This window comes from Neorhizobium sp. T6_25, from assembly GCF_002968555.1.
Lineage (GTDB): Bacteria > Pseudomonadota > Alphaproteobacteria > Rhizobiales > Rhizobiaceae > Neorhizobium.
Window position 1 is genome coordinate 282,622 of record NZ_PVBL01000002.1, and the last position, 191,978, is coordinate 474,599.

At 62.5% G+C, this 191,978-nt stretch carries 188 protein-coding genes, 1 tRNA gene, 1 other RNA gene and 3 pseudogenes (1 of these 193 running past the window's edge); 103 read left to right on the forward strand and 90 right to left on the reverse strand.

Annotation, left to right across the window (positions count from 1 at the left end; translation table 11 throughout):
- The 6 genes from C5L10_RS03525 to C5L10_RS03550 form a co-directional block, all read left to right on the forward strand.
- A protein-coding gene (locus tag C5L10_RS03525) for a 2-dehydro-3-deoxy-phosphogluconate aldolase (RefSeq protein ID WP_046629077.1) crosses the window boundary here: on the forward strand, positions 1-47 show its 3' portion. The gene continues 592 nt to the left of window position 1, outside the view; the window shows 47 of its 639 coding nt (coding positions 593-639); its start codon lies beyond the left edge, outside the window; its stop codon occupies positions 45-47.
- A 46-nt stretch (positions 48-93) separates the two neighbouring features.
- Positions 94-474 (forward strand): GFA family protein, encoded by a 381-nt coding sequence (locus tag C5L10_RS03530; protein ID WP_105428552.1) that lies wholly within the window; start codon positions 94-96, stop codon positions 472-474.
- 137 nt (positions 475-611) lie between these two features.
- Positions 612-1,328, forward strand: coding sequence for a tellurite resistance TerB family protein (locus tag C5L10_RS03535; protein ID WP_046668299.1), 717 nt, complete (start codon positions 612-614; stop codon positions 1,326-1,328).
- A 10-nt stretch (positions 1,329-1,338) separates the two neighbouring features.
- A complete protein-coding gene (locus C5L10_RS03540; RefSeq protein ID WP_105428553.1) occupies positions 1,339-1,767 on the forward strand; it encodes a VOC family protein in 429 nt (142 codons plus the stop codon).
- A 139-nt stretch (positions 1,768-1,906) separates the two neighbouring features.
- The gene (locus C5L10_RS03545) at positions 1,907-2,602 is read left to right on the forward strand and encodes a GNAT family N-acetyltransferase (RefSeq protein WP_105428554.1); all 696 of its coding nucleotides are present in this window, start codon (positions 1,907-1,909) and stop codon (positions 2,600-2,602) included.
- Positions 2,599-2,799 (forward strand): hypothetical protein, encoded by a 201-nt coding sequence (locus tag C5L10_RS03550; RefSeq protein WP_105427472.1) that lies wholly within the window; start codon positions 2,599-2,601, stop codon positions 2,797-2,799. Before C5L10_RS03545 ends, C5L10_RS03550 begins: the two co-directional genes overlap by 4 nt.
- A gap of 5 nt (positions 2,800-2,804) precedes the next feature.
- On the opposite strand, the gene C5L10_RS03555 is transcribed toward C5L10_RS03550, so the two are convergent.
- Positions 2,805-3,704 carry a LysR family transcriptional regulator gene (locus C5L10_RS03555; RefSeq protein ID WP_105428555.1) on the reverse strand — a complete coding sequence of 300 codons (900 nt, stop codon included), beginning with the start codon at positions 3,702-3,704 and terminating at the stop codon, positions 2,805-2,807.
- A gap of 104 nt (positions 3,705-3,808) precedes the next feature.
- Here C5L10_RS03555 and C5L10_RS03560 point away from each other — a divergent pair, with 104 nt between their 5' ends.
- Complete coding sequence (locus C5L10_RS03560) at positions 3,809-4,798, forward strand: zinc-dependent alcohol dehydrogenase family protein (RefSeq protein WP_105428556.1); 990 nt, start codon at positions 3,809-3,811, stop codon at positions 4,796-4,798.
- Positions 4,799-4,804: 6 nt separating this feature from the next.
- Here C5L10_RS03560 and C5L10_RS03565 read toward each other — a convergent pair whose 3' ends face one another.
- The 4 genes from C5L10_RS03565 to C5L10_RS03580 all read right to left on the reverse strand — a co-directional run bounded on the left by C5L10_RS03565 (position 4,805) and on the right by C5L10_RS03580 (position 8,832).
- On the reverse strand, positions 4,805-5,875 hold the full coding sequence (locus C5L10_RS03565) for a nickel/cobalt transporter (protein WP_371411910.1): 1,071 nt from the start codon (positions 5,873-5,875) through the stop codon (positions 4,805-4,807).
- On the reverse strand, positions 5,869-6,513 hold the full coding sequence (locus tag C5L10_RS03570) for a DUF1007 family protein (protein WP_105400117.1): 645 nt from the start codon (positions 6,511-6,513) through the stop codon (positions 5,869-5,871). The genes C5L10_RS03565 and C5L10_RS03570 overlap by 7 nt, the downstream gene beginning before the upstream one ends.
- A 92-nt stretch (positions 6,514-6,605) precedes the next feature.
- Positions 6,606-7,781, reverse strand: a complete 1,176-nt coding sequence (locus tag C5L10_RS03575) for a glycosyltransferase (protein ID WP_105428557.1) — start codon at positions 7,779-7,781, stop codon at positions 6,606-6,608.
- Positions 7,782-7,938: 157 nt separating this feature from the next.
- Positions 7,939-8,832, reverse strand: coding sequence for a LysR family transcriptional regulator (locus tag C5L10_RS03580; protein ID WP_046668291.1), 894 nt, complete (start codon positions 8,830-8,832; stop codon positions 7,939-7,941).
- 530 nt (positions 8,833-9,362) lie between these two features.
- On the opposite strand from C5L10_RS03580, the gene odc2 reads away from it, so the two are divergent.
- From odc2 to C5L10_RS03595, 3 genes are all read left to right on the forward strand, one after another.
- Positions 9,363-10,496, forward strand: coding sequence for an ornithine/lysine decarboxylase (odc2, locus tag C5L10_RS03585; RefSeq protein WP_046604509.1), 1,134 nt, complete (start codon positions 9,363-9,365; stop codon positions 10,494-10,496).
- Between the two features lie 89 nt (positions 10,497-10,585).
- Positions 10,586-11,155 carry a GNAT family N-acetyltransferase gene (locus C5L10_RS03590; protein WP_105428558.1) on the forward strand — a complete coding sequence of 190 codons (570 nt, stop codon included), beginning with the start codon at positions 10,586-10,588 and terminating at the stop codon, positions 11,153-11,155.
- A gap of 255 nt (positions 11,156-11,410) precedes the next feature.
- Positions 11,411-12,100: an OmpW family protein gene (locus C5L10_RS03595; protein ID WP_105428559.1), complete on the forward strand. Its 690-nt coding sequence runs from the start codon at positions 11,411-11,413 to the stop codon at positions 12,098-12,100.
- A gap of 176 nt (positions 12,101-12,276) precedes the next feature.
- Here C5L10_RS03595 and C5L10_RS03600 read toward each other — a convergent pair whose 3' ends face one another.
- Both C5L10_RS03600 and C5L10_RS03605 read right to left on the reverse strand, forming a co-directional pair.
- The gene (locus C5L10_RS03600) at positions 12,277-12,495 is read right to left on the reverse strand and encodes a 4-oxalocrotonate tautomerase family protein (RefSeq protein ID WP_046668288.1); all 219 of its coding nucleotides are present in this window, start codon (positions 12,493-12,495) and stop codon (positions 12,277-12,279) included.
- 32 nt (positions 12,496-12,527) lie between these two features.
- The gene (locus C5L10_RS03605; RefSeq protein ID WP_105428560.1) at positions 12,528-13,268 is read right to left on the reverse strand and encodes an SDR family oxidoreductase; all 741 of its coding nucleotides are present in this window, start codon (positions 13,266-13,268) and stop codon (positions 12,528-12,530) included.
- 100 nt (positions 13,269-13,368) lie between these two features.
- On the opposite strand from C5L10_RS03605, the gene C5L10_RS03610 reads away from it, so the two are divergent.
- On the forward strand, positions 13,369-14,262 hold the full coding sequence (locus C5L10_RS03610; protein WP_105428561.1) for a LysR family transcriptional regulator: 894 nt from the start codon (positions 13,369-13,371) through the stop codon (positions 14,260-14,262).
- A gap of 32 nt (positions 14,263-14,294) precedes the next feature.
- On the opposite strand, the gene C5L10_RS03615 is transcribed toward C5L10_RS03610, so the two are convergent.
- Both C5L10_RS03615 and C5L10_RS03620 read right to left on the reverse strand, forming a co-directional pair.
- Positions 14,295-14,534, reverse strand: coding sequence for a hypothetical protein (locus C5L10_RS03615; RefSeq protein WP_105428562.1), 240 nt, complete (start codon positions 14,532-14,534; stop codon positions 14,295-14,297).
- A complete protein-coding gene (locus tag C5L10_RS03620; RefSeq protein WP_037077316.1) occupies positions 14,534-14,800 on the reverse strand; it encodes a hypothetical protein in 267 nt (88 codons plus the stop codon). Before C5L10_RS03620 ends, C5L10_RS03615 begins: the two co-directional genes overlap by 1 nt.
- A 268-nt stretch (positions 14,801-15,068) precedes the next feature.
- On the opposite strand from C5L10_RS03620, the gene C5L10_RS03625 reads away from it, so the two are divergent.
- Positions 15,069-16,100 (forward strand): serine hydrolase, encoded by a 1,032-nt coding sequence (locus C5L10_RS03625; RefSeq protein ID WP_105428563.1) that lies wholly within the window; start codon positions 15,069-15,071, stop codon positions 16,098-16,100.
- An 89-nt stretch (positions 16,101-16,189) separates the two neighbouring features.
- A complete protein-coding gene (locus tag C5L10_RS03630; protein WP_105428564.1) occupies positions 16,190-17,347 on the forward strand; it encodes a GGDEF domain-containing protein in 1,158 nt (385 codons plus the stop codon).
- Positions 17,348-17,748: 401 nt separating this feature from the next.
- Here C5L10_RS03630 and C5L10_RS03635 read toward each other — a convergent pair whose 3' ends face one another.
- The 5 genes from C5L10_RS03635 to C5L10_RS03655 all read right to left on the reverse strand — a co-directional run bounded on the left by C5L10_RS03635 (position 17,749) and on the right by C5L10_RS03655 (position 21,598).
- A complete protein-coding gene (locus tag C5L10_RS03635) occupies positions 17,749-18,735 on the reverse strand; it encodes a WD40 repeat domain-containing protein (protein WP_105428565.1) in 987 nt (328 codons plus the stop codon).
- Positions 18,736-18,793: 58 nt separating this feature from the next.
- Positions 18,794-19,912 (reverse strand): GTP-binding protein, encoded by a 1,119-nt coding sequence (locus C5L10_RS03640; RefSeq protein ID WP_105427483.1) that lies wholly within the window; start codon positions 19,910-19,912, stop codon positions 18,794-18,796.
- 183 nt (positions 19,913-20,095) lie between these two features.
- Positions 20,096-20,500 carry a type II toxin-antitoxin system VapC family toxin gene (locus C5L10_RS03645; RefSeq protein WP_105428566.1) on the reverse strand — a complete coding sequence of 135 codons (405 nt, stop codon included), beginning with the start codon at positions 20,498-20,500 and terminating at the stop codon, positions 20,096-20,098.
- Positions 20,500-20,754 carry a type II toxin-antitoxin system VapB family antitoxin gene (locus tag C5L10_RS03650; protein WP_046668278.1) on the reverse strand — a complete coding sequence of 85 codons (255 nt, stop codon included), beginning with the start codon at positions 20,752-20,754 and terminating at the stop codon, positions 20,500-20,502. The genes C5L10_RS03645 and C5L10_RS03650 overlap by 1 nt, the downstream gene beginning before the upstream one ends.
- 52 nt (positions 20,755-20,806) lie before the next feature.
- Positions 20,807-21,598 (reverse strand): creatininase family protein, encoded by a 792-nt coding sequence (locus tag C5L10_RS03655; RefSeq protein WP_105428567.1) that lies wholly within the window; start codon positions 21,596-21,598, stop codon positions 20,807-20,809.
- Between the two features lie 83 nt (positions 21,599-21,681).
- Here C5L10_RS03655 and C5L10_RS03660 point away from each other — a divergent pair, with 83 nt between their 5' ends.
- A complete protein-coding gene (locus C5L10_RS03660) occupies positions 21,682-22,182 on the forward strand; it encodes a MarR family winged helix-turn-helix transcriptional regulator (RefSeq protein ID WP_046668276.1) in 501 nt (166 codons plus the stop codon).
- A 109-nt stretch (positions 22,183-22,291) separates the two neighbouring features.
- Positions 22,292-23,314, forward strand: coding sequence for a LacI family DNA-binding transcriptional regulator (locus C5L10_RS03665; RefSeq protein ID WP_046668275.1), 1,023 nt, complete (start codon positions 22,292-22,294; stop codon positions 23,312-23,314).
- Between the two features lie 21 nt (positions 23,315-23,335).
- On the opposite strand, the gene C5L10_RS03670 is transcribed toward C5L10_RS03665, so the two are convergent.
- Positions 23,336-24,109, reverse strand: coding sequence for a gamma-glutamyl-gamma-aminobutyrate hydrolase family protein (locus C5L10_RS03670; RefSeq protein WP_046668274.1), 774 nt, complete (start codon positions 24,107-24,109; stop codon positions 23,336-23,338).
- Between the two features lie 305 nt (positions 24,110-24,414).
- On the opposite strand from C5L10_RS03670, the gene C5L10_RS03675 reads away from it, so the two are divergent.
- Complete coding sequence (locus tag C5L10_RS03675) at positions 24,415-25,521, forward strand: TRAP transporter substrate-binding protein (RefSeq protein ID WP_046668273.1); 1,107 nt, start codon at positions 24,415-24,417, stop codon at positions 25,519-25,521.
- 83 nt (positions 25,522-25,604) lie between these two features.
- Here the strand turns inward: C5L10_RS03675 and C5L10_RS03680 are convergent, their stop codons facing one another.
- From C5L10_RS03680 to C5L10_RS03690, 3 genes are all read right to left on the reverse strand, one after another.
- Positions 25,605-26,540 (reverse strand): FkbM family methyltransferase, encoded by a 936-nt coding sequence (locus C5L10_RS03680; protein WP_172716899.1) that lies wholly within the window; start codon positions 26,538-26,540, stop codon positions 25,605-25,607.
- 320 nt (positions 26,541-26,860) lie between these two features.
- Complete coding sequence (locus C5L10_RS03685) at positions 26,861-28,363, reverse strand: TRAP transporter large permease subunit (protein ID WP_046668271.1); 1,503 nt, start codon at positions 28,361-28,363, stop codon at positions 26,861-26,863.
- 25 nt (positions 28,364-28,388) lie between these two features.
- Positions 28,389-28,928, reverse strand: coding sequence for a TRAP transporter small permease subunit (locus C5L10_RS03690; protein ID WP_037077292.1), 540 nt, complete (start codon positions 28,926-28,928; stop codon positions 28,389-28,391).
- A 314-nt stretch (positions 28,929-29,242) separates the two neighbouring features.
- Between C5L10_RS03690 and C5L10_RS03695 the strand changes: the two genes are divergently transcribed.
- The 10 genes from C5L10_RS03695 (at position 29,243) to C5L10_RS03740 (ending at position 38,424) form a co-directional block, all read left to right on the forward strand.
- On the forward strand, positions 29,243-31,564 hold the full coding sequence (locus C5L10_RS03695; protein ID WP_245447913.1) for a bifunctional diguanylate cyclase/phosphodiesterase: 2,322 nt from the start codon (positions 29,243-29,245) through the stop codon (positions 31,562-31,564).
- A 169-nt stretch (positions 31,565-31,733) separates the two neighbouring features.
- Positions 31,734-32,492: a hypothetical protein gene (locus C5L10_RS03700; RefSeq protein ID WP_046668270.1), complete on the forward strand. Its 759-nt coding sequence runs from the start codon at positions 31,734-31,736 to the stop codon at positions 32,490-32,492.
- Between the two features lie 182 nt (positions 32,493-32,674).
- On the forward strand, positions 32,675-32,899 hold the full coding sequence (locus tag C5L10_RS03705; protein ID WP_046668269.1) for an aa3-type cytochrome c oxidase subunit IV: 225 nt from the start codon (positions 32,675-32,677) through the stop codon (positions 32,897-32,899).
- Between the two features lie 86 nt (positions 32,900-32,985).
- Positions 32,986-34,248 carry a Re/Si-specific NAD(P)(+) transhydrogenase subunit alpha gene (locus C5L10_RS03710; protein ID WP_105428570.1) on the forward strand — a complete coding sequence of 421 codons (1,263 nt, stop codon included), beginning with the start codon at positions 32,986-32,988 and terminating at the stop codon, positions 34,246-34,248.
- Entirely contained in the window at positions 34,248-34,646 is a 399-nt protein-coding gene (locus C5L10_RS03715) for a proton-translocating transhydrogenase family protein (protein WP_046634620.1), read from the forward strand. Before C5L10_RS03710 ends, C5L10_RS03715 begins: the two co-directional genes overlap by 1 nt.
- 13 nt (positions 34,647-34,659) lie before the next feature.
- The gene (locus C5L10_RS03720; RefSeq protein WP_105421773.1) at positions 34,660-36,060 is read left to right on the forward strand and encodes an NAD(P)(+) transhydrogenase (Re/Si-specific) subunit beta; all 1,401 of its coding nucleotides are present in this window, start codon (positions 34,660-34,662) and stop codon (positions 36,058-36,060) included.
- 95 nt (positions 36,061-36,155) lie between these two features.
- Complete coding sequence (locus C5L10_RS03725; protein ID WP_046604531.1) at positions 36,156-36,422, forward strand: type II toxin-antitoxin system ParD family antitoxin; 267 nt, start codon at positions 36,156-36,158, stop codon at positions 36,420-36,422.
- A complete protein-coding gene (locus C5L10_RS03730; protein ID WP_105428571.1) occupies positions 36,415-36,708 on the forward strand; it encodes a type II toxin-antitoxin system RelE/ParE family toxin in 294 nt (97 codons plus the stop codon). The genes C5L10_RS03725 and C5L10_RS03730 overlap by 8 nt, the downstream gene beginning before the upstream one ends.
- A 25-nt stretch (positions 36,709-36,733) precedes the next feature.
- Positions 36,734-37,699, forward strand: a complete 966-nt coding sequence (locus tag C5L10_RS03735) for an acetylxylan esterase (RefSeq protein ID WP_105428572.1) — start codon at positions 36,734-36,736, stop codon at positions 37,697-37,699.
- On the forward strand, positions 37,696-38,424 hold the full coding sequence (locus C5L10_RS03740) for an esterase family protein (RefSeq protein WP_105428573.1): 729 nt from the start codon (positions 37,696-37,698) through the stop codon (positions 38,422-38,424). The genes C5L10_RS03735 and C5L10_RS03740 overlap by 4 nt, the downstream gene beginning before the upstream one ends.
- A gap of 39 nt (positions 38,425-38,463) precedes the next feature.
- Here C5L10_RS03740 and C5L10_RS03745 read toward each other — a convergent pair whose 3' ends face one another.
- Together C5L10_RS03745 and rpsU are read right to left on the reverse strand one after the other, a co-directional pair.
- Positions 38,464-39,351 carry a tetratricopeptide repeat protein gene (locus C5L10_RS03745; protein WP_245447914.1) on the reverse strand — a complete coding sequence of 296 codons (888 nt, stop codon included), beginning with the start codon at positions 39,349-39,351 and terminating at the stop codon, positions 38,464-38,466.
- Between the two features lie 120 nt (positions 39,352-39,471).
- Positions 39,472-39,717, reverse strand: coding sequence for a 30S ribosomal protein S21 (gene rpsU / locus C5L10_RS03750; RefSeq protein ID WP_037077280.1), 246 nt, complete (start codon positions 39,715-39,717; stop codon positions 39,472-39,474).
- 466 nt (positions 39,718-40,183) lie between these two features.
- Between rpsU and C5L10_RS03755 the strand changes: the two genes are divergently transcribed.
- The 5 genes from C5L10_RS03755 to C5L10_RS03775 all read left to right on the forward strand — a co-directional run bounded on the left by C5L10_RS03755 (position 40,184) and on the right by C5L10_RS03775 (position 45,923).
- On the forward strand, positions 40,184-41,437 hold the full coding sequence (locus C5L10_RS03755) for a sarcosine oxidase subunit beta family protein (protein WP_105428575.1): 1,254 nt from the start codon (positions 40,184-40,186) through the stop codon (positions 41,435-41,437).
- A gap of 244 nt (positions 41,438-41,681) precedes the next feature.
- Positions 41,682-42,023 carry a sarcosine oxidase subunit delta gene (locus C5L10_RS03760; protein ID WP_105400878.1) on the forward strand — a complete coding sequence of 114 codons (342 nt, stop codon included), beginning with the start codon at positions 41,682-41,684 and terminating at the stop codon, positions 42,021-42,023.
- Complete coding sequence (locus C5L10_RS03765; protein WP_105428576.1) at positions 42,020-44,995, forward strand: sarcosine oxidase subunit alpha; 2,976 nt, start codon at positions 42,020-42,022, stop codon at positions 44,993-44,995. Before C5L10_RS03760 ends, C5L10_RS03765 begins: the two co-directional genes overlap by 4 nt.
- Complete coding sequence (locus C5L10_RS03770; protein ID WP_105428577.1) at positions 44,988-45,548, forward strand: sarcosine oxidase subunit gamma; 561 nt, start codon at positions 44,988-44,990, stop codon at positions 45,546-45,548. Before C5L10_RS03765 ends, C5L10_RS03770 begins: the two co-directional genes overlap by 8 nt.
- Positions 45,549-45,614: 66 nt before the next feature.
- A complete protein-coding gene (locus C5L10_RS03775) occupies positions 45,615-45,923 on the forward strand; it encodes a hypothetical protein (protein WP_172716900.1) in 309 nt (102 codons plus the stop codon).
- Between the two features lie 13 nt (positions 45,924-45,936).
- Here the strand turns inward: C5L10_RS03775 and C5L10_RS34705 are convergent, their stop codons facing one another.
- The 17 genes from C5L10_RS34705 to C5L10_RS03855 form a co-directional block, all read right to left on the reverse strand.
- Entirely contained in the window at positions 45,937-46,065 is a 129-nt protein-coding gene (locus C5L10_RS34705) for a hypothetical protein (RefSeq protein ID WP_255393569.1), read from the reverse strand.
- A gap of 84 nt (positions 46,066-46,149) precedes the next feature.
- A complete protein-coding gene (locus C5L10_RS03780) occupies positions 46,150-47,208 on the reverse strand; it encodes a DUF2332 domain-containing protein (protein WP_105428579.1) in 1,059 nt (352 codons plus the stop codon).
- 5 nt (positions 47,209-47,213) lie between these two features.
- On the reverse strand, positions 47,214-47,699 hold the full coding sequence (locus C5L10_RS03785; RefSeq protein WP_046668259.1) for a MaoC family dehydratase: 486 nt from the start codon (positions 47,697-47,699) through the stop codon (positions 47,214-47,216).
- A gap of 135 nt (positions 47,700-47,834) precedes the next feature.
- On the reverse strand, positions 47,835-49,781 hold the full coding sequence (gene glgX / locus C5L10_RS03790) for a glycogen debranching protein GlgX (protein WP_105428580.1): 1,947 nt from the start codon (positions 49,779-49,781) through the stop codon (positions 47,835-47,837).
- Positions 49,782-49,785: 4 nt separating this feature from the next.
- Positions 49,786-51,414, reverse strand: a complete 1,629-nt coding sequence (locus tag C5L10_RS03795; RefSeq protein WP_105428581.1) for an alpha-D-glucose phosphate-specific phosphoglucomutase — start codon at positions 51,412-51,414, stop codon at positions 49,786-49,788.
- Positions 51,415-51,416: 2 nt separating this feature from the next.
- Complete coding sequence (glgA, locus tag C5L10_RS03800; RefSeq protein ID WP_105428582.1) at positions 51,417-52,874, reverse strand: glycogen synthase GlgA; 1,458 nt, start codon at positions 52,872-52,874, stop codon at positions 51,417-51,419.
- A gap of 6 nt (positions 52,875-52,880) precedes the next feature.
- Positions 52,881-54,143, reverse strand: coding sequence for a glucose-1-phosphate adenylyltransferase (gene glgC, locus C5L10_RS03805; RefSeq protein ID WP_046634651.1), 1,263 nt, complete (start codon positions 54,141-54,143; stop codon positions 52,881-52,883).
- Positions 54,144-54,162: 19 nt separating this feature from the next.
- Positions 54,163-56,373, reverse strand: coding sequence for a 1,4-alpha-glucan branching protein GlgB (gene glgB / locus C5L10_RS03810; protein ID WP_105428583.1), 2,211 nt, complete (start codon positions 56,371-56,373; stop codon positions 54,163-54,165).
- Positions 56,373-58,835 carry a glycogen/starch/alpha-glucan phosphorylase gene (locus tag C5L10_RS03815; RefSeq protein ID WP_105428584.1) on the reverse strand — a complete coding sequence of 821 codons (2,463 nt, stop codon included), beginning with the start codon at positions 58,833-58,835 and terminating at the stop codon, positions 56,373-56,375. The genes glgB and C5L10_RS03815 overlap by 1 nt, the downstream gene beginning before the upstream one ends.
- Positions 58,836-59,035: 200 nt before the next feature.
- Complete coding sequence (locus C5L10_RS03820; protein ID WP_172716901.1) at positions 59,036-60,334, reverse strand: TadE/TadG family type IV pilus assembly protein; 1,299 nt, start codon at positions 60,332-60,334, stop codon at positions 59,036-59,038.
- Positions 60,335-60,459: 125 nt separating this feature from the next.
- Positions 60,460-61,341 (reverse strand): transglutaminase family protein, encoded by an 882-nt coding sequence (locus C5L10_RS03825; protein ID WP_105428586.1) that lies wholly within the window; start codon positions 61,339-61,341, stop codon positions 60,460-60,462.
- Positions 61,341-63,752 (reverse strand): circularly permuted type 2 ATP-grasp protein, encoded by a 2,412-nt coding sequence (locus tag C5L10_RS03830; RefSeq protein ID WP_105428587.1) that lies wholly within the window; start codon positions 63,750-63,752, stop codon positions 61,341-61,343. The genes C5L10_RS03825 and C5L10_RS03830 overlap by 1 nt, the downstream gene beginning before the upstream one ends.
- Before the next feature lie 8 nt (positions 63,753-63,760).
- Positions 63,761-67,087, reverse strand: a complete 3,327-nt coding sequence (locus C5L10_RS03835; protein WP_105428588.1) for a DUF2126 domain-containing protein — start codon at positions 67,085-67,087, stop codon at positions 63,761-63,763.
- A gap of 128 nt (positions 67,088-67,215) precedes the next feature.
- Positions 67,216-68,382: an ABC transporter permease gene (locus C5L10_RS03840; protein WP_105428589.1), complete on the reverse strand. Its 1,167-nt coding sequence runs from the start codon at positions 68,380-68,382 to the stop codon at positions 67,216-67,218.
- Entirely contained in the window at positions 68,379-69,332 is a 954-nt protein-coding gene (locus tag C5L10_RS03845) for an ABC transporter ATP-binding protein (protein ID WP_105428590.1), read from the reverse strand. Before C5L10_RS03845 ends, C5L10_RS03840 begins: the two co-directional genes overlap by 4 nt.
- Positions 69,329-70,294, reverse strand: a complete 966-nt coding sequence (locus tag C5L10_RS03850; RefSeq protein WP_105428591.1) for an HlyD family secretion protein — start codon at positions 70,292-70,294, stop codon at positions 69,329-69,331. The genes C5L10_RS03845 and C5L10_RS03850 overlap by 4 nt, the downstream gene beginning before the upstream one ends.
- A complete protein-coding gene (locus C5L10_RS03855) occupies positions 70,291-70,911 on the reverse strand; it encodes a TetR/AcrR family transcriptional regulator (protein ID WP_046668246.1) in 621 nt (206 codons plus the stop codon). Before C5L10_RS03855 ends, C5L10_RS03850 begins: the two co-directional genes overlap by 4 nt.
- Positions 70,912-71,038: 127 nt before the next feature.
- Between C5L10_RS03855 and C5L10_RS03860 the strand changes: the two genes are divergently transcribed.
- The 4 genes from C5L10_RS03860 to C5L10_RS03875 all read left to right on the forward strand — a co-directional run bounded on the left by C5L10_RS03860 (position 71,039) and on the right by C5L10_RS03875 (position 74,812).
- Positions 71,039-71,392, forward strand: coding sequence for a VOC family protein (locus C5L10_RS03860; protein ID WP_105428687.1), 354 nt, complete (start codon positions 71,039-71,041; stop codon positions 71,390-71,392).
- A 252-nt stretch (positions 71,393-71,644) separates the two neighbouring features.
- A complete protein-coding gene (locus tag C5L10_RS03865) occupies positions 71,645-73,423 on the forward strand; it encodes an ABC transporter ATP-binding protein/permease (protein WP_105428592.1) in 1,779 nt (592 codons plus the stop codon).
- Position 73,424: 1 nt separating this feature from the next.
- Positions 73,425-74,147 (forward strand): DUF1003 domain-containing protein, encoded by a 723-nt coding sequence (locus C5L10_RS03870; RefSeq protein WP_105428593.1) that lies wholly within the window; start codon positions 73,425-73,427, stop codon positions 74,145-74,147.
- 167 nt (positions 74,148-74,314) lie between these two features.
- On the forward strand, positions 74,315-74,812 hold the full coding sequence (locus tag C5L10_RS03875; RefSeq protein WP_046668243.1) for a hypothetical protein: 498 nt from the start codon (positions 74,315-74,317) through the stop codon (positions 74,810-74,812).
- A 66-nt stretch (positions 74,813-74,878) separates the two neighbouring features.
- Here C5L10_RS03875 and C5L10_RS03880 read toward each other — a convergent pair whose 3' ends face one another.
- On the reverse strand, positions 74,879-75,589 hold the full coding sequence (locus C5L10_RS03880; RefSeq protein ID WP_105428594.1) for an alpha/beta fold hydrolase: 711 nt from the start codon (positions 75,587-75,589) through the stop codon (positions 74,879-74,881).
- A gap of 149 nt (positions 75,590-75,738) precedes the next feature.
- Complete coding sequence (locus C5L10_RS03885; protein WP_105428595.1) at positions 75,739-77,808, reverse strand: ATP-dependent helicase; 2,070 nt, start codon at positions 77,806-77,808, stop codon at positions 75,739-75,741.
- Between the two features lie 322 nt (positions 77,809-78,130).
- On the opposite strand from C5L10_RS03885, the gene C5L10_RS03890 reads away from it, so the two are divergent.
- The 4 genes from C5L10_RS03890 (at position 78,131) to C5L10_RS03905 (ending at position 82,064) form a co-directional block, all read left to right on the forward strand.
- Positions 78,131-79,144, forward strand: coding sequence for an iron ABC transporter substrate-binding protein (locus C5L10_RS03890; RefSeq protein WP_105428596.1), 1,014 nt, complete (start codon positions 78,131-78,133; stop codon positions 79,142-79,144).
- A gap of 72 nt (positions 79,145-79,216) precedes the next feature.
- Positions 79,217-80,785 (forward strand): iron ABC transporter permease, encoded by a 1,569-nt coding sequence (locus tag C5L10_RS03895; protein ID WP_105428688.1) that lies wholly within the window; start codon positions 79,217-79,219, stop codon positions 80,783-80,785.
- The gene (locus tag C5L10_RS03900) at positions 80,782-81,831 is read left to right on the forward strand and encodes an ABC transporter ATP-binding protein (RefSeq protein WP_105428597.1); all 1,050 of its coding nucleotides are present in this window, start codon (positions 80,782-80,784) and stop codon (positions 81,829-81,831) included. Before C5L10_RS03895 ends, C5L10_RS03900 begins: the two co-directional genes overlap by 4 nt.
- A gap of 59 nt (positions 81,832-81,890) precedes the next feature.
- A complete protein-coding gene (locus tag C5L10_RS03905) occupies positions 81,891-82,064 on the forward strand; it encodes a DUF1328 domain-containing protein (protein WP_038545141.1) in 174 nt (57 codons plus the stop codon).
- A gap of 234 nt (positions 82,065-82,298) precedes the next feature.
- On the opposite strand, the gene C5L10_RS03910 is transcribed toward C5L10_RS03905, so the two are convergent.
- The 3 genes from C5L10_RS03910 to cpdR1 form a co-directional block, all read right to left on the reverse strand.
- Positions 82,299-82,538, reverse strand: coding sequence for a hypothetical protein (locus C5L10_RS03910; protein ID WP_037077223.1), 240 nt, complete (start codon positions 82,536-82,538; stop codon positions 82,299-82,301).
- A 170-nt stretch (positions 82,539-82,708) separates the two neighbouring features.
- Positions 82,709-82,783: transfer RNA gene (locus C5L10_RS03915), tRNA-Val, on the reverse strand.
- Between the two features lie 105 nt (positions 82,784-82,888).
- Positions 82,889-83,251, reverse strand: a complete 363-nt coding sequence (gene cpdR1 / locus C5L10_RS03920) for a response regulator CpdR1 (protein ID WP_037077221.1) — start codon at positions 83,249-83,251, stop codon at positions 82,889-82,891.
- A gap of 184 nt (positions 83,252-83,435) precedes the next feature.
- Between cpdR1 and C5L10_RS03925 the strand changes: the two genes are divergently transcribed.
- Both C5L10_RS03925 and hisN read left to right on the forward strand, forming a co-directional pair.
- Positions 83,436-84,320: an N-formylglutamate amidohydrolase gene (locus C5L10_RS03925; RefSeq protein ID WP_105428598.1), complete on the forward strand. Its 885-nt coding sequence runs from the start codon at positions 83,436-83,438 to the stop codon at positions 84,318-84,320.
- 347 nt (positions 84,321-84,667) lie between these two features.
- Positions 84,668-85,444 (forward strand): histidinol-phosphatase, encoded by a 777-nt coding sequence (gene hisN, locus C5L10_RS03930; RefSeq protein WP_105428599.1) that lies wholly within the window; start codon positions 84,668-84,670, stop codon positions 85,442-85,444.
- A 21-nt stretch (positions 85,445-85,465) separates the two neighbouring features.
- On the opposite strand, the gene C5L10_RS03935 is transcribed toward hisN, so the two are convergent.
- Entirely contained in the window at positions 85,466-86,434 is a 969-nt protein-coding gene (locus C5L10_RS03935; protein ID WP_105428689.1) for an alpha/beta fold hydrolase, read from the reverse strand.
- Between the two features lie 221 nt (positions 86,435-86,655).
- Here C5L10_RS03935 and C5L10_RS03940 point away from each other — a divergent pair, with 221 nt between their 5' ends.
- The 4 genes from C5L10_RS03940 to mazF all read left to right on the forward strand — a co-directional run bounded on the left by C5L10_RS03940 (position 86,656) and on the right by mazF (position 88,603).
- Positions 86,656-87,039, forward strand: coding sequence for a YciI family protein (locus C5L10_RS03940; RefSeq protein WP_105428600.1), 384 nt, complete (start codon positions 86,656-86,658; stop codon positions 87,037-87,039).
- 351 nt (positions 87,040-87,390) lie between these two features.
- Positions 87,391-87,873 carry an Hsp20 family protein gene (locus C5L10_RS03945; RefSeq protein WP_046668362.1) on the forward strand — a complete coding sequence of 161 codons (483 nt, stop codon included), beginning with the start codon at positions 87,391-87,393 and terminating at the stop codon, positions 87,871-87,873.
- Between the two features lie 152 nt (positions 87,874-88,025).
- Entirely contained in the window at positions 88,026-88,268 is a 243-nt protein-coding gene (locus C5L10_RS03950; protein ID WP_105428601.1) for an AbrB/MazE/SpoVT family DNA-binding domain-containing protein, read from the forward strand.
- Complete coding sequence (gene mazF, locus C5L10_RS03955) at positions 88,268-88,603, forward strand: endoribonuclease MazF (protein WP_105428602.1); 336 nt, start codon at positions 88,268-88,270, stop codon at positions 88,601-88,603. Before C5L10_RS03950 ends, mazF begins: the two co-directional genes overlap by 1 nt.
- Positions 88,604-88,620: 17 nt before the next feature.
- On the opposite strand, the gene C5L10_RS03960 is transcribed toward mazF, so the two are convergent.
- The gene (locus C5L10_RS03960; protein WP_105428603.1) at positions 88,621-89,622 is read right to left on the reverse strand and encodes a bile acid:sodium symporter family protein; all 1,002 of its coding nucleotides are present in this window, start codon (positions 89,620-89,622) and stop codon (positions 88,621-88,623) included.
- Between the two features lie 88 nt (positions 89,623-89,710).
- Here C5L10_RS03960 and C5L10_RS03965 point away from each other — a divergent pair, with 88 nt between their 5' ends.
- Positions 89,711-90,568, forward strand: a complete 858-nt coding sequence (locus tag C5L10_RS03965) for a LysR family transcriptional regulator (RefSeq protein ID WP_105428604.1) — start codon at positions 89,711-89,713, stop codon at positions 90,566-90,568.
- A 9-nt stretch (positions 90,569-90,577) separates the two neighbouring features.
- On the opposite strand, the gene C5L10_RS03970 is transcribed toward C5L10_RS03965, so the two are convergent.
- Positions 90,578-91,630, reverse strand: a complete 1,053-nt coding sequence (locus C5L10_RS03970; RefSeq protein WP_105428605.1) for a low specificity L-threonine aldolase — start codon at positions 91,628-91,630, stop codon at positions 90,578-90,580.
- Between the two features lie 477 nt (positions 91,631-92,107).
- Between C5L10_RS03970 and gltB the strand changes: the two genes are divergently transcribed.
- Genes gltB through C5L10_RS03985 form a run of 3 tightly spaced genes read left to right on the forward strand, consistent with a single transcriptional unit; the run spans position 92,108 to position 98,625 of the window.
- The gene (gene gltB, locus C5L10_RS03975) at positions 92,108-96,841 is read left to right on the forward strand and encodes a glutamate synthase large subunit (protein ID WP_371411911.1); all 4,734 of its coding nucleotides are present in this window, start codon (positions 92,108-92,110) and stop codon (positions 96,839-96,841) included.
- Positions 96,842-96,894: 53 nt separating this feature from the next.
- Positions 96,895-97,137 carry a hypothetical protein gene (locus C5L10_RS03980; RefSeq protein WP_105428607.1) on the forward strand — a complete coding sequence of 81 codons (243 nt, stop codon included), beginning with the start codon at positions 96,895-96,897 and terminating at the stop codon, positions 97,135-97,137.
- A 33-nt stretch (positions 97,138-97,170) separates the two neighbouring features.
- Complete coding sequence (locus tag C5L10_RS03985; RefSeq protein ID WP_105428608.1) at positions 97,171-98,625, forward strand: glutamate synthase subunit beta; 1,455 nt, start codon at positions 97,171-97,173, stop codon at positions 98,623-98,625.
- Between the two features lie 67 nt (positions 98,626-98,692).
- Here C5L10_RS03985 and C5L10_RS03990 read toward each other — a convergent pair whose 3' ends face one another.
- Together C5L10_RS03990 and C5L10_RS03995 are read right to left on the reverse strand one after the other, a co-directional pair.
- Entirely contained in the window at positions 98,693-99,991 is a 1,299-nt protein-coding gene (locus C5L10_RS03990) for a GDSL-type esterase/lipase family protein (protein WP_105428690.1), read from the reverse strand.
- A gap of 66 nt (positions 99,992-100,057) precedes the next feature.
- A complete protein-coding gene (locus C5L10_RS03995; protein WP_105428609.1) occupies positions 100,058-101,278 on the reverse strand; it encodes a lytic murein transglycosylase in 1,221 nt (406 codons plus the stop codon).
- A 200-nt stretch (positions 101,279-101,478) separates the two neighbouring features.
- Here C5L10_RS03995 and galU point away from each other — a divergent pair, with 200 nt between their 5' ends.
- Positions 101,479-102,366 carry a UTP--glucose-1-phosphate uridylyltransferase GalU gene (gene galU / locus C5L10_RS04000; protein WP_105428610.1) on the forward strand — a complete coding sequence of 296 codons (888 nt, stop codon included), beginning with the start codon at positions 101,479-101,481 and terminating at the stop codon, positions 102,364-102,366.
- Between the two features lie 106 nt (positions 102,367-102,472).
- Here galU and C5L10_RS04005 read toward each other — a convergent pair whose 3' ends face one another.
- Positions 102,473-104,017, reverse strand: coding sequence for an outer membrane beta-barrel protein (locus C5L10_RS04005; RefSeq protein ID WP_105428611.1), 1,545 nt, complete (start codon positions 104,015-104,017; stop codon positions 102,473-102,475).
- A gap of 145 nt (positions 104,018-104,162) precedes the next feature.
- On the opposite strand from C5L10_RS04005, the gene C5L10_RS04010 reads away from it, so the two are divergent.
- On the forward strand, positions 104,163-105,158 hold the full coding sequence (locus C5L10_RS04010; RefSeq protein ID WP_105428612.1) for an SIS domain-containing protein: 996 nt from the start codon (positions 104,163-104,165) through the stop codon (positions 105,156-105,158).
- Positions 105,159-105,207: 49 nt separating this feature from the next.
- Here C5L10_RS04010 and C5L10_RS04015 read toward each other — a convergent pair whose 3' ends face one another.
- Positions 105,208-105,666, reverse strand: coding sequence for an NfeD family protein (locus C5L10_RS04015; RefSeq protein WP_105421896.1), 459 nt, complete (start codon positions 105,664-105,666; stop codon positions 105,208-105,210).
- Positions 105,667-105,669: 3 nt separating this feature from the next.
- Complete coding sequence (locus C5L10_RS04020; protein ID WP_046634717.1) at positions 105,670-106,707, reverse strand: SPFH domain-containing protein; 1,038 nt, start codon at positions 106,705-106,707, stop codon at positions 105,670-105,672.
- 193 nt (positions 106,708-106,900) lie between these two features.
- Here C5L10_RS04020 and queC point away from each other — a divergent pair, with 193 nt between their 5' ends.
- Together queC and C5L10_RS04030 are read left to right on the forward strand one after the other, a co-directional pair.
- The gene (gene queC, locus C5L10_RS04025; RefSeq protein ID WP_105428613.1) at positions 106,901-107,611 is read left to right on the forward strand and encodes a 7-cyano-7-deazaguanine synthase QueC; all 711 of its coding nucleotides are present in this window, start codon (positions 106,901-106,903) and stop codon (positions 107,609-107,611) included.
- An 87-nt stretch (positions 107,612-107,698) separates the two neighbouring features.
- Entirely contained in the window at positions 107,699-108,454 is a 756-nt protein-coding gene (locus C5L10_RS04030; protein ID WP_105428614.1) for an MBL fold metallo-hydrolase, read from the forward strand.
- Between the two features lie 52 nt (positions 108,455-108,506).
- Here C5L10_RS04030 and hemH read toward each other — a convergent pair whose 3' ends face one another.
- The 4 genes from hemH to C5L10_RS04050 form a co-directional block, all read right to left on the reverse strand.
- Positions 108,507-109,541 (reverse strand): ferrochelatase, encoded by a 1,035-nt coding sequence (gene hemH, locus C5L10_RS04035; RefSeq protein WP_105428615.1) that lies wholly within the window; start codon positions 109,539-109,541, stop codon positions 108,507-108,509.
- A 179-nt stretch (positions 109,542-109,720) separates the two neighbouring features.
- On the reverse strand, positions 109,721-111,784 hold the full coding sequence (locus tag C5L10_RS04040) for a 5'-nucleotidase C-terminal domain-containing protein (RefSeq protein ID WP_105428616.1): 2,064 nt from the start codon (positions 111,782-111,784) through the stop codon (positions 109,721-109,723).
- Between the two features lie 227 nt (positions 111,785-112,011).
- Complete coding sequence (gene omp10 / locus C5L10_RS04045; protein WP_105400189.1) at positions 112,012-112,371, reverse strand: outer membrane lipoprotein Omp10; 360 nt, start codon at positions 112,369-112,371, stop codon at positions 112,012-112,014.
- Between the two features lie 196 nt (positions 112,372-112,567).
- Complete coding sequence (locus C5L10_RS04050) at positions 112,568-114,019, reverse strand: homospermidine synthase (protein WP_105428617.1); 1,452 nt, start codon at positions 114,017-114,019, stop codon at positions 112,568-112,570.
- A 312-nt stretch (positions 114,020-114,331) separates the two neighbouring features.
- Between C5L10_RS04050 and C5L10_RS04055 the strand changes: the two genes are divergently transcribed.
- Both C5L10_RS04055 and C5L10_RS04060 read left to right on the forward strand, forming a co-directional pair.
- Positions 114,332-114,616, forward strand: coding sequence for a CopG family ribbon-helix-helix protein (locus C5L10_RS04055; protein WP_105428618.1), 285 nt, complete (start codon positions 114,332-114,334; stop codon positions 114,614-114,616).
- Positions 114,613-114,906: a type II toxin-antitoxin system RelE/ParE family toxin gene (locus C5L10_RS04060; RefSeq protein ID WP_105428619.1), complete on the forward strand. Its 294-nt coding sequence runs from the start codon at positions 114,613-114,615 to the stop codon at positions 114,904-114,906. Before C5L10_RS04055 ends, C5L10_RS04060 begins: the two co-directional genes overlap by 4 nt.
- Here C5L10_RS04060 and C5L10_RS04065 read toward each other — a convergent pair whose 3' ends face one another.
- Genes C5L10_RS04065 through C5L10_RS04080 form a run of 4 tightly spaced genes read right to left on the reverse strand, consistent with a single transcriptional unit; the run spans position 114,907 to position 119,044 of the window.
- Positions 114,907-115,281 (reverse strand): DUF4440 domain-containing protein, encoded by a 375-nt coding sequence (locus C5L10_RS04065; protein WP_105428620.1) that lies wholly within the window; start codon positions 115,279-115,281, stop codon positions 114,907-114,909. It abuts the gene before it with no gap.
- Positions 115,282-115,986 carry an aminotransferase class IV family protein gene (locus C5L10_RS04070; RefSeq protein ID WP_105428621.1) on the reverse strand — a complete coding sequence of 235 codons (705 nt, stop codon included), beginning with the start codon at positions 115,984-115,986 and terminating at the stop codon, positions 115,282-115,284. It lies immediately after the preceding gene.
- A complete protein-coding gene (locus tag C5L10_RS04075) occupies positions 115,971-117,146 on the reverse strand; it encodes an aminodeoxychorismate synthase component I (protein WP_105428622.1) in 1,176 nt (391 codons plus the stop codon). The genes C5L10_RS04070 and C5L10_RS04075 overlap by 16 nt, the downstream gene beginning before the upstream one ends.
- Before the next feature lie 41 nt (positions 117,147-117,187).
- Complete coding sequence (locus tag C5L10_RS04080) at positions 117,188-119,044, reverse strand: M3 family oligoendopeptidase (protein ID WP_105428623.1); 1,857 nt, start codon at positions 119,042-119,044, stop codon at positions 117,188-117,190.
- A 150-nt stretch (positions 119,045-119,194) separates the two neighbouring features.
- On the opposite strand from C5L10_RS04080, the pseudogene C5L10_RS04085 reads away from it, so the two are divergent.
- From C5L10_RS04085 to C5L10_RS04090, 3 genes and pseudogenes are all read left to right on the forward strand, one after another.
- Positions 119,195-120,383: pseudogene (locus C5L10_RS04085) on the forward strand (sigma-54-dependent transcriptional regulator); the annotation flags it as partial.
- A 197-nt stretch (positions 120,384-120,580) separates the two neighbouring features.
- Positions 120,581-120,757 (forward strand): annotated as a pseudogene (locus tag C5L10_RS34865) (helix-turn-helix domain-containing protein); the annotation flags it as partial.
- Positions 120,758-121,035: 278 nt separating this feature from the next.
- On the forward strand, positions 121,036-122,841 hold the full coding sequence (locus tag C5L10_RS04090; protein ID WP_172716902.1) for a DUF882 domain-containing protein: 1,806 nt from the start codon (positions 121,036-121,038) through the stop codon (positions 122,839-122,841).
- Between the two features lie 87 nt (positions 122,842-122,928).
- Here C5L10_RS04090 and C5L10_RS04095 read toward each other — a convergent pair whose 3' ends face one another.
- The 3 genes from C5L10_RS04095 to C5L10_RS04105 all read right to left on the reverse strand — a co-directional run bounded on the left by C5L10_RS04095 (position 122,929) and on the right by C5L10_RS04105 (position 124,425).
- Positions 122,929-123,201: a DUF2312 domain-containing protein gene (locus C5L10_RS04095; RefSeq protein ID WP_007752220.1), complete on the reverse strand. Its 273-nt coding sequence runs from the start codon at positions 123,199-123,201 to the stop codon at positions 122,929-122,931.
- Positions 123,202-123,287: 86 nt separating this feature from the next.
- Positions 123,288-123,611: a DUF1244 domain-containing protein gene (locus C5L10_RS04100; RefSeq protein ID WP_046666829.1), complete on the reverse strand. Its 324-nt coding sequence runs from the start codon at positions 123,609-123,611 to the stop codon at positions 123,288-123,290.
- 22 nt (positions 123,612-123,633) lie between these two features.
- Positions 123,634-124,425 (reverse strand): N-formylglutamate amidohydrolase, encoded by a 792-nt coding sequence (locus tag C5L10_RS04105; protein WP_105428692.1) that lies wholly within the window; start codon positions 124,423-124,425, stop codon positions 123,634-123,636.
- Between the two features lie 272 nt (positions 124,426-124,697).
- Here C5L10_RS04105 and C5L10_RS04110 point away from each other — a divergent pair, with 272 nt between their 5' ends.
- The 3 genes from C5L10_RS04110 to C5L10_RS04120 all read left to right on the forward strand — a co-directional run bounded on the left by C5L10_RS04110 (position 124,698) and on the right by C5L10_RS04120 (position 127,719).
- Complete coding sequence (locus tag C5L10_RS04110) at positions 124,698-125,108, forward strand: DUF1036 domain-containing protein (RefSeq protein ID WP_245282782.1); 411 nt, start codon at positions 124,698-124,700, stop codon at positions 125,106-125,108.
- Complete coding sequence (pyk, locus tag C5L10_RS04115) at positions 125,108-126,547, forward strand: pyruvate kinase (protein WP_105428626.1); 1,440 nt, start codon at positions 125,108-125,110, stop codon at positions 126,545-126,547. The genes C5L10_RS04110 and pyk overlap by 1 nt, the downstream gene beginning before the upstream one ends.
- 260 nt (positions 126,548-126,807) lie before the next feature.
- Positions 126,808-127,719, forward strand: coding sequence for an agmatinase (locus C5L10_RS04120; RefSeq protein ID WP_105428627.1), 912 nt, complete (start codon positions 126,808-126,810; stop codon positions 127,717-127,719).
- A gap of 49 nt (positions 127,720-127,768) precedes the next feature.
- Here the strand turns inward: C5L10_RS04120 and C5L10_RS04125 are convergent, their stop codons facing one another.
- The 7 genes from C5L10_RS04125 to C5L10_RS04155 all read right to left on the reverse strand — a co-directional run bounded on the left by C5L10_RS04125 (position 127,769) and on the right by C5L10_RS04155 (position 132,403).
- Positions 127,769-128,515, reverse strand: a complete 747-nt coding sequence (locus tag C5L10_RS04125) for a hypothetical protein (protein ID WP_105428628.1) — start codon at positions 128,513-128,515, stop codon at positions 127,769-127,771.
- Positions 128,516-128,590: 75 nt separating this feature from the next.
- Complete coding sequence (locus tag C5L10_RS04130; RefSeq protein WP_205837015.1) at positions 128,591-129,628, reverse strand: alpha/beta fold hydrolase; 1,038 nt, start codon at positions 129,626-129,628, stop codon at positions 128,591-128,593.
- Positions 129,629-129,647: 19 nt separating this feature from the next.
- Positions 129,648-130,268 carry a hypothetical protein gene (locus C5L10_RS04135; protein ID WP_105428629.1) on the reverse strand — a complete coding sequence of 207 codons (621 nt, stop codon included), beginning with the start codon at positions 130,266-130,268 and terminating at the stop codon, positions 129,648-129,650.
- Positions 130,269-130,367: 99 nt separating this feature from the next.
- Positions 130,368-130,493, reverse strand: coding sequence for a type B 50S ribosomal protein L36 (gene ykgO / locus C5L10_RS04140; RefSeq protein ID WP_003497670.1), 126 nt, complete (start codon positions 130,491-130,493; stop codon positions 130,368-130,370).
- Positions 130,494-130,615: 122 nt separating this feature from the next.
- Complete coding sequence (locus tag C5L10_RS04145; RefSeq protein ID WP_105428630.1) at positions 130,616-131,695, reverse strand: 5-(carboxyamino)imidazole ribonucleotide synthase; 1,080 nt, start codon at positions 131,693-131,695, stop codon at positions 130,616-130,618.
- Complete coding sequence (purE, locus tag C5L10_RS04150) at positions 131,692-132,189, reverse strand: 5-(carboxyamino)imidazole ribonucleotide mutase (RefSeq protein WP_105428631.1); 498 nt, start codon at positions 132,187-132,189, stop codon at positions 131,692-131,694. The genes C5L10_RS04145 and purE overlap by 4 nt, the downstream gene beginning before the upstream one ends.
- A 10-nt stretch (positions 132,190-132,199) precedes the next feature.
- Positions 132,200-132,403: a YdcH family protein gene (locus C5L10_RS04155; RefSeq protein WP_037077103.1), complete on the reverse strand. Its 204-nt coding sequence runs from the start codon at positions 132,401-132,403 to the stop codon at positions 132,200-132,202.
- Between the two features lie 231 nt (positions 132,404-132,634).
- On the opposite strand from C5L10_RS04155, the gene C5L10_RS04160 reads away from it, so the two are divergent.
- On the forward strand, positions 132,635-132,811 hold the full coding sequence (locus tag C5L10_RS04160; RefSeq protein WP_105428632.1) for a YdcH family protein: 177 nt from the start codon (positions 132,635-132,637) through the stop codon (positions 132,809-132,811).
- A 159-nt stretch (positions 132,812-132,970) separates the two neighbouring features.
- Here the strand turns inward: C5L10_RS04160 and C5L10_RS04165 are convergent, their stop codons facing one another.
- Positions 132,971-133,231, reverse strand: a complete 261-nt coding sequence (locus tag C5L10_RS04165) for a helix-turn-helix transcriptional regulator (RefSeq protein ID WP_046634883.1) — start codon at positions 133,229-133,231, stop codon at positions 132,971-132,973.
- A gap of 114 nt (positions 133,232-133,345) precedes the next feature.
- Positions 133,346-134,116: a sulfite exporter TauE/SafE family protein gene (locus C5L10_RS04170; protein WP_105400204.1), complete on the reverse strand. Its 771-nt coding sequence runs from the start codon at positions 134,114-134,116 to the stop codon at positions 133,346-133,348.
- Positions 134,117-134,235: 119 nt separating this feature from the next.
- On the opposite strand from C5L10_RS04170, the gene C5L10_RS04175 reads away from it, so the two are divergent.
- From C5L10_RS04175 to C5L10_RS04200, 6 genes are all read left to right on the forward strand, one after another.
- Positions 134,236-134,889: a thiamine phosphate synthase gene (locus tag C5L10_RS04175; RefSeq protein ID WP_105428633.1), complete on the forward strand. Its 654-nt coding sequence runs from the start codon at positions 134,236-134,238 to the stop codon at positions 134,887-134,889.
- Positions 134,889-136,034, forward strand: coding sequence for a tetratricopeptide repeat protein (locus C5L10_RS04180; protein ID WP_105428634.1), 1,146 nt, complete (start codon positions 134,889-134,891; stop codon positions 136,032-136,034). The genes C5L10_RS04175 and C5L10_RS04180 overlap by 1 nt, the downstream gene beginning before the upstream one ends.
- Positions 136,035-136,328: 294 nt before the next feature.
- On the forward strand, positions 136,329-137,129 hold the full coding sequence (locus C5L10_RS04185; protein ID WP_046634887.1) for an inositol monophosphatase family protein: 801 nt from the start codon (positions 136,329-136,331) through the stop codon (positions 137,127-137,129).
- Between the two features lie 135 nt (positions 137,130-137,264).
- Positions 137,265-138,317: a hypothetical protein gene (locus tag C5L10_RS04190; protein WP_046666817.1), complete on the forward strand. Its 1,053-nt coding sequence runs from the start codon at positions 137,265-137,267 to the stop codon at positions 138,315-138,317.
- 3 nt (positions 138,318-138,320) lie between these two features.
- Positions 138,321-139,352 (forward strand): peptidoglycan -binding protein, encoded by a 1,032-nt coding sequence (locus C5L10_RS04195; protein WP_046666816.1) that lies wholly within the window; start codon positions 138,321-138,323, stop codon positions 139,350-139,352.
- A 26-nt stretch (positions 139,353-139,378) separates the two neighbouring features.
- Entirely contained in the window at positions 139,379-139,597 is a 219-nt protein-coding gene (locus C5L10_RS04200; protein ID WP_105428635.1) for a hypothetical protein, read from the forward strand.
- On the opposite strand, the gene C5L10_RS04205 is transcribed toward C5L10_RS04200, so the two are convergent.
- Entirely contained in the window at positions 139,581-140,864 is a 1,284-nt protein-coding gene (locus tag C5L10_RS04205; protein WP_105428636.1) for a glucoamylase family protein, read from the reverse strand. The two genes, C5L10_RS04200 and C5L10_RS04205, sit on opposite strands and share 17 nt — an antisense overlap.
- Before the next feature lie 131 nt (positions 140,865-140,995).
- The gene (locus tag C5L10_RS04210) at positions 140,996-142,792 is read right to left on the reverse strand and encodes an ABC transporter transmembrane domain-containing protein (protein WP_105428637.1); all 1,797 of its coding nucleotides are present in this window, start codon (positions 142,790-142,792) and stop codon (positions 140,996-140,998) included.
- 187 nt (positions 142,793-142,979) lie between these two features.
- Here C5L10_RS04210 and rpmE point away from each other — a divergent pair, with 187 nt between their 5' ends.
- Entirely contained in the window at positions 142,980-143,201 is a 222-nt protein-coding gene (gene rpmE, locus C5L10_RS04215; RefSeq protein ID WP_038589408.1) for a 50S ribosomal protein L31, read from the forward strand.
- Between the two features lie 263 nt (positions 143,202-143,464).
- Entirely contained in the window at positions 143,465-143,935 is a 471-nt protein-coding gene (locus tag C5L10_RS34135; RefSeq protein ID WP_205837018.1) for a hypothetical protein, read from the forward strand.
- A 74-nt stretch (positions 143,936-144,009) separates the two neighbouring features.
- Here C5L10_RS34135 and C5L10_RS04225 read toward each other — a convergent pair whose 3' ends face one another.
- From C5L10_RS04225 to C5L10_RS04235, 3 genes are all read right to left on the reverse strand, one after another.
- Positions 144,010-144,522, reverse strand: a complete 513-nt coding sequence (locus tag C5L10_RS04225; RefSeq protein ID WP_046607855.1) for a DUF1465 family protein — start codon at positions 144,520-144,522, stop codon at positions 144,010-144,012.
- A 465-nt stretch (positions 144,523-144,987) separates the two neighbouring features.
- Entirely contained in the window at positions 144,988-145,179 is a 192-nt protein-coding gene (locus C5L10_RS04230; RefSeq protein ID WP_046666813.1) for a DUF1192 domain-containing protein, read from the reverse strand.
- The gene (locus C5L10_RS04235; RefSeq protein WP_105428638.1) at positions 145,176-146,474 is read right to left on the reverse strand and encodes an MFS transporter; all 1,299 of its coding nucleotides are present in this window, start codon (positions 146,472-146,474) and stop codon (positions 145,176-145,178) included. Before C5L10_RS04235 ends, C5L10_RS04230 begins: the two co-directional genes overlap by 4 nt.
- Positions 146,475-146,662: 188 nt before the next feature.
- Here C5L10_RS04235 and C5L10_RS33515 point away from each other — a divergent pair, with 188 nt between their 5' ends.
- On the forward strand, positions 146,663-146,830 hold the full coding sequence (locus tag C5L10_RS33515) for a hypothetical protein (protein ID WP_172716904.1): 168 nt from the start codon (positions 146,663-146,665) through the stop codon (positions 146,828-146,830).
- Here the strand turns inward: C5L10_RS33515 and C5L10_RS04240 are convergent.
- The 5 genes from C5L10_RS04240 to C5L10_RS04260 all read right to left on the reverse strand — a co-directional run bounded on the left by C5L10_RS04240 (position 146,827) and on the right by C5L10_RS04260 (position 152,794).
- Positions 146,827-147,744 (reverse strand): PhzF family phenazine biosynthesis protein, encoded by a 918-nt coding sequence (locus C5L10_RS04240; protein WP_105428639.1) that lies wholly within the window; start codon positions 147,742-147,744, stop codon positions 146,827-146,829. The genes C5L10_RS33515 and C5L10_RS04240 overlap by 4 nt on opposite strands.
- Positions 147,745-147,854: 110 nt before the next feature.
- Positions 147,855-148,301: a hypothetical protein gene (locus C5L10_RS04245; RefSeq protein WP_105428640.1), complete on the reverse strand. Its 447-nt coding sequence runs from the start codon at positions 148,299-148,301 to the stop codon at positions 147,855-147,857.
- A gap of 157 nt (positions 148,302-148,458) precedes the next feature.
- Positions 148,459-149,355 carry a fructose bisphosphate aldolase gene (locus C5L10_RS04250; protein ID WP_046666806.1) on the reverse strand — a complete coding sequence of 299 codons (897 nt, stop codon included), beginning with the start codon at positions 149,353-149,355 and terminating at the stop codon, positions 148,459-148,461.
- 218 nt (positions 149,356-149,573) lie between these two features.
- A complete protein-coding gene (gene pgk / locus C5L10_RS04255; RefSeq protein ID WP_105428641.1) occupies positions 149,574-150,776 on the reverse strand; it encodes a phosphoglycerate kinase in 1,203 nt (400 codons plus the stop codon).
- 170 nt (positions 150,777-150,946) lie between these two features.
- Positions 150,947-152,794: a potassium/proton antiporter gene (locus tag C5L10_RS04260; RefSeq protein WP_105428642.1), complete on the reverse strand. Its 1,848-nt coding sequence runs from the start codon at positions 152,792-152,794 to the stop codon at positions 150,947-150,949.
- Positions 152,795-153,818: 1,024 nt separating this feature from the next.
- Here C5L10_RS04260 and C5L10_RS04265 point away from each other — a divergent pair.
- Positions 153,819-155,753: an ATP-binding protein gene (locus C5L10_RS04265; protein ID WP_105428643.1), complete on the forward strand. Its 1,935-nt coding sequence runs from the start codon at positions 153,819-153,821 to the stop codon at positions 155,751-155,753.
- 81 nt (positions 155,754-155,834) lie between these two features.
- On the opposite strand, the gene gap is transcribed toward C5L10_RS04265, so the two are convergent.
- Together gap and tkt are read right to left on the reverse strand one after the other, a co-directional pair.
- The gene (gap, locus tag C5L10_RS04270; protein ID WP_105428644.1) at positions 155,835-156,845 is read right to left on the reverse strand and encodes a type I glyceraldehyde-3-phosphate dehydrogenase; all 1,011 of its coding nucleotides are present in this window, start codon (positions 156,843-156,845) and stop codon (positions 155,835-155,837) included.
- A gap of 43 nt (positions 156,846-156,888) precedes the next feature.
- Positions 156,889-158,871: a transketolase gene (gene tkt / locus C5L10_RS04275; protein ID WP_046666800.1), complete on the reverse strand. Its 1,983-nt coding sequence runs from the start codon at positions 158,869-158,871 to the stop codon at positions 156,889-156,891.
- A gap of 353 nt (positions 158,872-159,224) precedes the next feature.
- Between tkt and C5L10_RS04285 the strand changes: the two genes are divergently transcribed.
- The 11 genes from C5L10_RS04285 (at position 159,225) to C5L10_RS04335 (ending at position 170,372) form a co-directional block, all read left to right on the forward strand.
- Entirely contained in the window at positions 159,225-159,497 is a 273-nt protein-coding gene (locus C5L10_RS04285; protein ID WP_038589375.1) for a DUF4164 domain-containing protein, read from the forward strand.
- A gap of 22 nt (positions 159,498-159,519) precedes the next feature.
- Positions 159,520-159,897 (forward strand): cell division protein ZapA, encoded by a 378-nt coding sequence (locus C5L10_RS04290; RefSeq protein ID WP_105428645.1) that lies wholly within the window; start codon positions 159,520-159,522, stop codon positions 159,895-159,897.
- A gap of 65 nt (positions 159,898-159,962) precedes the next feature.
- A non-coding RNA gene (gene ssrS / locus C5L10_RS04295) (6S RNA) lies at positions 159,963-160,121 on the forward strand.
- A gap of 168 nt (positions 160,122-160,289) precedes the next feature.
- On the forward strand, positions 160,290-162,098 hold the full coding sequence (locus C5L10_RS04300; protein ID WP_105428694.1) for a diguanylate cyclase: 1,809 nt from the start codon (positions 160,290-160,292) through the stop codon (positions 162,096-162,098).
- 125 nt (positions 162,099-162,223) lie between these two features.
- A complete protein-coding gene (locus C5L10_RS04305; RefSeq protein WP_105428646.1) occupies positions 162,224-163,723 on the forward strand; it encodes an ATP-binding protein in 1,500 nt (499 codons plus the stop codon).
- Complete coding sequence (locus C5L10_RS04310; RefSeq protein WP_007751932.1) at positions 163,720-164,163, forward strand: response regulator; 444 nt, start codon at positions 163,720-163,722, stop codon at positions 164,161-164,163. The genes C5L10_RS04305 and C5L10_RS04310 overlap by 4 nt, the downstream gene beginning before the upstream one ends.
- Positions 164,164-164,172: 9 nt before the next feature.
- Positions 164,173-165,216, forward strand: a complete 1,044-nt coding sequence (locus C5L10_RS04315) for a sensor histidine kinase (RefSeq protein WP_105428647.1) — start codon at positions 164,173-164,175, stop codon at positions 165,214-165,216.
- Positions 165,217-165,481: 265 nt separating this feature from the next.
- Positions 165,482-166,765 carry a hemolysin family protein gene (locus tag C5L10_RS04320; protein WP_105428695.1) on the forward strand — a complete coding sequence of 428 codons (1,284 nt, stop codon included), beginning with the start codon at positions 165,482-165,484 and terminating at the stop codon, positions 166,763-166,765.
- The gene (locus C5L10_RS04325) at positions 166,762-167,364 is read left to right on the forward strand and encodes a 5-formyltetrahydrofolate cyclo-ligase (protein ID WP_105428648.1); all 603 of its coding nucleotides are present in this window, start codon (positions 166,762-166,764) and stop codon (positions 167,362-167,364) included. Before C5L10_RS04320 ends, C5L10_RS04325 begins: the two co-directional genes overlap by 4 nt.
- Positions 167,365-167,366: 2 nt before the next feature.
- Positions 167,367-168,191 carry a TIGR00282 family metallophosphoesterase gene (locus C5L10_RS04330; RefSeq protein ID WP_037077046.1) on the forward strand — a complete coding sequence of 275 codons (825 nt, stop codon included), beginning with the start codon at positions 167,367-167,369 and terminating at the stop codon, positions 168,189-168,191.
- Between the two features lie 243 nt (positions 168,192-168,434).
- The gene (locus C5L10_RS04335; RefSeq protein WP_105428649.1) at positions 168,435-170,372 is read left to right on the forward strand and encodes a DEAD/DEAH box helicase; all 1,938 of its coding nucleotides are present in this window, start codon (positions 168,435-168,437) and stop codon (positions 170,370-170,372) included.
- A 117-nt stretch (positions 170,373-170,489) separates the two neighbouring features.
- On the opposite strand, the gene C5L10_RS04340 is transcribed toward C5L10_RS04335, so the two are convergent.
- Positions 170,490-171,221 carry a dienelactone hydrolase family protein gene (locus C5L10_RS04340; RefSeq protein ID WP_105428650.1) on the reverse strand — a complete coding sequence of 244 codons (732 nt, stop codon included), beginning with the start codon at positions 171,219-171,221 and terminating at the stop codon, positions 170,490-170,492.
- A gap of 199 nt (positions 171,222-171,420) precedes the next feature.
- Here C5L10_RS04340 and C5L10_RS04345 point away from each other — a divergent pair, with 199 nt between their 5' ends.
- The gene (locus C5L10_RS04345) at positions 171,421-172,266 is read left to right on the forward strand and encodes an MBL fold metallo-hydrolase (RefSeq protein WP_105428651.1); all 846 of its coding nucleotides are present in this window, start codon (positions 171,421-171,423) and stop codon (positions 172,264-172,266) included.
- Between the two features lie 24 nt (positions 172,267-172,290).
- On the opposite strand, the gene C5L10_RS04350 is transcribed toward C5L10_RS04345, so the two are convergent.
- A complete protein-coding gene (locus C5L10_RS04350; RefSeq protein WP_105428652.1) occupies positions 172,291-172,803 on the reverse strand; it encodes a pyridoxamine 5'-phosphate oxidase family protein in 513 nt (170 codons plus the stop codon).
- A gap of 191 nt (positions 172,804-172,994) precedes the next feature.
- Here C5L10_RS04350 and C5L10_RS04355 point away from each other — a divergent pair, with 191 nt between their 5' ends.
- Positions 172,995-173,741: a YebC/PmpR family DNA-binding transcriptional regulator gene (locus C5L10_RS04355; RefSeq protein WP_105400236.1), complete on the forward strand. Its 747-nt coding sequence runs from the start codon at positions 172,995-172,997 to the stop codon at positions 173,739-173,741.
- Between the two features lie 56 nt (positions 173,742-173,797).
- Here the strand turns inward: C5L10_RS04355 and C5L10_RS04360 are convergent, their stop codons facing one another.
- Positions 173,798-174,799, reverse strand: a complete 1,002-nt coding sequence (locus C5L10_RS04360; RefSeq protein WP_105428653.1) for an LLM class flavin-dependent oxidoreductase — start codon at positions 174,797-174,799, stop codon at positions 173,798-173,800.
- Positions 174,800-174,929: 130 nt separating this feature from the next.
- On the reverse strand, positions 174,930-176,342 hold the full coding sequence (locus tag C5L10_RS04365) for a methyl-accepting chemotaxis protein (RefSeq protein WP_105428654.1): 1,413 nt from the start codon (positions 176,340-176,342) through the stop codon (positions 174,930-174,932).
- 191 nt (positions 176,343-176,533) lie between these two features.
- On the opposite strand from C5L10_RS04365, the gene ruvC reads away from it, so the two are divergent.
- The 11 genes from ruvC to C5L10_RS04420 all read left to right on the forward strand — a co-directional run bounded on the left by ruvC (position 176,534) and on the right by C5L10_RS04420 (position 182,331).
- Positions 176,534-177,043 (forward strand): crossover junction endodeoxyribonuclease RuvC, encoded by a 510-nt coding sequence (ruvC, locus tag C5L10_RS04370; protein ID WP_105400888.1) that lies wholly within the window; start codon positions 176,534-176,536, stop codon positions 177,041-177,043.
- A 55-nt stretch (positions 177,044-177,098) separates the two neighbouring features.
- Positions 177,099-177,362: an AbrB/MazE/SpoVT family DNA-binding domain-containing protein gene (locus C5L10_RS04375; protein ID WP_105400239.1), complete on the forward strand. Its 264-nt coding sequence runs from the start codon at positions 177,099-177,101 to the stop codon at positions 177,360-177,362.
- Positions 177,343-177,759 carry a type II toxin-antitoxin system VapC family toxin gene (locus tag C5L10_RS04380; protein ID WP_105428655.1) on the forward strand — a complete coding sequence of 139 codons (417 nt, stop codon included), beginning with the start codon at positions 177,343-177,345 and terminating at the stop codon, positions 177,757-177,759. The genes C5L10_RS04375 and C5L10_RS04380 overlap by 20 nt, the downstream gene beginning before the upstream one ends.
- 12 nt (positions 177,760-177,771) lie before the next feature.
- Positions 177,772-178,389, forward strand: a complete 618-nt coding sequence (gene ruvA, locus C5L10_RS04385; protein WP_105428656.1) for a Holliday junction branch migration protein RuvA — start codon at positions 177,772-177,774, stop codon at positions 178,387-178,389.
- Between the two features lie 73 nt (positions 178,390-178,462).
- Positions 178,463-178,747, forward strand: a complete 285-nt coding sequence (locus C5L10_RS04390; RefSeq protein ID WP_105428657.1) for an AbrB/MazE/SpoVT family DNA-binding domain-containing protein — start codon at positions 178,463-178,465, stop codon at positions 178,745-178,747.
- Positions 178,744-179,148 (forward strand): PIN domain-containing protein, encoded by a 405-nt coding sequence (locus C5L10_RS04395; RefSeq protein WP_105428658.1) that lies wholly within the window; start codon positions 178,744-178,746, stop codon positions 179,146-179,148. Before C5L10_RS04390 ends, C5L10_RS04395 begins: the two co-directional genes overlap by 4 nt.
- Positions 179,145-180,185: a Holliday junction branch migration DNA helicase RuvB gene (gene ruvB, locus C5L10_RS04400; RefSeq protein WP_105428659.1), complete on the forward strand. Its 1,041-nt coding sequence runs from the start codon at positions 179,145-179,147 to the stop codon at positions 180,183-180,185. Before C5L10_RS04395 ends, ruvB begins: the two co-directional genes overlap by 4 nt.
- On the forward strand, positions 180,186-181,085 hold the full coding sequence (locus C5L10_RS04405; protein ID WP_105428660.1) for a metallophosphoesterase: 900 nt from the start codon (positions 180,186-180,188) through the stop codon (positions 181,083-181,085). It begins immediately after the preceding gene.
- Between the two features lie 5 nt (positions 181,086-181,090).
- A complete protein-coding gene (locus C5L10_RS04410; RefSeq protein ID WP_105428661.1) occupies positions 181,091-181,600 on the forward strand; it encodes an NUDIX hydrolase in 510 nt (169 codons plus the stop codon).
- A gap of 151 nt (positions 181,601-181,751) precedes the next feature.
- On the forward strand, positions 181,752-181,973 hold the full coding sequence (locus C5L10_RS04415) for a DUF2945 domain-containing protein (RefSeq protein ID WP_105428662.1): 222 nt from the start codon (positions 181,752-181,754) through the stop codon (positions 181,971-181,973).
- Positions 181,966-182,331 carry a hypothetical protein gene (locus C5L10_RS04420; RefSeq protein ID WP_046666781.1) on the forward strand — a complete coding sequence of 122 codons (366 nt, stop codon included), beginning with the start codon at positions 181,966-181,968 and terminating at the stop codon, positions 182,329-182,331. The genes C5L10_RS04415 and C5L10_RS04420 overlap by 8 nt, the downstream gene beginning before the upstream one ends.
- On the opposite strand, the gene C5L10_RS04425 is transcribed toward C5L10_RS04420, so the two are convergent.
- Genes C5L10_RS04425 through C5L10_RS04435 form a run of 3 tightly spaced genes read right to left on the reverse strand, consistent with a single transcriptional unit; the run spans position 182,315 to position 185,245 of the window.
- Entirely contained in the window at positions 182,315-183,202 is an 888-nt protein-coding gene (locus tag C5L10_RS04425; protein WP_105428663.1) for an NAD(P)-dependent oxidoreductase, read from the reverse strand. The genes C5L10_RS04420 and C5L10_RS04425 overlap by 17 nt on opposite strands.
- A complete protein-coding gene (locus tag C5L10_RS04430; protein ID WP_105428664.1) occupies positions 183,199-184,011 on the reverse strand; it encodes a glycosyltransferase in 813 nt (270 codons plus the stop codon). The genes C5L10_RS04425 and C5L10_RS04430 overlap by 4 nt, the downstream gene beginning before the upstream one ends.
- A 13-nt stretch (positions 184,012-184,024) precedes the next feature.
- Positions 184,025-185,245, reverse strand: coding sequence for an NAD-dependent epimerase/dehydratase family protein (locus C5L10_RS04435; RefSeq protein ID WP_105428665.1), 1,221 nt, complete (start codon positions 185,243-185,245; stop codon positions 184,025-184,027).
- 122 nt (positions 185,246-185,367) lie between these two features.
- Between C5L10_RS04435 and ybgC the strand changes: the two genes are divergently transcribed.
- Positions 185,368-185,835 carry a tol-pal system-associated acyl-CoA thioesterase gene (ybgC, locus tag C5L10_RS04440; RefSeq protein ID WP_046666777.1) on the forward strand — a complete coding sequence of 156 codons (468 nt, stop codon included), beginning with the start codon at positions 185,368-185,370 and terminating at the stop codon, positions 185,833-185,835.
- A gap of 8 nt (positions 185,836-185,843) precedes the next feature.
- Here ybgC and C5L10_RS04445 read toward each other — a convergent pair whose 3' ends face one another.
- A complete protein-coding gene (locus C5L10_RS04445) occupies positions 185,844-186,524 on the reverse strand; it encodes a lysozyme inhibitor LprI family protein (protein ID WP_172716905.1) in 681 nt (226 codons plus the stop codon).
- 348 nt (positions 186,525-186,872) lie between these two features.
- Between C5L10_RS04445 and tolQ the strand changes: the two genes are divergently transcribed.
- The 6 genes and pseudogenes from tolQ to C5L10_RS04475 all read left to right on the forward strand — a co-directional run.
- Positions 186,873-187,592 carry a protein TolQ gene (gene tolQ / locus C5L10_RS04450; protein WP_105428667.1) on the forward strand — a complete coding sequence of 240 codons (720 nt, stop codon included), beginning with the start codon at positions 186,873-186,875 and terminating at the stop codon, positions 187,590-187,592.
- A gap of 31 nt (positions 187,593-187,623) precedes the next feature.
- Positions 187,624-188,076, forward strand: a complete 453-nt coding sequence (tolR, locus tag C5L10_RS04455; RefSeq protein WP_046603574.1) for a protein TolR — start codon at positions 187,624-187,626, stop codon at positions 188,074-188,076.
- Positions 188,077-188,086: 10 nt separating this feature from the next.
- Positions 188,087-189,307, forward strand: coding sequence for a hypothetical protein (locus C5L10_RS04460; protein WP_046634959.1), 1,221 nt, complete (start codon positions 188,087-188,089; stop codon positions 189,305-189,307).
- A gap of 84 nt (positions 189,308-189,391) precedes the next feature.
- The gene (gene tolB, locus C5L10_RS04465) at positions 189,392-190,705 is read left to right on the forward strand and encodes a Tol-Pal system beta propeller repeat protein TolB (RefSeq protein WP_046634961.1); all 1,314 of its coding nucleotides are present in this window, start codon (positions 189,392-189,394) and stop codon (positions 190,703-190,705) included.
- Between the two features lie 172 nt (positions 190,706-190,877).
- Positions 190,878-191,417, forward strand: a complete 540-nt coding sequence (pal, locus tag C5L10_RS04470) for a peptidoglycan-associated lipoprotein Pal (RefSeq protein ID WP_046634963.1) — start codon at positions 190,878-190,880, stop codon at positions 191,415-191,417.
- 199 nt (positions 191,418-191,616) lie between these two features.
- Positions 191,617-191,978: pseudogene (locus tag C5L10_RS04475) on the forward strand (tol-pal system protein YbgF); the annotation flags it as partial.

Below are 191,978 nucleotides of genomic sequence, written 5' to 3' on the forward strand. Positions count from 1 at the left end.
CCGGCATCACCAAGCTCGCTTCGGAGGCGGCGGCGCTGAAGGCGTAACCGGAACTCGCTTCGAAGCTCTGACGTGCTATCGGGGAGGGCTTGCATGCACAAGGGATCATGTCTCTGCGGTGCGGTCACCTTCGAGATCGAGGGTGAACTGTCCGCGCCGGACGCCTGCCATTGCTCCAAATGCCGGAAACAGTCCGGCCATTATTTCGCATCCACGGATGTCGAAAGGGGACGGCTGACGGTCAGGGGTGCGGAGAATATTACCTGGTTCCAGTCTTCCGAGAAGGTCCGGCGCGGGTTTTGCGCCACGTGCGGCTCTTCCCTCTTCTGGAATCCGCCGCACAGGGAATGGATCGCCGTTGCCATGGGCGCGTTTGACGGCCCGACCAGGACCCGTTTGAACAAGCATATCTTCGTCGCCGACAAAGGCGATTATTACGACATTGCCGACGGTTTGCCGCAGAACCAGCAATGAGCAACCTGGTGTCGGCTGTCGAGGCAACCTCTTCGAGCCTTTTATTCCCTCGCGGCACCAATCCACCCGCAACCCGTCTTTGTAATTTCACAATCGCATCCCTATCTCTCCCCGGAAACACAACAGGGAGATGTGCGATGTTCGACGCAAAGAAGCTTCTCGACCAATTTCTGGGATCACAGGTTCCGGGCATGTCGGGGGGAAGTGTGAGAGACCGGGCAGGGCAGGCGACCCAGCTTGCCAAGAACAACCCGCTCGCCACCGGCGCCATCCTCGCGGCCGTCCTCGGCACCAAGACCGGCCGCAACATCGCCGGCAATGTCGCAGCTGTCGGCGGCATCGCGGCGATCGCCGGCCTCGGTTATCTCGCCTACAAGAACTATCAGTCGGGCAAGTCTCCCGAAGCCGTGCCTCAGCCGGCGCCTCAGGCCGACAAGCCGCTCCTGACACCGCCGGCCGATTCCCCCTTCCATCCGCAGTCTCCCGCTCTCACCAACGATTTTGCGCTGACGCTCGTGCGGGCAATGATCGCCGCCGCCAAGGCCGATGGGCATATTGATGCCGGCGAGCGCGCCAACATCATGGACAAGGTGCATGCGGTCGATCTCGGCGCCGAGGCGGAAGCCTTCATCGAGAACGAGCTCGCCAATCCGGTGGATATCGACGACCTCGTCGCCGCTGCCCGCACCGAGGAACAGAAGGTCGAGATCTACGCCGCCTCGCGCCTGACCATCGATCCGGACACCCGCGCCGAACGCGGCTACCTCGATCTGCTCGCCGGCCGCCTCGGCTTGGACGATGCGCTGATCGCCCATATCGACGCGACGGTATCTGCGGCCAAGGTCAAGGCGTAGGCGAGCCGTCATGGCAATCCCTTTTTCCCCTGTCGGCATCGATCATGTTGTCCTTCTGATCGACGACATGGAGCGTGCGCTTGATTTCTATTGCGGCGTCCTGGGTTGCCGGCCGGGTTATTCGTACCCGGCCCTTGGGATGGAACAGGTCTGGTGCGGGTCGTCGCTGATCGTTCTGTGGGACATAACGCAGCCGGGCGGGAAAAAGGCTGCTCCTCCGGTCGCTGGTGGCCGCAACGTCGATCATATCTGCATCGCGACCAGCCCTTTCGATCACGACGAACTGCGCCTGCATTTGCAGAGCCATGGTATCGAGATTGCCCAGGAGGCTTTCCACGGCGGGGCTCGCGGCATGGGGCACTCGTTTTACATTCATGATCCGTTCGGCAACAAGATCGAGATCAAGGGGCCGGCGGAATATCCGGATGGGCGCGCTTGACCACGAAGACACGGTCTTCAATCTGTCTCCGTGCATCTTGGCGAAGTCTTGTCGTCTGACCGGCGGGCAGGGCGTGGCCCCACCAGTTGCCTTTCCCCCGTCGCTGGCCTAAGCCTCAGCCACGATGCAAGAGGCTGATATGCGCGATCTGAAGAACTACAAAGTTGCCGCCCCGGCTCCGGTCACCCTCAAGGGCCGGTTCGTGACGCTCGAACCCTATGACAGGGACACCCACGTCCAGGCGCTGTGGGACGGGCTCGGCGGCGCCGAGGGCATCAATCCGCTTCTCAAATATTTCCCCAACGACGATTTTGCCGATGTCGGCGCCTTCGGCGACTGGCTGGAAAACGCTCGCGTCCATTCGAATTTCGTGACGCTCGTGTCGCGTGATAACGCCACCGGCAAGGTGGTCGGCATGGCAAGCTACATGCGGCCTGACCCGAAGAACGGCGTCATCGAGGTCGGCTCCGTGGCGCACGGCGCCGACATGAAGCGTTCGCCGCTGTCGACCGAAGTGCACTACCTGATGGCCAGGCACGTGTTCGAAGGGCTCGACTACCGCCGCTACGAATGGAAATGCCACAACGAGAACGAGCCAAGCAAGGCATCCGCCCGTCGCTACGGCTTCACCTTCGAAGGCGTGTTCCGCCAGCATGTCATCTCCAAGGGCGCCAATCGCGATACTGCCTGGTTTTCGATGATCGATGTGGAATGGCCGCTCCTGAAGGCCGCTTTCGAAGCATGGCTTTCGCCCGAGAATTTCGAGGCGGACGGCACCCAGAAGCGGCGGCTCGAAGATATCCGCGCCGAGCTTGCCAAGGGAGCTGTGGCATGACGCCCGAGGCAAAATCGCAGGCGATCGCCGCGGCGGTGATCCTCGCAGGCGTCGGACTGGTGATCTATTTTCTGCCGACGATCGTCATGTGGATCGCCCAGTTTTCCCCGGTACTGGCCGTGGTCGTCGGCTCGATGCTGCTGCTCGGCTTCTTCGCGATCTTCTGGCTGCGGGCGCGCTACCAGCGCCGTAGATGACCGCATCAAGTCATCAACCGGGGTAGCGCGGCGGCCAAGGCGTCGACCGTCAGGCGGACCTTGAGTGGCAGATGCGGCGTCTGCAGCCACAGCGCATGACAATCATACAGAAACGGTGGCTCCTCCGGCAGCAGCCGCACCAGTGCGCGCTGGCGGATACGTTCGCGCACCAGCCAGGAGGGCAGCCAGGCAAGCCCCATTCCCATCGCCGCCGCATCGGCAACCGCGTCGAGATCGTCAAGCCGAAAACGATTGGGCGGCAACACTTCGACGGGCGGGGCACCATCGCGCGGAAACAGCCAGGGCGGAACGGGGCCGGTCCGGCGATAGACAACCGCCCGATGGGACACCAGATCCTCAATCGCACGCGGCTGTCCGGCCTCGGCGATATAGGCCGGCGAGGCGCAGACGATCATCTGCTGGCGGGCCACTTTGCGGGCGATCACACCGCTGCGGTCGCCAAGCTCACCGGTCCTGACTGCCAGATCGTAGCCGTCTTCCGCAAGGTCGACGAGGCGGTCCGCAAAGGAGAGGTCCAGCTCCAGCGCAGGATAGCCGCGGGCAAATTCCATCAGCACGGGAAGCACGCAATGTCGGCCGAAATGGACGGGCATGGTGATGCGCAGCCTGCCGCGCGGTTCGGACTGATGGTCTGCGGCAAGCGCATCGGCGGCAGCGGCCTCCGACAGGATCAGCCGGCAGCGGTCGTAATAATCCCGCCCGAAATCCGTCAGGCTCTGGCGGCGCGTCGTGCGATGGAGAAGTCGCACGCCGAGCCGCTCTTCCAGAAACTGGACATGCTTGCCGACCATCGGCGCCGACATGTCGAGCGCGGCGGCTGCGGCCGCAAAGGAGCCGAGATCCACCGCCTTGACGAAGACGGCCATGCTGGTCAGCCGGTCCATATTCAAAACACCTGGTTTCTTCTGAAATACCGAAAGGCTGATTTATCGCCGATCTGGAGATCGGCATAGCTCATTCCATTCGATTATTTTGGAGTCTGGAAGAAATGGCACGTGTCGTCCGCTTTCATGAACATGGTGGGCCGGAGGTTCTGCGCATCGAGGCTTTCGAACTTCAGCCGCCCGGCAGGGACGAAGTCCGCATCCGGGTCAAGGCGCTCGGTCTCAACCGCGCCGAAGCGCTGCTTCGCGCCGGCACCTATATCGAGACGCCGGTGCTTCCATCGGGCCTCGGGCTCGAAGCGGCCGGTATCGTCGATGCGCTCGGTGAAGGGGTGAAGAATTTCGTCGTGGGCGATGTCGTCAGCACTATACCGCCGATCTCGATGGTCCGTTGGCCCGCCTATGGCGATCTCGTCACCTTTCCCGAATCGATGGTCGTCAAACATCCGGCAAGGCTCGACTTCGTCGGCGCCGCGGCGCTCTGGATGGCCTATCTGACCGCCTATGGCGCGCTGATCGGCATTGCGGGGCTAAAACGCGGTGATTTCATTGTCATCACCGCGGCATCCAGCAGTGTCGGACTGGCGGCGATCCAGATGGCCAGGCTCGTGGGTGCCATCCCGATTGCGGTAACGCGCAACTCGGTCAAGAAGCAGGCCCTGCTGGATGCGGGAGCGGCCGAGGTGATCGCTTCTTCGGAGGAGGACCTGCAGGCGAGGCTTGAGGAGATCGCCGGGAAGGACGGTGTCCGGGTGGTGTTCGATGCGATCGGCGGGCCGATTTTCCAGCCGCTGACCGCCGCGATGTCGCAGGACGGAATCCTCATCGAGTACGGTGGCCTGAGTGGAGAGCCGACGCCGTTTCCCCTCTTCGAGGTGCTTGCGAAACGCCTGACCTTACGGGGCTATCTTGTCCACGAAATAACCGGCGATCCGGCTCGACTGACGGAGGCCAGGTCCTTCATTGCCGATGGTGTGGAGAGAGGGCTGCTGAAGCCGGTCGTCGCCAGGACGTTTCCGTTCGAGGAGATCGCCGCAGCGCATCGCTTTCTGGAATCAAACGCACAGTTCGGCAAGATCGTCGTTACGGTCTGATTGGCGTCAGCCGCCGGAGCCGGAGGCCTGCAGCGCGGCGCCGAGCAGCGACAGACCGACCAGCAGCACGAACAAGGCGCCGCCGATCTCGATCGCATGGGTGACACGCCGCCCAGCGCGCGAGCCCGGGCCGGCAAAGCGGACGGCGAGGTCCTTGGCGGTGACCGCGAGCGTCGCAAGGATGGTGACGGTGATTGCAGTGCCGATCGACATGGCGAGAACCGAAAGCACGCCGCCGAGATAGAGGCTGTTCAAAAGCGCGAAACTCATCACCAGGATCGCGCCCGAGCAGGGGCGTAGGCCGACAGCAATGATCGCCGACCAGGCCTCGTGCAGGCTGAAATCCCTGGACTTCAGCAGGGCGGGATCGGGCATGTGGCTGACGCCGCAGGTTTCGCAATAGTCGCCGGTGCCCTGGTAGTCGTGATCGTTGATCTCGACGGCCTGGAAATTGAGCCCGGTGGAGCCGCGTCCGTTACCGGCAGGGGCTGCCATGGGCATGTTGACGACGCGCATCCGGAGCGCCCGGATCTTCTTCACCAGCAGCCAGGCGCCGAAAAGGGCGACCATGGCGAAGCTGGCGATCTCCATCGCCTGGGTCGCCGCCGTCATGGTGATGCCCGAGCCGCGCAGTACCAGATAGGCCGCGCCGACGAGCAGCACGGCCACCACGCCCTGCAGCAGCGCGGAGATGAAGGAGATGACGACGCCGCGCCGGAGTTCGATCTCGTTGGCGATCATGTAGGAGGAGATCACCGCCTTGCCATGGCCGGGGCCGGCGGCATGGAAGACGCCATAAGCGAACGACAGCCCGATCAGGCCGGACAGCGCCCAGGGATCCTCGCGCATCGCCTTCAGCGAACCGGTCAGCGCCCGGTAGAAGGACTGCTGGTAAAAATTGATCCAGGCGAAGAACGGACCGAGCGGCCCGCCGACCGAGAACGAGGGCTCGGCCGAACCGACGCCGAGAGGCGATTGCGCATGCGCCGAACCCGTCATCAGGATGCCTGCCGCCGCAACAAAGAGAAGGGCAGGGATCATGGCCGAAGGGGAAAGGGCACGGCGGATCGTCAGCATGTCAGTTCCAGTCGGGTGGCGAAGAGTTTCGACATGTCGGTGCCGGTCGGATCGTTGAAGAAGGCGTCCGTCAGCGACTTGCTGTTCTGCGAGATCACCTCGTCGGGGTCGGGGCGCACCACTTTGTGCTGGCAATGCGAAAAACCATCGCCCTTGACGTTCAGGTCGCCATCGGTCGGGAAGTCGATCGAGGTGTACATGGAGGGGTCGTAAACGCCGAAGGTCAGCCGGCCCTTGAGCGGCACCGGCTTTTCGGGCTTGACCGCAAACAGGACAAGGAGCTGGTTGCCGTCGAGCGAGACGTGGATCACGTCCGGCTTCTGCACCCCGACGGTCGCGCCGTTCAGGGTGATCGTCGTGAAATAGTGGTAGTCGCCGAGCGATTTGCGCATGACCTCGCCGAGCGCTGCAAGTTCCTTGGCGTCGAGCTTCAGGTCGGTGTTCTTGTCGAAATCCAGCAGCACGCTCGACGAGAACACCTCGTCGAACCGCCAGACATTGTGCAGTTCCGCGATGTTGCCGTCGGTTCCGGCCACCACTTCGAGCCGCGCCTCGGCGAAGATGTGCGGATGGGCGATAGCGGGCAGCGGAAGACAGGCTGCCGCCAGCGCGGCAATGGTCATGACTCGATATCGCATTCGCCCTGTGGCTCCCGGTTCGTCCGCCCCTTGCAGTGCAGCGCAAATGAGACGGAATTTCGACTCGAACCGGTCACATGTCCAGCCCCGGTCTAGTGCCGGGTGAGATTTTCCAGATGCTCCATGCGCTTGCGGAACTGGCTCTCGAAATCCCAGCCCTGGGCGAACTGAAGCGCATTCTCGCCGCACTCCAGGATGGACGAGCGGTCCTTGTCGAGGGCGGCCAACCGGTCGGCCACCGCCCTGATGTCGCCGAGCGGGGCGATCCAGCCGGCTTTCGACTCGGCCATCAGCGCCGACCACATCCTGTTGTCGTACCCGACGATCGGCACGCCACAGCCCATCGTCTCGATATAGGTGCAGGAGGGATCCGACTGCCTGTGGCAGCTGAGGAAGATATCGGCCCGGTTGCGCGTCAGCGGCACGAGCTCCTGCTCGAAATCGACCGGATCCTTGAGGAAGACGCAGTCGTGCAGCCAGTGCCTGCGGATATCGGCGTCGATCGCACCGGACAGGCTTCCCTCGCCGTAGATCGTCAGGGTGAAATCGACGCCCCGTTCGCCAAGCAGCCTGGCGATCGGAACGAGGTCCTGCACGCCCTTCATCGGTTCGAGCCGCCCGGAATGGATGAGCCGCAACGGCTCGCCGCTCAGGAGATGCCGTTTTCGGGCATTCATCTCCTGCGGCGTCGCGAACATCGCCGGTTTCATGCGGTTGTCGAGATAGAGGAGTTGGCTGCCGCCCATGTCGCGGTAGGCCGTGTGGGCCGGGTAACCGTTCGCCTGAATGCCGCGGGCGGCGCGGAACGCGCGCTTGCGCTTGTATTCCTGCATCACCGTCCAGGCCATGCCGTAGATTTTCCGCGGCAGGCTGCGCGTATCGTCGAGCGAGATGATCTGCAGCCGGGTCTGGTGGGTGTATTCGATCGAATAGACGACGGCGCTCCGAGCTTTCCGAATCGCCTCGGGGGCTAAGAGGTCGAGGTAGGAATCTCCCGACAGCAGCGCGAGGTCGAAATCGGCGAGATGGTCCACCGATACCCGTTCCTCCGGCTCCAGGATACGCACCCGGAAATCAAGTTCGCCGATGTCGTAGCGACCGCCGAACGGTATGTCGGTCGCGCCGCGCCGGATGAAACAGGTGACCGGCCCCGACCAGTGCCGCACATGCAGGGCCATGCCGGAAACGAACTTCTTGTCGAGCACCAGCTTGCCGTTCGCGGCCTCGATCACCGGTGCCGACACGAACATCGCCAGGCTTTTCTGCATGGACGTCGATCCTCCGCGATGCCGAGACTTTCGCACGCTGAGCCGCACTATGCTGATCGAAGCCAAGCTCCGGCAAGCCGGCCAATAGGTCGACTTGCCACGAAGGCATTACCTCATTTGCCGTAGGGACCGGCGAGGCGCCGGGCGCCCGCCTCGGTCAATGCTGGCGGCGGAACCAGGTGGAGAGGAAGTCGACGAAGCTTCTGACCTTGGCCGGCAGGTAGCGGCGATGCGGATAAACCGCGTAGATACCTCGGTCCTTGGCAATATAATCGTCGAACAGCGTCACCAGCTCGCCTGACTGGATCGAGGCGTTGGCGATGAAATCCGGAATGATCGCGACGCCGAGGCCCGCGCGGGCGGCACGCAACGTCGCCTGCGGGCTGTTGATCTCGACCGGGCCGCTGACGGCGACCGAGATCGTCGAGCCATCCTTGTCGGTGAAGCGGACATTGTTGTGCCAGCGGGAATTGGTGTCGATGATGAAGGGGACGCGGTTCAGGTCCCGGGGGTGTTCGAGCGGACCGTATTTGGCGACGAAATCGGCGGTTGCTACCGTATAGACCCGGAAGTCTGAGAGCTTTCGGGCGATCAGCCCGGAATCCTCGAGCTTGGTGATTCGGATCGCGAGGTCGAAATTTTCCTCGATCAGGTCGACGAACCGGTCCTCGGCGACGATTTCCAGCGACACTTCCGTGTGGCTCTTGGCGAAATCGATCAGCGACTGGCCGACCTCGGCATCGATGAAGGTCCGCGGCACGGAAACGCGCAGGCGTCCCTTCAGATCGGCATTGTTCTCGCGCACCAGGTCGGCGAGATTGTCGATCTCCTTGAGGATGTCGGCGGCAGTCCGGTAATAGGTGTGGCCGGCCTCGGTCATCGAGAACTGGCGGGTGGTGCGATTGAGCAGTAGCGCGCCGAGATCGTCTTCCAGTTCGCGCACGTATTTGGAAAGCAGAGCCTTCGACCGCCCGGTCCGCCGGGCTGCGGCTGAAAAGCCTTCTGCTTCAACCACATCGATGAAGGCCCGCATGCGCGTTAGAGTGTCCAAATGTCGCCCCTTTTAGTCTGGTCGATCCTAGTTGGGATTTAGCATGGAATTGTGCAATGCGAAATTTCGGTGACGGGCAAAAAAAACTCTTGATTATGACCGCGAATATTCTTATCTCCCGGTCAGCCCAAAGTCGCACGTGCCCGTGGGTGTCCGCCGACCCTCTATTTGGTGAGGTCATCGGTAAGGTACCTGGAACTAACCCCTCCAGTCGCTATTCCGGCCATCCGGGAAATGCGAGGACATCTGAAGCAACGACGGTGCGGGCCTTTTTGTTCTCTCCCTGCTTTCCATCAGCGGGGGTTACTGAAGAGGCACACCATCATTGCCGGAAGTGCGGTAGGGACCTCCCTCCAATCCATGGCAGACAAAGCCGGATCATTGTTCGTGGCAGAGCGTTGATCCACTTATCGCGCGTTTGAGCGTGTTCACGGTACCGGTGTCTCCACCAACCGGGCTGAACGCATTCTCATCCGTCCTTTGTCCTCCGGTTCACAGCCGGAGCTTTGAGATTTTGAAGGGACTGATCGATGACCACTGCTCGCATCCTTGACTTCATCAAGACCCAGCGTCCCGAAGGACCGTATCTTGTTGTCGATCTCGACGTCGTGCGCGACAATTTCACCGCCTTCCGTCATGCATTGCCGGACAGCGCGATCTATTACGCGGTCAAGGCCAACCCGGAACCGGCAATCCTGAAGCTGCTCGCTTCGATGGGTTCCAACTTCGATTGCGCCTCGGTCGCCGAAATCCAGATGGCGCTCGACGCCGGCGCTTCCGCCGACCGCATCTCCTTCGGCAACACGATCAAGAAGGAACGCGACATCGCTCGCGCCTTCGCGCTCGGCGTTGGCCTCTATGCCGTCGACAGCCATGAGGAAGTCGAGAAGATTTCCCGCGCTGCCCCGGGTGCCAAGGTATTCTGCCGCGTGCTGACCGACGGCGAAGGCGCCGAATGGCCGCTGTCGCGCAAGTTCGGCTGCGTGCCGCAGATGGCCGTCGACGTGCTCGTCTACGCGCACCAGATGGGCCTGGAGTCCTACGGCGTGTCCTTCCATGTCGGCTCGCAGATGACCAAGGTCGATGCCTGGGATGCGGCTCTTGCCGATGCCAAGCGCGTCTTCGGTTCGCTCGCAAAGCAGGGCATCGTTCTGCAGATGGTCAACATGGGCGGCGGTTTCCCGACCAAGTATCTGCGCGACGTGCCGAAGGCCGAGGAATACGGCAAAGCGATCTTTGCTTCGCTGCGCAAGTATTTCGGCAACAACCTGCCGAAGACGATCATCGAGCCGGGTCGCGGCATGGTCGGCAATGCGGGCGTCATCAAGGCTGAAGTCGTCCTCGTGTCGAAGAAGTCGGACAACGACAATCACCGATGGGTCTTCCTCGACATTGGCAAGTTCGGCGGTCTGGCCGAAACCATGGACGAGGCCATCCGCTACCCGATCCGCACCGAGCGGGACGGCGACGAGATGGAACCCTGCGTTCTCGCCGGCCCGACCTGCGACAGCGCCGACGTGATGTACGAAAAGAACATGTATCCGCTGCCCGTCACCCTGACGATCGGCGACGAGGTTCTGATCGAAGGCACCGGCGCCTATACGACGACCTACTCGGCCGTCGCCTTCAACGGTTTCGACCCCCTGAAGGCTTACGTCATCTAAATACCGCCGGCCCCGTAACCAGCCGGGGCGGCAAATTCACAATTCCTCTTCATCGCCGCTCATAACGGTATTGGGTACGGGAGGCCACGATGGCCGCTGTTCTTGATTCTGTACGCGCATTCTTTGCGCCGAACTCCACTTTCACCATCGACGCCGAAACGCCGGCCGACGTAGTCGCCCGCGAAACCCTGCTCGACCGCGCCATGGGCCCGGATCGTCGCCGGAAGTCGTCGGAAAAGATCCGCCGCAACCGCGTGCCGGCCGAAGGGCTCGCCATCGTTGCCCGCGACGGCGCCGGCCACGTGATCGGCACCGTGCGTCTTTGGAACGTAGAGGCCGGCATTTCGTCTGAAGGCCAGGCCATCGATGCGCTGCTGCTCGGCCCGCTCGCGGTCGATTGCGCTCACGAAGGCAAGGGCATCGGCGCGGCTCTGATGCGTGCAGCGATCACCGAGGCGCACAAGCGCGGCCACGGTGCTGTCCTGCTGGTCGGCGATGCGGCCTATTACGAACGGTTCGGCTTCTTCGCCGACAAGACCCGGCATCTCGTCATGCCCGGCCCCTTCGAGCGCTCTCGTTTCCTGGCGCTCGAACTCAAGGCCGGCTGGCTGGAAGGTGCGGCCGGCATGATCGTCGCCAACGGGCGCAAGCTGGCCTGAGGAGGTCGCGTTCTCGACCGTAGGCAATTCAGCACTCAAGGCCTCGCGCCCCGACGATCTGCCCAGACCCCGCCTCTCCGGTGGAGCGTTCCTGTTGGAGCGCCCGCGAGGAGGCGGGGTTTTTCGTGCGACAAATTCTCCGTTTCGGGCCGCCGCCGCGCATCCGCCGGCAGCGGTTGATCCTGATCAATCCGACTCTCGCCGCCCGCTCCTAAGCCTCTCCCTGCAAGATCAAACGCAAGCAGGAGAGCTTACATGGACACGAGCGGGGCACGGCATCTGAGATGGATCGCGGGCGCGGGTGCGGCTTTTTTCGCATTCGGGGCGGCAGCGGCGGATCTGACGCCTGTTCCCGTCGCCCCTGTGGCGCAGGAGGCCGCGACCGGCCGGAGCCCCTGGCAGATCCGCGTGCGCGGCTTGGGCGTCATCACTGGGAACCGCGGCTCGGTCAACGGCGTGCCGGGTTCGGACCTCTCCTTTTCCGACTCGGTCATCCCCGAACTCGATATCAGCTACTTCTTCACCGACAATATCGCCGCCGAACTGGTCCTCGGCACGACCTATGCGAATATCAAGGAGGACGGTGCCGTCGGCGTGCCGGTCGGCCGCGCCTGGCTGTTGCCGCCGACGCTGACGCTGCAATACCACTTTACTAATTTCGGCGCCTTCAAGCCCTATGTCGGTGCCGGCGTCAATTATTCGCTCTTCTACAACCAGTCGGAAAAGCCGGGCTTCCACAATCTCGACGTCGAGAACAATGTCGGCGCGGCCCTGCAGGTCGGTTTCGATTACATGATCGACCAGCACTGGGGTGTGAATTTCGACGTGAAGAAGATTTTTCTCGAAACCAAATGGAAAGCCGGCCACGACGTGCTCGGGCCGCTGAGCGGCAAGGCGAAAATCAACCCCTGGCTGATCGGGGCAGGTGTCACCTACCGCTTCTAAAAAACAAAAAAACGTCGGTGGGGGACGGGGCCGGCGCCAGACAGGTGGCGCCGGCCTTTCTGTTTTCAGGCCTTCGACGATGCACGGCGGGCGTGTCGCCATCGACGACGAATGCTTCGCCGTCGGTCACTCCCGCCCGGTGGGAGGACCCGGCGAGAGCGAGAGCGTCCAATATCTCAGGCGCCGTCTTTGGCGCGATAGGCATCCGGGATCACGAAAATCTCGTCGGCGCGGCCGTATCCGCCGTCCTTGACCTCCTCGATCAGCACCATGGTATGAGGCCGCGCGGCCTCGCTCATGTATTCGACCAGCATCTCGGTCGTGCGGTGGACGATCTCCTGCTTCTGGGCCTTGCTGAGTGCGGCTTCTGGCGTCTTGATGTTGACGAATGGCATCGGGTTTTCCTTCAGGTTGATGTGTTGGTGTTTCAGATCATGCCGCCATTGGCGCGCAGAACCTGGCCGTTGACCCAGCCGCCGTCGGGGCCGGCGAGGAAGGAGACGACGCTGGCGATGTCCTGCGGCTGGCCGAGCCGGCTGAGCGGGATCGATTTGACGATGTTCTGGACCAGTTCCTGGGACTTGCCGGTCATGAACAGCTCGGTTTCGACAGGGCCCGGCGCGACCGCGTTGACGGTGATCTTCCGCCGGCCGAGTTCCTTGGAGGCGACATGGGTCATCGCTTCGACAGCCGCCTTGGTGGCGGCATAACCGCCATAGGCCGGACCGTAGGCACCGACCACGCTCGACGAGAAGTTGATGATGCGACCGCCGTCGCGCAGGCGCTTGCCTGCTTCGCGGATGCCGCGGAACGTCCCGGTCAGATTGATGGCGAGCAGGGTATCGAAGGCCTCGTCGTCCATCTCGGCGAGCGGCGCAAGCCGCATCACGCCGGCATTGTTGACGAGGATGTCGGCACCGCCGAAACTTTGTTCGGCGGCGTCGAACAGGGTTGCGGCAGCGGTCGGGCTGCCGACGTCCGCCTTCACCGCGACCGCCTTGCCGCCGCCGGCTTCGATCTGTGCAACGACATCGGCGGCGGCCTGCCGGCTGGTCGCATAGTTGACGACGACGGCGATGCCGTCCTCAGCAAGGCGGAGCGCAATGGCTCTGCCGATGCCCTTCGAAGCGCCGGTGACGATCGCGACGCGTTGTCCGTTGGTGGTCATGGGATCTCTCCTTGGTTGGTGGGCAGGAGATATTGCTGACACGGCTTAAGAACAATTGGCGGCGAATTGACATCAGAATTCGCCTGTGGTGAACAAGGCCATGGATCGCCTCGACCGCATGCAGCTCTTTGTCCGGATCGTCGAACGGCGCAGTTTTTCCGCTGCGGCCGCGGATCTCGGCCTTGCCCGTTCGACCGTCACCGAAGCGGTCAAGCAGCTCGAGGAGGGGATCGGAACGCGACTTCTGGAGCGGACGACGCGTTACGTCACCCCGACGCTCGACGGCCGGGCCTTCTACGAGCGTTGCCTCGCGATCCTCGCGGAGGTGGACGAGGCGGAGAACATCTTTCGGGACGCGCAGCCGCGCGGCCTGCTGCGGGTCGACGCGCACGGGTTTCTTACCCGCACCTTCCTTTTGCCGCGCCTTCATGAATTCCTCGACCGCTACCCGCTCCTGGAACTGCAGATCGGTCAGGGCGACCGGCTGGTGGATCTGGTTCGCGAAGGCGTGGACTGCGTCATCCGGGCAGGCGAGATCGACGACAGCGGGCTGATCATGCGCAGGCTCGGAACCATCACCGAAATCACCTGCGCCAGCCGCGCCTATGTCGAGAAGCATGGTATGCCGAAATCACCCGATGCGCTGGAAGGGCATCTCGCCATCGGCTTCCTCTCGTCGCGCACCGGCCAGATCATGCCGCTCGAATTCACGGTGGGGGAGAAGGTACGCTACGTCACCCTTCCAAGCCGGCTGACGGTCAACAATTCCGACACGATGGCCGATCTCGCCCGCCGAGGCTTCGGACTCATGCAGGCGCCCCGTTATCGCCTGCAGCGGGATATCGACGAGGGCGTGCTCGTCGAAGTGCTTGCCGATTTCCCGCCGCCGCCGACACTGCTTTCGGCGCTCTATCCGCAGAACCGCCAGCTTTCGCCGCGGGTGCGCGTTTTCCTCGACTGGATCGTCAAGGTGTTCGCCGAAGCGGGGCTTTGAGATCCGGACGCCCCCAGGGTCCTGCGGGCGCCTTACGGCCGATAGATCGCCTGCAGCCTGGCAAGGTCGGCGATCTTCAGTTCGACGGGATCCAGGTCGTCGCGGGAAGGCTTGAACCAGGAGGCCGCCTCCTGGATATGCCGGCCGTAGGGCTCCGGATACATGCTCAGACCCAACACCCACCGGCGAACGATTTCGCGGTCCATGCGCCCCGAGGCATAGCGGTCGTGCATGGTCTTGGCGGATGTGGTGAGGTCTTCGACATTCTTCATCAATGCACCGCGGGATTGGGTTCGGGTTCGCCGAAAAAGGAGCGGATGCCGTCGCGCTCGACGGTTGCCAGGAACTCGTCGAAGGCTTCGCGGTCGGTCGGAAACGGCTCTTCCCAGGTGGTGACGTCATCCTCTTCGGTGATGACTTCGAGTGTCCAGTCGCCCTGGGTGCCGGCAGGGCGGTAGATATCGACCAGCACGGTAATGCCGTCGTCGGTGAATTCGCCGGCGAGTTCGGAATGTTCGGTCTTGGGTGCCTTGGCCATGTCGTATCCGATCGTATAAACGGCTGTCCCGCGCTGCGGGTCCGGCCCAGTGAGGGAATCGGCTACGCAACGAAGACGGTCGGGATGGTGCAATACACTGCTTTCCGTTTTTGCTCCACTGGTGGATGACCCTTGAAGGTGTTCGTTGCTGGGGGAATCGGAATGAGGCTTCGTATATGCAGGGAAGTGGCTTCACACTCCATCATCTCTGCGTGAAACGAGCCTTTCCGCCATGGTCCCGGCCGCCTGGCCGTCCTAGCTTCGCTGGATGATCACACGCCGCGCAACCCTCCTGTCCCTCCCATTCGCCTTGACTGCGGCCCGCAGCCTTGCGCAGGACGCTCCCCTGCCACCTGTGCCGCAGCCGCCGGTGACGCTCGATACCGTGCTCGGCGATGCGGCGGAGTTGGAGCCGTTGAAGGTCGTTCTGGTCGCCCGTAGTGGGGAGATGCTCGCCGAGCGGGCGTTCAACGGTCATTCGCTGGACGCCTCCACCAACATCAAGTCGGCCTCGAAATCGATCATCTCGGCTTTGACGGGCATTGCCATCGACCGCCGGCTGCTCGAAGGTCCCGACCAGAAGGTCGCGCCGATCCTGAAGGCCGACCTGCCGGCAAATCCGGACCCGCGCATCCACACGATCACCATCGGCAATCTGCTCTCGATGCAGGCGGGGCTCGGAAGGTTGTCCGGGCCGAACTATGGCCGCTGGATCGCGAGCCGCAACTGGGTGCGGTTCGCACTCGCCCAGCCGTTCGACGACGATCCCGGCGGTTCGATGCTCTATTCCACCGCCTCCAGTCACCTGCTTTCGGCGGTCCTCACCAAGGTGGGCGGGAAGTCGACGCTGGCGCTGGCGCGGGAATGGCTGGGGCCGGTCGACGGGTTCCGGATCGGCTCCTGGGAACGCGACCGCCAGGGCATCTATCTCGGCGGCAACCAGATGGCGATGACCGCCCGCTCGCTTCTGGCCTTCGGGGAACTCTACCGCAACGGCGGCAAGACGAAGGACGGCCGCCAGGTCGTCTCGAAGGATTGGATCTGCCAGTCCTGGACGCCGCGCACCAATTCGCGTTTTTCCGGCGACGGTTACGGATACGGCTGGTTCCTGCGCAATATCGGCGGCGAGGAGGTCAAGTTCGGCTGGGGTTATGGCGGGCAGATGCTCTATATCGTGCCGTCACTCGGCCTCACCGTGGTGATGACGTCAGACGAAAGCGGTCCCTCGGCCCGCAGCGGTTATCGCGATGACCTGCACAACCTCCTTGCCGAAATCATCGGAGCCATCCGCGTCGTTTGAAGCCAGTTCGTATAAACTTGAATGACCAGACACACCGAATCGTAACCGCTCAACGCTAGTATGCCCCGCGTCGCCATTGGGGGTGTTTCATGCTGGATCTGCGGACGATCTATATCGTCTCGGCTATGACCTGCTCGGTCCTGGGCATCGTCCAGATGATCGCCTATTCCAGCGGCCGGTTCGAACGCTGGCTGTTCTGGTGGAGCGCCAGCGGCATCGTCATCGGCGCCGGCCTGTTCAGCGTCGGCCTGCGAAACGTGTTGCCGGACGTCGTCTCGGTCCTGATCGGCAACAACCTGATTCTGGTCGGTTATCTGTTGCTGATCGTCTCCGTCCGGCTTTTCGGCGGCCGTCCGGCCCGTTGGGGCCTGAGTTGGCTGATCCTCGCCGTTCTTTCGGCGCCGCTGATCCTCTTGTGGCGGGACGATGCCAGTACCGCGCCGCGCATCGCCATCTTCTCGCTCGTCTGTGCCCTCGGCGATCTCCTGGTGATGCTGGAGGGTATTCGCCTCGCACGGCAGGAAAGGCTGCGGTCGGCATGGCTGGTCGCTGCGATCTACATGCCGACTGCCGCCATCTTTGCGGCGCGCGCCCTTCTGGCGGTGACGGGCTGGATCGGCGAGGGCGGCCTCTTTGCCGCCGGCAACGGCGCCGATGCCTGGCTGGGGCTCTGGGCGGCACCCTTCCTGGCGTTGCGAAGCATCGTCATCAATCTGATGGCGGCCGAACGGGCGGGAAACAAGCTCACCTACCTGGCGGATCGCGACGCCCTGACCGGCGTGCTCAACCGCGGCGGGCTGATGCGCTCCTATGCTGGTCTCGAGCCGGGGCCGGTCGCCCTGATGCTCATCGATGTCGACCGTTTCAAGCTGCTCAACGATACGCATGGTCATGCGGTCGGCGACGAAGTGCTGCGGCGGTTCGCATCCTCTGCGTCCCTGCACCTGCGCAGCAGTGACCTCTTCGCCCGGCACGGGGGCGACGAGTTCGTGATCGTGCTCAGAGGATGTCCGGTCGAAAAAGCCGTCGAGACGGCCCAGAAGATCCGCGCCGCCTTTGCCGCTTCCCTCGCCGAGATGGAGGGCCTTGTCGTGCAGCCGACACTCAGCATCGGCGTGGCGACCGAGATATGCGGTCCTGGCGACCTCGAAACCCTGCTGCAGCGGGCCGACCTGGCGCTTTATGCCCGCAAGCGCAACGGCCGCGACGGCATCGATACGTTCGAGGAAGACCGCCAGGCGGCGTGAATGAGGGGACGCTTTCGCTGCGGCGAACAGAAATTCCCTTTTTCGTTTGAAGCATTTTTCCGTCGAAAGAATTCCGCGGCATCCTCGCCTGCGCCGGCGCGGTTATAGTGGTCGCGTCACAGGGCAGGGGCCGGGTCGCGAACCGGGTCGCATCCTACGGAGAGCATCCGGCGTCCGGTGATGGTCGTAAAGGTGAGGACGGCGCCGTCAGGGCGCCGACCGTCGAAAGGTTCAAGTTTCGGATCCAGACCATCCGTTACCCACCTTTCGAAAAAGCCGGAGCGATCGGGCAGGCAGCACGGCCTGACACCCATACCACTTCATACACGCTGCCTGCCCATCCCGCATGGACCAGGCCGCGGCGGAGATTTTTCCGCCGCGGTTATTCGTGCTGCAAGCTTTCAGGCTGCGATATCGATGACGCCGCAATCGCCGGCATCGGAAGCGAAGGCGACGAGCTTGCCGCTGGCGCTCCAGCTCAATCCGGTAATGCCGCCCTTGCCGGGTCGGCGCAGCAAAGCTTCCTTTGCGTCGGCAAGCCTCACGCCCAGGATCATGCCGTCGATGAAACCGATGGCGAGCACTTCCTCGGCCGGATGGAAGGCCACCGATGTGACCATGATATTGGCGCGGGTGCCGAGTTCCTGCGGCGCCTTGCCCATCGGTCCGTCCTTTGCCGAAAACGGCCAGACGATCGCCGCCGGGGCGCCCGACGAGGCAAGCCATTTGCCCTTCGGCGACCAGGAGAGAGATTTCACCTTGGCCGGATAACCGGTCATCCGCATATGGCGGTTTTCGCCCGGCTTGCCGTCGAGCTTCCAGCCATGCAGGGCATTTTCCTGCATGGTCGTCACCAGGAAACGCCCGTCCGGCGAGAAGGTGACGGCGTTATGGGCGCCCTTCCATTCGAGATCGACCGGTGGCGCATTGGTGCCGACCCAGTGCAGCGAAACGCCGTTGTAACGGGCGGCAGCGATCCTGAGCCCCTTGCCAGCGAAGGCGAGGCCTTCGACGCTGCGTTCTTCGGGAAACTCCTTCAGCGTGCCGTCGCTCTGCTTCACGAAACTCGATTTGCCATGCGCATAGGCGACCGCATTCTGCGGGCCGCCGGCGACGACGCTGATCCACTTGCGGGGAGCTTCGGCGATCAGGGTCGCCTCGCCATTGCTGCCGATGCGCATCACCTTGCCGTCCTCGCCGCCGGTCAGCAGCGTGGCGCTGAAGGGATCGCGGATGCAGGTCAGCAGACCCTGATGGGCCTCCGTAACTTTCTCGCCGCCATCCAGGCGGTGGATCGTGCCGGCGGCGGTAGCGAAGAATGGGACGTCGCCAAGGAAATGCGCGGCGACGACATGGCCTTCGAGATCAAGCGGTGCAACAGTCGGCATTACGCAGCATTGCTCCCGGGCATGACGTGGTCCGAAAACCGCTTCACACTTTTCGGCGTCATGCCGCTACCTCACAAGCCCTGAAGCTCTTCTCGATCTTGTCGACATCGAGATCGCGGCCGATGAAGACGAGGCGCGATTCGCGCTTCTCGCCATCCTTCCACGGACGCTGGTGATCGCCCTCGACGATCATGTGGACGCCCTGAACGACATAACGTTCCTCGTCGCCCTTGAAGGCGATGATGCCCTTCAGGCGCAGGATGCTCGGGCCGTCCGTCTGGGTGATCTTCTGGATCCAGGGGAAGAACCGTTCCGGGTTCATCTCGCCGCCGCGCAGCGAGATCGACTTCACGGTCACGTCATGGATCGGCGACATTTCGCCGTGGTGATGGTGGTGGTGATCATGGCCGTGATGATCGTGATCATGGTCATGCGCGTGATGGTCATGGTCATGATGATGGTGGTCGTGCCCATGGTCGTGGTCGCAATCCGGGCCGCAGACATGGTCGTCATGGCCGTGATCCAGGAAGTGCGGATCGTTTTCGAGCGCGCGTTCCAGGTTAAAGGCGCCCTGGTCGAGCACGCGGGCGAGATCGACGCCGGAACGGGTGGTCTTGTAGACGCGGGCAGTCGGGTTGATGGCGCGAACGACATCTTCGATGATCGCCAGTTCTTCCGGCGAAACGAGGTCGGTCTTGTTGATGACGACGACGTCGGCAAAGGCGATCTGGTCTTCAGCCTCGCGACTGTCCTTCAGTCGCAGCGGCAGGTGCTTGGCATCGACAAGGGCGACGACCGCATCGAGCTCGGTCTTGGCACGCACGTCGTCATCCATGAAGAAGGTCTGGGCGACCGGTACCGGATCGGCAAGGCCGGTGGTCTCGACGATGATGCCGTCGAAGCGGCCCGGGCGGCGCATCAGTCCCTCGACGACGCGGATCAGGTCGCCGCGCACCGTGCAGCAGACGCAGCCGTTGTTCATTTCGTAGATTTCTTCGTCCGACTCGACGATCAGATCGTTGTCGATGCCGATCTCGCCGAACTCGTTGACGATGACCGCGTATTTCTTGCCATGGCTTTCGGACAGAATGCGGTTGAGGAGCGTCGTCTTGCCGGCGCCGAGATAACCGGTGAGCACGGTGACGGGAACGGGCTTGACGGGGGCTGTTTCGGTCATGGAAACCTCGAGGACTTGAGAGCGCCCGGTCGGCGCGGAAGCTTTGTTCGTCTCATATAAGGGCAAGCCGGGACGAGTTCAAAGGGTTTGTATGTTATAAGATCACATCGGAATGGCGTCCGACGCCGGGCATGGCCGCTACCCTGCCGGTAGCGGTTGTGGAGGGCCTCGGCGGCTTGATCCTTACGGCCTCGTTTCGGCGTCCGTCTGGCGCAGAAGCTGGTCGAGGGTCAGAAGCGGCTGCTCCGTTACCTTGGCATGGGCATAATGAAAGCAGTCAAAATTGCTGAGATATCGGCGCCCAATCCCGTGCCTCTCGGCGACCGCGACGGCATAACTCAGAAGCTGCCGAGGCGATCCGGCCTCGCGAATCTCAATGCCCCGTGCATCCAGCCATTCAACGACCGCACCTTCCGCCTCCCGGTAACGGCAATCCAGCTGATCCGGTCGGGACAGGACGATAATCGCTTCCCAAGCGGCCAATGGTGAAGTGAAAGGCGAATTTGCCTGCAGAAGCGCCGTTTCGTAGGCTTCCGCAGTCTCCTCGCCGGCCATCATCGCGACGATCGCGCAGGCATCGACGAACATCAGCCGTCATCCCCGATCTGGTGATCGAGATCATGGTAGGCCTCGGGCGGTACAGGCTGCCTGTTCGCCTTGAAGGCAAGGCCCCGTTGCGTGAGAATTCTCGTTGCGGTCTCGCGAGGCGTTTCCTGGCGGATACGTTTGTCGATGGTTTCCTTCAATGCGGAAATCACCGCGTCGGTGATGGTCGTTCCGTCGATACGGGCCAGTTCACGGGCCAATGCATCGGCCTCTTCGTTTCGGATATTCAGCGTCATCCGCGGCTACCTCAAGCGTGTAGCCTAATATCGCACATTGTGTAGCTTCTTCCTACTTCAATGTTCCGACATCAAACTGCGCTACATCCCCCAGCAACTCGATAATCCCCTTCACAGCATGCGCGACCAGCATCTCGCCCCGTTCCGCCGTCGCCGCCGCCGCGTTTCCGGCGACGCCCTTGGGGTTGAGGTCGGACATCTTCCAGCCGAAGGCGTGCGGGCCGTAGGCGCGCAGATGTCTGAAATCGCGGAAAAAGTCCGATTGGCGGGACCGGAAGTTTTCGGCCCTGGCCATGTCGACCCGGTCCGGATGGAGCGCCAGCATCACTGACGTCTCGATGTCTCCGCCGTGGATGTCGATCGCCTTGTCCTCCGGGGCGATCCAGCCGGCGGGCTGGCCGAAGCGGGTCCAGCTCGTGGCGACGACCAGCATCCCGAACCGCACCCGCGCCTCGGTCGCGACGACGGTCATGAGCGGCGAATTGCCGCCATGGGCGTTGAGCAGCATCAGTTTGCGGATACCCTTGGCGTGAAGATCGCCGGCAATGCCGAGCCAACGGTAAACGGCTTCGTCGAAGGCAAGTGTCTTCGTACCGGCGACATCCATATGCTCTATCGAATAACCGACGGGCTCGGTGGGCAGGAATGTCACCGGCAGGCCGGCAGGCAGGGCAGGGATCAGGCGCGAGACGAGACCTTCGGCGATCAGCGTGTCGGTCTCGAACGGCAGGTGCGGTCCGTGCTGCTCGTGGGCGCCGAGCGGCAGGACGGCGACCCAGTCTCGCCTTTCTGTGGACGCAAGTGTCGTATCATTGTCATGATAGCGTGGCGAAGGGTGCGACATCTGGCGGTGGTTTCCCGGTTTCGATATGGATAGCGCGCCACAGATATAACGGCTACTTCTTTAGGGCAAAACGGGCGGAGCGAATGAGCAAGAAGAAGGGCGACAAAAAAGCCAAGTCCGGCAAGAAGAAGGAACTGGAAGGCCTTTCGGCCACCGACCTTGCGCCGGCGATCACCCAGGCCGCCCGCTCCATGCGCACCGCGCTCAGCCGCAGCCTCGGCGAAAGCGGGCTTTATGCCGGCCAGGACGGCGTGATCCTGATCCTCGCGGAAGAAGACGGCATGACCCCCGGCCAACTCGCCATACGGCTCGGCGTCAAGGCCCCGACCATGACCCGCACGATCGGCCGCATGGAAGCTCAAGGGTTTCTGGAACGCCGCGCCGACGGCACCGACGGGCGCCTCACCAAGGTGCATCTGACGGAAGCCGGATTGCAGACCGTCGAACAGATCGGCCGCTCGGTCTCCGAGTGCGGTTCGATCGCCGCAAAAGGTCTCTCCGACAAGGAAATCCGCACTCTCCTCAAGCTCCTCAAGACCATCGAACAAAATCTCCAGTCCGAGCCCTCGGACGACAGAGGTTGATTTCCCTCCAGATTTTCGCGGTCACAGGATTGTCGCACGGAATTAAATTGTTTATTTAAAGTTTAATTCGAGCATCGGATAGCGATGCCGGCCATTGCGGGTGGGGGAAATGGCGCAAAAGATCAAGTTGTCGACGATTGGCGAGAGCCTTGGTCTTTCAACTGCCACGATATCGCTTGCGCTGCGCGACAGCCCGCTCGTGGCGGCCGATACCCGGGAAAAAATCAAGGAACAGGCAAGAGCGCTCGGTTATATCTACAACCGCCGGGCCGCCAGCCTGCGCACCTCGCGTTCTGGCATTATCGGCGTCGTGGTACACGACATCATGAACCCGTTCTACGGGGAAATCCTGAAAGCGATCGAAAGCGAGCTCGACCGCAGCCGTCATACCTTCATCCTTTCCAACCATTACGATTCAGTCGAAAAACAGCGTACCTTCATCGAAACGCTGCTGCAGCTCGGTGGTGACGGGGTGATCATGTCGCCGGCGATCGGCACGCCGATCGAGGATATGAGGCTCGCCGAAGAGAACGGCATGCCGGCCATCCTCGTCGCCCGTTCAATGGAAGGCGTCGAACTGCCGACCTATCGCGGCGACGACAGCTACGGCATTTCGCTTGCCACCAACCATCTGATCGGCCTCGGTCACCGGGTGATCGCCATGATCGGCGGCACGGACCAGACGTCGACCGGCCGAGACCGCTATCAGGGTTATGTCAACGCGCTGCGCAAGGCGGGCATCGAGGTCGATCCGAACCTTCGTCTCCCCGGTCCGCGTTCGAAGCAGGGCGGGTTCGAGGCGGCGGTGCATTTTCTCTCCCTGCCGCAGAAGCCGACAGCAGCGGTCTGCTGGAACGATCTGGTGGCGATCGGCCTGATGAACGGCATTGCCCGTGCCGGGCTGATGCCCGGCCATGACATCTCCGTCACCGGTTACGACGATCTCGAGGAAGCTTCGATCGCGACGCCAGCGCTGACGACCGTGTGGAACGGCCAGACAGAAGTCGGCCGGCTTGCGGCGCGCGCCCTGCTCGACCGCCTCGCCGGCAGCCACGAGCCGGATGGCATCCATCTGATCAAGCCGGAAATGCGCATCCGCCAATCAACCGGCGTGCACCGGCCGCGGGCCTGAGATTTCAACACACTAGTCGCATCAAGCTGCGGCATTGGTCAGCGTCTTGCGGGCAGCGTAGGCGCGGACAGCCTCGCCGAAGGCCTGGAACAGTGCCCGTGACGGCGCATCGGTTTCCGCCCAGTATTCCGGGTGCCATTGTACGCCGACGGCGAAATTTTTCGCGTCGATGACCGAAACGGCCTCGATCGTGCCGTCTTCGGCCGTCGCTTCGACCTTCAGCCGGGGGGCGGTTTCGGCGATCGCCTGGCGGTGCAGCGAGTTCACCTGGACCTCGCCTGTCAGCCCGAGATGGTTGGCGATGCAGGAGCCTTCCTGGATGAATACCGGCTGGCGGATCGCATACATGCTGTCGCGCTCCTTCACATCGGGTTTGCGGTGGTCCCAGATGCCCGGCTGATCCTGGATTTCGCTTGCCAGCGTTCCACCCAATGCTACGTTCAGCTCCTGAATGCCGCGGCAGATGGCGAGCAGCGGAATGCCGCGATCGATTGCCCGGCGGATGAGGGGCAGGGAGGTCGCGTCGCGGGCCGGGTCGAAGGGGCCGTCGCCGGCCGTTGCCTCTCTGCCATAGAGCGAAGGGTGAACATTGGTCGCCGAACCGGAAACCAGCACGCCGTCGACCCGGTCGAGGATGGCGTCGGTCTCGTTGCCTTCTTCGAAAGCCGGAATGATGAAGGTCATCACATCCGCCACTTTCAATGCCGCCTGGACATACTGGTCCGGTGAGGCATGCCAGATCGCTCCATCCAGTTGGCGGATATCGGCAGGCAGGGCGACGATCGGTTTCGGCATCAGGCTCTCCAACGAGGCTCGCTAATCGCGTCTCTCTTGTTGTGCCGCGGCCCCGCGCTTCAAGTCAAGATCGAGGTCCGCTTCGGGGAAGGCGTTGCCCAAAGAATAAGCACTGGCGCTTTGAAATATCTTGTGAATCCAGTTTGGGCGGGACGCTACCAAAGTCTAAGGACAAAAGACGTTCCCGCATTAAGGAATATTAGCTCCGGCGCTTGCAACCCATAGGCCAAAATGTTTACCTCGCCCCAGGATCGGGGGAGTGGGAACGGATAATCCCTCCGGTTTGTCTTACTGGGAGGTATTTCATGGATCGTCGTTCATTCTTTAAAAAGGCCGCCGTCACCGGCGCCGGCGCAGCTGCCGCTACAGTGCTCGCCGCACCGGCCATCGCGCAGTCGAGCCCGAAAGTCACCTGGCGTTTGACGTCTTCATTCCCGAAGTCGCTGGACACCATCTATGGCGGCGCGGAAGACATTGCCAAGCATGTCGCTGCAGCAACCGACGGCAATTTCACCATTCAGCCGTTTGCCGCCGGTGAAATTGTTCCAGCCGGTCAGGCTTTGGATGCCGTCAGCAACGCGACGGTCGAAATGTGTCATACTTGCTCCTACTATTTTGTAGGCAAGGATCCAACGTTTGCCATTGGCACCGCAATTCCTTTCGGCCTCAACGCACGACTGAGCAATGCATGGTTCTACGAAGGCAACGGCAACAAGTTCCTGAACGAATTTTACGCCAAGCACAATGTCTACGGGCTTCCCGCGGGTAATACGGGCGCCCAGATGGGTGGTTGGTTCCGGAAAGAAATCAATACCGTAGACGATTTCAAGGGCGTCAAGATGCGCATCGCAGGGCTTGCCGGCCGGGTGGTCGAGAAGCTCGGTGTCGTGCCGCAGCAGATCCCTGGCGGCGACATCTATCCGGCGCTCGAAAAAGGCACGATCGATGCGGCGGAATGGGTCGGCCCCTATGACGATCACAAGCTCGGCTTCTACAAAGTGACCAAATACTACTACTACCCGGCCTTCTGGGAAGGTGGCCCGGTCATCCACGCCTTTATGAATTTGGACAAGTGGAACGCCCTGCCGAAGAGCTACCAGGCGGCGCTCTCCGACGCCTGCGCGTTTGCCAATACCAGCATGATGGCGAAATACGACACGAAGAACCCGACGGCGATCAAGCAGATCGTCTCGCAGGGCACCACCCTTCGCCCGTTCAGCCAGGAAATCCTCGAAGCCTGCTACAAGGCATCTCTTGAGGTCTACAAGGAAATTTCGGCTTCGAACGAGACGTTCAAGAAGATCTACGAAGATCAGGTCGCCTTCAAGAAGGAAGCCTATCTCTGGATGCAGCTGTCGGAATATACCTACGACACCTTCATGATGATCCAGCAGCGTAGCGGCAAGCTCTGATCCCAGATCAGGCAAGTGTCATTTCAGGAACCCCGGATCGAAAGGTCCGGGGTTTTTGTCTGTGCTGATGCCGCCGGGACGCATCAAGCCGAGGAACGGGAGGCCGAAGGGCGGTTCGTGAAGCGGCTGAAGACGTCCGGGGAAGGAAAGGCCAGTATGTTTTCATAGGTCCGCGCCTCGGGGCGATCGAACCGTTTGAGAACCGGTGCGCCGCCATGGCGGAAATTCCATTTTAGCTTTTCCAGCGCTGAAGCCGAGGCAGGCGCATATTCCAGGTCGTAGAATTGATAATCCGGCAGGCAGGCGGTGAGCTTGCCGAAGTCGTCAGGCCCTGCGAGATGGCCGTGGAACTCGAAGGACACGATAGGCCGGTTGAAGGCGATGGTTTCGCGCAGTCCTTTCAGAACCCGCTGCTCGAACCCCTCGACATCGATCTTGATGAAATCGACCCTGGTTATTCCGAGCTGCCTGACGAGTTTGTCGGCTTGGAAAACCGGCAGGCGCAGGATGCGGCTATGCCCCGATGGCCGGTCATCGTCCACAAAGCCGCTGGCGCCCAGGTTGCCTTCGAGATTTTCGCGGAACAACAGCGTGTCGTCGCAATCGCCGAGAGCTGCCTGATGCAGTCGGATGTTGGCGAGCCGGTTCGAGCGAATGTTGTCGGTCAACCGCCTGAAGACTTCGGGGTTCGGTTCGAAGCAGTGGATCTCGGCGAAGTCTCGATTGAGGTGAATGGCGTGGTTGCCGATATTGGCGCCGACATCGAGTGCCACGGCGCCGGGCTCGAATCGGCCCTGCAGGAATTCCAGAAACCGTCCTTCAAAGCAGCCTTCGACGAAGATCGCCTCGTCGATGCTTTGTGCGGGGTCGAGTTTGAAGATGTATCCCCGGTTGGTGCAGTGAATGAAGACGTGGCTCTCTTTTGCAAACCGCCTGCGCCGCAACGGCTCGACTATGGTGCGACCGATGGACCTTCGCACAACGTACATAGCATTCGGCAATACGTGGCTTATCTGCATGTCAGGCCCCGAGCGCTTCAGCCAAACTGATTTGGAGACGACCGACTTCAGCATCGTGCCGTTTGTCAAACTTTATAGGCTCGATGGGCCGGTTAGTATGGCTACCTAAGTGTTAGCTGCGCCGGGATCTGGCGCCGGACCTCGATCCGCATACGACTATTGCGGTAGAGGAACGGCCAAAAGGCGAATTTGACGTAGGGGCTCCGGGCTGGCCGGACTTCGCCGGGCTCCGTTGCCCGGCGGGAATAGCGATGGAGGACAGAACGTCAACTCTGTCCTCCCAAGATATAGTCTCTGTCCAGGGTGGACGGGAGCTGCCCTTACGGGTTGATCTTCGGTGGCTCGCCGAAGTTCGGCATCCCGGGCAGGCCCTGCTGGCCTGGCTGGGCCGGGGCGCCGTCCATCGGCGGCAGGCCGAAATTCGGCATCTGATTGCCGCCGCCGTTGCCGAAGCCGGGGATCTCGATCTTGATCGTGTTGAGATCGACGTCCGGCGCCTTGTCCAGCCAGTAGGTGACGGACTCAGGCCAGAAGATCACGATGGCGACGAGAACCAGCTGCATGCAGAGCCACGGAATGGCGCCGAGATAGATATCCTTCGTCTTCACCGATTTCGGCGCGATCGAGCGCAGGTAAAAGAGCGCAAAGCCGAAGGGCGGGTGCATGAAGCTGGTCTGCATGTTGATGCAGAGCAGCACGCCGAACCAGATCAGGTCGATGCCGAGAGCGCTCGCGACCGGCGCCAGCATCGGGATGACGATGAAGGCGATCTCGAAGAAATCGAGGAAGAAGGCCAGGAAGAAGATGAAGATGTTGACGAAGATCAGGAAGCCGAGCGCTCCGCCGGGAACGTGCGACAGAAGATGCTCGATCCACAGGCCGCCGTCCATGCCCTGGAAGACCAGGCTGAAGCAGGTGGCGCCGACCAGGATGAAGACGACCATCGAGGTGATCGTCATCGTCGAATGCATGCCCTGACGCAGCAGATCCCAGGTAAGGCGGCGATGCATCGCGGCGATCACCATGGCGCCGACAACGCCGAGCGCGCCTGCTTCCGTCGGGGTCGCGAGGCCCATGAAAATGGTGCCGAGTACCAGGAAGATCAGCACGATCGACGGGACCATGCCCCAGAGGACCTTGATGACCAGGGCCATGTTCATCTCGCCCCGCGCTTCGAGAGGCAGCGGCGGAACGTCCTTCGGCCGGAAGATCGACAGGCCGAGGATGAACAGCATGAAGATCGTCACCTGCAGGATCGAAGGTCCGATCGCGCCGAGATACATGTCGCCGACGGAACGGCCGAGCTGGTCGGCCAGTACGATCAGCACGAGCGAGGGCGGGATGACCTGGGTGATTGTGCCCGAGGCAGCGATGACGCCGGTCGCAAGCCGCGGGTTGTAGCCGTATTTCAGCATGATCGGCAGCGAGATCACGCCCATGGTGATGACTGACGCCGCGACCGTGCCGGTGATCGCTCCGAGGATGGCGCCGACGATGATAACCGCATAGGCCAGGCCGCCGGGTACGGCGCCGAACAGTTTGCCGGTTCCCTCGAGCAGATCTTCGGCCAGGCCGCAGCGCTCGAGGATCGCTCCCATGAAGGTGAAGAAGGGAATGGCAAGCAACAGGTCGTTGGAGACGATGCCGAAGATGCGGAACGGTAGCGCCTGCATGAAGGCGAATTCGAAATGGCCGGTGGCGATGCCGAGGAGACCGAAGAAGAGACCGACGGCCGAGAGCGAGAAGGCGACCGGGAAGCCGTAAAGCATGAAGATGATCATGCCGAGGAACATTGCCGGCGGCATTATACCGTATTGGAACATGAGCGGTTATCCCCCGAAAATGGTGTTATTGCAGCGGCTTTTCGTAGGTCGTATCGACCTGGAGGACGCCCAAAAGACCGGCGATGCGCTTCACCAGTTCGGAAAATCCCTGCAGCGCCAGGAGGCTGAAACCCGCGACGATGATGAGTTTCACCGGCCAGCGGATAAGGCCGCCGGCGTTCGAGGACACTTCGCCCTGCGCGTAGGAGAGCGCGAAGAACGGCCAGGCAAGCCATGCGAGATAGATGCAGGCCGGAATGAGGAAGACGATCAGGCCGATCGTATCGATCCACAGGCGGGCACGGTCGGAAACGGCGCCATAGATGAGGTCGACGCGTACATGCTCATTCAGCCTCAGAGTGTGGGAAGCGCCCAGAAGCACGATGAACCCGAAGAGATACCACTGGATTTCAAGCCAGCCGTTGGAGCTGTAGTTGAAGAGGTAGCGGATGAGCGCATTGCCGGCGCTGATGAGGGTGCAGGCGAGAACGAGATAGCCGGAAAATTTGCCAATAATCTCGCTGAGGCGGTCGATGAGACCGCTGATCTTCAACAGTGCAGCCATGGTTTCCCCAATTCAACGGGTCTCTCTTATCCCGCCCGCCCTGGCATGGCGATGTAAACCAAGGTCTAATAAAAGGAAAGTCCTAAAAGCCTGGGTTTTCGTCTACAAAAAGCAGGGATCGAAAGGCCTTGCACAAGCCGGGAAGAGGTTGCGCCTCCGCCGAAGGTTGCGTGACCGAAATTTTAGCTATCCTGTTGTCAATTTATTCAGCAAACTCTCAAGAACCCCCCAATGAAAGGGGGGCTGCGGCCCGCGGACAAGCAATTTTTAAAAGGTTTCCCGCAGTGTCGACCGGAAGACAAGGGATGAACCCGATGAAAGAGACAGAAGCGAAGACGCTGTCGACGGATGTGTATCTGTCGTTCGTCACGTCGCTATTTGGAAATCGCGGCACATTATGGACCGGCGTGGTCGTTCACGTCCTGTGGTGCCTGCTCGTTTTCCACTACAGCGGTGCGCAATTCTATCTCCTGTTTGCCTGCGGCTTCGCGGCTGTCTTTGCCTATCGCATGTACTGGTTCCAGCGGTTCGACAAAGTGGACAAGGGGGCGCTCACCTATGACGGCATCGCCGCCTGGGAGCAGCAATATGTGATCGGCGCGTTCCTCGCAGCCTTTCTGCTCGGCATCGCCAGCGGCTATGCCCTGCTGGTGCTGGAAAACCCGTTCGTCGGCTTCACCTGCATCGCCATGACGCTCGGCTCGATGATGTCGATCGTCGGCCGCAACTATGGCTCGCGCATCGCCGTCGATCTCCAGACGCTCGGCTGCTGCGGTCCGATCCTGATTGCCTGCCTCTTTACTGAGGATCTGCATCTGGCGCTGATGTCGCTGCTGCTCATCCCCTTCGGCCTTACCACCAGGTCGATGGCCAATGGCGTGCGCGAATTCCTTTATGAAAACGTCATCGCGTCGCGGAAGATGGCGATCATCGCCGGCCGCTTCGATATCGCCTTGAAGACCATTTCCCACGGCCTGGTGATGCTCGACGGCGAAGGCAAGATCCAGGTGATCAACCGCCGCGCCCGCGATCTGCTCGGCCTCGACAAGAAGAGCGATCTCAAGGACCGCGATTTCGCCGCCGTGCTCTGCGAGGATGCGGAGAATGCGCCCGAGACCATCCTGCGCCAGCTTTCCAAACTGGCCGACGGCTCGCTCGAACGCGCGCTCTTCAAGTTCAAGGACGACCGCCATCTCGAATTCTCGGTCAGCCCGCGTACCGACGGCGGTGTCGTGCTGATCTTCGAAGACGTCACTGCCCGTCTCGCAGCCGAGGAAAAGGTGCTGCACATGGTGCGGTTCGACGCCTTGACCGGCCTGCCGAACCGCGGCCACTTCGCGGATCTCGCGACCAAGAAGCTGAAGCGGCGGGGCGAAGCCCTGGCGGCGCTCGCGATGTTCGACGTGGACGGGTTCAAGCATGTCAACGACCTGCGCGGCCATGTGGTCGGCGACCGATTGCTTGCGGCGATCGCGGCAAGGCTTTCGAGCCTGAAGAGCGACGGCCTGCTGGCGGGCCGTCTGGTCGGCGACGAGTTCGTTGTGTTGCTGACCGGCGGCGACGACGATTGCGAGCTGGAGCGCCAGATCCGCCGCATCCACGCCGAGATCCAGGGCGACTATTACGTCGACGGGCTTCGTCTTCCCGTTTCGATGAACAGCGGCTGCGTCATCCTGCCGTCGCAGGATTTCGACATGGAAAACTGGCAGATCAAGGCGGACCTTGCCCTCAACCACGCGAAATCCACCGGCAACGGCACGCTGACAGTGTTCCTTTCGGAAATGGACGCTCAGTATATCGACGAGCAGAAGCTCCGCGTCGACCTTCGCCAGGCGATCGAGAACCACGGCCTGCATGTCGTCTATCAGCCGATGTATCGTCCCGACGGTTCCGGCATCGAATGCAGCGAGGCGCTGGTGCGCTGGCGCCATCCGGAGCGCGGCATGGTAGGGCCGAACGTCTTCATCCCGATGGCCGAGGACATGGGGCTGGTCTCGCATATCACCCATCTGGTGCTCGACCAGGCCTGCCGCGACTGCGCGACCTGGCCGGAGCCGATGGCCGTTTCCGTCAACCTTTCGATCCAGGACCTGCGCAACGACGACATCGTCGGTTATGTGGCGGACGTGCTGAAGCGCTATTCGCTCGATCCGTCGCGGCTGCATCTCGAAGTCACCGAAAGCTGCTTCATGGACGAGCCGGTGGCGGTCAGCGCCATTCTCAACCAGTTCCGCGTGACCGGGGTGACGATCGCGATCGACGATTTCGGCACCGGCTTCTCGAGCCTCAGCTATCTCGACTCCCTGCCGCTCGACGTGGTCAAGATCGACCGGGCGTTCATCCGCAATATCGCCGAGGACCAGCGCAAGCTGAAGCTCCTGCGCGGCATCGTGCATCTGTCCCGCGAACTCGGCCTCAAGATCGTCGTCGAAGGCGTGGAGACCAAGGAACAGCTCGCGCTGATCAACCGCCATCGGTTCTCCGATCTGGTCCAGGGTTACGTGTTCTCCGTGCCGGTCGCTTCCGAAAAGATCATCGAACTGGCGGCTGAGGCTGCTCCCGCCGCCAAGCTTTCGTCCATCCGGCGTGGTGCCAAAAATGCACAGGCCTCGCCTCTTCGGGCCGCCGCGCGCTAGATCCCGCCTGAAATTAGAACAGTGTTAACGGTTTTAGGACGCCGGCGAGGGGTCGTTAACCGTTTGTTAACCATAACGTTTAGAATTTTATTCAATTCGTGGGCCATTCATTGCGGGCTATGGGTCTTTTAGGGTTAATCCATGGTTAAAGCTCATGGAACAAAACCCGATGCCCTTAGGCCAATCATTTTCTGACGGAAACTTTTCAGCAAAACTTCTCTCCACGCTCGACCATGTCGAATACCGGCGGATCGAGAGCAACGAGGATTTCGAAGATATCGCCAGGCTGCGATACAGGGCCTACAAGACCCACAACGTGCTGCCGGTCGCTGCGACCAAGCTCATTGACGAGATCGACTTCGACAAGAATGCGCATGTCTTCGGCGTCTATTACGACGAGGAACTGGTCAGCACGATCCGCCTCCACCACGTCACGCCGGAGCACAGGGTCTGCCAGTCGATCAGCATTTTTCCCGAGGCCGTAAACGGCCTTCTGGATGCCGGGATGACATTGATCGACTCGGCGCGTTTTGCGATCGCCCCGGAATATGCCAGCGAACTTTCGGCCATGCCTTACCTGACGGTGCGGCTGACGCCTGTCGCGGCGATCTATTTCGACGCGGACCGCGTGCTGCAGCCGATCCGTCCGGCGCATGCGGCATTTTATCGCCGGTTCTTCTATGCGCAGCCGGTGGTGCCGCCGCGGCGGATCCCGCAATACGATTTCGACCTGATGCTGCTCGCATCGCAGACCCGCGAATTGCGCTCCAAGATGATGAAGCGCTTCCCGGCGTTTCAGTCGGAGGCCTATGAACGCCGCCTGCTGTTTGCGCGCTCCTCGAATTTCGACACCGCGCCGCTCACCATCCTGCCGACGGCCCGCATCGCCGGCCGGCCGAATTCCCCCGAAATGTCCTACCTGACCTGAAGCTCTGGCGTACCGGAAGCCATTGTGGCGGCATTGCGCTTTCCCATGGCTTTGTGTAAGGCCTGAAGTGACCTCCATCGTGCCGAACGAGGCATGATTCCGGATGTAGACAAGGGTTTTCCCCGCAGGCGCCGACGCTTCGATCGAGCGGGCGCGTGCGGCTGATGAAGGAGACGGGACTGATGGACAATCACCATAGCGGGCCGGTGGAAACGGGTGCTTCGATGGATTATGCGGAACACGACAGGACCTACAACGCCTTCATCGCAGGTGCGAAATGGGGCACGATGGTCATCGTCGTTCTGATGATCGCCATGGCTGCCGGTTTCTTCGGCGGAGCGGGCTTCATCGGCAGCCTTCTCGTCTTCATCATTCTCAATATAGCCGGCGTTTTCCTGCTGCGTTGATCCGGTTCGGCCAGTCCGGCCACCGGCTTTGAGGCAGGGCGAAGTTTTTCGCCCGCCTTGCGATATCGACTGGGAGGAGACAGTCTTTGCCGAAGATCGTATTTGTATGCCGTGAAGGTTCCGACGAACCGCGCGTCGCCGCTTCGCCCGAGAGCGTCAAGCGGCTGACGGGGCTAGGGCTCTCGGTCGTGATCGAGAGCGGCGCAGGCCTTGCCTCCGGTGTTCGCGATGCGGATTTCGAAGCCACCGGTGCCCGCATTGCCGGTGCCGGGGAGGTCGGTTCGGCCGATATCATCCTGAGGGTCAACCGGCCGACGGCGGCGGAGATGGCGTCCTACAAGCAGGGTGCCGTGGTGTTTGCCGTCATGGACCCCTACGGCAACGAGGCCGCCCTTGCAGGGATGGCAAAAGCCGGGCTCACCACGTTTGCCATGGAACTGATGCCGCGCATCACCCGCGCCCAGTCGATGGACGTGCTGTCCTCCCAGGCGAACCTTGCGGGATATCGCGCCGTCATCGACGCATCCCATGAATACGGCCGCGCCATGCCGATGATGATGACTGCCGCCGGCACTGTTCCCGCCGCAAAAGTCTTCGTGATGGGCGCCGGTGTTGCCGGCCTGCAGGCGATCGCCACGGCCCGCCGTCTCGGCGCCGTGGTATCGGCAACCGATGTACGCCCCGCCGCCAAGGAACAGGTCGCCTCGCTCGGCGCGAAATTCATCGCGGTCGAGGACGAGGAATTCAAGGCGGCCGAAACCGCCGCCGGTTACGCCAAGCCGATGTCGGAACCCTATCAGGCAAAGCAGGCGGCCCTCGTCGCCGAGCATATCGCCAAGCAGGACATCGTCATCACCACGGCTCTCATTCCCGGCCGACCGGCCCCGAAGCTGGTGACGCGCGCGATGTTGGCGTCGATGAAGCCCGGTTCGGTGGCGGTCGATCTGGCTGTCGAACGCGGCGGCAATATCGAAGGCTCGGAAAAGGGCAAGGTAGCCGATGTCGAGGGTGTGACCGTGATCGGCTACGTCAATGTCGCGGGCCGCATCGCCGCCTCCGCTTCGGCGCTTTATGCCCGCAACCTGTTCGCCTTCATCGAGACCATGGTGGACAAGGGCACCAAGGAATTTGCCGTCAATCTTGAGGACGAGCTCGTCAAGGCGACCATGCTGACCCATGGCGGCCAGGTCGTGCATCCGAATTTTGCTGCGGCCGCGCTCGCCGAGGAGGCGCCGGTTGCTGCGCCTGCTCCAGCCGTAATCTCCATAGAGGAGCCGGCGGCGGCCAAACCGGTGCGCGCCCGCAAAACGCCGGTCGCAGATGAAGCCGCAAGCAATGGAGATCTGTGATGGCCGGTGAAGCAATGGACAAGGCCCTGGAGCAGCTCGACCAGGCTGTGACCGCCGTGATGAGTGCCGCCGCCCAGGCACCGGAAGCGGCGAGCGCCGCAACCGGCGGGGCGATTGATCCCTTCGTGTTTCGACTGGCGATCTTCGTGCTGTCGATCTTCGTCGGCTATTACGTCGTCTGGTCGGTGACGCCGGCGCTGCACACGCCGCTGATGGCGGTCACCAACGCGATCTCCTCGGTCATCGTCGTCGGCGCGCTGCTTGCGGTCGGCGTATCGGCGAGCGGCTTTGCGACTGGCTTCGGTTTTATCGCGCTGGTGCTCGTTTCGGTGAACATCTTCGGCGGCTTCCTGGTGACCAGCCGGATGCTCGCCATGTACAAGAAAAAAGATCGCTGAGGGTTCGGATACCATGTCGCAGAGCCTCGCAGCCTTCCTTTACCTCGTCTCCGGCGTGCTGTTCATCATGGCGCTCCGGGGCCTTTCCCACCCGACGACCAGCCGCAAGGGCAATGTCTACGGCATGGTCGGCATGGGTATCGCCATCGTCACTACCCTGCTGCTGGCCACGCCCACCTTCGGCGGCTTCATCCTGATCGTGCTGGCGCTCAGCCTCGGCGGCGGGGCGGGGGCTTATATCGCCCGCACCATTCCAATGACGGCGATGCCGCAGCTCGTCGCCGGCTTCCATTCGCTGGTCGGCTTTGCCGCGGTGATGGTGGCGGCAGCAGCACTTTATGCGCCCGATTCCTTTGGCATCGGAGCGATAGGCCATATTCACGGCCAGGCGCTGATCGAACTGGCGCTCGGCGCGGCGATCGGCGCGATCACCTTTACGGGCTCGGTCATCGCCTTCCTGAAGCTCGACGGGCGGATGTCCGGCAAGCCGATCATGCTGCCCTACCGGCACTTCATCAACATCGGCCTGCTGGTGCTGGTCGTCGTCTTCGTCTTCGGCCTGGTGCAGACCGAAAGCCATTTCGACTTCTGGCTCGTCGTGGTGCTGGCCTTGGCACTCGGCGTGCTCCTGATCGTGCCGATCGGCGGCGCCGACATGCCGGTCGTCGTGTCGATGCTGAACTCCTATTCCGGCTGGGCAGCCGCCGGCATCGGGTTTACGCTCGGCAACTTGGCGCTGATCATCACCGGCGCGCTGGTCGGCTCCTCGGGAGCGATCTTGTCCTACATCATGTGCAAGGGGATGAACCGGTCCTTCATCTCGGTAATTCTGGGCGGCTTCGGCGGCGAGACGGCATCTGCCGCCGGCGACGACGGTGTGCAGCGGACGGTGAAACAGGGCTCGGCCGACGACGCGGCCTTCCTGATGCAGAACGCCGAGAAGGTGATCATCGTGCCGGGTTACGGCATGGCCGTCGCCCAGGCCCAGCATGCGCTGCGGGAACTTGCCGATACGCTGAAAAGCCACGGCGTCGAGGTCAAGTACGCGATCCATCCGGTCGCCGGCCGCATGCCCGGCCATATGAACGTGCTGCTCGCCGAAGCCAATGTCCCCTATGACGAAGTCTTCGAACTGGAAGACATCAATGCGGAGTTCGCGCAAGCCGACGTCGCTTATGTCATCGGCGCCAACGACGTCACCAACCCGGCGGCCCGCGACGACAAGACCTCGCCGATCTACGGCATGCCGATCCTCGACGTCGACAAGGCGAAGACCTGCCTGTTCGTCAAGCGCTCGCTCGGTTCGGGTTATGCCGGCATCGACAACACGCTGTTCTACAAGGACGGAACGATGATGCTGCTCGGCGACGCCAAGAAGATGACCGAGGACATCGTCAAGGCGATGAAGCACTGAGCGCGAATGGAATATTGTGATTGGAAAGCCCGGCATTGCCGGGCTTTTTTGTGGAGGCGGTTCGTGCGAGATTAAGCGCGAAACAGGAGGCCACGATGGCAAATATAACTGTATCCCTTCCAGACTCGACAAAGGAATGGATTGAAGTGCAGGTTCGCGACGGCGGTTATGCCAGCGTCGGGGATTACGTGAACGACCTCGTGATGCGTGAGCGCATTCGGCAAGGTGAAGAACTGTCGTTGGAAGAGTTGCGCCAGCTTGTGGCAACGTCACGCGAAAGTGGGATCAGTCCGCGTAAGGTGGACGAGATTTTTGCGGAGGCCGAGAAGATCGTAGCGCTTCGGAAGGCCAAGCGTGTCTGAATTCCGGCTGACACGTCAAGCGGACAAGGACATGCTCGACATACTCGTCTTTGGCCTCGATGTATTCGGTCAGTTTCAAGCCCGGAAATATGCCGGCGACCTCCAGCATTGCTTTGGGCTTCTGGCAGACAATCCGCGAATGGGGCGGGTTGCTGCCGCGCTTGGCCCGGAAGTTCGTCGACACGAACATCAAAGTCATGTCATTCTTTACGAGATAGCAGAGTTTGGTGTTCTCATACTGGGGATCGTTCACAAGCGAAACGCGCGTCGATTGACGCCACACTGATGAAACCGACTCCGCGAAACATCTGATGACCATCTCCACCAAACACCCTTATGATTTCGACCCCACCTATGGCATGGGGCTGAAGCAGCTTCAGGCCGTGGTGCCGCCGCAGGCGCCGGAGGGTTTCGATACGTTCTGGAGGGATCGGTATCGGCGGGCGATGACCGTCGATCCGGAGCCGGGCCTGCGCAAGAGCGGGCTCGACCATCCGAAATGGCATGTCTTCGACATCGCCTATATGTCGACCGGCCGGTTTCCGATCGGCGGCTGGCTTCTTTTGCCGCGGCAGGGAGAGATCAGGCGCGGGCTCGTCGTCGGCCATGGATATGGCGGGCGCGACGCGCCGGATCTCGACATCCCGGTCGAGGAGACCGCTGTCCTGTTTCCCTGCTTCCGCGGCATGTCACGCAGCACCCGTCCGCCGATCTCGCCGGACTCCTATTGGCACGTGCTGCACGATATCGACAAGCCGGACCGCTACATCATCGGCGGCTGCGTCGACGATCTGTGGGTCGCGGCGAGCATGCTGATCGCCCTTTACCCCTGGCTTTCCGGCCATATCGGCTATAGCGGCATCAGCTTCGGCGGCGGCATCGGCGGGCTGGCCATCCCTTTCGACAACCGGATCGATAGAGGACATCTGTCCCTGCCGACCTTCGGGCATCAGGAGCTGCGGCTGAAGCTGAAAAGCATCGGCAGTGCGGCCTCCGTCCAGGCCTATCAGGCGAAATACGGCAACGCGTTGAAGACGCTGCGCCTGCATGATTCGGCGGTGGCGGCGAGCCGCATCACGGTGCCGATGCTGACGAGCGTAGCCCTGTTTGATCCGGCGGTTGCGCCGCCCTGCCAGTTCGCCGTCGCCAACGCAATTCCGAAATCAAAATTTAATGAAATCTTCATCCTGGACGCCGGACATTTCGACTATCCTGGTAGCATGTTGCAAGAGGCGGCCCTTCGCGAGAGGGTCGGACAGTTCTTCAAGGTGTCATGAACCGCGAATATCTGCGCTGGTACAGCCAGCGGCTCCATCGAGACATGGAACTCCTGGTGTTCGGCCATGCCGGCGCCAAGGTGCTGATGTTCCCGACCCGCGAGGGGCGTTTCTGGGAATATGAAGAGCTTGGCATCGTCGGAAGCCTTGCAGACAAGATCCGGGCCGGCCAGTTGCAGCTCTATTGCGTCGATGGATTGGCGACCGAGACCTTCTACGACGCACACCAGCATCCCTCGGTGCGGATCCGCAGGCATGCGGCATTCGAGGATTATATCCTCAATGAGGTTCTGCCGCTGATGGCGACCCGGAACGGACATGACTGCACGATCGTGCAGGGCTGCAGTCTTGGTGCCTTCCAGGCGGCCAGCATCGCCTTTCGCCATCCGCACCTGTTCCGCAAGCTCGTTGCATTTTCGGGACGGTACGACCTGACGCTGAAGGTCGAAGCGTTCGGCGACCTGCTGGACGGCTATTACGACGATACCGTCTATTTCCACACCCCGTCGCATTTCCTGCCCGGCATCAGCAGCGGGTGGCAGCTCGAAAGGCTGCGGCAGGTGGAGATCGTGCTGACGATCGGTGACGCCGACCCGTTCCTCGACAACAACCAGCATCTCAGCCAGGTTTTGTCCGAAAAGGGTGTCGGGCATCGCATGCATGTCTGGGACGGCCGCGCGCATCGAGCCGGTGCCTGGCGCAAGATGGCGGCGCTTTATATCTGAGAGCAGGGCGGAAAACAGCTCGGCCGACAGGCGGGGATATCAGGTGCTGGCGCGGGTGCGGGCTGCGCCGTCCTGGGCCGGCTTGTAGTTCGGGTCGAGACGCATGGCGTGCGAATAGGACTTGTAGGCCCGCGCCTTGTCGCCGCGGCGCTCATAGACGAGTGCCTGGTTCGCCCAGGATTCGGCGAGCTTGTCGTTGAGCTCGATCGCGCGGTTGAAGTCCGCAAACGCGTTGTCATCGTCGTTCAAGGCGACATAGGAAATGCCGCGGCCGTTATAGGGTTCCGGCGAATTCGCCGACAGCGAGATGGCCTTGGAGAAATCGTCGATCGCCTGGGCGTGCTGGCCGCGCCCCTGGTAGATCAGGCCGCGATTGTGCCAGGCGCGACCATCGGTTGTTTCCAGCTGGATCGCCTTGTTGAAGTCATTGAAGGCTTCGTTGGTACGGCCGGCCTGGCGATAGATATTGCCGCGGCCGATATAGGCGACGTCGTAGTTCGGGTTGATCTGCAGCGAGCGGTTGTAGTCGTTGGCCGCTTCGACGGGCTTGCCCATATTGCGATAGACCAGCGCCCGATTGGCATAGGCCTGGTAGAATTGCGGATTGAGCTGGATGGCGCGGTTGAAGTCCTCCAGCGCCTTCGAAAACTCGCCGGCGCGTCCATAGGCCGTACCACGGACATTGTAGGCTTCCGGATCCTGCGGGCTGGAACTGATGACGGAGGAGAGCGAGGCGATGTTCTCTTGGGACCCCTGGGCGCGATCGACGGTGATCATGTCGGTCGAGGTCGTGGTCGAGCAGCCGGCGAGCGCCAGAAGGGCGATCAGCGCGGCAGGCAGTGCTGTCTTGCGACGGACGGGAGAAACATGGTTCAAGAGGCCGGAAATTTCGGTTCCACGATATAGAACGGGATTTTTGGCGGCCATCAGGCGCATTTCCTCATGTCGGGGCAAAGGCATTGTAAGTCTCGGACCAAATCAAAAGAGCGGCGGCGCCCATGTCGCCACCGCCCTGAAAGCACATGAAAACGTCCAAAAAACGGCCGATCAACGAGCCGGGCGTGCTGGAACCGTACGAGCCGGAGCTGCAATCAGGCCTTCGCGCTGCATGCGCTTGCGGGCCAGCTTGCGAACGCGACGAACAGCCTCAGCCTTTTCACGGGCGCGCTTCTGCGACGGCTTCTCGTAATAATCGCGCATCTTCATTTCACGGAAAATGCCTTCGCGCTGCATCTTCTTCTTGAGAGCGCGGAGCGCCTGGTCGACGTTGTTGTCGCGGACTAGTACCTGCACGTGAATCCCGTTCCTTTGGTTTGTTGCTCGCCTGGATCGGTACGATTCGAGGCGAAAGAATAACGTCCGCTCGGCCTGGAGCCGTGCGATTGATGACGGCAGATAGCAGAAGAGATGTGCGAAGTCCAGACGCATTAAGGTTGATTGCGCCAATTCTGCGGCCTTTTGCGGGGGTGGCATGAATGGGAAGAGCCTGTCGCCGCCGATGATCCGAATGCGGCCCTGGCCGGAAGCGATCGATCCGATGGTCATCCGGGTCGGTTTGGCAAGATTTCGGCGGGGCGCCGCAGCGTCCGGCAGTCGGTCGGATATCGTCCAATCGGCGGACGATCTTGCCCGTGTCGATGGAGAAGGCGAATGCGTCGCAATAGAGCCATTGCGACGCATATTGATTTGCGATGGGTATGGCACTACCCAAATGCCGGCCCTGCGATTGGGGCTGACGATCCGAGGAGTTCGAGGCGAGATGCGCAGATATTCGGTTTTCGCCGTGGCCCGCGAGGCGATGCGTGCCCACAAGGGCTGGGAAGCGCAGTGGGCCTCGCCGGAGCCGCGCAGCGCATACGACGTGATCATCGTCGGCGCCGGCGGGCATGGCCTGGGCGCTGCCTATTACCTGGCCAAGGAACACGGCATCACCAATGTCGCGGTGATCGAAAAGGGCTGGCTCGGCGGCGGCAATACCGGCCGCAACACCACGATCATCCGCTCCAACTATCTCTATGAAGAGAGCATGGACATCTACGAGCATTCGCTGAAGCTCTGGGAGGGGCTGAGCCAGGATCTCAACTACAATGTCATGTATTCGCCGCGCGGCGTGATGATGCTGTCGCACAACACCCATGACATGCAGAGCTTCAAGCGGCATATCAACGCCAACCGGCTCTACGGCATCGACAACGAATGGCTGACGCCGGAGCAGGCCAAGGCCTTCGTGCCGCCGCTCGATATTTCAAAGACGGCGCGTTACCCGATCAACGGCGCCGCCCTGCAGCGGCGCGGCGGCACTGCCCGCCACGATGCGGTCGCCTGGGGTTATGCGCGTGCAGCGTCCGACCGCGGCGTGCACATCATCCAGAATTGCGAAGTGACCGGCATCCGTCGCGGCCCGAACGGCGATGTCCTGGGCGTCGAAACGAGCAAGGGCTTCATCGGGGCGAAGAAGATCGGCGTTTCGGCCGCCGGGCATTCGTCCGTCGTGATGGAGATGGCGGGCGTCAGGGTGCCGCTCCATTCAACTCCGCTGCAGGCGCTGGTCTCCGAGCCGCTGAAGCCGATCTTCCCCTGCGTCGTCATGTCGAACACGGTGCATGCCTATATCTCGCAGTCGGACAAGGGCGAACTCGTCATCGGCGCCGGCACCGACCAGTACAATTCCTATTCCCAGACCGGCGGGCTGCAGATCATCACCCACACGCTCGACGCCATCTGCGAACTCTTCCCGATGTTCCGGCGGGTGAAGATGATGCGCCAGTGGGGCGGCATTACCGACAACACGCCGGACCGTTCGCCGATCCAGGGCATCACGCCGGTGCCGGGTCTGTTCGTCAATTGTGGCTGGGGAACCGGCGGCTTCAAGGCGACGCCGGGTTCGGCCAATCTCTTCGCGCATCTGATTGCCAAGGGCGAGCCGCATAGGCTGGCGGCGGGGCTGAACCTCGACAGGTTCCGCACCGGCCGGCTGATCGACGAGGCGGCCGCCGCCGCGGTGGCGCATTGATGTTGGCGGTTTTGGACATGTTTGCGAGCGGTGGATGGGGTCCTTTTTCTCCCCAGCGGAGAGAAGGTGGCGGCAGCCGGATGAGGAGGGCTTCAAGGCAGGCTCGTCCTTCGCTTGTCGCTCGGACGCTCGCGCCTTTCGTCGCTCGCCCCCTCATCCGCCCTTCGGGCACCTTCTCCCCGCTGGGGAGAAGAAGGAGTACGAGGCTGGCCTTTACACCGACCCTATGTGCCGGGAGACTTTCATGCTGCTGATCCATTGCCCCTATTGCGAGGAAGACCGCTCGGAACTGGAATTCCGCTGGGCCGGCGAGGCGCATATTGCGCGGCCGGAGAATATCTCGGCGATTTCCGACGAGGAATTCGCCGAGTATTTCTTCCTGCGCAACAACGAAAAAGGCCTCACCTATGAACGCTGGCGGCATATCCACGGCTGCGGCCGGTTCTTCAACGCGGCGCGCGACACGGTGAGCGACAGGTTCCTGATGACCTACAAGGCGGGAATGCCGAAGCAGCCGCTCCCGGAAACCGGAGCCTCCGAAAAGACCGTCGAGACCTATGAAGCGACCGAAGGAGACGCACGATGAGCGCCTCCTCGAATTCCGGCAGTTTCCGCATCAAGGGTGCGGGCCGGTTGACGCCCGCCCGCACGGCGCGATTCACCTTCGACGGCAAGAGTTATACGGCGCTGGAAGGCGATACCGTCGCCTCGGCGCTCTTGGCGCATGGCGTGCATCTGCTTGGCCGATCGTTCAAATATCACCGGCCGCGGGGCATCTTGTCTGCCGGTCCGGAAGAGCCGAACGCGCTGATCGACGTGTCGCGCGACGCGGCGCGGCGCCAGCCGAACGTACGGGCCACCGTGCAGGAAGTCTTCGACGGCGCCAAGATCGCCTCGCAGAACCGCTGGCCGTCGCTCAAGTTCGATGTCGGAGCGGTCAACAATCTGTTCTCGCCGTTCTTTGCGGCCGGGTTCTACTACAAGACCTTCATGTGGCCGCGCGAGGCCTGGGTGAAGATCTACGAACCCTTCATCCGCCGTGCGGCGGGCCTCGGCGTTGCGCCGACCGAAGAAGATCCGGATCACTATGCCAACCGCTACGCCCATTGCGACGTGCTGGTTGCCGGTGCCGGCGTTGCCGGCCTGACGGCGGCGCTTTCGGCGGCTGCGACGGGGCAAAGCGTTTTCCTGGTCGACGAACAGCCGGAAGTCGGCGGTGCCCTGCATTACGACACGGCGACCACGATCGACGGACAGAACGGTTACGACTGGGCGCAGGCGACGGCGGCAAAGCTGAAGGCGATGCCGAACGTGACGGTGCTGACCCGCACGACGGTGTTCGGTTATTACAATCACGGTTTCCTCGGCCTCGTGGAACGGGTGACCGACCATGTCGCCAAGCCTGGCAAGGACAGCCCACGCGAACGGCTGTGGCAGGTGCGGGCGAAAAAGGTGGTGCTGGCGACCGGTTCGATCGAGCGGCACATGGTGTTTGCCAATAACGACCGGCCTGGCATCATGCTGGCGTCTGCGGCACGCACCTTCCTCAACCATCATGGCGTCGCTGTCGGAAGACAGATCGGCGTCTACACGGCGCATGATTCGGCTTACGAGACGGCCTTCGACCTGAAGCGGGCGGGCGTCTCGATCGCGGCGATCGTCGACTGTCGTGCCGATCCGGGCGAGGCGCTGCTGGCGGAAGCCCGGGCGCTCGGCATCTCCGTGCTAAGCGGCCATTCGGTGACCGATACCGGCGGCCGGCTGCGGATTTCCTCGATGACCGTGGCGCGCAACGGCGGCAGCGATGCCCGCAAAATCTCGGTCGACGCGCTGATCGTTTCGGCCGGCTGGACGCCTTCGGTGCATCTGTTTTCGCAGTCGCGCGGAAAACTGCGATTCGACGACGTCAACCAGCGCTTCCTGCCGAATATCTATGCGCAGGATTGCGTTTCCGTCGGCTCCTGCAACGGCACGGACGACTTGGCCGAACTGATAGACGAGGCGATTGCGGCCGGCGGCGGTTCGGTGGCGCTTGCGGGCGAGAACCGGTTCGAATGGACCGGCGGCATGATCGGGGCTGCGGAAGGTGCGGGGCCGGATACGACGGTGAAGGCCTTCGTCGATTTCCAGCACGACGTGACCGCCAAGGACATCCGTCTTGCTGTGCGCGAGGGCATGCACTCGATCGAGCATATCAAACGCTTTACCACCAACGGCATGGCGTCTGATCAGGGCAAGCTTTCCAACATGCACGGCCTCGCCATCGCCGCCGAAATGCTCGAGCGGCCGATCCCGCAGGTGGGGCTGACGACGTTCCGCGCGCCCTACACGCCGGTCACCTACGGCACGCTGGTCGGCCATTCGCGCGGCGAGCTGTTCGATCCGGCGCGCAAGACGCCGATGCACGCGCTCGAAACGGCCGAGGGCGCCGAGTTCGAGGATGTCGGCAACTGGAAACGCGCCTGGTATTACCCGAAGCGCGGCGAGGATATGCTGGCTGCCGTCAACCGCGAATGTCGGACGGTGCGCGAAGTGGCGGGCGTGTTCAACGGTTCGACGCTCGGCAAGATCGAGGTGGTCGGGCCGGATGCGGCGCAGTTCCTCGACCTCCTCTATACGAATGCCTGGGGCAGCCTGAAGCCGGGCAAGAGCCGCTACGGGATCATGACCCGCGAGGACGGTTTCGTTTATGACGACGGCGTCGTCGGCCGGCTTGCCGAGGACCGGTTCCATGTGACGACCACGACCGGCGGAGCGCCGCGCGTGCTGCACCACATGGAAGACTATCTGCAGACGGAGTTCCCGCATCTCAAGGTCTGGCTCACCTCGACCACGGAGCAATGGGCGGTCATCGCCGTGCAGGGGCCGAAGGCGCGCGAGATCATTCAGCCGTTCGTCGAAGGCGTCGATATTTCCAACGAGGCCTTTCCGCATATGAGCGTGGCGGAATGCAGCGTGATGGGCGTTCCGGCGCGGCTCTTCCGCGTCTCGTTTACCGGCGAACTCGGTTACGAAATCAACGTGCCGGCGGACTACGGTCCGGCGGTCTGGAAGGCGATCTGGGAGCGGGCGGAGCCGATGGGCGCCTGCCTCTACGGCACCGAGACCATGCACGTGCTGCGCGCCGAAAAGGGCTATATCATCGTCGGCCAGGATACGGACGGCACGGTGACGCCGCACGATGCGGGGCTCGGCTGGGCTGTCTCCTCCAAGAAGCTGGATTTCGTCGGCATTCGCGGGCTGAAACGCCCGGACCTGGTGCGCGAAAACCGCAAGCAGCTTGTCGGGCTGCTCACCAAGGAGCCGGCACTGGTGCTGGAGGAGGGCGGCCAGATTGTCGCCGATCCCAACCAGGCCAAGCCGATGACCATGCTCGGCCATGTGACATCGGCCTACTGGTCAGAGAATTGCGGCCGCTCGATCGCGCTGGCACTGGTTGCCGGTGGAAGGGCGCGGATTGGCGAGACGCTCCATGTGCCGCTGAAAGACAGGACGATCGAAGTGGAAGTGACCGACATGGTGTTCTTCGACAAGGATGGAGGCCGTATCCATGGCTGATTCTGGGGCTGATCTGGCAAACCGCACTTCGCCTCTTTCCGGTTTCCACGGCGGTTCGTCGACCGTCCGCCTCGAAGCCGCACCGCCCGCCGAGCGCGTTTCGCTGCGCGCAAGGGCCGAGGATGTCGCGGCGCTCTCCTCGGCGCTCGGCGTCGATCTGCCGGTCAGGCCGAAAACCTCGGCTTCCGCCAATGGCCGCTCCGCGCTCTGGCTCGGGCCGGACGAATGGCTGGTGATCGCGGAAGGGAACGGCGGGCTGATGCAGGCCGCGAAGAATTGCGGCGCGCTGCATTCGGCAACGGATGTTTCCCACCGCAATACGGCGATCCTGGTGTCGGGGCCGGGGGCCGCGGCAGCGATCAATGCCGGCTGCCCGCAGGACCTGTCCTTGAAAGCCTTTCCGGTCGGCGCCTGCTCGCGAACCATTTTTGGCAAAGTCGAGATCGTGCTGCTCAGGACTGCGGACGACGCCTTCCGGATGGAGGTCTGGCGGTCGTTCTCGGACTACGCCTTCGGTCTGCTGGCGGAAGGCGCACAGGACGCGGCCGTCTAAGACAATCGCCTGGCTTGACTTCATCCTGCAGAACCTCACTCTCCTCATGAGAACGGGGAGGATGTCATGGGACAATTCACACTAATGGCAATTGCCGTCGTTGCGGCGGTGATCGGCGGGGCTATTGCCGCAAAGCTTGCCGGAATCGAGATCTGGAAAGGTGCGCTGATCGGCGCCTGCGCGTCTGTCGCAGGGGTGATCGCCTTCTTGGTGCCGGGAATCGACCGGGGCCTCTCGATCCCGATTGCCGGCTTGATCGGGGCCGGCATTTCCGGCGCGGCCGTCGGCCTGACGCCGACCCGCACCGCCCACCTCGCGATCGGCGCGGCGCTGCTGCCGCTCATCGGTTTCGTGCTGATGGAAATGGGGGCTTAGAGGGCTGCGGGGATCACTCGCCGGGCTGGCGGGGTTTGTGCTTGCGGTCGAGATCCCACTCGTGCAGGCGATACGCCGTATAGGCGACGATCCCGATAATGGCAGGCATTCCGAATGAGACGAAAAGCCATTCTGCCGTCATGCCAGTCTCCTCAGGGTTAGCCTCGCCAGGTAATATAGGAAGCCAGCAGTTTCGTCTGCTCGATTTCGGCCGGGTTCAGGTCACTCAAGTTTGCCAACCCTTCCATCTTACCCAGCGACCGTGGGGATCGATGCGACCGAGTTCGCGGGTCTCGCCGGTCGGCCAGATCTGCAGGCTGAGCGCCGCGCTGTTCGGATCGTCGTCCATTTCCATCTGCAACCGGGCAAGTGGGGCATCTTCCGTCGCACGGCTGCCGGCCTCGGCCAGGATCGCCTCGCCCGAGGCGCGGGCTTCCGGCGGTAAATACTGCCAGGCGATCGAATGGTAGACGACATGGACGGTGCCAGACACAAGCACCTTCAGCCGCTTGTCGCGCAGCCAGGCGAGCGCATCGCCTTTTTCGACGATCGCCGGATGTTGTCTGGCGATCTGCAGCGCGGCGCGCGTACGTTCCACCCGGTCCACCTGGTCCGCCCAGATGTAGGAGAGGAGCCGCAGGCTGTCTTGCGGGGAGTTCGGGTCGAGCGGGTTGAGATCGCAGCCGGCGCGGTCCGTAACTGTGATCTCGACATCAGGCGGGGGCGGACCCTGCCAATCGGGCTTCAGCCAGACTGGCGATGACGGATCGCCCCAGAGCAAACCGCCGAGATCGTGATGATAGCGGTCCCAATTGAGATTGAGGCCCATGCTGGCACCGAATTCCGACAGGATCAACGGCCGACGGAACAGATCGGCAATCGTGAGGAAGCCCGCGAGCAAGCCGCTCGACCGACGCACCTCGTTGGTCTGCGGGGCGAAATTCAGCCGTTCGAGAATGAAGGCTTCATGGGTTTCGAAGGCGCTGGCGATCGCGGTCCAAAGCACGTCGTCGCTTACCTCGTTCGGCGGGTAGGCGGCCTTCAGGCGATCATCCTTGCCGTCGATGATCAGCGCATGCAGGGCGCCGGCGAGGCGGGTGGGCACCAGGTCGCCCCTTGTGCCGGGATCGCCTTCCCAGCTCAAAATCCGCCTGCCGACTTCGGTCGAACGGTCGAGATGCTCTAGCATCAACTTGCCGAGGCGCGCGGTAAAAGGCGATCCGAGGATCTGGCCGGCGACGATCTGTTCACGGAACGCCTGCCTGATTTCCTCTTCGGACGCCATGGCGGTTACACTCCTTCGGGCCGGTCCTTCGGATCGAACTGGATGATGGTGATCCAGATGGCCGTCAGCGCCGGTTTCCTCTCGTTCTCGATCTCGATCGAGATGTCGTAAGTGGTCATCAGCATGCCGGCGCCGCGGAAGCGGGTTTCGGCCAGGGTGAAATGTCCGCGGATGCGGCTGCCGCTTTTGACCGGCGACATGAAGCGGATGCGGTCGAAACCGTAGTTGATGCCCATCGTCTGTTCGCGGATCCTCGGCACGCAGTCGAAGTTCATGGCAGACAGCAGCGACAGCGTCAGGAAGCCGTGGGCGATGGTGCCGCCGAAGGGGCTCTCTGTCAGCGCCCGTTCCGGATCGACATGGATGAACTGGTGGTCGTGGGTGGCCTTAGCGAAGAGGTCGATCATCGGCTGATCCACCGTGAGCCAATCCGATACGCCGACTTCCGTGCCAACCAGACCCCCGACCTCGGTTAGCGAAATTTCACGCATGCGACCTCACTGATTTCTTCCAGAAAGCTGACGCAATTCCGGACGGAATGCCGCTTGATACTTTCCCGGAACTGCTCTGATGGCTGGCGGACTTTACAGGGTTTGCCTTGGTTGGCGAGTGATTTTTGCAGCGCATCATTCCTCGATGCAGAAACGGACCGAACGGGCGGGAAGCACCTGATTCCACAGCTCGCGGGAGGCGAAATGTTTCCATCCCCAGCCGGGAAGCGCGAAGCTTGCCTGCTCGTGGCCGCGGTTGAAGAGGATGGCGATGCGGGTGTCTTTGTCGGTCTGCCGGTCGAGCGTCTTCAGCACCATGCCGAGCACCGGGTTGCCGGGATTTTCCCAGTCGCCGACCTCCATGGGCTTGCCGGAGGCGGACAGCCATTCGACATCGCCGTTGCCGGTGAAGAGGGAGGTTTGCGAAAAGACCGCGAAGCGCTTTCGAAGCGCGGCGAGCATGGCGGTGTGTTCGACGAGCACCTTGTCGATCTTGCTCCAGTCGAACCAGGTGATGGCATTGTCCTGGCAATAGGCATTGTTGTTGCCGCGCTGGCTGCGTCCGGCTTCGTCGCCCATCGTCAGCATGACGGTGCCGCGGCTGGCAAACAGGGTGGAGATGAGGGCCGCGGCATCGCGGCGGCGGTTGTCGTTGATCGCCGCATCATCCGTCTCGCCTTCGACGCCGTTGTTCCAGGAAAAATTCTCGCCGTGGCCGTCGCGGTTCTGTTCGCCGTTCGCCTCGTTGTGTTTTTGCTCGTTAGAGACGAGGTCCATGAGGGTGAAGCCGTCATGGGCGGCGAGGAAGTTGACGGTGCGGCTGCGGCCGGACTTTTCGAAAATATCCGATGACCCCGAAAGCCTTGTTGCGAGCGCGCCCGTCGTCCACTGGTCGCCGCGCCAGTAGCGGCGCATGTCGTCGCGGGCGCGGTCGTTCCATTCGAGGAAGGGTTCCGGAAAATTGCCGAGCTGGTAGCCGCCAGGCCCGATATCCCAGGGCTCGGCGATCAGGACGCGGTCCTTCAGCGCCTCGTCGGAGATCATCGCCTTCAGCGTCTCGCCCTTGGCCTCGAAACCGCTTTCCGTGCGGCCGATGACCGGGGCGAGGTCGAAGCGAAAACCGTCTATGCCGGCATGCACGACGAAATGGCGGAGCGTGTCGATGATCAGCCGGCGGACATAAGGGTGGTCGCAGGCGACCGTGTTGCCGGTGCCGGTATCGTTGACCAGGTGGCCGGGCTCGCCGTGGACATGGCGGTAATAGGAGCGGTTGTCGATGCCGCGCATGGAGAGCGTTGCGCCAAACCGGTCGCTTTCGCCGGTATGGTTGAAGACGAGATCGAGGATGGTGCCGATGCCGGCCTGGTGCAGCGTTGCGACCGTTTCGCGCAGTTCCCTGATGCCGCCGGGGCAGAGGCGTGGATCGAGCGCCATGAAGGCGATCGGATTGTAGCCCCAGCCGTTGGTAAGGCCGAGCGGCGGCAGGTGGCGTTCGTCGATCCAGGCGGTGATCGGCATCAGCTCGATCGCGTCGACGCCGATCTTCTTCAGGTGCGCGACGATCGAGGGATGGGCAAGCGCTGCGACCGTGCCGCGCTGTTTTTCCGGGATCGCCGGGTGGAGCATGGTGAAGGGTTTTACCGCGATCTCGTAGACGAAGCCGCCGGGCGGCAGGATCGGACGGCCGATCTTGGCGAGCGGGTCGCGGGTAATGACCGTCTTCGGCACCAGATCTGCGGTATCGACGCCGAACATCGTGAGCCGGGCATCGTGGCGGAAGGGACGGTCGAGTTCGCGGGCATAGGGATCGACCAGCAGTTTCGACGAATCGAACCAGGAGCCGTTATCGGGATCGTAGGCACCCCAGGCGCGGTAGCCGTAACGGGCGCCGGCACCGAGCGCCGGCACCGAGATGCGGTGGATATCGTCGCGGCCGCGCACCAGCCGGTGGCGGGCGGTTTCCTTCTTTCCCTCGGCGTCGAAAAGGCAGAGCTCGATCCGCTCGGCATGGTGCGACCAGACGGCGAAATCCGCGCCGTCTGCCGTCAAAGTCACGCCGCCCTGGATCGCCGTTTTCGCCATAGGCTCAGGTAATCACGGTCGGCTTGTCGCGGCCTGTCCTCTTGCGCAGATCGGAGATCTGGTCGGCCACAGCGATGAGGTCCGCGAGCGCTTCCTGGGTGTCGATCGCGTGGCGTGACGGATCCGGCTCGTAGCGCTCGACATAGACGCGGATCGTGGCGCCCGAGGTGCCGGTGCCGGAGAGGCGGAAGACGACGCGGGAGCCGCCTTCGAAGAGGATGCGGATGCCCTGGTTCTTGGAGACGGAACCATCGATCGGATCGTGATAGGCGAAGTCGTCGGCGGTTGCGACCTTCAGCGCACCGAACGACTGGCCGGGGAGGGTCGCCAGCTTGTCGCGCAGGGCGGTGATCAGCAGGGTGGCGGCGTCCGAATCGACTTCTTCGTAGTCGTGGCGGGAATAGTAGTTGCGGCCGTATTCGGCCCAGTGCGACTTGACGATCTCGGCGACGCTTTCGTTGCGGGCGGCCATGATGTTCAGCCAGAAGAGCACCGCCCAGAGGCCGTCCTTTTCGCGCACGTGGTCGGAGCCGGTGCCAAAACTTTCCTCGCCGCAGACGGTCGCCTTGCCGGCGTCGAGCAGGTTGCCGAAGAACTTCCAGCCGGTCGGGGTCTCGTACATGCCGAGCCCGAGCTTTTCGGCAACGCGGTCGGCGGCAGCGCTGGTCGGCATGGAGCGGGCAATGCCGGCGAGGCCGCGGGCGTAGCCCGGAGCGACGGTGGCGTTGGCGGCGATGATCGCCAGGCTGTCGGAGGGGGTGACGAACATGCCCTTGCCGACGACCATGTTGCGGTCGCCGTCGCCGTCGGAAGCGGCGCCGAAATGCGGCCCGTCGGGGCTCATCACGTCGTCATAAAGCTCCTTGGCGTGGACGAGGTTCGGGTCCGGGTGGTGGCCGCCGAAATCCGGCAGGGGCACGGCGTTGCGCACCGAGCCTTCCGGCGCACCGAGCCGGTTTTCGAGGATATATCGTGCATAGGGGCCGGTGACGGCGCCCATCGAATCGATGACGACATTGACGCCGCTGGCGATCAGCGCCCGGATCGACGGGAAGTCGAACAGCTGTTCCATCAGCTCGGCATAGTCGGCGACCGGGTCGATCACCTCGACCGCCATGCCGGCAACGTCGAAGGAGCCGATCGCATCGAGGTCGAGATCGGCGACATCGGCGATCTTATAGGTATCGATGACCTTGGAGCGGGCGAAGATCGCGTCGGTGATCTTTTCCGGGGCCGGGCCGCCATTGCCGATATTGTACTTGATGCCGAAATCCTCGGTCGGACCGCCGGGATTATGGCTGGCGGAGAGGATGATGCCGCCGAAGGCCTTGTATTTGCGGATGATGTTGGAGGCGGCGGGCGTCGAGAGGATGCCGCCCTGACCGACCATGACCTTGCCGAAGCCGCTGGCTGCGGCCATCTTGATCGCCTTCTGAATGACCTCGCGGTTGTAATAGCGGCCGTCGCCGCCGATCACCAGCGTCTGGCCTTCGAAGCCTTCGAGGCTGTCGAAGATCGACTGGATGAAGTTCTCCGCATAGTTCGCTTGCGCGAAGACGGGGACCTTCTTGCGCAGGCCGGACGTGCCCGGCTTCTGATCCTGATAGGGGGCGGTGGTGACGGTCTTGATCATGGTCAGGAACCTTTTTTGGCAATAAGGCTGGTATAGAGGCCGGCGTAAAGTCCGGCGCTCCTTTCCCAGGATACATCGGATTTCATGCCCTGCTTCTGCATCCCCGTCCAGACCTTCGGCTGATGGTAGAGGCGAACGGTGCGGCGAAGTGCCCGGCGCAGGTTGTCGGTGGTGACCGGGCTGAAGGATACGCCGGTGGCTGCCTTGGCGGCGATCGCGGCGTGGCTGGCGTCGATGACGGTGTCGTTCAAGCCGCCGGTTCGGGCGACGACCGGAATGCAGCCGTATCTGAGGCCGTAGAGCTGGGTGAGGCCGCAGGGCTCGAAGCGCGAGGGGATGACGATCGCATCGCAGCCCGCCTGCATCAGATGGGAGAGCGGCTCGTCATAGATCGAGAGGACGGCGACCTTGCCGGGATGGCGCTTGGCCGCGGCATGGAAGGCGTTTTCGAGCGCCCGGTCGCCGGAGCCGAGCACGGCGAGCCGCCCGCCCATCGCGACGAGGTCGTCGAGCGTTTCGGCCAGCAGGTCCATGCCCTTCTGCCAGGTGAGGCGGGAGATGACGCAGAACAGCGGCCCTGCCTCCTGGTCGAGGCCGAAACGCTCGGTGACGGCCCGTTTGTTCTCGGCCCGGGTCTTTAGCGTCGCGGCGTCGTAGTGGGTTTTCACGGCGGGGTCGGTGGCCGGGTCCCAGATCTCGGCGTCAATGCCGTTGACGATGCCATGCAGGTCGCCTTGGCGGATCGTCAGCAGGCCTTCGAGACCCATGCCGAATTCGGGGGTAAGGATTTCCTCGGCGTAGGAGGGGCTGACGGTCGAGATCGCCCAACTCGTCTGCAGGCCTGCCTTCAGGTAACCGACGCCGCCGAAATATTCGACGCCCTCGATGCTGAAGGCATGCGCCGGGAGCTCGAGATAGGGGAAGATGTCGGCGCCGTACTGGCCCTGGAAGGCGATGTTGTGGATGGTGATGAGCGTCGGCACTTCCGGCTTATCGGAATAGCGCATGTAGGCTGGCACCATCGCCGCCTGCCAGTCATGGACGTGGACGATGTCAGGCCGCCAGCCCTCAGTTCCGTCCGCCATTGCCCCTTGCGCGATCATCGCGCCGGCCTTGGAGAGGGCCGCGAAACGACGCCAGTTGTCGAAATGGTCCTTGCCGGTCGCATCGACATAAGGGCCGCCGGGGCGGTCGAAGAAGGTCGGGGAATCGAGGATGAGGAGGTCGAGCCCCTGGTGCTCGACTTCGAGCACGTCGGCCCTGGCGCCGAGCAGGTTTTCGAAGCTGACAACGACTTTCGCGTCCTTGACGGCCCGCATCACCGCAGGATAACCGGGCATCAGCGTCTTGACCGAAACGCCATGGCCCTTCAGCGCCAGCGGCAGCGCCCCGGCCACATCGGCAAGTCCGCCGGTCTTGACCAGCGGATAGACTTCGGACGCAACCGAAAGCACTTCCATAACGCGTTACAGGTCCAGTTTGTCGATCATCGTCTGGGTGATCAGGCAGATGCCGTTTTCGGTGCGGCGGAAACGCTTCGCATCGACTTCGGGATCCTCGCCAACCACCAGGCCTTCCGGAATGGTTACACCGTGATCGATGACGACATTGCGAAGCTGCGCGCGTCTTCCGATCCGGACATTCGGCAGCACGACCGCGCCCTCCAGGCGGGAATAGGAATTGGCGCGTACCCCGGTGAAGAGCAGGCTTCGATTGAGCGACGAACCGGAGATGATGCAGTCGCCCGACACGACCGACGAGGTCGCCGACCCGCGGCGGTTTTCGTCGTCATGGACGAATTTCGCCGGCGGGTTGATTTCCGCATAGGTCCAGATCGGCCAGGACTTGTCGTAGATATCAAGCCCCGGAACGATTTCCGTCAGGTCGATATTGGCCTGCCAGTAGGCATCGACCGTGCCGGCGTCTCGCCAGTAGGGTTCGCGCTCGAAATCGGACCGGACGCAGCTATCGGCGAAACGATGGGCGACGGCCTTACCGTGCTCGACGATATAGGGAATGATGTCCTTGCCGAAATCGCGGCTGGAGCCGGGCGTTTCGGCGTCGCGCTTCAGCACGTCCATCAGGAACTTGGTGTGGAAGACGTAGATGCCCATCGAGGCGAGCGCAAAACCGGGATTGCCGGGAATGCCGGGCGGATCGGCGGGCTTCTCGACGAAGGCTATGATCTCGTCCTTCTCGTTGACGTGCATGACACCGAAGCCGGTGGCTTCCATGCGCGGCACTTCCAGGCAGCCGACGGTGACCTGCGCGCCGGAATCCACATGCTGCTGGAGCATGTATTCGTAGTCCATCTTGTAGACGTGGTCGCCGGCGAGGATGACCATGTATTCAGGTGCGTAGGCCTCGATGATGTCGATGTTCTGGAACACGGCGTCGGCGGTGCCTTCATACCATTGCGTCTCGGAGACGCGCTGGGAGGCGGGCAGGATGTCGAAGCTCTCGTTGCGCTCGGGGCGGAAGAAGTTCCAGCCGCGCTGCATGTGGCGGATCAGCGAATGGGCCTTGTACTGCGTCGCCACCCCGATGCGGCGGATGCCGGAATTCAGGGCGTTGGAGAGCGCGAAATCGATGATGCGCGCCTTGCCGCCGAAATAGACTGCCGGCTTGGCGCGGCGGTCGGTGAGTTCCTTCAATCGGCTGCCGCGGCCGCCGGCAAGCACATAGGCCATGGCATCGCGCGACAGAGGCTGAATTCTTTTCTCGTTCATCGGTCCCTCCCAAAGTCCCTTATGCTTGTTCCAGTTCGAGCATGATCGTCGCCAGCGGCGGCAGCGTGACTTCGGCCTGAACGGTTCCTCCCGCGTTCACAGCCTGAACGCGACCGCCATTGCCTTTGCCGCTGCCGCCGTAGATCTCGGCGTCGGTATTCAAGATTTCCCGCCATCTGCCTTCGATTGGCAAGGGGATGCGGAAATTTTCACGGTAGACGGGCGTAAAATTGCTGATCACCGCCACCGGCTTTTCTCCCGGCGACATGCGCAGCCACGCATAGACGGAATTTTCCGCGTCGTCGGCGATCAGCCACTGGAAACCATCGCCCTCGCAGTCGCGCGCATGCAGCGCGGGTTTGGAGCGGTAACAGAAGTTGAGATCGCGGACCAAGCGGCGCATGCCCTCGTGCGGATGGTACTGGAGCAGGTTCCAATCGAGCGAGCGGGTTTCGCTCCATTCGCTCCACTGGGCAAATTCCTGGCCCATGAACAGCAGTTTCTTGCCGGGATAACCCCACATGAACCCGTAATAGGCCCGCAGGTTCGCGAATTTCTGCCAGTCGTCGCCGGCCATCTTGGCAATCAGCGAGCCTTTGCCGTGCACCACTTCGTCGTGGGACAACGGCAGGACAAAATTTTCGGAATAGGCGTAGATGAGGCCGAAGGTGAGTTCGTGGTGGTGATGTTTGCGGTGGATCGGTTCGCGCTGCATGTAGCTCAGCGTGTCGTGCATCCAGCCCATGTTCCACTTGAAGCCGAAACCAAGGCCCCCTTCGTGGACGGGATGCGAGACCTTTGGCCAGGAGGTCGATTCCTCGGCGATCGTCATCACGCCCGGATGGGCGTTGTAGGAAAGCGAGTTCATCTTCTGCAGGAAGCGCACCGCCTCGAGGTTCTCGCGCCCGCCATATTCGTTCGGCACCCATTCGCCCTCTTTGCGCGAATAGTCGAGATAGAGCATGGAGGCGACGGCATCGACGCGCAGCCCGTCGAGATGAAATTTCTCCGACCAGTAGAGCGCGTTATTGACGAGGTAGGAAAGCACTTCGAGCCGGCCGAAATTGTAGATCGCGGTGTTCCAGTCCGGGTGGAAACCCTGGCGCGGATCGGCATGTTCGTAGAGTGCCGTACCGTCGAAGAAACGCAGGCCGTGGGCATCGGTCGGGAAATGCGCCGGCACCCAATCGAGGATCACGCCGATGCCGACCTTGTGGCAGCCGTTGACGAAGCGGGCGAACCCCTCCGGCTCGCCGAAGCGGGCGGTCGGGGCGAAAAGCCCGGTCGTCTGGTATCCCCAGGACGGATCGAAGGGATGTTCGGTGATCGGCAGGAATTCGATATGGGTGAAGCCCATGTCGGTGCAATAGGGGATCAGTTCCGAGGCGAGCTCGTCCCAGGAGAGGAAGGAGCCGTCCGGCTTTTTGCGCCAGGAGCCCGCATGCACCTCGTAGATCGAGATCGGCTGGCGGCGATGGTCCGCCTTTTCCCAGAACTCCCGGTGGGCGGCATCGTCCCATGCCTGGGAGAGTTCCGGTGCGGTGACCGAGGCGGTGTCGGGGCGCAGTTCGGCCCGCCGGGCGTAAGGGTCGGCTTTCAGCGGCAGGACGGTGCCGTTCTTGCCGACGATTTCGAACTTGTAGGCGGCACCCGGCCTGATGTCGGGGGCGAAGATTTCCCAGATGCCGGTATCGACGCGTAGCCGCATGACGTGCCGCCGGCCGTCCCAGCCGTTGAAGTCGCCGACGACGGAAACGCGCTTGGCGTTCGGCGCCCAGACGGCGAAGTGGAAACCCTCGACGCCCTCGTGTTTCAGGGCATGGGCGCCCATCTTGTCGAACAGGCGCAGATGCGAGCCCTCGCGGACGAAATAGTCGTCCATCGGGCCGAGCACCGGGCCGAACGTATAAGGGTCGGTGACCGCCCATTCGTCATCGCCACGGCGGGCGCGGTAGCGGATGGGCTGCAGGTGGGTGGCGTTGACGAGGCCTTCGAAATATCCGGCATCGTGGCGGCGAGTCAGTTCCCCGAGTTCGGCGCCGCCGAGCGACAGTGCGGTGACGGCCTCGGCACCCGGAACAAAGCAACGGACCCTGAAACCATCCCCGAGCTTGTGGAGCCCGAGGACGGCAAAGGGATTGGTATGCCTGCCTTCCAAAATCGCCTCGATCTCGGATAACGGAATCTCCCCAGGGACTCTCCCGTCATCGACGCGCGGCGATTTTTTCATCAGGCTCTCCAGATTTCAGACGCATACTGACGAATAGTTCTGTCCGAGGAGAACCATCCCATCCGGGCGGTATTGCGAATTGTCTTCGAATACCAGGATTTAGGGTCGGACCAGATTTGGTCAACGTTGCGCTGGGCGTCCGCATAGGCGTCGAAATCGGCGGCGACCATGAACCAGTCGTGATTGTAGATGCCGTCGGTGAGGGTCGTGAAGCGGGAACGGTCGTCCGGCGAAAAGACGCCCGTGGCGATGGCATTGAGCGCCTGTGCAAGTTCCCGTGACTTCTCGATGATGGCGCGAGGCTGGTAGGTCTCGGAACGGACCTTGGCGACCTCGTCGGCGGTCATGCCGAAGATGACGATATTTTCCTCGCCGACATGGTCGCGCATCTCGACGTTCGCACCGTCGAGCGTGCCGATGGTCAGCGCGCCGTTCAGTGCGAACTTCATGTTGCCGGTGCCGGAGGCTTCCATGCCGGCGGTCGAAATCTGCTCGGAGAGATCGGCGGCCGGAACGATGATCTCGGCGAGCGAGACGTTGTAGTTCGGCACGAAGACGACCTTGAGCAGGCCGCGGACGGCCGGGTCGTTGTTGATGACGCGCGCCACGTCATTGGCGAGCTTGATGATCAGCTTGGCGTTGTGATAGCTCGGCGCCGCCTTGCCGGCGAACAGTTTTACGCGCGGGACCCAGTCCATTTCGGGATGCGAGCGGATCTGGTCGTAGAGGGCGACGGCTTCGATGATGTTGAGCAGCTGGCGCTTGTATTCGTGGATGCGCTTGATCTGGATGTCGAACATCGCCGACGGATCGATGCGGATGCCCATGCGGCTGCCGACGAGGTTGGCGAGCTGCACTTTGTTGGCCCGCTTCACGGCGGCGAACTTTTCCTGGAAGGCCGGGTCGTCGGCATGGGCGTTGAGCCCCTGCAAGGCGTCCGTATTGTCGAGGAACTCGTCGCCGATCGCTTCCTGGATCAGCGAGGTGAGGCCTTGGTTGCATTGCATCAGCCAGCGGCGCGGCGTGATGCCGTTGGTCTTGTTGTTGATGCGGGCCGGATACATCGTGTGCAGGTCGGCGAACACCGTCACCTTCATCAGGTCCGTATGCAGGGCCGAGACGCCATTGACGGAATGCGAGCCGACAAAGGCAAGGTTGCCCATGCGGACGCGACGGTCGCCGCTTTCGTCGATCAGCGAGATCGAGCGGATCTGGGTGTCGGAGAAGCTCTTCTGCTTGCGCGCCTCGATCAGGATCAGGGCGTTGATCGCATAGACGATCTGCATGTGACGCGGCAGAAGGCGCTCGAACAGCGGTACGGGCCAGGTTTCCAGCGCTTCCGGCAGCAGCGTGTGGTTGGTGTAGGAGAAGGTCTGGCGGGTGACCGACCAGGCCTGCTCGAAATCCATGCCGTGGATGTCGGTCAGGAGGCGCATCAGCTCGGCGATCGACACGGCCGGGTGGGTGTCGTTGAGCTGGATCGCGACCTTTTCGTGCAGGTTCGTGAAATCCGGATATTGCTGCAGGTGGCGGCGCAGGATGTCCTGAAGCGAGGCCGACGAGAAGAAGAATTCCTGGCGCAGGCGCAGTTCCTGGCCGGCCGGGTTGGCGTCGGCCGGATAAAGGACGCGGGTCAGGCTTTCGGCCTTGTTGCTTTCGCGCAGGGCGCCGATGTGGTCGCCGGCGTTGAAGGCGTCCAATAGAATCGGGTCGATCGGCTGGGCCGACCAGAGGCGCAGCGTGTTGACGCGTTTTCCGCGCCAGCCGACGGCCGGCGTGTCGTAGGCCATGGCGATGACGCGTTCGGCCGGCTTCCAGACGTAACGCGGCGTCTCGTCATACCCGCCGACGGTTTCGACCGTGCCGCCGTAACCGATTTCGTAGGAGCTCTCGCGACGTTCGAATTCCCAGGGGTTGCCGTGGGCAAGCCAGCTTTCCGGAAGCTCGACCTGCCAGCCGTCGGCCATCTGCTGGCGGAACAGGCCGTGGACGTAGCGGATGCCGTAACCGTAGGCCGGGATGTCGACGGTCGCCATGCTCTCCATGAAACAGGCAGCGAGCCGGCCGAGACCGCCATTGCCGAGTGCGGCATCCGGTTCCAGAACCGCAATCACGTCGATATCCACACCGAGCGAGGACAGCGCGTCGCGGATTTCCTGCATCAGCCCCATGTTGCTGACGGCATCGCGCATCAGGCGGCCGATCAGGAATTCGAGCGAGAGGTAATAGACGCGCTTGCCGCCGGTCCGATAGACCTTGCGGGTGGATTCCATCCAGGTGTCGATGATGCGGTCGCGCACCACCAGGATGGTGGCGGTCAGCCAGTCGTGGGGCTTCGCCACCTTGGCGTCCTTGCCGATACGGTAGGTCAGGCGCTCGATGATCTCTTCCGCCATGATTTCGGGACGGGAGCTGCGGGGGGCCGGCTGAGGAATTTCGACCGGAGAAGACGTGTTGTTCATATGTCGCCAACTTTCTGGGGGAGCGGGAGGAAGGGCGTCCGATTCAGTCCATCTGGCAAGATGTATAAGGACAGTTTATGCACCGTTATGACACTGCGCAATGACCGATTTATCTTTGCGTGTATCGCTCGGATAAGACCAACGAAAAACGCCCCGCCGGTGAGGGCGGGGCGTTTTTGCGGCCTTTCTGGAAGGCAGGTTCAGTTGGTCAGGCGAGTGCCGGTCTGAGCAGCCTTGCGGGCGATCTCGCCGAAGGTTTTCACGAGGGTCGTCATGTCAGTCGGCTCGTAATAATATCCGGGGCCGCTGGCGCAGTAGTTCAGCAGCTTCTTGCCCCTGTCCGGTGCCATGAAGGCGATCGTGTAGATCTTGATGCCCTTTGACATTTCCTCTTCCGTGAGCTGCTGCCCGTTCTTCAGCTTCAGCTTTGCGGCATCCGTCAGGCCGTCGCTTTTCGCGTTCAGGCAGATGTCGCGGACTCTGGTGTCGATCGTCGAATTCCAGGTCCCGCTGTTGCCGGTCATCTCGCCGTCGGTCATGAAGACGATGTAGCGATCGAAATTGGTGTTGCCCTTGCCGTCATGGGCGGTCTTTTCGGTGGCGTTGGCATTCTTCAGCGCATTGAACGCGTTGGTCAGCGCGCCGCTGGCGTCGGTGCCGCCCGATGGTGGTTCCGGCAGCCTTTTGACATAGCTGTCCACTAGGGAAGTGCCCCACTGGATGCTCTGCTGGGTCTTCGTCTGGTCGTCGTAGGAATCGGCGCCGACACGGATCAGTTCATGGTTCGAATCGGCTTTTTCGAGTTCGGCGAACATGACACCAGCGGCAGCCTTCAGAGACTCCATTTTTGTCAGATAGTTGGGGACATCTCCGTAGCAGATCTTATTGTTGTTCCTGCCGCACGGATAGGATTGCTGAATGGTCGGCTGGGCGGAGTTGATCGTCGTCGTGTCCTCTTTCATCGAGCCCGATTCGTCGAGCGCCAGGTACATGGAAAGGGCGTTGCCTTCGCGGCCGCTCGCGGAGACGCTTTCGACGCTGACGCGCACGGTCGGGAAACCGAGGAACGAGGTCAGGCCGCTGAGCGCTACGTCGTAACTCGACTTCATGCGGACCTCGTAGCTGGCAGCCGTCGTGGAACTGCCCGAGGAGGTTACCAATGTCTCGGTGTTCGCTCGAAGCTTGGCCTCTTCCGCAGCCAGCGTCTCAGCGGAAGCACCGGAATTCTTGAGCTCCTTAATCTTCTGGGCGATATACATGTCGGTGCCAAGCTTCTGGGCTTCCGCCGTCGTCATGGTGCCCTTGGCGGCCATGGCGGACGCCGCAGCGAGAGTGGCGCCGTCCGCCAGCGCCTGGAGCTGGTTCTTTTGATCCATCGCTTCTGTCAGATCGACCGCGACACCGCCGACCGCCAGCAGGACGGGAAGCAGTGCAGCCGTCATGATACCGAAATTACCGGCGCGGTCCTTCGCCAGCCGCGCAAAAATTGTGTGCTTCATCATGGCCCCCAGAGTTCAAATCATTTGAACACCCGTGGTGTATTCCTGCCGGGTATAGGAAGGCCTAAACCATTCGCTGCAATTTTACGGAATGTTAAGAATCAGCGCCAAAACGGAGCGGGATTTCAGGATTTCAGCGGAATGACGTCCACCGCCTGCACGGCGTTCTGGTTTCCGTAACCCTTGAGCATGCCGATGACCGGGGCGACGTCGGAATAGTCGCGGCCGTAGCCGACGACGATATGGTCGCTGCCGGCTAGAATGTTGTTGGTCGGGTCGAGTTCGACATAACCCATGGTCTCGCCGCACCAGATCCGCACCCAGGCATGCATGGCGTCGGCGCCTTCGAGGCGCTCCTTGCCGGGCGGCGGAATGGTGCGCAGAAAGCCGCTGACATAGCCCGCCGGAATGCCGAGGCTGCGGAGCGCCACGATCATGATATGGGTGAAATCCTGGCAGACGCCGCGCTTCAGCCGGAAAGCCTCCTTCGGCGTCGTATCGACCTCGGTCGCCTTGGCGTCGTAGGTGAAGTCCTTGTGGATGCGGGTGCAGATGCCAAGCGCGATTTCTAGCACGGTCTGGCCCGGCTTGACGATCTCGCGCGCATAGGCGGCGATCAGCGGCTCCTCGGCAAGGCGCGGGCTTGCGCCGGTCAGGTGATGCGGGGAGGCGGCATCGACCGACCAGAAATCCGCCAGTTCGTCGGCGAGCGTCGCCAGTTCCGGCGACAGGTCCGCCGTCATCGAGGTGGTTTCCACCATGACGCGGGCCTGCATGCGGATGTCGAGCTTTTCGTGCGGCGCACGCAGCAGCACGGATGTCGCCTGCTGGCCGAAGAAATCGATGAACGTGGTGCGCTCATCGGCATGCGGGCCGACGGTGATCGAGCCGGCGATCAGCCGCTGCCGGTCGGGCAGGGATAGCGGCAGGAGGCGGATTACATGGCGGGCGCCGGAGGCCGGCACGTCGTAGGTATAACCCATGTGGAGGGAGAGATCGTAAAGCATCAGCTGAAATAAGTCTGGCCGAGGATATCGGACAGCTTCTCCATCTCCAGTTCGATCTTCTGGTAGGTATCGTCGTTCATGCCCTCCGGGGTCATCACCGCAAGTCCGGAATGCAGCCGCATCGCCTCACGGTAGAAGGGCGACATCTGGCCGTTGACGAAGGCGTTCGGCAATTGCTCCACCTCGGTGCGGATTTCGTTCAGCTGGAACAGGATCGAGCGCGGGTTCAGGGGATCGAGCGCCAGGAGGTCGGCGACCGTTAGCCTGGCCGTGGCGACGTTGTAGCGGCGTCGGTGGGTCATGACGCTGTCGCCGATCTCGAGCAGCATGTCGAGCGAGCCATCCGGCGCGTCGGGGCCTGACATGTGGCCGAGCAGCCGGGTCATGTGCATGCCGCGCTCCAGGTGGCGGCCGATCGACAGGAAACGCCAGCCGGTGAAACGGTACATGTTTTCGTGCACCAGACCGGCAAAACCCGCGAGCTTGCGCAGGAGCACGGTCATCGCATGCGAGGCGTCGTCGCCCGCATGTACGGTGTCGTGGAAGCGGCGGGCGGTCTTGGCAAGGTCGGTCAGCGCCAGCCAGCCGTCCGGCGAGAAACGGTCGCGAATGTTGCTCGCCGAATAGATGGCGCTGTCGATGTTGCGCAGAAGCGATGCCGGCACCGCCTTGGTCATCTCGACATCGATGCCCTTCAGGTAGCGGGTGACATCGGCCAGAAGCGGTGCCTTCGGATCGGCAGACTCCGCGTAGCGCAGGTGCCAGGCGCGCAGAATGCGCAGGGCGCCTTCGGCCCGCTCGATATACCTGCCGAGCCAGTAGAGATTGTCGGCCGCGCGGCTCGGCAGGCTGCCGGGCATGTTGCGGGTGAAACTTTCCTCGGGCGGCAGGAGCGTCGCCTTTGCGACCGGCTTGTCGCTGACAATCCAGACGTCGGCAGCGGCCCCGCCCGACTGCATGGCGATCGCCGCCACGTCGTCGCCGGCACCGATGCGGGCAAAGCCGCCCGGCATGATCTGCCAGCCGTGTTCGGTGCGGGCGGCAAAGACACGCAGCGACATCGGCCTCGGCGTGAGCTTGCCGTTGACATAGGCGGGCGTGGTCGAAAGCGTCACGACCTCCTGGCCGACCAGCTTGGCGCCCTCTGTCGCGAGCCAATCGCCGACCGTGTCCCTCGCCGTCTTGCGCAGCGACGAGCCGAGCACCGATTGGCCGTTGTCGTCGAAGAAGGGCAGCCGCGAATAGGCCGGCCCGATGACCATGCGCTCGATATTCTTGGCAACGTGCTCGCGTTCCTTTTTCTGCCCGCACCACCAGGTGGCGATCGAGGGCATGATCAGGTCCTCGCCGATCAGCCGCCGACAGACGGTCGGGGCGAATGCCAGCAGCGCGCGGGTCTCGAGAATGCCGGAGCCGAGCGCATTGACGAAGGTGAGCGCGCCGGAGCGCAGCGCCTGCACCATGCCGGGGGTGCCGATATGGGAGTGCTGGTTGAGCTCGAGCGGATCGGCGTAAGCCGCGTCGAGGCGGCGCCAGAGCACGCCCACGGGCTTCAGTCCAGCCACGGTGCGGACCATGACGCGGTCGTTGACGACGGTAAGGTCTTCGCCTTCGAGCAGCATGAAGCCGAGATAGCGGGCGATATAGGCGTGCTCGAAATAGGTCTCGTTGGCAGGGCCCGGCGACAGGACCGCGATGCGGTCCTCCGGGTTCTGCTTGTGGGATTGCAGCGCATCGCGGAAGGCGCCGAAGAACGAAGCGAGGCGGTGGACATGCGATTCGGCGTAGATGTCCGAAAAGGCGCGGGTGGTGGCGACGCGGTTTTCGAGCGCGAAACCGGCGCCGGACGGCGCCTGGGTGCGGTCGGCAAGCACCCACCAGTTACCGTCCGGTCCGCGGCCGATCTCGAACGAGCAGAAATGCAGGTAGTGGCCGCCCACCGGCTTGACGCCTACCAGCGGGCGGAGGAATTCGGCGTTTCCGGCAACCAGCGCCGGCGGCAGGAAACCCTCCTGCACCAGCTTGTTGTCGCCGTAGATATCAGCGATCAGCGCTTCCAGGAGATCGGCGCGCTGGGTCAGGCCCTTGCAGACCGTCTCCCATTCCTTGCCGTCGATGAGGACCGGCACGTGGCTGATCGGCCAGTTGCGCTCGCCGCCGCCCTGGGCGCCGTAAGTGCGGTAGAAGACGCCCGCATCGCGCAGGTAGCGGTCGGCACGGGCGAAGCGCTCCCGGCGCTCGTGCTCGGCCATGCGGCCGAGATGAGAGATCAGGTTGCGCCAGACCGGCCGGATCTGGCCGTTCGCATCGAGCATTTCGTCGGCAACGCCGGGCAATGCGGCATAACCGAGAAGGGGATCGCCAGCGATCCCCCCTTTTGCCTTGCGTTCGGTTGCCGGTGCCTTGGACATCGGGCGTTTCAGACTCCTTGCGGCCGGCGCAGATCGAGCGTCAGCGGAAATTCGGGCGAGGGCGTTTCGGCCAGAAGCGTATAACTTCCAGCGGTATGACCCCATGGTTCGAACCGGGCGAGTCGGCGTGCTTCCGCCTCGTTGCCGTTGACCGGGAAGGTGTCATAACTACGCCCGCCCGGATGGGCAACGTGATAGATGCAGCCGCCGATCGAACGGCCGGACCATGTATCATATATGTCGAACGTGAGCGGCGTGTTAACCGGCAGGACCGGATGCAGGCCGGCGGACGGCTGCCACGCCTTGAAACGGACGCCGGCGACCGAGACGCCGGAGGTGCCGGTGCCTTTCAGCGGTACGGCACGGCCGTTGCAGGCGACGGTGTAGCGGGACGGATTGGTGGTTTCGAGCCGGACCTGGAGGCGTTCCACCGACGAATCGACGTAACGCACGGTGCCGCCGATCGCGCCCTGCTCGCCCATCACGTGCCAGGGTTCGAGCGCCTGGCGCAGTTCGAGCTTGGAGCCCTCGTATTCGACCTCGCCGAAGAAGGGGAAGCGGAATTCGAGCTGGGCCTCGAACCATTCGGGACGCAGGTCGAAGCCGTTTTCGCGAAGGTCCTGGAGGACGTCCATGAAGTCGGCCCAGACATATTGCGGCAGCATGAAGCGGTCGGCAAGCGCCGTTCCCCAGCGCACGAACCGGCCCTGTAGCGGGTTTTTCCAGAACCTTGCGATCAGCGCCCGGACCAGCAATTGCTGGGCAAGCGACATGCGCGCGTTCGGCGGCATCTCGAAGCCGCGGAACTCGACGAGGCCCAAGCGGCCGGTCGGGCCGTCCGGCGAGAACAGCTTATCGATGCAGATTTCGGAGCGATGGGTATTGCCGGTGACGTCGGTTAGCAAGTTGCGGAACAGGCGGTCGACCAGCCATGGCAGCGGGGGAGCGCCCTGGCCGGGCACCGGCACCTGGGCAAGCGCGATTTCCAGCTCGTACATCGAATCGTGGCGGGCCTCGTCGATGCGCGGCGCCTGGGAGGTCGGGCCGATGAACAGGCCGGAGAACAGGTAGGAGAGCGACGGGTGGCGCTGCCAGTGCAGGACCAGGCTCTTCAACAGGTCGGGTCGGCGCAGGAACGGGCTGTCGTTCGGATTGGCGCCGCCGACCACGACATGGTTGCCGCCGCCGGTGCCTGTGTGGCGGCCGTCGATCATGAACTTGTCGGCGCCGAGGCGGCTCTGGCGGGCTTCCTCGTAGATCGCGGTGGTGGTCGCAACCGTTTCCTTCCAGCTTGCGGCCGGATGGATGTTGACCTCGATGACGCCCGGATCGGGCGCGACGCGGATGACGTTGATGCGCTCGTCATGGGGCGGGGCGTAACCCTCGATATGAACGGCGAGCCCGAGCGCCGTCGCGGCGTTTTCGGCAGCGGCGATCAGTTCGAGATAGTCTTCGATCTTTTCCACCGGCGGCATGAAGACGCAGAGCCTGCCGTCGCGGGCCTCTACCGAAACCGCGGTGCGCACCGCACCGCCGATTTCGCCGAGGGTTTGTTCGACGCGGCCGGGATTGGCGGCATCACCTGCCTTGAAGGAGGATTCCGGCATGGCACGGCCGGCCGGGATGATCGCTTCGGGCAGCGGCTGGCGGGGGATCGAGGGGTCTGCTTCGTGGATATAGGGAAATTGCGACGGCGGAACGTAAGGCAGCGTGCCGAGCGGCAGGCGATAACCGACCGGGCTGTCGCCGGGCACCAGGAAGATGCGGCCGCGGCGGGTGCGCCATTTCTCGCTGATCCAGCGCTTGCCGGCCGCTTGCGCGTTCCAGGCCTGGACGGGCAGGACATAGCCGCTCGGGCTTGTCAGGCCGCGCTCGAAGACGCGGGCGATGCGATTGCGCTCCTCCGGGTCCTTGAGCTTTGAATTCGACGGATCGACATTGTCCGGCAGCGAGCCTTCCTTGATGATCCATTCGGCCGGGTCCTCATAGGCCGGCACGACCATGTCAGGGGCGATGCCGAGTTCGGCGGCGATGCCGGTCAGGAGCTTGGCGGAATCCTGCTCGCCGACGCCGTAGTCGCGGCCTTCCTCCGCCACCAGGTCCGGATTGCTCCAGATCGGCCGTCCGTCCCTGCGCCAGTAGAGCGAGAAGGTCCAGCGCGGCAGGCTTTCGCCCGGATACCACTTGCCCTGGCCGTAATGCAGGAAACCGCCGGGAGCGAAACGCTCGCGCAGCTTGCGGATCAGGATGTCGGCCTTTTCCCGCTTGGTGGGGCCGACGGCGTCGGTGTTCCATTCGCCGGCTTCGAAATCGTCGATCGACACGAAGGTCGGTTCGCCGCCCATGGTCAGGCGCACGTCCTGCGCCTTCAGCACGCGGTCGACCTGTTCGCCAAGCGCGTCGAGTGCATCCCAGGATTCGTCCGAGAAGGGCTTGGTGATGCGCGGATGTTCGGCGACCCGGTTGACCTTCATGTCGAAGGCGAAGGAGGTTTCGGCCTCGCCGAAATAACCGCCTGATATCGGCGCTGCGTTGCGGAAATGCGGCGTGGCGGCAAGCGGGATATGGCTTTCGCCGGTCAGAAGCCCGGAGGTCGGATCGAGGCCGACCCATCCGGCGCCGGGAAGATAGACCTCGCACCAGGCATGCAGGTCGGTGAAATCGACTTCGGTGCCGGAGGGACCGTCGAGCGCCTTGAGGTCCGGTGTGAGCTGGATGAGGTAGCCCGAGACGAAGCGGGCGGCGAGGCCGAGATGACGCAGGATCTGGACGAGCAGCCAGCTGCTGTCACGGCAGGAGCCCATGGCCGAGGTCAGCGTCTGCTCCGGCGTCTGCACGCCCGGCTCCATGCGGATGACATAGCCGATCGCCTGCTGCAGGCGGGCATTGATGCCGACGATCATGTCGACCGTCGGCTGGTCCGGGGACATGTCGAAGGTTTTCATGTAGTCGGCCAGCGCCGGTTCAGGCGGCTCCGGCACCATGTAGATCGACAGGTCCTCGACCAGTTCGGGCGGGTAGCTGAACGGCCATTTCATCGCTTCCTCTTCGACGAAGAAGTCGAAGGGATTGTAGACCGTCATGTCGGCGACGAGATCGACCTCGATCTTGAACTCGGTGACCGGGTCCGGAAAAACGAAGCGGGCGAGGTAGTTGCCGTAGGGATCCTGCTGCAGGTTCACGAAGTGATTGGAGGGCGTCACCTTCAGCGAATGGCTGAGCACCTTGGTGCGCGAATGGGCAGCCGGTTTGAGGCGGATGATCTGCGGTCCGAGACGGACGGGCTTGTCGTACATGTAGTGGGTAAGGTGGTAGACACTCGCCTTGATCGACATACTTCCCCTTGCCGGCCGCTTTACCGGGCCGATCGATGATCGTTGCAAGGATTTTGTGCAATGCACGAGAATAAAGCAAGGCGGAATCCAAGCTTATACCGCAGACGCGAGATAACCGGCTTTATTCCTCAATCCAGCGTGCGGCGGAAACGGCGCACGGCGATCAGCATTGCGACGGTCATCAGGGCGGCGAGCGCCCCCGTGTCGTAGCCGAGGCCGCCGATATCGGCGCCCTTCAGCATCACCGCCCGCACGATGCGGATATAGTGGGTGAGCGGCAGGGCTTCGCCGATCCACTGCGCCCAATTCGGCATGCCGGCGAAGGGGAACATGAAGCCGGAGAGAAGGATGTTCGGCAGAAAGAACATCATCGCCATCTGCATCGCCTGCAACTGGTTCGCCGCGATCGTCGAGAACGTGTAGCCGATCGACAGGTTGGTGATGACGAAGAGGGCGGTCGCGGCGGTCAGCGACAGGGGATCGCCGAGGATCGGCACGCGGAAGACGAGGATGCCGACGCCGATGATCACCAGCGCCTGGATGAGGCCGATCAGCACGTAGGGGGCGATCTTGCCGAGCATGATCTCCAGCGGATTGATCGGCATGGAGAGCAGGTTCTCCATCGTGCCGCGCTCGACCTCGCGGGTGACGGAGAGGGCGGTGAAGATCAGCAACGTCATCGTCAGGATCGTACCGAGCAGGCCAGGGACGATGTTCAAGGTCGAAGAGCCGGCCGGATTGTAGCGGCGGTGCTGGACGATCTGGAAGGCGGGTTTCACGGGCTCGGCAAAGGTGATCTGGCGGTCGTTTTCCAGCGCCGTCGAAATGATGCCGGAGAGCGCGCCGAGCGCGGAACTGGCGGCGACCGGGTCGGTGGCGTCGGCGGCGACCAGCAGCGAGGGAGAATCGCCCCGGCGGAGCGACCGTTCGAAACCTTCGGGGATCTCGACGACGAACAGGGCCTCGCCGGATTGCAGCAAGGCATCCATGTCCTCGGCGCGGGTGACGACCGATTTGACTTCGAAGAAATCGGTGTTTTTCAGCGCGGCGAGGATGGAGCGGCCGACATCGCTGTTTTCGCGCATCAGCACCGCGGTCGGCAGGTTATGTGGTGTGGTGTTGATGGCAAAGCCGAACAGGAAGAGCTGCATGATCGGCAGCATGACCATGGTCGCGAGCGTGATACGGTCGCGGGTCATCTGGATGAATTCCTTGACCGTCATCGCCCAGAAGCGGCCGAAGGAGCCGCCGCCCGAAGAACCATTTTCGTTGGTATTGCCGGGGGCCGCGGTCATTTGAAATTGTCCTCCGAGCGGCGCATCAGGTCGATGAAGGCGTCTTCCAGAGTTGGTTCGCCCTTTTCCCATTTGAGGCCCGGCCTGTCGCGATAGGGAGCGATCGCCTGTTCCAGGGCCGCGGCATCGCGCCCGGCGACATGCAGGCTGGTGCCGAAGGGGGCGACCATGTCGACACCGGGCTGGTTTTCGAGTTCGGATTGCAGACGGTCGGCGCCCGAGCCTGACACGGTGAAGGTGACGAGGCCCGTGCCGGCGATCACCTCGTCCACCGTGCCTTCGGCCAGAAGTTTCCCGTAGGCGATATAGGCGATCTCGTGGCAGCGCTCGGCCTCGTCCATGTAATGCGTCGAGACGAGCACCGAGAGCCCGTTGGCGGCAAGCGCATGGATCTCGTTCCAGAAGTCGCGGCGGGCCTTCGGATCGACCCCGGCGGTCGGTTCGTCGAGGAGGAGAAGTGCAGGTTCTGGCAGGATGCAGGCGCCGAGCGCGAGGCGCTGCTTCCAGCCGCCGGAAAGTTCGCCGGCCAATTGTTTTTCGCGGCCCTTGAGGCCGAGGCGTTCTATGGCGGCGCTCGCCTTGCCGCGCGGATCGGCGAGGCCGTAGACGCGGGCGACGAATTCGAGGTTCTCGCGGATCGACAGATCCTGATAGAGCGAAAACTTCTGGGTCATGTAGCCGACCCGACGACGGATGCGGTCGCTCTCGGTCAGAATGTCGAAGCCGAGGCAGGTGCCGTCGCCGCTATCGGGTGTCAGCAGGCCGCAGAGCATGCGGATGGTGGTCGTCTTGCCGGAACCGTTGGGGCCGAGAAAGCCGTGGATGCGGCCTTTCTTCACCGACATGGAAACATCGTCGACCACCTTGCGGCCGCCGAAGCTCTTGGTGAGGTGGTGGACGTCGATCACCGTTTCCGGGGCGTCGACTTCGTAGGTTTCGGCGGCGGTCATGGATGAACTCCCGGGAGGACATCGACCGGCTGGCCGGGGCGGAGCGCCTTCGGGTCGGCAGGGATGGCCTCGACGCGGTAGACGAGTTTTGCGCGCTCTTCGAGGCTGTAGATTTCGGGCGGCGTGTATTCCGCGTTCCTGGCGATGAAGCTGACTTTTGCGTCGGACGGCCGGCAGGCGTCGCAGGTGACACGGACCGGCTGACCGAGCGACAGGCGGGCGATCTCGGTTTCCGGCACGAAGAAGCGGATGCGGACATTTTCGGGGGGCAGGAGGGCGACAATCGGCCGGCCGGCCGGTACGACTTCGCCGTTCCTGTAATAGAGCCTCTCGATGCTGCCGGCGGCGGGTGCCGAAACCGAGCGGCGGGCCTGCGCTGCCTGCGCCGAGGCGAGATCGGCCCTGGCGGCGGCGACGGATTCCTCCGCCTGGCGCAGCGCCTCGTCGCGGGCGGGAAGGGCGGCGAGGATGATCTGGCTGCGGACATTCTCGAGTGCGGCGCGGTTGGCGGCCTCGGTGGCGGTCGCGGTATCGAGATTGGCGCGGGTCGCGGTGCCGCGCTCGACGAGAACCCGGGTACGGTCGAGATCCTGTTCGGCAAGCTCCAGCCGGGCGGAGGCTTCGCGTTCGGAGGCGCGCAGCACGTCGATCTCCTGGGGGCGCTTCTGGGCGGCTTGCGCCAGATCCAGTTCGGCCCGGGAGCGGGCAAGCGCCGCGCGGGCCGCGGCGACTGCGGCCTCTTCGCTTGAGGAGTCGAGTCTGAAGAGCGGCACGCCGGCTTGGATCGTCGCACCTTCGGCGATATCGACCTGGGTGAGCCGGCCGGCACTTTCCGCACCGATGAACAGCGTGTCGGCTTCGACCCAGCCCTGATAGGGGCGCGGCGGCTTGTCGGCGAAGAGGAAGGGCAGGGCGGCAAGGGCGGCGCCTGCGAGAATCGCGATGATGAGGATGCGTTTCACTTCGCACCTCCTTCCGGCACGAACAGGGTTTCGAGGAAGGCGTCGAACAGATTTTGCGTGTCGAGATGTTCGTAGGCCTCGAACAGTGTCGTCCAGACGATCGACAACAGCGCCGGGGCGATGACGATCTGCGGCACTTCGGCAATGGCCGGATTGCGCAGATCGCCGCGAGCGGCGGCGCGGGCGAGCAGGATGCGCAGGACGCCGAGGCCCTTCGAAATGATCTCCCGGTGGTAAAATTCGGTGACGGCCGGAAACATCGGGCCTTCGGCGAGGATCAGCCGCAACAGGTGGCGGCGCTCGGTCTCCAGAACCTCGCGCTTGAAGAGCGTATAGAACATCGCGATGGCGAAACGCGGCGGGATCGCCTCGTTGGCCGCCAGCCCGTCGATCTGGCCCAGGATCGGCGTGGCGATGCCCGAGACGAGCTCGGTGAACAGCGCCTCCTTGTCCGGGAAATGCAGGTAGACGGTGCCCTTGGCGATGCCGGCACGGGCCGCGACATCCTCCATGCGGGTGGCGGCGAAACCGCGCTCGGAAAAGCAGGCGAAGGCGGCAGCCAGGATTTCGGCCCGGCGCTGCTGCGGATCGCGTTTCTCTCTTTTCCTCTCGGCCACTATGTATCTCCGTTAATGACTGACTGGTCGGTCATTAACATGGGGGAGGATAATTTGCAAGCGCGGTGGCGGGAAATGGCGATCTGGGTAATTCTGGAGACGTTGTCGGAAACCGATGGAGGATGTCGTGCCGCTCGGCAGGCTGGTGATCTACGCGAAGGACGTCGAGGCGACAGCGCGCTTCTACGAGACGCATTTCGGCTTTCGGGCAATGCAGTTGCCGGGCGACAGGATCATCGAACTGGTGGCGCAGGACGGCGGCGCCAATATCATGCTTCATCCGGCCGGCCGGGGGCTAAGGAGCGGTCAGGCGATCGTGAAGCTTGTCTTCGATGTCGAGGCGTTCTGCCGGCGAAGCGCCGAAAACGGCCTGGATTTCGGGCCGGTCCACCAAGCGGACGGCTACGCCTACGCCAATGCGAAGGACCCGTGCCTGAACTCCATTTCGGTTTCCAGCCGGGCCTTCCGCAGGGCGGGCTGAACCGGTGCGGCGGGTCCTGCACGACGGCCTTGCGAGTTCTGGACTGCCGATCCCGGCAAAAATATCTTTCGATCACGACGTTCTGTTCAAGGAAATCTGAGGATTTCCCCTTAAAATCACCCGTGGAGCGATTGGAACGGCGTCGGCGGTCGCGCCAGCCGAGTTCGCTCCCCATATCTGTACCGGCTGCCTCGCCAATGCCAAGGGCGCGGTGCCGTTGAGAGTTGATCGGTCGCAAGGAGTCCGGACACGATGACGCAGCCCCCAGAAACGGCACTGCAGAATTTCGAGCTTTCCCTGGGGGGGCAGCTCCGCATGATGGGCGAGGCATTCTGGAATGCGCCGGTGCGCAATCGCGTCCTGGTACTGACCGCGGCCCTGCTCGTCGTCATCTTCGCAACGACCTATGCGACATACCGACTGAACGAGTGGAACGGGCCGTTCTACGACGCGCTGGAACGGCGCGACATGCCGGAATTTCTGAACCAGCTCGTCGTGTTCGGCATTATCGCCTTTTCGCTGACACTCTTGAACGTCGTCCAGCAGTGGCTGAACCAGATCACTGCAATGCGGATGCGCGAGGGGTTGGCACGCGACCTCGCCGATGTCTGGCTGAAGCCCGGCCGGGCGCTCAAGCTCGCCGGAGCCGGCGCGATCGCCAACAATCCCGACCAGCGGCTGCACGAGGACACGCGCATCCTGGCGGAAAACACCACGGCGCTGGCGATCGGGCTCGTCAACTCGACGATCCTGCTCGCGAGCTTCATCGGCGTGCTCTGGGCGATCTCGTCGGATTTCGTCTTCCATTTCGGCGGCCGCACCATTTCGATCCCCGGCTACATGGTATGGACGACGATCCTCTATGCGCTGCTGGGCTCGGTGCTCAGCAACGTCGTCGGCAACCTGTTGCCGCGGCTCAACGCCGAGCGTTACGCCCGGGAAGCGGACCTGCGCTCGGCCCTGGTGCGCGCCAACGAAAACATGAAGCCGATCACGCTCGCGCGCGGCGAGGCAAGCGAGCGCGACCGGGTGCATTTCGCGATCGACGGCGTGCTGGGCATGCTGCGAAAGCTCGCCTGGGCGCTCGCAAACCTCACCTGGGTCTCCGCCGGGTTCGGCTGGCTGGCGCTGGTGGCACCGATCATCATCGCGTCGCCGATGTATTTTTCCGGCGAGCTTTCCTTCGGGGGGCTGATGATGGCAGTCGGCGCCTTCAACCAGGTCAATCAGGCGCTTCGCTGGTATGTCGTCAATTTCAGCGTCATCGCCGACTGGCGGGCGACGCTGAACCGCGTCTCTTCCTTCCGCAACGCGCTGCTCTCCATGGATACGCCGGCCGAGGAGGGCGGGGTGATCGCCTATCGCGAGGCGCAACAGGGGGAGGGCATCAGCGTTTGCGGCATCACGGTCTACGGCGCCCCCGAGCAGGGCGAAGCCGGGCACGGGGTGCGGGTGGTCGAGGGCGATTGCGCCATCAAGCCGGGCGAGCGGGTAATGATCAACGGCGATCCGGGCGCCGACCGGCATCTGTTTTTCCAGGCGCTGGCCGGCATCTGGCCCTGGGGGCGCGGCGAGATCGCCCTGCCGCCGGCGGGCCGGATGATCCTGATGCCGCAGGACGGATACCTGCCGACGGCGACGCTGCGCGAGGTGATGACCTATCCGGACGGGCTGAGCGACATCGACGACAAGGCGCTGACCGAGGCCCTGGAGAAGGTCGGGCTCGACCGCCTCGTGCACCGGCTGGACGAGGTGGAGCGCTGGGACCGGCTGCTCGACAAGGACGAGGAGGCGTCGCTGGCGATCGCCAACGCGGTGCTGCGCAAGCCGGACTGGTTGATCATGGACGACGTGCTGGAAGGCCTGGAGCCGGAAACCCAGGGGCGGCTGTTGGGCGTGCTCAGCCGTCTCGAAGGCCTGACGCTCATCTATATCGGCCGCTCGGAAGAGTTCCGGAAAAAATTCTCACCGCGACTATTCCACCTGTCGCCGCTTCAGGTGCATGCGGAGAAGAAAACGGAAGAGGCGTGAGATGAGCAGGCATATGGCTCCGGCCAAGACAGGGCGATGCGTCGTCTGCGGCCGCACTTTTCCGCTCTCGAAAATGCACAAGGCCGGACACCTGCGGCCGAACCTCGTGGCAATGGTCGCCGAGGAAGTCCAGGACTGTACAGCCGACAGCTATATCTGCGACGAGGACCTCGGCCGCTATCGCCGGCGGTATGTGGAAAAGCTGCTCGACGAAGAGCGCGGCGAGCTTTCCGATCTCGACAGGCGCGTGCTCGACAGTTTCGAAAAGGGCGCCTCGACGGTGCAGACGAGCGCCAGCAACCTGCTCGAGCGCAACCCCACCTTCGGTGAGCGGGTGGCCGACAAGGTCGCCACCTTCGGCGGCTCCTGGACGTTCATCCTGAGTTTTCTCGGCGTGCTGGTCGTCTGGATGGGGATCAACGTCGTCGGCCTGTTCTCCCAGCCTTTCGACCCCTATCCGTTCATCCTGCTCAACCTGGTGCTCTCCTGCCTTGCGGCGCTGCAGGCGCCGGTCATCATGATGAGCCAGCGGCGGCAGGAGGAGAAGGACCGGCTGCGCTCCGAGAACGACTACATGATCAACCTGCGCGCCGAGCTCGAAATCCGCCAGCTCCACGAAAAGATCGACCACCAGATGGCGCATCAATGGGAGCGGCTGGCGGAAATGCAGCAGATCCAGATCGAACTTCTGGAACGACGCGGCGGCGGGCGGGGGTCCAACTAGGCCAGCCCTGAGCGCCGGCGATGACGGAAGTAACCCCAGCGGCAATTTTGGCGGAATTCCCCGGCTTTTTGAGTGTTTGCTCCACCTATTCTTAAAGGGCTGCGTGCTAAACGGGTTTTCGCCGCTGGTTGAAGCATCTGCGGTCCCCATTTCTCAAGGATTCACAGATGAAAAAAGCTCTCCTGATTGCCGTGCTCGTCATGGCCGCTCCCATGCTGGCCGAGGCGAAAACACTCAAGTTCCCGAGCGATGCTCCGATCGCCAGCATCAAGATCCCCGACAGCTGGAACCCGAAGGAAACCGACACCGGCGTCGATGCCACGTCCAGTGACGATGCCGTCTATCTTTCCGCCGATGTCGCGGAGCTGAAGTCGATGGACAAGACGGTTACGGACGCCATCGATTTCCTGAAGGAGGTTGGCGTCACCGTCGATCCCAAGACGCTGAAGGAAACTCCGGTCGAGGAGTTCAACGGCATGCAGATGACCACGCTCGATTGGGACGGCAAGGACGAGAGCGGCCCGGTAAGCGTCGGGCTTGCACTGATCCAGACGTCGCCGACCAAGGGCCTCGTCGTCACCTATTGGGGAACCAAGGGCGACGAGGAAAAGCACCAGAAGGAACTGGTCGACATCCTGTTGTCGATCAAGCCGCTCGGAAAGTGATACGGATAAGCGGCGGCGGTTGTTTCCGCCGCCGCTTTCGTCTCGCCGGACTGACCGGGCGGAAAGTCAGCCGATGAAATCGTGGATGATGCGGGCGACCTCGTCCGGCATTTCGAGCTGCAGCATGTGGCCGCTCGGCACTTCCATGGATGCCCAGGACGGATCGGCGCCAACCCTGGCGTAGATGCCGGAAAAGATCTTCGACTGGTCGATATTGGCCGAGACGTAAAGCCTCTTCGTGATCTTCCGATAGTCGCCCGTCAGCTTGATCTTCTGGATCATCGTCGCGAACGGCTGCGGCGAGCGGCTGGTCATGTAGTGGCGTAGATGTTCCGGCACGCGGGTCGCGTGACGGGCAGGCGGCGGCACCGCGACGCCGCCGAGTTCGCCGGCCATGGTAAGGTTGGCCATCGCCACTTCCGGCCCAAGCAGATCGAGCGCCGACTGGCCATTCTCCGGCAGGAAAGCGTCGAGATAGGTCAGCGTGCGGATGCGGGCCGCGAAACGATCGGCGACGCCCGTAATCACCATGCCGCCATAGGAATGGCCGACGAGGTCGAATTCCTCCAGGCCCTCCGCTTCGATAAGGCCACAGACATCGCCGATATGGGTGTCGAGATTGATGGTGCCCGAGAAGAGGTGGGCGCGTTCACCGAGCCCGGTGAGGCTCGGCACGAAGACCTGATGACCCATGCCCCGCAGAATATCGGCAACCGGCGTCCAGCTCGCGCTCGAACCCCAGGCACCCTGCACCAGAACGATTTTGCGGCCCGTCATCTAATCCCTCCCGATATCGTCTGACTGCCACATCGAGGTCGGGTTGTTCCACCCGGTGCAGTCAGAGTCAACGCGACAGCGGGGGGACAGGCGGGCTCAGTCTCATATCCGTCGTTCCGCTGAAACTGATGACTGCTTTAGGTAGCTTGTTACCGCCACATGCCGCGCATGCGGGCGGTGACGTCGATGCGCACCTGGTGGCGGGCCTGGCGTTCGGCCTCGGTCATCTGGGCGACGACCGGCCAGGCGGCGGTTTCGAAGAATTGCAGCAAGGTCGCCGGGATGAAGCGGGTGCGGGCGGCATAGACGTGGCGGTCGCCCTGCGAGGCCTGGCCGTGCACGAAGAAACGCTGCGGCGTCATCAGATGCAGGTGGTCCTTCGCCCGCGTCATCGCGACATAAAGAAGGCGGCGCTCCTCCTCCATTTCGGCGGTCGAGCCGACGCCGAGGTCGGAGGGGATGCAGCCGTCGACGCAGTTTAACAGGAACACCGACCGCCATTCCTGGCCCTTCGACGAATGGATGGTCGAGAGGATGAGATAGTCCTCGTCGAGCAGAGGCGTGCCGGATTCGGCGCTGGTCGCATCCGGCGGGTCGAGGGTCAGTTCGGTGAGGAACCGTTCGCGCGAGGCATAACCCGAGGCGATCTGTTCGAGTTGCAAAAGGTCGGCCTTGCGGGTCTCGGCGTCCTCGTGGATGCGGATGAGATGCGGCTCGTACCACTGGCGGGCAAGGCCGATCTCGGACGGCCAGCCCTGGCCCCTGCGGATCTCGGCGAGCATGTCGACAAAGGCCGGCCAGTCGGCACCGGACCGCGGCGGGGCCGGGATTTCCTGGAGGGCTGCGAGTGGCTCGGGATCGGCGGCGATCGCATCGAGGATTTTTCCGGCCGTCTGCGGTCCGATGCCGGGGATGAGCTGCATCAGCCGGAAGCCGGCGACGCGGTCGCGCGGGTTCTGGGCGAAACGCAAGGCCGCCAGCATGTCCTTGACATGGGCGCTGTCGAGGAATTTCAGGCCACCGAACTTCACGAAGGGAATGTTGCGGCGGGTGAGCTCGACTTCGAGCGGGCCGGAATGGTGGGACGCGCGGAACAGCACGGCCTGGCTCTTCAGCGTCATGCCGGTTTCGCGGTTTTCGAGAATCTTTTCGACGATGTAATTGGCCTGTTCGGTCTCGTCCTTGACGGCGACGAGGCGGGGGCGCTCCTCCGACTGGCGCTCGGTCCAGAGGTTCTTGGTGAAGCGCTCGCGGGCGAGATCGATGACGCCATTGGCGGCGGCGAGAATCGTATTGGTCGAGCGGTAGTTTCGGTCGAGCGTGACGATATCGGCCGGCGGATCGAACGTGTTCGGGAAATCGAGGATGTTGCGGATCGTCGCGGCGCGGAAGGAATAGATCGACTGGGCGTCGTCACCGACCACGGTCAGGCCGATGCCGCCGGGCTTCATCGCCATCAGGATCGACGATTGCAGGCGGTTGGTGTCCTGGTATTCGTCGACGAGGACATGATCAAAACGGCCGCCAACGTCCTGCGCAATCGCCGGCTCGCTCATCATCTGCGCCCAGTAGAGCAGGAGGTCGTCATAATCCAGCACGTTCTGGGCCTGCTTGGCCTCGACATAGGAGGCGAACAGTTCGCGCAGCTGCGGTTCCCAGGCCGAGCACCAGGGGAAATAGAGTTTCAGCACCTCGTCCAGAGGCGTTTCGGAATTCACCGCACGGGAATAGATCTGCAGACAGGTGCCTTTGGTGGGAAACCGGTTCTCGGTCTTCGAGAAGCCGAGCTCGTGGCGCACCAGGTTCATCAGGTCGGCGGAATCTTCCCGGTCGTGGATGGTGAAGTCGTGGTCGAGGCCGATCTGTTCGGCGTAGAGGCGGAGCAGCCGGGCGCCGATGCCGTGAAAGGTGCCGGCCCAGGCAAGCGCGTCGGTCATGATGCCGGCATTTGCGCCCAAAACCTGCGCACAGATGCGCTCGACACGGCGGCCCATTTCCGAGGCCGCGCGGCGGGAAAAGGTCATCAGCAGGATGCGGCGCGGATCGGCACCCGAGACGATCAGGTGCGCGACACGATGGGCAAGCGTGTTGGTCTTGCCGGAACCGGCACCGGCGATGACCAGCAAAGGCCCGGCCGGACCGCCCCTGGGCACGTCAGAGCCGTGCTCGACCGCGCGCCGTTGCGCATCATTCAGCTTTTCCAGATAAGCAACAGCCATGCCCGTTCCCGATGTGTTCGAATTAGCCATAGCTGATTCGTGGGCCTGCGCGGAAATCCGCGTCGGCACTTATGCGGCAAGTCGCCAACTTGCCCGCGGGCCGGAAGATTGCGACGATGCCGCCGGCGGCAATTCCCGCCCAAGTACAATTTGCATACCAGGGCCCGGTGCCGCGATCAATTCGCGTCGCCTGCTGTATCTGTTTGTATTTAAAACGTAAATCACGCCTTTGTTACGCCTGTCGTGGAATAAACTTGACCACAAATCTCTGCTTTGGTTATGACGAGCTCGTCAAATTCCTGACTCTCTTGCGGAGGCGATCTTGAAAGCTTCATTCACCTTGGCCGCGGGCGCTGCCCTGGCTTTTTCCGTTCTCGCTCTTTCCTCGCCGGCTTCGGCGCAGGTGGCCGACAGTCTCACCATCTACAATGCCCAGCACGAAGGGCTGACCAAGGAATGGGTGAAGGCCTTTACGGAAGAGACCGGCATCGCGGTCACCATCCGCCAGGGCAGCGACCTCGAAATCGCCAACCAGATCGTCCAGGAAGGCGCCAATTCGCCGGCCGACGTGTTCCTGACCGAAAATTCGCCGGCCATGGTGCTGGTCGACGGCAAGGGCCTTTTCGCGCCGGTCGACAAGGCAACCCTCGACCAGGTGCTGCCGGGTTTCCATCCGGCCAACGGCAACTGGGTCGGCATCGCTGCCCGCTCGACGGTTTTTGTCTATGACAAGACCAAGCTGACGGAAGACAAGCTGCCGAAGTCGATGCTCGACCTTGCCAAGCCGGAATGGAAGGGCCGCTGGACGGCATCTCCGTCGGGCGCCGATTTCCAGGCGATCGTCGGTGCCTTGCTGCAGCTCAAGGGCGAAGAAGCGACCGCTGCCTGGCTGAAGGGCATGAAGGAAAATGCGACCCCGATCCGCGGCAACTCGACTGCCATGAAGGCGGTCAATGCCGGCCAGTTCGAAGGCGCGCTGATCTATCACTACTACTATTTCGGCGACGTCGCGAAGACCGGCGAGAACACCAAGAACATCGGCATGCATTATTTCAAGAACCAGGATCCGGGCGCCTTCGTGTCGATCTCGGGCGGCGGCGTCCTCGCCTCGTCCAAGCACAAGGAACAGGCACAGACCTTCCTGAAGTGGGTCACCGGCAAGGGCGGCCAGAAGATCCTGCGCGACGGCACCTCCTTTGAATACGCCGTTGGCAAGGGCGAGGCTTCCAACAAGATGCTGACCCCGATCGCCGACTTGGCGGCCCCGAAGGTCGAGCCCTCGACCCTCAACAACGCCAAGGTCACCGACATGATGACCGCCGCCGGCCTGCTCTAAAAAGCGGTCGATAACAGTTGCACGGAGACATCGCAGGGCGTACCTGCGATGTCTCGTATTTTCGGACCGGCAATGACTTCCACCACAGATACCAGGATCTCCATCGCGCCGCGACACCGCCTGCCGGCGGCGTCGTCCTGGACGCTGACGATCGCGGTCGTGGTGGCCTTGCTGGCGCTCCTGCCGCTCGGCTTCGTGTTATGGGCAACGGTGGTGACCGGTTGGGAGATGGCCTCGCAGCTGATCTTCCGCTCGCGGGTCGGCGATCTGCTGGCCAATACGGTCCTGCTCGTCGTCTTCACCATTCCGATCTGCGCCGTGCTCGGCGTCGCGCTCGCCTGGTTGACGGAGCGCAGCGACCTGCCGGGCGCGCGGTTCTGGTCCTGGCTCTGCGTCACGCCACTTGCCGTGCCCGCCTTCGTGCACTCCTATGCCTGGATCGGAATGTGGCCCGGTTTCAACGGCCTTCCCGCCGGCGTGGCGATCTCGGTCGTCGCCTATTTTCCGTTTCTCTATCTTCCGCTTTCCGCCGCCTTCCGGCTGCTCGATCCGGCTCTGGAGGACCAGGCGGCCTCGCTGGGGCTGGCGCCATTCGCCGTCTTCCGGCGCGTCGTCCTGCCGCAGCTCCGGCTTGCCCTCTGCGGCGGCGCGCTGCTGATCGGCCTGCATCTCTTGGCCGAATACGGGCTGTTTGCGATGATCCGCTTCGACACGTTCACGACCGCCATTCTCGACCAGTTCCAGTCGACCTATAACGGTGTCGCCGCCTATATGCTGGCGCTGGTGCTGGTGCTCTGCTGTTTCGTGCTGCTCGGCCTCGAAGCTTCGCTGCGCGGCCGCAGCCGGTATGCGCGGCTCGGATCCGGCGTCGCCCGCCGGCCGAAGATCGCCCGGCTCGGCCGGTGGAAATACGTCGCTCTGCTTCTGCCGGCCGCGACCGCCGCCTTTGCGCTCGGCATTCCGGTGCTGACGCTCGGTCGCTGGCTGATTGCCGGCGGCACCGGCGTGTGGCGGATCGACGAGGTCGGGCTGGCGCTGTGGCAGACGCTGGTCATCTGCCTGATCGGCGGGCTTGCGACGACTGCGGCCGCCGTGCCGATCGCCTGGCTCTCCGTGCGCCGGCCGACCCGCGCCAGCCGGTTCCTCGAAGGCTGCTATTATCTCGCGAGTTCGATGCCGGGCGTCGTCGTGGCGCTGGCGCTTGTCACCATCACCGTGCGGACCATGCTGCCGCTCTACCAGAGCGTTGCCACCATCGTGCTCGCCTATGTGGTGATGTTTCTGCCGCGGGCGCTGGTGAGCCTGCGGGCCAGCATTGCGCAGGTGCCGGTCGAGATCGAACAGGCGGCGGCAAGCCTCGGCCGGTCGCCGGGCAACGCGCTGCTTGCGACCACGATCCGGCTTGCCGCACCGGGGGCTGCGGCCGGCGTTGCGCTCTCTTCGCTCGGCATCATGAACGAACTCACCGCCACCCAGATGCTGGCGCCGAACGGCACCCGTACGCTCGCCATGGCCTTCTGGGCGCTGACCGGCGAGATCGATTATGCCGGTGCCGCGCCTTATGCGGTGCTGATGGTCGCCTTCTCGCTGCCGCTCACCTTTCTTCTCCATCACCAATCGAAAAAGATCGCCGGGCGATGATGCTGCTTACCCTGACCTCCCTGCGCAAACAGTATGGTTCCGTCGCAGCCCTCGACGGGATCGACCTGTCGGTGACAGCCGGCAGCCGCACGGCGATCGTCGGTCCGTCCGGATGCGGCAAGACCACGCTTCTGCGCTTGGTCGCCGGCTTCGACGCGCCGGATGAAGGCCGCATCGTGTTCGATGGCCGGGCGCTCGCCGACGGCTCGTCCCAGGTGCCGGCGCACAAGCGCGGCATCGGCATCGTGGCGCAGGACGGCTGCCTGTTTCCGCATCTGACGATCCGGCAGAATATCGGTTTCGGGCTGGAGGCGGAGGCCTCGGTCAAGAACGCCCGCATCGCAGAACTGATGGACATGGTCGGGCTTGACGCGGCCATGCTCTCCCGCAAGCCTGACCAGCTCTCAGGCGGCCAGCAGCAGCGCGTGGCGCTTGCGAGGGCCTTGGCACGCAAGCCGCGGCTGATGCTACTCGACGAGCCCTTCTCGGCGCTGGATACGGGCCTGAGGGCAGCCACCCGCAAGGCAGTGACCGACGTGCTGACGGCCGCCGGTATCACCACGCTTCTGGTGACCCACGACCAGGGCGAGGCGCTCGCCTTTGCCGACCAGGTGGCGGTGATGCGGGCCGGCCGGTTCGCGCAGGTCGGTTCCCCACGCGAGGTCTATTCAAGGCCCGTCGATGCGGCGACGGCGGCATTCCTTGGCGAGGCGATCGTGATGCCCGCGGATATCGCCGACGGACAGGCAAAAAGCCCACTGGGCGTGCTTCCGGTCGACGATGCCGCCTATCGCGGCAAGGCGCAGATCATGCTGCGGCCGGAACAGGTCACGGTCAGCCAAGCCGGCGGCGAGAATGGCGGCGAGGGGGCTTCAGGCACGATCGCCGAGATCAATTTCTGCGGCCCGACCTCGGATGTCCGGATCAGGCTTGGCGGCGATCCGCAAGGCTTCTCTTTCCGGCTCGACATTCCCAGCCGCGAGACGCTTGTCGTCGGCGACCGGGTGGCGATCGGCGTGGCCGGAGCCGCCCACGTCCTGCGCTGATTGGGAACCCTGGAACATTTCTTCGCGTTATCGGACCATCAACGTGAAGGAACAATTCCATGCTGAAATGGGCTCTCATCTTTCTGGTCATCTCGCTGATTTCCGGTTTCCTCGGCTTTTCGGGCATTTCCGCCGCGACGGCAGGGATCGCAAAAATCCTGTTCTTCATCTTCCTTGTCGTTTTCCTGATTTTCGTCGTGCTCGCCTTTGCCGCCGGCAATGCGATTCTCTGATTCCCCTGAGATCCTCGGGGCATTAAGCGCGAGGAACCGTGCCCCGGAAACAAAAAAGCCCCGCCGAAGGTCGGGCGGGGCAAATTGGGGAAAATCCGCATCAAGGATGCGGTAGGTCGCATCTGGCATATTCGATGTCGTGTTGCGAGGCTGGTTGGGGCCGATTCGGTACGCTCCGGCGAAAAAAGAGACCGGTCTCGAAACGGCATCAACTGATCTGCGCAGATGCGGAGGTCAGGGGCGCGACGGATGTTTCTGGGCGAACACGAGCAGCTTCCAGATTACCGGTCCGAGGACCGTATGCTCGTGGTGGATCTGCGGGATGGCCGCGTCCTTGTGCACGACGATTTCGTCGCCGCAGGTCTTGCACCGGTAGATGCCGGCATTCGGCACCTTCTGCCCCGGCATCCAATCCTTCTCGAAGGCCGGTGCTTTCGTCTGGACGAGATGCTCCGAATTCTTGAACTGCGCCATCTGGACCTCCTTGATGTCGTAACACCATAACAGCCGCAGATGACCAAATCGCCAGCAAGGCTGGTGAAGGCTTTCGGGCGCAAGTGCACCGTTTTGGAACGAACAGATTAAGGGGAGGATCAGAAACGAAGAAATCCGCCGAAGCGGATTTCTCAACGTTTTGAACTGGATGGTGGGCGTGACAGGGATTGAACCTGTGACCCCTACGATGTCAACGTAGTGCTCTCCCGCTGAGCTACACGCCCATCCGTGGCGGCGCATAGACCATAGACTGGTCGGGCCGTCAACAGGTTTTTGCCATGAAATGCGAAGGTTTTTTGAAGGCCTTGCAGATCAGGGCTTTCGGGGCCTCAGGCCGCCAGAAGCTTGTTCACTTCGTCCACCAGATCGCGCAGGTGGAAGGGCTTCGACAGCACCTTGGCATCCTTCGGGGCCTTGGAATCGGAGTTCAACGCGACGGCCGCAAAGCCGGTGATGAACATCACCTTCAGGTCCGGGTCGAGTTCGGTCGCCCGGCGGGCGAGTTCGATCCCGTCCATTTCCGGCATGACGATGTCGGTCAGGAGCAGCGAGAAGGGCTCTTCGCGCAGGCGATCATAGGCGCTCGCGCCGTTGTCGAAGGACGCAACCTTGTAGCCCGCCTTTTCAAGCGCCTTGACCAGGAAACGACGCATGTCGTTATCGTCTTCGGCGAGAAGGATTTTCTGAATCATCTCCAGGACCGTTATCCAATGCAAATTTTTAGAGTTGTCGGTATCTCTTACACTGCCTACACGCGGTAAACATCCGTTTAATGAGGGTACAAGAGGATTTGGTAGGGTATAGATAGTATGGACTTCGCCTCGGGCAACTGGCAACATGAGTTCCTGAACAAGTTCGTGACATGGTAAAGGCAGGATGGATTGCAGCGCGGGTGATTTTGAACACTTCGAAGTGAGGGAGCCCGCCACGCAGACTATCCCCTTCGTCTTCAATTCGCCTCACAGCGGCAGCTTCTACCCGCCCGAATTTCTCGCCGAAAGCGACCTCGATTCGCTCGCCATCCGCCGCTCCGCAGACCACTATGTCGACGAGCTTTTCGCCGATGCGCCGGAACTCGGTGCGCCGCTGCTTCTCGCCCATTTCCCGCGCGCCTATCTCGACGTCAACCGCGAGCCTTACGAGCTCGATCCGCGCATGTTCGACGGGCCTTTGCCGCCTTTCGTCAATATCGGCTCGATGCGGGTCGCAGGCGGGCTCGGCACGATCCCCCGGATCGTCGCGGAAAATATGGAAATCTATCGCCGCCGGCTGCCGGTCAACGAGGCGATGTCGCGTATCGAAACGATCTACAAGCCCTATCACGCCTGCCTTCGCAAGCTGATCGCCCGCACTCATGCCCGCTTCGGGCTCGCCATCCTGATCGACTGCCATTCGATGCCGGGCAATATCCGGCTGTCCGGCTCGGACGTGCGGCCCGACTTCATCATCGGCGACCGCTATGGCACCAGCGCCTCGGCGGAGCTTTCTCGGGCGGCGATGCAATTCCTCGATGGCATGGGTTTTTCCGCCGTGCGCAACAAGCCCTATGCCGGCGGCTTCATCACCGAGCACTATGGACGGCCGGTGCGCGGCCTGCACGCACTGCAGATCGAGATCAACCGCGCGCTCTACGTGGACGAGATGACGCTTGCCAGGCGGCCGGAGTTCCCGATGGTCGCGGCCGCCCTTTCCACCTTCATGCGGCAGATGGCGAATTTCGTCGTCGACTTCGCCGGCGACAGCGCGCTGGCGGCAGAATAGACCTTCAGGTTTTCCACAGGTTTGATCTTTTGCCGGCGCGTTGGCAGGCTCGCCAGCTTGATCGCGGGCAAAAAAAACCGCGCTTGTGGGCGCGGCTAAGTCTAGGGAGGAAACACCCAAGGAGGGTATTTACAGTCAAAGACTGTGCATTGAAGCTACGAGTGCGCTGCACAAATGTCAAGCATCTTTTTTGACTGATTAAATATGCGCCATTTTTGGGCGGTCTGATGAGTTTTTCGGCGCGGGTGGCGTATCTTTTGATTTTCTGCGCGCGGCCACGCGATTCCGGTTTTCAGTTTCAGGCGAGTATCCTAGAAGGGATCACCTCTTCCTCAGCGGATCTCCCCATGCTCCCCGATCGCGACTTCTTCGATGCGCTTGCCGCCGCCGCCAAGGCCGAGACCCTGCCACGCTTCCGCACCGGACTTTCCGTAGTCAACAAGCTGATGGGTGGGTTCGACCCGGTGACCGAAGGCGACCGCGCCGCCGAGACGGCGATCCGGTCGCTGATCACTGAGAAATTTCCGGAACACGGCATCCTTGGCGAGGAACATGAGAATGTCGGTCTCGACCGCGAACATATCTGGGTGATCGATCCGATCGACGGTACGCGCGCCTTCATTTCCGGCCTGCCGGTCTGGGGCACGCTGATCGGCTTCCAATCGAACGGCCGCGCCGCCATGGGGATGATGGACCAGCCCTTTATAGGCGAGCGTTATTTCGCCGACGGCACCCGCGCCTGGTATTCCGGTCCGGATGGCGAGCGGCAGATTTCGGTGCGGGACTGCGGCAGCCTGGCCGACGCCACCCTGTTCACCACGTCGCCGCATATTTTCGGCGGCGAGGACCTGGCGAAATACCAGGCCGTCGAGGACAGGGTACGGCTGTTTCGCTACGGCTGCGATTGCTACGCCTATGTATTGCTCGCCTCCGGCCATATCGACATTGTGGTCGAGAATAACCTGAAGCCCTACGACGTCGGTGCGCTGATCCCTATCATCGAGCAGGCGGGCGGCATCATCACCACCTGGGACGGCGGGCGCCCGGAAAACGGCGGCAATATTCTTGCGGCGGGCAGCAAGGCCGTGCATGCGGAAGCCATGAAGCTGCTGTCCGGCAAGTAGGTCGGCGAGGCGCGCGACGGATCAGGCGGCCGTCTCGGAAAGCCCGAAACCACCGTCCTGGCCGGGCATAAAGGCCTCGATCGCCGCGAGCCCCTGGGCGCGGTAGATATCCCTGTCGTGAAACAGCTCGTGGCGCCCGCCGTTGATGGTGATCAGCTGGCCGGCGCGAAAATTGCGCGACATCTCCTCCTGCGCCGCATAGGGGACGATTGCGTCGAGAACCGGAGCGAGAATCAGGGTCGGGATGGTGATCCTGGTCAGATGCGACTGGGAAGACACGCGCCGCGCCGCCTTGAACGTCTCGTGCAGCCAGCGGGCCGTCGGCGGGCCGATCGTCAGTTCCGGATGGGCGGCAGCGATCTCGATGTTGCGGGCAAATCGCTTCGGGTCCGATGTCAGCGGGTTGCCTTCGAAGGGGCGGTTGCTCCGGTCGGTGCCCATCGAGACGCCGCCGAAGCCGGTCCAGCTCGCAATCCTGGCAAGCGTGCGGATGAAGCCTTCCGGGACACCCTGACCCGAGAGCGCGATATAGGGGGCTGCGATCGCCATCCGGTTGATGCGGTTCGAGAGGCGCGGGGCAGCCGAGAGCGCGATCAGGGCGCCGGTCGAGTGGGCAACCAGGAAGAAGGGCAGGCGGGCATCCGGCAGGACGATATGTTCGAGGAAGATCTCGAGATCCCGCTCGTAATCGGAAAAGCGGCGGACATGACCCTTGCGCGGATTTTTCGTCAGCCGCTGCGATCCGCCCTGGCCGCGCAGGTCGAAGGTCGCGACCCAGAGGCCCATGGCGTTCAGGTCCCGGATCGTCTCGAAATATTTCTCGATGCACTCATTGCGGCCCTGCATGAGCACGATGGTGCCGATCGCCGGCGACATTCCGGAGCGAAACAGGCCGTAGCGTAACCGGGTGCCGCGATGGCCGGTGAAATAGCCGGCCGTGTAGTTGGCCGGAGCCGGATTGCCGGGCGTCGGGTGGAGAATGTCGTCGATGGAATCTGCCGCTTCGCTCATGCCGTCCAGCGTCAGCCAGCGGCGGCGGGACGTCAAGGAAAAAGCGCGGCCGAAGAAATCGGAGGGGCTTGCACGCTGCCGGTCAAACATGTGTATTCAGACGCATTTACAGATTTCTGGATGTCCGTCGGTCTGCCCAAGCACGGGAGTGTGCGAGGAGGTGGTTCGGCGTCAGTCGACGTATAAGAGGGAGACAAGTCATGTATTACGCTATCCTCGCCTATCACCAGGAGGGAGTGGTCCAATCCTGGACCGAGGAGGAGGATCAGGCGCTGATGACCGAGCTGCTCGAGGTCAACGACCGCCTGGTTGCGCAGAAATCCCTGGGACCTGCCGCGCGGCTTGGCCCGACGGAAGGCGCGGTGACGCTGCGCGGCAAGGGCGAGGGCATGGTCATCGACGGTCCGTTTGCCGAAACCAAGGAGCAACTGCTCGGCCTCTACGTGGTGGATTTTCCGACGATCGAGGGAGCCATTGCGGCGGCACGGGATCTGCGGCGGGCCAATCCGACGGCGGTCTACGAAATCAGGCCGATCCTGCTTTATCTGCCGGGCGCGACGCTGGAGGCGCGGGGCGAGGCCTAGCAAGTTCTTCAGCGGAAAAAAGAAGCCGGAATCGCGGGTCTAGGGATACCCTAAGCGATTCCGGCAATTGATGACCGAAGCGAAGGGACGAATGGAGCTTCGGTCGAGAGAGACAGTCTGCCTTCCACCGTCACTTCTATCAAAACGATCCTGAACCGGCCCGAAACGGGCTGTTCATGTCAGGTTCACGCGCAAAACTGCGCCGCCGACCGGGCTCTTGAAGCCGCGGAAATCAATCCCCATCTGAACTCTGCGGGCGCCAAACGGGTCCGCTGAACGGGACCGCATCGCCAATCAAGGGATGCGCAAACCCAGATGAAAACCGCAACGTCGCTTCCCAAGGAGGACTCCATGCGTCACGTCGATTTCTCGCCTCTTTATCGTTCCACCGTCGGTTTCGACCGTCTTTTCAACCTGCTCGACAATCGCGGGCCGGCCGACCAGACCCCGAGCTACCCGCCCTACAATATCGAGCGGACCGGCGAAAACACCTATCGCATTACCATGGCCGTTGCCGGTTTCGACGAAAAGGAACTGAGCCTTGAAGCCCATGCCAACGTGCTGACCGTCAAGGGTGAAAAGAGCGAAGACGAAACCGCTGCCGAACAGAGCGAATACCTCTATCGCGGCATCGCCAAGCGCGCCTTCGAGCGCCGCTTCCAGCTCGCCGATCATGTCGAAGTGCAGTCCGCTTCGCTGAAGAACGGCCTGCTCCATATCGACCTCCTCCGGAACATTCCGGAAGCCATGAAGCCCCGTCGCATCGCGATTGCCGCAGACGCAGTCGCTCCGAAGACGATCGAGGCTCAGGTCACCCCGCAGCAGGTCAACTAACCCGCTGCCGGGCACCCGGCCGATATATTCGAGCAAGCCCAATGCGGCCCTTCCTCTTGGGGGAAGGGCCGTTTTCCGTTTTTGGGGGAGTTAGTTGACCGCTTGGCTCTAGGTCTCTATTGTATCGACAATGTATCTACCTGGAGCGACCCATGCGCGTGACGGTCAAAAAATGGGGTAACAGCGCCTCCGTGCGCATCCCCGCCGCCGTCATGGAGGCTGCGCAGCTGCAGATCGACACGGTCGTGGATGTGTCGGAGGAAAACGGGCGGATCATCATCGAGCCGGTGCGGGACGCGGAACTCGATCTCGACCAACTCATTGCGGGGATGACACCCGACAACCTTCACGAGGAAATCGATTTTGGAGTGCCTGTCGGCAAGGAAGCCCTATGATGGCTGCTTCCTATGTTCCAGAGGCCGGCGATATCGTCTGGCTGGAATTTTCTCTACAGGCGGGACATGAGCAGGCCGGGCGCCGGCCTGCGGTCGTGCTGAGTCCGCAAAGTTACAATCGCTTCGGCTTGATGCTGTGCTGCCCGATGACCACCAGGCGGAAGGGATATCCTTTCGAAGTGGCGATCGGCGACGACGGCAACAGCACGGCCCTTGCCGACCAGGTGAAGAGCCTCGACTGGAAGGCGCGCAGTGCGCAGCGGAAGGGCCGGGTTTCAACCCGTGAGCTTTCCCAGATCAGGGCCAAAGCAGGTGCGCTGATCGGCAAGCCCTGATCAGCGCTACCGGCCCCTCAAGCCGCAGCCGGTGCCACGACCGTATCCTTCTTCGCCTTCAGGCGGTTCGCATACTTTTGAGCAATGACGGCGCAGGCCATGAGTTGGATCTGGTGGAAGAGCATCAGCGGCAGGACGATGGCGCCGATCGATGAGGACTGGCCAGCGAAGATGGCATTGGCCATCGGCACGCCGCTTGCGAGCGACTTTTTCGAACCGCAGAAGGTGATGGTGATTTCGTCTTCCTTGTTGAAGCCCAGCGCCCGGCTGCCGAACATGGTGATGCAGATAACGACCGCCAGAAGCGCCATGTCGACGAGGATGACGACGCCGATATCGAGCGCCGAAAAGGTGTGCCACAGACCTTCCATCACCGCCTCCGAGAAGGCGAGATAAACGACCATCAGGATCGAGCCGCGGTCGACGGGCGCGAGCATCTTCTTCTTCGAGCGGATCCAGTTGCCGATCCAGGGCTGCAGGATCTGGCCGACGACGAAGGGGGCGAGAAGCTGCAGCAGGATGCTTTCCAGCGCATCCCAGGAGAAACCGGCGTCACCGGTGGTCGAAAGCAGGATGCCGGCGAGAAGCGGCGTCAGGAACATGCCGAAGATGTTGGAGCCAGAAGCGGCGCAGATTGCCGCCGGCACGTTGCCGCCGGCGATCGATGTGAATGCGATCGAGGACTGCACGGTCGAAGGAAGCACGCAGAGGAAGAGGATGCCGGCATAAAGCGGCGCCGCCAGGATATCTTCCGGAATAAATCCGATCATCAGCCCGAGAACGGGGAAGATCGCGAATGTCGTCAGGAGGATCGTCAGGTGCAGGCGCCAATGCAGGATACCCGCCACCACCACATCCCGCGACAGGCGGGCGCCATGCAGGAAGAACAGCAGGCCGATGGCGATGTCGGTGGCGACGTTGAACCAGTCGGCATAGACGCCGTGGATCGGCAGAACCGAGGCGAGGATGACGGTGCAGACGAGAAGGACCGTGAAGCGGTCCGGCAGAAAACGGCTCATGGGCGGATTCCTCGAGTTTGAGGATTTACCCCTCCCTTATCATGAAGCAGAATTCAACCACTAACAGTTATCACGATATTGGATAGCCATGCTGAACCTTCATCATTTGAACAGCTTCGTCATGCTGCAGCAGACCGGCAGTTTTACCGAGGCGGCGGCCCGGCTGGGGATCGGCCAGTCGACCGTCACCCAGCATATCCAGCGGCTCGAAAAATCGCTCGGCCGCCAATTGGTGTTTCGCGATACCCATCAGGTGAAGCTGACGGCGGAAGGCGAGGCGCTGCTCGGCCATGCGCGCGGCATGCTGGATATGAACGGCAAGGTCGCCTCGCTGTTCGGCGAGAGCCGGTTGCGCGGACGGCTGCGGCTCGGGGTTTCGGAAGACGTGGTGGCGAGCCGGCTGACGTCGATCCTCGAAGATTTCATCCGGCTTTATCCGCTGGTCGATCTGGAACTGACCGTGGCCCTCTCGGCCGTGCTCTACCAGATGCAGGACATTGGCGATCTCGACCTGGTGCTCGCCAAGCGGCATATCGGCGAGACGCATGGGCGGCTGCTTTATCGCGAACCGCTGGTCTGGCTGGCGCGCGATCCGGACCATGCCCTGTCGCGCGGCGATGCGTTGCCGCTGATCGCGTTTCCGCCGCCGAGCATCACAAGGCGCGTCGCCCAGGAAGCGCTCGACCGGGAAAAGATGGCTTGGCGGATCGTCTGCACCTGCGGCAGCTTGAGTGGGCTCACCGCTGCGGCGCGGGCCGGCATGGGCGTGCTCGTCCAGCCACGCAGCATGGCACCGGCGGGGCTCAAAGAAATCCCCGCGGACCGGCTGCCGGTGCTGGAAGACGTGGAATTCGTTCTGGTCCCGCGGCGCGGCGCCGATGCCGCGCTCGTGGAAGCGCTGTCGAGCCTGATCGTGGCGCAGATCGCGCCTCAGCATCAGGTGTAGGTCGAGGCTTCAGCCGGCTTTGCAGATCGCCAAAAACTGGTCGATGTCCTCTTCGGTGGTGGCGAACGAGGTGACGAGGCGGATCAGGGTTTCGTCGTCCCTGACCGGCTCCGGCATGTTGGTCGGCACCGGCCAGCCGTAGAATTTTGCACCCCTTGCTTCGGCTGCTTCGGCCGACGCCTTGTTGAGCACGGCGAAAACCTCGTTGGAGGTCGTGTCCCAGGCAAGCCGCGTGCTGTTCAGCGAGCCGATGCCGGCGCGCAGGCGGTCGGCCATGCTGTTGGCGTGGCTTGCCATGTTGAGCCAGAGGCCATCCTGCAGGTAGGCGTCGAACTGGGCCGAGATGAAGCGGGTCTTGGAAAAGAGCTGGGCGGCGCGCTTGCGGATGAAGGCGAAGTCCCTGGCGAGGTCCCGATTGAAGAACACGATTGCTTCGGCACACCAGCAGCCGTTCTTGGTGCCGCCGAAGGAGAGGATGTCGATGCCGCGTTTCCAGGTCATTTCGGCGGGCGAGACGTCGAGCGAGACCAGCGCGTTGGCGAAGCGGGCGCCGTCCATATGCACGGGCAGGCCGTTCGCCTTTGCTATCGCGGTGATCGCGTCGATCTCGTCGAGCGTGTAGATGGTGCCGGTCTCGGTCGCCTGGGTGAGGGTGACGGCGGCGGCGCGGCCGTGATGCAACGAATCCTGCGGAAAGCCGGCGATCCGGGCGCTGAGCTTCTCCGGATCCATCTTGCCGTCTTCGCCTTCGACGGGGACCATGCGCATGCCGGAAAAGAAGTCCGGCGCCCCGCATTCGTCTTCGATCACATGCGCTTCCGAATGGGAAAAGGTGACGCCGCCGACCCGCGCGATGCTGGCAAGCGACAGCGAATTGGCTGCCGTGCCGGTGGAGACGAAATAGACCGAGACCTCCCGTTCGAAGATCTCGTTGAAACGGGCTTCGACCGCCTTGTCGAGATCGCTGTTGCCATAGGCGGCGGCAAACCGGGTCGACTCCTTGGAGAGGCGTTCATTGATGGATGGATGGGCGCCGGCCCAATTGTCGGAAGCGAAAAACATTCTGAAAAATACCCTGGAAGTTTTGTCTCGGAAGCGTGGGGAGATTAATCTTTTTGAACCGGTAATCAATCGGCGAGGGTGGCGGGCGGGCCAAAACGGTTAGGTCAGCACGCGCCACGCTTTAAAAGGTGGCCGATGTAATTAAATTTCGACATCTACGCCATTCGGCGTAATCTTCTGTCGTCAGGTGCGGCAGATTTTTAACAACCGCTCTTGTCGCGGGTTAACTTCTATGGCATAGATTTTAGAAATTAGGACAGAAGTACTGTCCTAATTTCGGGAAAAGAAGCGCCAATGGATGCGTCTTTCCCGCTGACGTTCGCGCCGATCCGCGTTATGCTGCGCTGCAAAGCTGCAACTCACGCCGGAGCGGCGCCATCGCATGAAACACGGGGTGGAGCTTAGGCTTGTCATCCCCAAGAGACAATTGAGAGCCACTTTGCCCGCTGCCGAAGGCGGCCAACAGGAGGAATGACGATGACGAAGACCATCTCCGAGATATCAGGCCCGGCTCATCACGCCGAAGCCCCGATGTCGGCCGAGACGACAGTTCGCGTTCCATTTGTCGCCGGCGGTTTGCCGATGGCCCAGGGCCTCTATCACCCGCGCAACGAGCACGATGCCTGCGGCGTCGGCTTCATCGCCCATATGAAGGGCAAGAAGTCGCACCAGATCGTCAAGGACGGCCTGTTCATCCTCGAAAACCTGACGCATCGCGGTGCGGTCGGTGCCGACCCGCTGATGGGCGATGGCGCGGGCATTCTGGTGCAGATCCCCGATCGGTTCTTCCGCGAGGAAATGGCAAAGCAGGGCGTCACCCTGCCGAAGGCCGGCGAATATGCCGTCGGTCACATCTTCATGCCGCGCAAGGCGGAGGAGATCGAGCACTACAAGAAGGTGATCGAGGACGTCATAGCGGAAGAGGGGCAGCAGTTCCTCGGTTTCCGCGACGTGCCGGTCGACAACTCGTCGCTTTCCAAGGCGCCGGATATCGCCGCCACCGAGCCGCATCACGTCCAGGTCTTCATCGGCGCGGGCAAGGACGCTGCGACGAACCATGATTTCGAGCGCAAGCTTTTCCTGATCCGCAAGGTGATCTCCAACCGCATCTATGATGCATTCGGCGGCGTCGACATGGGTTTCTATCCGGTGTCGCTGTCGTCCTCGACGATCGTCTACAAGGGCATGTTCCTCGCCTATCAGGTCGGTGCCTATTATAAGGACCTCGCCGATCCTCGGTTCGAGACGGCGGTGGCGCTGGTGCACCAGCGCTTCTCGACCAACACCTTCCCGTCCTGGAAGCTCGCGCATCCTTACCGGATGGTCGCCCATAACGGCGAAATCAACACGCTGCGCGGCAACGTCAACTGGATGGCGGCGCGCCAGGCGTCGGTCTCTTCGCCTCTCTTCGGCGACGATATTTCCAAGCTCTGGCCGATCTCCTACGAAGGCCAGTCGGACACGGCCTGTTTCGACAATGCGCTCGAGTTCCTCGTGCGCGGCGGGTATTCGCTCGCCCATGCGGTGATGATGCTGATCCCGGAAGCCTGGGCCGGCAACCAGTCGATGTCGAAGGAGCGCAAGGCCTTCTACGAATACCACGCCGCCCTGATGGAGCCGTGGGACGGCCCGGCTGCCGTTGCCTTCACCGACGGTCGCCAGATCGGCGCGACGCTCGACCGCAACGGCCTGCGTCCGGCCCGCTACATGGTCACCGATGACGACCGCATCATCATGGCGTCCGAAGCGGGCGTCCTGCCGGTGCCGGAAGAGCGCATCGTCAAGAAGTGGCGCCTGCAGCCCGGCAAGATGCTGCTGATCGACATGGAAAAGGGCCAGATCATCTCCGACGAGGAGCTGAAGTCCGAACTTGCGACCAAGCATCCCTACGGCAAGTGGCTGGACAAGACCCAGCTCATCCTCGAAGACCTGAAGCCGGTGGAGCCGCGGGCGCTGCGCCGCGACGTGTCGCTGCTCGACCGTCAGCAGGCCTTCGGCTACACGTCGGAAGACACCAAGATCCTGATGTCGCCGATGGCGACGACGGGCCAGGAAGCCGTCGGCTCGATGGGCACCGACACGCCGATCTCCGCGATGTCTGAAAAGTCGAAGCTGCTCTACACCTATTTCAAGCAGAACTTCGCGCAGGTCACCAACCCGCCGATCGATCCGATCCGCGAAGAACTCGTCATGAGCCTCGTGTCGTTCATCGGTCCGCGCCCGAACATCCTCGACCACGAGGGTGCGGCGAACGCCAAGCGTCTGGAAGTGCGCCAGCCGATCCTGACCAATGGCGATCTCGAAAAGATCCGCTCGATCGGCCACACGGAAGACCGGTTCGACACCAAGACGCTCGATTTCACCTATGACATCGAGCGTGGCGCCGAAGGCATGCCGGAAATGCTCGACCGTCTTTGCGAACGTGCGGAAGCCGCGGTCAAGGGCGGCTATAACATCATCGTGCTGTCCGACCGCCAGATCGGCCCGGACCGGATCGCCATCCCGGCTCTACTGGCGACCGCTGCCGTGCATCATCACCTGATCCGCAAGGGGCTCAGGACCTCGGTCGGCCTCGTCGTCGAATCCGGCGAGCCGCGCGAGATCCATCACTTCTGCTGTCTCGCCGGTTATGGCGCAGAAGCCATCAACCCCTATCTCGCCTTCGACACGCTGACCGACATGCACATGCGCGGCGAGTTCCCCAAGGAAGTGGATTCCTCGGAAATCGTCTATCGCTATATCAAGGCGGTCGGGAAGGGCATCCTCAAGGTCATGTCCAAGATGGGCATCTCGACCTACCAATCCTATTGCGGCGCGCAGATCTTCGACGCCATCGGCCTGTCTTCGGGTCTGATCGAGAAGTATTTCTTCGGTACGGCGTCGAACATCGAAGGCGTCGGTCTGGAAGAGATCGCCCAGGAAACGGTTTCCCGGCACCATGCCGCCTTCGGCAAGGACCCGGTTCTGGCCTCCACGCTCGATATCGGCGGCGAATATGCCTACCGGATGCGCGGCGAAAGCCATGCCTGGACGCCGGACGTGGTCGCGACGCTGCAGCACGCGGTGCGCGGCAACAGCCAGGAGCGTTACCGCGAATTCGCCGAGATGGTGAACGAGACGGCGGTGCGGATGAACACCATCCGCGGCCTGTTCAAGATCAAGAAGGCCGGTGAGATCGGCCGCACGCCTGTCTCGATCGACGAGGTGGAGCCGGCTGTCGACATCGTCAAGCGCTTCTCGACCGGCGCCATGTCGTTCGGCTCGATTTCCCGCGAAGCGCATACGACGCTGGCGATTGCCATGAACCGGATCGGCGGCAAGTCGAACACCGGGGAAGGCGGCGAGGAAAGCGATCGCTACATGCCGCTGCCGGACGGTTCTCAGAACCCGGAACGCTCGGCGATCAAGCAGGTCGCGTCCGGCCGCTTCGGCGTCACGACCGAATACCTGGTCAACGCCGACATGCTGCAGATCAAGGTGGCCCAGGGTGCAAAGCCCGGCGAAGGCGGCCAGCTGCCCGGCCACAAGGTCGATGCAACGGTTGCCAAGACCCGGCATTCGACGCCGGGCGTCGGCCTGATCTCGCCGCCGCCGCACCATGACATCTATTCGATCGAAGACCTGGCGCAGCTGATCTACGACCTGAAGAACGTCAACCCGACCTCGGACATTTCCGTCAAGCTCGTCTCGGAAGTGGGCGTCGGCACGGTTGCCGCAGGCGTGGCCAAGGCGCGCGCCGACCACATCACGGTTGCCGGCTTCGACGGCGGCACCGGCGCTTCGCCGCTCACCTCGCTGAAGCATGCGGGCTCGCCTTGGGAAATCGGCCTTGCCGAAACCCAGCAGACGCTGGTGTTGAACGGCCTTCGCTCGCGCATCGCGCTGCAGGTCGACGGTGGCCTGAAGACCGGCCGCGACGTCATCATCGGCGCGCTGCTGGGTGCCGACGAGTTCGGTTTCGCGACGGCTCCGGTCATCGCCGCCGGCTGCATCATGATGCGCAAGTGCCACCTGAACACCTGTCCGGTGGGCGTGGCGACGCAGGACCCGGTCCTGCGCAAGCGCTTCAAGGGCACGCCGGAGCATGTCATCAACTACTTCTTCTTCGTCGCCGAAGAAGTGCGCGAGATCCTGGCATCGCTCGGCTTTACCCGCTTCGACGAGATCATCGGCATGGTCGAGCTTCTGGAAAAGGACGAGATGATCGCCCACTGGAAGTCCAAGGGCCTCGATTTCTCGAAGATCTTCCACAAGGTGGAGGCTCCGAAGGAGGCGACCTACTGGACGCAGCGCCAGAAGCATCCGATCGACGACATTCTCGACCGCAAGCTGATCGAGAAGTCGCAGGCTGCCCTTGAGAACAAGGAGCCGGTGGTCTTCGAAGTGCCGATCAAGAACGTCGACCGTTCCGTCGGTGCCATGCTTTCGGGGGCGCTTGCCAAGCGCTGGCGCCATAAGGGCCTCAAGGACGACACGATCCATGTGACGCTGCGCGGCACGGCCGGACAGTCGTTCGGTGCATTCCTTGCGCACGGCATCACCTTCGATCTGGTCGGCGACGGCAACGACTATGTCGGCAAGGGCCTGTCGGGCGGCCGCATCATCGTGCGCCCGCCGGAGAACTCCAGGATCGTCGCGGAGAACTCGATCATCGTCGGCAATACTGTGCTCTACGGCGCGATCACCGGCGAATGCTATTTCCGCGGCGTTGCCGGCGAGCGCTTCGCCGTTCGCAACTCCGGCGCGATCGCGGTGGTCGAGGGCGTGGGTGACCATGGCTGCGAATACATGACCGGCGGCATCGTCGTCGTGCTCGGGGAAACCGGTCGCAACTTCGCGGCGGGCATGTCCGGCGGCGTCGCCTACGTGCTCGACGAGAGCGGCGATTTTGCCAAGCGCTGCAACATGGCGATGGTCGAACTCGAGCCGGTTCCGGAAGAGGACGACATGCTGGAGAAGTTGCACCATCACGGCGGCGACCTCATGCACAAGGGACGCGTCGACGTTTCCGAGGACATGACGCGCCACGACGAGGAGCGCCTCTACCAGCTGATCTCCAACCACCTGCATTACACGGGCTCCAACCGCGCCAAGGAAATCCTCGACCGCTGGAGCGAATACCGCCCGAAATTCCGCAAGGTCATGCCGGTCGAATACCGCCGCGCTCTCGTGGAGATGGAGCGGATGCGGATGGGCGTCGCTGCGGAGTGATTTAAGTGTCGGCGCCGCGTGTTATGAGTTCTTAACTCAGGATGGAGGCGCCGATGGGACCAATAGCGAAAGAGCACAAAGGTAACATCATCAGAGAAGGCAATCGTCGTCTCGTTGTAATTCCGGATGATTTCTTTCTCGAAGGAGAAAAGATCATCATTCGTCAGGAAAGGGATGGAGCAATTACGGTCCATCCTGCGGAAGATGCGGCACGCGAGGCCATGCGGGACAGGTTCAATCCATTCACGGAATGGGAAAACGATACCTGGCCAGAGACGGTGAAGCCTTTCGAATAACTGGCTGCGGTAGCGGCGAAGTAGAGGTAGAACATGGGCAAGGTAACGGGTTTCCTGGAGATCGACCGGCAGGTGGGCAAGTATCAGCCGGCCTCCGACCGCATCCGCCATTTCCGCGAATTCACCATCCCGATGTCGGATGCGGAGGTCACCAAGCAGGCGGCGCGCTGCATGGACTGTGGCATTCCCTATTGCCACGGCCCGACCGGCTGTCCGGTTCACAACCAGATCCCGGACTGGAACGACCTCGTCTACAACAACAAGTGGGAGGAGGCGATCCGCAACCTTCATTCCACCAACAACTTTCCGGAATTCACCGGCCGCGTCTGCCCCGCTCCTTGCGAGGAAGCCTGCACGCTGAACCTCGAGGATGCGCCGGTCGCGATCAAGACGGTCGAGCAGGCGATCGCCGACAAGGCCTATGAGCTCGGCTTCATCGCGCCGCAGCCGGCAACCGTTCATACCGGCAAGAAGGTGGCGATCATCGGCTCCGGTCCCGCCGGCATGGCGGCTGCCCAGCAGCTCGGCCGCGCCGGCCATGAAGTGCACGTTTACGAGCGCGAGTCCAAGGCTGGCGGCCTGCTGCGCTACGGCATTCCGGACTTCAAGATGGAGAAGAACTTTATCGACCGCCGGGTCGAGCAGATCACCGGCGAAGGCGTGACCTTCCATTACGGCGCCAATATCGGCGTCGATATCCCGGTCGAGAAGCTGATCGCCGAGCATGATGCGGTACTTTATTGCGGCGGTTCGGAAACCCCGCGTCCGGCCGGCATTCCAGGCGTCGATCTGCATGGCGTCTATGACGCGATGCCTTACCTCGTGCAGCAGAACCGCCGCCTCGGCCGCGAGAACATCGAGAGCGTCGCCTGGGCGGCCGATCCGATCCTGGCAGGCGCCAAGCATGTGGTCGTCGTCGGCGGCGGCGATACCGCGTCCGACTGCGTCGGCACGGCCTTCCGTCAGGGCGCCGTCAAGGTGACCCAGCTCGACATTCGCCCACAGCCGCCTGAAAAGGAAGACAAGCTCGCCGTGTGGCCGTTCTGGGCCACCAAGATGCGGACCTCGTCCAGCCAGGCCGAAGGTGCGGTGCGCGAATTCCAGGTGGCGACGCTCGAATTCGTCGGCGAAGACGGCCAGCTCGTTGGCGTGCGCTGCTGCGAAGTCGACGAGCGCCGCAAGCCGATCGCCGGCACCGATTTCATCATCAAGGCCGATCTCGCCTTCATCGCCATCGGTTTTTCCGGTCCGCTGACGGACGGGGTTCTAAACGAGCTCGAAGGCAAGCTGACGTTGAATGTCGACCGTCGCGGCTCGACCAACGTGGTCGCCAACGACAAGGACTACAAGACTTCGGTCGACAAGTTCTGGACCGCCGGCGACGTGCGCCGTGGCCAGTCGCTGGTCGTCTGGGCGATCCGCGAAGGCCGCCAGGCGGCGCGCGCGATCGACGAGGCGCTGATGGGAAGCTCGGTTCTGCCGCGATAAGGCGGGAGGACCGGGATTCAGTAACGTGGGAGCAATCTTGCTCCCACGCCGACAATGACAACTGCTGCTACCGCGCCACTTTCACCCGATAATCATCGATCCGTCCGGCCGGCGCCGGGGCGAGTTCGCCGCGCCTGACCAGTTTGTCGCGCGGTGTTTCGACGAGGAGGGAGGGGAGCGGGGCGGCACCGAGAAGGTCCTTGCCGCCGTCGAGTTCGGGGTCTGAGAGGCTGATCGGATGGGTGGGAACGGCTTGGCCGGGCGAGGCGGGAAGGGCTGACAGCGCCGGCAGGTTGGAACCGTCGAGCTTGACGACATCGGGGCTTGCCATTTCCCCGAGATGGCGGCGGGCCAGCTTTTCCACGTAGAAGGCGAGCTTCTGCTTGCCGGCCTTGGTGAAGGTGATGCCGTCGGAACCGCGCAGGCGTACCTGCTGACCGTTGACGTCCGAACCGGTGATGACGAACTTGCCGTCCTCGTCGACGAAACCCTCCCAGATATCGACGAATTCGCCGCCGGCCTTTTCCGCCTGGTTGCGATAGATTGCATTGAGCGTCACGGCGTCGGCGGTCGCAACCGGCGACTGGAAGGAAGGCAGGCCGACCCAGAGGAGCGGCAGCTTGCGTGCGGCGACGATGCCGACAAGTTCGGTCACCCGCCGCTCGTATTCCTTGAACCAGGCGTCGCTGCGGAACTTTTCCTTGGTGCTGCCGATCGTCATCTGCTGGCGGTCGTTGGCACCGAGCATGATGACGACGACGGCGGGTTTCACCTCGTCAAGCATGGCGGGAAGCTCGGCCGCCCAGTCGAAGTGATCCTCGCGGACGAGACCTGAGGAGCCGTCGCTGCGCTCAGTGATCGCAACGCCGGGGGCGGTGGCAAACGCCGTTTCCAGCTCGCTGCCGATGCCGCCGGCCATGAAGTCGCCGACCACCAGGACCTGCTTGGCATTATCGATTTTTGCGACCGGTTCCGGCGCCAGCGGCGCGATCGGCTGCACCGGGCGGGGGGCGGCGGCCCGTCCCGTGCTGCGGCGCGGCCGCGGCTTCATCTCGATGATCGAGCCGTCGCGGTCGTAACGGCGGCGGCCGTAGGGGGCGGGCCGCTCATAGCGGTCGTCGCGCTCGTAACGCGGACCGCCGAACAGGTAATCGAAAAGGTTGCGGCGCGGGATGGGCTCCTGGGCGGCAGCCGGCGACAAGCCGGCCGGCAGGGCGAGCAGCACCGCGAGGAGGAGAAGGGCCAGGCGCACCCATCCCCAGTTTCGCACGCCCCAGTTTCGGACGCCCTTGTCCGGTCGACGCCTGTTCCGCCAGGCACCGTTCTGGACGGTCTCTTTTTGCCCGGATTTATGCAAAGCCTTCATGCCTCCGCCGTCCCGCATACCTTGCGGGAGCTTCCCTCAAACGATGTGGCGCGATATGCCTTCTTGTCAACGCAAAGCTTCGAGAAGCGACTTCGAGGGCTCGCCGTTCTGCTGCATGCCGAGGCGTTTCTGGATCGCCGAGATCGCGGCCTTCGAGCCGGAACCGAAATTGCCGTCCACTTCGCCCTCGTAATAACCGAGCTGCTTCATGCGGTTCTGCAGCTCGAACTTCTGCTTGATGTCCAGCGTGCCTTCGGGGCGCGGCCAGCTCTGCTGGACGCCGCCGAAACCGGCGATCTCGTCGGCGAGCAGGCCGACCGCCAGCGCGTAACTGTCGGCGGCGTTGTATTTCTTCACGGTGAAGAAATTGCCGAGCATCAGGAAGGCCGGGCCGGTCTCGCCGGCCATCAGCTTCAGCGTCGCCCGGTCGGTGCCGCGGGGGAAATTTTTGCCGTTCGCGCGCGCGAAACCGAGCTTCGCCCATTCGCCGAGGGTCTTGGTCTGGCCTTCGTGACGGGCGCCGCCCGCCGGCAGCACCGTTTCATAACCCCAGGTCTTGCCGCTCTGCCAGCCGTTCTTGGCAAGCAGGTTGGCGGAGGTGGCGAGCGCATCCGGAACCGAATGCCAGATATCACGCTTGCCGTTGCCGTCGGCATCGATCGCGTAGAGCAGGTAGCTGGTCGGGATGAACTGGGTATGGCCCATGGCGCCGGCCCAGGAGCCGGTCAGCTGCTTGGGCGTGATATCCCCCGACTGCAGGATCTTCAGCGCGGCGATGAGCTGGTTGCGGGCGAACTTGGCGCGTTTGGGATCACCCCAGGCAAGCGTCGCCAGCGCCTGCGGCACGTGGTGGAGGCGGTCGGGATTTTCGAGCGCCGCCCCGTAGTTGGATTCCATTGACCAGATGGCAAGCAGGATGTTCCTGTCGACGCCGAAATGGCGCTCAAGGGAGGCCAGCGTCGAGCCGTGCTTGGCCGCCATCTCGCGACCGATCTTGACGGTGTAGGGGTTTACGCGGCTGTCGAGATAATCCCAGATCCTGGACTTGAATTCCGGCTGAAAATTCGCCTTCTCAAGCACGTCCCGGTCTGGTTCACTGACGCCGGCGAACGCCCGGTCATAGGTGGAGCGGGTGATACCGCTTTTGGCTGCGGTGTCGTAGAATTTCGTGATCCACGTCTTGAAACCGGCGTCTGCCTGGGCATCTATCGGCATGGCCGCAGCGGCGAGCCCGGCGATCAGGGAGAAAGCAAACCCACGAAGGAGGTTGGTGCGAAGCGTCTTCATCGGCAGTCGGGTCCATTCTTCTTTTACCAAGCCTTGCGGCAAGAGTGGCATGCGGCTTAACGATGTAATAACAGGATTGGGTCAACAAATTCTTTACCATAGAAACCCGACCCGCGGCAGTCTTTGCGAAACGGTAGCAATTCGTCATTAGATGCCGAGATTTGAATATTTGCACAATGACGTGCTTTCAGGAGGCATGAGTGGCACAACAACAAAAGATCCGTAAGGCAGTGTTTCCGGTAGCAGGTCTGGGCACGCGCTTCCTGCCCGCGACCAAGGCGGTGCCGAAGGAAATGCTGACCGTGGTCGACAAGCCGGTCATCCAGTACGTCGTGGATGAGGCCGCGGAAGCCGGGATCGAACATTTCGTCTTCGTGACCGGACGCGGCAAGGGGGTCATCGAGGACTATTTCGACATCCAGTACGAGCTGGAACAGATGCTGCGCGAGCGCAACAAGAATGCCGAGCTGACGCTGCTCGCCGGCCTTCTGCCGGTTGCCGGCACCGCCAGCTTCACGCGCCAGCAGGTGCCGCTCGGCCTCGGCCACGCGGTCTGGTGCGCCCGCGATATCGTCGGCAACGAACCTTTCGCGGTCCTGCTTCCCGACATGATCATGGCCGGCGGCAAGGGCTGCCTCAAGGGCATGGTCGATCTTTACGCCGAAAGCGGCGGTAACGTCATCGCCGTGCAGGAATGCGATCCGGACCAGGCCCATAAATACGGCATCGTCGGCATCGGCGCGCCGGTCGGCGAAGGTTTCAAGATCACCCAGATGATCGAAAAGCCCGCCAAGGGCACCGCGCCGTCCAACCTCTACATCAACGGCCGCTATATCCTGCAGCCGGAGATCTTCAAGATCCTGGAAACCCAGGAACGCGGCGCCGGCAACGAGATCCAGCTCACCGACGGCATGCTGACGCTCGCCAAGGCCCAGGAATTCGCGGCCTATCCGTTCAAGGGCGATACGTTCGACTGCGGCGCCAAGGACGGCTTCATCCTGGCAAACCTCGCCTTCGCCCTGCAGCGCCCCGATATCCGTCCGGCGATCGAGGGGCCGATGAAGGCGCTGCTCGCCTCGCTGAAGTAAATTTCTCCGCCCGGTGATTGCCGGTCCGGGCGTCACGCAAACCCCTCATGGTCCTGCTATGAGGGGTTTTGTTTTTTAGCTACGCAATTGACCTCGTTGCCGGAAATCAACGTTTCAAGGTGAGGCCGACGCCGGCGCGGACGATCTTGTCGTTGGTGCCGCCGCCGCCCGCCTGTTCGTATTCGATGTCGCCGGTCAGGTCGAGATAACGGTTGATCGCCCAGGTGAGGCCGGCGCCGCCGATCCAGACCGTTTCGTCGCTCGGGCCACCGTTCGGGAAATCGCGCAAGGTCGAACTGCCGGTCAGCCGGGCGATGAGGTTGTCGCGCATCTCATGGGTCAGTGCTGCCGTCGCCTGGTATTCCACCCAGCCGCTCTGGCCGGGCGTGGTCGAGTCCTGCACCGTGGTGCGCAGGCCGAGATCGACATTGGTGCCGCGCTGCGGCGACCAAGTGGCGGTGCCGTTGAGGGTGACCGCGCCGACCGATTTCAGGCGGTCGTCCTCGTAGTCGACGATCTCGTAACCGGTGCCGATTTCGCCGCGCAGCTTTTCGCCGAGATCGAATTCGACGCCGGTGCGCGCCGCATAGCTCTGCGACGAACGGGCGTAGCCGGAATTGTCGCGCCTGAGGTCGTAGAACGTGCGGCCGGTCGCCACTTCCACGTAGGGGACGAGGGCCGGCGAGAGTTCGTAGCCGAGCCGAAGGCGGCCGTCGATGCCGGTCCGGTTACGGTCCTTCGTGCTGACGACCGTGCCGTCGGAGAGTTTTGCATCCGTATAGGCGGCGCGGGAAACATCGAGTGCGGCGGTGCCGCGGACCTTGCCGAAGTCGCGCTGGACGGAGGCGCCGCCGGTGAATTCATGAACGCCCGGCTGGGTCGATGCGCCGCCGAGCGCATTCGGATCGTAGTCGTCCTCGCGGGAGAACCGATAACCGCCGGTGATATGGGCGACCGTATCGTTGGAGAGATCGAGGCGCAGGTCCGCATTGACGTTCGCTTCCGGCTGCTCGCCTTGGCTGCTGCTGCCGAGGTTGCGTTCCAGCGTGCCTTCACCGGTGACCGTCAACGAATGGCGCGACCAGTCGGAGGTCAATGTGCCGCGGATCGCCGTCGACAGGTAATCGCGGCGGATCTTGGTGCCGTTCGAGCGGCGGGTCTCGGTGTCGATGCTCTGGTTGATCGAGGGGCGGAGCAGGAAACTGCCCATCCGGATGCCGGTCGGATCGCCCGGCTCGCGGGGTTGTTCCTGGGTTTCGACAGGCTCCGCGCCGCGGTCGAGCGGCTCTTCGCGCGGCTGGTTCAGGTCGTCCTCGTAGGGAGGTTCCTGGTTGGCCGCCTGGTTGCGGCCGGGCGTGGTGCCCGTCGTGAGATTGGGATCGCTCGCATTCTGGTCGTCGGCGGCGTTGGCACCAGTGGCAGCGTTCGTCGTCGGCTGGGCTGAGGTGCTGCCTCTCAATGCTGTGTTGGAGGCCGTGTTCGAAGTCGGCGACGTGGCGTTCGCGACCGAGGGAAGAGAGCCGTTCTGCGGCGGAAATACGCTGCGGGTCTGGGCGGCTGCGGGTGAAACAAGCGCCGAACAGGCCAGCAGAAGGCCGAGTGCCGCCCGGCGCCTCTGACGCGTCCCGCCTGTCGTTGTGGTGATCTTCATAGGCCTGCCCGGCAATCGCAAATGCTTACCCAAACGTAAAGCCATGTGGTTAACGTTTGGTTGCGACGCCACGTGCGGTGGCCAACTTAGTGGCCCCGCGCCAAAGCCGATAGACTTGATGGGTGAAAAGCGTTAAGGCTTGCCCATGATCAAGAGAGCTTTGCAACTGGTCGAGAACGACCTTGTCGATTCCGCCTTGAGGACAATTTCCTTCGGGAAACAAGGACTTAATGCGCTGGAGCTGGCGCTTCAGAACGGCCTTGGCGACGCCTTCCGCAAGGCCGCGGAACTGATCGGCGACATCGACGGCAGGGTCGTCGTGACCGGCATCGGCAAGAGCGGACATATCGGCCGCAAGATCGCCGCCAGCCTCGCTTCGACCGGCACGCCATCCTTCTTCGTGCATCCCGTCGAAGCCAATCACGGCGATCTCGGCATGATCGGCTCGGGTGACGTGGTGCTGGCTCTGTCGTGGAGCGGCGAGACCGCCGAACTGCAGGGCATCGTTTCTTTCACCCGCCGCTTCTCCATTCCGCTGATCGCCATGACGTCGGGAGAGATTTCGACGCTGGCCCGCGAGGCCGATGCCGTTCTGCTGCTGCCCAAGGAACAGGAAGCCTGCCCGCACGGTCTGGCGCCGACCACCTCGACGCTGATGCAGCTTGCGATGGGCGATGCGCTTGCCGTGGCGCTGCTCGAAGCACGCGGTTTCTCGGCAACCGATTTCCGCGTCTACCATCCGGGCGGCAAGCTCGGGGCGATGCTCAGCCATGTCGGCGACCTGATGCATACCGGCGATCGAATGCCTCTGGTCAAAAAGGGCGTCCTCATGCTGGAGGCGATCGAGGAACTGTCGCGCAAGCGCTTCGGCTGCGTCGGCATAGTCGACGAGGATGGCAGCCTCTGCGGCTTCATCAGCGATGGCGATATTTCCCGGCACCTTCATCTCGATCTGCGCGAAACGCTGGTCGACGATGTGATGACGCTCAACCCGAAGACCGTCAGCAAGGAAACGCTTGCCACGAAGGCCATGGCGCTGCTCAACAAGCACAGCATCGGCGCGCTGCTCGTCGTCGATGAGGAGCGCAAGCCGGTCGGCATCGTCCATTTCCACGACCTGCTGCGCGTCGGCGTCGCCTGATATTCAGTCAGGCTCCAAGGCGCTTTAAGCCGCTTTCCGACGGGAAGAACTACGCCGCTTCGACCGTCAGGTCCCGTCCGCTCGCCGCCACCACCTTCACCTGCGTGCCGGCCGGCAGGTCCGGTCCCATTACCGACCACCATGTATCGTCGAGCCGGATGCGCCCGCGCCCCTCGGCGATCGGTTCGTGGAGAGTTGCGGTGCGCCCGACCAGGCTTTCGCCGCGACGGTTGAGATTGGGCTCGTCCGTCGCCTGGTTGCGGCTGGAATAGAAACGGCGGCCGGCCAGTGCGAAGGCGCCGGAAAGCACCGCGAAGAGCAGGAGCTGGACGTGCCAGGTCCAGAAGGCCGCGTCCCAGAGCGCCAGAGACAGCACGCCGATGACGATCGCGGCGGCGCCGATCCAGATCAGGAAGACGCCGGGTGCCGCGAGCTCGGCCGCGAGAAGGACGACACCCAATATCCACCAGCTCCAGGGACCGAGATTGACCACAGCATCATGCAGCATGGCTCAGGTCTCTGAGGAATTCGGGTTGAACGGATTGAGGACCGGCGTGGTGCGCGGGCCGGGCTGGGGACGCGGGCCGGCAGGCGGGCGCGGCGGTGCTGCGGGCCCGGAACCATCGCCGAAAACGTCCTTTGCAATGGCGCCGATGCCGCCGAGCGAACCGATGACCGACGAAGCCTCCAGCGGCATCAGCACGATCTTCGAGTTCGGTGCCTTGCCGATCGCCGCCAGCGCCTCGATGTATTTCTGAGCCACGAAATAGTTGATCGCCTGCACGTCGCCGGCGGCGATCGCCTGCGAGACGGACTGGGTCGCCTTGGCTTCGGCTTCCGCCAGACGCTCGCGAGCTTCCGCCTCGCGGTACGCGGCTTCGCGCTTGCCTTCGGCTTCGAGGACGGCTGCCTGCTTGGCGCCTTCGGCGCGCAAAATCTGGGCGCTGCGGGAACCTTCCGCCTCGAGGATCTGCGCGCGCTTCTCGCGCTCGGCCTTCATCTGCCGTCCCATCGATTCGACAAGGTCGGCCGGCGGCTGGATGTCCTTGATCTCGACGCGGGTGACCTTGATACCCCAGGGGCCGACGGCCTCGTCGACGACGCGCAGCAGGCGTTCGTTGATGACTTCGCGATTGGAAAGCAGCTCGTCGAGATCCATCGAGCCCATGACCGAGCGTATATTGGTCATGGTGAGGTTCTGGATGGCGTTCTGCAGGTTGGAAATCTGGTAGGCGGCCTGGGCCGGATTGAGCACCTGGTAGAAGGCGACCGCATCTGCGGAGACGCTGGCATTGTCCTTGGTGATGACTTCCTGTGTCGGGATGTCGAGGACCTGCTCCATGACGTTCATGCGGACCCCGATGCGCTCGATGAAGGGCGTCAGGATGTTGAGGCCGGGCTCCAGCGTGCGCGTATAGCGGCCGAAGCGCTCCACGGTGTAACGATAACCCTGCGGCACGGTCTTGATCCCGGCGAACAGGACCAGGATGATCAGCAGTACGACGCCGATCACGACGATATCGAAGCCACCCAGGCCGCCCAAGTTCATGACATTCCTCCATTGCAGGCGGTAAGTCCGCCAGATCACACGTGATGAGTTAGCACGTTCTTTACAGGGAAGAAATGACAGCCCGACCGCTGTTGATGTCGCCCGGGTTATTCACAAGGACGCGTTGCCGGTCTAGGAAGCGGGCTCGAACACCCGGTCGCAGCCTACCCGGTCAAAACAAGGATGAAAGCCCATGAAAACCATCGTCGTCTGCTCCGGCGGACTGGATTCCGTTTCGCTCGCCCACAGGATTGCTGCCGAACAGCAGCTGCTGGGCCTGATCTCCTTCGACTATGGCCAGCGGCACCGCAAGGAACTCGATTTTGCGGCCGCCTGCGCCATCCGGCTGGGTGTCTTCCACGAGATCATCGACATGCGCGGCATCGGCAGCCGGTTGACCGGCTCGGCACTGACCGACGACGTGGAGGTGCCGGACGGGCATTATGCCGAGGAAACGATGCGGGTGACCGTGGTGCCGAACCGCAATGCAATCATGCTGTCGATCGCCTTCGGAGTGGCGGCGGCGCGAAACGCCGATGCGGTGGCGATCGCCGTGCATGGCGGCGACCATTTCATCTATCCCGACTGCCGGCCCGATTTCATCGACGCCTTCCAGGCGATGCAGGATCATGCGCTCGACGGCTACGCGTCGGTCCGGCTGCTTGCGCCTTACGTTCATGGATCGAAGGCCGACATCGTCACGGACGGCGCCCGTCACGCTACGCCGTTTGCCGAAACCTGGTCCTGCTACAAGGGCGGTGCCCGCCATTGCGGCCGCTGCGGCACCTGCGTCGAGCGGCGCGAAGCTTTCCACCTCGCCGGCATCGAAGACCCGACCGAGTATGAGGATCCGGATTTCTGGAGGGCGGCGACGGAAGGATTCAGGGCCGAGGAGACGCGTTGATAGAATGGCTGTCTCATCTAGAACCGTCATTGGACCATCACGGCGAACCGGTCCAGGCTTCGCATTCTTCCCACATGAGGTGCCTCGATGAAGCTTCAATTGATCCGCAATGCGACGCTCAAGCTCTCCTATGCGGGCCGCAGCATCCTGATCGATCCTTATTTCGCACCTCGTCACAGCCTGCCGTCCTATACCGGCAAATCCGCCAATCCGTTGACGGACTTGCCGCTTTCGGTGGAGGAGGTCTTGCAGGGTGTCGAACTGGTGATCGTCTCCCATCTCCATTCGGACCATTTCGATTCTGTGGCCAAACAACGTGTCCCAAAACATCTACCGCTGATCTGTCAGCCGGGCGATGAGGCGACGATCGCTGCAGAAGGTTTTACCGATGTGGAGCCGCTCGAGGGGGAGCTGGTCTGGCAAGGCATCACGATCACGCGCCGTGAAGGCAGCCACGGACTTGGTCCGGTCCGGGAAAAGATGGGGTCGGTGATGGGACTGACGCTTGCCGCGCCCGGTGAGCCGCTCATTTATTGGGCGGGCGATACGGTCCTTTATCCGCCGGTACTGGAGACGGTGGAGCGCGTCGTGCCCGATGTCATCGTCAGCCATTCCTGCGGCGCCCTCTGGGATGGCGACCTCATCGTCATGGATGCTGCGGAAACGATCGAGCTCTGCCGCTCCGCGCCTGAGGCCACGGTTGTCGCGGTGCATATGGAGGCGCTCGATCATGCCACCGTTTCGCGTGCACATCTGCGCGAGGCGGCTCACTTGGCCGGAATCGGCCCATCGCGCCTGCTGATTCCGGCAGACGGCGATGTGATCGACCTGCCCGCCCGCTGAAAGCGCTGGACCCGGAGAGGCAATAGATCAGGGGCGGCTGGAATGAGCCGGCTTACACCCAGCCCTGAAGTTCGCGGCGGACGACCTTTTCCAGCACGGTCATGCCACCCGGACTGTCGTTCAGACAGGGGATATGCGCGAACTTTTCGCCGCCATGATGCAGGAAGATCTCGCCCGCTTCACCGGCAATCTCTTCGAGCGTTTCGAGACAGTCGGAGACGAAGCCGGGGTTCATCACCGCGATCCGTTTGATACCGTCATGGGCGAGTTTTTCCACCGTCTTGTCGGTATAGGGCTGCAGCCATTCCTCCGGTCCGAAACGGGACTGGAAGGTGATCATGAAATTCTTGTCCGTGAAGCCAAGCGCCTCCTTCAGGAGCCGCGCGGTCTTCTGGCAATGACAGTGATAGGGATCGCCCGCCTTGAAATAGGATTGCGGGATGCCGTGGAAGGAGGCGATCAGCATCTCCGGCTCCCAGTCGAGGGCCGCGTATTTCGCCCTGACGGAGTCCGCCAACGCTTCGATATAGGCCGGCTCGTCGTGATAGGGGGGCACGGTGCGCAGGGCCGGCTGCCAGCGCAGCTTCATCAGGTGCTCGAAAGCCTTGTCGTTGACGGTAGCGGTGGTGGAGGCCGCATATTGCGGATAGAGCGGAAAGAGGAGGATCTTCTCGCAGCCCTTTTCCTTCAGCGCGTCGATGCGCTCGGCGATCGACGGCTTGCCGTAGCGCATCGCCCAATCGACGACGACATTCGGCAGGTCCTTCAGCCGCTCGGCCATCAGCTCGCCCTGGCTGCGGGTATAGGTGCGCAGGTAGCTCTCGTTCAAATCCTTGTTCCAGATCGCCTCATAGGCCTTGCCGACCTTCTGTGGCCGCTTGTTGAGCACGATGCCGTAGAGGATCGGATACCAGTAGAGCCGCGACCATTCGATCACCCGCTTGTCGGACAGGAACTCCGCCAGGTATCGCCGCATCGGCCAGTAATCCGTGCCGTCCGGGGTGCCGAGGTTGACGAGCAGCACGCCGACCTTGCCGAAACTCACCTTCGGATGATCGGAGGGCATGTGGGCGGAATGCGGATGCATGATGACCTTTCAAGGAGCGGACAAGGCGGATACGGGAGCGGCGCCTTTCCGGATCATTTAGGAATAAAAAACGGCCCAGGAAAGCCCGGGCCGGTATATGGGTCGGGACAAATTGTCCCGATCCGTTGTCTGAGGTCGCGGACCCGACCCTGGTCGGGTCGAGATGTCGCTGGACGGCGTTACTTGGCGGGCAGTTCCAGCTCGGCGCCGATCTCGATGTGGTTCGGGCGGCGCAACTTGTTGGCCTCGGCGATCTTCGTCCATTCCTCGCCATCGCCGTAGTGGCTTTCGGCGATATCCCAGAGCGAGTCACCCTTGACGACCGTATACTTGGTCGGGCCGGCCGGCTGCGGAGCGGCGGGAGCTGCCGGAGCTGGCTTTGCCGGAGCTGCGGCCATGCTGTTCGGGGCAGGAGCGGCCGGTGCGGGAGCCGCAGGAGCGGCCGGTGCGGAGGCGGTCGGTGCCGGCGCGGCAGGCGCAGCCGGGGCGGGTGCGGGTGCTGCAGGCGCCGGGCTGGCGGGTGCGGCCGCCATTGGAGCAGGCGCCGCCGGTGCGGGTGTTGCAGGAGCAGACGCAGTCGGTGCCGGCGGAGCTGCGGGCGCGGGCTTGGCCGGCGGGGTGTAGCTTGCCGGGGTCAGGTCGGTGATACGGCCGTCCGTATAGGGCTTGTAGGGGTTGCGGGCAGCCACGAATTCCGCCGTCACGTCCGCGAGGTCCGGACCGTAGTCATAGGCGTTCTTGCCGCCGGTCTTGAAGATGGCGTAACCGTCACCGCCTGCGCGCATGAAATTGTTGGTGGCGACACCGTATGTCTTGGCCGGGTCGATCGGCACGAACTTGTCGCCTTCCTTGACCTGCACGTCGCTGACCTTGGAGCCGGCCGGCTTCGACTTGTCGAAGGAGTATTTGAGGCCCGCGACCTGCGGGAAGCGGCCTGCGCCGTCATCGATCTGGCTGACGCCGTTTTCCAGCGCCTTGACGACATCGGCGCCGGTCAACTGGAAGGTGGCGAGCGTGTTCTGGAAGGGCAGGACGCTGACGACTTCGCCCTGGGTGACTTCGCCGGCATCGATCGAAGCGCGCAAGCCTCCGCCGTTCTGGATGGCGATGGTGATGCCCTGGTCCTTGGTGCGGTCGAGCATGGCATCGGCGACCAGGTTGCCCATCGAGCATTCCTTGGCGCGGCAGACGCGGCGGTCACCGTCGATCACGGCTTCGGAGGCGCCGACGACCTTCTTCTTCAGCTCCTCGATCGGCTTCTTGAGCTCCGTTACCCGCGCCGCGAAAGCTGCGTCCGGCTGGAAGGCCTTGTCAACCAGGATCGGATTGCCCTCGGCGCTCTTCACCACGCCGCTGTCGTCGAAGACGACCTTCATGTCGCCGAGATATTTCGAATACTGATAGGCCTGGACGACCGGCACCTTGTAGCCGCCCGGATTGTCCGACCAGGTCGGATAGGGGCCTGCGGCATCCTTGGCGGTGTTCGACAGGAGTGTATGCGTGTGGCCGCCGACGACGACGTCGACATCCGGGATCTTGGCGATCAAGGCGAGATCGCGCGGGTAACCGACATGGGTCAGCGCGATGATCTTGTCGACGCCTTGAGCCTTGAGGGACTGGACGGCTTCGGTGATCTTGGCGACATCGTCGGCGATCGTGATGTTCGGGCCGGGATTGGCGATCTCGGGGGTGTCGTTGGTGACGGCGCCGACGATGCCGATCTTCTGGCCGCCGACGGTCAGCACCAGCGACGGCTTGATGCGGTTGCCGATCTTGGCGGCGGCGCTCGGCACGACGTTGGCGGTGACGACCGGGAACTGGATCTTGTCGAGGAAGGTGGCGAGCACGTCGTCACTGTCGTCGAATTCATGGTTGCCGACGGTCATGGCGTCGAACTTCATGGCGTTCAGCGCTTCGGCTTCGGCCGCACCCTTGTAGGTCGTGTAGAAGAGAGAGCCCTGGAAGTTGTCGCCGCCGTTCAGGAGAATGACGTTCTTGTTCTCAGCCTTCAGCGCGTCGCGCGTCTGGTTGATCGCGGTCAGCAGCCGGGCCGCGCCGCCGAAGCATACGCCCTTGCCTTCATCCTCGGCCGAGCAGGTGGAATCCGTCGCGTTGATGGATTCCAGACGTGAATGAAAGTCGTTGATGTGTAGGATATTGAGCTCGAAATCGGCAAATGCCGCGCCGCTTGAAAGAGCCATGACCGAAGCGGTCAAAAGCCCAAACCTCAATTTCTTCTTCATCTGATCTCTCTCCTGTTTTTATTGGTCGGCTCTCTGCCGCCTGACTCCGACTGTTCTACCGTCCCACCGTGACAGTCGTTGTGCAACGCATGTTTTCATCAAGGCAAAGTGGTTTCAAGGGAAATATGACAAAGGTGCGCGTGTAAGTTTTCTTGGCGCCGAACGCGAGAAACCCCGCCGAAGCGGGGTTCCGGAATTTCCAGTCGTCATTCGATGGCCGATTGTTTTCAGCCGCGGCGGGAGAGCGAGAATTGGGCGCCGCTATCCTGCGTGCAGTTGAGCTGGTTGATGCTGACCAGCGAGCAGTTGACACGCGACTGGGTCTTGCGCACCAGCGAGGTCATGTTGATCTCGACCAGCGTCGGCGAGAGGCTGGTATAGGTGCCCGAGGCGAGCAGCGTGTTGCTGTCGCTGGAGCGGGTGTTGAACGTGCCGGCCTGGAACGAGGAAACGATGCCGTTCGGATCGACCCAGCTTCCTTCGACGCCCTGCGGCTGCACGGCCGCCATCTGTTGCGGTGGAGGGGAAGAAACGCAGGCGGTCAAGCTGGCTGCGGCGATGAGCGCAAAGCTCACTTTAAATTTCATGATCAGTCTCCCGCGATTCGGTCCGGCTCAGGTTGGCAAACCTTGCCGCCATCGCCCTATGTAACGCAAGATGTGGCCTTGAAAAGGCAAGAGCTTTCAACATGCAAAAAACCGCCTGCGGCAAGGCAGGCGGTTTCCATTGTGTTTTATCGGATCAACGAACCCGTTCGCGAAATCAGCGAACCCGTTCGCGAGATTAGCGAACCAGGATATTCTTGAACTGCCACGGATCCTTGGTGTCGATGTCTTCCGGGAAGAGGCCCGGGCGGCCGTCGAGCGGGGTCCAGTCGGTATAGTGGCCTTCGACCGGGCCGAGATAGGGCAGCTGCACTTCAAGGCAGCGCTTGTAGTCGATCTCGTCGGCCTCGACGATGCCGGCGGTCGGGTTTTCGAGCGCCCAGACCATGCCGGAGAGAACCGCCGAGGTGACCTGCAGGCCGGTGGCGTTCTGATAGGGCGCGATGCGGCGAGTTTCTTCAAGCGACAGGCGCGAACCGAACCAGTAGGCGTTCTTCTCGTGGCCGTAGAGCAGCACGCCGAGTTCGTCGATGCCGTCCTCCAGTTCGTCCTCGTTGAGAACGTGGTGGACCGGCTGCGGCGTGCCGCCATTGCCGAACATCTCGTGAAGCGACAGAACCGCGTCATTGGCCGGATGGTAGGCGTAGTGGCAGGTCGGGCGGAAGGTCACTTCGCCGTCCTTGTCGCGCACCGTGAAATAATCGGCGATCGAGATCGATTCGTTGTGGGTGACCAGGAAGCCGTACTGCGGACCAGGCGTCGGGCACCAGCTGCGAACGCGGGTGTTGGCACCCGGCTGTTCGAGATAGATGGCGGCCTTGCTGCCCTTCTTGTGCTTCTTGGCGTTCTTCGGCATCCATTCCTCGTGGGTGCCCCAGCCGAGTTCGGCCGGCTGCATGCCTTCGGAGATGAAACCTTCGACCGACCAGGTGTTCCAGAAGACGTTGAGCGGCTTCGGGTGCTTGGTGCGCTGGGTGTCGCGCTCGGCGATGTGGACGCCCTTGACGCCGAGCTTCTTCATCAGCTTCGCCCAGCCTTCGCGGTCGTGCTGATCCGGCTCGTCGAACTTCAGGCCGGTGTCGTTGGCGAGGTTGACCAGCGCCTGCTTGACGAACCAGGACACCATGCCCGGATTGGCGCCGCAGGTGGACACCGCCGTGGTGCCGCCGGGGCTCTTCCTCTTCTCGTGGCGAAGGGTTTCGCGCAGCGCATAGTTGGTGCGCTCGGAATTCTTCATGTTCTTGTCGAAATAGAAGCCGAGCCAGGGCTCGACGACCGTGTCGATGTAGAGAACATCAAGCTTGCGGCAAAGCTTCATCAGGTCGAGCGAGCCGGTATCGACCGACAGGTTGACGCAGAAGCCCTGGCCCTTGCCTTCGGTCAGAAGCGGCTTCAGGAGTTCCTTGTAGTTCTCCTTGGTCACGTATTCCTTGATGTGACGGACGCCGTGCTTCTTGAGGATCTCCATGTCGGAGGGTTCTTCGCGCGGGTCGATGACGACCATCCGGCTCTTGTCGAACTTGAAATGGCGTTCGATCAGCGGCAGCGTGCCGCGGCCGATCGAGCCGAAACCGATCATCACGATCGGACCGGTGATTTCGCCATAAACCGGATAGGTAGTCTCTGACATGTCTTTCTCCTTGATCGCGGCCTTCTCGGGCCGCTGCCCCGCTTATTCGGCAGTGGAATGGAAATTTAAAGGCTGCACTCGGGCAATTCGCGGCGCTCTAGATCATAAAACTTCGTCACAATAAAGAGCCTGTCGATTTTCGGCAGATGAATCGACAGCGTTGTTCGATCACGGCGGGCGCGGCTGCGGTATCGCTGCGAGTTGCAGAAGCCCGATCCCGCAGTGCCCAAACAGCCGCCGCGGGGTGCGTGGGCGAGTTTCATGACGTCGGGTTTTGTGCTATATACGGGAAAAATCGGAGGCTTATAGGCCATGACGTCGCATGTGGTTTCACTTCGCATCTCGGGAGAGATGAAGGAACGGCTCGACCGATTGTCTTCGGCTACCAATCGGTCCTCGACCGCGCTCGCCGAGGAAGCGCTCGAAGATTATCTCTCGCAGCGCGAGTTGGAGATCGAGGCCCTTGATGCCGCGGTCGAGCGCGCCGACAAGGGCGATTTCGTTTCGCATGAAGCGGTGGCCGGCTGGCTGAAGACCTGGGGTACGGCCGATGAAGGCTCGGCGCCCAAGCCGGACATCATCAAGACGCGTCGATGAGGCTCATCTGGGCCGAGCCGGCGATCGCTGATCTTGTGCATCTTCGCACCTACATCGCCGAGCACAATCCCCAGGCCGCGAATGAGATGGCGGCGAGATTGCTCGACATCGCGGAACTGCTGATCGCGCATCCTCAAGCGGGCCTGCGGACAGCAAAATTCGGCGTGCGCCGTCTCATCGTACCGCAATCCGCCTATTCCCTGATCTATCGGACGGTGGACGGTGATATCGAAATCATCGAAGTGTTCGACGGTCGCCGGCGCAAACCTCGTACGGATATGGCGGATTAGTCACGCCGTCGCGGTGCCCTGGTGAAAGACCATGCGCCATTTGCCATCGGGGTCGAGGTGCCAGATGGAGCTTCGGTTGGCAAGGAGCCTGCTCCCGTCGTCGTTGATGCGGGTCCCGCGATAGGTGGCGAGCGCGATCGTGTCGCTCAGCATCGTGGCGCTGAAATCCGAGATCGAAGTGTTGTCCGGTCCTGTCTCGCCGACGAGGTGGGTGACGATGTCGTCGAACGTATAGGCGAGGCCGGAGCGGCCGAATTCGCGGAATTCCGGCGCCAGCAGTTCGCGCAGCTTTTGTTCGGAGCCGCGGACCTCGCGGCTCTGCAAGGCAAGCTCGAGCCCAAGCAGATGATCCGCGAGGGGTTTTGGCGCGGTCATCTATCGACCAGCTCTCGCCATTTTGGCGGCGCGCGCGGCAGGGCGAGGCGCTTCTGCTGGCGTTTCCAATCGCGCCGCTTGGGCGACGAGTTCGGCGGCGATCAGGCCGCGCAGAGAATTGCCGACGAAGAAGCGGCGGTCTTCGAGGTCGACAAGGCGCAGGACCTGGCTTTTTGCCTTGCCCTCGCGGATCAGGTCGGCGCGCAGGATGCCGGGCAGGAGGCCGCTCGACAGCGCCGGGGTCAGCAGCGAGCCGTCCGGCTGTTCGACGAAGACATTGGTGATCGTGCCTTCGCAGACTTCGCCGCGCTCGTTGAGAAGGATAACCTCGTCCGCCTCTTCGGGTGAAAACTCGGCGCGGGCTGCCTCATAGATTTCGCGCCGGGAGGTCTTGTGGCGATAGGTCGGATCGTCCGATGGAAGCGTCGTCCTGGCGACCCGGATTCGCCAGAGCGTATCGGCGGGCAGGGGCGTGAACGGCGTCGTGGTGATCTCGATCTTGCCGCGGTAGGTCATGACCAGGCGGACGCGGAGCGGCGTTTCACCGCCGGCTACAGCCGCTTGAAGCTGTTTCAGCGTATCCGCCGGGGGCTGGCGGAAACCCAGCGCATCGGCCGACCGGCTGAGCCGGCGCAGATGCTGGTCGACCCGGAGCAAGCCATTGCCCGGTTCCCAGCGAATTGTTTCGATCAGCGAGAAATCCATTGGTCGCCCACCGCAAAGCGTGCCTTCAATAGGCACTCGTCATACTCGGCCTCGGCCTTCGAGTCGAAGACGATGCCGCCACCGACATTGAAGACGGCTTTTTCGCCGTTGAAAAGCGTGATCGTGCGGATGGCCACCGAAAAACGCATCGGGCCGGCCGGATCGCACCAGCCGATCGCGCCGCAATAGACGTCGCGCGGCTCCCTTTCGAGATCGGCGAGGATGCGCATGGCCCACATTTTCGGCGCTCCCGTGATCGAACCGCAGGGAAAGAGAGCCGCAAGGATGTCCGGAAAGCCGATTTCGGGCAGCAGCTTTGCCCGCACGTGGCTCACCATCTGGTGGACGGTCGGATAGGTCTCGATTTCAAACAGTTTCGGAACCGACAGCGAGCCGACCTCGCTGATCATCGAAATATCGTTGCGCAGGAGATCGACGATCATCCGGTTTTCGGCGAGCGTCTTTTCGTCGGCGAGCATTTCCGCGATGATCGCTTCATCTTCTGCTACGGTCGCGCCGCGCGGGGCGGTGCCCTTCATCGGATGGGTTTCGATGAAGCGTTCCGCATCGACCGAAAAGAACAGTTCGGGCGAACGCGACAGGATGACGGGGCCGCCGAGATCGACGAATGCGCCGTAGCGCACCGGCTGGCGGGCGACGAGGGACCAGAAGGCGGAAAGCGGATCGCCGTGCCAGCGTGCCGCGACCGGCATGGTCAGGTTCGCCTGATAGCAGTCGCCGTTGCGCAGGTGCTGGTGAAGTCGGTCGAACCGTTCCTGGTAGGTCGCAAAATCCCAGCCGGTACGCGGCTCGCTGAGGAAGGAGCCTTGCGAAGAACCGTCGTCCACGACCGTGCCGGGCCGTCCGGCGAGCGGATGATCGTTGCCCGAGGGTTTGTCGAATATGCCCATGGCGATCAGCGGCGTCGGCCGGTCGTCGACGATCAGCGGCCGGAGCTTGTCCTCGAAGACGTAACCGGCCTCATAGGAAATATAACCCGCCAGCCACTGACCGGCGAGGCGCGCCTCTTCCAGGCGCCGAAGTGCGGGCAGCACCTCGGCGGCGGTCCGGGCCATGACGATGTCCTTCGGCCCGTCGAAGACGAGGCTCCGGCCGGCGGGGTCGTCGCGAAAGAGCGCGAAGGGCGCTTTCTCATTCATGGCAGTGTATTATGGGCATGGGCGTGCATTAAGGGAATGCCTCAAGCCTTGTCCAGAGCCTCCAGCTCGTCGATCAGGCCTTCGATCATCGACAGGCCCCTGGACCAGAAGGACGGATCGGTGGCGTCGAGGCCGAAGGGCTTCAGCAGCTCCGAATGATGTTGGGTGCCGCCGGCCTTCAGAAGCTCGAAATACTTCTGCTGGAAGCCCGGAGCGGCGTTCTGATAAACCGCGTAGAGCGAGTTCACCAGGCAGTCGCCGAAGGCATAGGCATAGACGTAGAAGGGCGAGTGGATGAAGTGGGGGATATAGGTCCACCAGCTTTCATAACCCTCCGAGATCCTGATCGCCGGTCCCAGGCTCTCGCCTTGGACGGAAAGCCAGAGTTCGCCGATCTGCTCGGCGGTCAGCTCGCCTTCCTTGCGGGCGGTGTGGACCTTGCGCTCGAACTGGTAGAAGGCGACCTGGCGCACGACCGTGTTGATCATGTCCTCGACCTTCTGGGCGAGCATGGCCTTGCGCTCGCGCTTGTCGGTGGTCTTTTCCAGCAGCGCGCGGAAGGTCAGCATTTCGCCGAAGACGGAAGCGGTTTCGGCAAGCGTCAGCGGCGTCTGGCACATCAGGGCGCCCTGATCGCCGGCCAGAACCTGGTGCACGCCGTGGCCGAGTTCGTGGGCGAGCGTCATCACGTCGCGTGGCTTGCCCATGTAGTTGACGAGCACGTAAGGGTGGGCCGACGGTACTGTCGGATGCGCGAAGGCGCCCGGCGCCTTGCCCGGGCGCACCGGCGCGTCGATCCATTCCTCCTCGAAGAAGCGGCCGGCGATATCGGCCATTTCGGGCGCAAAGCCGCGATAGGCGTCGAGCACGGTATCCTTCGCCTCACTCCAGGAAATCAGCGCGTTCGGGGTTTCCGGCAGCGGCGCGTTGCGGTCCCAGAAATTCAGCTGGTCCATGCCGAGCCACTTCGCCTTCATCGCGTAGTAGCGATGCGAGAGGCGCGGGTAGGCCTGCCTGACGGCCTCTGCGAGCGCATCGACGACTTCGCGTTCGACGCGGTTGGCGAGATGGCGTGAATCGGCGATGTCCTCGAAGCCGCGCCAGCGGTCGGAGATTTCCTTGTCCTTGGCGAGCGTATTGGTGATCAGCGTGAAGACGCGCAGGTTGTCGCCGAAGGTTTTGGAGAGGGCCGCAGCGGCCTTGGCACGGGTCTCCGGCTCAGGCTCCTGCAGCATGTTGAGGGCGACTTCCAGCGGCAACTGTTCGCCGTCGACCTCGAAGCGAAGCTCGGCCATGGTCTCGTCGAAGAGACGGTTGAAGGCGGCGGCGGAGGTCATCGACTTTTCGAGGAAGAGCTGTTCGAGCTTGTCTTCGAGCTGGAAGGGCTTGTCCTTCCGCAGGTCGACGAGCCAGGGGCGGTAGTGGCCGGCGGCCGGGTCGCGGTCCATGCAGGCGTCCATCACCGCATCGTCGATCCGGTTGAGCTCCAGGGCGAAGAACAGCAGGTGCGAGGAGAGGTCGGTCAGCTTGGCCTGCACATCGCCGTAGAACTTGCCGTTGGCCGGGCTCGACGTATCGGAAAAATAGGTGAGGCCGGCGAAGGAGCCGATCTTGCCGAGCAGATCGTCTAGCGCCTCGTATTCCTGAAGCGCTTCACCGATGCCGCCGGCGCCGGTTTTGGTCGCGGCTTCGGCAAGCCGGCCCTTCCATTTTTCCTCGAAGGCGATCGAGAGCTTGTTCGCCTTTTCCATGTCGGCGGTGAAGGCCGGGGCGTCCTTGGCCTCGTAGAGGTCCGAGAGCTTCCAGACCGGCAGGAGACCGAGCGCCGGGTCGGAGGCAGCAGCGCCCGCGGTGGGCGCGGCCAGAATTTCGGGGAGGGCGGGTGCGGACATTCTCATCGCTTTTTCCTTCTCAACCTGTTGCGCCTGTTTTCCTTGCCGGCCGTTAAAATGCAAGCTTTTCTCAAAAGGGGATGTTCAAGGCTTTCTGACACAACCAGCGGCATAACAGCCTAAAAGGGCCATGATGACCATTGGTGGGAGCCGAGCATGATTGCGCAAATCCTCGTTGTCGACGACGATCCTATTCAGCGTCGCCTGTTGAAGAATGCGGTTGAACGTTACGGCCATGCCGCCCATCTTGCCGAAAACGGACTGGCGGCGCTGGAGTTCCTGAAGCGCACCGCGACCGACATCAACGTCATCGTGCTCGACCTGATGATGCCGGAAATGGACGGCCTCACCTTTCTCGCGGCGATCCGCGAACTCGGCATCGAAACGCCGGTCATCGTCCAGACGGGACAGGGCAGCATCGAATACGTGGTGCAGGCGATGCGCGCCGGCGCTTTCGATTTCGTCGTGAAGCCGGTGTCGCCGGAACGGATCGGCGCCTCGATCACCAATGCGCTGAAGCTCGACCAGAAGGAATCGAAGGCCCGTGTCGGCCGCCGCCATCGCGCCGGCGCCGTCGGCTTCGGTGATATCATCTCGGCGAGCCCGGACATGCTGCGCGTCATCGACCTCGCCCAGCGCGCCGCCCATTCCAACATCCCGGTGGTGCTGGAAGGCGAATCCGGCGTCGGCAAGGAAATGATCGCCCGCGCCATCCAGTCGAACAGTGACCGCGCCGGCAAGCCGTTCATCACCGTCAACTGCGGCGCCATTCCGCACAATCTCGTGGAAAGCATTCTTTTCGGTCACGAGAAGGGCGCTTTTACCGGCGCTTCGGAAAAACATACCGGCAAGTTCGTGGAAGCCGACGGCGGCACGCTTTTCCTCGACGAGATCGGCGACTTGCCGCTCGACGTTCAGGTGAAGCTGCTGCGCGCCGTGCAGCAGGGCGAAGTCGAGACCGTCGGTGCCTCGAAGGTCCAGAAGGTCAATGTCCGGCTGATTTCGGCCACCAACAAGGACCTGATCGAGGAGGTCCGGGCCGGCCGCTTCCGCGAAGACCTCTATTATCGCCTCAACGTCTTCCCGATCACCATTCCGGCGCTGCGCCGCCGCAAGGAGGACATTCCGCATCTCGCCCGCGTGTTTGCCGAGCGGTTCTCGACCGAACAGAAGCTCAACAGGACGCTGTCGGTCGGCGCCGGGGCGCTGGCGCTTCTGACGGCCTACGACTGGCCGGGCAACATCCGCCAGCTCGAAAACGCTGTGTTCCGCGCCGTCGTGCTTGCCGAGGGCACCGAGCTCACCGAGGACGATTTTCCGCAGATTGCAGCGCAGATCCCGGAATTCAGGCAGGCGGAACTGGCGGCGACCGCGGTCATGCCCGCACCGGGTGTCCTGTCCGACTACGCCATGCGCGAGGCGCTCGCCGATTCGCCGGTATTTGCCAATAACGACAAGGCTCGGGCCGGCAGACCGGATGCGAAGGCGATGCTCGCCGCCGCTTATCCCCAGGAAAACGTCATCGTCAGCACCGACGAGACCGGCGAAGTGAGGAAGCTTGCGGACGTCGAGGAGGAGCTGATCCGCTTTGCCTTGAAGTTCTATCGCGGCCAGATGAGCCAGGTTGCCCGTAAACTCGGCATCGGACGCTCGACACTCTACCGCAAACTCAAGGATTATGGCATCGATCCCGATGATCCGCTGAAGGAAGCCGCGTAATTCCTAATGTATTAGCTTGTGTTAACCTTCGCGCAAGGATGTCCTGTCAACGTCTGTCAATCTCTGATTAGTCAATTGTTGACTATATGGGAGAAGGTTGTACATGTGTGGCACATTTGCCATCGTGTCACCGCAATTGACAGTCATTTGAGGCAACGTGGGACGTTGTCGACAGGACGGGGATCGTTTTGCCGGATCAGTATGCAAAAGAAACGCCTTCGGGTGAGAAAAGGCGCGGCGGCAAAGCTGGGTTTTTTGTCAGTTTGACCCGGCGCGTCATGGCCATCACCCTGCTGGTGTTGATGGCGTTGCCTGTGCTTTCGGTCTCCGCAAGCGGAGCTGCAGCCCAGGAAAAAAGCCTCAAGCTCTATTTCGTCCATACCGGCGAAAAGGCCGTCATCACCTTCAAGCGGAACGGCAAGTTCGATCCCAAGGGCCTCGCCCAGATCAACCAGTTCCTGCGCGACTGGCGCCGCAACGAACCGGCCAGGATGGACCCGCGGCTCTTCGACCTCGTCTGGGAAGTCTACCGCCGTTCCGGCGCCTCCGATTATATCCACGTGGTTTCCGCCTATCGTTCGCCGACCACCAACAACATGTTGCGCACCCGTTCGCGCACCACCGGTGTCGCCAAGAACAGCCAGCACATGCTCGGCAAGGCCATGGATTTCTACATTCCCGGCGTGAAGCTTTCGACGCTGCGCGGGCTCGCCATGCAGATGCAGGTCGGCGGCGTCGGCTATTACCCGACCTCGGGTTCGCCCTTCGTGCATCTCGATGTCGGCGGCGTTCGTGCCTGGCCGCGCATGACGCGCCAGGAACTGGTGCAGATCTTCCCGAACGGCAATACGATCCATCTTCCCGCCGACGGCAAGCCGCTTCCCGGCTACGAAACGGCGATGGCGGACTACAAGCGGCGTGTCGGCTCGGATTCGATCCAGATAGCCAGCACCGCCGGTCGCGGCATCCGTGGCGACTCGGAACGCAAGCGACAGCCCAACCTTCTGGCATTCCTGTTCGGCGGCGGTGGTGCCGACGAGGAGGAAGATAACGAGGAAAGCGCTGCTCCGGCCGTGGCGCGGCGTGCGGCTCCGGCTGCAAAGCCTGCTGCGGACGACGAGGGCGAAGCTCCTGTCGCGGTTGCCTCGGCTTCGCCTCTGACGGGCCAGATGCAGAACCAGGCCCAGCCTCCGGCGCAAGCACAGACGGTTTCAGCGCCCGTACCGCTTTCGCGCCCGGCCTTCCGTTCGGATGCGGGCGGGCTTGCGACTGCGCTTTATTCACCGGCGCGTAACCCGGCCCAGGAAGCGCTCGCCCTGCAGGCGTCGGCTCCGGTCCAGTCCGGCGGCGAGACTTTTGCCGATCTTTCCACCTACAATATTCCGGTTCCGACGCTGCTTGGACCGCGTGGCTTCAAGGGTGACGCGGAAAGCGGCGTGATGACCGCGTCCGTCGGGCCGATGCAGCCGCCGGAGGACGTCGCGTCCATTCCGCTTCCCAGTCAGAGGCCGAACATCGCCGCTGCCGCTCCCGCCGCCAAGGCTGAGGAACAGCAGGAGCTGACGCCGGCCCTCGTTGCAGCGCTTGCCCAGAGTGTCGAGCCGCGCCAGGCGGCGGTGCCCACGCCCGTCGCTCCAACCCAGCCTGTGTCAGGCCAACCTGCTCCGGCCCAGCCTGCTGCGGCAATGGCGGCGGCTCCCATGCCGGTCCAGAAGCCGGTTGAAACGGCATCGGCTTCTCCGAAGGTCATTCATTCCAACAAGGGCGCGCAGTTCGGCGACGGTTTCGACGCACCGCGCAGCCCGGTCTCGGCATCGACAAGCGCGCTCCCGATCCCCGCCAAGGGCGGTCGTGCGCCCGGGTCTGCGCCGCAGACGGCAAATGGCGGGCTGACGGGCGACATGCTGGCGAAATGGGCTCTCAACAACAATCGCGCCGACGCGGCCGCCTCGATGAAGGCACCGCGCGTCGTCAGCCGGACCCTCAACAACGAATATTCGGCAGGTTATTCCGGCGGCGGCTTCAGGCCGGTTGCCGCCACGGTGGCGATCGACCCGAACCGGTTCAGCGGCCCGAACAACTGATCGTCGGGCTGATAGAAGACCATAAAAAACCCGCCGAAATGGCGGGTTTTTTGATGCTTTCTGCCTGGCCTGCGTGCCTGAGAAGAATCAGGCTGCGTCCTGGTCGGCAGGGGCCTCGATCATGCCGAGCGCCTGGAGGTAGGTATCGAGGATGAGATCCTCTTCCATGCGCTCCTGGTCGTCCTTCTTGCGCAGGGCGATGACCTTTTTCATGATCTTCGTGTCGTAGCCCATGCCCTTGGCTTCGCCGTAGACATCCTTGATGTCGTCGGCGATGGTCTTCTTTTCTTCTTCCAAGCGTTCGATACGCTCGATAAATGCGCGAAGCTGGTCGCGGGCGACGCCATGAGCATCAGACATCGGGGCCTCCTGATCGTGTAGATTTCAATGAATGGTCGTCAACTGCCGAAAAGCCGCCGCGAGGTCAAGCCCAATCGGCAAATCGATCAGCCATGGGCCGGCTTGTTCACGTCGAATGCGGCTTTTTGTGCATCCGAGGCTTCCGCCTGGTGCAGATTTTTCCAATCCTCGTAGGGCATGCCGTAGACGATCTCGCGGGATGCATCCTTGGAGAGGTCGACGCCGGCATCGCTGGCGGCGTCGCGATACCAGTTCGACAGGCAGTTGCGGCAGAAGCCGGCGAGGTTCATCAGGTCGATATTCTGCACGTCGGCGCGTCCACGCAGATGCTGGACGAGGCGGCGGAAGGCGGCGGCCTCGAATTCGGTCTGCTGCTCTCTGGTCAGTTCCGTAGGCGTGCGTTCGCTCATGGGTGCATCTCCTGGTGTCGCGTCAGACTGGATAGGGGCCGGTGCGCGAGGGAAAGATCCGGTATTCATGCAATGTGGGGTCGGCGTTGAGCGTCTTGAAGACCGGCGCCAGTCTTTCCGCCCAGGCGGCGATGCCGGTCTCGTCGCCGATCAGGTCCTGGCGGACCTCGAGAAGCGCGTGTGGGGTTCCCGACACCATGCAGTGCCGGTACATCGTGTCGCCTTTGAGCGCCCCGTCATAGGGCTCGTTGTCGCCGACGACGATGTCGCCCGGTTCGCCGAGCAGGTGGAGGAGCGGCGTCACGGCGCGATCGTCGCTGTCCCAGAGCACCGCCGCGTGCCAGGGGCGGGCAACACCCTTCCAGAACGGCGTGAAGGAATGCAGCGACAGGACGAGCGGTGCCCGGCCCGAGGCACCTGCCTTGGCAATCGTGCGCTCGACGGCGCGGTGATAGGGCCGGTGATAGGTATCGAGGCGGAAATCCCACTCTTCCTGGGTGATCGGATGATTGCCCGGGATGATCGCCCCGTCGGAAATCTTCATGATCAGGGTCGGATCGTCCTCGCCGCGGTTCGGGTCGATCAGCAGGCGCGAGAAACAGCCGAGCACCGCAGGTACGTTGAGCATCGCCGCGAGACGGCGGGTGAGCCCCTCGATGCCGATGTCGAAGGCGATATGGCGGTGGAAGGCGCTCGCCGGCAGGCCGAGGCTGCCATAGCGGACGGGCAGGCGGTTCATGGCATGGTCGGCGAGCAGCACCATGCCGCTGTCATAATCGCCTTCTATGATCTCGAAAGGAATGAAGTCCTGCATCGCCATCGGAAATGAGTTGGTTTCGAAAGGTCGGTCGGGAGACGGGTGTTGATGGCATGGGGAAAGCCGCGACGCAAGCCGTGTTGGGGCGACGATCAGCTCGGATTGAGGGCATGAGACGGACTAATCGATTAGAGTTACGTTGACTTTCCGACTCCGCCGCGCGAAGAAAGTGCTTCACGAATAACCATGGAGTCCTGACGGAAACCGTGTCGAAAAAATCCCCCAAAGCCACTCTTCGCTCCCTCGTTTCCGCTCCGGCGCTTGCCGCCATGGTCGCCTCCGGTGTTCCGCTTTTCGCGGCGACCGTCGCGCATGCGGATTTCCGTGTCTGCAACGCCACACAGAACCTCGTCGGCGTGGCGATCGGCTATCGCGCCACGGAGGGCTGGACCACCGAAGGCTGGTGGCAGGTTCCGGCCTCCACCTGCGCGACGCTGATCGAGGGCGAACTGCAGTCGCGTTACTACTATCTTTATGCCGAGGACGCGGCCCGCGGCGGCCGCTGGACCGGCAATGTGAACATGTGCGTCGCGGAGAACGAGTTCAAAGTCGTCGGCGTCAATGACTGTTTTGCCCGTGGCTTCCAGCGCATGGGCTTCAAGGAATATGATACGGGCCGTCAGGGAAGCTGGATGGTCCAGCTTTCGGACACGCCTGGCACACAAGAAGGCCACAACTGATGAGGCGCAACCGCAAAGTAAAGATCCTCGCAACCCTCGGACCGGCTTCGTCCGAAGAGGCGATGATCCAGAAGCTGCATGAAGCGGGGGCTGATCTCTTCCGCATCAACATGAGCCATGCGAGCCACGACCTGATGCGCACGCTGATCAAGCGCATCCGTTCCGTCGAGGCGCGCTGCGGCCGACCGATCGGCATTCTCGCCGACCTTCAGGGCCCGAAGCTGCGCGTCGGCAAGTTTGCAGCCGGCAAGGTGACGCTCACTCCGGGGCAGACCTTCACGCTCGACAGCCGCGACGAACCGGGCGACGAGACCCGCGTATTCCTGCCGCATCCGGAAATCCTGGAAGCGGTGAAAGTGGGCCACCGGCTGCTGATCGACGACGGCAAGCTGGCGCTGAAGGCCGAGAAGGCCGATGGCAAGAGCATCGTCTGCAAGGTCGTCGCCGGCACCAGCATTTCCGACCGCAAGGGCGTCAGCCTGCCCGATACGCTGCTCGGCGTCGGCGCGCTGACCGAAAAGGACCGCATCGACCTCGACGCGGTTCTCGCGACCGACGATGTCGACTGGGTGGCGCTTTCCTTCGTCCAGCGCCCCGACGACCTTGCCGAAGTGCGCAAGATCGCCCGCGGCCGCGTCGGCATCATGTCGAAGATCGAGAAGCCCCAGGCGCTCGAGCGCATCGACGAGATCATCGAGCTTTCCGATGCCGTCATGGTGGCGCGCGGCGATCTTGGCGTCGAAATGCCGATCGAAGCCGTCCCGGGCATCCAGAAGCAGCTGACGCGCTTGTGTCGGCGCGCCGGCAAGCCGGTCGTGGTCGCAACCCAGATGCTGGAATCGATGATCACCGCGCCGGTTCCGACCCGCGCCGAAGTGTCGGACGTGTCGATCGCCGTTTTCGAAGGCGCCGATGCGATCATGCTCTCGGCCGAATCGGCCTCCGGCCAGTATCCGGTCGAGGCGGTGTCGATGATGGCGTCGATCGCCAGCACGGTCGAGCAGGATCCGCTTTATCCGAGCATCATCTATGCGCAGCGCGCGACGCCCGAGGCGACTGGTGCGGACGCCATTTCGCTTGCCGCCCGCCAGATCGCAGAAACCCTGAAACTGTCCGCCATCGTCACCTATACCTCGTCGGGCACGACAGGCCTGCGCGCTTCCCGCGAACGTCCGGAAGTGCCGATCATCGCGCTGTCGCCGATCGTCCAGACGGCACGCCGGCTTTCGCTCGGCTGGGGCATGCATTGCGTCGTCACCCATGACGCGACCGACCTCGACGACATGGTCAACCGCGCCTGCCGCATCGTCGTGTCGGAAGGCTTCGGCAAGCCCGGCGACCGGATCATCATCTCGGCCGGCGTTCCGCTCGGCACGCCCGGCGCCACCAACATGCTGCGCATCGCCTATATCGGCTCGGACGGCCAGAGCGGCATCTGAGGCGCAACGCCCCGACCAACGAAAACCGCCGGAGCGATCCCCGGCGGTTGACGGAAATCCAAGTCTGATCTCGAACCGCTTGCAACGCAGACGTTGCAGGCGGTGTTTCTTGCCAGGAACGTCTCCGTGAGGCATTCCGGAATTTGCCTGTCGCGAACTGTCTTTTTGACAATGTTGTGGAAGCGGTCGCGAACCTGTGGCCTTGACTACCGGCCCTCAACACCTGAATTCAGCTAAACCATCATCAGAGCCATCAAGAAATGACCGCCTCGCCTCCATTTCTCGGCTTTTCCGATCACCTCTCTGGGAGCCGGATACCCCGCGCGGTGATCTACGGAGCCGGCCACGGCAGCACCTATCCCGGGAAGGACAGCAGCGACCATGCTTTGGCCGCCGATGCCATCCGCGCCGCGAGCCAAGATGATGTCACGCTCGTCGAGCACTGGGATTTCGATCTTGGCGGCCCGCTGTTCGACGGCAAGCCGATCTCATGCATCGACGCGGGCGACATCCCGACCATTCTGCATGACAATATCGGCAATCGGGCACAGATCGAGGAGAAGACACGCCAGGTCCTGACTCTTTCGGCTGTACCGATCCTGCTCGGTGGCGACTGCTCCGTGACCATTCCCTTCCTCGCCGGTTTTGCGGATCACGGGCCGGTCTGGATTCTGCAGATCGACGCCCATATCGACTGGCGCGACGAGGTGAATGGCGAGCGTCACGGCTATTCGAGCCCGATGCGTCGGGCGAGCGAGATGCCGCATGTAGCCGGGATGGTACAGGTCGGCCTCCGTAGCGTTGGCAGTGCGCGCCTGACAGACATCGAGGCAGCGCGTCGCTATGGCAGCAGTTTCGTGACGGCCCGTGAGGTTCACGCACAGGGCGTTGAAGCCGTTCTCCGACACATTCCCGAAGGCGCACAGGTCGTCGTCACCCTTGACTGTGACGGCCTTGATCCCAGCGTCATGCCCGGTGTGGCAGCGCGTACGCCCGGAGGCCTCACCTATACGCAGGTGATCGACTTGATCAGCGGTCTCGGCAGGCGGGCCAGGATCGCCGGGTTCGACCTCGTCGAACTCTATCCTCCCGCCGACATTGATGGCCTGTCGGCCCTGACGGCATCGCGCCTACTCGTCAATGTGATCGGCACTATCGTGCGGCAGGGTTGAATCGGCCCTCACGCCGGCTCTCTCAGCATTGTCACGGCCGGATAACCCGTCAGACGGTGATGCTGACCGTCGGCATGGCGGAGATGGTGCCGGTCAGGGCGTTGACGGAGGCATCGAGGCTTTCGGTGCCGGGCACCGTGGCTTCGCTGTTCTGCTCGCGCAGCCTGCGGGCCGCCTCTTCCAGCAGCGCCTTGATCTGGCGGGCGACGGTGCTGAACTCCATGGCGGTCTTGATGTCGTCGAGGGACAGTTTTGGCGCCTCACGCGGCGTTTCGTCCATCGCGTCGAGATAGGCCTGCTCGGCGTGGGAGACGGGCTTGTCGGCTGCGGGCTCGTCTGACGGTTCGTCTGCGGAGGCAGCCGTGGCCGGTTCGTTCGCATCCGGGATGGTCTCTCCTGTCTCCGCTCCGGAAAGAGCATTGGCGGGGGTCGCTGGCGCAGTCCCGCCGCTCCCGGCCAGGGCCTCGGTGAATTCGCGGGCGGCGCCGGCAACGATGACGCCGAGCTGGGCCGCCTGCTTGGCGATCACCTGCGGATCGAACCCCCAGCGGCGCATGAACTCGAGCTGCTGCTTGGCATCATCGAGCTTCTGCCTGGCGCGCGCCTTTGCCTGTTCTTCCGCCTCGTCGCTCGCCTTCCTGAGCGAGGTCAGGCCATGGACGAGGCGATCGTAGAGCTCGTCCTTGGGGCTGGATGGACCGGACGATGCGGCTGTTGCGGTATCCGTCGAGGCCGACGCTCCATCCTGCTTCGCGGGCCGCGCCGGGTAGTCACTGCCAATGCTGCCGATCTGCATCTCGTCTCTCCGATTCCGTGTGGCCGGAGGTTGGGACGGTCAGCTTGCTTCGGGCTGGCGTCGTCCGAGCAAGGCTCAGGTTTTCTCGATCGAAAGATCTATTTGGGGAGCCGAGTCTTCTGCTGCCGGCGCGATGCGCGCTTCCGCGATGTGGGCGGCGGCCTTCAGGTCGCGGGGGAGGCCCGAGAGTTTTTCGATTGCCGCGATCACCACGTCGCTGGCCAGATAATCCGGCTTATGGCCGAGATTGCGGATGGAGACGAGTTCGGACCCGGCGATATCGCGGGCAAGGCCGCGCGAATGGATCTCCTCTGCGACGATCGCATCACTGTCGCCGGTGATGATCACCGTCGGTGCTGTGATCTCCGTATATCGCGCCGCGACGCGCGTCACGTAGCCGTTAAGGTTGGCGACGTCGATGGCGTTGCTGCGAAACACTTTCGGGCGCAGGACCAGATACGGTGCGCCGTCGCGGAGATAGGTCTCGGGGCAGGGGTTGGGGTGAAAGACCGAGCGCGTGGCGGCCTTCATCACCATGAGGCCTGCCGGCAGAGCGAGAAGATGGCTGAACAGCCGGCCGATGACCGGGCGGGCGGTGAGTTTGTAGTACCAGTCGATCCGGCCGGGCCAGGGATGGGTGGCGGGCGCCAAAAACAGCAGGCCTGCGGTCTTTTCCGGATGATATAGGCCGAAACTCGCGGCAATCGCTCCGCCGAAGGAATGGCCTGATATGATCGCCTTGTCGATGCCGCGCTTTTCCATCAGCCTTGCGATCGCCGCCGCCTGGCCGTCCGGGAAACCGTTTTCAGGCCCGCCACGCTCGGAATAACCGTGGCCCGGCCGGTCGACGAAGAGCATTTCGGCGCGGCCTTCGAGCGCCTTGCGGAAGGCCGCCTCCTGGTCGCGGAAATTGCCGCTGGCGCCATGGATGAAGACGATCGCCGGCAGGTCGGCACCGGCCGGCTTCGGCACATGCAGCGAATTCATGGAAAAGCCGCCGACATCGACCAGTTCGCCGGTATTCGGGAACTCGGCCTCGATCGCCTTCGCCTTCCAGGCGGTGAAGCAAAAAGCGGTGGCAACAATGATGATGGCAAGGGGCAAGATCATCATCGAGGTGCCGCCCGAAGGCTCAAGTCCGGTTGCCGGCGAGCTTTTCGGAAAGCTTGGTGACGGCTTCCTGGGCGTCGCGATCGGCCGGGTAGACGGCGAGATAGTCCTGCCACGCCTTCAGCGCCAGTCCGTCCTTGCCCGCCTCCGTCAGGATGCCTGCCATGCCGGCCAGCGCTCCGAAATGGCGCGGTTCGCGTTTCAGCACTTCGGCAATGTCGGCCATGGATTTGCGAGGGTTGCCCATCGTGTAGTGCAGCGTCGCACGGCGGTTCCAGCCTTCGGCAAAGGCGGGATCGAGCACGGTCACCTGATCCAGGAAATCGAGTGCCGCGGCGTTGCGCTTTTCCTTGATGGCGGTCGCAGACCACTGCATCAGCAGGTTGACGGTGGCGCTGCCCGAATCGTTGAGGTCGGCGATGATCTGGCTGGCGATGCCGCGCGCCTTTTCCGGATTGCGTTCGCGCTTCAGGGCGTCGAACAGCGGATCCACGGGCTTGCCCGGTTTCTGGGCGACGGCGGGAATGACCGGGGCGGCCGCAGGTGGTGCGGCAGGCGGCTTGGGGGCCGCTGTCTGAGCGAGAGCGGACGAAGCGGCGAGGCTCGCGGCGAGAATCAGGGTACTGAAACGAAAATAGCGCATGCGGATAAGGTAATCCGCCTGCGCCGAAGGTCAAACCCGATTTGTCATGTTAGCGACAATTTGATCGGCTGCGGCTGAAACCGGAGCCGATTGCCTGTATCAGCCCTGACGAGCCTTGAAGCGCGGGTTCTGCTTGTTGATGATGTAAACGCGGCCCTTGCGGCGAACCAGACGGTTATCGCGGTGACGAGCCTTCAGCGCCTTAAGCGAGTTCTTGATCTTCATTTTCCTGGTCCAGCAGTCTGTGGGCGCGAAGCCGCATGTCTATCAATCAAAAGCGCGCCGCCTGTTTCTTTGAGGGGCACGCTCTCAGTTGGGCGTGCAGATAACCCGAGGCAATCTGCGTGTCAACCTTGTGACGGCGTTTTCAGGCCGTTCAATTCGGTCACATGGCCCATTTTTCGGCCCGGTCGGGATTCCGTCTTGCCATAGAGGTGGACGAGAACATCTTTCCTCAGAAGCCAGGCGGGCACGTCCAGAATATCGTCGCCGATCAGGTTGGTCATCACGCAGTCGGAATGGCGGGCGGGGTTGCCGAGCGGCAGGCCCGCGACAGCGCGGATATGCTGCTCGAACTGCGATACGACGCAGGCCGCCTCCGTCCAGTGGCCGGAATTGTGGACGCGCGGGGCAATTTCGTTGGCAATCAGCGTGCCGTCCGCCATCACGAAGAATTCCATGCCGATGACGCCGACGTAATCGAGCGCGGCGAGCAGCTTCTCGGCCGATTCGCGGGCGGTCTTCGCCGTCGCCGCAGAGATCCTGGCGGGCAGGGTGGAGGTGTGGAGAATGCCTTTGCGGTGGACGTTCTCGGCCGGATCATAGCAGGCGACCGTGCCGTCCTCGGCTCGGGCGGCGATAATCGACACTTCGCGCTCGAAGGGCACGAAACTTTCCAGAATCAGCGGCACGCGGCCGAGCGCATCATAGGCGCCGGCGGGTTTGTCCTCGACGGTGCGGAAGACGCGCTGGCCCTTGCCGTCATAACCCATGCGGCGGGTCTTCAGGACGCCCTGGCCGCCGAAATCGGCGAGCGCCTTTTCGAGGTCGGACTGGCTGTCGACGGCATGGAATCGAGCGGTCTCGATGCCGCAGGAATTCAGGAAGCGCTTTTCGGTCAGCCGGTCCTGGGACATATCGAGCGCCTTGGCCGGCGGGTGGACCGGAACCGAGCGCTGCAGCGCCTCGGCGGCGGTGACCGGCACGTTCTCGAATTCGTAGGTGACGACCTCGCAGCGGCTGGCGAGTTCGGCGAGCGCAGCCGGATCGTCATAGGCGGCAGTAATCTGGGCGTTGGTGACCTGGGCTGCCGGGCAGTCGGCCTGCGGTTCGAGCACGATCGTGCGGAAGTTCAGCCGGGCTGCGGCCATGGCCAGCATGCGGCCGAGCTGGCCGCCGCCGATGATGCCGATCGTGTGGATAGTCATGGAGCCTCGTCGATTGGGTAGTCTGCAACGGCCGCACTCTGGCGGGCGCGCCATTCGTCGAGCCGGTCGGCGATCTCGTCGTCGTTGAGGGCGAGAACCGCGGCTGCCAGCAGGGCGGCGTTGATGGCGCCGGCCCGGCCGATGGCAAGCGTGCCGACCGGAATGCCGGCCGGCATCTGGACGATCGACAGCAGGCTGTCCTGACCGGACAGCGCCTTCGACTGAACCGGCACGCCGAAAACCGGAAGCGGGGTTATGGCGGCGGTCATGCCGGGCAGGTGGGCCGCACCGCCGGCGCCGGCGATGATGACCTGGAAACCTTCGGCGCGGGCGCCCTTGGCAAATTGCATCATCCGCTCCGGCGTGCGATGCGCCGATATGATACGGGCCTCGTAGCCGATATCGAGCGCCTCCAGCGTGTCGGCGGCGTTCTTCATGGTCTCCCAGTCGGACTGGCTGCCCATGATGATGGCGACGGCAGGTCTTTCAGACATGGCAGGACCCTTACGCGATGATGTCCGGAACAATCTGGTCTTCGAGCTGAGTCATCTTGTCTTTCAGCGACAGTTTCTTCTTCTTCATGCGCTGCACGCGAAGCGCGTCGCAGCCGACCTGGATCATGGCATTGATGGCGGCGTCGTAATCCTCGTGTTCCTGTCGAAGTTTCGCGAGCACCAGCCGGACATCCGCCTGTTCCTGATCTGCCATATTCCAGTCCCCATTCTCACGCCCGGCATTTCAGCGGTCGCCGGCATTCTCCGCAAGCCTCTACCACCAAACCGCGTTAACGGGAAGTTAGACAAGGTCACGAATTTGCCCACTTCAAACCATGATTTCACCTTCGACAAAGCCGGCCGATCGTGTCACACTTCCTTCGTAAACCTGAAGCCTCGGCATTAGGGAATGCCGTGGTAGGTGACTAAGGAAGGAACATGCCACATGACCGTCCAGGCTCATATCGCATCGCTTGAAAAGAAGCACGGTGCTTTGGAGGAGGAGCTCCAGACCGTTCTAGCGTCCCCCTCCGCCGACGACCGTGAAATAGCCGAACTCAAGCGGCGCAAGCTGCGCATCAAGGACCAAATGCAGCGCATAAAAGCATCCACGCGTCATTAGTTCCTCAGTAGGAGAACCCGCCGCTCGCCCATTGTTTCATCAGTCAGAGGCGAATAATAAAAGCGGCAAACCAATAATCCAGAAATAACCCAGAAATAACAATGATAAGGTTCTGGTCGTGGAAGGGAGCCACAATTCCCACGGTTTAAAAGCCGGTCTTCACGACCAGAACTGATCCAGCCACAGGTTCAGCCTGTCGAAGCCCTTGCTGTTGACGGAATAGATGCGCCGCGTGCCTTCCGCCGTCACATTCACCAGATTGCTGTCCAGAAGAGCCTTCAAATGCTGCGACACCGCGGGCCGGCTGATTGGCAGGCCTTGCGCAAGTTCGTTTACGGTTCTCGGCGCGCGCCGCAATTCCTCCAGCAGATACCGCCGGTTCGGATCAGCTATGGCTGCAAAGGGGTCAACGGTTGTCATGCGTTGAACTTACGGTAAACGCTCGGTAACGGCAAGATTTATTGTGCATCGCAACAATGTTGCCCGCCTTATTTTGCGCTGCTTTTTTAGCTGCACCGCGCTTGCTTTGCCGGGTCAGAACGGCAGGCCGTCCCACAGCAGTTTCAATCCCGCGCAGAATGCCAGACCGTAAGTCATCGGATAGAAGGTTTCCGCCTTCAGGTGCTTGACGATGGCCGCGCCGATCATGGTCGCGATCAGGGCTACGGGCAGAAGGGTTGCGGAGATGGTGAGGTTTTCGGAGTCGAGTGCGCCGAGGAAGAAGTAAGGGATGACCTTGACCGCGTTGACGATCGCGAAGAAGCGGATGCTGGCGCCCGTATAGGCTTTCGGATCGAGCCGCATCGGCAGGACGTAGATCTGGAACGGCGGCCCGCCGGCATGGGCGACGAAGCTCGCGTAACCGGACAGGGCGCCCCAGAAGGTGGCGGCGCCCGGGCGGTGCGGCAGGGGAGCCCTAGGCTGGTTGGATCGGGGGCCGTAGACCTGCCAGAAATAGCGCACGGTAAACAGGATCGTCGCAACCGCGATGACGAGGCGCAGCGCATCGTCCGAGACATAGGCCGACGTTGCCCATCCGAGCGCGATGCCGATGATGCCGCCGGGCAGGATCACCAGCAGCGTCCTGGGGTCGTTGAAGTTCCGCCATGACCATAATGCGACGATGTCCATGACGATCAGGATCGGCAGGAAGATCGCCGCCGCCTTGACCGGATCGACGGCGAGCGACATCAGCGGCACGCCGAGCAGACCGATAGCGCCGCCGATGCCTCCTTTCGAGAGGCCGACAAGCAGGACGGCGGGGATGGCGAAGGTGAAGAACGCGAAGCTAAGCGTATCGGGCATGAAGACTCGGAGGTCGATGAGGGAATGGTTGATCCGGCAGGCGGTCCGGTCTATCGAATTTGCGGACAGAAAACGAGTGCGGATTTTCGCCAACCGATATCCGCCGAACGGGAAGAAACATGACCGGACAGAAAGACCGCTGCCGCCTCGTGCTGATCGTGCCGCAATATGACGATGCCGATCAGCAGGCCAAGGATCTCGAAGCAGCGCTTGCAGGCGGCGACGTCGCGTCGGTCATCGTGCCGCAATACGGGCTCGACGACCAGGCGTTCCAGAAGCGTGCGGAAGCGCTGGTCGAACTGATCCAGGCGGCGGGCGCTGCGGCGCTGATTTCCGGCGACAGCCGGGTGGCCGGCCGCATCAAGGCGGATGGCCTGCATCTTGGCGGTGACCTCACCGAGCTGGGGGAGGCGATCGAGAAATTCGTGCCGAAGATGATCGTCGGCACCGGCGGGGCGGGCGACCGGCATCAGGCGCTTGCCATTGGTGAACATCGTCCCGACTATATCTTCTTCGGCAAGCTCGACGGCGATATCAAGCCGGAAGCACATCCGAAAAACCTCGCGCTCGGCGAATGGTGGGCATCGATGATCGAGATCCCCTGCATCGTCATGGGCGGCACCGATCCGTCATCCGCGCTTGCCGTTGCAGAGACTGGTGCGGAATTCGTGGCGCTCAAGGGAGCGGTCTTTTCCAGCCCCCAGGGCCCCAGCGCCGCGGTCGCGGAAGTCAACGCAATTCTGGACGAAAAAGCGCCACGGTTTGAGGCTTGATGAAGCCCATGCCGTCGAACCGCCTTTCCCGCGTGATTCTGAAAGGGCTGCTGGCGACACTTATCGCTTCGGCGGCGATGCCTTGTCTTGCGTTGGCGCAGGCGAATTCCAGGGCGGTGACCCGGCCGGTGGAGCCCAATTTCCAGCCGATGAAAAAAGGGCGGGTCGAGATCCAGCCGGTTCCGGGCTCCGCAAAGGGAACCAAGGAGCCTGAGGGTCAGCCGGACGGCATCATCCCCTCGGGCGGCGTCGAGCTTTACCAGCGCATGGGCGCCGCACTGCCGCCGGCACCGGCGGAAAAAAACTATACCGGCACCGTGGACGAGGCCTACGGCGCATACCAGCGCGGAATGTATGTGACCGCCCTCGACAAGGCGCTGACCCGGGCCGGGGCCGGCGATGCGGCAGCGCAGACGCTGGTCGCCGAAATGATGACCAAGGGCCTCGGCATCAAGCGCGACGCCAAGACCGCGGCATTCTGGTATCAGAAGGCGGCGGAAGGCGGCGATGCGGCTGCCATGTTCCAATATGCGCTGCTGCTGATGACCGGGCGCGATGTTCCCCGCGACAAGCCAAAGGCCGACGGTTTCATGCGCAGGGCCGCCGAAGCCGGCAATGCGTCGGCGCAATTCAACTGGGCGCAGATCCTGGTTTCCGAAAATCCGGGCGACAAGGGCCTGCATCTGGCGCTGCCCTTCTACGAGAAATCCGCAAGGCAGGGCGTCGCAGATAGCCAATATGCGGTGGCGCAGGTCTATGTGACGCTGAAGGATATTCCGGCTGAAAAGAAGGCGCGGGCTCGCGAATGGCTGGAGCGCGCCGCAACGGCCGGTTTCGACACCGCGCAACTCGACATGGGCCTCTGGCTGGTCAACGGCGTCGCGGGAGACCGCGATTACGAAAAGGGTTTCGAGTGGCTGCGGATCGCCGCCCATCGCGGCAATGTGGTTGCCCAGAACAAGCTCGCGCATCTTTATGTCAACGCGCTCGGCACTCGGCCTGATCCGGTCGAAGCGGCGAAGTGGTACGTGCTGTCGCGCCGCGCCGGCCTTCAGGACCCGGAGCTCGAGGATTTCTATCTCGGGATCAATGAGGATCAGCAGCGCCGGGCGATCGAGGCGGCGAATAAATTCCGGCGTGGGTGAGGCCCGGTCCGGCGCAGCCGGAGCAATCGATCCAGTGAATCGATTGCAGGGCCGAACGGGCTGAGCCAAAGCGAAGCGCCGGGATACGGTGCGGCAATCTGGTTTCGTCGCTCACACATCCGGGACCGCCCAAGACCAGTTTTGCAGACGCGGCCAGGGCTGCAATGCCCGCATTCCCGCGGACGGCTTGAATTTCGCGCCGTTTTATGGTCTTGAAGCCGCCAATCAAAAAATCGCTCATAAAACGCCGTCCCGTCCAGACGACAAGTCGGGACAACCCCAAGGATTTCCCGCATGGCCCGCTCCGCCCTTCTCAACGTCATGGTTCAGGCTGCCCTCAAGGCAGGCAAGTCGCTTTCGCGAGATTTCGGCGAGGTGCAGAACCTGCAGGTTTCGGTGAAGGGCCCCAGCGATTTCGTGTCCCAGGCGGATCTGAAGGCAGAAAAGATCGTCCGCGACGAGCTCTTGAAATCGCGTCCGACCTACGGTTTCCTCGGCGAGGAAAGCGAAGAGCTGAAGGGCACCGACGGCGCGCATCGCTGGATCGTCGATCCGCTCGACGGGACCACCAACTTCCTGCACGGCATTCCGCAGTTCGCAGTCTCCATCGCGCTCGAGCGCAACGGGGAAGTGGTTGCCGGCGTCGTGTTCAATCCCGCGACCGACGAGCTGTTCACCGCCGAAAAGGGTGGCGGCGCCTTCATGAACGACCGCCGCATCCGGGTCGCGGCGCGCCGCGTGCTGTCCGACTGCGTGATCGGCTGCGGCATGCCGCATCTCGGCCGCGGCAATCACGGCAAGTTCCTCGTCGAACTGCGCCACGTGATGGGCGAAGTGGCCGGCATGCGCCGGTTCGGCGCGGCCGCTCTCGACCTTGCCTATGTGGCTGCCGGCAGGCTCGACGGCTTCTGGGAAACCGAGCTTTCGCCGTGGGATATGGCCGCAGGCCTGATCCTCATTCGCGAGGCGGGCGGGTTCGTTTCCGACATGAAAGGCACGACCGATATCTTCGGCAGCGGCAATGTCGTGGCCGGCAACGAACTTATCCAGAAGGCGTTGGTCGAAGTCGTCAATCGACCCGTTCCGACCCGCTGAGGCATTTTTGCGCCACCGCCCGGCTTAGAGCTGCAGTACTGAATAGCTGACTGTTTTCCTGAGCTTCTGCACTTCAATTCGTCGCATTTTTCAACTAGCCTTCGGCACTGCAGACTACCGGAGGCGAAGCATATTATGGCGAATGCGACAGTGGACGATTTGGACGCGTCTGAAACGGGCCGCGGCGGTTATGCCTACAAACTGTCCAATCCCGCATCGTTCCTATGGACGATGCTGATCTTCCTGATCATCGTCGGTTTCGTCGCTTCCATCCTCTACCGCCAGGCCGCCCACGCCTTTCAGACCAATCCCGGACTGAACGGCCTCATTCTCGGCGTTCTCCTGATCGGCGTGATTCTGGTTTTCAACCAGGTGATCGCCCTGATGCCGGAAGTGCGCTGGTTCAATTCCTTCCGCGCCGCCGGCAGCGCCGACAAGGTCGGCCGCGAGCCGCGCCTGCTGGCGCCGATGCGCACTCTGATCGGCAGCCGCCGGAGGATGGCGCTGTCGACCAATGCCTTCCGCTCGATCCTCGATACGATCGGCACCCGCCTCGACGAATCACGCGACACGTCGCGTTATCTGATCGGCCTCCTCGTCTTCCTCGGCCTGCTCGGCACGTTCTGGGGCCTTATCCAGACCATCGGCTCGATCAGCAACGTCATCGGCGCGCTCGATCCCAATTCCGGCAGTTCCAACGACGTGCTCGCCGCCATCAAGAGCGGCCTTGCCCAGCCGCTCGCCGGCATGGGCACGGCGTTCTCGTCCTCGCTGCTCGGCCTTTCCGGCTCGCTGATCCTGGGCTTCCTCGACCTGCAGGCGGGCCGCGCCCAGAACCGCTTCTACACGGAGCTTGAAAACTGGTTGTCCTCGGTGACCGACCTTGGATCAGACCTGCCGCCGGCCGTCGCCGAAACGCTCGCGAGCGGTTCCTCGGAGGATTTGAGGGCGCTGACGGAACAGCTGCGCGCGCTCGCCTCCGCGCAGAGCAAGGCACCGATCGACGGCCACCAGAACGAGCGGTCGCTGTCGGCCATGGCCAATCTCGCCGAAGGCATCCAGGGCCTGGTCAAGAACATGCGCAACGAACAGCAGATGCTGCGCGACTGGATCGAGGCGCAGCAGGAGGAATCAAAGGCCCTGCGCCGCACGCTCGACCGGCTTTCCGACAAGATCGGGGGGAAGTAAGCGATGGCGCTTGGCAAGAGCCGCCGTCGCGAGCGGGGCGTCGACTATTGGCCGGGTTTCGTGGATGCGCTGTCCACGCTGCTGCTTGCCATCATGTTCCTGCTGACCGTCTTCGTGCTGGCGCAATTCCTGCTCAGCCGCGAAATCACCGGGCGCGACGAGGTGCTGAACCGGCTGAACAGCCAGATCGCCGAACTGACGGAACTGCTGGCGCTCGAAAAGGGCAATACCCAGGATGTCGAGGATCAGCTTGCCAACCTGCAGTCGTCGCTTGCCACGGCCGAGGCCGACCGCTCGCGCCTGCAGCAGCTTCTGAGCCAGGGCACCGGCAGCAGCAGCGCCGCCAATGCCCGCATCGGCGACCTCACCAACCAGCTCAATCAGGAACAGCAGCTGAGCGCCCGCGCCGCAAGCCAGGTGGAACTGCTCAACCAGCAGATCTCCGCGTTGCGTGCTCAGATCGCCGCCATCGAACAGGCGCTGCAGGCCTCGGAAGCCAAGGACGCGTCATCGCAGGCGCAGATCTCCGACCTTGGCCGGCGCCTCAACGTCGCGCTGGCGCAGCGTGTCCAGGAACTGAACCGTTACCGCTCCGACTTCTTCGGCCGGCTGCGGGAGATCCTCTCCGACCGCGAGAACATCCGCATCGTCGGCGACCGTTTCGTCTTCCAGTCGGAAGTGCTCTTCCCGGTCGGCGGCAACGAACTCGACCCAGCGGGCAAGGTGGAGATGGACAAGCTTGCGGCAGCTCTTCTCGATCTCGCCAAGGAAATCCCGGCCGAGATCAACTGGGTGCTGCGTGTCGACGGGCATACGGACAACTCGCCGCTTACCGGCACCGGCCGCTACCGCGACAACTGGGAGCTTTCCTCGGCCCGCGCCACCTCGGTTGTCAAATACCTGATTTCCAAGGGCGTGCCGGCCAATCGCCTCGTCGCCGCCGGCTTCGGCGAATTCCAGCCGCTCGCCCAGGGCGATACGCCGGACGCCCGCTCCCAGAACCGCCGCATAGAGCTGAAGCTCACCGAGCGGTAAATCCGGCCACGGGGAAGATTTAAGTGATGGCCGAAGACAAGCCGGATATGAGCGTCCTCCTGAAGGAGGTCGCGGAAAGCCCGAAGCGCGACAACAGCGTGTACCACAAGGCGATCGCCGAGGCGCGCCAGGCCTTCGAAGATGCCGAATCTGCCCTCGGCGGGCCGGTCGAGGTGCGGACCAAGACCAAAATCAAGCGCAACGGCGACTATGTGGTGAAGTGGACGTTCAGGCGCCTGGACTAGGTATTTCCGCCCCAATGGCATGGGTGGTCGACGTGAAGCCCAGCCGCTTCAAACCGCGACGCACCTCGGGTGCGTTCATGAACAGCCGCCACAGCAGGCCGGATCGATAATTTTCGATCATCGCGATGATCGGACCCTGGTCGATCGCAAGATATGTGCCGGCCACCCAGTCTGTCTTCGGCACGAAGGCGTCGACGAAGCCGAATGCGCCGAGCAGTTTTCCATCGCCATACTGAAGCAATGCGCGCATGGCGCTTTCTGCTTCGGCGGGCAAGAAGGGGAAGCTCGACAGGGCGGCGGTCGGGGCGATGACGCCGCGATCGAATGTCGGCGAATGGGCGCCGTAACCTTGCGGTCCGTCGGATGCGCTGAGGCCCCAGACCCCGGCTTTCGCATAATCGGGCACCGTCAGGCAATAGTCGTGGTTGATGCGCGTATGCGCCACGGCCTGGTCATGGTAGTTGCTGCAATAGCGATCGCTCAGGCCGCGCGGATCCAGCGCGCAGAACGAATAATGCGAGATGAACAGCGGCCCGCCATAGGGCTCGCCGAGCGGAAGCTCCGTTCCAAGATAGACCTCGCCGTTGAGCATGGCTCCGGACCGGGCCCACCCGGCACGGTAACTCTTGGGCCTGATCGGATGGGTGTCGGAGCCTGCTGCCAGGACATAACAGGACAATGCCTCGTTCCAGCCGCGGATCGGCAGGTTCATGGCCCAGTCGTAGTTCGGGCTCCAATGCCAGTAGAGGGCCCCATCCTTACCGCGGGTGAACCAGTTCCACTCCACCTCGTCGTACAATCGCGTGATATCCGCCCGCAATTTCTCTTCCCGAGCGGTGTCGCCGGCGAAATATTCCCGCGCGCAGATCAGGCCCTGCATCAGCAGCGTCGTTTCGACGAGGTCGCCGCCGTCGTCACGCCCGGAGAAGCGGATGACGTCGCTCGTCGAGCCGTCGATGAAATGCGCGAATGCCCCGCGGAAAGTTGGGGAATGCCTCAGACGATCGATGATGGTCGATATGCGTGCCAGTGCCTGCGAATGGGTGATCCACTGGCGTTCGCAGGCGACGATGATGGCAAGGACCCCAAAGCCGACGCCGCTGATCGACACCATATTCGGGGAAGGAGCGCCCGAGACGAAGCACTTGTCGAACGGCAGCCCTGATTCGGGATGGGCACCATCCCAGAAGAACCGGAAGGTCTGGGACTGTATCTTGTCCAGGCAATCGTCGAGCGACGGGTCGGGCGGCAGTTGACTGAAATTCATGATCTCGAGCTTCTGGCGGCAATGGTATCTGCGATACTGGTGGTTCTCTGGCGGTTCTGCAGTAGGTAGGCATTCGGCCCGCCCGGTTCACTTCCAGCCTGGACCCGCGCGAAACACGTTGGCGTGAATGGTCAGAGTGCGGCGGCGCTCTGCTGTTCGATGTCGTGGAACTGCAGGCGGGCGAGCTTGGCGTAGAGGCCGCCCTCGGCGATCAGGCTCTGGTGGGTGCCCTCCTCGACGATTCGCCCCTCTTCCAGCACGAGGATGCGGTCGGCCTTCAGCACGGTTGCCAGCCGATGGGCGATGACCAGCGTGGTGCGGTTCTTCATCAGCCCGTCGAGCGCCTTCTGGACCAGCGTTTCGCTTTCCGCATCGAGCGCTGAGGTGGCTTCGTCGAGCAGCAGGACGGGGGCGTCTTTCAGGATGGCACGGGCAATCGCGATACGCTGGCGCTGGCCGCCCGAAAGGGTGATGCCCCGCTCGCCGGCCATGGTGTCGTAGCCGTTGTCCAGCTTCGAGATGAACTCGTCGGCCTGGGCGGCGATGGCCGCGGCACGGACCGCTTCGCGGCTGGCATCCGGCGCGCTGAAAGCGATGTTGTCGTGGATCGAGGCGGCGAAGATGGTCACGTCCTGGGGCACGATGGCGAGGCGGGAACGCAGTTCGGCAAGCCTTGCCTGGCGCAGATCGAGGCCGTCGAGCTTCACCGACCCGGCGGAGGGATCGTAGAAACGCAGCAGCAGCGAGAATAGCGTGCTCTTGCCGGCGCCGGAGGGACCGACGATCGCCACCGTTTCCCCTGATCTTACCCTGAAGGAGAGCGAGTTCAGCGTGATGGCGCTGACGCGGGCCGGATAGGCGAAGGAGACCTTTTCGAACTCGACCTCGCCACGCGGCGGGGAGGGGAGCGCGACCGGATTTTCGGCGTCGCGAATGGCCGGGACCTCGTACAGCAGCTCGGTCAGTCGCTCGGCGGCGCCGCCGGCCGACGAAAGCTCGCCCCAGACCTCCGAGAGCTGGCCGAGCGAGCTTGCGGCGATCACCGAGTAGAGCACGAACTGGCCGAGCGTGCCGGCGGTCATGGTGCCGGCCAGAACGCTCTGAGCGCCATACCAGAGCACGCCGACGATGCTGCCGAAAACGAGGAGGATGCCGAAACCGGTCAGCAGCGCGCGGGCCTTGATCGCGGCGCGGGCGGCGTCATAGGCGCTTTCCACAGTGCTGCCGTACCGGCCGTTTGCTGTCGTCTCGCCGCCAAAGGCCTGGACGGTGCGGGTGGCGCCGATCACTTCGGAGGCGAAGGCCGAGGTCTGGGCAAGCGTATCCTGGGCGGCGCGCGAACGCTTTCTGACCGAACGACCGAAACCGACCAGCGGAAAGACGATCAGCGGGATGGCGCCGAGCACCAGCGCGGACAGCCGCGGGCTGGTATAGATCATCATGCCCATCGCGCCGAGACAGAGAATGGTGTTGCGCAGCGCCTGGGAAGCTGCCGAACCGAAGGCCGACTTGATCTGGACCGTGTCCGCGGTCAGCCGCGAGACGATCTCGCCCGACTGGTTGACGTCGAAAAAGGACGGCGACAGCGACGTCACATGTGAAAACACCTCGCGGCGCAGGTCGGCCACGACCCGCTCACCGATGGTGATGACGTAATAGTAGCGCATGGCGCTGGCGACGGCGAGCAAGGAGGCCAGCGCCAGCAGCATGCCGAAATAGTTGTTGATGAAATGGCCATCGGAAGAGGCAAAGCCGTGGTCGACCATGCGACGCACGGCAAGCGGCAGAGCAAGCGTGGTTGCGGCGGCGAGCACGAGGAAAACGATTGCCGCGGCGACCATCGAACGATAACGGGCAAGATAGGGAATGAGCCTTGCAAGCGGTCTCAGGGCTTTGCCCCTCGGCTGGTTTTCTCGGGCGTCTGCCACGTCATCTCCATAGGCTCGAAAGGCTCATTTCTCGGCCTTACGGGTACTTGTACTTCCGGTGACCTTCCTGTATAGGCTCCGCATCCAATTGGGAAGCCGTGACCAGACCGGTCTACGGCTTCATTTATTAAAGAGGCCTCTCGCTCGCAATTGCGACAAATGGACCTCGCAGAGCAGGAATATCGACATGAAGGCTGGCATCCATCCGCAGTATCACGTGATCAAAGTGGTCATGACCGACGGCACCGAATACGAAACCCGCTCTACCTGGGGTTCGGAAGGCGCTACCATGAACCTGGAAATCGACCCGAACTCGCATCCGGCCTGGACCGGCGGCAACCAGCAGATGCTGGACCGCGGCGGCCGCGTTTCCAAGTTCAACAAGCGTTTCGGCGGCCTCGGCCTCTAATACGCTTCTTGGCGCCAAGAGTTACGAAGAGCCTGGCGGAAGCCGGGCTTTTTTCGTTTTGCGATGTTTGGCGGGGAGGAGCCGTTGAAAGAGCAATCCGATATTCCAGTCGCATCCCGGCGGATCGTGATCATGGGGAACGGCGGGTCCGGCAAGACTTGGCTGGCGCTAAGGCTGGCAGAGCCGCTTCGCCTGCCGCTCATTCACCTCGACGACGTGCATTGGGAGCCGGGTCGCTACGGGATTGCACGCGACAGGGGGGCGTGCACGAGGATGTCCGGGCGATAGCAGCGGGTGAGGCCTGGCTGATCGAAGGCGTCTACGGCCGCTACGTCGATATCGCCCTGTCGAGGACGACGGCGCTGGTCTGGCTTGATCTCAGCGAAGACGAGTGTGTGGCGAATATCCTGCGCCGCGGCATTCAGGGCGGCGGGAGCCGGACCGCGTTCGACGGGCTGGTCAAATGGGTGTCGGAATACAGAGTTCGAAAGAACAACTGGAATTCGTTCGACGTTCACCTGAAGCTTTTCGAGAGCTTCTCAGGCCAGAAGGCGCGGCTGACGAGCCGCGGCGAGATTGATGCCTTTATGGAGAGCTTCTTGCAGATGTCGGCCGATCACAATGGGTGGCTGAAAGCGGCGGCACAGCGGAGCCACCTTACGGCCGATGCGCTCGATGCCGTCATCGAGGCAGTGGAGCGTGCCGAGATGGACTCGAACATTCGAAGGCGTTGACCGAAAGGAAAAGGGCCGATGCTTGCGCACGGCCCTCTGGTTCGATCAGATGTATTTGCTTTGCGCGACGGCGATCAGTTGCCGAAGGCGGTGCGCAGCAGGTTGAGCTGGGCACGGACGCTGTTTTCGTTGTCCGGCAGGACGGCCGGGTCGGCCGGGCGATAGATCTCGCGGTCGAGAATGGCGACGCGGTTCTGGAGGCGCAGCGAACGTTCGACGAGGTCGCGGAAACCTTCCGGCAGGTCGAGCCAGCCCGGAGCGTTACGGTCGACGTTGAAGCCGTCGAGGCGGACCTTGCTCTTTTCCGACAGGACCTGTTCGCGGCTCATTTCGCCGTTGTTGACGGCGCGCTGCAGAAGCAGCCAGGAGGCCATCTGCATGAGGCGGGTAGTCAGCCGCATGGACTCGGCCGCGTAGAGAACCGATGCCATGCGCGGCAGAACCTTCGAAGCGGCGCGGCCCGTACCGTCGAGATAGCTCGCGGTCTCCTCGACCAGCGACATACCTTCGGAGTAGAGCGCCTTGAACTGCGAAGACGCAGCGGCACGGCCTGCAAAACTTACGGTATTCAATCCCTGTTCGGACATCGAAATCATCCTGCTCAACGCAATCACATTCAGGCAATGACAACGGCGGGTAAAAGTTCCCATGCCGTTCTGACTGACTTGAAGATGATACTTATAATGGAAATCCGCAAGGCGTTTCTTAAGGAAAGGTTAATACCCACAAGAAGTGGTAAACAACGGCCATGTTCCTGAAATGAGACGCATTTTGGCGTCCAATACAACAGTTCGTTTCTGTGGGAAAGTCGCCTGAAGCCGTTGCAACGACGGTATCGAAGGCAAAGAGCCTGAGCCGGACCGGCGCGGCCATAAAAAAAAGAGCCGCGGAAAGGCGGCTCTCAAGGTAAAACAGGGAGAAATCAGACCATTCGCCGAATGGTGAAACTGTCTGAGTCCAGGAAACCTGAACGTCTTTATATTCTCCGATGATGATTAATATAGTCTTAATATTAAGGGGAAATACTTAAAATAATCGGCAGGCAGCGACGTTCAGGAACGGAACAGACTGTCGGCTGCGCGCCGGCCTGCGGCCTTTGCCTCCTTCTCGGCCTCCAACCGGACGATCTCCTGCCGCAGCAGATCGATTCGCGATTCGAGCTCGTCCACAGACAGCATGGAGAGGTCGCTGCCGAGTTCGTGGGTGGTGGGTTTCTTCGGTCGTTCATCGTCGATGAAGCTCATGATGCCTCCTTTCCGGCACTGGTTTCCGGCCTGACATTATCCGGCGTCGAGCTGCCGGTCTTGGCGCGCGGGTCGAGCGACAGGCTCTCGGGCGTGGCAAGCGGCGAGGTCGAAGCCGGCGCGGTCGTGTAGGCGTCGCGGTCGGCGATCGGAATCGGCGCCCGCTGGCGGCTGCGGATGATAGCATAGACGGCCACCAGAAGATGCGCCCCGGTCGTCACCGCAAACAGCGCATGCGGGCCAGCCCAGGTCATCACCGGGCCGCCGAGCGTCGGACCGATGATCGTGCCGATGCCGTAGAGCAGAAGCAGGCCGCCGGAGACCTTCACGAAGTCCTCGGGGGCTGCGAAGTCGTTGGCGTGAGCGACGGCGATCGGATAGAGCGCGTTGGCAGCGGCCCCGTAGATCGCCACCAGCACAACGATCTCATAGGTGCCTGAGGGCCGGATTGCGACGATTGCCAGGCCTGAAAGGGCTGCTGCGGCCGAAAGGCCGGCAAGCACGTGGCGGCGGTCCATCCTGTCCGACAGCCGACCCGCCGGAAACTGCATGATTGCTCCCGCGAAGAGCGTGATGCTGACCATCGCCGCCACCGCGCCCTGGTCGAGCCCCGCTCGCGTGCCGAAGACCGCGCCGAGCGTGCCGTAGGCGCCGTTGGCGACGCCGATCAGCAGGATGCCGATGCAGGAGATCGGTGAATTGCGGAAGAGGCCGCGCAGATCGAGGCGGGCGCGTTTCAGCGGCTGCGGCGAGGCGGCCTTGGACAGCGTCGTCGGCAGCGCGGCAAGGCTGTAGAAAATGCCGCAGATCATGAACAGCGTCGGCGTCGCGATATCCGCGAACGGCACCATCAACTGACCGCCCACGACACCGAAAAGAGTGATCGAGATATAGAACGAAAAGATCGTTCCGCGGCTTTCGCTGGTGGCGCGCTCGTTCAGCCAGCTTTCGATGATCATCGATGTGCCGGCGGTGCAGAAACCGGTGATGGCGCGCAGCACCAGCCAGGTATTCTGGTCGACCATCAGCCCGGTCAGCAGCACGTTGAGGCAGATCAGCGACAGGAAGCCGGAAAAGGCGCGGACATGGCCGATGCGGCGCACCACGTTGGGCGCCACGAAGCAGCCGATGACGAAGCCGGAGGCCCATGTGGTGCCGAGCAGGCCGAGCACTTCGTTGGAATAACCTTCCTGCGCGCCCCGCACCGGCAGAAGCAGGCTCTGCAGGCCGTTGCCGAGGAAGAGGAGAAGCGTACCGCAAAGGAGGGCGAGGATTGGAAGGAGGTTTCGTCTCATCTTTGCACTGTCAGCTCTTTGCGCGAATGCGATCAATCACGGCTCCGCAGGCAAGCATTGTTGCATGCTGATGAACCGGGCGTTAACGAAAGCGAAGCGGATTACCTATTCCCCGAATCCCCTCCACATCTATCTGTGGTGGAGCGCAAAAATGTCCAGCCTATGGCGGATAAGATCGGCAAGACCAAATGACAAAGACAATCGCGGTTCTTCTGATCTTCGCCATGCTGGTGCAGATCATCAAGCCGCTCAATCTCCCGGGCTTGAGGCGCCGGGGAGATTTCTGGAAGCTGGCGATCGTCGCCTTTGCGGTCTGGAGCGCAGCGCTGATCCTGCGCGAATTCACCACTCTCTAGACGTCGATCGAGCCGCGCATGACGGGCACGCAGCGGCCGGTGATGGTGACGTCGGTGACGGTTCCGGCCGCCTTCACCACATCAAGCTCGATAATGCTGCGACGACCCATCTCGACGCCCTGTTCTATCGTCAGATGCACCTGGGCGTCCTTCTCCGGCGCACGCGTTACCAGGAAGGCGGAGAGGGCGGCTGAGGCGCTGCCGGTCGCCGGATCCTCCATGATGTCGTCGAGCGGCGCAAACATGCGGGCGCGGAGGTTCCAGGGTTCTTCCTGGCTGCGGACATAGAGGAAGATCGGAAAGTCGCCATCGGCGCCCTGGTGTTTTGCGGCTGCCTTGTGGAACGCCGTGATGTTCGGGCGGGCGGCGGCGAGAGCTTCGAGACCATCGAGTTCGGCGATCGCGAAGGCGAGGCCGACCGAGGCGAAGACCGGCCTGTGGGCGGTGGTGCGCACATGTTTTGCATCGATCGAAATGCAGTCGGAAATCAGGCCTGGCTCGATCTCGGCGCCGATTTCCAGTGGTCTCGGTGCGCGGATCGTAGCGCCGATCACACCGGCTGTTTCCCGCAACAGCCGGATTTCCACCAGGCCGGCGATTTCCTCGAATCGGAACGTATCGGCGACGGGCCTGCCGAAAAGTTCGCGCCGCTGACCGAGCACGTAGGCGGTGCCGACATTGGGGTGGCCGGCAAAGGGAATTTCCATTGTCGGGGTGAAGATGCGGACCCGCGCGCTGTTTTCAGGGTTTTCCGGCGGCAGGACGAAGGTGCTTTCGGCATAACCGAATTCGACTGCGATCTTCTGCATCTGCCGGTCGGTGAGTCCGCGCGCATCCGGCACCACGGCGAGCGGGTTGCCGGCGAAACGCTCGGTCGTGAAAACATCGACGGTGACGAAATCGGCGGTCGGCATGGCGAAACCCTCCAGATGCGATGCCGGATTTAAAGCCTCATCGACCTTCCTGACCAGCCAATGTTTTTGATCGCGTCATCAACGGAATGAAAGCGGCCGGCATCATCGGCTCAGGTAAGGCCGTGGTCACGCATCGCCTTCTCCTCGTCGCCGGTGATATAGGCGAAGATCCTCGGGTCGCCATCGGCGATCGTCACCAGATAGAAGTTGGTGAACCGCACATTGCCGGCTTCGCCCGCCTTGTTGACGTAGGAAAAATCCCACCCGACTTCCGCAAGCGCATGAAGATCGTTGAGGCAGCTGATCCTGACGCCGGTAATGTCCATCCGCTTGCCGCCGGCATCGCGATATCGGGCGAAGCCTTGCGGGATCACTTCACGAAATGCCGCGTCATTGGCTCCACCGAACACCGCCTGCGGTGTCGAGCCGACGAAATAGGCGGCGAAGAACGCCGCGACGCCGGAGACATCCACCGACGCCGCGTCCTTCAGGGCATCATTGCTGGTCCGGCCGTATTCGTCGAAAAGCCTTCGGACCTTTTCTTCAATTTCCGTCATGGGCAACCTCCATCATGCAATGAACGTTGTTTTGCCCGTTCGGTTCAAGTTCGCTTCAAGGTCGCAGCAAACAGAAAGGCCGCTCCGTTTCCGGAGCGGCCCTCTTCCTCCTCCTTGAAAAGGCGCTCCTCAAGCGGCCTTTTCGAGATCTTCCGTATCAGGACTTGTTGACGCTTGCGGCGTAGATCTGATCGATGGTTGCGGCCAGGCTCGCATTGAAGTCTGCGTCACTCATCGAGGCGCGGAGGTTTTCCGCCAGAGCGCGCGAGAAACTCGCGATCATGCCGTGGTTGTGGCTGAGCTTTTCGCAGGCTTCCGCGGTGCTGTAGCCGCCGGAAAGGGCGACGACGCGGACGACCGATTTGTGGGCGGTCAAGGGAGCGTAGAAATCGGCGACCGTCGGGATCGTCAGTTTGAGCATGACGGTCTCGCCCGCGGGAAGCTTGTCGAGCTGCTGTGCGATCTCGTCGCGCAAGATCGCTTCGGCCTGTTCCTTTGTCGGGCTCTTGATGGAAACTTCAGGCTCGATGATCGGCATGAGGCCCTGGCCGATGATCTGACGGGCAACCTGGAACTGCTGCTCCACGACGGCAGCGATGCCGGCCTTGTCGGCATGGGCGATCACCGACCGCATCTTGGTCCCGAATATCCCCTTTTCACGACCGCGGATCAGAAGAGTATCCAGATCGGGCATCGACTTCATCGTCTGAACGCCGTTTTCCTCGGCGTTGAGACCCTTGTCGACTTTGAGAAAGGGGACGACGCCGCGCTTTTCCCAGAGATAGGAGGGAACAGGCTCACCATCGACGTCGCCATCCATGGTTCGCTCGAACAGGATCGCGCCGAGAACCTTGTCGCCTGTAAAGGCGGGCGCGCTCATGATGCGGACGCGCATGGCGTGGATCAGGCGGAACATCTCCTCGTCCCCCTGGTAGTCGGACTCGGACACGCCATAAAGACGCAATGCTCCGGGTGTTGAACCACCGCTCTGATCCAGCGCCGCGATGAATCCGGGCGCAGAACTCATCTTGTCCAACATCTTCGCGTCCACCATACTACACTCCTGTCCCTAAGTTGGCGCAAAACGCGCTCGTCTCTCCCAAGCTGTCAGTCGCGGATAACAGAAGTTATTTTAAAGGGAAATCCTGCGGTAAGCTATTGAAACGATTGAAATGCTTTCAATCGTTTAAAACATCTAAAATTTTTTAAACCAGTTAACTCGGGAGCGCGCCGCCCTATATGGAACGCGCTCCCTTTCAGGAAACTGATCGATCAGGCGGCCTTGATCAGCACCGAGACGCCGGGCAGATCCTTGCCTTCCATCCATTCGAGGAACGCGCCGCCGGCGGTCGAGACGTAGGAGAAGTCGTCGGCAGCGCCAGCATGGTTGAGGGCTGCGACCGTATCGCCGCCGCCTGCCACCGAGGTGAGCTTGCCGGCCCTGGTCTGCTCTGCCGCATGTTTGGCGGCAGCGACCGTCGCCTTGTCGAACGGCTCGATCTCGAAGGCGCCGAGCGGGCCGTTCCAGACAAGCGTCGAAGCCTTGGAGATCCATTCGTTGACGGCTGCCACCGACTTCGGTCCGACGTCGAGCATCATGGCGTCAGCTGGGATCTTGTCGATATCGACCACTTCGTTGGCAGCACCTGCCTTGAACTCGCGGGCGACGACGCCATCGACCGGCAGCACGATAGCGCAGTTGGAGGCTTCGGCTTCTGCCATGATCTTGCGGGCAGTCTCGGCTAGGTCATGCTCGCAGAGCGATTTGCCGACATCGATGCCCTGTGCGGCGATGAACGTGTTGGCCATGCCGCCGCCGATCACCAGCGCGTCGACCCGTTTCACGAGGTTCTGAAGCAGGTCGATCTTGGTGGAGACCTTGGCGCCCCCGACGATCGCGACGACCGGGCGGGCGGGATTGCCGAGGCCCTTTTCGAGCGCTTCGAGTTCTTCCTGCATGGTACGACCGGCATAGGCGGGCAGGTGATGGGCGAGGCCCTCGGTCGAGGCATGGGCGCGGTGGGCGGCGGAGAAGGCGTCGTTGACGAAGATATCGCCGTTCTTGGCGAGCGCCTCGGTGAAGCCCGGGTCGTTCTTTTCCTCACCCTTGTGGAAACGGGTGTTTTCAAGCAGCAGGATATCGCCGTTCTTCATGCCGGCGATCGCCTGTTCGGCTTCCGGGCCGATGCAATCGGAGGCGAAGAGGATCTTGTGGCCGAGGACCTGGTTGACGGCGGAGACGATCAGCGACAGCGACATGTCGGCGACCGGCTCGCCCTTCGGGCGGCCGAAATGGGCAAGCAGGATGACCTTGGCACCCTTCTTCGACAATTCCAGAATGGTCGGGGCGACGCGCTCGATGCGGGTCGCGTCGGTGACCTTGCCGTCGGCGACGGGAACGTTGAGATCGACGCGCACGAGGACGCGCTTGGCTGCGATATCGGTGAGGTCGTCAAGGGTTTTGAAGGCCGGCATGATGCTAATCCATTTACTCGGAAAGTTCGTAGCGGACCTTACTATGCCTGACCGGCGACGCAAGGCGATTGGTCGCAACCATTGCCATTCCGTCTGTCGCGGAGACACTGCATGCCGATTCTACCGCGATAACGCAGCGGGTGGAGGATTTTATTTGAGCTTTCGCTACTCTACGCCGGCCCCTCGGGCGGCACGGCGCCCGGCTTTACCGGCACGTTCTTGCCCCGGTATCTGCGGACCAGATCGCGGACGCGGTGGGCGATCTCGCGCATGTTGATGAAGATCGGCAGATTGGTCGCCGGCTCCACGGGTTCCAGCGAAATGCCGATGCTGCGGACATGTTCGTGCTCGTCGAGTTCGCGCACGATCAGGATGATCGAGCCGAAGCGGATGCGGTCGGCATAATCCGCCCGGCCGCCGAGCCGCGAGGTGATCAGGTCGCCGACGGTCATGTTCTGCTCGTTGGCGGAGAGCAGGCCGGGACCGTAAGCCGCGTCCAGCTCCTTGGCGGGCCTCGTCGGCGAGATCGCGAAGGCGCCGAAAAATTCCGCATCGTCCTCATCGACCGGCACCTGGCTTGCGAAGATGCGGTCGAGCAGTTTCGAATAGGCGGGCGAGATGAACAGGTAGACCTGGTCGTTTTCCTTCAGCCGGCCGGCATATTGGTAACGCATGCTGCGGCCGTCGCGGATGACCAGCGACGGCATGGCCCAGCGGGGGATGCGCTCGCCCTGCAGGATCGGGCTGCCCTTCATGACGCGGTAGGAGATCAGCTCGTGATGGGCGGTGCCCGGCAGGTCGAGCTCGATCTTATCGACGGCGCCGATGCGCGGCGGAATGATGAGACCGAGCTTGTGGGCGACCGGCTTGATCGTCCAGCCCTGGACGAGGAGGGAGACCAGTACGATGATGAAGGTGACGTTGAAGAAGAGCTGGCCGTTCTCGACGCCGCTCAAGACCGGCATGATCGCAAGCAGGATGGAGACGGCGCCGCGCAGGCCGACCCAGGCGAGGAAGCTGGTCTCCTGCTGGGTGAAATCATAGGGCAGCAGGCTCAGCCACACCGCGATCGGCCGGGCGACGAAGATCAGGAAGAGCGCCAGCCCGATCGCCGGCAGAAGGATGGCCGGGAATTGCGACGGCGTGGCGAGCAGGCCGAGCACCAGGAACATGATGATCTGCGCAAGCCAGGTCAGCCCTTCGTTGAAACGGATGATCTGGGGTTTTGCGAACATCTTGCGATTGCCGGAATAGATGCCGGCCACATAGACCGCCAGAAAACCGCTGCCGCCCATGGCGCCGGTGAAGGAAAAGACCAGCAGGGCGAGCGTCAGCACGAAGATCGGCGCGAGGCCCCGGTCGGAGGTGAAGCGGTTCAGCACCCAGACGATCATCATGCCGCCGAACAGGCCGCAAATCACGCCGAGCCCCATTTCCTCGACGAACAGGAAAAGGAAGTGCAGGTCGAGGCCGGAAAGGCCTTGGCCGGTCGCCAGAAGTTCGGCGAGTGCGATGGTCAGGAAGATCGCCATCGGATCGTTGGTGCCGGACTCGACTTCGAGCGTAGAGCGCACCTTGTCGCGGATGTTGATGCCGCTGACGCGCAACAGGAAAAAGACCGCGGCGGCATCCGTCGAAGCGACGATCGAACCCAGCAGCAGGCCTTCGAGCCAGTTGAAGTTGAGAAGGATCATCGCGCCGAGGGCGAAGATGCCGGTCGTCAGCAGCACCCCGACCGATGCAAGCGTGATCGCCGGCGCCGCGGCAAGGCGGAACGAGTGGATAGGGGTCATGAAGCCGGAATCGAACAGCACGATCGCCAGCGCCAGCGAGCCCAACATGAAGGTGAAGGAATAGTTCTCGAATTGGATGCCGAGGCCGTCGACGCCGGCGAGCAGGCCGATCGACAGGAAGATCAGCAGCAGGGGAGCACCGAAGCGGAAGGCAAGGAGGCTCGAAAGGGCAGCCGCCAGCACCAGGACCGTGCCGACCAGCAGGACGATATAAAAAGCCTCCACCTAAAAGTCCCTTCCTTCGCACCTCTCGCCGACACCATCCCCGTCCGCAGCTCCGGTACCGGAACTGTGCCACGCCGCAACGCGGCCATGCAAGAATGGGGCAGATCCCGGCCGAGGGCCAGGCGAATCGACTGATCGATTAGGCGGGAACAATTCCGGCAAGAGAAGGGCAGGGGATAAAAAAGACGGACCCGTGCCTTGGTGCCGACGGCTTTCCAAAGATCGGAGAGCCCACACGAATGCGGAACCTTATTTTGTTTGATATGTGTGGCTCCGCATTCGCGTGGCCTTCGGCGTTCTTTCGAGGCTTCCGGCCTCTACAGGTGATCATCTCGCCTCGCTGCGTGGCTTTATTCGCGCCCATCCTTTCGGGACAGGCCTGCCACTTGCACGGCTCAACCGAACCGGACATGGCTGTCCGGGGGAGGCTTGATAGGAAGGTTTTCATCTCCCATGGCTTTCACCTCTCCCACCATCGCCGCACGTTACGGTTCCGATGAAAGCGCCGGCTCCCGCCTGCCCGCGAACGTCTCGCGAAACACTCCGGCGACGGAAGCGGGAGGATTGTAGGCATGGTGGCGAGGGGCGGGGAACGTCGAGGGTGAAAAAATTTGGCGGTGGGTCGTAATGCGGAACTTTGCTTTGGGTCCTCGGAAGCGAAGATGTCGATGACCGCTCTCGTTCCGAAGCGATTCTTGATAGGGAGGAAAGGCAGCTCTGCGCCCCCAGCTCTGCCGTTCAGGCGCTAGACAGTCGATCCCATAACCGACCGGTCGTTCAGGAGCAATCAGCAGATTGTCGGCCGCTTATAGGAGTTTTTTGCCGCTGTTCCTGCCGCAATCTCTAGAAGACTGCTTCAGTTAATTGTGAATCTCGAACGGGCCGCTCGTACTGCTCCGTCCGGTATCTAAACTGAAAATATCGCTCACCATGGGTGACAGGTGAGGATCGGCTTCGTGGCAGCGGTAGGTTGTACCCACGAGGGTGATGTGCTCAACTTGCGGGGTCTACGGAGGGGCACAACTTGCGTATCCAACAAATCAAGATTGATCGATGGCGGCATTTCGAGGGCGTATCATTTGTTCTCCCAGACGCGGCTCCGATCATCTGTATCGTCGGCGGTAATGGGACCGGCAAAAGTCAGATACTCGAACTAATCGCTGCGTGCGCGCAGCGTATAGGCCTTACGCCCGGTACTGAGAGCCCGCGTGCCAACCCCTTTGGGGAGAATGCTGCCTTCGAGGTAAGTTTTTTCGTTGCCCCGCAAACGATTCCCAATGTGGATGATGACGTACAAGCTTATCCTGAGCCGCTTCAACACGATTACACCGCTTGGGATAGAACGTTAGTTGTTCGCAGTCGGACGGATCAAGGTAGCGATATAGTTGCCGGTGGCGTTCCCTCGGGACGCTCCAGCGAATTCGCGCACCACATCATCCAGATCATTCAGCAAAGTGCGTCGGTCCATTACCTGTCCCTCGACGCAGATCGAGCCTATCCCAAGGTCCAGATTGCCGCTCACCAGCTAACCGAGGTTTATGATAGAGATTGGGGCGACGCTACGAACAAGCAGAGTTCCTTTAGAATAACCCGAAACCTCTATGATGAATGGTTTAGGTTTCTGATTGGGCGCGAGAATCAGGAAAACAATAAGCATGTTCAAGCGATTCGAATTGCAAGGAACTCCGGTGCGCCCGAGCCAGTGTTCGCTGATCAGTTTGAAACCTATAAAAATGCTGTGAGAAAGGTGCTTCCACACCTACTGTTTGTCGGTATCGACCCTCAGACACGGCAAATTCGGTTCGATTCGACCGGAATACCACTGACGTTTGATCAACTTAGTGGCGGTGAACGTGAGATAGCCTTTCTTGTGGGGCAGATTCAACGGTTTGGGCTGAAGCGGGGGTTGCTTCTGGTGGATGAGCCGGAGCTCCATCTAAACTACGATTTGCTAAGAGCATGGATAGGCTTCCTCAAAGATAGCGTAGAAGCAGGCCAGATTTGGCTGGCTACCCATTCGTTAGAGGTGGTGGAAGTGACGGGGCAGGATGCTACAGTCATCCTAAGCCGCGACGAGAAGACCCGCCGCGTAACAAGTGCGGCACCACTTAGCGAGCAGCCGGTTATTGCTACTCTCTCACGAGCGATCGGGTCGCCCGCATTTTCGATATCCAACTTGGCTTTTGTCATGATCGAGGGCGCGGAAGAGATCGGCGAGCGCGAGCGATTTAGGTTGTTATGTGACCTCCCCCCACACGTTCGCTTCCTCGAAGCAGGGTCGTGCAAGGAAGTCGTTCGTAGGATCGAAGGCCTAAAGGACCTAGCAACGGCATCGGACCAGGGAATTCGTATTGGTGGAGTGATCGATAGGGACTGGCGGACGAAGGCTGAGCGAGAAAACCTGGTAAACCAAGGGCTGCACGTGCTGGAGGTCCACGAGGTTGAGAACTTCTTTCTGCATCCACCAACTTTGACAGATTGGCTTCCGGCTATCGGCAAGGATCCAGAGCAAGTGCAGTCGTTGCTTCTTACGGCGGCAGATCGCCGGGCAGGTGCTTGGATATTCGACGCAGCAAGGACTGACCGAAAGTTTCGAGAGTATCCCGAACCATCGAAAGCAGTCCGAGAACTGGTGCACAACCTAGCATGGCCGGACTTCGGTCAACTGGAAGAGAGGTGTGCAGCGATAGCGAATGCCCATGGCGGCCTAAGTGACGCAGATAGGGTTGCACTTGAGAAGCATCTGGTGACGCGCGCTCGCATTTACTCACGCATGAGGGAAAGTGAAGATCTCTGGAAAGTATGCGAGGGAAAGGAGATTTTCCGATCAATTTTGCCGCACCTGGGACTTGCCGACGGGGCCGCAGCAGAACGCGCGATAACTACTCTGTGGGTGCGAAAGCCAGAGCTAGTCCCAAGCGAGCTGCAATCTCTTCGAAGGTATATCCAAAACCTGTGAGTGTCGAAATTAAAAAACCCCTCCCTTGCGGGGAGGGGGCGCTATCTTGCCGATGCCGCCCGAAGGCAGCGTCTGTGATCCTTAGATGAGCTTGGCAAACGCGACGGCCGTGTCGGCCATGCGGTTCGAGAAGCCCCATTCGTTGTCGTACCAGGACAGGATGCGGACGAAGTTGCCTTCGAGCACCTTGGTCTGGTCGATCGCGAAGATCGACGAGTGGCTGTCGTGGTTGAAGTCGCGGGAAACGAGCGGTTCTTCGGTGTAACCGAGGATGCCCTTCAGGGCGCCGTTGGACGCGGACTTGATCGCTTCGTTGACTTCGGCAACCGTGGTCGTCTTCTTGGCGACGAACTTGAAGTCGACGACCGAGACGTTCGGGGTGGGCACGCGGATCGAGGTGCCGTCGAGCTTGCCCTTGAGGTGCGGAAGCACCAGGCCGACAGCCTTGGCGGCACCGGTCGAGGTCGGGATCATCGAGAGCGCTGCCGCGCGGGCGCGATAGAGGTCCTTGTGCATCGTGTCGAGGGTCGGCTGGTCACCCGTGTAGGAGTGGATCGTGGTCATGAAGCCGTGATCGATGCCGATCGCGTCGTCCAGAACCTTGACGACCGGAACCAGGCAGTTGGTGGTGCAGGACGCGTTGGAGATGACCAGGTGTTCCTTGGTCAGCTGGTCGTGGTTGACACCGAAGACGACGGTGAGGTCGGCACCATCGGCCGGGGCCGAGACGATGACGCGCTTGGCGCCGGCGGTCAGGTGCAGGGCAGCCTTGTCGCGGGCGGTGAAGATGCCCGTGCATTCGAGCGCGATATCGACGCCGAGTTCGCGGTGCGGCAGGGTCGCAGGATCCTTGATCGCGGTCACCTTGATCGGCTTGCCGCCGCCGACGATGATCGTGTCGCCGCTGACTTCGACGCTTGCCGGGAACTTACCGTGGATCGAGTCGTAACGCAGCAGGTGGGCGTTGGTCTCGACCGGGCCGAGGTCGTTGATGGCAACGACCTCGATATCGGTGCGGCCGGATTCGACGATTGCTCGCAGCACGTTGCGGCCGATGCGGCCGAAACCGTTGATGGCAACCTTGACAGTCATTTCACATACTCCGCTTTTAGTTTGTCCTGGTAGTTCAGTTGGTTCAGGCGAGCTCTTTTTCGGCTGCGGCAACAACCGCTTCCGCGGTGATGCCGAAGTGCTTGAAGAGATCCTTGGCAGGGCCGGAGGCACCGAAGGACTTCATGCCGATGAAAGTGCCCTTCGGACCGATGAAGTGATCCCAGCCCTCGCGCACGCCGGCTTCGACGGCGATCTTGACCGGCGAATTGCCGATCACCGCGGTCTGGTAGGATTCCGGCTGGTCGAAGAAGAGTTCGACGCAGGGGACGGACACGACGCGCGTCGCAATGCCCTTGCCATCGAGGACGCCTTGCGCCTTCAGCGCCAGTTCGACTTCCGAACCGGACGCGAAGATCGTCACCTTGGCATCGGCGGCCGAGACGAGCTCGTAGGCGCCCTGGGCGCAGAGGTTCTTCTCTTCGTAGGTCTTGCGGGCCGGCGCCAGGTTCTGGCGGGTGAGCGCCAGGCCGGACGGGCGGTGCTTTTCCTTGAGCGCCAGCTGCCAGCATTCGGCCGTCTCGGTCTCGTCGGCCGGGCGGAAGATCAAGAGGTTCGGGATGGCGCGCAGTGCGGCGACCTGTTCGACCGGCTGATGGGTCGGGCCGTCTTCGCCGACGCCGATCGAATCATGCGTCCAGACGTGCACGACGCGGATGCCCATCAGGGCTGCGAGGCGGACGGACGGACGGCAGTAATCCGAGAAGATCAGGAAGCCGCCGGAATAGGGGATCAGGCCGCCATGCAGCGAGATGCCGTTCATGGCAGCGGCCATCGCATGTTCGCGGATGCCCCAGTGCATGTAGCGGCCGGAGAAGTCGGTCGGGGTGATCGACTTCATCTGGCTGGTCTTGGTGTTGTTCGACGGCGTCAGGTCGGCCGAGCCGCCGAGCGTTTCGATGACGATGCCGTTGATGACTTCGAGCGCGTCCTCGGAGGCCTTGCGGGTCGCGACGGTCGGGTTGTTCTCGGCGATCTTCTTCTTGAAGGCGTCGATGGCGCTGTCGAAATTGCCCGGCAGGTCGCCGGCGAAGCGGCGCACGAATTCGGCCTTCTTGCCGGTTTCGGTCGAAGCCAGGCGATCCTCCCAATCCTTGCGGGTCTTGGTGGAGCGCAGGCCTGCGAGGCGCCATGCATCGAGAACGTCGGCCGGAACGCTGAAGGCTTCCGCCTCCCAGTTCAGCGCCTTACGGGCTGCGGCGATTTCCTCGGCGCCGAGCGGCGAACCGTGGACCTTGTGGGTGCCCTGCTTGTTCGGGGCGCCGAAGCCGATGATCGTCTTGGCTGCGATGAAGGTCGGGCGGTCGGACTTCTGGGCGGCTTCGATGGCCGCCGAAATCTGGTCGACGTCATGGCCGTCGATCTCGATCGTGTTCCAGTGGGCGGACTTGAAGCGCATCACCTGGTCGGTCGAGTCCGACAGCGAGACGGCGCCGTCGATGGTGATCGAGTTGTTGTCCCAGAAGAGCACGAGCTTGTTGAGCTTCAGGTGGCCGGCAAGCGCGATCGCTTCCTGGCTGATGCCTTCCATCAGGCAGCCGTCGCCGCACAGCGCGTAGGTGAAATGGTTCTGCAGGTCGGAGCCGAATTCCTCTTCCAGCTTGCGCTCGGCGATCGCCATGCCGACGGCGTTGGCAATGCCCTGGCCGAGCGGACCGGTGGTGGTCTCGATGCCCGATGCATGGCCGTATTCCGGATGGCCGGCGGTCTTGGAGCCGAGCTGGCGGAACTGCTTGATGTCCTCCATCGTCATGTCCTCGTAACCGGTGAGGAACAGCAGCGAATAAAGGAGCATGGAACCGTGGCCGGCGGACAGCACGAAACGGTCGCGGTCCGGCCAGAGCGGGTTCTTCGGGTCGAATTTCAAAAAGCGGGTAAAGAGGACGGTCGCGATATCGGCAGCGCCCATCGGCAGGCCGGGATGGCCGGAATTGGCCTTCTCTACAGCATCCATGGCAAGGAATCGGATCGCGTTCGCCATCCGGTTATGTTTGTCGAGAGAGGTCATGGCTAATCCGCTTTTTACGGGTGTCGGTCACGGTCCTCGTGGGACCACTTGAAGGGCGGCCCAGGGACCACCTAAGAGCGGGTGATCCTTAGCAGGTGCAACGCACAAGTCAACAAAAGCGCCGTCTTTACGAGCGGGTGATGACGAACTTTCCTGCAGCTGCCTGAATTGCGTGCAGCATGTGGGCAGCATGTGGCGAGAGGCAGAAACATAGGTGACGATCCACAGTTAGGACACGTTTGAAGGGCCTGGATTGATTGACCGGCTTGCGGGCGGTGAATAGTCTTCCGCCCTTGTTGGAGAGGCCGATCGTATCGATTCGGCGCATTTCGCGTATCGACAGGAAGCTTCGCATGCCGTCGGAAAAGACGATCGACATGGTGATTTCGGAACTCAGGGCGGCGATCGGCGGTCTGGAGAGCGCCGTCGATGCGCGTATCGAGCGCCAGCGCGAAACCCAGGACGTGGAAGGCGAGGTCCGCCGCGTGCACGCGGACCGGGCACGGCTGGCGCAGGAGCTCGACCAGTCGCAATTCCGCGCCAATCGACTGGAAGAAGTCAACCGTGAGGTCTCCCGGCGCCTGGTGACGGCTATGGAAACCATCCGCGCCGTGCTCGACCGCTGATGCAGGATCAAGAGGGAACGCCATGGCCCAGGTAACGGTAATGATCGACGGCAAGGCCTATCGCATGGCCTGCGAGGAAGGACAGGAAGACCACCTGACCGAACTCGCCGACCGGTTCGACCGTTATGTCGGGCACCTCAAAGGCCAGTTCGGCGAGATCGGCGATCTGCGCATCACCGTCATGGCCGGCATCATGATCATGGATGAGCTTTCGGAGATGACCCGCAAGCTCGGCCTGCTCGAGGCGGAGGTCACATCGCTCAAGTCCAACCGCGACGGCGCGCTCGAAACCCAGCAACGCAACGAGCAGCAGGTGGTGTCGGCGCTCGGCGAACTCGCCTCCCGGCTCGACGGGCTGACCGCCAAGCTCAACGGCCGGATGCCGGCGCAGGTGAACTGATCCAAGGTCGATAATAAAGGTTTTCCGCCACTGGTGCGGACCGACAATCGAACATATATTGGCGATGCGATCTGCGCCTCACGACAGGAACCACAATCCCTGGGGCCATACTCGATCCAAAGGGAGCTGTCCCTGGCCAGGCCCGTGGGCTTGGACACACGGCGCCCACCTACGTTTGTAGGCACCCAGGATCGTAAACATCCATCGGTTGCCGCGGATCGCACTTATTCCTCCTCCGATTTCGGGTGTTACCCGATCAGCCGCCTTCGTGCGGGCGGATGTATTTAAGAAAATTCTAATTTATTTACCATGCCGCGGACTTGGCGCGGCCTGATCGCCGTTTGCGCAAGGTCCTTAATCCTCTTTTCAAACGACGGCTCTATCGTCCCGGCATGCGTATCAACGAGATCACCAACTGGGCCTATGGCGTCACGGTCGTCCTGACCGCGCTGTCGGGCACTGCCTTCATGCTATCTGCCGGGAGCGCCAATCAGGAGCGGATCGCCGTCGAGGAGCACCTTTCCCTCGATGAACTTTCCGAGGGGTTGGCGCTTGGCGCGGAAGTGCGCACAGATGAAGCCCGGCTCTACGTGATGCGCGGCGAGGACCGCCACCTTCAGGCGTTCCGGCGCAAGGAGGCCGAAGAACAGGGGCTCGAACAGGCCATCAAGGATATCAAGGCGCTCGGTGCCTCGGATGCCGAGTTTGCCGCGCTGGTCGAGGTGGGGGAGGACGCAGACGCTCTCGACCAGCTCGAGAACGCCGCCATTACCGCTTACCAGAATGGCGACCGGGCCGGGGCGCAGGAGGCGTTGTTCGGCCCCGAGCATGACCGCCTGCAGACCGGGCTGCTCGAAACCGTCACCCGGTTCCGGGAACTGGTAAAGGCGCGAACCGAGACAGCGGTCGCGCTTGCGCAGTCTCGCAGCGACTGGTGGGGTCTTGCGGCAAAGACGATGCTTGCCGTCACCGCAGCACTTTTCCTCGGCGTCCTCTATTTCGTGCTCAAGCGCCGCGTCGCCATGCCGCTTACCCGCATGACCGGCATCGTCACCCGGCTTGCCCGCCAGGACTATGCCGTGGAAGTGCCGCTCGACCGCCGGCGGGACGAGATCGGCGAGATGAACCAGGCAATCCACATCTTCCGCGAAAACGGGTTGGAGCGGGACCGTCTCGACGCCGAACGGCGCGCCGACCAGCTGACCAAGGATTTCATCCTGCAGATGATGCACCGTCTGCAGGCCTGCCAGACGCAAGGCGAGCTGGCGGATGTCGTCTCGCGCTTTGCGCCGCAGATATTCCCGAACCTCGCAGGCCAGCTCTATGTGCTGAACGACAGCCGAACGATGCTCACCGAGATTGGCTCTTGGCTCGACCCGCAGCTTTCGGCCACGTCCTTCCCGACCGGCGCCTGCTGGGGATTGCGCCGCGGGCGGCCGCACCTGAGCAATCACGGCCACGGCGACATTCCCTGCCAACACCTCGGCGAAAGCGAAGCCGCAGGGCTCTGCATCCCTTTGACGGCGCAGGGGGATACGATCGGCCTTCTTTATTTCGAAGAGCGCCCGGATCACGACATGGCGGCGGAAAGCTCCCGTCTCTATCTCGAGCTGATCGCCGAGAATATCGGCCTTGCGGTGGCCAACCTGCAGCTCCGCGACAGGTTGACGAACCTTGCGGTGCGAGATGCGCTGACCGGCCTGCTCAACCGCCGCCGCCTCGACGAGACGCTCGCCCGCCATGGGCGCGACCATGCGGACCGGCCGCTTGCCTGCCTGATGATGGATATCGACCGGTTCAAGCGCTTCAATGACGAGTTCGGGCACGATTCGGGCGACATCGTCATGCAGTACGTGGCGCAGATGATGCTCGACACCGTCGGCGAGGCAGGGACCTGCCATCGCTTCGGCGGCGAGGAATTCACGATACTCCTGCCGGACGCGACGGAGGCCGCCGCCTTCGCGCTTGCCGAACGCCTGCGGCAGAAGATCGCGACCACGCCGCTTTCGCATGGCGGTCGCATTCTCGGTCTCGTCTCCGTTTCGATCGGCGTCGCAGGCTCACCAGCCGGGGGGGCGGTATCGACGCTCGTCACGCGGGCGGACGCAGCCCTCCTGGAAGCCAAGGCAGGCGGGCGGAACCAGACCGTGCTTGCGGGCGCGGTGAAGCTCGCGGATCAGGCCAGCCGCAATTCGGCTTGAACGGATCGCGGAGAAAACCGCCCTGAGCGACGCCGGCTGCTGATCGACCTTTCTCCGGCCCTTGCTTGACAACGGACGACGGACCGCCAATTTCTGGCGGTCCTTTCAACTGCCGGCCTGTATCAATGCCCTTTTTGAATTCCACCTTCGCCCGCTCATCGCTGCTCATGCTTCTGGTCGGGGGCGGCGTCCTTGTGGCGATCGTCTTGTCATCGTTCTTTCTGGCAAGGACGACGCAGGCCTATTTCCAGGACGTTGTGAAACTGCGCGAGCTTCGAAGCACTGCGGCGGACATGCAGCTTTTCCTGCGGGCAGCCGAATCCGGGCAGCGCGGTTTCGTGCTGACGCAGGATGCTGAATTCCTAAAACCCTATACGACTGCCAGCGCGGTCATTCCGCGATTGCGCGAGCGGCTGAAGAAGGCTGCCGGTAATCTTGACGTCGTGCGCGTTCCATTTGACCAACTCGACCCGCTGATCGACGACAAGCTCGCCGAGATGCAGTCGACGGTAGAGATGGTTCAGAAGGGAAATGCCGTCGGGGCCATCGAAGTCATCCGGGGCGCCTATGGCCGGCAGCTGATGGAAGGCATCACGACGATCCTCGGCAAGCTGATCGGCGACATGGACGGGCGAATCGGGACCGGCGTCGACGACCTCAACGATTCGGCATCGGCGCTGCAATGGATCACCATCGGCGGCGGCCTGATGATCATCCTCGTGATCGGCGGCGCGATCACAATCGTCGGACAGCATGTTCGCGAGCTGCAGCGGGCGCGCTCCGAGGTCGAGGAGCTCAATGCCGGGCTCGAGGAGCGCGTCAACGAGCGCTCCGAGGATCTGATCCAGGCCAATCGCGAGATACAGCGTTATGCCTATATCGTCTCGCACGACCTGCGTGCGCCGCTGGTCAACATCATGGGTTTCACCAGCGAACTCGACGCGAGCCTCAAGTCGATCAGCACCTATGTGCTGGCCGACGGGACGCCGCTGTCCGAAGCCGACGTGAACGACGCCCGCATCGCCGTCGAGCAGGACCTGCCGGAGGCCATCGCCTTCATCCGCTCTTCCACCAAGAAGATGGACGGGCTGATCAACGCCATCCTGAAGATTTCCCGCGACGGGCGGCGGGAACTGAAGCCGGAGAGGATCGATCTCGGGGAGCTTCTCGAAGCGACCGCCGCCAGCATCTACCACCAGGTCAGCGAAGCGGGCGGCGAGGTGAATATTTCGGTCGCCCAGGCGAGGGGCCTTATTACCGACCGATTTTCGATGGAACAGGTTTTCGGCAATCTCTTCGACAACGCGGTGAAATACAAACATCCGGATCGGCCTTTGAACCTTTCCGTAAAGGCAATGCCGATCGGCCGCGCCGCGATGAGGATAGAGGTCGCAGACAATGGCCGGGGCATCGCTCCGGAGGATCACGAGAGGGTTTTCGAGCTTTTCCGTCGCTCGGGCGTCCAGGACCAGCAGGGCGAGGGTATCGGTCTTGCGCATGTGCGTTCATTAGTCAGAAATTTAGGCGGTGAGATTACGGTGACGTCCACATTGGGCGGCGGGACGACGTTCGTCATCCGGTTGCCTACGGATTTGTCCCAGTATGTCAGGAGTAGCGGGTCATGAAGGCTGCCGGTAAAGAAGTCACCATCGTGATGATCGAGGACGATGAGGGCCATGCGCGCCTGATCGAAAAAAACGTTCGTCGCGCCGGTGTCAACAACGAGATCGTTCCGTTCACCAACGGCAATGCGGCTCTCGACTTTATCCTCGGCGCGGATCGTTCCGGAAACTCGAATCAGGATCGCCACCTGCTGATCCTTCTCGACCTCAATCTGCCGGACATGTCGGGTATTGACATCCTCGAGAAGGTGAAGTCCAACCCACATTCGAAGCGTCTGCCGGTGGTCATCCTCACGACCACGGACGATGAGCGGGAGATCCAGCGCTGCTACGATCTCGGCGCCAACGTCTACATCACCAAACCGGTGGACTACGACAGTTTTGCGCATGCCATCCGACAGCTCGGGCTGTTCTTTGCCGTGATGCAGATACCCGGACAATAACGAGACGCGATGCCGCAAACCATACTCTATGTCGATGATGATCTCGCGCTTGCCCGATTGGCCGAACGGCACTTCGCGCGGGCCGGTTACGAGGTCGTCCATGCCGTCAACGCGGCATCGGCAATGGAAGCGGTCGAAAAGGGCGGTATCGACGCGATCGTCCTCGACCACTATCTGAGGACCGAAACCGGGCTCGACATCCTTCACAAGCTGAAAGACCAGGGCTCGGCCATCCCCGTGATCTACGTCACCGGTTCCAGCGATGCGACGATCGCCATCGACGCGCTGAAGAGCGGCGCCTCCGACTATGTCATCAAGACGGTCGGCGAGGAATTCTGGCCGCTGATGGAGAGCGCGATCGCGCAGGGGATCGCCAACGCAGAATTGCGGCGCGCCCAGGAAAAGGCCGAGCAGGAGATCCGCCTCGGCAAGGAACGCGCCGAGGTTCTGCTCACCGAGGTGAACCACCGGGTCGCCAACAGCCTGGCGCTGGTCGCGGCACTCATCCGCCTGCAGGTTTCCAGCAGCAAGAGCGACGACGTCAAGGCAGCCCTTTCGGAGACGCAGGCACGCATCAGCGCGATCGCCGGCATGCATCGCAGCCTCTACACGTCCGACGACGTGCGGCATGTGGAGATGGACAAATATCTCGGCACGCTGGTGCGCGAGGTGCAGGGCTCCGTCAACGACGATCAGGGACCGTCGATCCGCCTCGATGCCGAACCGTTGTCGCTGACCTCAGACCGCGCCGTCTCGGTTGGAATGATCGTCACCGAGCTGCTCACCAACGCTCTGAAATATGCCTATCCGGCCGGCACCGAGGGCGAAGTGCGGGTGCTCCTCAAACGCCAGGACGAGGGCAGTGCGCTGCTCGCCGTCGAGGACGACGGGATCGGCTGGCGCGAGGGCGATACGCCCAAGGGCACCGGGCTCGGCAGCCGTATCGTCAAATCCATGGCCGCGACGCTCGGCTCGACGATCCACTACGTGCCTTCCTCTTCCGGCACCCGCGCCGAACTGACGGTCAGCCTTCAGCAGGCCAGTCTTCAGTAGGCCAGGACGAAGCGGCCGTGCCGTTTCTGCCACGGTCGAAGCCCTTCATTTTGTTCCCCGCCATTGCAATGCCCGCAGGGCGACCCTATGATTTCCGGGATGCGCGTGGAGGTGCATAGCTCCGAGAACCGGTCCCGGTTTTCTGAACTGTGCGCGAGACGTCGCGACGAGGCGCCTCTGGCGCCGTCGTATGGATGCGGGCCGTTCCTCGGGGCGGCACATTCGTTTTGCGTGCAGGCATATTGTTCCAATCAAAGAGCTTCTCTTGTTAACCGAAATACTCATCGTCATTGCCCTCACCGTTTTGAACGGTGTCCTCGCGATGTCGGAACTTGCCGTCGTCTCCTCCCGCCCGGTGCGGCTCCGGATCATGGCCGAGCAGGGCAACCGCGGCGCAGCGACAGCCATACGGCTCGCGGAAGATCCCGGCCGCTTCCTTTCCTCCGTCCAGATCGGCATCACGCTGGTCGGCGTGCTCTCCGGCGCATTCTCGGGCGCCACGCTCGGCGCCCGGCTGACCACCTGGCTGGAAGCGCAGGGCATGGCCGACAACCTGGCCGACTGGCTGGGCGTCGGCACCGTCGTCGTTTTCATCACCTATCTGTCGCTGATCGTCGGCGAACTGGTGCCGAAGCAGATCGCGCTGCGGGCGCCGGAGGCGGTTGCCGCCCGTGTCGCGCCCGCCATGAAGATGGTTGCGACCATCGGCGCCCCGATCGTCTGGTTGCTCGACGTTTCCGGCCGGATGCTTCTGACCGTGCTCGGCCAGCGGGGCGAGCAGGGCGATCGCGTCACCGACGAGGAAATCCGGACCGTGCTTGCCGAAGCCCAGAGCGCCGGCGTGATCGAGACGGAAGAATCCGCGATGATCTCCGGCGTCATGCGGCTTGCCGACCGCACCGCGCGCGGCCTGATGACGCCGCGCCGGGATGTCGAGGTCATCGACATCGAAGACAATTCGGATGAGATCCGCGAGCAGCTGCGCGCCACGCAGCGCTCCCGCCTGCCGATCCGCAACGGCAGTTCGGACGAGATCCTCGGCACGCTGTTCGTCAAGGACGCCTATGATTTCATCGCCGGCGGCAAGATGCTGGATATCCGCGGCATCATGCGCGAGGCGCCTGTCGTCTCCGACCTCACCGGCGCGCTCGATGTCATCCAGGCGCTGCGCAAGGCACCGGCCCATATGGTCCTCGTCTATGACGAATACGGCCATTTCGAAGGCATCATCACCTCAGGCGACATCCTCGAGGCGATCACCGGCGTCTTTCAGGAGGAGGAGGACGAAGAACCTGCGATCGTTGCGCGCGACGACGGTTCTTTCCTGATCGCCGGCTGGATGCCGGTCGACGAATTCTCCGACCAGATGGGTTTTTCGCTCGGCGACGATCCCGGCTACGAAACGGTCGCGGGCTTCGTGCTCGACGAGATGAAGCGCCTGCCGGAACTCGGCGAGAGTTTCACCAAGAACGGCTGGACCTTCGAGGTGATCGACCTCGACGGCCGCCGCATCGACAAGCTGTTGGTCAGGCGGTCGGACAAGGTATGACGGACGTCCTGAAGACCAAGGCGGAGCTTCGTGCCGCGCGGCTTGCCGAGCGGGACGCCATCCCGCCGGTCGAGCGCATCGAGAAGAGCCTAGCCATCGCGTCGCATGGGGCCGAGGCGATCAGCCTCGACGCCGGCGCCATCGTTTCGGGCTTCCTGCCGATCCGCTCGGAAGTCGATGTGCGGCCGCTGATGGCGCATCTCAGGGACCGCAGCGCGCGGCTCTGCGTGCCGGTCATTCTCGACAAGAAGACGATCATCTTCCGCGAACTGGTGCGCGGCGCCGAACTGGTGCCGGGCGTGTTCGGCACGTTCGGCCCGGGACCGGATGCGGCGGAACTCGAGCCGCAAGTGATGCTGGTGCCGCTGTCGGCCTTCGATGCCGGAGGGCACCGGATCGGCTATGGCGGCGGTTATTATGACCGGGCGATCCACCGCCTGCAGCAAAAAGGCCTGAACCCGAAGCTGATCGGGATTGCCTTCGACTGCCAGGAAGTGGCATCAGTTCCCGTTGAACCACACGATATCAGACTAGACGCTATCCTGACGGAGAGCGGTTACCGGCCCTTCCAAGACATGGGCCGCGCACAGATTGGATAAGAATGCGCCTTTTGTTCCTGGGTGACATGGTGGGCAAGACCGGCCGCGTGGCGGTGTGGGAAAAGCTGCCCGGCCTCGTCGCCGACCTGAAGCTCGATTTCGTCATCGTCAACGGCGAGAACGCCGCCGGCGGTTTCGGCATTACCGAGGATATCTTTCTCGAGACGATCAATGCCGGCGCCGACGTGGTGACGACCGGCAACCATGTCTGGGACCAGAAGGAGGCCGTCAGCTTTGCCGGCCGCCACGAGCAGTTCCTGCGGCCCGCCAACTATCCCGCCGGCACGCCGGGCAAGGGGTCCGGCATTTTTTACGCCCGCAATGGCGCGCGAATTCTGGTCGCCAACATCATGGGCCGGGTGTTCATGCATCCCGAGCTCGACGATCCCTTCAAGAGCGCCGAGACGATCCTTGCCGCTGCTCCGTTGAAGGAACAGGCGGACGCGATCATCTTCGACTTCCACGCGGAGGCGACCAGCGAAAAGCAGTGCTTCGGGCATTTCGTCGACGGCCGCGCCAGCCTCGTGGTCGGCACCCACACGCATGTGCCGACGGCCGACTGCCAGATCCTCAACGGCGGCACCGGCTACATGTCGGATGCCGGCATGTGCGGCGACTACGACTCATCGCTCGGCATGGACAAGGAAGAGCCGCTCAACCGCTTCATCTCGAAAATGCCGAAGGGCCGTTTCGAGGCGGCGACCGGACCCGCGACCATCTGCGGCCTCGGCATCGAGATTTCCGATACGACCGGGCTTGCGGAGAAGATCGAACCGCTCCGGATCGGGCCGCGGCTTGCGGAGACGATACCGTCGTTCTGGCGGTAATGCCGCTTACGATCGGCGCGACAGCCAGTCCTCGAAGCCCGCGAGCGTATCGACGCCGCCATCGAGCAGGGGCGGATTTACGTCAGATATTAAGCTTGTGGCGTCAATAGCGGCCTTGACCGGGACCTCCCGCAGACATGCTCTTTGACATTTGCCCTGCAAATAAGTAGGAACGGCGCAAGTTCGGCTGCGAGTGTTGCAGCCACAGCGCTTCGCGCGCGAAAATCCGAAAGACAGATTTAGATGACCGATTACAACGGCGCCGTCCCGGCGATCGCCAAGGCGTTGGCGAAACGGGGCTATGTAACGCTGACCCCCGTCCAGAAATCCATGCTCGACCCGGCTCTCATCCATTCCGATGCGCTGGTTTCGGCCCAGACCGGCTCGGGCAAGACCGTCGCCTTCGGGCTTGCGATCGCACCGACATTGCTCGGCGACGCGGAAAAGTTCGGCCCGGCGCGGCAGCCTTTGGCGCTCGTCATTGCGCCCACCCGCGAACTGGCGATGCAGGTCACCCGCGAGCTGGAATGGCTTTACGAGATGACCGGCGCGGTCATCACCAGCTGCGTCGGCGGCATGGACATCCGCAGCGAACGGCGCGCGCTCGAGCGCGGCGCCCATATCGTCGTCGGCACGCCCGGCCGGCTCTGTGACCATATCCGCCGCAACGCGCTCGACATGTCGGCCCTCAAGGTCGCCGTGCTCGACGAGGCGGACGAGATGCTCGATCTCGGTTTCCGCGAGGACCTGGAATTCATCCTGGAATCGGCGCCCGACGACCGCCGCACGCTGATGTTCTCGGCAACCGTTCCGGCCGCGATCGCCAAGCTTGCCAAGAGCTACCAGCGTGACGCGGTGCGCATCGCCACCTCGGCGGAAGAAAAACAGCATGTCGATATCGAATATCGCGCGCTCGCCGTCGCATCGGCCGACCGCGAAAATGCGATCATCAACATGCTTCGTTATTACGAGTCGACCAACGCGATCGTGTTCTGCTCGACCCGCGCTGCCGTCAACCATCTGACGGCGCGCTTCAACAACCGCAATTTCGCCGTCGTGGCCCTCTCCGGCGAGCTGACGCAGAACGAGCGGACCCATGCGCTGCAGGCGATGCGCGATGGCCGTGCCCGCGTCTGCATCGCCACCGACGTCGCCGCCCGCGGCATCGACCTGCCGGGCCTCGACCTGGTCATCCATGCCGACCTGCCGACCAATCCGGAAACGCTGCTCCATCGCAGCGGCCGCACCGGCCGCGCCGGACGCAAGGGCATCAGCGCCCTGATCGTACCGGTCAATGCACGCCGCAAGGCCGAGCGCCTGCTCGGCGGCGCCGGCATTTCCGCCACCTGGGCACGCCCGCCGTCTGCCGAAGAGGTGATGCGGCGCGACGACGAACGTCTGCTGGCCGATCCGATCTTCAGCGAAAATCCGCGCGAGGAAGAGCAGGATCTCGTCGCCAAGCTGGTCGAGAGCCACGGCGCGGAAAAGCTGGCGGCCGCGTTCGTCAGTCTCTACCGCACCAAATATTCGGCGCCCGAGGATCTGATCGAGATCTCCGTGCAGCAGGATGCCCGCAAGCCGCGCGAGCGCGCCGGCGGCGAGGGCGACTTCCCGATGACCCCGCGCCCGTCGCGCGACGAATTCGGCCCGGCCGTGTGGTTCTCGCTGTCGGTCGGCCGCAAGCAAAATGCCGAGCCGCGCTGGCTGATCCCGATGCTCTGCCGCAACGGCAACGTCACCAAGCGGGAAATCGGCGCGATCAAGATGCAGCAGGACGAAACCTTCGTCGAGATCGCTGCCGATCACGCCGACGCCTTCATGCAGGCGGTCGGCAAGGACAAGGCGCTGGAGCGCGGCATCCGCGTCACCCGGTTGACCAGCGCGCCGGACCTCAGCCGTCCCGCGCCAGCCAAGCCTTATGTCAAGAAGTCCTATGACGACCGTCCGAAGGAGCCTCGTGGCGACGACTGGGCGAAGGGCAAGCCGCGGAAGAACACCTCCAACGCGGCCGGTCCGGGCGGCCCTAGGACAGCCGAAGCGCGTGGCGACGGAAAGCCCTTCAACAAGGACGCCAAGCCGTTCCGCAAGGATGCCCAGCCCTTCAAGAAAGACGACAAGCCTTTCAAGAAGAAGGACAAGCCGAAATTGGCCAACAGCAGCAATTTCGAGCGCCGGAAGTAAGCTGGACGCCGCGCAAACCCTGTCTGGGGTGATGCTGCGTCGCTGACCGGAATGCTGGACGTTCAATGAGATCAGGGGCGGCCCGAAGCCGCCCCTTTTCGTTTCGGAGAGGTCGCTTCAGAGGGTCTCTTCGAACAGGGTCAGCAGGCGCTTGAAGTGGCGCTCGGAACCATTCTTGTCGTAGACGCTGTGGTCCGGCACGGTCCAGCCATGCCCCATGCCGACATAGTTCTCGACGATATGGTCGACGCCGCCGGTGCGAAACGCTTCGGCGAGACGGGCGGATTGTTCCGGCGGAAAGCTGGTGTCGACGCCGGCGACGCCGACATAGATGCGTGCCTTGATCCGGTCAGCCAGCCGGTGCGGGCTGTCTTCGGCGTCGCTTGCGAGATTGCCGCCATGGAAGCTGGCGGCCGCCTTGATGCGCTCCGGATAATGGGCTGCGGCGGTGATGGCGCGGGCGCCGCCCATGCAGTAACCCACCGTTCCGATCGCACCGGTGACGCCTTCGGTTTCCAGCGCTTCGATGAAGGCGGCGCCGTCCTGTGCCGTGAGTGCCTGGGTGGCCGTCTGCATCATGGCCCTGATCCGGGTCTTGGAGCCTTCCTCGTTGAACGCGGTCCGGGCGTTGAACGGACCATATTCGCCGGAGCGGTAATAAAGATCGGGAACAAGTACGGCGTAACCGGCATCGGCGATGCGCTGGCCGATCCAGTAGAGCGCCTCGCGCGGGCCGAAGGCATCCATGTAGAGGATGACGCCCTTGTCCGTTGCAGCACCGTTCTCGGGCCGGATGAGGGCGGCCTTGGCCGTGCCGTCCTTGGTCTTGATCTCAATATCACGCTTCATGAAATATCCTCTCGCGCTTCCGACCGGACGCCGGCGAGCTTATGTCGGGCGTTGCGCCGGCTTTTCAATAATCAACTCCATGACCTCCGCCAATGACAGAATTGTGAGACCGGCCGCGGCGATTGCGGCTGGACCGGCCTTTCGCATTGCCGCATGTTTTCGCCGGGAATGAGCATGAACGCAGTTCTTTGGGATCACCATGATGCTACGGGCTCTCGCACTCGGTCTTTTCGGCCTCCTCCTGTCTGCTTTCGCAGCGCTCGCCCAGGATGGCCTGCCCATCAGCCAATGCCAGGCGATCGCCCAGAAGCTGCCCGGCGTCACCTTCGCAAGTTTCAGCCCCTCCGACCTGCAGCTCGTTCAGGCGAGGAGGAACCTGGCGCTTGCCGACCGGGAAGAGGTGAAGATCACCTTTGTCGGCCATTCCACCTATTTCATCGAAACGCCGGAAGGGATCGGCATCGCCACCGACTATAGCGGCGCCTACCGACCGTCGCGGATGCCGGACGTGGCAACGATGAACAAGGCGCATTCCACCCATTTTACGCTGAGCCCCGATCCCGGGATCAAGCACGTCCTGCACGGCTGGAGCGATGTCCCGGGCGAAAAGGCGCAGCATCGCGTCATGGTGGGGGATGTCTATGTCCGCAATGTCGTGTCGGATATCCGCAACTGGGGCGGCGGCATCGAGGAAGACGGCAATTCGATCTTCATCTTCGAGGTCGCGGGCCTCTGCATCGGCCATCTCGGCCACCTGCATTTCGAGCTCAACGAGGCGCAGTATACGGAGATCGGTCGGCTCGACATCCTGATGGTGCCGGTCGACGGCGGCCTGACCATGGGGGCGGACAGCATGAGCCGGGTCGTGCAGCGGCTGCGCTCGTCGCTCATCCTGCCGATGCACCGCTGGGGACCGCCGCTCGACAATTTCATCGCCATGTTCGACGCCAAGTTCGATATCGCCTATGCCAAGGAACCGACGATCCGGGTGTCGATGCGCAGCCTGCCGAAAAAGCCGACGATACTGGTGCCGCAGGGGCTGTGATCGCCCCTGCGGCCTTGTTCCGGTTCAATGGAACTGCGGGAAGGCGAGGTGCTGCTTGACGCCGACCTCCGGCATCTTCTCGTCGTTCAGATTGGCCTTGGCGATCTCCCAGCCGAATTTCAGCGTGCTGTCGGTGGAGGCCCAGATTTCCGCGTCGTCGATGCGGAAGGCCAGCAGGGTCAGAAGCGGGTCTTCCTTGCCGTGTTCGAACCATGCCGATGTCACGGCGCTCCAGTATTCGTCGATCTTGGCGCGATCGTTACGGATCTCCAGCGTACCGGAAAGGCAGGCGTGGTAATCGTGGTTCTTGCCGACCACGCAGAAATGGGCGCGGCTGCCGGCGTGTATCGCCCGTACCAGGTCCGTATCGGCCTTGGTGAAGAACCAGATCGTGCTCGATTTCGGATCGGCGTTCGGCGCCATCGGCTGGAAATGCATGTGCGAGCCCTCGATCCCGAGCATGCCGGCATGAATGTGGTCGATCTCGTCCCAGAGCTGGCGTTCGGGCGCTTCGCGGGCTTCGGTAAGGCTTGCCATCGATTGTCTCCTTGTTGTTCGTCTCGGTGAACAAACGGCAAGGCTTTGGCTTTGTTCCTGGCCTTGCCGGCGGGGCGGCATCAGGAAAAGCCCCGCCTTGCCCTGGAATGCCCTTGAACGGCTCCGGCTTCGAAATTATAAGGCGCCATTCCAGAACGAGTTCCAGAACAAGCTAAAGTGTCAGGGGTGCCATGGCTGGCCATTCACAGTTCAAAAACATCATGCACCGCAAGGGCAAGCAGGATTCGATCCGGTCGAAGATGTTTTCCAAGCTTGCGCGCGAAATCACCGTCGCCGCAAAGACGGGTCTGCCTGATCCGACCATGAACGCGGCATTGCGCCTGGCGATCCAGAACGCCAAGGCGCAGTCGATGCCGAAGGACAATATCGACCGGGCGATCAAGAAGGCTGCCGGCGCGGATGCGGAAAACTACGATTCCGTTCGCTACGAGGGTTACGGCCCGGGCGGCACCGCCGTCATCGTCGAGGCGCTGACCGACAACCGCAACCGCACGGCCTCCAACGTCCGCTCGATCTTCACCAAGGCCGGCGGCGTGCTCGGCGAAACCGGCTCGGTTTCCTTCTCCTTCGACCATGTGGGCGAAATCACCTACAAGGCGAGCGTCGGCGATGCGGACAAGGTGATGGAAGCGGCGATCGAGGCCGGTGCCGACGACGTGACCACCGACGAGGACGGCCACACGATCATCTGCGCTTTCGAAAGCCTCGGCGAAGTGTCGAAGGCGCTCGAAGCGACGCTCGGCCAGGCCGAAACGGTCAAGGTGATCTGGCGGCCGCAGAACACGATCGAGGTGGACGAGGAGAAGGCGCAGTCGCTGCTGAAGCTCATCGACAACCTGGAGGACGACGACGACGTGCAGAGCGTCTATTCGAACTTCGAGGTTTCCGAAGAGGTCATGGCCAAGCTTTCGGCCTGACCATTCTCCACCGAACAGTTTTGAAGGCGGGCTGGCATGACCAGCCCGCCTTTGTTTCAGGCTTGGACTTTTTCCATCATCGGCAGCGTCGCGAACAGTTCGACCGAGCGCAGCCGTGCGTCGACATCGTGGATCGGCATCGAGATGATCAATTCGTCGGCGCCGGTTTCTCCCAGGAAATCCCTGAGCTTTGCCTCGACCGTCGCAACTGAGCCGACCGCTGCGTAACGCAGCGTGTGTTCGACGCTCATCTTCTCCATCGGCGTCCAGAAACCTTCCATGCTGTCGACGGGCTTCGGGAACCGGGTGCGGACGTTCTTGCGCAGATTGACGAACTGCTGCTGCGACGAGGTGAAGGCGCGCTCCGCTTCGGCATCGGTTTCCGCCGCGACGCCCATGACGCCGACCATCATGTAGGGTTTGTCGAGTTGGAGAGACGGCTTAAAACGGTCGCGGTAGATCGAGATCGCTTCCATCAGCATGTCAGGCGCGAAATGCGAGGCAAACGCATAGGGCAGGCCGAGGGCGGCTGCGAGATGGGCGCTGTAGACGCTCGATCCGAGCAGCCAGATCGGCACATGCGCATCCATGCCCGGGACGGCGAGCAGGCTCTGGTCCTTTTCGGGCGCGCCGAGCAGGCGCTGCAATTCCAGAATGTCGTGCGGAAAGCTTTCGGCGCCGGCATCGAGATTGCGGCGAAGGGCGCTCGCGGTGCGCATGTCGGTTCCAGGCGCGCGGCCAAGACCGAGATCGACGCGGTCAGGTAACAACGCTTCCAGCGTGCCGAACTGTTCGGCGATGACGAGAGGGGAATGGTTGGGCAGCATGATGCCGCCGGAGCCGACGCGGATGGTCTTGGTGGCCGCCCCCACATGGGCGATGACGATCGCCGTTGCGGCACTTGCGATGCCCGGCATGCCGTGGTGCTCGGCAAGCCAGACGCGTTTGTAGCCCTGCTCCTCGGCCTTGATCGCCAGGCGGCGGGACTGGTCGAGCGCATCGCTCACGGAATAACCTTCACCGACGGGTGAAAGATCGAGAATGGAAAAGGGGATCATCGGCGCGTCCTGAAGGCGGAATAACTGACAGGGTGTTCCAGTTATCTAGGCAGCCTCGTCCAGGAATACGACCCTCCGGCCGACAGAAAAAGAAGCGCCCCAAAAAGGCGCGCAGCGGAGCCCCTCGGCATCACGACTTGACCAGCCGCAGGTGCGAACCGGGTTTTGCGGGTTTGAGGCTCTCCGGTACCGCCACTCCTCCCGCTTGGAGGATCGTGACGGGCGCAAAGCGCCCTGCATGATGGTCGATCGCGCCGATATCGCGGTTCATGCGGCCGAGCTTTGCCGTCAGCGCATCCAGCGCGCCGATCTGGTCGCGGCTCGCCTTGGCAAGCGTTGTCATCGTGGTCCTGACGGCTGCGACCGCTTCGATCTCCTCGCCCGAGCTCGCGGCGAGTGCCGCCACGTGACCGTGCAAGGCATCCGCGTAGATCGTCATCGCATCCAGTTCTCCGCCCGCCTTCTCGACAGACTTGCCGCCGAGTTCGGCCGCTTCCGCCGATTTTCGGGACAGGCCGGAGATTTCCTTGGCCGCCTCGGCGGCCCGCTCGGCAAGTCCGCGGATTTCCTCCGCCACGGTCTTGAAGTCGATCTCGGCCTCACCCGGATGGGCCGCTTCGAGGCCGGCATTGAGGGCGAGCATATTGGCCTGGAAGGCGATCTCCCGGATCGTTGCGGTGGCGGGCTCGATCTTGAGCGACGCCTTGCGGATCGCCTCCATGGCCACCGTTGCGGCTTCTATCATCTCCTTCGGCGGGCGCATGTCGAGCCGGGCATTGTTGGCGATTTCGGCCGCGTGCTGGGCGTGCATCTTTCGCACCCTTAGCGTTTCGGCAAGCTTGCCGACATCCGCAGCTGTCTTGGCGATGGTTGCCGTCAGCCGGCCGCCGGCCTCGGCGGTTTTCGTCAGTTCGTCGCGAGCCTCGGCGCAGTCTGTGTGAAGGCCGTGGGCGCAGCTGCCGATCATGCCGAGCACGTCCTCCAGGATCGTCAGGGCATGGTTGAAATCCGCACGCAGGCCCTCGTATCTGTCGGGGAACGGCATATCGATCCGCACGGTCAGATCACCGACCGCCAGGCGCCGCAGGCCGCCGTCGAGCGCTTCGACCACCGTCCTCAGGTCGCGTGCCTCCTCTCCGGCGGCCTCAAGATCGCGCATGCGAGCTTGCGCCGCCTCCGCCTCTTGCCGCTCGCGCGCTTCTTCGTCCTTGACGAGCCGGGTGAGATGATTGCGGCAAAGCTGCTCCAGCGCCCGGGAGATCGAGCCGATTTCATCGGTGCGGGCCAGATGTTCGCGTGGCACCGCCGTCTTGCCGGCGGCGACCTCCGAGACGGTTCCCGCGATGGTGCGCAACGGATTGATGAGCGCACCGGCAAGGGAAATGGTGACGAGGGTCAGCGTTATCAGCGACGCGGCGATGCCCAGCATCTCGAAAGGCGTCAGCTCGTCGGCGACGTAAAAGAGGAGCCCCGCGAGAATCCCATTCTGCGCCAGCACAAGCCCGATCACCTTGACGGATAGGGAATGATGTCTGCCTGTCATGGCTGCCTCCTCACATTGCGTCCAAGCCGCGATTTGCAACGCGCGAGGCGCTGGGGCGTTGCCAACCGGCGACCCGAAAGGGGGCAAACCTTCCCGACATGGTTACCGAAGGGTAAACGGGCCTCCATGCGCGTTTTCGGTTTGTTCACATTCTCGTGGCACTGGTTGGGGCATCAGGATAGGGTATGGGCATGACAGGCACGATTCGCATCATCGGCATCGATCCGGGGCTTCGACGCACCGGCTGGGGCATTATCGAGACGCTCGGCAACAGCCTGAAATTCGTCGCCTCGGGGACCGTGACCTCCGACGGCGACATGGACCTCGCCTCCCGCCTCTGCCAATTGCATGACGGGCTGGCGGAAGTCGTGCATGCCTACCAGCCGCACGAGGCCGCCGTCGAACAAACCTTCGTCAACAAGGATGCGGTCGCCACGCTGAAGCTCGGCCAGGCGAGGGGGGTCGTCATGCTGGTGCCGGCGAGGGCCGGGCTGCCCGTCGCCGAATATGCGCCGAACGCGGTCAAGAAGGCGGTGATCGGTGTCGGCCACGGCGAAAAGCAGCAGATCCACATGATGCTGAAGATCCTGATGCCGAAGGCGGAGTTCAAGGGCAACGACGCCGCGGACGCGCTGGCAATCGCCATCTGCCACGCCCACAACCGCGGCGGCCAGCGTATGCGCGCCGCGCTCGCCGGCTAGTTTGTTCTTGACTTGTTCTTGTTCCGACGATAAGTAATACCTGAGAGGTATTACCATGCGCGTCACCGAAAAAGGCCAGGTTACGATCCCGAAGGAAATCCGCGACCGATTGAAGATCGGACCGGGTTCGGAGGTGGACTTTGTCGCCGACGACAGAGGCGCACGATTGGTCGTCGTATCCAACGGCGAAAACCAGTCCACGGACGATTTTGCCTCATGGATTAAGAGCAGATCCGGCACCTTCGATACGGGCGGTATGACGGCTGACGAATTTATGGAATTCTTGAGGGGGCCTCGCGATGACATCGGTTCTCATTGATACCAATGTGTTTATCGACGTTTTCGGCCCGGATAACCCATTCAAGGAATGGTCGTCGAATATGCTGGTCTCGTTGAAGGCGGAGACGCAGTTCATTCTGACGCCGATCGTCTGGGCTGAGCTTGCCAGCATGGCGCCGAGCGAAGAGAAGCTGATGCTTCTGTTGTCGAAGCTTAACCTTGCGCGCGAAATGCTGCCGTTCACCGCAGCCTATCGGGCTGGACTGGCGCATATGCAGTATCGCAAAGCCGGCGGTCAACGTGAGCGAACGCTGCCGGATTTCCTGATCGGCGCCCATGCCGCGGTCCGCTCCCATCGTCTCCTGACCCGTGATGTAGCCCGTTACCGCGCCTATTTTCCCTCCCTCGACATCATCTCCCCCGAAACCCATCCCTGACGGACATCTTTCATGATCGGCAAGCTCAAAGGCACTATCGACGAGATCGGCGAGGACTATGTGCTCGTCGACGTTCACGGCGTCTGTTACGAGGTCTTCTGCTCGTCGCGGGTGCTGTCGAAGATGGGTTCGGTCGGCGAAGCGGTGGTCCTCTTCATCGAGACCTATGTCCGCGAGGATCAATTCAAGCTTTTCGGTTTCCTGAGCGCGCTGGAGCGGGAATGGTTCAACCTGCTGCAGAGCGTCCAGGGCGTCGGCGCCAAGGTGGCGCTCGCGGTGCTCTCGACGCTGACGCCCTCCGAGCTTGCCAACGCCATTGCCCTCCAGGACAAGACGACTGTCTCGCGTGCGCCCGGCGTCGGGCCGAAGGTCGCGGTGCGTATCGTCACCGAACTCAAGAACAAGGCGCCCACCTTTGCCGGCGAGGCTTCGGGCAATATCGGCCTCAAGCAGGAGCTTGGCGAGGGCGTGGCCGCTGCACCGGTCGCCGATGCCGTCTCGGCGCTCACCAATCTCGGGTACTCCCGCGACCAGGCCGCGAACGCGGTTGCGGCGGCGCTCAAGAACGGCGGTGAGGGGGGCGATAGCGCCAGGCTCATCCGGCTGGGGCTGAAGGAACTGGCTCGGTGAGTGGAAGATTTGCGAGTTTGTCGGAATAATCGTATTATTTCCTCCAATCGCAGTTTTATCGGAGGAACGTGCTATGGGTTGGACGCTTACGCTTTCCGCCAAGGGGCAGCTGACGATACCGAAGGACCTGCGGGAGGCGATCAATTTGCATCCGGGAGATGAGGTTGTTTATTCGGTGGTGAACGGAGATCTCGTGATTACGCCGAAAAATATCGATTTCGGCGACCTCGTCGGTCTTCTCGGTAATCCGCCGAACGGGCCAGCAACATTGGAGGAAATCGACGCAGCCGTGCTGGCCGCTGGCGGAGCCAATGTCCTTGATATCGGCGACGATGAACAAGCGGATGCAGCGGAATGACGTTGCTGGGGCTGGATACCAACGTCATTGTGCGAACGTTGGTCGCAGATGACCCACAGCAAATGGCAGCAGCGAAAGAGTTCGCAAAAGGACTGGGCCGGGAATATACCGCATTCGTAACGCTTATCAGTCTGCTTGAACTCGATTGGGCCCTGCGATCGCGATATGGCTTCAAGAAAAAGGAAGTCGTACTTGCCATTGGGAAGTTGCTGCAGACGCGCGGGCTTGTGATAGAAAGCCATGCGCTTGTCGTTGCTGCGCTTCGGCAGGTTGAAAATACGAACATGGATTTCGCTGATGCTCTCATCGCCGGCCGCTCGTTGGAAGAGGGATGCAAATCCATTAAAACCTTCGATAAGAAAGCCGCTTCGCGCGTACCCGGAATGGAACTTCTCGCATGAGTGAACCCGCCCGCCTGATAACGCCGGAAAAGCGGGGCGAAGACCTGGATACGACGCTGCGCCCGCGGTCGCTGGACGAGTTCACCGGCCAGGCGGAGGCACGCGCCAACCTGAAGGTGTTCATCGAGGCGGCGAAGAACCGCGGCGAGGCGCTGGACCACGTGCTGTTCGTCGGCCCGCCGGGGCTTGGCAAGACGACGCTGGCGCAGATCATGGCGAAGGAACTCGGCGTCAATTTCCGCTCGACATCCGGCCCGGTCATCGCCAAGGCCGGCGATCTTGCGGCCCTGCTCACCAATCTCGAAGAGCGGGACGTGCTCTTCATCGACGAAATCCACCGGCTCAATCCAGCGGTCGAGGAAATTCTCTATCCGGCGATGGAGGATTTCCAACTCGACCTGATCATCGGCGAAGGGCCGTCGGCGCGGTCGGTGAAGATCGATCTGTCGAAGTTCACGCTGGTTGCCGCCACCACCCGGGCCGGTCTGCTCACCACGCCGCTGCGCGACCGGTTCGGCATTCCCATCCGGTTGTCCTTCTACACGGTCGATGAGTTGGAACTGATCGTCCGGCGCGGTGCGCGGCTGATGAGCCTTTCGATGACCGATGCAGGCGCCCGCGAGATCGCCCGCCGCGCCCGCGGCACGCCACGCATCGCCGGGCGGCTCTTGCGCCGGGTGCGCGATTTCGCCGAAGTAGCGAAGGCCGAAGCGGTGACGAAGGAGATCGCCGACGAGGCGCTGACCCGGCTGCTGGTCGACAATATGGGTCTGGACCAGCTCGACAAACGCTATCTCAACATGATCGCCGTCAATTTTGGCGGCGGGCCGGTCGGTATCGAGACGATCGCCGCCGGCCTGTCCGAACCGCGAGATGCGATCGAGGACATCATCGAACCCTACATGATCCAGCAGGGTTTCATCCAGCGCACGCCGCGGGGCCGCGTTTTGACCGCAAACGCGTGGAAACATCTGGGAATGCAGCCGCCGAAGGATCTCGAGGCCGCGCAATTTCGGATGAATCTCGAGGATGACTGAGTGCTCACAAGGCGGACTTTGCTCAAGGCCTTTGCCGGAGGAGTTGCGACCCTGTTCGCTCTGGCCGCCTATCCCTTCGTGGAGGTGATGGCACGGCCTCGGCTGACGCAATATGCCGTCACGCCCAGGCGATGGACGCCGGGATTGAAGCTGCGCGTTGTCGTCCTGGCGGATATCCACGCCTGCGAGCCCTGGATGAGCCTCGACCGGATCGGGTCGATCTGTTCTGCGGCCAATGCGCTGAACGGGGATGTCATCCTGCTGCTCGGCGATTACGTGTCGGGAATGAACCTGCTGACCGAGCATATCCCGCCTGCGGATTGGTCGCAGTCGCTCTCGGTGCTGAAGGCGCCGCTAGGTGTTCATGCGGTGCTCGGCAACCATGACCATTATGAGGATTTGTTCCTCCAGAGAAATCCCTTCACTGAGAATGTCGCGGCGGCTGCACTGAGGGCCGTTGGCATATCGACCTACATCAACGAGGCCGTCAGGCTGGAGAAAGACGGGCAAACGTTCTGGCTGGCGGGCCTCGGCGACCAGATGGCTCCGCGCCCTGGCAAAGATCTCAAGCAGATGACGATGAGGGGCATCGACGATCTTCCGGGAACGCTCGCGCAGATTGACGATGACTCGCCGGTGCTGCTCATGGCACATGAGCCGGACATATTTCCGCAGGTGAGCGAGAGGGTCAGTCTGACGCTTTCTGGTCATACCCATGGCGGCCAGATCAATATTCTGGGCTGGCAGCCCGCCGCTGCATCACAGGGCTCGCGGCGTTATCCGGCCGGACATTATCGTGAGGGGGAGCGTGATCTCATCGTGTCCCGAGGCCTCGGCTGTTCCATCCTGCCGGTGAGAGTGGGCTCGAGGCCGGAAATCGTCGTGATCGAACTGGGATAAACCGCATGGCGCGCACTCGCATCCGTATCAAGACCAAGAGCAAGCGTATCTTCCAGATGCGGATTGCCGGGCTTGGGTTCCGGGACGGCTACGTGCTGGTGCATCGCGCCGTGGACGAGGCCTTCTGGACTTTTCCGGGCGGGCGGGCCGAGATCGGCGAGACATCGGAAGAGACACTCAGACGCGAGATGGTCGAGGAAATCGGCGCCGAGGTGACGGTCGGGCGGCTGCTCTGGTCGGTCGAGAACTTCTTCCACTACGAAGACCGCGACTGGCATGAGCTCGGTTATTATTACCTGATGGACATACCGCAGACCTTTCCCTTTCATCCGACGGACATCGTCCATCGGATCAGGGACGAGCACGATCTGGAATTCAAATGGGTACCGGCGACGACCGCGGCGCTGAGGGCGCTCGACATCCCGCCCTACTTCATCGCGGAGGAGATCGAGAACCTGCCGGTCAGTCCGCGCCACCTCGTCTGGCGCGACGGCGACCTCGACCTGAAATCCTAAGTTCGATCTTCTCCGCTTTCGGCCGGACTTCAGCGCTCGCCACCGGTGATCGTCGGCTGGCGCGGGCAAAACGTGCGCCCGTTCCGCCCGCCTGCATTCCGGCTGGAACATCTGCGCGTCGCTTGCCGTTTCTCCCCGAAAGGAGAACGCCATGCAGAAGATCGAGATCGGGAACGAGGTCGCGTGGACCTGGGGGCGATCCAAGGCCAACGGCAAGGTCGCCCGGAAATTCACCAGCGACGTGGAGCGCAAGATCAAGGGCAAGACGATCAAGCGCAAGGCGGATGCCGATGAGCCCGCGTTCCTCATCCGCCAGGAAGACGGCGACCGGGTTCTCAAGAGCGAGTCCGAGCTGAGGAAGACCGATGGATAGCGAAATCCCCAATCACGTCCCGCCTGCCGAAGTGGCGCAAGCCGCTGAAAAAGGCTTGAAGCTCCGCTCCCAGCACCGCCGCGGCGGCACGATGGTGGGCGTCGCCAGAGCCCGGGACCTCAAGAACCGCAAGTCGATCTCGGAAAAGACGGTGCGGCGCATGGTGAGCTATTTTTCCCGCCACAAGGCGGACAAGCGTGCCGAGAACTTTGGCGACGACGAAAATCCGTCGACCGGTTACATCGCCTGGCTGCTCTGGGGCGGCGATGCGGGCCAGAAATGGGCCGAGGAGCACAAGAAGGCGATCGAAAAGGCAAAGAACGAAGCAAAGATGCGGCGGTTCACGCAGTCGCATTGAGAGCGGCCGCAAGATCTGCGATCGTCTGCCGCAAGAGCGGCGCGCCGCCCGGCTGCCAGCCCAGCGCCTTCAGTTTGTCCGTCGACATGACGTTGACGGCGGCGCGATCTGCCGGCGGCGGCAGGTTGTGATCGGACCCCGGCAGAGAGCCGAGGATTTCGCGGGTATCGGTCAGTATGTCCGACGCATTGAACACCTGGCCGGCGATCTTACCGGTCTCTGTTTCCAGCATGAGGCGAACGGCGGCGGCGACATCGCGACCATGCGTCTCCGTTCCCGCACGCGGCGGAACCGGCCGGCCCGCCAGATAATCCGAAAAGAGCGCGTCCCATTTATTGGGGCGCAGATTGCCGTAAACGCCGGTGAGCCGGAGAGACGAGGTGGCAAAACCGGGGGCCGAAAGCTCCGCCAGTGCTCCCTCGGCCCAGAGTTTGATCTCGCCGTAGAGCCCGTCCGGCTTCAAAGGCAGGTCTTCGTCAAGCACCGTTCCGGCCGTGTGCCCGTCATAGACGGCCCTGCTCGAGAGGAAGACCGCCCGGCGGGTGCCGGCCTTCCTGGCGGTCTCGAACAGCTTGACGGTACCATCGAGGTTCAGCCGGCGGAAACGATCGGGATCATCGCCTTCGCCGCCGCGGTATTTTCCGGGCAAATGGTCGAAGGCGGCATGGACGAAGAAGTAGGCCTCGTCGAAAGCTTCGATCTGGTCGAGGGCGGGATCGAGCGAAAGGGGCGCGAACTCGACGGGTTTGGAAAAGAAGCCAGGCGCCGGCGGGCTGCGCCCTCCAACAATCACCTGATATCCGGCATCGATGAGGCCTTCGACGATGTAGCGACCGACCAGGCCCGTTCCGCCCGATATCAGCACCTTCATGGCGTTTCTCCCGGTTTTGGCAGCGTGGAGAGGGCGGGGATCTCGCGATCCTCGTAAAATGCATGCCAGAGGTCGATCAGCGGCCGCAGCTGGTTGGCCTTCGGGTGATCCTTCTCCCACGGCTTCTCATACTGGTAATGCAGCACGCCGATGCTTTCCCAGTTCCAGAGATCGGGCATGTTGAACCAGACGTATTGCAGCATGTTCATGAAGACCGGCAGGCCGTGCCAGTCGCGGAAGAAGGTTTCCAGAAACGTCTGGTCGGTGCGCCGCCAGAAGGCGTTCGGCTGGTCGAGTGCCGTCAGCATGTTTGCGAAAGTCTCGGCAGACGGTTTGGCGACGAAGACGCCGGAATTCAGCCGGTGAAAATCCGAAAGGTTTTCGTAGACGTTCGGGGCGGCGGAGAATTCCGGATAGGAGAACAGCTTGTCGATCGGCTTCAGCACCAGCGCGTCGGCGTCGATGAAGATGCAGGTTTCGTAGTCGGTGAGCTGCCAGAGCCGAAGCTTGCAAAAATTGTCGAGCGGCGTGTGGAAATCCGGCTTGCGGCCTTTGGTGAAGGGGGCGGTTCCATGCAGGTTTTTTCGCGCATGCCGTTCGTTGAAGGCTTCGGAGAGCGGCAGGTGCTCGACCTCGACCAGGCGGCAGCCGAGGGCTTCGAGCGGGGAGAGGGCAGGGCGCTCGACGCCGCCTGTGTGGAGGACGACGATATCGGCCTCAGTGCCGGTGCGGCGGATGGATCGGGCCAGCGCGGTTGCGCCCATGGCGTAGTCGGCATTGGTGACCAGGGTAACGAAGGCGTTGGTCATGAGGGCGTCCCACTCACGACACCGACTTCAACCTCACACCCTCCGGGTCATGTTCCACCTTGGCGGCAATGTCCCTCGTCCAGGCGGAGACCGCCGGAACGCGTGATCTGTCAACGCGGTAGGCATATTTCTTCGCAACGTCGACGATCTCTCCGAGCAGTCCTTCGCCAAGCGTCGTCGGTTCGAGACCGAGGCCGAGGAACTTTTCGTTCTTCACCACCAGCTCGTTTTCGGGCGCTTCCTTGCGCGGGTTGGGCAGCCAGGCGATCCTGGAGCCGCTCATCCGGGCGATCATCTCGGCAAGATCGCGCACCCGGTGGGTCTCGGTCATCTGGTTGAAGATCTCGACGCGGCTGCTGCGGGCAGGCGGGTTGTTCAGCGCGATCTCGATGCAGCAGACCGAATCCTGGATGTGGATGAAGGCGCGGGTCTGGCCGCCGGTGCCGTGGACGGTGAGCGGATAACCGATCGCCGCCTGGATGAGAAAACGATTCAAGACCGTCCCGTAATCCCCGTCATAGTCGAATCTATTGATCAATTGCGCGTGCCGCCGGGTCTGTTCGGTATGGGTGCCCCAGACGATGCCCTGGTGCAGGTCGGTGATCCGCAATCCGTCGTTCTTTGCGTAGAACTGGAAGAGCTGCTGATCGAGGCATTTGGTCATGTGGTAGATCGAGCCGGGATTGCTCGGATAGAGAATTTCCTGGGAAACGGTGCGGCCGTCGGCCGTTTCGATGCCGACCGGGAGGTAGCCTTCCGGGATCGCCGCTCCGACCGTCGAATAGCCGTAGACGCCCATCGTGCCGAGATGCACGAGATGCGCGTCGAGATCGAGTTCGACCAGCGCATTTAGGAGGTTATGGGTGGCGTTTACATTATTGCTGACGGTGTAGTTCTTGTGCCGGTCGCTCTTCATCGAATAGGGCGCGGCACGCTGTTCGGCGAAGTGGATGATGGCGCCCGGGCGGTTTTTTGAAAGCCAGCCCTTCAGGAGTTCGTAGTCCCTGGCGAGGTCGATCAGATGGAAATGAATGCGGCGTCCGGTCTCGGCATGCCAGATGCGGGTGCGTTCCTGGATGCTGTCCATCGGCGTCAGCGACTGGACGCCAAGCTCCGTATCGATCCAGCGGCGGGAGAGGTTGTCGAGGATGTGGATCTCGTGGCCGGCGTCGGACAGGTGAAGCGATGTCGGCCAGCCGACGAAGCCGTCGCCGCCCAGGACTGCAATCTTCATGAGTTACTCTCCGCTGGTTTTCGACTTATTTCCTGATAGGGAGGATATGTGACAGCACGTCAAAACTGGGGCGGCATTGCGCGCTTATCCAGTGGAGTAGAGGGAATTTCCAAGGCAAGGCCATGAAGGAACACAATTTTTTGTTATCGGGCGAATTGATGGAAGGTGGCCATCGGCTGGCCCAGCGCGTCTATTATGAAGACACGGATTTTTCAGGCCTCGTCTACCACGCCCGTTATCTGCATTTCCTGGAGCGCGGCCGCACTGACTATCTGCGCTGCCTCGGCTGCGAGCAGAGCGCGCTGCTTTCCGCCGACGAGGAGGGGCTGGTCTTCGTCGTCCACCGGATGGAAATCGACTTCAAGCAGCCGGCCCGCATGGACGACATCCTGATCATCCAGACGGTGACGGAAAAGGCGGGCGGCGCCAAGATGGTGCTCAACCAGGAGATCCGCCGGGGCGAAACGCTGCTGATCGCCGCAAAAGTGGTGATCGCGGTCATCAACAGGCACGGGCGTCCGCGCCGGCTGCCCGAGAGCGTGGCGGAAAAGTTTCTCGGGCGTCCGGCCGAGCAGGTGAATCCGGTCTAGACCCGGGCCTACGGGCCACCGCAGGCATGCTGCGAATCGGCCATCGCCCAACTCTGCCCGGTGCGGGCGTTGGTGACGAAATATTCACGGCCTCGGTCGTCGCCCTGCGGGCAGCGCTTGGGAATGGCAATCAGGCACATGGTCACCTTGTCGCCGGGCTTGGAGGCAATCAGCGCCTCCTCGCGGGCATAGGAAACCTGATAGCCTTCATTGGCATATTCGATGCCGGTTCCGGCGTCGTAATCCTCGTCCTTGATGGGATCCTGGCCGACCCGCGGATGGACCTCGGTGACGTTGGTGACGGAGCATTGGCCGATCTTCGCGGGCAATGTCGGGGAGGGCTTGGCCCGGCCGCCCGCGATCGTGCTGGCAGTGATGTCCGCGGGGATGCTCTTAGGCCCGCCGAGTTCTCCAAGGACCGCAATATACGTGCTCAGAACGCAGGATCGGTCGGAGCCGCAGGATGACCGGTCGCTCGCGAAGTCCCGCAGAATCTGACGGGTCTCCGCCCTTTTCTCCCGTTCGGCCTTTTCCTGGACCCGCGGAAGCAGCGTATCCAGCGCCGAAAGGAGGGGGTCGTTGCAAACTATCCGTTCATCGGGCGAGGGGACGCCCTTGCAGTCGAACGAGGCGGCATGGGCCGGCACCGCGATCAACATCGTCAAGGCTATCAACACTGCGCGCCACATGGTGTGTCCCCGAGAATCCGATTCTGACAGTGTCATAACCCGTGAATGAGAAAAAACTAAGTTGGAAGTTGCCGGCTTTCCTTGTTCCAACTTCAAGTGATCTGGGAACTTGCGATTGCAAGGCCCGCCTAAACCTTTCGTTAACGATAATGGTGTCTTACTGAGACATGAGGAATTTGTGCAACGCACGCCTTCCTTTGACCAAAATTGAAAGCGAGAAGCCAAGCTTGAAGCTCAGGGTATCTTGGGGTTAGGGCTAAGCGGATCCAGCGGTCAAAGATATACTCGCGAGAGCGCTTTTGAACCGCCCGGTCCTCAACGCCGGGCGTTTGGATTCGGGGATAGTAGATGGAACAGGTAGGTTTGGCGGCAGCGGCGAGCGAAGTAAGCCTCTGGTCGCTGTTCATGCAGGCCGGTCTGGTCGTCAAGCTGGTGATGATAGGTCTCATCGGCGCATCGATCTGGACCTGGGCGATCGTGATCGACAAATATGTCAGCTTCGGCAAGGCCAAGCGCCAGTTCGACCAGTTCGAGCAGGTCTTCTGGTCCGGGCAGTCGCTGGAAGAACTTTACCGTACCCTGTCGGAACGGACGAACACCGGCCTTGCCGCGATTTTCGTCGCCGCCATGCGCGAGTGGAAGAAGAGTTTCGAGCGCGGCGCCCGATCGCCGATCGGCTTGCAGATGCGTATCGACCGGGCGATGGACGTCACCATGTCGCGCGAAGCGGAAACCTATGAGGCGCGCCTCGGGTCGCTGGCGACGATCGGCTCGGCCGGTCCGTTCATCGGTCTGTTCGGCACCGTCGTCGGCATCATGACTTCGTTCCAGGCGATCGCCGGGTCGAAGTCCACCAACCTCGCCGTCGTCGCACCGGGTATCGCCGAAGCGCTGCTCGCCACCGCGATCGGCCTGGTTGCCGCTATTCCGGCGGTCATCGCCTACAACAAGTTCACCGCCGACGCCGGCAAGCTCTCTGGCCGCATGGAAGGTTTCGCGGACGAATTCTCCGCCATCCTGTCGCGCCAGATCGACGAGAAGCTGCAGCCGCGCCAGGCGGCGCAGTAAAAGGCCTCTCGGGCTCAAGGAGTTACGTCTCATGGGTATGTCGGCCGGAGGAGCAAAATCGGGTGGCGGTCGTCGCAGGCGCGGCGGTCGTCGCGGCGGTGCGATCAGCGAAATCAACGTGACGCCGCTCGTCGACGTCATGCTCGTGCTGCTCATCATCTTCATGGTGGCGGCACCGATGATGACAGTCGGCGTGCCGATCGACCTGCCGGAAACGCAGGCGAAGGCGATGAACGCCGACACCCAGCCGATCACCGTCTCGGTCAATCCGAAGGGTGAAATCTACCTGCAGGAAACGCCGATCGGCCTTGACGAGATCGTGCCGAAGCTTCAGGCGATCGCCACCACAGGCTATAACGAACGTATTTATGTGCGCGGCGATACGACCGCGGCCTACGGCGTCGTCATGAAGGTCATGGCCCGCATTTCTTCTGCCGGGTACAAGAATATCGGCCTCGTGACCCTGCAGGAACAGGAGAAGTGATCGCGGCGCCATGAAGGTCAGTCTCGGCACATCGCTGGTCCTACACACGCTGGTACTCGGCTTGGCGCTCGTTTCGCTGAGCGCGCCCGCGACTTTCGACGTGGCCGAAGTGGACGCGCTTCCCGTCGACATCGTCTCCGTGGAATCGATCACCCAGACCCAGCAGGGTGACAAGAAGGCGCCTGCCAGCCAGAAGCCTTCGCCCAAGGAAACCAAGAACCAGAAGATCGTCGAGAACGCCCAGAACGCGGGCGAGAACGACGTCGACCTGAAGACACCTCCGACGCCGACCACCAAGCCGCAGCCGACCGAAACCACGGCTGCTCCGAAGCCGGTGGAACGGCCGACGCCTACCCCGACGCCGGAACAGAACCAGGTCAAGGATATCGTCAAGGAAGAGACCGCTCCGAAGCCGACGGAGATGGCCGCTCTGCCGCAGCCCAAGCCGGAAATCACCCCGCCGAAGCCGGAAGCGACCCCGCCGAAGCCCGAGCCTACGCCGCCAAAGCCGGAGGCCGCCAAGCCGACGGCCGTGCCGCTGCAGAGCGAAAACACGTCCGAGACGGGTGAACTGCCGCAAGCGGTTCCGACGCCCGCCTCAAGGCCCCAGCCGCCGAAGCCCGAACCGCCGAAAGAGCAGGCCAAGCCTGTTGAAAAGCCGGCCGAGGCGAAGCCGGATACGGCCAAGGCAGCCGAGGCGGCCAAGACCGACAACAAGGCGACCGCATCCGTCAAGCCATCCGACAAGAAGGAAGGCAAGCAGCAGGAAACCGCCAAGTCGTCGTCTTCGATGGCGAGCGACTTCAATGCCGACGACATCGCAGCCCTGCTGAACAAGCAGGAGGCATCCGGCGGCGGTGCCAAGCGTTCCACCCAGGTGGCCGCCCGCGGCGATACCAAGACCATCGGCGTCGGCCTGAGCTCCAGCGAGATCGACAACGTCAAGGGGCAGATCCAGGGCAACTGGGCGCTCGTCGGCGGTTTGACCGGCGTCTCGGAAGTGCGCGTGAAGATCAGGGTGCAGCTCGATCAGTCCGGCAATATCGTTGGCGATCCGGAGGTGACGGCCACCGGCGGTCCGGAAGGAACCCGGCGTGCGGTCGAAGGCAGCACGCGCCGCGCCCTCATGAAATCCGCCCCGCTCAAGAATTTGCCGGTCGAAAAATACCAGGGCGAAAAGGGCTGGAATGTTTTGGTGTTGAACTTCGATCCGTCGGAGTTCGCATTGTGAGCCGGCAGGTATGGAACCGATGCAGAAACAGATGACACGGAACCTGCCCCGAAACTCTCGTATTAAGCTGAAAGGCTTGTTTCAATGATCAAGAGTTCTTTTTTTCGCGCCGTGATGGTGGCCGCGGGGATGTTGACGGCAATGATGGCCGCGACCCCGGCCAACGCTGTTGTCGAGATCAACATCAACAAGGGCAATATTCAGCCGCTGCCGATCGCAGTGACGGATTTTCTGTCGAACAACGATCTCGGTGCACAGATTTCCCAGGTGATCGCCGCAGACCTGCAGCGCTCCGGGCTTTTCGCGCCGATCAACAAAAGCGCCTTCATCGAAAAGATCGCCGATCCCAACAAGGCACCGCGCTTCGAGGACTGGAAGGTCATCAATGCGCAGGCACTGGTGACGGGCCGTATCACCCGCGAAGGCGATGGACGCCTGCGCGCCGAGTTCAGGCTGTGGGATACGTTTGCCGGCAGCCAGATGACCGGCCAGCAGTTCTTTACCCAGCCGGAGAACTGGCGCCGCGTCGCCCATATCATCGCCGATGCGATCTATAAGCAGATCACCGGCGAGAACGGCTATTTCGATACCCGCGTCGTGTTCGTCTCCGAAAGCGGGCCGAAGACCGCCCGCCAGCGCCAACTGGCGATCATGGACCAGGACGGCTTCAACGTCCGCATGCTGACCAACACCAAGGATATCGTACTGACGCCGCGCTTCTCGCCGAGCCGGCAGGAAGTCACCTACATGTCGTTCGAGGGCAACCAGCCGCGGGTCTACCTGCTGCAACTGGAGACCGGGCAGCGCGAAGTGGTGGGCAATTTCCCGGGCATGACGTTCTCGCCGCGGTTCTCGCCGGACGGCCAGAAGGTGATCATGAGCCTGCAGCAGGAAGGCAATTCCAACATCTATACGATGGACCTGCGCTCGCGCACCACGACGCGGCTTACCTCGACGGCTGCGATCGATACCTCGCCCTCCTATGCACCGGATGGCGGGCGCATCGCCTTTGAAAGCGACCGCGGCGGACGTCCGCAGATCTACGTGATGAATGCCGATGGTTCGGGCCAGACCCGCATCTCGTTCGGCGACGGGTCCTATTCGACGCCGGTCTGGTCGCCGCGCGGCGATCTGATCGCCTTCACAAAACAGTCGGGCGGCAAGTTCTCGATCGGGGTGATGAAGCCCGACGGCTCCGGCGAGCGCATCCTGACGAGCGGCTTCCACAACGAAGGCCCGACCTGGGCGCCGAACGGCCGCGTGCTGATGTTCTTCCGCCAGAATGCCGGCGCCGGCGGCCCGCAGCTCTATTCCATCGACCTGACCGGCTACAACGAACTCCAGGTCAAGACGCCTTCCTACGGTTCGGATCCTGCGTGGTCGCCGCTGCTCGAATAGGGCGGCTTGATGAAAGAGGCGGATTTCCGCCTCTTTCCCGCCCCAATCTGCTGAAAATGAACGAAAAGGGACATCGGGAATATTTTGTTAACCATAAGAATTTGATCATGGTTAACCCAACCCGGTTAGAATCTGGAAACTCTGAAAGTTACTGATCAAGGAGAGACCGGCCATGAGCCGCATCGATACTTCGGCGATGAGCCGCATGCAGATCCTCGCCCGCAATCCTGCCGTTATCGCCCTGACTGTGGCGCTTGCACTGGCCGGCTGCGCCAACAAGAAGAACCTGCCGAACAATGCCGGTGAGCTCGGCCTCAACGGCGCCGGCGCCGGCGCTTCAACGCCCGGTTCGACCCAGGACTTCACCGTCAATGTCGGCGACCGCATCTTCTTCGACACCGACAGCACCTCGATCCGCGCCGACGCTCAGCAGACGCTCGACCGTCAGGCACAGTGGCTGGCGCGTTATCCGAACTACGCGATCACCGTCGAAGGCCATGCCGACGAACGCGGCACGCGCGAATACAACCTGGCGCTCGGCGCCCGCCGCGCTGCCGCCACCAAGGAATACCTCGCCTCGCGCGGCGTTCCGGCGAATCGCATGAAGACCATCTCCTACGGCAAGGAACGCCCGGTTGCCGTCTGCGACGACATCTCCTGCTGGTCGCAGAACCGTCGCGCGGTCACCGTCCTCGGCGGCGCCGGCATGTGATCCGGGCAACAGCTCGATAATAAAAGGCGGTCTTCGGGCCGCCTTTTTGTTTTTTCCATAGTTTAGCCCTGTTTTCCGGGATTTTTGACCGGGAGCTCGGTTGCTTTTTGCCGGCAGTTGGAAAAATCTCCTCTCGCGCCAATCCGGCGCAGACTAAAGAGCAGGACGGACAAAGATGAAGAAACTTGTCTTGGCAGCGATGCTGGGGCTGATGGCGACGAGCGCCCCGGCCGGGGCTTTGTCGCTGCCGAAACTCTTCCAGGGCAGCAATCAGCCTGTTGCAGAACAGCCGCGGGAAACCACTCCACCCCCGGTCATTCTGGCGCAGAGCAATGAGGCCGTCCGTATCCAGCAGCTCCAGGAAGAGGTCCGGCAGTTGAACGGCCGGATCGAGGAAATGAGTTTTCAGCTGCTGCAGATGCAGGAGCAGCTGCGCAAGACGCAGGAAGACAACGAATTCCGCTTCCAGGACCTGGAAAAGAAGAAGCGCACCGAAGTGGACGACGCGGCCGGGAAACCGGCCGTGGCGTCCAACCGTGCTCCCGCCGCCCAGCCCCCGCT

Bases quoted from the DNA above. Each gene is read 5' to 3' on its own strand.
- omp10 (WP_105400189.1), bottom strand. From the start codon at position 112,371: ATGAAATTTAAAGTGAGCTTTGCGCTCATCGCCGCAGCCAGCTTGACC.
- C5L10_RS03655 (WP_105428567.1), bottom strand. From the start codon at position 21,598: ATGTCGCACCCTTCGCCACGCTATCATGACAATGATACGACACTTGCG.
- C5L10_RS04395 (WP_105428658.1), top strand. From the start codon at position 178,744: ATGACGTTGCTGGGGCTGGATACCAACGTCATTGTGCGAACGTTGGTC.
- C5L10_RS03840 (WP_105428589.1), bottom strand. From the start codon at position 68,382: ATGACCGCGGCCCCCGGCAATACCAACGAAAATGGTTCTTCGGGCGGC.
- C5L10_RS04180 (WP_105428634.1), top strand. From the start codon at position 134,889: ATGAAGCCCATGCCGTCGAACCGCCTTTCCCGCGTGATTCTGAAAGGG.
- C5L10_RS04345 (WP_105428651.1), top strand. From the start codon at position 171,421: ATGATGCTACGGGCTCTCGCACTCGGTCTTTTCGGCCTCCTCCTGTCT.
- C5L10_RS04075 (WP_105428622.1), bottom strand. From the start codon at position 117,146: ATGAATGAGAAAGCGCCCTTCGCGCTCTTTCGCGACGACCCCGCCGGC.
- C5L10_RS04355 (WP_105400236.1), top strand. From the start codon at position 172,995: ATGGCTGGCCATTCACAGTTCAAAAACATCATGCACCGCAAGGGCAAG.
- C5L10_RS03535 (WP_046668299.1), top strand. From the start codon at position 612: ATGTTCGACGCAAAGAAGCTTCTCGACCAATTTCTGGGATCACAGGTT.
- C5L10_RS04315 (WP_105428647.1), top strand. From the start codon at position 164,173: ATGCCGCAAACCATACTCTATGTCGATGATGATCTCGCGCTTGCCCGA.
- C5L10_RS03990 (WP_105428690.1), bottom strand. From the start codon at position 99,991: ATGAAGGCTTTGCATAAATCCGGGCAAAAAGAGACCGTCCAGAACGGT.
- tolB (WP_046634961.1), top strand. From the start codon at position 189,392: ATGATCAAGAGTTCTTTTTTTCGCGCCGTGATGGTGGCCGCGGGGATG.
- glgX (WP_105428580.1), bottom strand. From the start codon at position 49,781: ATGGCGAAAACGGCGATCCAGGGCGGCGTGACTTTGACGGCAGACGGC.
- C5L10_RS04250 (WP_046666806.1), bottom strand. From the start codon at position 149,355: ATGGTGGACGCGAAGATGTTGGACAAGATGAGTTCTGCGCCCGGATTC.
- C5L10_RS03620 (WP_037077316.1), bottom strand. From the start codon at position 14,800: ATGGCCAAGGCACCCAAGACCGAACATTCCGAACTCGCCGGCGAATTC.
- C5L10_RS03595 (WP_105428559.1), top strand. From the start codon at position 11,411: ATGGACACGAGCGGGGCACGGCATCTGAGATGGATCGCGGGCGCGGGT.
- C5L10_RS03690 (WP_037077292.1), bottom strand. From the start codon at position 28,928: ATGGCTGCACTGTTGAAGATCAGCGGTCTCATCGACCGCCTCAGCGAG.
- C5L10_RS03650 (WP_046668278.1), bottom strand. From the start codon at position 20,754: ATGACGCTGAATATCCGAAACGAAGAGGCCGATGCATTGGCCCGTGAA.
- odc2 (WP_046604509.1), top strand. From the start codon at position 9,363: ATGACCACTGCTCGCATCCTTGACTTCATCAAGACCCAGCGTCCCGAA.
- C5L10_RS04360 (WP_105428653.1), bottom strand. From the start codon at position 174,799: ATGATCCCCTTTTCCATTCTCGATCTTTCACCCGTCGGTGAAGGTTAT.
- C5L10_RS04050 (WP_105428617.1), bottom strand. From the start codon at position 114,019: ATGTCAGAGACTACCTATCCGGTTTATGGCGAAATCACCGGTCCGATC.
- C5L10_RS33515 (WP_172716904.1), top strand. From the start codon at position 146,663: ATGACAAAGACAATCGCGGTTCTTCTGATCTTCGCCATGCTGGTGCAG.
- C5L10_RS03615 (WP_105428562.1), bottom strand. From the start codon at position 14,534: ATGAAGAATGTCGAAGACCTCACCACATCCGCCAAGACCATGCACGAC.
- C5L10_RS03945 (WP_046668362.1), top strand. From the start codon at position 87,391: ATGCGTCACGTCGATTTCTCGCCTCTTTATCGTTCCACCGTCGGTTTC.
- C5L10_RS03640 (WP_105427483.1), bottom strand. From the start codon at position 19,912: ATGACCGAAACAGCCCCCGTCAAGCCCGTTCCCGTCACCGTGCTCACC.
- hisN (WP_105428599.1), top strand. From the start codon at position 84,668: ATGCTCCCCGATCGCGACTTCTTCGATGCGCTTGCCGCCGCCGCCAAG.
- C5L10_RS04335 (WP_105428649.1), top strand. From the start codon at position 168,435: ATGACCGATTACAACGGCGCCGTCCCGGCGATCGCCAAGGCGTTGGCG.
- C5L10_RS34705 (WP_255393569.1), bottom strand. From the start codon at position 46,065: ATGACGGCAGAATGGCTTTTCGTCTCATTCGGAATGCCTGCCATTATC.
- C5L10_RS03735 (WP_105428572.1), top strand. From the start codon at position 36,734: ATGACCATCTCCACCAAACACCCTTATGATTTCGACCCCACCTATGGC.
- C5L10_RS04410 (WP_105428661.1), top strand. From the start codon at position 181,091: ATGGCGCGCACTCGCATCCGTATCAAGACCAAGAGCAAGCGTATCTTC.
- C5L10_RS04055 (WP_105428618.1), top strand. From the start codon at position 114,332: ATGACGTCGCATGTGGTTTCACTTCGCATCTCGGGAGAGATGAAGGAA.
- C5L10_RS03760 (WP_105400878.1), top strand. From the start codon at position 41,682: ATGCTGCTGATCCATTGCCCCTATTGCGAGGAAGACCGCTCGGAACTG.
- C5L10_RS04415 (WP_105428662.1), top strand. From the start codon at position 181,752: ATGCAGAAGATCGAGATCGGGAACGAGGTCGCGTGGACCTGGGGGCGA.
- C5L10_RS04435 (WP_105428665.1), bottom strand. From the start codon at position 185,245: ATGAAGATTGCAGTCCTGGGCGGCGACGGCTTCGTCGGCTGGCCGACA.
- C5L10_RS03555 (WP_105428555.1), bottom strand. From the start codon at position 3,704: ATGGACCGGCTGACCAGCATGGCCGTCTTCGTCAAGGCGGTGGATCTC.
- C5L10_RS04225 (WP_046607855.1), bottom strand. From the start codon at position 144,522: ATGTCCGAACAGGGATTGAATACCGTAAGTTTTGCAGGCCGTGCCGCT.
- C5L10_RS04125 (WP_105428628.1), bottom strand. From the start codon at position 128,515: ATGCAGATCGGCAGCATTGGCAGTGACTACCCGGCGCGGCCCGCGAAG.
- C5L10_RS04285 (WP_038589375.1), top strand. From the start codon at position 159,225: ATGCCGTCGGAAAAGACGATCGACATGGTGATTTCGGAACTCAGGGCG.
- C5L10_RS03715 (WP_046634620.1), top strand. From the start codon at position 34,248: ATGGCCGGTGAAGCAATGGACAAGGCCCTGGAGCAGCTCGACCAGGCT.
- C5L10_RS03530 (WP_105428552.1), top strand. From the start codon at position 94: ATGCACAAGGGATCATGTCTCTGCGGTGCGGTCACCTTCGAGATCGAG.
- C5L10_RS04305 (WP_105428646.1), top strand. From the start codon at position 162,224: ATGCCCTTTTTGAATTCCACCTTCGCCCGCTCATCGCTGCTCATGCTT.
- C5L10_RS04445 (WP_172716905.1), bottom strand. From the start codon at position 186,524: ATGTGGCGCGCAGTGTTGATAGCCTTGACGATGTTGATCGCGGTGCCG.
- C5L10_RS04095 (WP_007752220.1), bottom strand. From the start codon at position 123,201: ATGTCTGATGCTCATGGCGTCGCCCGCGACCAGCTTCGCGCATTTATC.
- glgC (WP_046634651.1), bottom strand. From the start codon at position 54,143: ATGAACGAGAAAAGAATTCAGCCTCTGTCGCGCGATGCCATGGCCTAT.
- C5L10_RS04120 (WP_105428627.1), top strand. From the start codon at position 126,808: ATGACCGCCTCGCCTCCATTTCTCGGCTTTTCCGATCACCTCTCTGGG.
- C5L10_RS03815 (WP_105428584.1), bottom strand. From the start codon at position 58,835: ATGAACAACACGTCTTCTCCGGTCGAAATTCCTCAGCCGGCCCCCCGC.
- C5L10_RS03950 (WP_105428601.1), top strand. From the start codon at position 88,026: ATGCGCGTGACGGTCAAAAAATGGGGTAACAGCGCCTCCGTGCGCATC.
- C5L10_RS04175 (WP_105428633.1), top strand. From the start codon at position 134,236: ATGACCGGACAGAAAGACCGCTGCCGCCTCGTGCTGATCGTGCCGCAA.
- C5L10_RS04325 (WP_105428648.1), top strand. From the start codon at position 166,762: ATGACGGACGTCCTGAAGACCAAGGCGGAGCTTCGTGCCGCGCGGCTT.
- C5L10_RS03700 (WP_046668270.1), top strand. From the start codon at position 31,734: ATGCCCTTAGGCCAATCATTTTCTGACGGAAACTTTTCAGCAAAACTT.
- tolQ (WP_105428667.1), top strand. From the start codon at position 186,873: ATGGAACAGGTAGGTTTGGCGGCAGCGGCGAGCGAAGTAAGCCTCTGG.
- C5L10_RS03775 (WP_172716900.1), top strand. From the start codon at position 45,615: ATGGGACAATTCACACTAATGGCAATTGCCGTCGTTGCGGCGGTGATC.
- C5L10_RS03780 (WP_105428579.1), bottom strand. From the start codon at position 47,208: ATGGCGTCCGAAGAGGAAATCAGGCAGGCGTTCCGTGAACAGATCGTC.
- C5L10_RS04005 (WP_105428611.1), bottom strand. From the start codon at position 104,017: ATGAAGATCACCACAACGACAGGCGGGACGCGTCAGAGGCGCCGGGCG.
- cpdR1 (WP_037077221.1), bottom strand. From the start codon at position 83,251: ATGATTCAGAAAATCCTTCTCGCCGAAGACGATAACGACATGCGTCGT.
- C5L10_RS03835 (WP_105428588.1), bottom strand. From the start codon at position 67,087: ATGTCGATCAAGGCGAGTGTCTACCACCTTACCCACTACATGTACGAC.
- C5L10_RS04240 (WP_105428639.1), bottom strand. From the start codon at position 147,744: ATGCCGACCGCCGATTTCGTCACCGTCGATGTTTTCACGACCGAGCGT.
- C5L10_RS03895 (WP_105428688.1), top strand. From the start codon at position 79,217: ATGACTTCCACCACAGATACCAGGATCTCCATCGCGCCGCGACACCGC.
- ykgO (WP_003497670.1), bottom strand. From the start codon at position 130,493: ATGAAGATCAAGAACTCGCTTAAGGCGCTGAAGGCTCGTCACCGCGAT.
- C5L10_RS04425 (WP_105428663.1), bottom strand. From the start codon at position 183,202: ATGAAGGTGCTGATATCGGGCGGAACGGGCCTGGTCGGTCGCTACATC.
- C5L10_RS04195 (WP_046666816.1), top strand. From the start codon at position 138,321: ATGGCGCTTGGCAAGAGCCGCCGTCGCGAGCGGGGCGTCGACTATTGG.
- C5L10_RS03885 (WP_105428595.1), bottom strand. From the start codon at position 77,808: ATGGCTGTTGCTTATCTGGAAAAGCTGAATGATGCGCAACGGCGCGCG.
- C5L10_RS04090 (WP_172716902.1), top strand. From the start codon at position 121,036: ATGGCCATCACCCTGCTGGTGTTGATGGCGTTGCCTGTGCTTTCGGTC.
- C5L10_RS04020 (WP_046634717.1), bottom strand. From the start codon at position 106,707: ATGAACTTGGGCGGCCTGGGTGGCTTCGATATCGTCGTGATCGGCGTC.
- C5L10_RS03845 (WP_105428590.1), bottom strand. From the start codon at position 69,332: ATGACCGCCGCCGAAACCTACGAAGTCGACGCCCCGGAAACGGTGATC.
- C5L10_RS04420 (WP_046666781.1), top strand. From the start codon at position 181,966: ATGGATAGCGAAATCCCCAATCACGTCCCGCCTGCCGAAGTGGCGCAA.
- C5L10_RS03610 (WP_105428561.1), top strand. From the start codon at position 13,369: ATGGATCGCCTCGACCGCATGCAGCTCTTTGTCCGGATCGTCGAACGG.
- C5L10_RS04200 (WP_105428635.1), top strand. From the start codon at position 139,379: ATGGCCGAAGACAAGCCGGATATGAGCGTCCTCCTGAAGGAGGTCGCG.
- C5L10_RS03675 (WP_046668273.1), top strand. From the start codon at position 24,415: ATGGATCGTCGTTCATTCTTTAAAAAGGCCGCCGTCACCGGCGCCGGC.
- C5L10_RS03875 (WP_046668243.1), top strand. From the start codon at position 74,315: ATGAAAAAAGCTCTCCTGATTGCCGTGCTCGTCATGGCCGCTCCCATG.
- C5L10_RS04185 (WP_046634887.1), top strand. From the start codon at position 136,329: ATGGCCCGCTCCGCCCTTCTCAACGTCATGGTTCAGGCTGCCCTCAAG.
- C5L10_RS03545 (WP_105428554.1), top strand. From the start codon at position 1,907: ATGCGCGATCTGAAGAACTACAAAGTTGCCGCCCCGGCTCCGGTCACC.
- C5L10_RS03795 (WP_105428581.1), bottom strand. From the start codon at position 51,414: ATGATCAAGACCGTCACCACCGCCCCCTATCAGGATCAGAAGCCGGGC.
- ruvA (WP_105428656.1), top strand. From the start codon at position 177,772: ATGATCGGCAAGCTCAAAGGCACTATCGACGAGATCGGCGAGGACTAT.
- C5L10_RS03630 (WP_105428564.1), top strand. From the start codon at position 16,190: ATGCTGGATCTGCGGACGATCTATATCGTCTCGGCTATGACCTGCTCG.
- C5L10_RS04130 (WP_205837015.1), bottom strand. From the start codon at position 129,628: ATGATGATCTTGCCCCTTGCCATCATCATTGTTGCCACCGCTTTTTGC.
- C5L10_RS03590 (WP_105428558.1), top strand. From the start codon at position 10,586: ATGGCCGCTGTTCTTGATTCTGTACGCGCATTCTTTGCGCCGAACTCC.
- ybgC (WP_046666777.1), top strand. From the start codon at position 185,368: ATGAAGGAACACAATTTTTTGTTATCGGGCGAATTGATGGAAGGTGGC.
- C5L10_RS03560 (WP_105428556.1), top strand. From the start codon at position 3,809: ATGGCACGTGTCGTCCGCTTTCATGAACATGGTGGGCCGGAGGTTCTG.
- C5L10_RS03745 (WP_245447914.1), bottom strand. From the start codon at position 39,351: ATGGCCGCCAAAAATCCCGTTCTATATCGTGGAACCGAAATTTCCGGC.
- C5L10_RS04375 (WP_105400239.1), top strand. From the start codon at position 177,099: ATGCGCGTCACCGAAAAAGGCCAGGTTACGATCCCGAAGGAAATCCGC.
- C5L10_RS04145 (WP_105428630.1), bottom strand. From the start codon at position 131,695: ATGACTATCCACACGATCGGCATCATCGGCGGCGGCCAGCTCGGCCGC.
- C5L10_RS03755 (WP_105428575.1), top strand. From the start codon at position 40,184: ATGCGCAGATATTCGGTTTTCGCCGTGGCCCGCGAGGCGATGCGTGCC.
- C5L10_RS04290 (WP_105428645.1), top strand. From the start codon at position 159,520: ATGGCCCAGGTAACGGTAATGATCGACGGCAAGGCCTATCGCATGGCC.
- C5L10_RS04015 (WP_105421896.1), bottom strand. From the start codon at position 105,666: ATGCTGCATGATGCTGTGGTCAATCTCGGTCCCTGGAGCTGGTGGATA.
- gltB (WP_371411911.1), top strand. From the start codon at position 92,108: ATGACGAAGACCATCTCCGAGATATCAGGCCCGGCTCATCACGCCGAA.
- pyk (WP_105428626.1), top strand. From the start codon at position 125,108: ATGAGGCGCAACCGCAAAGTAAAGATCCTCGCAACCCTCGGACCGGCT.
- C5L10_RS03705 (WP_046668269.1), top strand. From the start codon at position 32,675: ATGGACAATCACCATAGCGGGCCGGTGGAAACGGGTGCTTCGATGGAT.
- purE (WP_105428631.1), bottom strand. From the start codon at position 132,189: ATGTCTGAAAGACCTGCCGTCGCCATCATCATGGGCAGCCAGTCCGAC.
- C5L10_RS03645 (WP_105428566.1), bottom strand. From the start codon at position 20,500: ATGTTCGTCGATGCCTGCGCGATCGTCGCGATGATGGCCGGCGAGGAG.
- rpmE (WP_038589408.1), top strand. From the start codon at position 142,980: ATGAAGGCTGGCATCCATCCGCAGTATCACGTGATCAAAGTGGTCATG.
- C5L10_RS04155 (WP_037077103.1), bottom strand. From the start codon at position 132,403: ATGGCAGATCAGGAACAGGCGGATGTCCGGCTGGTGCTCGCGAAACTT.
- C5L10_RS04170 (WP_105400204.1), bottom strand. From the start codon at position 134,116: ATGCCCGATACGCTTAGCTTCGCGTTCTTCACCTTCGCCATCCCCGCC.
- C5L10_RS03960 (WP_105428603.1), bottom strand. From the start codon at position 89,622: ATGAGCCGTTTTCTGCCGGACCGCTTCACGGTCCTTCTCGTCTGCACC.
- C5L10_RS03925 (WP_105428598.1), top strand. From the start codon at position 83,436: ATGGATTGCAGCGCGGGTGATTTTGAACACTTCGAAGTGAGGGAGCCC.
- C5L10_RS03605 (WP_105428560.1), bottom strand. From the start codon at position 13,268: ATGACCACCAACGGACAACGCGTCGCGATCGTCACCGGCGCTTCGAAG.
- C5L10_RS03825 (WP_105428586.1), bottom strand. From the start codon at position 61,341: ATGCTTTACGATCTCTCCCTCCACATGGGTTATACCTACGACGTGCCG.
- C5L10_RS04110 (WP_245282782.1), top strand. From the start codon at position 124,698: ATGGTCGCCTCCGGTGTTCCGCTTTTCGCGGCGACCGTCGCGCATGCG.
- C5L10_RS04350 (WP_105428652.1), bottom strand. From the start codon at position 172,803: ATGGCAAGCCTTACCGAAGCCCGCGAAGCGCCCGAACGCCAGCTCTGG.
- C5L10_RS03865 (WP_105428592.1), top strand. From the start codon at position 71,645: ATGACGCAGCCCCCAGAAACGGCACTGCAGAATTTCGAGCTTTCCCTG.
- C5L10_RS03720 (WP_105421773.1), top strand. From the start codon at position 34,660: ATGTCGCAGAGCCTCGCAGCCTTCCTTTACCTCGTCTCCGGCGTGCTG.
- C5L10_RS04390 (WP_105428657.1), top strand. From the start codon at position 178,463: ATGGGTTGGACGCTTACGCTTTCCGCCAAGGGGCAGCTGACGATACCG.
- C5L10_RS04430 (WP_105428664.1), bottom strand. From the start codon at position 184,011: ATGACCAACGCCTTCGTTACCCTGGTCACCAATGCCGACTACGCCATG.
- C5L10_RS03965 (WP_105428604.1), top strand. From the start codon at position 89,711: ATGCTGAACCTTCATCATTTGAACAGCTTCGTCATGCTGCAGCAGACC.
- tolR (WP_046603574.1), top strand. From the start codon at position 187,624: ATGGGTATGTCGGCCGGAGGAGCAAAATCGGGTGGCGGTCGTCGCAGG.
- glgB (WP_105428583.1), bottom strand. From the start codon at position 56,373: ATGAAAAAATCGCCGCGCGTCGATGACGGGAGAGTCCCTGGGGAGATT.
- C5L10_RS04235 (WP_105428638.1), bottom strand. From the start codon at position 146,474: ATGAGACGAAACCTCCTTCCAATCCTCGCCCTCCTTTGCGGTACGCTT.
- C5L10_RS04135 (WP_105428629.1), bottom strand. From the start codon at position 130,268: ATGCGCTATTTTCGTTTCAGTACCCTGATTCTCGCCGCGAGCCTCGCC.
- C5L10_RS03660 (WP_046668276.1), top strand. From the start codon at position 21,682: ATGAGCAAGAAGAAGGGCGACAAAAAAGCCAAGTCCGGCAAGAAGAAG.
- C5L10_RS03985 (WP_105428608.1), top strand. From the start codon at position 97,171: ATGGGCAAGGTAACGGGTTTCCTGGAGATCGACCGGCAGGTGGGCAAG.
- C5L10_RS04365 (WP_105428654.1), bottom strand. From the start codon at position 176,342: ATGACAGGCAGACATCATTCCCTATCCGTCAAGGTGATCGGGCTTGTG.
- C5L10_RS04040 (WP_105428616.1), bottom strand. From the start codon at position 111,784: ATGAAGAAGAAATTGAGGTTTGGGCTTTTGACCGCTTCGGTCATGGCT.
- C5L10_RS03970 (WP_105428605.1), bottom strand. From the start codon at position 91,630: ATGTTTTTCGCTTCCGACAATTGGGCCGGCGCCCATCCATCCATCAAT.
- C5L10_RS03905 (WP_038545141.1), top strand. From the start codon at position 81,891: ATGCTGAAATGGGCTCTCATCTTTCTGGTCATCTCGCTGATTTCCGGT.
- C5L10_RS03870 (WP_105428593.1), top strand. From the start codon at position 73,425: ATGAGCAGGCATATGGCTCCGGCCAAGACAGGGCGATGCGTCGTCTGC.
- C5L10_RS03565 (WP_371411910.1), bottom strand. From the start codon at position 5,875: ATGCTGACGATCCGCCGTGCCCTTTCCCCTTCGGCCATGATCCCTGCC.
- C5L10_RS04165 (WP_046634883.1), bottom strand. From the start codon at position 133,231: ATGACAACCGTTGACCCCTTTGCAGCCATAGCTGATCCGAACCGGCGG.
- C5L10_RS03635 (WP_105428565.1), bottom strand. From the start codon at position 18,735: ATGCCGACTGTTGCACCGCTTGATCTCGAAGGCCATGTCGTCGCCGCG.
- C5L10_RS04300 (WP_105428694.1), top strand. From the start codon at position 160,290: ATGCGTATCAACGAGATCACCAACTGGGCCTATGGCGTCACGGTCGTC.
- C5L10_RS04105 (WP_105428692.1), bottom strand. From the start codon at position 124,425: ATGCAGGACTTCATTCCTTTCGAGATCATAGAAGGCGATTATGACAGC.
- C5L10_RS03550 (WP_105427472.1), top strand. From the start codon at position 2,599: ATGACGCCCGAGGCAAAATCGCAGGCGATCGCCGCGGCGGTGATCCTC.
- C5L10_RS04245 (WP_105428640.1), bottom strand. From the start codon at position 148,301: ATGACGGAAATTGAAGAAAAGGTCCGAAGGCTTTTCGACGAATACGGC.
- C5L10_RS03830 (WP_105428587.1), bottom strand. From the start codon at position 63,752: ATGTCCAAGGCACCGGCAACCGAACGCAAGGCAAAAGGGGGGATCGCT.
- C5L10_RS03575 (WP_105428557.1), bottom strand. From the start codon at position 7,781: ATGCAGAAAAGCCTGGCGATGTTCGTGTCGGCACCGGTGATCGAGGCC.
- C5L10_RS03765 (WP_105428576.1), top strand. From the start codon at position 42,020: ATGAGCGCCTCCTCGAATTCCGGCAGTTTCCGCATCAAGGGTGCGGGC.
- pal (WP_046634963.1), top strand. From the start codon at position 190,878: ATGAGCCGCATCGATACTTCGGCGATGAGCCGCATGCAGATCCTCGCC.
- C5L10_RS03980 (WP_105428607.1), top strand. From the start codon at position 96,895: ATGGGACCAATAGCGAAAGAGCACAAAGGTAACATCATCAGAGAAGGC.
- C5L10_RS03570 (WP_105400117.1), bottom strand. From the start codon at position 6,513: ATGCGATATCGAGTCATGACCATTGCCGCGCTGGCGGCAGCCTGTCTT.
- C5L10_RS03665 (WP_046668275.1), top strand. From the start codon at position 22,292: ATGGCGCAAAAGATCAAGTTGTCGACGATTGGCGAGAGCCTTGGTCTT.
- C5L10_RS03880 (WP_105428594.1), bottom strand. From the start codon at position 75,589: ATGACGGGCCGCAAAATCGTTCTGGTGCAGGGTGCCTGGGGTTCGAGC.
- C5L10_RS03725 (WP_046604531.1), top strand. From the start codon at position 36,156: ATGGCAAATATAACTGTATCCCTTCCAGACTCGACAAAGGAATGGATT.
- ruvC (WP_105400888.1), top strand. From the start codon at position 176,534: ATGACAGGCACGATTCGCATCATCGGCATCGATCCGGGGCTTCGACGC.
- C5L10_RS04030 (WP_105428614.1), top strand. From the start codon at position 107,699: ATGAAGCTTCAATTGATCCGCAATGCGACGCTCAAGCTCTCCTATGCG.
- C5L10_RS04100 (WP_046666829.1), bottom strand. From the start codon at position 123,611: ATGAGCGAACGCACGCCTACGGAACTGACCAGAGAGCAGCAGACCGAA.
- ruvB (WP_105428659.1), top strand. From the start codon at position 179,145: ATGAGTGAACCCGCCCGCCTGATAACGCCGGAAAAGCGGGGCGAAGAC.
- queC (WP_105428613.1), top strand. From the start codon at position 106,901: ATGAAAACCATCGTCGTCTGCTCCGGCGGACTGGATTCCGTTTCGCTC.
- tkt (WP_046666800.1), bottom strand. From the start codon at position 158,871: ATGACCTCTCTCGACAAACATAACCGGATGGCGAACGCGATCCGATTC.
- C5L10_RS03670 (WP_046668274.1), bottom strand. From the start codon at position 24,109: ATGCCGAAACCGATCGTCGCCCTGCCTGCCGATATCCGCCAACTGGAT.
- C5L10_RS03680 (WP_172716899.1), bottom strand. From the start codon at position 26,540: ATGCAGATAAGCCACGTATTGCCGAATGCTATGTACGTTGTGCGAAGG.
- C5L10_RS04010 (WP_105428612.1), top strand. From the start codon at position 104,163: ATGATCAAGAGAGCTTTGCAACTGGTCGAGAACGACCTTGTCGATTCC.
- C5L10_RS04460 (WP_046634959.1), top strand. From the start codon at position 188,087: ATGAAGGTCAGTCTCGGCACATCGCTGGTCCTACACACGCTGGTACTC.
- glgA (WP_105428582.1), bottom strand. From the start codon at position 52,874: ATGGAAGTGCTTTCGGTTGCGTCCGAAGTCTATCCGCTGGTCAAGACC.
- C5L10_RS04060 (WP_105428619.1), top strand. From the start codon at position 114,613: ATGAGGCTCATCTGGGCCGAGCCGGCGATCGCTGATCTTGTGCATCTT.
- C5L10_RS03625 (WP_105428563.1), top strand. From the start codon at position 15,069: ATGATCACACGCCGCGCAACCCTCCTGTCCCTCCCATTCGCCTTGACT.
- C5L10_RS03995 (WP_105428609.1), bottom strand. From the start codon at position 101,278: ATGAAGACGCTTCGCACCAACCTCCTTCGTGGGTTTGCTTTCTCCCTG.
- C5L10_RS04205 (WP_105428636.1), bottom strand. From the start codon at position 140,864: ATGAATTTCAGTCAACTGCCGCCCGACCCGTCGCTCGACGATTGCCTG.
- gap (WP_105428644.1), bottom strand. From the start codon at position 156,845: ATGACTGTCAAGGTTGCCATCAACGGTTTCGGCCGCATCGGCCGCAAC.
- pgk (WP_105428641.1), bottom strand. From the start codon at position 150,776: ATGCCGGCCTTCAAAACCCTTGACGACCTCACCGATATCGCAGCCAAG.
- C5L10_RS03820 (WP_172716901.1), bottom strand. From the start codon at position 60,334: ATGAAGCACACAATTTTTGCGCGGCTGGCGAAGGACCGCGCCGGTAAT.
- hemH (WP_105428615.1), bottom strand. From the start codon at position 109,541: ATGCATCCGCATTCCGCCCACATGCCCTCCGATCATCCGAAGGTGAGT.
- C5L10_RS03900 (WP_105428597.1), top strand. From the start codon at position 80,782: ATGATGCTGCTTACCCTGACCTCCCTGCGCAAACAGTATGGTTCCGTC.
- C5L10_RS03740 (WP_105428573.1), top strand. From the start codon at position 37,696: ATGAACCGCGAATATCTGCGCTGGTACAGCCAGCGGCTCCATCGAGAC.
- C5L10_RS04230 (WP_046666813.1), bottom strand. From the start codon at position 145,179: ATGAGCTTCATCGACGATGAACGACCGAAGAAACCCACCACCCACGAA.
- C5L10_RS04380 (WP_105428655.1), top strand. From the start codon at position 177,343: ATGACATCGGTTCTCATTGATACCAATGTGTTTATCGACGTTTTCGGC.
- C5L10_RS03770 (WP_105428577.1), top strand. From the start codon at position 44,988: ATGGCTGATTCTGGGGCTGATCTGGCAAACCGCACTTCGCCTCTTTCC.
- C5L10_RS04310 (WP_007751932.1), top strand. From the start codon at position 163,720: ATGAAGGCTGCCGGTAAAGAAGTCACCATCGTGATGATCGAGGACGAT.
- C5L10_RS03685 (WP_046668271.1), bottom strand. From the start codon at position 28,363: ATGTTCCAATACGGTATAATGCCGCCGGCAATGTTCCTCGGCATGATC.
- C5L10_RS04160 (WP_105428632.1), top strand. From the start codon at position 132,635: ATGACCGTCCAGGCTCATATCGCATCGCTTGAAAAGAAGCACGGTGCT.
- C5L10_RS03785 (WP_046668259.1), bottom strand. From the start codon at position 47,699: ATGCGTGAAATTTCGCTAACCGAGGTCGGGGGTCTGGTTGGCACGGAA.
- C5L10_RS03695 (WP_245447913.1), top strand. From the start codon at position 29,243: ATGAAAGAGACAGAAGCGAAGACGCTGTCGACGGATGTGTATCTGTCG.
- C5L10_RS04330 (WP_037077046.1), top strand. From the start codon at position 167,367: ATGCGCCTTTTGTTCCTGGGTGACATGGTGGGCAAGACCGGCCGCGTG.
- C5L10_RS03940 (WP_105428600.1), top strand. From the start codon at position 86,656: ATGTATTACGCTATCCTCGCCTATCACCAGGAGGGAGTGGTCCAATCC.
- C5L10_RS04340 (WP_105428650.1), bottom strand. From the start codon at position 171,221: ATGAAGCGTGATATTGAGATCAAGACCAAGGACGGCACGGCCAAGGCC.
- C5L10_RS04080 (WP_105428623.1), bottom strand. From the start codon at position 119,044: ATGAGAATGTCCGCACCCGCCCTCCCCGAAATTCTGGCCGCGCCCACC.
- C5L10_RS03600 (WP_046668288.1), bottom strand. From the start codon at position 12,495: ATGCCATTCGTCAACATCAAGACGCCAGAAGCCGCACTCAGCAAGGCC.
- C5L10_RS04065 (WP_105428620.1), bottom strand. From the start codon at position 115,281: ATGACCGCGCCAAAACCCCTCGCGGATCATCTGCTTGGGCTCGAGCTT.
- C5L10_RS03910 (WP_037077223.1), bottom strand. From the start codon at position 82,538: ATGGCGCAGTTCAAGAATTCGGAGCATCTCGTCCAGACGAAAGCACCG.
- mazF (WP_105428602.1), top strand. From the start codon at position 88,268: ATGGCTGCTTCCTATGTTCCAGAGGCCGGCGATATCGTCTGGCTGGAA.
- C5L10_RS04070 (WP_105428621.1), bottom strand. From the start codon at position 115,986: ATGGATTTCTCGCTGATCGAAACAATTCGCTGGGAACCGGGCAATGGC.
- C5L10_RS03540 (WP_105428553.1), top strand. From the start codon at position 1,339: ATGGCAATCCCTTTTTCCCCTGTCGGCATCGATCATGTTGTCCTTCTG.
- C5L10_RS04190 (WP_046666817.1), top strand. From the start codon at position 137,265: ATGGCGAATGCGACAGTGGACGATTTGGACGCGTCTGAAACGGGCCGC.